Origin of the sequence: Ensifer sp. B1-9, from assembly GCF_050474445.1 — a bacterium.
Taxonomy (GTDB): domain Bacteria; phylum Pseudomonadota; class Alphaproteobacteria; order Rhizobiales; family Rhizobiaceae; genus Ensifer.
In genome coordinates this window covers 1-228214 of the sequence record NZ_JBCHVG010000008.1, presented here as the reverse complement: position 1 = coordinate 228214, position 228214 = coordinate 1, and the positions used below count along the sequence as shown (strand labels likewise).

198 protein-coding genes and 2 tRNA genes (1 of these 200 cut by a window edge) are annotated in these 228214 nt (G+C 63.3%); 104 read left to right on the top strand and 96 right to left on the bottom strand.

Annotated features, from left to right (window positions below; genetic code table 11):
- Positions 1-1436, top strand: the 3' portion of a protein-coding gene (locus tag ACQ5BM_RS16840) for an ABC transporter ATP-binding protein/permease (RefSeq protein ID WP_429813348.1). Its footprint begins 409 nt before the window's first position; the window shows 1436 of its 1845 coding nt (coding positions 410-1845); its start codon lies beyond the left edge, outside the window; it ends in the stop codon at positions 1434-1436.
- Between the two features lie 134 nt (positions 1437-1570).
- Positions 1571-2563, top strand: a complete 993-nt coding sequence (locus ACQ5BM_RS16835) for a Bug family tripartite tricarboxylate transporter substrate binding protein (RefSeq protein WP_429813346.1) — start codon at positions 1571-1573, stop codon at positions 2561-2563.
- A gap of 103 nt (positions 2564-2666) precedes the next feature.
- Here the strand turns inward: ACQ5BM_RS16835 and ACQ5BM_RS16830 are convergent, their stop codons facing one another.
- The 6 genes from ACQ5BM_RS16830 to ACQ5BM_RS16805 all read right to left on the bottom strand — a co-directional run bounded on the left by ACQ5BM_RS16830 (position 2667) and on the right by ACQ5BM_RS16805 (position 9789).
- Positions 2667-4394, bottom strand: a complete 1728-nt coding sequence (locus ACQ5BM_RS16830) for an FAD-binding dehydrogenase (protein ID WP_429813674.1) — start codon at positions 4392-4394, stop codon at positions 2667-2669.
- 84 nt (positions 4395-4478) lie between these two features.
- Positions 4479-5510: a peptidoglycan -binding protein gene (locus ACQ5BM_RS16825; RefSeq protein ID WP_429813344.1), complete on the bottom strand. Its 1032-nt coding sequence runs from the start codon at positions 5508-5510 to the stop codon at positions 4479-4481.
- Positions 5511-5513: 3 nt separating this feature from the next.
- Positions 5514-6617, bottom strand: coding sequence for a flagellar motor protein MotA (locus tag ACQ5BM_RS16820; protein ID WP_429813342.1), 1104 nt, complete (start codon positions 6615-6617; stop codon positions 5514-5516).
- A gap of 253 nt (positions 6618-6870) precedes the next feature.
- Positions 6871-7671, bottom strand: a complete 801-nt coding sequence (locus tag ACQ5BM_RS16815) for an inositol monophosphatase family protein (protein ID WP_429813340.1) — start codon at positions 7669-7671, stop codon at positions 6871-6873.
- 315 nt (positions 7672-7986) lie between these two features.
- Positions 7987-9081 carry a tetratricopeptide repeat protein gene (locus tag ACQ5BM_RS16810; RefSeq protein WP_429813338.1) on the bottom strand — a complete coding sequence of 365 codons (1095 nt, stop codon included), beginning with the start codon at positions 9079-9081 and terminating at the stop codon, positions 7987-7989.
- A 60-nt stretch (positions 9082-9141) separates the two neighbouring features.
- Positions 9142-9789, bottom strand: a complete 648-nt coding sequence (locus tag ACQ5BM_RS16805) for a thiamine phosphate synthase (RefSeq protein ID WP_429813336.1) — start codon at positions 9787-9789, stop codon at positions 9142-9144.
- Between the two features lie 107 nt (positions 9790-9896).
- On the opposite strand from ACQ5BM_RS16805, the gene ACQ5BM_RS16800 reads away from it, so the two are divergent.
- Together ACQ5BM_RS16800 and ACQ5BM_RS16795 are read left to right on the top strand one after the other, a co-directional pair.
- Positions 9897-10676: a sulfite exporter TauE/SafE family protein gene (locus ACQ5BM_RS16800; RefSeq protein WP_429813333.1), complete on the top strand. Its 780-nt coding sequence runs from the start codon at positions 9897-9899 to the stop codon at positions 10674-10676.
- Positions 10677-10776: 100 nt separating this feature from the next.
- Positions 10777-11037, top strand: a complete 261-nt coding sequence (locus ACQ5BM_RS16795; RefSeq protein ID WP_429813331.1) for an ArsR/SmtB family transcription factor — start codon at positions 10777-10779, stop codon at positions 11035-11037.
- A 266-nt stretch (positions 11038-11303) separates the two neighbouring features.
- Here the strand turns inward: ACQ5BM_RS16795 and ACQ5BM_RS16790 are convergent, their stop codons facing one another.
- Positions 11304-11477: a YdcH family protein gene (locus tag ACQ5BM_RS16790; protein ID WP_173520662.1), complete on the bottom strand. Its 174-nt coding sequence runs from the start codon at positions 11475-11477 to the stop codon at positions 11304-11306.
- Between the two features lie 213 nt (positions 11478-11690).
- On the opposite strand from ACQ5BM_RS16790, the gene ACQ5BM_RS16785 reads away from it, so the two are divergent.
- The 7 genes from ACQ5BM_RS16785 to ACQ5BM_RS16755 all read left to right on the top strand — a co-directional run bounded on the left by ACQ5BM_RS16785 (position 11691) and on the right by ACQ5BM_RS16755 (position 15865).
- Positions 11691-11894 carry a YdcH family protein gene (locus ACQ5BM_RS16785; protein ID WP_057254651.1) on the top strand — a complete coding sequence of 68 codons (204 nt, stop codon included), beginning with the start codon at positions 11691-11693 and terminating at the stop codon, positions 11892-11894.
- Positions 11895-11948: 54 nt separating this feature from the next.
- Positions 11949-12413, top strand: a complete 465-nt coding sequence (purE, locus tag ACQ5BM_RS16780; RefSeq protein WP_065375341.1) for a 5-(carboxyamino)imidazole ribonucleotide mutase — start codon at positions 11949-11951, stop codon at positions 12411-12413.
- Positions 12410-13465, top strand: a complete 1056-nt coding sequence (locus ACQ5BM_RS16775; protein WP_429813328.1) for a 5-(carboxyamino)imidazole ribonucleotide synthase — start codon at positions 12410-12412, stop codon at positions 13463-13465. The genes purE and ACQ5BM_RS16775 overlap by 4 nt, the downstream gene beginning before the upstream one ends.
- 171 nt (positions 13466-13636) lie before the next feature.
- The gene (ykgO, locus tag ACQ5BM_RS16770) at positions 13637-13762 is read left to right on the top strand and encodes a type B 50S ribosomal protein L36 (RefSeq protein ID WP_034806120.1); all 126 of its coding nucleotides are present in this window, start codon (positions 13637-13639) and stop codon (positions 13760-13762) included.
- Positions 13763-13836: 74 nt separating this feature from the next.
- Complete coding sequence (locus ACQ5BM_RS16765) at positions 13837-14451, top strand: hypothetical protein (RefSeq protein ID WP_429813326.1); 615 nt, start codon at positions 13837-13839, stop codon at positions 14449-14451.
- Positions 14452-14545: 94 nt separating this feature from the next.
- Positions 14546-14743, top strand: coding sequence for a hypothetical protein (locus ACQ5BM_RS16760; RefSeq protein ID WP_429813324.1), 198 nt, complete (start codon positions 14546-14548; stop codon positions 14741-14743).
- Between the two features lie 105 nt (positions 14744-14848).
- Positions 14849-15865, top strand: coding sequence for an alpha/beta fold hydrolase (locus ACQ5BM_RS16755; RefSeq protein WP_429813321.1), 1017 nt, complete (start codon positions 14849-14851; stop codon positions 15863-15865).
- 43 nt (positions 15866-15908) lie between these two features.
- Here the strand turns inward: ACQ5BM_RS16755 and pyk are convergent, their stop codons facing one another.
- Positions 15909-17348, bottom strand: a complete 1440-nt coding sequence (gene pyk, locus ACQ5BM_RS16750) for a pyruvate kinase (protein WP_429813317.1) — start codon at positions 17346-17348, stop codon at positions 15909-15911.
- Positions 17348-17824: a DUF1036 domain-containing protein gene (locus ACQ5BM_RS16745; protein ID WP_173520400.1), complete on the bottom strand. Its 477-nt coding sequence runs from the start codon at positions 17822-17824 to the stop codon at positions 17348-17350. The genes pyk and ACQ5BM_RS16745 overlap by 1 nt, the downstream gene beginning before the upstream one ends.
- A gap of 193 nt (positions 17825-18017) precedes the next feature.
- On the opposite strand from ACQ5BM_RS16745, the gene ACQ5BM_RS16740 reads away from it, so the two are divergent.
- From ACQ5BM_RS16740 to ACQ5BM_RS16730, 3 genes are all read left to right on the top strand, one after another.
- Positions 18018-18818 (top strand): N-formylglutamate amidohydrolase, encoded by an 801-nt coding sequence (locus ACQ5BM_RS16740; protein WP_429813313.1) that lies wholly within the window; start codon positions 18018-18020, stop codon positions 18816-18818.
- A gap of 160 nt (positions 18819-18978) precedes the next feature.
- Positions 18979-19284 carry a DUF1244 domain-containing protein gene (locus tag ACQ5BM_RS16735; protein WP_247959784.1) on the top strand — a complete coding sequence of 102 codons (306 nt, stop codon included), beginning with the start codon at positions 18979-18981 and terminating at the stop codon, positions 19282-19284.
- A gap of 126 nt (positions 19285-19410) precedes the next feature.
- Positions 19411-19674: a DUF2312 domain-containing protein gene (locus ACQ5BM_RS16730; RefSeq protein ID WP_065778663.1), complete on the top strand. Its 264-nt coding sequence runs from the start codon at positions 19411-19413 to the stop codon at positions 19672-19674.
- 179 nt (positions 19675-19853) lie between these two features.
- On the opposite strand, the gene ACQ5BM_RS16725 is transcribed toward ACQ5BM_RS16730, so the two are convergent.
- Complete coding sequence (locus ACQ5BM_RS16725; RefSeq protein ID WP_429813309.1) at positions 19854-21710, bottom strand: DUF882 domain-containing protein; 1857 nt, start codon at positions 21708-21710, stop codon at positions 19854-19856.
- Between the two features lie 180 nt (positions 21711-21890).
- Positions 21891-23435, bottom strand: a complete 1545-nt coding sequence (locus ACQ5BM_RS16720) for a sigma-54-dependent transcriptional regulator (protein WP_173520396.1) — start codon at positions 23433-23435, stop codon at positions 21891-21893.
- Positions 23436-23623: 188 nt separating this feature from the next.
- Between ACQ5BM_RS16720 and ACQ5BM_RS16715 the strand changes: the two genes are divergently transcribed.
- From ACQ5BM_RS16715 to ACQ5BM_RS16705, 3 genes are read left to right on the top strand one after another with little or no spacing between them, the layout of a single operon-like run.
- Positions 23624-25483 (top strand): M3 family oligoendopeptidase, encoded by a 1860-nt coding sequence (locus tag ACQ5BM_RS16715; RefSeq protein ID WP_429813305.1) that lies wholly within the window; start codon positions 23624-23626, stop codon positions 25481-25483.
- Positions 25484-25527: 44 nt separating this feature from the next.
- Positions 25528-26727 (top strand): aminodeoxychorismate synthase component I, encoded by a 1200-nt coding sequence (locus ACQ5BM_RS16710; protein WP_429813302.1) that lies wholly within the window; start codon positions 25528-25530, stop codon positions 26725-26727.
- Positions 26724-27356 carry an aminotransferase class IV family protein gene (locus tag ACQ5BM_RS16705; protein ID WP_429813300.1) on the top strand — a complete coding sequence of 211 codons (633 nt, stop codon included), beginning with the start codon at positions 26724-26726 and terminating at the stop codon, positions 27354-27356. Before ACQ5BM_RS16710 ends, ACQ5BM_RS16705 begins: the two co-directional genes overlap by 4 nt.
- On the opposite strand, the gene ACQ5BM_RS16700 is transcribed toward ACQ5BM_RS16705, so the two are convergent.
- A complete protein-coding gene (locus ACQ5BM_RS16700) occupies positions 27321-28271 on the bottom strand; it encodes a GGDEF domain-containing protein (RefSeq protein WP_429813298.1) in 951 nt (316 codons plus the stop codon). The two genes, ACQ5BM_RS16705 and ACQ5BM_RS16700, sit on opposite strands and share 36 nt — an antisense overlap.
- A 517-nt stretch (positions 28272-28788) precedes the next feature.
- Here ACQ5BM_RS16700 and ACQ5BM_RS16695 point away from each other — a divergent pair.
- Both ACQ5BM_RS16695 and omp10 read left to right on the top strand, forming a co-directional pair.
- A complete protein-coding gene (locus tag ACQ5BM_RS16695) occupies positions 28789-30240 on the top strand; it encodes a homospermidine synthase (RefSeq protein ID WP_429813296.1) in 1452 nt (483 codons plus the stop codon).
- Positions 30241-30413: 173 nt separating this feature from the next.
- Positions 30414-30782 (top strand): outer membrane lipoprotein Omp10, encoded by a 369-nt coding sequence (omp10, locus tag ACQ5BM_RS16690; protein WP_429813294.1) that lies wholly within the window; start codon positions 30414-30416, stop codon positions 30780-30782.
- Between the two features lie 203 nt (positions 30783-30985).
- Here the strand turns inward: omp10 and ACQ5BM_RS16685 are convergent, their stop codons facing one another.
- Positions 30986-31156, bottom strand: coding sequence for a hypothetical protein (locus ACQ5BM_RS16685; RefSeq protein WP_429813686.1), 171 nt, complete (start codon positions 31154-31156; stop codon positions 30986-30988).
- Between ACQ5BM_RS16685 and ACQ5BM_RS16680 the strand changes: the two genes are divergently transcribed.
- The 5 genes from ACQ5BM_RS16680 (at position 31116) to ACQ5BM_RS16660 (ending at position 37378) form a co-directional block, all read left to right on the top strand.
- A complete protein-coding gene (locus ACQ5BM_RS16680; protein ID WP_429813291.1) occupies positions 31116-32999 on the top strand; it encodes a 5'-nucleotidase C-terminal domain-containing protein in 1884 nt (627 codons plus the stop codon). The two genes, ACQ5BM_RS16685 and ACQ5BM_RS16680, sit on opposite strands and share 41 nt — an antisense overlap.
- A gap of 145 nt (positions 33000-33144) precedes the next feature.
- Positions 33145-34164, top strand: a complete 1020-nt coding sequence (hemH, locus tag ACQ5BM_RS16675) for a ferrochelatase (protein ID WP_429813670.1) — start codon at positions 33145-33147, stop codon at positions 34162-34164.
- A gap of 198 nt (positions 34165-34362) precedes the next feature.
- Complete coding sequence (locus ACQ5BM_RS16670; RefSeq protein WP_429813288.1) at positions 34363-35361, top strand: SPFH domain-containing protein; 999 nt, start codon at positions 34363-34365, stop codon at positions 35359-35361.
- Positions 35362-35364: 3 nt separating this feature from the next.
- Positions 35365-35823 carry an NfeD family protein gene (locus ACQ5BM_RS16665; protein ID WP_429813286.1) on the top strand — a complete coding sequence of 153 codons (459 nt, stop codon included), beginning with the start codon at positions 35365-35367 and terminating at the stop codon, positions 35821-35823.
- 226 nt (positions 35824-36049) lie between these two features.
- Entirely contained in the window at positions 36050-37378 is a 1329-nt protein-coding gene (locus ACQ5BM_RS16660) for an outer membrane beta-barrel protein (RefSeq protein WP_429813668.1), read from the top strand.
- A 128-nt stretch (positions 37379-37506) separates the two neighbouring features.
- Here the strand turns inward: ACQ5BM_RS16660 and galU are convergent, their stop codons facing one another.
- Entirely contained in the window at positions 37507-38394 is an 888-nt protein-coding gene (galU, locus tag ACQ5BM_RS16655; protein WP_429813284.1) for a UTP--glucose-1-phosphate uridylyltransferase GalU, read from the bottom strand.
- 397 nt (positions 38395-38791) lie between these two features.
- Between galU and ACQ5BM_RS16650 the strand changes: the two genes are divergently transcribed.
- Together ACQ5BM_RS16650 and ACQ5BM_RS16645 are read left to right on the top strand one after the other, a co-directional pair.
- Positions 38792-40012 carry a lytic murein transglycosylase gene (locus ACQ5BM_RS16650; RefSeq protein WP_429813282.1) on the top strand — a complete coding sequence of 407 codons (1221 nt, stop codon included), beginning with the start codon at positions 38792-38794 and terminating at the stop codon, positions 40010-40012.
- A 134-nt stretch (positions 40013-40146) separates the two neighbouring features.
- Positions 40147-41400, top strand: coding sequence for an SGNH/GDSL hydrolase family protein (locus tag ACQ5BM_RS16645; protein WP_429813280.1), 1254 nt, complete (start codon positions 40147-40149; stop codon positions 41398-41400).
- A 129-nt stretch (positions 41401-41529) separates the two neighbouring features.
- On the opposite strand, the gene ACQ5BM_RS16640 is transcribed toward ACQ5BM_RS16645, so the two are convergent.
- On the bottom strand, positions 41530-42987 hold the full coding sequence (locus tag ACQ5BM_RS16640) for a glutamate synthase subunit beta (RefSeq protein ID WP_429813277.1): 1458 nt from the start codon (positions 42985-42987) through the stop codon (positions 41530-41532).
- 108 nt (positions 42988-43095) lie between these two features.
- Positions 43096-47820: a glutamate synthase large subunit gene (gene gltB, locus ACQ5BM_RS16635; RefSeq protein WP_429813274.1), complete on the bottom strand. Its 4725-nt coding sequence runs from the start codon at positions 47818-47820 to the stop codon at positions 43096-43098.
- A gap of 554 nt (positions 47821-48374) precedes the next feature.
- Here gltB and ACQ5BM_RS16630 point away from each other — a divergent pair.
- Positions 48375-49421, top strand: a complete 1047-nt coding sequence (locus ACQ5BM_RS16630) for a threonine aldolase family protein (protein WP_429813272.1) — start codon at positions 48375-48377, stop codon at positions 49419-49421.
- 95 nt (positions 49422-49516) lie between these two features.
- On the opposite strand, the gene ACQ5BM_RS16625 is transcribed toward ACQ5BM_RS16630, so the two are convergent.
- Positions 49517-50374 carry a LysR substrate-binding domain-containing protein gene (locus ACQ5BM_RS16625; RefSeq protein WP_429813269.1) on the bottom strand — a complete coding sequence of 286 codons (858 nt, stop codon included), beginning with the start codon at positions 50372-50374 and terminating at the stop codon, positions 49517-49519.
- 95 nt (positions 50375-50469) lie between these two features.
- Here ACQ5BM_RS16625 and ACQ5BM_RS16620 point away from each other — a divergent pair, with 95 nt between their 5' ends.
- The gene (locus ACQ5BM_RS16620) at positions 50470-51459 is read left to right on the top strand and encodes a bile acid:sodium symporter family protein (protein ID WP_429813266.1); all 990 of its coding nucleotides are present in this window, start codon (positions 50470-50472) and stop codon (positions 51457-51459) included.
- A gap of 134 nt (positions 51460-51593) precedes the next feature.
- Here the strand turns inward: ACQ5BM_RS16620 and ACQ5BM_RS16615 are convergent, their stop codons facing one another.
- Positions 51594-52055: an Hsp20 family protein gene (locus ACQ5BM_RS16615; protein ID WP_429813264.1), complete on the bottom strand. Its 462-nt coding sequence runs from the start codon at positions 52053-52055 to the stop codon at positions 51594-51596.
- 389 nt (positions 52056-52444) lie between these two features.
- Between ACQ5BM_RS16615 and ACQ5BM_RS16610 the strand changes: the two genes are divergently transcribed.
- Positions 52445-53410 (top strand): alpha/beta fold hydrolase, encoded by a 966-nt coding sequence (locus ACQ5BM_RS16610; protein ID WP_429813261.1) that lies wholly within the window; start codon positions 52445-52447, stop codon positions 53408-53410.
- 74 nt (positions 53411-53484) lie between these two features.
- Here ACQ5BM_RS16610 and hisN read toward each other — a convergent pair whose 3' ends face one another.
- Positions 53485-54258 carry a histidinol-phosphatase gene (hisN, locus tag ACQ5BM_RS16605; protein ID WP_429813259.1) on the bottom strand — a complete coding sequence of 258 codons (774 nt, stop codon included), beginning with the start codon at positions 54256-54258 and terminating at the stop codon, positions 53485-53487.
- Between the two features lie 386 nt (positions 54259-54644).
- Complete coding sequence (locus ACQ5BM_RS16600) at positions 54645-55526, bottom strand: N-formylglutamate amidohydrolase (RefSeq protein WP_429813257.1); 882 nt, start codon at positions 55524-55526, stop codon at positions 54645-54647.
- Between the two features lie 199 nt (positions 55527-55725).
- Between ACQ5BM_RS16600 and cpdR1 the strand changes: the two genes are divergently transcribed.
- The 3 genes from cpdR1 to ACQ5BM_RS16585 all read left to right on the top strand — a co-directional run bounded on the left by cpdR1 (position 55726) and on the right by ACQ5BM_RS16585 (position 57536).
- Complete coding sequence (gene cpdR1, locus ACQ5BM_RS16595) at positions 55726-56091, top strand: response regulator CpdR1 (protein WP_034786813.1); 366 nt, start codon at positions 55726-55728, stop codon at positions 56089-56091.
- A 375-nt stretch (positions 56092-56466) separates the two neighbouring features.
- Positions 56467-56541: transfer RNA gene (locus tag ACQ5BM_RS16590), tRNA-Val, on the top strand.
- Between the two features lie 302 nt (positions 56542-56843).
- A complete protein-coding gene (locus tag ACQ5BM_RS16585) occupies positions 56844-57536 on the top strand; it encodes an alpha/beta fold hydrolase (protein ID WP_429813254.1) in 693 nt (230 codons plus the stop codon).
- Between the two features lie 211 nt (positions 57537-57747).
- Here ACQ5BM_RS16585 and ACQ5BM_RS16580 read toward each other — a convergent pair whose 3' ends face one another.
- The 6 genes from ACQ5BM_RS16580 to ACQ5BM_RS16555 all read right to left on the bottom strand — a co-directional run bounded on the left by ACQ5BM_RS16580 (position 57748) and on the right by ACQ5BM_RS16555 (position 64107).
- Positions 57748-58428 carry a peroxiredoxin-like family protein gene (locus ACQ5BM_RS16580; protein WP_429813251.1) on the bottom strand — a complete coding sequence of 227 codons (681 nt, stop codon included), beginning with the start codon at positions 58426-58428 and terminating at the stop codon, positions 57748-57750.
- A gap of 127 nt (positions 58429-58555) precedes the next feature.
- Positions 58556-61837, bottom strand: a complete 3282-nt coding sequence (locus tag ACQ5BM_RS16575) for an adenylate/guanylate cyclase domain-containing protein (RefSeq protein WP_429813248.1) — start codon at positions 61835-61837, stop codon at positions 58556-58558.
- Between the two features lie 251 nt (positions 61838-62088).
- Positions 62089-62349 carry a hypothetical protein gene (locus ACQ5BM_RS16570; RefSeq protein WP_429813245.1) on the bottom strand — a complete coding sequence of 87 codons (261 nt, stop codon included), beginning with the start codon at positions 62347-62349 and terminating at the stop codon, positions 62089-62091.
- Between the two features lie 33 nt (positions 62350-62382).
- On the bottom strand, positions 62383-62574 hold the full coding sequence (locus tag ACQ5BM_RS16565; RefSeq protein WP_429813242.1) for a hypothetical protein: 192 nt from the start codon (positions 62572-62574) through the stop codon (positions 62383-62385).
- Positions 62575-62662: 88 nt separating this feature from the next.
- The gene (dapA, locus tag ACQ5BM_RS16560; protein WP_429813239.1) at positions 62663-63601 is read right to left on the bottom strand and encodes a 4-hydroxy-tetrahydrodipicolinate synthase; all 939 of its coding nucleotides are present in this window, start codon (positions 63599-63601) and stop codon (positions 62663-62665) included.
- Positions 63602-63612: 11 nt separating this feature from the next.
- Entirely contained in the window at positions 63613-64107 is a 495-nt protein-coding gene (locus tag ACQ5BM_RS16555; protein ID WP_429813236.1) for a hypothetical protein, read from the bottom strand.
- 303 nt (positions 64108-64410) lie between these two features.
- Between ACQ5BM_RS16555 and ilvD the strand changes: the two genes are divergently transcribed.
- Together ilvD and ACQ5BM_RS16545 are read left to right on the top strand one after the other, a co-directional pair.
- Positions 64411-66249: a dihydroxy-acid dehydratase gene (gene ilvD / locus ACQ5BM_RS16550; RefSeq protein WP_429813233.1), complete on the top strand. Its 1839-nt coding sequence runs from the start codon at positions 64411-64413 to the stop codon at positions 66247-66249.
- Positions 66250-66418: 169 nt separating this feature from the next.
- A complete protein-coding gene (locus tag ACQ5BM_RS16545; RefSeq protein ID WP_429813231.1) occupies positions 66419-66847 on the top strand; it encodes a lipocalin-like domain-containing protein in 429 nt (142 codons plus the stop codon).
- A gap of 21 nt (positions 66848-66868) precedes the next feature.
- On the opposite strand, the gene ACQ5BM_RS16540 is transcribed toward ACQ5BM_RS16545, so the two are convergent.
- Positions 66869-67273, bottom strand: a complete 405-nt coding sequence (locus tag ACQ5BM_RS16540; protein ID WP_429813229.1) for a GFA family protein — start codon at positions 67271-67273, stop codon at positions 66869-66871.
- Positions 67274-67595: 322 nt separating this feature from the next.
- Here ACQ5BM_RS16540 and ACQ5BM_RS16535 point away from each other — a divergent pair, with 322 nt between their 5' ends.
- Positions 67596-68060 carry a MarR family winged helix-turn-helix transcriptional regulator gene (locus ACQ5BM_RS16535; RefSeq protein ID WP_429813226.1) on the top strand — a complete coding sequence of 155 codons (465 nt, stop codon included), beginning with the start codon at positions 67596-67598 and terminating at the stop codon, positions 68058-68060.
- A 17-nt stretch (positions 68061-68077) separates the two neighbouring features.
- Here ACQ5BM_RS16535 and ACQ5BM_RS16530 read toward each other — a convergent pair whose 3' ends face one another.
- Positions 68078-68524, bottom strand: coding sequence for a MarR family transcriptional regulator (locus ACQ5BM_RS16530; protein ID WP_429813224.1), 447 nt, complete (start codon positions 68522-68524; stop codon positions 68078-68080).
- Between the two features lie 61 nt (positions 68525-68585).
- Between ACQ5BM_RS16530 and ACQ5BM_RS16525 the strand changes: the two genes are divergently transcribed.
- The 4 genes from ACQ5BM_RS16525 (at position 68586) to ACQ5BM_RS16510 (ending at position 72921) form a co-directional block, all read left to right on the top strand.
- The gene (locus ACQ5BM_RS16525; protein ID WP_429813221.1) at positions 68586-69308 is read left to right on the top strand and encodes a DUF899 domain-containing protein; all 723 of its coding nucleotides are present in this window, start codon (positions 68586-68588) and stop codon (positions 69306-69308) included.
- 125 nt (positions 69309-69433) lie between these two features.
- Positions 69434-69910 (top strand): DUF1579 domain-containing protein, encoded by a 477-nt coding sequence (locus ACQ5BM_RS16520; RefSeq protein WP_429813219.1) that lies wholly within the window; start codon positions 69434-69436, stop codon positions 69908-69910.
- A 128-nt stretch (positions 69911-70038) separates the two neighbouring features.
- Positions 70039-70806: a VOC family protein gene (locus ACQ5BM_RS16515; protein ID WP_429813217.1), complete on the top strand. Its 768-nt coding sequence runs from the start codon at positions 70039-70041 to the stop codon at positions 70804-70806.
- 303 nt (positions 70807-71109) lie between these two features.
- Positions 71110-72921, top strand: coding sequence for a diguanylate cyclase (locus ACQ5BM_RS16510; protein ID WP_429813215.1), 1812 nt, complete (start codon positions 71110-71112; stop codon positions 72919-72921).
- Here ACQ5BM_RS16510 and ACQ5BM_RS16505 read toward each other — a convergent pair.
- On the bottom strand, positions 72893-73804 hold the full coding sequence (locus tag ACQ5BM_RS16505) for a LysR family transcriptional regulator (RefSeq protein WP_429813213.1): 912 nt from the start codon (positions 73802-73804) through the stop codon (positions 72893-72895). The two genes, ACQ5BM_RS16510 and ACQ5BM_RS16505, sit on opposite strands and share 29 nt — an antisense overlap.
- A 132-nt stretch (positions 73805-73936) precedes the next feature.
- Here ACQ5BM_RS16505 and ACQ5BM_RS16500 point away from each other — a divergent pair, with 132 nt between their 5' ends.
- The 12 genes from ACQ5BM_RS16500 to ACQ5BM_RS16445 all read left to right on the top strand — a co-directional run bounded on the left by ACQ5BM_RS16500 (position 73937) and on the right by ACQ5BM_RS16445 (position 95189).
- The gene (locus ACQ5BM_RS16500; protein ID WP_429813211.1) at positions 73937-74971 is read left to right on the top strand and encodes an aldo/keto reductase; all 1035 of its coding nucleotides are present in this window, start codon (positions 73937-73939) and stop codon (positions 74969-74971) included.
- A gap of 163 nt (positions 74972-75134) precedes the next feature.
- Positions 75135-78461 carry a DUF2126 domain-containing protein gene (locus ACQ5BM_RS16495; RefSeq protein WP_429813208.1) on the top strand — a complete coding sequence of 1109 codons (3327 nt, stop codon included), beginning with the start codon at positions 75135-75137 and terminating at the stop codon, positions 78459-78461.
- Positions 78462-80870, top strand: a complete 2409-nt coding sequence (locus tag ACQ5BM_RS16490; RefSeq protein WP_429813206.1) for a circularly permuted type 2 ATP-grasp protein — start codon at positions 78462-78464, stop codon at positions 80868-80870.
- Between the two features lie 12 nt (positions 80871-80882).
- Positions 80883-81761 (top strand): transglutaminase family protein, encoded by an 879-nt coding sequence (locus tag ACQ5BM_RS16485; protein WP_429813204.1) that lies wholly within the window; start codon positions 80883-80885, stop codon positions 81759-81761.
- Positions 81762-81939: 178 nt separating this feature from the next.
- Positions 81940-83181 (top strand): vWA domain-containing protein, encoded by a 1242-nt coding sequence (locus tag ACQ5BM_RS16480; protein ID WP_429813201.1) that lies wholly within the window; start codon positions 81940-81942, stop codon positions 83179-83181.
- Between the two features lie 219 nt (positions 83182-83400).
- Positions 83401-85863 carry a glycogen/starch/alpha-glucan phosphorylase gene (locus ACQ5BM_RS16475; RefSeq protein ID WP_429813665.1) on the top strand — a complete coding sequence of 821 codons (2463 nt, stop codon included), beginning with the start codon at positions 83401-83403 and terminating at the stop codon, positions 85861-85863.
- Positions 85860-88070, top strand: coding sequence for a 1,4-alpha-glucan branching protein GlgB (gene glgB, locus ACQ5BM_RS16470; protein ID WP_429813198.1), 2211 nt, complete (start codon positions 85860-85862; stop codon positions 88068-88070). Before ACQ5BM_RS16475 ends, glgB begins: the two co-directional genes overlap by 4 nt.
- 120 nt (positions 88071-88190) lie before the next feature.
- Positions 88191-89453: a glucose-1-phosphate adenylyltransferase gene (gene glgC / locus ACQ5BM_RS16465; protein WP_429813195.1), complete on the top strand. Its 1263-nt coding sequence runs from the start codon at positions 88191-88193 to the stop codon at positions 89451-89453.
- A gap of 11 nt (positions 89454-89464) precedes the next feature.
- Positions 89465-90907, top strand: a complete 1443-nt coding sequence (gene glgA, locus ACQ5BM_RS16460; protein ID WP_429813192.1) for a glycogen synthase GlgA — start codon at positions 89465-89467, stop codon at positions 90905-90907.
- Between the two features lie 6 nt (positions 90908-90913).
- Entirely contained in the window at positions 90914-92542 is a 1629-nt protein-coding gene (locus tag ACQ5BM_RS16455; RefSeq protein ID WP_429813190.1) for an alpha-D-glucose phosphate-specific phosphoglucomutase, read from the top strand.
- A gap of 120 nt (positions 92543-92662) precedes the next feature.
- Positions 92663-94627, top strand: a complete 1965-nt coding sequence (gene glgX, locus ACQ5BM_RS16450; protein ID WP_429813188.1) for a glycogen debranching protein GlgX — start codon at positions 92663-92665, stop codon at positions 94625-94627.
- Between the two features lie 73 nt (positions 94628-94700).
- Positions 94701-95189 (top strand): MaoC family dehydratase, encoded by a 489-nt coding sequence (locus ACQ5BM_RS16445; RefSeq protein ID WP_429813186.1) that lies wholly within the window; start codon positions 94701-94703, stop codon positions 95187-95189.
- A gap of 106 nt (positions 95190-95295) precedes the next feature.
- Here the strand turns inward: ACQ5BM_RS16445 and soxG are convergent, their stop codons facing one another.
- The 4 genes from soxG to ACQ5BM_RS16425 are packed head-to-tail and all read right to left on the bottom strand — an operon-like array spanning position 95296 to position 100429.
- Positions 95296-95847, bottom strand: coding sequence for a sarcosine oxidase subunit gamma family protein (gene soxG, locus ACQ5BM_RS16440; protein WP_429813184.1), 552 nt, complete (start codon positions 95845-95847; stop codon positions 95296-95298).
- Positions 95840-98833, bottom strand: a complete 2994-nt coding sequence (locus ACQ5BM_RS16435; protein WP_429813182.1) for a sarcosine oxidase subunit alpha — start codon at positions 98831-98833, stop codon at positions 95840-95842. Before ACQ5BM_RS16435 ends, soxG begins: the two co-directional genes overlap by 8 nt.
- On the bottom strand, positions 98830-99165 hold the full coding sequence (locus ACQ5BM_RS16430; RefSeq protein WP_429813179.1) for a sarcosine oxidase subunit delta: 336 nt from the start codon (positions 99163-99165) through the stop codon (positions 98830-98832). Before ACQ5BM_RS16430 ends, ACQ5BM_RS16435 begins: the two co-directional genes overlap by 4 nt.
- A gap of 10 nt (positions 99166-99175) precedes the next feature.
- Positions 99176-100429: a sarcosine oxidase subunit beta family protein gene (locus ACQ5BM_RS16425; RefSeq protein WP_429813177.1), complete on the bottom strand. Its 1254-nt coding sequence runs from the start codon at positions 100427-100429 to the stop codon at positions 99176-99178.
- Positions 100430-100755: 326 nt separating this feature from the next.
- Here ACQ5BM_RS16425 and rpsU point away from each other — a divergent pair, with 326 nt between their 5' ends.
- From rpsU to ACQ5BM_RS16410, 3 genes are all read left to right on the top strand, one after another.
- Positions 100756-100968 carry a 30S ribosomal protein S21 gene (rpsU, locus tag ACQ5BM_RS16420; protein WP_034786884.1) on the top strand — a complete coding sequence of 71 codons (213 nt, stop codon included), beginning with the start codon at positions 100756-100758 and terminating at the stop codon, positions 100966-100968.
- A 367-nt stretch (positions 100969-101335) separates the two neighbouring features.
- Positions 101336-102223: a tetratricopeptide repeat protein gene (locus ACQ5BM_RS16415; protein WP_173520340.1), complete on the top strand. Its 888-nt coding sequence runs from the start codon at positions 101336-101338 to the stop codon at positions 102221-102223.
- 246 nt (positions 102224-102469) lie between these two features.
- Positions 102470-102946 carry a DUF992 domain-containing protein gene (locus tag ACQ5BM_RS16410; protein ID WP_429813174.1) on the top strand — a complete coding sequence of 159 codons (477 nt, stop codon included), beginning with the start codon at positions 102470-102472 and terminating at the stop codon, positions 102944-102946.
- Positions 102947-103059: 113 nt separating this feature from the next.
- Here ACQ5BM_RS16410 and ACQ5BM_RS16405 read toward each other — a convergent pair whose 3' ends face one another.
- The 6 genes from ACQ5BM_RS16405 to ACQ5BM_RS16380 all read right to left on the bottom strand — a co-directional run bounded on the left by ACQ5BM_RS16405 (position 103060) and on the right by ACQ5BM_RS16380 (position 110254).
- A complete protein-coding gene (locus tag ACQ5BM_RS16405; protein WP_429813171.1) occupies positions 103060-104460 on the bottom strand; it encodes an NAD(P)(+) transhydrogenase (Re/Si-specific) subunit beta in 1401 nt (466 codons plus the stop codon).
- Between the two features lie 10 nt (positions 104461-104470).
- Positions 104471-104881 (bottom strand): NAD(P) transhydrogenase subunit alpha, encoded by a 411-nt coding sequence (locus tag ACQ5BM_RS16400; protein ID WP_429813169.1) that lies wholly within the window; start codon positions 104879-104881, stop codon positions 104471-104473.
- Positions 104881-106026 carry a Re/Si-specific NAD(P)(+) transhydrogenase subunit alpha gene (locus tag ACQ5BM_RS16395; RefSeq protein ID WP_429813166.1) on the bottom strand — a complete coding sequence of 382 codons (1146 nt, stop codon included), beginning with the start codon at positions 106024-106026 and terminating at the stop codon, positions 104881-104883. Before ACQ5BM_RS16395 ends, ACQ5BM_RS16400 begins: the two co-directional genes overlap by 1 nt.
- 453 nt (positions 106027-106479) lie before the next feature.
- Positions 106480-106704: an aa3-type cytochrome c oxidase subunit IV gene (locus ACQ5BM_RS16390; RefSeq protein ID WP_429813163.1), complete on the bottom strand. Its 225-nt coding sequence runs from the start codon at positions 106702-106704 to the stop codon at positions 106480-106482.
- A gap of 236 nt (positions 106705-106940) precedes the next feature.
- On the bottom strand, positions 106941-107714 hold the full coding sequence (locus ACQ5BM_RS16385; protein WP_429813160.1) for an N-acyl amino acid synthase FeeM domain-containing protein: 774 nt from the start codon (positions 107712-107714) through the stop codon (positions 106941-106943).
- 230 nt (positions 107715-107944) lie between these two features.
- Positions 107945-110254 carry a putative bifunctional diguanylate cyclase/phosphodiesterase gene (locus ACQ5BM_RS16380; protein ID WP_429813157.1) on the bottom strand — a complete coding sequence of 770 codons (2310 nt, stop codon included), beginning with the start codon at positions 110252-110254 and terminating at the stop codon, positions 107945-107947.
- Positions 110255-110684: 430 nt separating this feature from the next.
- Here ACQ5BM_RS16380 and ACQ5BM_RS16375 point away from each other — a divergent pair, with 430 nt between their 5' ends.
- A complete protein-coding gene (locus ACQ5BM_RS16375; RefSeq protein WP_429813154.1) occupies positions 110685-111443 on the top strand; it encodes a gamma-glutamyl-gamma-aminobutyrate hydrolase family protein in 759 nt (252 codons plus the stop codon).
- Positions 111444-111486: 43 nt separating this feature from the next.
- Here the strand turns inward: ACQ5BM_RS16375 and ACQ5BM_RS16370 are convergent, their stop codons facing one another.
- From ACQ5BM_RS16370 to ACQ5BM_RS16360, 3 genes are all read right to left on the bottom strand, one after another.
- Entirely contained in the window at positions 111487-112455 is a 969-nt protein-coding gene (locus ACQ5BM_RS16370; protein WP_429813151.1) for a 2-hydroxyacid dehydrogenase, read from the bottom strand.
- A gap of 24 nt (positions 112456-112479) precedes the next feature.
- Entirely contained in the window at positions 112480-113502 is a 1023-nt protein-coding gene (locus ACQ5BM_RS16365; RefSeq protein ID WP_065375395.1) for a LacI family DNA-binding transcriptional regulator, read from the bottom strand.
- Between the two features lie 186 nt (positions 113503-113688).
- Positions 113689-114186 (bottom strand): MarR family winged helix-turn-helix transcriptional regulator, encoded by a 498-nt coding sequence (locus ACQ5BM_RS16360; RefSeq protein ID WP_173520329.1) that lies wholly within the window; start codon positions 114184-114186, stop codon positions 113689-113691.
- Between the two features lie 114 nt (positions 114187-114300).
- On the opposite strand from ACQ5BM_RS16360, the gene ACQ5BM_RS16355 reads away from it, so the two are divergent.
- The 3 genes from ACQ5BM_RS16355 to ACQ5BM_RS16345 all read left to right on the top strand — a co-directional run bounded on the left by ACQ5BM_RS16355 (position 114301) and on the right by ACQ5BM_RS16345 (position 117531).
- The gene (locus tag ACQ5BM_RS16355; RefSeq protein ID WP_429813147.1) at positions 114301-115092 is read left to right on the top strand and encodes a creatininase family protein; all 792 of its coding nucleotides are present in this window, start codon (positions 114301-114303) and stop codon (positions 115090-115092) included.
- A 79-nt stretch (positions 115093-115171) separates the two neighbouring features.
- Complete coding sequence (locus ACQ5BM_RS16350; RefSeq protein WP_429813145.1) at positions 115172-116575, top strand: hypothetical protein; 1404 nt, start codon at positions 115172-115174, stop codon at positions 116573-116575.
- A gap of 77 nt (positions 116576-116652) precedes the next feature.
- Positions 116653-117531, top strand: coding sequence for a glycosyltransferase family 2 protein (locus ACQ5BM_RS16345; protein WP_429813143.1), 879 nt, complete (start codon positions 116653-116655; stop codon positions 117529-117531).
- 23 nt (positions 117532-117554) lie between these two features.
- Here the strand turns inward: ACQ5BM_RS16345 and ACQ5BM_RS16340 are convergent, their stop codons facing one another.
- Positions 117555-118640, bottom strand: a complete 1086-nt coding sequence (locus tag ACQ5BM_RS16340) for a glycosyltransferase family 4 protein (RefSeq protein WP_429813141.1) — start codon at positions 118638-118640, stop codon at positions 117555-117557.
- A gap of 189 nt (positions 118641-118829) precedes the next feature.
- On the opposite strand from ACQ5BM_RS16340, the gene ACQ5BM_RS16335 reads away from it, so the two are divergent.
- From ACQ5BM_RS16335 to ACQ5BM_RS16320, 4 genes are all read left to right on the top strand, one after another.
- A complete protein-coding gene (locus ACQ5BM_RS16335; protein WP_429813139.1) occupies positions 118830-119936 on the top strand; it encodes a CobW family GTP-binding protein in 1107 nt (368 codons plus the stop codon).
- Entirely contained in the window at positions 119936-120925 is a 990-nt protein-coding gene (locus ACQ5BM_RS16330; RefSeq protein ID WP_429813137.1) for a WD40 repeat domain-containing protein, read from the top strand. The genes ACQ5BM_RS16335 and ACQ5BM_RS16330 overlap by 1 nt, the downstream gene beginning before the upstream one ends.
- Positions 120926-120935: 10 nt before the next feature.
- On the top strand, positions 120936-121763 hold the full coding sequence (cysE, locus tag ACQ5BM_RS16325; protein ID WP_429813135.1) for a serine O-acetyltransferase: 828 nt from the start codon (positions 120936-120938) through the stop codon (positions 121761-121763).
- A gap of 110 nt (positions 121764-121873) precedes the next feature.
- Positions 121874-122365: a hypothetical protein gene (locus ACQ5BM_RS16320; protein WP_429813132.1), complete on the top strand. Its 492-nt coding sequence runs from the start codon at positions 121874-121876 to the stop codon at positions 122363-122365.
- Positions 122366-122491: 126 nt separating this feature from the next.
- Here the strand turns inward: ACQ5BM_RS16320 and ACQ5BM_RS16315 are convergent, their stop codons facing one another.
- Positions 122492-122938 carry a glyoxalase superfamily protein gene (locus ACQ5BM_RS16315; RefSeq protein WP_429813131.1) on the bottom strand — a complete coding sequence of 149 codons (447 nt, stop codon included), beginning with the start codon at positions 122936-122938 and terminating at the stop codon, positions 122492-122494.
- Between the two features lie 278 nt (positions 122939-123216).
- Between ACQ5BM_RS16315 and ACQ5BM_RS16310 the strand changes: the two genes are divergently transcribed.
- Positions 123217-123852, top strand: coding sequence for a LysE family translocator (locus ACQ5BM_RS16310; protein ID WP_429813129.1), 636 nt, complete (start codon positions 123217-123219; stop codon positions 123850-123852).
- 78 nt (positions 123853-123930) lie between these two features.
- On the opposite strand, the gene ACQ5BM_RS16305 is transcribed toward ACQ5BM_RS16310, so the two are convergent.
- The 3 genes from ACQ5BM_RS16305 to odc2 form a co-directional block, all read right to left on the bottom strand.
- Positions 123931-124557, bottom strand: coding sequence for a LysE family translocator (locus tag ACQ5BM_RS16305; RefSeq protein ID WP_429813127.1), 627 nt, complete (start codon positions 124555-124557; stop codon positions 123931-123933).
- Between the two features lie 199 nt (positions 124558-124756).
- Positions 124757-125347, bottom strand: coding sequence for a GNAT family N-acetyltransferase (locus tag ACQ5BM_RS16300; protein WP_429813124.1), 591 nt, complete (start codon positions 125345-125347; stop codon positions 124757-124759).
- 88 nt (positions 125348-125435) lie between these two features.
- Complete coding sequence (gene odc2, locus ACQ5BM_RS16295; RefSeq protein WP_429813121.1) at positions 125436-126575, bottom strand: ornithine/lysine decarboxylase; 1140 nt, start codon at positions 126573-126575, stop codon at positions 125436-125438.
- 693 nt (positions 126576-127268) lie between these two features.
- On the opposite strand from odc2, the gene ACQ5BM_RS16290 reads away from it, so the two are divergent.
- The 3 genes from ACQ5BM_RS16290 to ACQ5BM_RS16280 all read left to right on the top strand — a co-directional run bounded on the left by ACQ5BM_RS16290 (position 127269) and on the right by ACQ5BM_RS16280 (position 129972).
- On the top strand, positions 127269-128162 hold the full coding sequence (locus ACQ5BM_RS16290; RefSeq protein WP_429813118.1) for a LysR family transcriptional regulator: 894 nt from the start codon (positions 127269-127271) through the stop codon (positions 128160-128162).
- Positions 128163-128275: 113 nt separating this feature from the next.
- Entirely contained in the window at positions 128276-128920 is a 645-nt protein-coding gene (locus tag ACQ5BM_RS16285; protein ID WP_429813115.1) for a DUF1007 family protein, read from the top strand.
- The gene (locus tag ACQ5BM_RS16280; protein ID WP_429813113.1) at positions 128914-129972 is read left to right on the top strand and encodes a nickel/cobalt transporter; all 1059 of its coding nucleotides are present in this window, start codon (positions 128914-128916) and stop codon (positions 129970-129972) included. Before ACQ5BM_RS16285 ends, ACQ5BM_RS16280 begins: the two co-directional genes overlap by 7 nt.
- 181 nt (positions 129973-130153) lie before the next feature.
- Here the strand turns inward: ACQ5BM_RS16280 and ACQ5BM_RS16275 are convergent, their stop codons facing one another.
- The 4 genes from ACQ5BM_RS16275 to ACQ5BM_RS16260 all read right to left on the bottom strand — a co-directional run bounded on the left by ACQ5BM_RS16275 (position 130154) and on the right by ACQ5BM_RS16260 (position 132785).
- Positions 130154-130360, bottom strand: a complete 207-nt coding sequence (locus ACQ5BM_RS16275) for a hypothetical protein (RefSeq protein WP_429813110.1) — start codon at positions 130358-130360, stop codon at positions 130154-130156.
- A gap of 41 nt (positions 130361-130401) precedes the next feature.
- Positions 130402-131097 (bottom strand): GNAT family N-acetyltransferase, encoded by a 696-nt coding sequence (locus tag ACQ5BM_RS16270; protein ID WP_429813108.1) that lies wholly within the window; start codon positions 131095-131097, stop codon positions 130402-130404.
- A 128-nt stretch (positions 131098-131225) separates the two neighbouring features.
- A complete protein-coding gene (locus ACQ5BM_RS16265) occupies positions 131226-131939 on the bottom strand; it encodes a tellurite resistance TerB family protein (RefSeq protein ID WP_429813106.1) in 714 nt (237 codons plus the stop codon).
- 207 nt (positions 131940-132146) lie between these two features.
- The gene (locus tag ACQ5BM_RS16260) at positions 132147-132785 is read right to left on the bottom strand and encodes a 2-dehydro-3-deoxy-phosphogluconate aldolase (protein WP_247959830.1); all 639 of its coding nucleotides are present in this window, start codon (positions 132783-132785) and stop codon (positions 132147-132149) included.
- Positions 132786-132987: 202 nt separating this feature from the next.
- Here ACQ5BM_RS16260 and ACQ5BM_RS16255 point away from each other — a divergent pair, with 202 nt between their 5' ends.
- The 3 genes from ACQ5BM_RS16255 to ACQ5BM_RS16245 all read left to right on the top strand — a co-directional run bounded on the left by ACQ5BM_RS16255 (position 132988) and on the right by ACQ5BM_RS16245 (position 135408).
- On the top strand, positions 132988-133461 hold the full coding sequence (locus ACQ5BM_RS16255) for a CYTH domain-containing protein (protein ID WP_429813104.1): 474 nt from the start codon (positions 132988-132990) through the stop codon (positions 133459-133461).
- The gene (locus ACQ5BM_RS16250) at positions 133458-134366 is read left to right on the top strand and encodes a CHAD domain-containing protein (RefSeq protein WP_429813101.1); all 909 of its coding nucleotides are present in this window, start codon (positions 133458-133460) and stop codon (positions 134364-134366) included. The genes ACQ5BM_RS16255 and ACQ5BM_RS16250 overlap by 4 nt, the downstream gene beginning before the upstream one ends.
- Positions 134367-134463: 97 nt before the next feature.
- On the top strand, positions 134464-135408 hold the full coding sequence (locus ACQ5BM_RS16245; RefSeq protein WP_429813098.1) for a rhodanese-related sulfurtransferase: 945 nt from the start codon (positions 134464-134466) through the stop codon (positions 135406-135408).
- 249 nt (positions 135409-135657) lie between these two features.
- Here the strand turns inward: ACQ5BM_RS16245 and ACQ5BM_RS16240 are convergent, their stop codons facing one another.
- From ACQ5BM_RS16240 to ACQ5BM_RS16225, 4 genes are all read right to left on the bottom strand, one after another.
- Positions 135658-136065 carry a GFA family protein gene (locus ACQ5BM_RS16240; protein ID WP_429813095.1) on the bottom strand — a complete coding sequence of 136 codons (408 nt, stop codon included), beginning with the start codon at positions 136063-136065 and terminating at the stop codon, positions 135658-135660.
- Positions 136066-136177: 112 nt separating this feature from the next.
- A complete protein-coding gene (locus tag ACQ5BM_RS16235; RefSeq protein ID WP_429813092.1) occupies positions 136178-136954 on the bottom strand; it encodes a MetQ/NlpA family ABC transporter substrate-binding protein in 777 nt (258 codons plus the stop codon).
- Between the two features lie 37 nt (positions 136955-136991).
- Positions 136992-137657 (bottom strand): methionine ABC transporter permease, encoded by a 666-nt coding sequence (locus ACQ5BM_RS16230; protein WP_429813089.1) that lies wholly within the window; start codon positions 137655-137657, stop codon positions 136992-136994.
- Positions 137647-138729, bottom strand: a complete 1083-nt coding sequence (locus ACQ5BM_RS16225) for a methionine ABC transporter ATP-binding protein (RefSeq protein ID WP_429813087.1) — start codon at positions 138727-138729, stop codon at positions 137647-137649. Before ACQ5BM_RS16225 ends, ACQ5BM_RS16230 begins: the two co-directional genes overlap by 11 nt.
- A gap of 414 nt (positions 138730-139143) precedes the next feature.
- On the opposite strand from ACQ5BM_RS16225, the gene ACQ5BM_RS16220 reads away from it, so the two are divergent.
- Positions 139144-140013: an NAD-dependent epimerase/dehydratase family protein gene (locus ACQ5BM_RS16220; protein ID WP_429813084.1), complete on the top strand. Its 870-nt coding sequence runs from the start codon at positions 139144-139146 to the stop codon at positions 140011-140013.
- A 56-nt stretch (positions 140014-140069) separates the two neighbouring features.
- Here the strand turns inward: ACQ5BM_RS16220 and ACQ5BM_RS16215 are convergent, their stop codons facing one another.
- From ACQ5BM_RS16215 to xylA, 5 genes are all read right to left on the bottom strand, one after another.
- A complete protein-coding gene (locus ACQ5BM_RS16215; protein WP_429813081.1) occupies positions 140070-141437 on the bottom strand; it encodes a GH1 family beta-glucosidase in 1368 nt (455 codons plus the stop codon).
- Positions 141438-141692: 255 nt separating this feature from the next.
- A complete protein-coding gene (locus ACQ5BM_RS16210; RefSeq protein ID WP_429813078.1) occupies positions 141693-142874 on the bottom strand; it encodes a Gfo/Idh/MocA family protein in 1182 nt (393 codons plus the stop codon).
- Between the two features lie 234 nt (positions 142875-143108).
- Positions 143109-144161, bottom strand: coding sequence for a sugar phosphate isomerase/epimerase family protein (locus tag ACQ5BM_RS16205; protein ID WP_429813075.1), 1053 nt, complete (start codon positions 144159-144161; stop codon positions 143109-143111).
- A 313-nt stretch (positions 144162-144474) separates the two neighbouring features.
- Positions 144475-145986 carry a methyl-accepting chemotaxis protein gene (locus tag ACQ5BM_RS16200; RefSeq protein WP_429813072.1) on the bottom strand — a complete coding sequence of 504 codons (1512 nt, stop codon included), beginning with the start codon at positions 145984-145986 and terminating at the stop codon, positions 144475-144477.
- A 379-nt stretch (positions 145987-146365) separates the two neighbouring features.
- Positions 146366-147676, bottom strand: a complete 1311-nt coding sequence (gene xylA, locus ACQ5BM_RS16195) for a xylose isomerase (RefSeq protein WP_429813069.1) — start codon at positions 147674-147676, stop codon at positions 146366-146368.
- Positions 147677-147818: 142 nt separating this feature from the next.
- Between xylA and ACQ5BM_RS16190 the strand changes: the two genes are divergently transcribed.
- Positions 147819-148181 (top strand): nuclear transport factor 2 family protein, encoded by a 363-nt coding sequence (locus tag ACQ5BM_RS16190; protein ID WP_429813067.1) that lies wholly within the window; start codon positions 147819-147821, stop codon positions 148179-148181.
- Between the two features lie 38 nt (positions 148182-148219).
- Here the strand turns inward: ACQ5BM_RS16190 and xylB are convergent, their stop codons facing one another.
- The 5 genes from xylB to ACQ5BM_RS16165 form a co-directional block, all read right to left on the bottom strand.
- A complete protein-coding gene (xylB, locus tag ACQ5BM_RS16185) occupies positions 148220-149674 on the bottom strand; it encodes a xylulokinase (protein WP_429813065.1) in 1455 nt (484 codons plus the stop codon).
- 62 nt (positions 149675-149736) lie between these two features.
- Positions 149737-150774 carry a LacI family DNA-binding transcriptional regulator gene (locus ACQ5BM_RS16180; protein ID WP_429813062.1) on the bottom strand — a complete coding sequence of 346 codons (1038 nt, stop codon included), beginning with the start codon at positions 150772-150774 and terminating at the stop codon, positions 149737-149739.
- A 145-nt stretch (positions 150775-150919) separates the two neighbouring features.
- A complete protein-coding gene (locus ACQ5BM_RS16175) occupies positions 150920-151993 on the bottom strand; it encodes a metallophosphoesterase (RefSeq protein ID WP_429813060.1) in 1074 nt (357 codons plus the stop codon).
- A gap of 199 nt (positions 151994-152192) precedes the next feature.
- Positions 152193-153782, bottom strand: coding sequence for a DHA2 family efflux MFS transporter permease subunit (locus ACQ5BM_RS16170; RefSeq protein ID WP_429813058.1), 1590 nt, complete (start codon positions 153780-153782; stop codon positions 152193-152195).
- 145 nt (positions 153783-153927) lie between these two features.
- Entirely contained in the window at positions 153928-155136 is a 1209-nt protein-coding gene (locus ACQ5BM_RS16165; RefSeq protein WP_429813055.1) for an HlyD family secretion protein, read from the bottom strand.
- A 210-nt stretch (positions 155137-155346) separates the two neighbouring features.
- On the opposite strand from ACQ5BM_RS16165, the gene ACQ5BM_RS16160 reads away from it, so the two are divergent.
- The 3 genes from ACQ5BM_RS16160 (at position 155347) to ACQ5BM_RS16150 (ending at position 157906) form a co-directional block, all read left to right on the top strand.
- Positions 155347-155994 carry a TetR/AcrR family transcriptional regulator gene (locus ACQ5BM_RS16160; RefSeq protein ID WP_429813663.1) on the top strand — a complete coding sequence of 216 codons (648 nt, stop codon included), beginning with the start codon at positions 155347-155349 and terminating at the stop codon, positions 155992-155994.
- A 209-nt stretch (positions 155995-156203) separates the two neighbouring features.
- Entirely contained in the window at positions 156204-157043 is an 840-nt protein-coding gene (locus ACQ5BM_RS16155) for an AraC family transcriptional regulator (RefSeq protein ID WP_429813053.1), read from the top strand.
- A 113-nt stretch (positions 157044-157156) separates the two neighbouring features.
- Positions 157157-157906 carry a TerC family protein gene (locus tag ACQ5BM_RS16150; protein ID WP_429813051.1) on the top strand — a complete coding sequence of 250 codons (750 nt, stop codon included), beginning with the start codon at positions 157157-157159 and terminating at the stop codon, positions 157904-157906.
- Between the two features lie 265 nt (positions 157907-158171).
- On the opposite strand, the gene ACQ5BM_RS16145 is transcribed toward ACQ5BM_RS16150, so the two are convergent.
- Both ACQ5BM_RS16145 and ACQ5BM_RS16140 read right to left on the bottom strand, forming a co-directional pair.
- On the bottom strand, positions 158172-158552 hold the full coding sequence (locus tag ACQ5BM_RS16145) for a VOC family protein (protein ID WP_429813048.1): 381 nt from the start codon (positions 158550-158552) through the stop codon (positions 158172-158174).
- A gap of 224 nt (positions 158553-158776) precedes the next feature.
- Entirely contained in the window at positions 158777-159124 is a 348-nt protein-coding gene (locus ACQ5BM_RS16140; protein ID WP_173520287.1) for an ArsR/SmtB family transcription factor, read from the bottom strand.
- 256 nt (positions 159125-159380) lie between these two features.
- Here ACQ5BM_RS16140 and gltX point away from each other — a divergent pair, with 256 nt between their 5' ends.
- Entirely contained in the window at positions 159381-160838 is a 1458-nt protein-coding gene (gltX, locus tag ACQ5BM_RS16135; protein ID WP_429813044.1) for a glutamate--tRNA ligase, read from the top strand.
- A gap of 10 nt (positions 160839-160848) precedes the next feature.
- Positions 160849-162345 carry a lysine--tRNA ligase gene (gene lysS / locus ACQ5BM_RS16130; RefSeq protein ID WP_429813041.1) on the top strand — a complete coding sequence of 499 codons (1497 nt, stop codon included), beginning with the start codon at positions 160849-160851 and terminating at the stop codon, positions 162343-162345.
- Between the two features lie 89 nt (positions 162346-162434).
- Here lysS and ACQ5BM_RS16125 read toward each other — a convergent pair whose 3' ends face one another.
- Together ACQ5BM_RS16125 and ACQ5BM_RS16120 are read right to left on the bottom strand one after the other, a co-directional pair.
- On the bottom strand, positions 162435-163094 hold the full coding sequence (locus tag ACQ5BM_RS16125) for a hypothetical protein (protein ID WP_429813039.1): 660 nt from the start codon (positions 163092-163094) through the stop codon (positions 162435-162437).
- Between the two features lie 197 nt (positions 163095-163291).
- Positions 163292-163612 carry a hypothetical protein gene (locus ACQ5BM_RS16120; RefSeq protein ID WP_429813036.1) on the bottom strand — a complete coding sequence of 107 codons (321 nt, stop codon included), beginning with the start codon at positions 163610-163612 and terminating at the stop codon, positions 163292-163294.
- Between the two features lie 208 nt (positions 163613-163820).
- Here ACQ5BM_RS16120 and ACQ5BM_RS16115 point away from each other — a divergent pair, with 208 nt between their 5' ends.
- The 11 genes from ACQ5BM_RS16115 to mnhG all read left to right on the top strand — a co-directional run bounded on the left by ACQ5BM_RS16115 (position 163821) and on the right by mnhG (position 176869).
- Entirely contained in the window at positions 163821-164774 is a 954-nt protein-coding gene (locus ACQ5BM_RS16115) for a nucleoside hydrolase (RefSeq protein ID WP_429813033.1), read from the top strand.
- A gap of 88 nt (positions 164775-164862) precedes the next feature.
- The gene (locus ACQ5BM_RS16110) at positions 164863-165873 is read left to right on the top strand and encodes a ligase-associated DNA damage response exonuclease (protein ID WP_429813660.1); all 1011 of its coding nucleotides are present in this window, start codon (positions 164863-164865) and stop codon (positions 165871-165873) included.
- A gap of 3 nt (positions 165874-165876) precedes the next feature.
- Positions 165877-167496: a cisplatin damage response ATP-dependent DNA ligase gene (locus ACQ5BM_RS16105; protein ID WP_429813031.1), complete on the top strand. Its 1620-nt coding sequence runs from the start codon at positions 165877-165879 to the stop codon at positions 167494-167496.
- An 82-nt stretch (positions 167497-167578) separates the two neighbouring features.
- Entirely contained in the window at positions 167579-167764 is a 186-nt protein-coding gene (locus tag ACQ5BM_RS16100; protein ID WP_429813029.1) for a DUF3008 family protein, read from the top strand.
- 135 nt (positions 167765-167899) lie between these two features.
- Positions 167900-170539, top strand: a complete 2640-nt coding sequence (locus ACQ5BM_RS16095) for a bifunctional diguanylate cyclase/phosphodiesterase (RefSeq protein WP_429813026.1) — start codon at positions 167900-167902, stop codon at positions 170537-170539.
- 329 nt (positions 170540-170868) lie between these two features.
- Positions 170869-173775, top strand: coding sequence for a monovalent cation/H+ antiporter subunit A (locus ACQ5BM_RS16090; RefSeq protein ID WP_429813024.1), 2907 nt, complete (start codon positions 170869-170871; stop codon positions 173773-173775).
- Entirely contained in the window at positions 173775-174122 is a 348-nt protein-coding gene (locus ACQ5BM_RS16085) for a Na+/H+ antiporter subunit C (protein WP_429813022.1), read from the top strand. The genes ACQ5BM_RS16090 and ACQ5BM_RS16085 overlap by 1 nt, the downstream gene beginning before the upstream one ends.
- Positions 174091-175731 carry a monovalent cation/H+ antiporter subunit D gene (locus ACQ5BM_RS16080; RefSeq protein WP_429813020.1) on the top strand — a complete coding sequence of 547 codons (1641 nt, stop codon included), beginning with the start codon at positions 174091-174093 and terminating at the stop codon, positions 175729-175731. Before ACQ5BM_RS16085 ends, ACQ5BM_RS16080 begins: the two co-directional genes overlap by 32 nt.
- A 3-nt stretch (positions 175732-175734) precedes the next feature.
- Entirely contained in the window at positions 175735-176220 is a 486-nt protein-coding gene (locus ACQ5BM_RS16075) for a Na+/H+ antiporter subunit E (RefSeq protein ID WP_429813017.1), read from the top strand.
- Positions 176217-176498, top strand: coding sequence for a K+/H+ antiporter subunit F (locus ACQ5BM_RS16070; RefSeq protein WP_429813015.1), 282 nt, complete (start codon positions 176217-176219; stop codon positions 176496-176498). The genes ACQ5BM_RS16075 and ACQ5BM_RS16070 overlap by 4 nt, the downstream gene beginning before the upstream one ends.
- Positions 176495-176869 carry a monovalent cation/H(+) antiporter subunit G gene (mnhG, locus tag ACQ5BM_RS16065; protein ID WP_429813012.1) on the top strand — a complete coding sequence of 125 codons (375 nt, stop codon included), beginning with the start codon at positions 176495-176497 and terminating at the stop codon, positions 176867-176869. The genes ACQ5BM_RS16070 and mnhG overlap by 4 nt, the downstream gene beginning before the upstream one ends.
- Positions 176870-176923: 54 nt before the next feature.
- Here the strand turns inward: mnhG and cobM are convergent, their stop codons facing one another.
- Both cobM and cbiE read right to left on the bottom strand, forming a co-directional pair.
- Complete coding sequence (cobM, locus tag ACQ5BM_RS16060; RefSeq protein ID WP_429813010.1) at positions 176924-177685, bottom strand: precorrin-4 C(11)-methyltransferase; 762 nt, start codon at positions 177683-177685, stop codon at positions 176924-176926.
- 125 nt (positions 177686-177810) lie between these two features.
- On the bottom strand, positions 177811-179052 hold the full coding sequence (cbiE, locus tag ACQ5BM_RS16055) for a precorrin-6y C5,15-methyltransferase (decarboxylating) subunit CbiE (RefSeq protein ID WP_429813008.1): 1242 nt from the start codon (positions 179050-179052) through the stop codon (positions 177811-177813).
- Here cbiE and ACQ5BM_RS16050 point away from each other — a divergent pair.
- Entirely contained in the window at positions 179051-179806 is a 756-nt protein-coding gene (locus ACQ5BM_RS16050; protein ID WP_429813657.1) for a cobalt-precorrin-6A reductase, read from the top strand. The two genes, cbiE and ACQ5BM_RS16050, sit on opposite strands and share 2 nt — an antisense overlap.
- On the opposite strand, the gene ACQ5BM_RS16045 is transcribed toward ACQ5BM_RS16050, so the two are convergent.
- The 6 genes from ACQ5BM_RS16045 to ung form a co-directional block, all read right to left on the bottom strand.
- Positions 179785-180549 carry a precorrin-3B C(17)-methyltransferase gene (locus ACQ5BM_RS16045; protein WP_429813006.1) on the bottom strand — a complete coding sequence of 255 codons (765 nt, stop codon included), beginning with the start codon at positions 180547-180549 and terminating at the stop codon, positions 179785-179787. The genes ACQ5BM_RS16050 and ACQ5BM_RS16045 overlap by 22 nt on opposite strands.
- Positions 180546-181283, bottom strand: coding sequence for a precorrin-2 C(20)-methyltransferase (locus tag ACQ5BM_RS16040; protein ID WP_429813004.1), 738 nt, complete (start codon positions 181281-181283; stop codon positions 180546-180548). The genes ACQ5BM_RS16045 and ACQ5BM_RS16040 overlap by 4 nt, the downstream gene beginning before the upstream one ends.
- Positions 181280-181912, bottom strand: a complete 633-nt coding sequence (locus ACQ5BM_RS16035; RefSeq protein ID WP_173520268.1) for a precorrin-8X methylmutase — start codon at positions 181910-181912, stop codon at positions 181280-181282. The genes ACQ5BM_RS16040 and ACQ5BM_RS16035 overlap by 4 nt, the downstream gene beginning before the upstream one ends.
- Positions 181913-181914: 2 nt before the next feature.
- Positions 181915-183282: a precorrin-3B synthase gene (gene cobG / locus ACQ5BM_RS16030; protein ID WP_429813654.1), complete on the bottom strand. Its 1368-nt coding sequence runs from the start codon at positions 183280-183282 to the stop codon at positions 181915-181917.
- Positions 183283-183453: 171 nt separating this feature from the next.
- Positions 183454-184224 carry a precorrin-6A synthase (deacetylating) gene (cobF, locus tag ACQ5BM_RS16025; RefSeq protein ID WP_429813001.1) on the bottom strand — a complete coding sequence of 257 codons (771 nt, stop codon included), beginning with the start codon at positions 184222-184224 and terminating at the stop codon, positions 183454-183456.
- A gap of 107 nt (positions 184225-184331) precedes the next feature.
- Positions 184332-185039 (bottom strand): uracil-DNA glycosylase, encoded by a 708-nt coding sequence (gene ung, locus ACQ5BM_RS16020; protein ID WP_429812999.1) that lies wholly within the window; start codon positions 185037-185039, stop codon positions 184332-184334.
- 239 nt (positions 185040-185278) lie between these two features.
- On the opposite strand from ung, the gene modA reads away from it, so the two are divergent.
- The 3 genes from modA to modC all read left to right on the top strand — a co-directional run bounded on the left by modA (position 185279) and on the right by modC (position 188005).
- Positions 185279-186070 carry a molybdate ABC transporter substrate-binding protein gene (modA, locus tag ACQ5BM_RS16015; RefSeq protein ID WP_429812997.1) on the top strand — a complete coding sequence of 264 codons (792 nt, stop codon included), beginning with the start codon at positions 185279-185281 and terminating at the stop codon, positions 186068-186070.
- Positions 186071-186236: 166 nt separating this feature from the next.
- A complete protein-coding gene (gene modB, locus ACQ5BM_RS16010; RefSeq protein ID WP_429812995.1) occupies positions 186237-186938 on the top strand; it encodes a molybdate ABC transporter permease subunit in 702 nt (233 codons plus the stop codon).
- A complete protein-coding gene (gene modC / locus ACQ5BM_RS16005; protein ID WP_429812993.1) occupies positions 186935-188005 on the top strand; it encodes a molybdenum ABC transporter ATP-binding protein in 1071 nt (356 codons plus the stop codon). Before modB ends, modC begins: the two co-directional genes overlap by 4 nt.
- Here the strand turns inward: modC and ACQ5BM_RS16000 are convergent.
- On the bottom strand, positions 188002-188400 hold the full coding sequence (locus ACQ5BM_RS16000; protein WP_429812991.1) for a winged helix-turn-helix domain-containing protein: 399 nt from the start codon (positions 188398-188400) through the stop codon (positions 188002-188004). The two genes, modC and ACQ5BM_RS16000, sit on opposite strands and share 4 nt — an antisense overlap.
- Positions 188401-188586: 186 nt before the next feature.
- Between ACQ5BM_RS16000 and ACQ5BM_RS15995 the strand changes: the two genes are divergently transcribed.
- The 6 genes from ACQ5BM_RS15995 (at position 188587) to ACQ5BM_RS15970 (ending at position 196581) form a co-directional block, all read left to right on the top strand.
- A complete protein-coding gene (locus tag ACQ5BM_RS15995) occupies positions 188587-189918 on the top strand; it encodes an NAD(P)/FAD-dependent oxidoreductase (RefSeq protein ID WP_429812989.1) in 1332 nt (443 codons plus the stop codon).
- A gap of 422 nt (positions 189919-190340) precedes the next feature.
- Complete coding sequence (locus ACQ5BM_RS15990) at positions 190341-191573, top strand: 3-methyl-2-oxobutanoate dehydrogenase (2-methylpropanoyl-transferring) subunit alpha (protein ID WP_429812988.1); 1233 nt, start codon at positions 190341-190343, stop codon at positions 191571-191573.
- 1 nt (position 191574) lies between these two features.
- Entirely contained in the window at positions 191575-192588 is a 1014-nt protein-coding gene (locus ACQ5BM_RS15985) for an alpha-ketoacid dehydrogenase subunit beta (RefSeq protein WP_429812986.1), read from the top strand.
- On the top strand, positions 192589-193872 hold the full coding sequence (locus ACQ5BM_RS15980) for a dihydrolipoamide acetyltransferase family protein (RefSeq protein ID WP_429812984.1): 1284 nt from the start codon (positions 192589-192591) through the stop codon (positions 193870-193872).
- A gap of 7 nt (positions 193873-193879) precedes the next feature.
- Complete coding sequence (lpdA, locus tag ACQ5BM_RS15975; protein WP_429812982.1) at positions 193880-195274, top strand: dihydrolipoyl dehydrogenase; 1395 nt, start codon at positions 193880-193882, stop codon at positions 195272-195274.
- 125 nt (positions 195275-195399) lie between these two features.
- Positions 195400-196581, top strand: coding sequence for an acetyl-CoA C-acyltransferase (locus ACQ5BM_RS15970; RefSeq protein WP_429812979.1), 1182 nt, complete (start codon positions 195400-195402; stop codon positions 196579-196581).
- A gap of 258 nt (positions 196582-196839) precedes the next feature.
- Here the strand turns inward: ACQ5BM_RS15970 and purU are convergent, their stop codons facing one another.
- From purU to hmgA, 5 genes are all read right to left on the bottom strand, one after another.
- Positions 196840-197724, bottom strand: coding sequence for a formyltetrahydrofolate deformylase (gene purU / locus ACQ5BM_RS15965; protein ID WP_429812977.1), 885 nt, complete (start codon positions 197722-197724; stop codon positions 196840-196842).
- Between the two features lie 197 nt (positions 197725-197921).
- The gene (gene maiA / locus ACQ5BM_RS15960; RefSeq protein ID WP_429812975.1) at positions 197922-198560 is read right to left on the bottom strand and encodes a maleylacetoacetate isomerase; all 639 of its coding nucleotides are present in this window, start codon (positions 198558-198560) and stop codon (positions 197922-197924) included.
- A gap of 30 nt (positions 198561-198590) precedes the next feature.
- Positions 198591-199607: a fumarylacetoacetate hydrolase family protein gene (locus tag ACQ5BM_RS15955; RefSeq protein ID WP_429812972.1), complete on the bottom strand. Its 1017-nt coding sequence runs from the start codon at positions 199605-199607 to the stop codon at positions 198591-198593.
- Positions 199608-199719: 112 nt separating this feature from the next.
- A complete protein-coding gene (locus ACQ5BM_RS15950; RefSeq protein WP_429812970.1) occupies positions 199720-200607 on the bottom strand; it encodes an MBL fold metallo-hydrolase in 888 nt (295 codons plus the stop codon).
- The gene (gene hmgA, locus ACQ5BM_RS15945; RefSeq protein ID WP_429812967.1) at positions 200604-201971 is read right to left on the bottom strand and encodes a homogentisate 1,2-dioxygenase; all 1368 of its coding nucleotides are present in this window, start codon (positions 201969-201971) and stop codon (positions 200604-200606) included. Before hmgA ends, ACQ5BM_RS15950 begins: the two co-directional genes overlap by 4 nt.
- A 175-nt stretch (positions 201972-202146) precedes the next feature.
- Between hmgA and ACQ5BM_RS15940 the strand changes: the two genes are divergently transcribed.
- Positions 202147-202617: a MarR family winged helix-turn-helix transcriptional regulator gene (locus ACQ5BM_RS15940; RefSeq protein WP_429812964.1), complete on the top strand. Its 471-nt coding sequence runs from the start codon at positions 202147-202149 to the stop codon at positions 202615-202617.
- 2 nt (positions 202618-202619) lie between these two features.
- Here ACQ5BM_RS15940 and ACQ5BM_RS15935 read toward each other — a convergent pair whose 3' ends face one another.
- Positions 202620-203099: an Lrp/AsnC family transcriptional regulator gene (locus tag ACQ5BM_RS15935; RefSeq protein WP_065375464.1), complete on the bottom strand. Its 480-nt coding sequence runs from the start codon at positions 203097-203099 to the stop codon at positions 202620-202622.
- Between the two features lie 131 nt (positions 203100-203230).
- Between ACQ5BM_RS15935 and hppD the strand changes: the two genes are divergently transcribed.
- Positions 203231-204343 carry a 4-hydroxyphenylpyruvate dioxygenase gene (gene hppD / locus ACQ5BM_RS15930; protein ID WP_429812960.1) on the top strand — a complete coding sequence of 371 codons (1113 nt, stop codon included), beginning with the start codon at positions 203231-203233 and terminating at the stop codon, positions 204341-204343.
- A gap of 157 nt (positions 204344-204500) precedes the next feature.
- Here the strand turns inward: hppD and ACQ5BM_RS15925 are convergent, their stop codons facing one another.
- The 8 genes from ACQ5BM_RS15925 to ACQ5BM_RS15890 form a co-directional block, all read right to left on the bottom strand.
- Positions 204501-205460 (bottom strand): glycoside hydrolase family 26 protein, encoded by a 960-nt coding sequence (locus ACQ5BM_RS15925; protein WP_429812957.1) that lies wholly within the window; start codon positions 205458-205460, stop codon positions 204501-204503.
- Between the two features lie 18 nt (positions 205461-205478).
- Positions 205479-205994 carry a DUF995 domain-containing protein gene (locus ACQ5BM_RS15920; protein WP_429812955.1) on the bottom strand — a complete coding sequence of 172 codons (516 nt, stop codon included), beginning with the start codon at positions 205992-205994 and terminating at the stop codon, positions 205479-205481.
- A gap of 49 nt (positions 205995-206043) precedes the next feature.
- Positions 206044-208044: a glycosyltransferase gene (locus ACQ5BM_RS15915; protein ID WP_429812953.1), complete on the bottom strand. Its 2001-nt coding sequence runs from the start codon at positions 208042-208044 to the stop codon at positions 206044-206046.
- Positions 208044-209024 (bottom strand): UDP-glucose 4-epimerase GalE, encoded by a 981-nt coding sequence (gene galE / locus ACQ5BM_RS15910; RefSeq protein ID WP_429812950.1) that lies wholly within the window; start codon positions 209022-209024, stop codon positions 208044-208046. The genes ACQ5BM_RS15915 and galE overlap by 1 nt, the downstream gene beginning before the upstream one ends.
- A gap of 1 nt (position 209025) precedes the next feature.
- Positions 209026-210066 carry a UDP-glucuronic acid decarboxylase family protein gene (locus ACQ5BM_RS15905; protein ID WP_429812947.1) on the bottom strand — a complete coding sequence of 347 codons (1041 nt, stop codon included), beginning with the start codon at positions 210064-210066 and terminating at the stop codon, positions 209026-209028.
- A gap of 548 nt (positions 210067-210614) precedes the next feature.
- On the bottom strand, positions 210615-211409 hold the full coding sequence (locus ACQ5BM_RS15900; RefSeq protein ID WP_429812944.1) for a helix-turn-helix transcriptional regulator: 795 nt from the start codon (positions 211407-211409) through the stop codon (positions 210615-210617).
- Between the two features lie 1249 nt (positions 211410-212658).
- Complete coding sequence (locus tag ACQ5BM_RS15895; RefSeq protein ID WP_429812941.1) at positions 212659-215757, bottom strand: efflux RND transporter permease subunit; 3099 nt, start codon at positions 215755-215757, stop codon at positions 212659-212661.
- Positions 215754-216917 carry an efflux RND transporter periplasmic adaptor subunit gene (locus tag ACQ5BM_RS15890; protein ID WP_429812938.1) on the bottom strand — a complete coding sequence of 388 codons (1164 nt, stop codon included), beginning with the start codon at positions 216915-216917 and terminating at the stop codon, positions 215754-215756. The genes ACQ5BM_RS15895 and ACQ5BM_RS15890 overlap by 4 nt, the downstream gene beginning before the upstream one ends.
- Positions 216918-217194: 277 nt before the next feature.
- Between ACQ5BM_RS15890 and ACQ5BM_RS15885 the strand changes: the two genes are divergently transcribed.
- Positions 217195-217794: a TetR/AcrR family transcriptional regulator gene (locus ACQ5BM_RS15885; RefSeq protein WP_429812935.1), complete on the top strand. Its 600-nt coding sequence runs from the start codon at positions 217195-217197 to the stop codon at positions 217792-217794.
- A gap of 101 nt (positions 217795-217895) precedes the next feature.
- Here ACQ5BM_RS15885 and ACQ5BM_RS15880 read toward each other — a convergent pair whose 3' ends face one another.
- Positions 217896-218939, bottom strand: coding sequence for a class I SAM-dependent methyltransferase (locus tag ACQ5BM_RS15880; RefSeq protein WP_429812932.1), 1044 nt, complete (start codon positions 218937-218939; stop codon positions 217896-217898).
- 312 nt (positions 218940-219251) lie between these two features.
- Here ACQ5BM_RS15880 and ACQ5BM_RS15875 point away from each other — a divergent pair, with 312 nt between their 5' ends.
- Complete coding sequence (locus tag ACQ5BM_RS15875) at positions 219252-221249, top strand: putative bifunctional diguanylate cyclase/phosphodiesterase (RefSeq protein WP_429812929.1); 1998 nt, start codon at positions 219252-219254, stop codon at positions 221247-221249.
- A 158-nt stretch (positions 221250-221407) separates the two neighbouring features.
- On the top strand, positions 221408-223171 hold the full coding sequence (locus tag ACQ5BM_RS15870) for a hypothetical protein (RefSeq protein ID WP_429812926.1): 1764 nt from the start codon (positions 221408-221410) through the stop codon (positions 223169-223171).
- An 11-nt stretch (positions 223172-223182) separates the two neighbouring features.
- On the opposite strand, the gene ACQ5BM_RS15865 is transcribed toward ACQ5BM_RS15870, so the two are convergent.
- The gene (locus ACQ5BM_RS15865; RefSeq protein WP_429812923.1) at positions 223183-224319 is read right to left on the bottom strand and encodes an AI-2E family transporter; all 1137 of its coding nucleotides are present in this window, start codon (positions 224317-224319) and stop codon (positions 223183-223185) included.
- Positions 224320-224691: 372 nt separating this feature from the next.
- Here ACQ5BM_RS15865 and ACQ5BM_RS15860 point away from each other — a divergent pair, with 372 nt between their 5' ends.
- Positions 224692-226062: a DUF3300 domain-containing protein gene (locus ACQ5BM_RS15860; RefSeq protein ID WP_429812920.1), complete on the top strand. Its 1371-nt coding sequence runs from the start codon at positions 224692-224694 to the stop codon at positions 226060-226062.
- Between the two features lie 21 nt (positions 226063-226083).
- Positions 226084-227061: a DUF2950 domain-containing protein gene (locus ACQ5BM_RS15855; protein WP_429812918.1), complete on the top strand. Its 978-nt coding sequence runs from the start codon at positions 226084-226086 to the stop codon at positions 227059-227061.
- Positions 227062-227496: 435 nt separating this feature from the next.
- Here ACQ5BM_RS15855 and ACQ5BM_RS15850 read toward each other — a convergent pair whose 3' ends face one another.
- Positions 227497-227772 carry a hypothetical protein gene (locus ACQ5BM_RS15850; RefSeq protein WP_429812915.1) on the bottom strand — a complete coding sequence of 92 codons (276 nt, stop codon included), beginning with the start codon at positions 227770-227772 and terminating at the stop codon, positions 227497-227499.
- A 25-nt stretch (positions 227773-227797) separates the two neighbouring features.
- Positions 227798-227874 (bottom strand) — tRNA-Met (locus ACQ5BM_RS15845).
- Positions 227875-228214: the final 340 nt, after the last annotated feature.

The window sequence follows — 228214 nt, the reverse complement described above, 5'->3', positions numbered from 1 at the left end:
ACCAGTCCGGCGAGATCGTCTCGCGGCTGACGGCCGACACGACCCAGGTCAAGTCCGCGGTCGGCGCCACCGCTTCGGTCGCGCTGCGCAACCTGATCCTGTGTCTCGGCGCCATCGGCATGATGGTCTATACCAGCCCGAAGCTTTCGAGCCTGGTGCTGATCGCGATCCCGATCATCGTCTTCCCGCTCGTCGGCTTCGGCCGCTCCGTCCGCCGCCGCTCGCGCGAGGCGCAGGACACGCTTGCCACCGCGTCGGCCTATGCCGGCGAGGCGATTGCCGCATCACGCACCGTGCAGGCCTTCAACGGCGAGACGCTCGCCAACGACCGCTTTGCCAGCGCCGTCGAGGATGCCTATGGCGCCGCGCGCGCCGCGATCAAGGCACGCTCCGTGCTCACCGCCTTCGCCATCACCATGGTCTTCGGCAGCGTCGTCGCCGTGCTCTGGTTCGGCGCGCATGACGTGCTTGAGGGCAACCTTTCCGCCGGCACGCTCAGCCAGTTCCTGCTCTACTCGGTCTTTGCCGCCGGCAGCCTCGGTTCGCTCTCGGAAGTCTGGGGCGAACTCTCACAGGCCGCCGGGGCTGCCGAGCGGCTCAACGAACTCTTGTCGGAGGTCCCCGAGATCCAGGCGCCGGCAAACCCGGTCGCCATGCCCGTGCCGGCCTCCGGCGCGATCGCCTTCGACGACGTCTATTTTGCCTATCCGGCGCGGCCCGACTACAAGAGCCTGAACGGTCTCAGCTTCGCGATCAAGCCCGGCGAGACCGTCGCCATCGTCGGCCCTTCCGGCGCCGGCAAGAGCACGGTCTTCTCCATGCTCCTGCGCTTCTACGATCCCGCCAAGGGTGCGGTGATGGTCGACAGCCTCGATGTCCGTACGGTCGACCCGAAGGAACTGCGCGACCGGCTGGCGATCGTGCCGCAGGATGTCACGATCTTCGCCTCCTCGGTTCACGACAATATCGCCTTCGGTGTCCCCGGTGCGACCCGCGAGGCGGTGCGCGCTGCGGCCGTCGCCGCGCAGGCGGACGAATTCATCGGCCGGCTCGACAACGGCTACGACACGCTTGTCGGAGAACGCGGCATCACGCTTTCCGGCGGCCAGCGCCAGCGTATCGCGATTGCCCGTGCCATCCTCAAGAACGCACCGATCCTGCTCCTCGACGAGGCCACCTCGGCTCTCGACGCCGAAAGCGAGACGCTGGTGCAGAAGGCCCTCGATGGCCTGCTGCGCGAGCGCACGACGATCATGATCGCCCACCGGCTTGCGACCGTGCTGAAGGCAGACCGCATCCTGGTCATGGATCATGGCCGGATCGTCGAGGAAGGGACGCACGTCTCGCTCATCCGCCAGGGTGGCCTCTATGCCAAACTCGCGCGGCTGCAGTTCGACCACGGCGCCGAGGCCCTGTTCGTCGCCACGAAAAACTGAGCCGCTGCGGCGGCTCGCTCCTCCCGATTTCACAGCTGGCGGTTGCCGACTGAGAAGCGAGCCCTATTGTTATGGAGCCGGCCTGCCAGAGGCCGTTCCCTGCGGTTCGCAGACATGATCGGGAGGAAATTCGCATGGCATTTTCGCAACTGACCCGGCGCGCAACACTGACGCTGGGCCTGATGGCGCTATCGGCGCTGCCCTTCGGCACCTCGGCCCTCGCCCAGGGCTTCCCGGACCGGCCGATAACCATGGTCGTTCCCTTCGCCGCCGGCGGCTCGACCGACGTGGTCGCCCGCATCGTCGCGCAGAAAATGTCCGAAGACCTCGGCGAACAGGTGATCGTCCAAAACGTCGCCGGCGCCGGCGGCAATCTCGGCGCCGCCAATGTCGCTCGGGCCGATCCGGACGGCTACACGATTCTGATGGGAACCGTCGCCACCCACGCGCTCAATCCGCTGATCCTGAAGACCAAGCCCTACGATTCGGAAAAGGACTTCGCGCCGATCTCGCTGCTGGTCATCGTACCCAACGTGCTGGTCGTCAATCCCGAGCTTCCCGCCAAGAACGTCGAGGAACTGCTGGCGCTGCTCAAGGCGAAGCCCGACGAATACAGCTATGCCTCCTCCGGCAACGGCACGCCGCTGCATCTCTCCGGCGAGCTCTTCAAGAAGATGGCCGGCGTCAGCATGCAGCACATCCCCTACAAGGGCGCCGGCCCGGCGCTGAACGACGTCATCGGCAACCAGGTGCCGATCATGTTCGACAATCTCCCCTCCTCCTCCGGCCACATCAAGGCCGGAACGCTGCGGGCGCTTGCCGTCACCACGGCGGAGCGCGCGCCCTCCTTCCCCGATGTCCCGACAGTCGCTGAATCCGGTATCCCGGGCTACGAGACCTATACTTGGAACGCGCTCTTCGCCCCGGCGAACACGCCGCAACCGGTGGTCGCTCGCCTCAATGAGGCAGCAAACAAGGCCATGAAGGATCCCGCCGTCATCGAACGCATGAAGGAGTTCAGCGCCAAGATCGTCGGCTCGACCCCTGAGGAACTCGCCGCCCATGTGAGCGCGGAACTGGCAAAGTGGACACCGGTCGTCCGCGACGCCAATGTTCAGATGGATTGATTAAGAAGACCCGCGAAACGCGCCCCTCATCCGGCTGCCGCCATCTTCCCCCGCTGGTGGGAAGAGACTTAGGGTGAGGGGCTAATCGAACCAGCCAACCGATTCACACGCCGGCAGCGCCCCGGCCCGCCATCCGGCCGGAAAAGATGCAGCCGCCGAGGAAGGTGCCTTCCAGTGCATTGTAGCCATGCATGCCGCCACCGCCGAAACCGGCGACCTCGCCGGCGGCATAAAGGCCTGGCACCGGCTCGCCCGACTGTTCCAGCACTTGACCCGAGAGGTCGGTCTGCAAACCGCCAAGCGTCTTGCGCGTCAGGATATGCAGGCGAACGGCGATCAGCGGCCCGGCTTTCGGGTCGAGCAGGCGGTGCGGCTTGGCAGTGCGCAGCAGCCGATCGCCGCGATAGGCGCGGGCGCCGCGGATCGCGGTGACCTGGGCATCCTTGGAGAAGGGATTGCTGATTTCGCGATCGCGCGCCTCGATCTGCTGGCGAAGATGGTCGAGCGACAGCCGGTTCTCGCCCGTCAACGCGTTCATCGCCGGCACCAGGTCTTCGAGCCGATCCCGGACGATGAAATCCTCGCCCCTGTCCATGAAAGCCTGGACCGGCGCGGGTGGGTTCTTACCGAGCCGCTTCAGGAGCAGCGAGATGTTCTTGCCGGTCAGGTCCGGGTTCTGCTCCGAACCGGAAAGCGCAAACTCCTTCTTGATGATCGCCCGCGTCAGGATGAACCAGCTGTAGTCGTGACCGCTGTCGCGGATCGCCTGCAGGGTTCCGAGCGTATCGAAACCCGGCATCGCCGGAGCGGAAAAGCGGTTGCCGTCGGCGTCGCACCAGAAGGAGGATGGGCCGGGCAGGATGCGGATGCCATGATCCGGCCAGATCGGATCGAAGTTCCTGAGCCCCTCGGTATAGTGCCACATGCGATCCGAGTTGATGACCGAGCCGCGCGCCCGGCTGGCAATCTCAAGCATGCGGCCGTCGACATGGTGCGGCACGCCCGAAACCATCGTTGCCGGCGGCTGGCCAAGCCGCTTGCGCGGCCAGTTGCGCCGGACGAGATCGTGGTTGCCGCCAATGCCGCCCGAGGTGACGACGACCGCGCCCGCCGATATCTCGAAATCGCCGGCGACGTCGCGTGAGCTGCGCTCACCCCGTCGGACCGGATCCTCCTTCAAAAGCGCCCCGCGGGCACCCGTCACCCGGCCATTCGAAGTCATGAGTTCGTCGACCCTGTGGCGGAACCGGAAGCGCACGAGACCGCGGCTTTCCGCCTCCCGCGTCAGGCGGATGAAGGGTTCGAGCACCGCCGGGCCGGTGCCCCAGGTGACGTGGAAACGAGGCACCGAGTTGCCGTGGCCATGGGCAAGCCCGCCACCGCGCTCGGCCCAGCCGACGACCGGAAACCAACGCATGCCGAGGGAATGCAGCCAGCGGCGCTTTTCGCCAGCGGCAAAATCGAGATAGGCCTCGGCCCAGAGTCGCGGCCAATGGTCCTCCGGACGGTCGAACTGCGAAGACCCCATCCAATCCTGCCAGGCAAGCTCGCGCGTGTCACGAATGCCCATGCGCCGCTGTTCGGGGCTATCGACGAAGAACAGGCCGCCCAGCGACCAGAAAGCCTGGCCGCCAAGGTTTTGTTCGCCTTCCTGATCGAGAACGATGACCTTGCGCCCAAGGGCGGCCGCCTCCGAAGCGGCGACCAGGCCGGCAAGCCCCGCGCCGATGACCAATACATCGCAATCCATGAAATGCCCTCCCCTGCATCCCATACGGCGACCTTCGCGCATCTTAAAAAACGCGCGGTGCTGTGCGGCCGCCGCCGCCATATCCATGGCTGCAGCAACTGTTACGCGTACGTCAAGGTCAATTCAAGAGTCGGACGTCGAGCACGGTGTGTTCGGGACTGCGGCCTACTTTTCGGTCAGCTTGAGCTCGATCCGGCGGTTCTGGGCCCGGGCTTCCGGGGTTTCGCCCGGCGCAATCGGCTGATACTCGCCGAAACCGGCGGCAACCAGGCGATCGGCAGGCACGCCCTTCGAGATCAGGAACTTGACCACCGAGGTCGCACGCGCCGAGGAAAGTTCCCAGTTGTCGGCATAGCGGCCGGCTCCGGAAAGCTGGACATTGTCCGTATGGCCGTCGACGCGCAGCACCCAGTTGATCTCCGCCGGAATCTCCTTGGCGAGATCGAGCAGTGCCGAGGCGAGTTTCGCCATCTCCGCCTGCCCCTCGGGATTGAGCTCACTGCCGCCGGATGGGAACAGTACCTCCGACTGGAACACGAAGCGGTCGCCGACGATGCGGATGTTTTCACGATCGGAGAGGATTTCCCTCAAGCGTCCGAAGAAGTCGGAGCGATAGCGGTTGAGCTCCTGCACCCGCTGGGCAAGCGCCACGTTCAGGCGTCGGCCAAGGTCGGCGATCTTCGTCTGCGACGCCTGGTCCTTCGCCTCCGATGCCTGGAGCGCATCCTCGATGGCGGCGATCTGGTTGCGCAGCGCCGCGATCTGCTGGTTCAGGAGCTCGATCTGGCTCATCGCCCGGGCGCTAACCTCACGCTCGTTCTCAAGCTCCGAGCCGAGGCGCCCGATCTTCTGGTTGGCGGCCTCGGTGCTGCCGGCGCCCTGGTCGAGCAAGGCCTGGAGCCGCGAACGCTCGCCTTCCGACTGGGACAGTGACGCCTGAAGGTTGGCGAGCGAATCCTCGAGATCCTGCTTGCCGCTCTTCTCGAGCGCCAGGAGCTGCGTGAGCTCGTTGATCTGGCTGTTCAGCCGGGTCAGCACTTCGTCCTTGCCGCTGATTTCGCGGCTCAGCAGAAACTGCCCAAGAACGAAGACGGTGAGCAGGAACATGATCGAAAGCAGGAGCGTCGACAGCGCATCGACGAAACCCGGCCAGTAGTCGATCGTGCGCTGCGAGCGGCCTTTGCGGGCGAGCGCCATGGATTACTCTCCTCCGGTCTCGTCCAATTGTCCGAGCTTGGCCGACAACGACGACCTTTCGCCGGCGACGGTGATCCGCTCGCCGCCGCCGATGCGCGACGACAATTTGTCGAGCGTCCTGCGCATCGCCTTGGCCTCTTCCTGCTGCGCTTCGATCCAGTCGCGCAGCATCTGCTGCTCGCCGCGCATGTTTTTCACCAGGCCCTGGATACCCTCGGCAAGGCTTGCCATGGCGGCGGTCGTACGCTGGCTCGAACCGCCCTCCTGATTGAGGCGCACCAACTGATCCGTGAGCTTTTTCAACTCCTCGACCGGCGCACCCGAAGGCGCATCGAGCGATGCCGTCAGCTCGGAGCCGACGTCGGTGACGGAAGAAAGCCAATTTTCAAGCTCGGTATAGAAGCGGTTCTGGGCGCGGCCGGCCTGCAGGTCGAGGAAGCCGAGGATCAGCGAACCGGAAAGACCAAAGAGCGATGTCGAGAACGCCGTGCCCATGCCGGTCAGCGGCGCCGACAGGCCGCTCTTCAGGGCCGCCAGAATGTCTTCGGTGGTGCCCGAACCGGCATCCAGCGACTGGATGACCGTGTTGATCGAACCGATGGTGCCCAAAAGACCCCAGAAGGTGCCGAGCAGACCGAGAAACACGAGAAGGCCGGTCAGGTAGCGTGAAATATCGCGCGATTCATCGAGGCGGGTCGCGATCGAATCCAGAATCGAACGCAGCGCCGTCGTCGAGATCGCCGTCTGGCGAGCACCGATCAGCGCCCGCATCGGCGCCAGCAACACCGGGTCGCGGCCCACCTTGTCGGCACTGCCGGCGGCGCGGAAGGAATTGAACCAGCGCACCTCGGGCCGCAGGCCGAGCACATGGTTGAAGACGAGCAGGATACCGATCAGCAGCACCCCGAGGATCAAGCCGTTGAGCCCGGGATTGGCGAGAAAGGCGTTGTGTGCCTGCCGAAAGAGGATTGCGCCCACGAAACCGACGATGATCAGGAAGACCACCATGATCCAGAAATAGTGCATGGGGCTCGAAAGCTTGTGCGGATTATAGCCTTCTTCCATGCCTTCCCGACCGTTCCACCCGGACAGATGCAATTGCGTCATGGGTATAAGTGTCTCCCGGTTTTTACTTGTCGGAACGGCTCCGCGCCGGGCGGAGCCTACTGCATAATTCCCGAAACCGAAATCGATTCAAGGATGAAATTCAGCCGTTCCCAAAGTGAGGCGACGGCCGCAACGGCCTTAGATAGGCACAGCCATGTGGCACTGTCGTGTTGCCTCATTCCGGATCAGCCAGAAAAACAAAGCCTCCGACGCGGGCGAGCGCCGGAGGCCGAGCATCCGAATGGGGCGCTGCTTACTTCGTCGGCACCGGACGGTGCACGACATCCCTGAGCGCCTTGGTGATGTATTCGTTGCCGCAAACGATCGAGCCGTCGTCGATCGGCTTGGCGCCGCCGTTGATATCGTGCGCCCAGCCACCGGCCTCACGGATCAGCAGCACGCCGGCGGCAATGTCCCAGGCGGCGAGATCGCGTTCCCAATAACCGTCGTAACGGCCGGCTGCCACATAGGCGAGATCGAGCGAGGCGGCACCCATGCGGCGAATACCAGCCACTTCGCCCATCACGTGGCGCAGTTCGATCAGATACTTGCCGTGGTTGCCGCGGCCGAGATGCGGAGTACCGGTCGCGATGACCGCGTCGGACAAATGCTTGCGCGCGGCAACGCGCAGGCGACGGTCGTTGAGAAACGCGCCGCCACCGCGCTCGGCGGTGTAGAGTTCGTCGGTCGCCGGGTTGAAGATGACGGCGCCGACGATTTCGCCCTGACGCTCCAATGCGATCGAAACGGCGAAATGCGGGATACCATGCAGGAAGTTGGTGGTGCCGTCGAGCGGGTCGACGATCCAGCGATGCGCGCCGTCCGTGCCGACGATCTCTTCGCCTTCCTCGCCGAGGAAGCCATAGGTCGGGCGGGCCTTCAGGAGTTCCTCGCGGATGAGTTTTTCGGCCTTGCGGTCGGCCTGCGAAACATAATCGCCGGGTCCCTTGAGCGAGACCTGCAGGTTCTGGACTTCGCCGAAATCGCGGGCCAACGACTTGCCGGCCTTGAAGGCGGCCTGAACCATGACATTGAGAAGAGCTGAACGGGCCATCTGGCGATCCCTTGAAAACGAAGGCCGATCGAACGCTTCGATCGGACGTTGAACCTGCTTGACGCAACATAGGCCGCATTGCCGGCCCTTCCGCAATTCCCTCGATCGGAAGCGATCCAGGGACACAGGGCAAGCCGCAGATTGAGCTCCGTCGTCAAAAAACCGAGTGAATGCTCACTCCGCACGTGAACCGCCGCGATGATCAGGGCGTAACGTGCAAAACCGCGGCCTCAGAACCACAAATGGCCCGCAAGTTCAAGCGAAATAGCATTTCCGCCGAACGGCCACCAAAGATTCGACCGCGACCGGAGCCGTTCAGCTCCGGCGATACTTGTTGGCGGCACTCAGTGCCTGCTTCTGCTGTTCTTCGTTGAGACCGAGATAGAAGTCTTCGAGCGCATCATCCTTGAGACCGGCGCGACGCGAAAGCACATACCATTTCGCCGCCTCGACCGGATTGGGTCTTGTGCCGATGGCGTTGATGTAGAGGTGCGAAAGGCGGTTCTGCGCAACCACGTTGCCGCCCTCGGCCGCCCGCCGCATCCAGCCGAAACCCTCTTCGAGATTGCGGTCGCCGGCAATGCCCTCGATCATCCAGATCGCGATGTCGAGCTGGGCCGTATCGTATCCCGCCCGTGCCGCGCGGATCAGCCATTCGCGCGCCCGAGCCCGCTTGCCTTCTTCGATGCCGTCGACATTGACCAGGATCTGCGACAGCGCATATTGCGCATCCGCGATGCCCTGCTCGGCCGACTTCTCATAATAGGGCATCGCCAGCTTCAGTCCCTTGGGTCCGGGATTGTCGGCGACGAGCGTCTGGCCGTAGTTGAACTGGGCCGAGCCATTGCCGAGATCGGCAGCCTTCTTCATCAGCTCTTCGGACTTCTTCCGGTCGCGCTTGACGTAACGGCCCTCCATCAGGATCAGCGCATATTTGAACATCGCGGCCGGATCGCCTTTTTCGGCCGCCTGGCCATACCAGAAGGCAGCCTGCTTCGGGTCGCGCACGACGCCCAGTCCCTGCTGCAGGATTTCGGCAATCAGCGTCTGCGCCGCCGGATCGCCAAGCTGCGCCCGCGGCAGCGCCAGATCCATCGCAGTCAGGTAGTAGCCTCGCTGGAATGCGCCATAGGCGTCGTCGACCTTGCCGGTGAAGGGCTTTTCCGCCGGCAATGCCGGCAATTCGGCGCCCATGCGATCGAAAACGTTGACGCCGGAAGATGGCACGGCGCCATCCGCCGGCTTCTTGTTGCCGCCAGCCGACTTGTCGTCGCCCTTGTCGGCCGCCGCGCCCTCCGGCATCGCCGCCCCGTTGAAGGGCGTGATGCGGCCGCGCTTCTCGACGCCCGCGTTCCCCGCACCGGCGTTCTGCTGCTGCGCATGCGCCGGCAGTGCCAGGGCGGTGGCCATGGCAACAAGGCAAAAACCTCGACTCAATCTGGAAGGTAGTCGGCTCAACATCGACACGTCTTAATCTTCAAACCGTGGCGCTTTTTCGTCAAGAAGTGCATTGACCGCAGCCACGACGGAAGGCGCCTGCGCGGGCTCGCCGAAGACGGCAAGGCGAAGCGCCACGAACTCTGCACCGGTCTGCGCCACCGCCAGCGCCGATTGCGGGTCCGTGCCGCCCATGACGATGCAGGGGATCTCGATCATCGACGCCCACCATTCGGCGAGCGCCAGGTTCTTCGGATGCGCTTCCGGCTTGATGTCGCCATCGGTCTTGCCGAAGAACACGTAGTCCGGGCGCACCTCGCCGATCTCGAGCGCGTGGTGGCGATCGGCCGCATTGCCTCCGCCGACGATCAGTTTCGGCGTGTGTTTCTCGACCGCCTCGCCAAGCACTTCCGCATTGCCGGCAATGTGCAGGCCGTCAGCCTTGGCGCGGCCGGCCACACGGGAGTCGCCCTCGATGAGTGCTGCGGCACCCGCCTCCTGGATGACCGGCACCAGACGCTCGGCGTGTTTCTGGAACTCGGAGTCGTCCAGCCCGTATTGCGGCACGATCACGGAAGCGACGTCGCCGCCCTTCAGGGCATCGGCGAGCACTTTCACGCGTTCCGCCGCGTCGGGCATGTCGGGCGCAATCAGCACCAGGCGGCAACGTTCTGCTGTCATATTCGGACATCCATTCCCGGCTGCATCCGCCAGGGTGGCGAAACCAGCGCTCGATTTCATTTGGGAAAACCGATAGACGGAGACTGCAAAAGGATCAACCGCCACCCATGCTTCCCGATCTCGACTTCTACCTTATCGCCATCCCGGCAGTTCTGCTCGTTGGCCTTAGCAAGGGCGGCATGGGGGAAGCGCTCTCGCTGATGGGCGTTCCGATCCTGTCGATGGCGGTGTCACCCGTCCAGGCGGCCGCCCTCCTTCTGCCGATCCTGATCGCGATGGATCTCGTCTCCTTGTGGATGTGGCGCAAGCACGGCGATCGCACCACGCTCCTCATGCTGTTGCCGGGCGCCATCGCCGGCATCCTCATCGGCTGGGCGACCTCAGCCTACGTTTCGCGTGACCTCCTTCGCCTGATCATCGGTTTACTCACCGTGCTCTTCGTGCTCCGATACGTCTACAATGTCTGGCGCAGGCGCCTCGGCACCACCATCGCGCCGAAGAAGCAGCGGGCCGGGCCGGCGGCGCTCTGGGGTTGCTTTGCCGGTTACGGCAGCTTCGTGGCGCACGCTGGCGGCCCACCCTTCCAGATCTACGCGCTGCCGCTGCAGCTCGCCCCCCGCGAATACACCGGCACCATCGTTCGCTTCTTCGCGATCCTGAATGCGGTGAAGCTCATCCCCTATTTCGCCTTGGGACAACTGGACCTGAGCAACCTGAAAATCTCGGCGACGCTCTTTCCGCTCGCCATCGTCGCGACGATGTGCGGGGCCTGGATCGTTCGCCGCATGAAGCCGCAGATCTTCTATCCCTTCATGTATACCATGGCCTTCATCGCGGGCTCGAAGCTGCTCTGGGACGGTATCAGCAGCTTGGCAGCGGGCGGCTGAGCCGCGACCCAAGTATTACGGAAATATTGCAAAGCAAAATTAGCATATCGCATCGCACAAATTTCTTGCTGCTTCGCAAGATTTCGCCTAACGTCCACCCATGACGATCGCGGACCCTTTCGATGCCATTGCGGACCCGAACCGGCGCCACCTGCTGGAGGAACTGCGACGCGCACCGAAAACCGTAAACGAACTGGCGCAGGGCCTGCCGATCAGCCGCCCGGCCGTATCGCAGCACCTGAAGGCCTTGCTGGACTGCAATCTGGTCTCGGTTTCGGCGAGCGGCACCCGGCGGATCTATACGATCAACCGGCCGGGTTTCGACCGTCTCAACCTGTGGCTCGACCAGTTCTGGTCCTGAGCCCGGCAGCCGGCCTACAGCGCCGCGCGCCTTATCAGACGCGCAAAGGTCGCTTTAGCTCTTTGAATTGCTGCATGTTTTTGTCCTCTAATCGGCTACGCTTAAAGGAACCGTGCAGCAGGCGGCGCCTCAAAAGAAACAGACCGGGCGTCGAGCCCGGTCCAGCATTCCGTATCTTCCGTCGTGGGGGATGGTTCTAAACCTTGTTGCGCCTACTCAGAGGGGAGATGGCGCCTCCCGATAGTCCTGGGAAATACCGTTGATAATCAGTGAGTCGAAGAACGAAGCCTTTCGATTTCGTCCTTGATGCGCAGCTTCCTCCGCTTGATGTCATTGATCAGCTCGTCTTCCACCGACGGCTGATTCAATGCTGCATGAAGCTCCTGCTCCAGGGCGCCATGTTTTTTCTCAAGCGTTGCAAGATGAGCCTCAACAGTCATTTGGCAGTCCCTTCCTTTTGCTTGCATCCGGCATGCAAATGCCGGATGTTCCATGGTTGTAACCTTACTACTGTGCCACGCCATTTTTCATTTGTCGAAGGCGAAATGATGACGACGGATAACTTCCCGTTACCGCCCAAGATGTGATAGAGCGGCGCATGAAATTCCGGTTCGAGGAGGACTTCGCAACCGGGCTGATGGGGATCGCTTTGCATGCCGGACCAGGACCAGGCCGAACTCAGACTGACCGCCGCGCGGCTGAGGCAGGAACATGAAGATTACGACGCTGCCATCAATGCCATGATCGAAACCGGCTGCGACGCGCTGAGGATCCAGCGCATGAAGAAGAAGAAGCTGGCGATCAAGGACAAGATCAGCAAGATCGAAGACCAGATCATCCCCGATATCATCGCCTGAACGCGGAACAGGATAGACGTGATCGACACCACGACCCCACCCGTCGCCATTATCATGGGAAGCCAGTCGGACTGGGAGACGATGAAGAACGCCGCCGACACGCTCGACGCGCTCGACATTGCCTATGAGGCGCGCATCGTCTCCGCCCATCGTACGCCCGACCGGCTCGTCAACTTCGCCAAGGGCGCCCGCGACGAGGGCTTTAAGGTGATCATCGCCGGTGCCGGCGGTGCCGCGCATCTGCCCGGCATGTGCGCCTCGATGACGCCGCTGCCGGTCTTCGGCGTACCGGTGCAGTCGAAGGCGCTTTCCGGCCAGGACAGCCTGCTCTCGATCGTCCAGATGCCCGCCGGCATCCCCGTCGGGACGCTGGCGATCGGCCGGGCCGGCGCCGTCAATGCCGCGCTGCTTGCCGCAGCGGTGCTCGCACTCAGCGATGATGATCTTGCCGACAGGCTCGACGACTGGCGTGAACAGCAGACGATTTCGGTCGCCGAATACCCGGTGGACGAGGCATGACCACCATTGGCATTATCGGCGGCGGCCAGCTCGGCCGCATGCTGGCGATGGCGGCAGCCCGACTGAACTTCCGCACCGTCATTCTCGAGCCGCAGGTCGACTGTCCGGCCGCACAGGTCGCCAACGAGCAGATCGTTGCGGCCTATGACGACGAGGCCGCACTCGGCCAGCTCGCGGCCGCCAGCGACATCATCACCTACGAATTCGAGAACGTGCCGGTCGCTGCCGCCGAACGGCTGGCCGCGAAACGTCCTGTCTTCCCGCCGCCGAAAGCGCTGGAAGTCGCGCAGGACCGCCTCGTCGAAAAACGCTACATCAATGATTGCGGCATTGCGACGGCGCGCTTTCACGCCGTCGACAGCCAGGCCGACCTGGAAGCGGCCCTTGCCGATTTCGGGGGGACCGGCGTGCTCAAGACCCGCCGCCTTGGTTACGATGGCAAGGGACAGCGCGTTTTCCGCTCCGCCGCGGACAGCCCGGCCGGCGCTTTCGCGGCGCTCGGCGGCGTGCCCCTGATCCTTGAAAGCTTCGTGCCGTTCGAGCGCGAGATCTCGATCATCGCTGCCCGCTCGACCGACGGCAGTGTCGCCTGCTTCGATCCGGCCGAAAACGTGCATCGCAACGGCATCCTCCACACATCGACGGTGCCGGCTGCCATCGGCGCGGACACGGCGGATGCGGCCCGCAAGGCCGCCAAGGCGATCCTCGATGCTCTCGGCTATGTCGGCGTCATCGGCGTCGAATTCTTCGTGCTGGCCGACGGCAGCCTGATCGCCAACGAGATGGCGCCGCGCGTGCATAATTCCGGCCATTGGACGGAGGCGGCCTGCGTCGTCTCGCAATTCGAGCAGCATATCCGCGCCGTTTCGGGATTGCCGCTCGGCAATCCGCGCCGGCATTCCGACTGCGTCATGCAGAACCTGATCGGCGATGACCTCAACGATGTCCCGGTATGGCTTGCCGAAGACGATGTCCTGGTGCACCTCTACGGCAAGACCGAGGCGCGCGCCGGACGCAAAATGGGCCATGTCACACGGCTCGTTCGCGGCTGAAAGCCACAGAAATGCGGAGCAAGACGCCAAAATGGGGCGTCTTGTGGTTGACACATCCGGGGTGACACGGTATTTGCCATCCCACCTTAAAGGAGCGCGCTGAACGGCGCGCTTTTGATTGTTAGAGATACCGGGCGAATTTTCGTTCCCCGAAACCTGCGGATCAGGAAAATGAAGATCAAGAATTCGCTCAAGTCGCTGAAGACCCGTCACCGCGAAAACCGTCTGGTTCGTCGCAAGGGCCGCATCTACATCATCAACAAGTCGAACCCGCGCTTCAAGGCTCGCCAGGGCTGATCCCAGCAGGGTGGTGGGCGTCGCTTTGCCGATGTCCCAAAATTGATTATGAAGTTGTTCCATGGCGAGCTAACATGCTCGCCATGCGAGTTTTTGTACCCTTGATTCTGGCTTTCTCCGCCCTGCTCGCCACCTCCACAGGAGCTGGCAGTTTCTCCTTCGCGGCGGAAGCGGCGGCCCAGACGGAATCCGCCAGCCTCACCACTCCGAAGCAACGACTGGATGCGCTGTTCGCGGACCTCAAGAAGGAACGCGACGCCGACAAGGCGCGTGAGCTTGCCAACCAGATCCGCTTGGAATGGCAGGACTCCGGCAGCGCCACCGTCAATCTCCTGATGCAGTGGGCCGACAAGGCGATCACCGACAACAAGCAGGCGGCCGCGCTCGACATCCTCGACCAGGTCATCACGCTTGCGCCCAACTATGTCGAAGGCTGGAACCGCCGCGCGACCTTGCATTACACGATGGGCAACTACCGAAAATCCATGTCGGACATCAACCGCGTGCTGGCGATCGAACCTCGCCATTTCGGCGCGCTTGCCGGCATGGCGGCGATCCTCGGCGCTTCCGGCAAGGACGAGCTCGCCATGCGGGCCTGGGAGCAGTTCCTGAACATCTATCCCGCCGATCGCAAGGCGCAGGAGCAACTGGGCGAACTCGCCGAGAAGCTCGCCGGCAGCAAGACCTGAGCGGCCGCATTACGGCCGATTGCATCGCCTGCAATCTCCATCCCCGCCGACGAAAGCGCTCCCCTCGAAGTGGCGACAGCCCCTCGACGTTTCCTTGAGCCAAGCTGGATGGCAGGGCATCGGGCCCGGGCTGGCAAAGCCCCGACCGGATCGAGTCGGTGATTTCATCGGCGTCATCACCGCCGATCCGTTCGGCGCTGCTCCGCTGCTCGTTGTCCCCCGCACGGACACCCGTTACAAGAAGGCGATCGCGATGCTGCCCTGCCCGTACTCGCCTGGCAAGGCGCGGTAGCCGCCATCTGGCCACGATGGCAGGTGATACCCCTCACCGAACCCGGAGGCATCGCTGACGCAAGTGCCGTGAATGGCAATCGACGCCGGAAGACAGATAGAGACAATGTTTCCAGCCATTCTCCTGCTCCTAGGACTAACGCTCGTCGGCATCGCCTACAGCCGCTGGCACGCGCGGGCCTTCGCGCGGCGGTTTCCCAACGTCGGCGAACTGATCGACATCGGCGGCTATCGCATGAACAGCGTGCATCTGCCGGCAGGACGGAAAGCCGATCTCTTGCCCGTCGTCTTCATCCATGGTGCCAGCGGCAATCTGCTCGATCAGTTACACGCCTTCGCCCCGGCGCTCGAAGGCCGCGCCGAGATGCTCTTCGTCGACCGCCCCGGCCACGGCTATTCCGAGCGGGGTGGAGCGGACAACGACCTTCCGGACGGCCAGGCGGCGGCGATCGCCAAGCTGATGGACAAGCGAGGCATCCGTCGCGCCGTCATCGTCGGCCATTCCTTCGGCGGCGCCATCGCCGCAAGCTTCGCCCTCCATCATCCGGAACGGACTGCCGGTCTCGTCCTGCTTGCGCCTGCGACGCATCCCTGGCCCGGTGGCATCGACTGGTACTACCGTCTCACGGCGTTGCCCTTCATCGGCTGGCTCTTCGCCCATACGCTGGTGACGCCCCTGGGGCAGCGGCGCATCGAATGCGGCACGCGGTCGATCTTTTCACCCAATCCACGCCCCGATGACTACGTCGACAAGACCGGCCCGCATCTGGTGCTGCGTCCCGCGACCTTCCGCAACAATGCACGCGACGTGGCCAATCTGCATGCCTATCTGACCGCGACCGCGCCCCGCTACCGTGAGATCGGCGCATCCACCGTCATCGTCACCGGCGACAGCGACGGCGTCGTACTGGCGGACATTCACTCTCGCGGCCTGGCGCGCGACATCCCCGGCGCGGAACTGCTGTGGATCGGCAATCTCGGTCACAAGCCCGACTACGTCGTCACCGACGTCGTCGTCGCCGCACTCGAAAAGATGGCGGGCAAGCCGACCGACCTCGAGGAAATAAAAAGGCGGGCCGAAGCCCGCCTGAAGAGGTCGTCCGAAGCCATCGGCCAGAACTGACCCGCTTCGCCCTTTCGCCAAAGCTACAGCGCCGCGCGTCTTATCAGACGCCGCTCAGGCCGTCCGAGCCGATATAGGCGATGCGCAGCATGTTGGTGGCGCCAGGGGTACCCAAGGGCACGCCGGCAGAGATGATGACGCGCTCGCCGGGCTTGCCGAAGCCTTCGGTCACAACGATACGGCAGGCGCGGTTGACCATATCGTCGAGGTCGATCGCATCCTCGGTCACGACGCAGTGCAGCCCCCAGACGACCGAGAGGCGACGTGCGGTCTGGACGATCGGCGAGAGTGCAATGATCGGAACCTGTGGCCGTTCACGGGCGGCGCGAAGGCCCGTGGTGCCGGATGAGGTGTAGCAGACGATCGCTGAGAGACGGAGCGTCTCAGCGATCTGGTGGGCGGCGAGCGAAATCGCGTCGGCACCGGTTGCCTCCGGCGGCGTACGCTGCGCGTAGATGATGCTGGAATAATGCGGGTCGCGCTCGACGTTGCTGGCGATCGACGCCATGGTCGAAACGGCTTCCACCGGATACTCGCCCGAGGCCGATTCCGCCGACAGCATGACGGCATCCGCACCTTCGAAGACGGCAGTCGCGACGTCGGAGACTTCCGCGCGCGTCGGAACCGGTGCGGAGATCATCGATTCCAGCATCTGCGTGGCAACGACCACCGGCTTGCCGGCGCGACGACATGCACGCGTCAACTGCTTCTGCAGGCCCGGTACCGATTCCAGCGGCATTTCGACGCCGAGGTCGCCGCGCGCCACCATCAGCGCGTCCGAAAGCTCGATGATCTCGTCGATCCGGTCGAGCGCCTGCGGCTTCTCGATCTTCGACATCAGGCCGACGCGGCCGCGGGCAATCTTGCGGACCTCGGCCAGGTCTTCCGGCCGCTGCACGAAGGACAGCGCTACCCAGTCGATCTCGCCGGTCGCGAGAACCGCGTCGAGGTCGGCGCGGTCCTTGTCGGTCAGGACGCCGACGGCGAGCAGCGTATCCGGCAGGCTGACGCCCTTGCGATCGGAGATCTTCGTGCCGGCGACGACGGTCGCAACGATGCTCTTGCCATCGGTCTGCTCGGCCCTGAGATGCAGCTTGCCGTCGTCAATCAGCAGGCGATGGCCGGGCTTGACCGCCTCGAGGATTTCCGGGTGAGGCAGGTAGACACGCGTGTTGTCGCCGGGAACATCCTTGTTGTCGAGCGTGAAGGTCTGGCCGACCTTCAGATCCACCTTGCCTTCCGCGAACTTGCCGACACGCAGCTTCGGGCCCTGAAGGTCGGCGAGGATGCCGATCGGCCGGCCGCAGCGGCTTTCCACCGTGCGGATGCGCTGCACCAGCGTGCGCATCACGTCATGGCTCGCATGGCTCATGTTGATACGGAACAGATCAGCCCCAGCCTCGTGCAGCTTCTGGATCATCTGCTCGTCGGAAGACGCCGGTCCGAGCGTGGCGAGGATTTTGACTTTTCTGTTCCGCTTCATCAATTCTGGCTTTCCTGCGTGCCGGGCGTTTCGGAGAGCTGAACCATCCAGCTCCCTTGCCGCCCCGTGTCGTATTCCTTGAACCCCATGCGCTGGAAGCCGCGGGCAAAGCAGTCCTGGACGCCCGTGATCTTGAACTCGTTCTCCGCGACGCACATGTTGACGTCACCGGTCCAGCGGCCGCCGCGGGCCGCATCTTCCGCGTAGAGATAATAGTATCGTGACTGAAGCTCGCCCTCGATCAGGGTCGCGCAGGTGGTGGCCGGAACCTGCCACCAGCCCTCCGTTACCCAGCCCTCCTTGGCCCGGTAACCGATTGCCACGCCGACGAGATTTTGCGTACCGTTGCAGACGCGAAAATCGGCACGCGCTTCGTCGGCGAAGAGAAATGAGCTTGAGGTTGCCAGGAAAAACAGGAGGATGCCTCCCAGTGTCGTCAGCCCCGGCTTCGCTTTGGAAAAAGGATATCTGGACACGGTTTCCGATGGAACTCCGTTTTGATTTGCGTGGCACTTTCTTGCGACGGCCAGCCCCGAAAGTCAACGTAACTCTAATCGATTACAATCGGCAAATTGCTTTCAAATTGCGCTAAACAGTTGCGGGTTTCTTGCGATTGACGCGCGCGCGTGCAATCAGCGAGGACGTGGCGAGACAACAGACTGGACCGGCATGCAACACTATTCTCCCTATGAGATTATCGAAGCCAAGCCCACAACCGGGCTCGTTCTACTGGCCGATCACGCGATGAACCGGCTGCCGGCGGAGTACGGTACCCTCGGCCTGCCGGCCTCGGCGTTCGGGCGGCACATCGCCTATGACATCGGCGTCGAGGCGCTGGTGCGACGGCTCTCGCGAATGCTCGATGCGCCGGCCGTGCTCGGTTGCTTCTCCCGCCTGCTGATCGACCCCAATCGCGGCGAGGACGACCCGACGCTGATCATGAAGATCTCCGACGGCGCGATCGTGCCGGGAAACCACCCGATCAGCGAAGAGGAATGGGAGAACCGGTTGAACCGGTTCCACCGCCCCTATCACCGCGCCGTTTCCGAGACGATCGGCCGAAGCGGCGAGGCGCATGGCGCAGCACCGCTCGTCATTTCCATCCATTCCTTCACGCCGGCCTGGAAGGGCGTGGCCCGTCCGTGGCACGCTGCCGTCCTCTGGGATAACGATCCGCGCGCCGTTCTGCCGCTCATCGAGAAGCTCGAGGCATCGGGCGATATCGTCGTTGGCAACAACGAGCCCTATGACGGGGCGCTGCGCGGCGATACCATGTATCGCCATTGCATGACGCCCGGCATTCCCCACGCCCTGATCGAAGTGCGCCAGGACCTGATCGCCGACGAAGCGGGCGTTGCTGCCTGGGCCGAACGGCTGGCGCCGATCCTGGCGGGTCTCAACGCCATGCCCGAGTTGCATCGCTACGAGCGCCACACCTCGCGCACCGGCGACTACGGCGTGAATCCTTAATCGGGATCGATTTGAGGACAAATTATACAGCGTTTCAAAGTGCTGCCGCGACCTCAGCGCGCCTTAAAAGGCGCGCGGCGCTGTAGTAGAGCATTTCCGATAGAAGTGCGTCGCGGTTTTGCGTCCGGAGATGCGCAGTAACTGAAGAGGATCGACGTCCATGACCGAACTGACCCCGGATCAGCAGATCGCCTTTGAGGCCGCCGCCTTTCGCCGCCTCGTCGCCCATCTGCGCGAGCGCTCCGATGTCCAGAACATCGATCTGATGAATCTCGCCGGCTTCTGCCGCAATTGTCTTTCCAACTGGTACCGCGAAGCCGCCGAGCAGGCGGGCGTTCCTCTCGCCAAGGAAGAGTCGCGCGAGATCATTTATGGCATGCCCTATGAGGAATGGCGCGAGCGCCACCAAAGGGAAGCAACCGCCGAGCAGAAGGCAGCCTTCGAGATCAACCGCCCGAAGGAATAAAGTCGTTTCGCCGGCGCTTGCCGCGGAAATGACCGCGTTGTTGCGCATTGACCCTTGACCTTGGCGGCTGTTCGCGGCACGTCACGGCACCCAAGAAATTCAATTCCCCATATCAAGGAGAAGACCATGTCGGATGCTCACGGCGTCGCACGCGATCAGCTTCGTGCTTTCATCGAGCGGATCGAACGCCTGGAAGAAGAAAAGAAGACCATCGCCGACGACATCAAGGACGTCTATGGCGAAGCCAAGTCCATGGGCTTCGACACCAAGATCCTGCGCAAGGTCATCTCGATCCGCAAGCAGGATCACGACGAGCGCATGGAACAGGAAGCGATCCTCGACACCTACCTCCAGGCGCTCGGCATGGTGCCGGCAGCCGACGAAGAGTAAGCACGCCCTGCAAGGCCGCCGACCGGCGGCCTTCGCCTGGGACGCGAGTTCCGGAACAAGCTGCAGCCGACCCGGCCCGAAAGCGGCAGCGCTCGAAAGCACGGTACAGAATCAAAAAGCCCGCCGGACTGTCAGTTCATACCGGCGGGCTTTTTCGTGTCTTCTGTTTGGCTCGAAGCTCAGTTGGTGCTGAACTTCTTCACTTCCATGAAGTTGACGGCAGTGCCGCTGAAGCGGGCCGTATCGACCGTCGTGCCGGCGCTGCTCGAGAAGCCGGCGGCATAGACCGTGGTCGGCGCGGTGCGAAGCGACTTGCTGACGAAGCGCGGTGCCTTGACCGGCTTGGAGAGCGTCGCCACGCGACCGGTCGTCAGTGCCCATTCGGAGATGATCTTCTGCGTCAGCTTCGGCTCGGTGCGGACCGACGAGCGGGTCGCGGCATCGGCATCGTTCTTCTTCGGCCGACCACCCTTTGCCGGCGCTTCTGCCTGCGTGTCGAAGGCATTGTCGAAGACGGCCGCGCGGGCATTCGTGGTCGACGGCGGCGCATAGGCCGCCATTTCGATCGGCTGTTGCGATACTGGTTCGCGCTGGGCCGGCGTCGGAGCAGCAAGCGCCACGCGGGTCGCAGCTTCGGCCGCAACGTCACGCGGCGGCTCTGCCGACGCAACGACCGGGCGCTCCGCGAAGGAGGGAACCACGACCTTGGCATCGGCAACGGCGGCAAGGGCTGCGTCACCGGCGGGCCGCATCGCCGGAACCGGCACGAAGCCAAGCGCCTGCACGTCCGCGGAAGAGTCGGCCGAGGCGACGAGCGTGTTCATGTCGCGACGGTCAAGCATCTGCGGCACCGGCACCTTCATCGCGCCGAGGTCGGCAAATTCGCTTGGCATTTCCGGCGTTTGCGGCAGGGCAGCAGCAAGCGCGTCCTGGGCTGCATTCTTTTGCGGCGCTACGAGTGCAACGGCTACGCCACCATCGGCGGGAGCATCCTTGAAGGCAGGACGGACAGCCGGGACCGGAGCATTGATGTTCTGTTCGGCCGCGGCAGCAACCACCGGTTCGGCGGCAACGGAGCCGGCGACACCTGGCAGAGCTTCCTGGGCAGCAGGAGCGGAAGCCGTCTGAACCTGGGCAGGCGCAGCGCCGCCTTCGTCATCGGCACCCGGACCAGCCGCGATCGCCGAGGGTTCTTCATCCTCGTCACCGCCGCCGCCGAAGAGCATGGCGAACAGGTTGCCACGACGCTTGCCGCTTGCGCTATCGCCAGGGCCTGTCGCGCCGCCGCCGGCGACTTCGATCGCCGAAGCACCGACGCGGCGCTTGTAGTCGGCAACCGCCTGCTCATAGCCGGGCAAGGGCTTGCCGTCGGAGGGCAGGTGCATCGTCTTGCCGTCGGGGAAGAGACGCGCCAGTTCGGCCCGCGACATGCGCGGCCAGGCGCGGACGCCGCCGACGTCCATGTGAACGAAAGGCGAGCCGGACGTCGGGTAGTAGCCGACGCCGCCCACCTGGAATTTCATGCCGATTTCACGAAGGGTCTTCAGCTTCACGTCGGGAAGGTAGAAGTCCATCGCCTTGCCGAGCATGTGCTGGCTCTTCTTGGCGACGCCCTTCGAGCGCGAACGCAGCATGCCGTTGGTTGCCGGCGAACGATAGGCCGAGACGACGTGGATATAATCGCGCGAACCGCTCTTCTGGTAGACTTCCCAGACGAGGTCGAGCAGGCGCGGATCCATCTTGGTCGGTTCGTTGCGACGCCAGTCGCGAAGGAAACGGTTGATCTCCTGCAGGCCCTTGGGGTCGTAGCGGCCATTGCGCTTGAAGGTGATCTGCGCCTTTTCCTGGGTATGAATGAAGTAGAGTTTCAGTGTCCGGGTCTGGCCCGCGGCCTCCACTGGAGGCGCGAAGCCTGGCGTCACGAGGGAAGCCGCGATAGCAACGGATGTAAGAACCTGCGGCACCTTACGGGTAAAGGCCGCGCAGACTCTCGCTAAGGAGCCGAGCGGCTTCTTAAAACCGAACAAATTTGGCATTCAATCCCCGTCCGACGGACAACCGTGCTTCGCTGTCTCAGATGACTGTCAAATAAGGTGACAGCATGGCAAATATGCCACAGTCGTCACCGCCCCTTATAATATAGTGAACACTTCACTAACAAGGTCTAAACGGCGGGGACTGAATAACACGGCTAATGAATCGTGAATGCGCCGATTTTAAGCCGCCTCCCTCAACGGATTCTCGGGATCGATGCCATAATCCTTCAGCTTGCGGTAGAGCGTCGACCGGCCGATGCCGAGCTTGCGCGCCACCTGGCTCATCTGCCCGCGGTAGAATTTCAGCGCAAAACGAATCAATTCCTCTTCCACCTCGGCAAGCTTGCGGACGTCCCCGCCCTCGTCGACGCTGGCGATCGCGTTCTCCATGCGTGGGTCGTGTCCGGCATCGCCCTCCATCGATTTCGCCGCGCTCGCGAAATCGGGATAGACGTTCGGCACCTGCTCCGACGGCGCGGCTGTCCGTTCCGGACCGGCTTCGCCCCAGGAGAAACCGGAGCGGTCGGAGACGACGTAGCCCGGGATCTGGGTGGCGATCTGCGGGAAGTCCTTCACCGTCAGCTCGTTGCCTTCGGCAAGCACCACGGCCCGGAAGATCGCGTTCTCGAGCTGCCGGATGTTGCCCGGCCAATCATAGGCGGTCAGCAGCGCCAGGGCGCCGCTGGATATGGTGAGCGGTGCGTGCAGCCGCTGCTCCGCGGCGAAACGCTCGACGAAGGAGCGCACCAGGACCGGGATGTCTTCCTTGCGCCGGCGAAGCGCCGGAATGGTGATCGGGAAGACGTTGAGGCGGTAATAGAGGTCCTCGCGGAAACGCCCCTCGCGCACCTCGTTGATCAGGTCCTTGTTGGTCGCGGAGATTAGCCGGACATTGACCTTCTGCGGATGGCGTGCGCCGATCGTCTCGATCTCGCCCTGTTGCACGGCACGCAGAAGCTTGACCTGGACTTCGAGCGGCAGGTCGCCGATCTCGTCGAGAAACAGCGTGCCGCCGTCCGCATCGACGAACTTGCCGCTGTGTTTTTCCGTCGCGCCGGTAAAGGCGCCCTTCTCATGGCCGAAGAGAATGCTCTCGACCAGATTGTGCGGGATTGCACCACAGTTGACGGTGACGAAGGGCTTGCCGACCCGGTCGCTCGCAGACTGGATGGCACGGGCCACCATTTCCTTGCCGACGCCGGACTCGCCTTCGAGCACGATCGGTATGTTGGACTGGGCGGCGCGGCGCGCGAGGTCGATCACCCGGATCATTGCCGGGCTTGCCGAAACGATGTCCTCGAAGCCGACGGCACCGCCGCGCGGACGGCGCGAGGTTTTGACCTTGCCGTCGCGGCTTGCCATCTTCAGTGCATTGCCGATCGCGACCGACAGGCGCTCGGGGGAGACGGGCTTCACCAGGAAGTCGAAGGCCCCAGCCTGCATCGCGTGAACGACGGTTTCGATGCCGCCCTGGCCGGTCTGCACGATGACCGGCGTATCGACGCCGCGTTCGGCGAGTGCTTCGAGGAAGCCGTGCCCGTTCATTTCCGGCATCAGCAGGTCGAGCAGGATGACATTGATCATGCCGCCCTTGCGCTCCAGGAGCTCCAGACCACTGCGGCCGTTGTCGGCGAGATGCGCCACATGGCCGAGACGCTCGATCATGTTCGTCAGCAACCGGCGCTGCACCGGATCGTCATCAATGACCAGAATATGTGATGTCACGGAAGCCTCCTGCTCTGGACACGCGGTACTTTTGGCCAACCTCATGTGCCAAATCACGTCAGGCATCTGTGCCATAAAGGGCTGAACATCATGTTTTGAGAAATGCTTGCATTTTATCCATTGCCGGCGATAGCAATGGGACCCATATCGCTTGCCTTCTTCCTGTCACGAACGAGAGAAATCCGACGATGACCTTCCGCCCCTTCGCCCCCGAGCAATCCGTTGTCCGTGCCGCCGCCGGCCAGTCCCATGGCGCTGCCGCGGATCTCGGCGACCTGCCCTCCTGGCGGCTCGAAGATCTCTATCCCTCCGCCGCATCGGATGCCTTTCGCAACGACCTGAAGAAGGCAGAGGCCGACGCGATCGCTTTCGAGACAAAGTGGAAGGGCAAGCTGGCCGAAGCCGCAGCGAAGAACGGTGACGACGGCATCGGCGCCGCAGTTCGGGAGTTCGAAGCGCTTGAGGACGTCATGGGCCGCATCGCCTCCTTTGCCGGCCTCACCTATTTCTCGGACACGTCCAAGCCTGAGAACGGCAAGCTTTACGGCGACGTACAGTCGAAGCTTACCGACATGTCGGCGCATCTGCTGTTCTTCTCGCTCGAGCTCAATCGCATCGATGACGCGATCCTGGACAAGGCGCTCGAGAACGATGCGCTGGCCGCGCACTACAAGCCCTGGCTGACCGACCTGCGCATGGACAAGCCCTATCAGCTCGACGACAAGCTGGAGCAGCTCTTCCTCGAAAAATCGATGACGGGTGCTGCCGCCTTCAACCGTCTGTTCGACGAGACGATGGCAAGCCTCACCTTCAACGTCGATGGCGAGGCGCTGCCGCTCGAAGTCACTCTAAACCTGTTGCAGGATCCGGCGACCGAGGTTCGCAAGAAGGCGGCGATGGCGCTTGCCGAAACCTTCAAGAGCAATATCCGTACCTTCACGCTGATCACCAACACGCTTGCCAAGGACAAGGAAATCTCCGACCGCTGGCGTGGCTTTCAGGACATCGCCGACAGCCGCCATCTCGCCAACCGTGTCGAGCGCGAGGTTGTCGATGCGCTGGCCGAAGCCGTCAAATCCGCCTATCCGCGCCTGTCGCATCGCTACTACGCCATGAAGGCAAAGTGGCTCGGCATGCCGGAGATGGATTTCTGGGATCGCAATGCACCGTTGCCGGAAACGCCGAATGCGCTGATTTCCTGGAACGAGGCCAAGGACACGGTGCTTTCGGCATACAATGCCTTCGCTCCGGAAATGGCCGCGATCGCCCGACGCTTCTTCGACGAGAGCTGGATCGACGCGCCGGTGCGCCCCGGTAAGGCACCGGGCGCCTTCGCCCATCCGACGGTACCGTCTGCGCACCCCTACGTGCTCGTCAATTACATGGGCAAGCCGCGCGACGTGATGACGCTTGCGCACGAACTCGGCCACGGCGTGCACCAGGTTCTGGCCGGCGGACAGGGCGCGCTGATGGCCTCGACGCCGCTGACCCTTGCCGAAACCGCTTCCGTCTTCGGCGAGATGCTGACCTTCCGTGCCCTTCTCGACCGGACGAAGGACAAGCGCGAGCGCAAGGCCATGCTGTCGCAGAAGGTCGAGGACATGATCAACACGGTCGTGCGCCAGATCGCCTTCTACGAGTTCGAGCGCAAGGTCCACACCGCCCGCAAGGAAGGTGAACTGACGGCGGATGACATCGGCAAGCTGTGGCTGTCGGTGCAGAGCGAGAGCCTTGGCCCGGCAATCCGGATTTCCGAGGGCTACGAGACCTATTGGGCCTATATTCCGCACTTCATCCACTCGCCTTTCTACGTCTACGCCTACGCCTTCGGCGACTGCCTGGTGAACTCGCTCTACGCCGTCTACCAGAGCGCCGAAAAAGGCTTCCAGGAGAAGTACTTCGAACTGTTGAAGGCCGGCGGCACCAAGCACCATTCCGAGTTGCTCGCACCCTTCGGGCTCGATGCCACCGATCCGTCGTTCTGGGCACAGGGACTGTCGATGATCGAAGGGCTCATCGACGAACTCGAGGCGCTTGATAAGGCCTGATCCGGGCATGGGTCCAGATCACGGCGCGATCGACAAGACGACTTATGAACGACACCGCACCCTATGTGCTGTTCCGGGACGACAGCGAAAACCGTACGACGGTTTTCGCTGAGCCCCTGCGCATCGTCACCGCGCATACGAAAACCGAATTCACCCGTGGCCTTGCCGAGCTCGACCGCGCCCACAAGGCAGGCAAGTGGATCGCCGGCTTCATGTCCTATGAGGCCGGTCACCTCTTCGAGGAGAAGCTCTCGGGTTTCGCCGAGGAGGGCCGTGAAACACCGCTGATGTCCTTCGGCATCTTCGATGCGCCCGCCGAAGACCACCCGCTTGCCGAGCCTCGAAGGCGGACCGAGAACGAACCCTTCCTCAGCGAGCCCCGCGCCGGCTGGAACTTCGACACCTATCGCAAACGCTTCGTTCGCCTGCACCAGCACTTGCGCCAGGGCGATTGCTACCAGGCCAACCTGACGATGCCGATCCGCGCCCGCTGGTCCGGCGATCCGCGCACCGCTTTCTGGTCGCTGATCGATCGCCAGCCGGTGAAATACGGCGCACTCGTCGCGCTTGACGGGCCGATCCTGCTGTCGCGATCGCCGGAGCTCTTCTTCCGCGTCGATGCGGACGGCTGGATCGAGACGCACCCGATGAAGGGTACGGCCAGGCGCGGCGCTTCTGCGGCCGAAGACGCCGAGATCATCGCGGCCATGCGCGCCGACGAGAAGACCCAGGCGGAAAACCGGATGATCGTCGATCTTCTGCGCAACGACATCTCGCGGATCACCGAGGTCGGCACGCTCAGCGTCCCCAAGCTGTTCGAGATCGAGACCTACCCGACCGTGCACCAGATGGTGAGCCACGTCCGGGCGAAGCTCTTGCCCGAGATCGGCCTCGAGGCCATCTTCGCCGCCCTGTTCCCCTGCGGTTCCATCACCGGCGCGCCGAAGATGCGGGCCATGGAGATCCTGCACGATCTGGAAGGCGGACCGCGCGACGCCTATTGCGGCGCCATCGGCTTCATCGCCCCTAGCGGGGTCATGCGCTTCAGCGTCGCAATCCGCACCATTTCGCTTTTCCCCAATGGCGAGGCCATCTTCAATGTCGGCGGCGGCATCGTCTTCGACAGCAACGCACAATCCGAATATGACGAATGCCTGCTGAAGGCCCGTTTCGCCATTGGCGACGATGGGATCGCGCTTGGCGACGACGAGGTCGCGCTTGGCGACGACGAGACCGCGCGATGACGGACTTTTCGCTGATCGAAACGCTGCGCCACGAGCCCGAAAACGGCTTCATCCGCTTGCGCCTGCATCTGGCGCGGCTGAAACGGTCGGCGCGACGTCTCGGTATTCCGGGAGCGGAAGGCGCGGAAGCGGCCTTGCTGGCAGCGGTGGAGAGCGGCGACGACAAGGCCGCACGCCGCGTACGGCTCGAACTTTTCCCGGACGGACGCATCGAGGTGAAGACCGCGCCCATCGTGCCGCTGCCGGAGGGAACGATCTGGCAGGTGCGGATTGCCGCCACGCAGCTCAATTCCCGCGATCCGCTGCTGCGCTACAAGACCAGCCGCCGGGTGGCCTATGACGCTGCCCGCGGCGAGTTTGCGGCGAGCGAGGCTGACGAGGTTCTTCTTCTCAACGAGAAAGGCGAGGTCTGCGAGGGCACGATCACCTCGGTCTTCCTCGACGACGGCAGCGGCGTCCTGAAGACGCCGCCGATCGCCTGCGGCCTGCTTGCGGGCGTCCTGCGCACCGAACTGGTCTGTGCGCGCCGGGCGCGAGCCGCACGGCTTTCGCCCACCGATCTCACCCGTGGGACACTCTATGTCGGCAATTCGCTACGCGGTCTGATCCGGGTGCGACTCCTGGTCTGAACCGGGAAGCGTGTAGCGTCTGACGCGATCGCGTCCGTCGCGCTTGGCGAGGTAAAGCGCCTGGTCGGCGCGCGCGTAAAGGTCGCTCACCGAATCGCCATCGCGATACTCCGCCAGACCGACAGAACAGGTGTAGAAGAACTCCGGAATGTTCTCGAGCGGCCGGGAGCTTCTAACCTTTTCGAGCAGACGGTCGAGAATGCGATTGCCTTCGCTGATGGTGGTATCGGGCAGGATGAGCATGAATTCCTCGCCGCCGATGCGACCGAAGCAATCCGAGCGGCGCACGAATTCCTGCATCTGGCGAGCGAAGTCGAGCAGCACCTCGTCGCCGCGCTGGTGCCCGTGGCGATCGTTGATCGCCTTGAAATAATCGATGTCGATGATCGCGACGCAGCCCCACATATGCGGGTTTTCGGCGCAGTTGGCGATGAACTCGGTCAACCGCCCCATCGTGTAGCGACGGTTGGGCACGCTGGTCAGCTCGTCGACTTGAGCCGCCCGAAGCGCGAAGTCGCGGTCCTGCCGCAGTTCGCGCTCCTCGGCATGGATGGTGGTGACATCGACGGCGATGCAAAGCATCCAGCCGTCGGAATCCACCGTCTCCGTCATCCACAGCCAGCGGCCGTCATGCAGGTCGGTTTCCATGGCACGAAAAGGTACCTTGCCGCGCCGATGAGCCGTCGAGGAGATCCAAGCGTTGACATCGTCGGTCTTCAGGACGGTTCCGCGACCGGCGGCGTGGTTGCGGCGCATGATCTCCGCCCAGGTCGGGCTCTCGTCCGGACCGACATGATAGGCCGCACGAAATGCCGGATTGGCAAACCGCAATCGATCATGCTGATCGTAGAGCGCGATCAGTACGGGTGTTTTGCTCTGTAAGGCCGCAAGAGCCTTGAGATGACTACCGGTCACGGTCTGTCACGCCTCCGGGTCGGACAATATCAATCATGGCGCGAAGCGGATGCTTCGGACGAAGCTATAGCACGAAGTGCCTGTGACAAGCGTTTACGCGTGCGAAACGATGGGGATATGGTTAAATCACCGCCTTGGTCCGGGCGAACTGCATGAAGCATACGCCCATGACGGTTCCTCCAAGCCCTTCACCACCGGCCTTGCGCAGTTGATCCCGATCGCTTTATCGAGCTGCGCAGCCTGACTTGACGGCAGGCCGCCGACAACGGTTCGTCAGCAAGCGGAACGGGCCCATCACAGCCCCGCTCTCTATCACCGGTTAAGCACCATCTCAAATAGCGGTTGACCCGCCGGCTCTTTATTGTGACAGCAATCTATGCTCTACAGCGCCGCGTGCCCCCGCCGGGCACCCACGGCCGCTTCGGCACATCCATCGAGCCAGAACAGCGGCGCCAGCCGCTCCTCATGCTTAGTCACCCACCGTCACAGGGAAAGTTTTCTCAGGAGAAAGACAAAAATGGCAGATACCACCTATCCGGTTTACGGCGAGATCACCGGTCCGGTCGTCATGATCGGCTTCGGTTCGATCGGTCGCGGCACCCTGCCGCTGATCGAGCGCCACTTCAAATACGACAAGAACCGGTTGATCGTGGTCGAGCCCCGTGAGGACGCCGCCGACAACGAGATTTTCGAACGGCATGGCGTACGTCACGTTCGCGCTCATGTGACGAAGGACAACTACAAGGAACTGTTGAAGCCGCTGCTCACCGAAGGCGAAGGCCAGGGCTTCTGCGTCAACCTGTCGGTCGACACCGGCTCGCTCGACCTGATCAAGCTGTGCCGCAAGCTCGACGTTCTCTACATCGACACGGTCGTTGAGCCGTGGCTCGGCTTCTATTTCGACGCCGAGATGGACAATGCCGACCGCACCAACTATGCGCTGCGCGAAACCGTCCGCAAGGAAAAGGAAAAGAACCCGGGCGGCACCACGGCCGTTTCGACCTGCGGCGCCAACCCGGGCATGGTCTCCTGGTTCGTCAAGCAGGGCCTGCTGAACCTCGCCAACGACCTCGGCGTGAAATACGAAGAGCCGCATCAGGACGACCGCGAAGGCTGGGCGAAGCTGATGAAGAAGGTCGGCGTCAAGGGCGTGCACATTGCCGAGCGCGACACCCAGCTGACCAAGAAGCCGAAGCCGCTCGATGTGTTCTGGAACACCTGGTCGGTCGAGGGCTTCATCTCCGAAGGTCTGCAGCCGGCCGAACTCGGCTGGGGCACCCATGAAAACTGGATGCCGAAGAACGCCAAGAAGCACAAGAAGGGCTGCAAGGCGGCGATCTACCTGGAGCAGCCGGGCGCCAACACCCGCGTGCGCACCTGGTGCCCGACGCCTGGTCCGCAATACGGCTTCCTGGTCACTCACAACGAGGCGATCTCGATCTCGGACTTCTTCACCGTCCGCGACAAGGACGGCGAAGTCATCTATCGCCCGACCTGCCACTACGCCTATCATCCGGCCAACGACGCCGTCCTGTCGCTGCACGAAATGTTCGGCAATGGCGGCAATGCGCAGCCGGTCCATCACGTTCTCGACGAGAAGGAACTCGTTGAAGGCCTCGACGAACTGGGCGTCCTGCTCTACGGCCACGACAAGAATGCCTATTGGTATGGTTCGCGCCTGTCTCTGGAAGAGACCCGCCGCATCGCTCCCTACCAGAACGCCACCGGCCTGCAGGTAACCTCTGCGGTTCTGGCCGGCATGGTCTGGGCACTCGAAAACCCGAAGGCCGGCATCGTCGAAGCCGACGAGATGGATTACAAGCGCTGCCTGGAAGTCCAGCTCCCCTATCTCGGTCCGGTTGAAGGCCACTACACCGACTGGACCCCGCTCGACGGCCGTCCGGGCCTGTTCCCGGAAGACATCGACACGAAGGATCCCTGGCAGTTCAAGAACATCCTCGTTCGCTAAGCTTTTGACGTAAAACGTCATCCGGCCCGGGGCACGACCGTGTCCCGGGCCTTTTCATCCGTGCGGGAAAAGGCGCCTGCAGCCCCTGGCCGCTCTTGCTTTCAACTCATGATCGCGGCATGGTCATGCCGGACTGAAACAGTCCGCTCGGCCCAATGCGGGGGAAATCGCCTATGAAGCCATTCGCAGTTCTGACCCTAATCGCAACCGCCGCGGCCTTGGCATCCTGCCAGTCGTCGCCCCGGATCATCGATGAGGGCGGGCCGTCGCGCCAGGCGACCGGCGTCGAAGGCTCCTGGGTGGACCCGAACGGCATCGTCTCGACTTTTGCGGGCGGCACCTTCTCGACCCGCACGACCGACACCAACCAGCTGCTCGCGTCGGGCAACTACACCAAGGTGAGTCCGACGCTCGTCGAGATCAACATGACCTCTCTCGTGCGCAACACCCAGTCGAAGGTCAATTGCGCCCTGGTCACCCAGAACCAGCTCAATTGCACCACCGATGCCGGCGCGCAGTTCTCGCTGGCCAGGCGCGGCTAAGACAGCGCATATGCAAGCATCGAAGCCCCCGATCGGGGGCTTTTTTTTGTTGCAGGGCCGCAGCTTAACCTACTGCATGTTTCCTTCAATCGTAGCCGATTGAAGGACAAAAACATGCAGCCATTCAAAGTGCTACAGCGACCTTTGCGCGTCTAATAAGACGCGCGGCGCTGTAGTTGCAAATTGACAACGCGAGCTTGGTTTTAGCGCTTGAAGTAACCTTCAAGTGGTGAAAACATCCCGCCCGGCAAAGCCATTCCGACCGTGGGGAACGGTTCCGTCTTGACGGCGCCGGAAACGGTCGGCTGACAACCGGCAAAACAGGAGAACATCATGATCAGACACATGCGGACCGGCCTGATGACCGCGTCCATTCTTGCCCTCTCCTCGGGCGCTGCCTTCGCCGATTATGAGCTGAACATCCTGCATATCAACGACCTCCATTCCCGCATCGAGTCGATCAACAAGTTCGATTCCACCTGCTCGGCGGAAGAGGAAGGCAAGAACGAATGTTTCGGCGGCGTCGCCCGCCTGAAGTCCCTGATCGACCAGAAGCGCCAGGAACTCTCCGGCAAGAACGTGCTGCTGCTCAACGCCGGCGACAACTTCCAGGGCTCGCTGTTCTTCACCACCTATAAGGGTCTGGCCGAAGCCGAATTCCTGAACCTGATGAAGTTCGACGCAATGACCGTCGGCAACCATGAATTCGACGAGAGCGAGGATGGTCTTGCCGGCTTCCTCGACAAGATTACCTTCCCGGTCGTCACCGCCAACGTGCTGCCGAGCCACAAGTCGAAGATCGGCGACCGCATCAAGCCGTCGATCGTGCTCGATGTCGGCGGCCAGAAGATCGGCATCGTCGGCGCCGTCGCCAACGACACGCCGGAACTTTCGTCCCCCGGCCCGGACATCCTGATCGGCGACGACGTTGCCACCACCACCGCCGCCGTCGAAGAACTGAAGAAGCAGGGCGTCGACAAGATCATTGCGCTCACCCATGTCGGCTATCCGCGCGATCTTGCCGCAATCGCCAAGATCCCGGACGTCGACATCGTCGTCGGCGGCCACTCGCACAGCCTGCTCTCCAATACCGATCCGAAGGCCGAAGGCCCCTATCCGACGATGGTCGACAATCCCGGCGGCTACAAGGTTCCGGTCGTCCAGGCGGCATCCTACACCAAGTATCTCGGCGATCTCGTCGTCACCTTCGACGACAAGGGCGTCGTCAAGGCCGCCAAGGGCGATCCGATCCTGGTCGACAGCTCGGTGAAGCCCGATCAGTCCGTGTTGGCGCGCGTCGCCGAGCTCGGCAAGCCGATCGAGGAACTGCGCTCGAAGATCATCGCCAAGACCGAAGCGCCGATCGACGGCTCGCGTGAGAATTGCCGCGCCAAGGAATGCGAAATGGGCAGCCTGCTCACCGACGCCATGCTCGACCGCGTCAAGGGCCAGGGTGTCACCATCGCCATCACCAATGGCGGGGGCCTGCGTGCCTCCATCGACGCTGGCGACGTTTCCATGGGTGAAGCCGTCACCGTGCTGCCGTTCCAGAACACGGTCGCTACCTTTCAGATCAAGGGCGACGGTATCCGCGAGGCGCTGGAAAACGGTCTCAGCAAGCTCGAGGAAGGCGGCGGCCGCTTCCCGCAGGTGGCCGGCATGAAGTTCTCCTTCGACAAGTCGAAGCCGGTCGGCAGCCGCGTCGTCTCGGTCGAGGTGAAGGAAGGCGAGACCTATGTCCCGCTGGATCCGGCGAAGACCTATTCGCTCGTCACCAACAACTATATGCGCAATGGCGGCGACGGCTACGACGTCTTCAAGGAGAAGGGCGAGAACGCCTACGACTACGGTCCGGGCCTCGAAACCGTGCTCGCCGACTATCTCGCGGCCCACCAGCCGTTCAAGCCCTATACCGATGGCCGCATCACCGAGGTGGCTTCCGCCGCAGGTGCCGCACCGGCGGAACCGGCGACGGAAGCAAAGCCGGCGGCGGGCACCGACACGGCAACCAAGCCGGCTGCAACCTCCGGCGATGCCGCAGCGTCTGCGGCGAGCGGCCCGCAGAAGCACGTGATCGCCAAGGGCGACACGCTCTGGGATCTCGCCAAGTCGTTCTATGGCGAAGGCGCACTGTGGAAGAAGATCTCCGAGGCCAACGGCAAGCCGGCACCGCGCGCGCTGCATGTTGGCAGGGAACTGGAGATCCCGGCAAAATAAGACAATTTGCCTCTGTCTTCAAAGCCGGCGCGGGCTTCCCCGCGCCGGCTTTTCTACTTAGAAGGACTTGAAACTGAAGGCTCCAAACGGAAGCGGTGCCCGATTTCGGGGCCCGACGAGGATCAAGATGACCGAACAGCTTGCCATGACCGCCCCTGCTAACCACCCTTCCGTCAAATCCGGAAAGGTTGGTGTTCTGCTGGTCAATCTCGGCACGCCCGACGGCACCGACTACGCCTCCATGCGCCGCTACCTGAAGGAGTTCCTGACGGACCGCCGGGTGATCGAATGGTCGCGGCTGTTCTGGTATCCGATCCTGTTCGGCATCGTGCTCAACACCCGTCCGGGCAAGGTCGGCAAGGCCTATGAGACGATCTGGAACAAGGAGCGGAACGAAAGCTACCTCAGGACCTACACCCGCAATCAGGCGGAACTGATGGCCAAGACCTTCGCCGATCGTCCCGATGTGATCGTCGACTGGGGCATGCGCTACGGCCAACCCTCGGTCGCCTCGCGCATGGAGGCGCTGCAAAAGGCTGGTTGCGAACGCATCCTCGTCTTCCCGCTCTATCCGCAATATGCCGCCGCCACCACCGCAACGGTCAACGACAAGGCCTTCGAGGCGCTGTTGAAAATGCGCTGGCAGCCGGCGCTGCGCACCGTTCCGCCCTATCACGACGACCCGGTCTACATCGACGCGCTGGCGACCTCGATCGAACGCCACCTGGCGACACTCGACTGGGAGCCGGAAGTGGTACTGACCTCCTTCCACGGCATTCCGAAGAGCTACTTCGACAAGGGCGACCCCTACTACTGCCAGTGCCAGAAGACCGCGCGGCTGCTGCGCGAAAAGCTCGGCTGGTCCAAGGAGAAGCTCCAGGTCACCTTCCAGTCGCGTTTCGGCCCCGAGGAATGGCTGCAGCCCTACACCGACAAGACGGTCGAGAAGCTCGCCCAGGAAGGCGTCAAGCGCATTGCCGTCCTCAATCCCGGCTTCGTCTCCGACTGTCTGGAAACCCTGGAGGAGATCGCCGAGCAGGCGGCCGAGAGCTTCCACCACAACGGCGGCGACAAGTTCACCCACATTCCCTGTCTCAACGACAGTGCGGAAGGCATGGCGGTTCTCGAACACGTCGTGCGCCGCGAACTCGCCGGCTGGCTCTAAACCCATTCTTTGCCGCGCCGCCTGAAAAAGCGGCGCCCCGACCACCACTTCCGGATGAACGGACCGCGCGCGCTCAGCGGCAAGTGCGCCTGTCTAACGTTTTGAATCCATGCGCCACCCGCGGAAACCGATTCCGGAGCGACAACTATTGCGCTAAGGTGCTGTCTCGGATCGGGACAACAAATTGGGGGGCGTCTCTTGGGCGGGCTGGATATCGTCGTCGTCGCATTCGTGGTTCTTATCGTGTTTGTCCTCTTCATGGGGATCAAGACAGTGCCACAGGGATATCGCTACACGGTCGAACGCTTCGGTCGTTATACCAAGACGCTGGAGCCGGGTCTGAACCTGATCGTGCCCTTCATTGACCGGATCGGCGCGAAGATGAACGTGATGGAGCAAGTGCTCGACGTTCCGACGCAGGAAGTCATCACCAAGGACAATGCCAGCGTCTCGGCCGATGCCGTCGCCTTCTACCAGGTCTTGAATGCGGCGCAGGCGGCCTACCAGGTCGCCCATCTCGAAATCGCCATCCTGAACCTGACGATGACCAACATCCGCTCGGTCATGGGGTCGATGGATCTCGACGAGCTGCTCTCCAACCGCGATACGATCAACGAGAGACTGCTGCGCGTCGTTGACGAAGCCGCCAACCCCTGGGGCATCAAGATCACCCGCGTCGAGATCAAGGACATCGCACCGCCGAAGGATCTGGTCGACGCCATGGCACGGCAGATGAAGGCCGAGCGCGAGAAGCGCGCCCAGGTCCTGGAAGCCGAAGGCGCCAGGAACGCACAGATCCTGCGTGCCGAAGGCGCAAAGCAGTCGGCGATCCTGGAGGCGGAAGGCCAGCGCGAGGCGGCGTTCCGCGACGCCGAAGCCCGTGAACGTCTGGCCGAGGCCGAAGCCAAGGCAACGAAGATGGTTTCCGACGCCATCGCATCCGGCGACGTTCAGGCGATTAACTACTTCGTTGCGCAGAAATACACCGAGGCGCTCGCCTCGATCGGCACCGCCAACAACCAGAAGATCGTGCTGATGCCGATGGAAGCCACGTCGCTGATCGGCTCGCTCGGAGGAATTGGCGCCATTGCCAAGGAAGTCTTCGGTGATGGCCCGTCGGGGCAGACTGCGCGTCCGCGTCAATCGACGCCGCGTACCACGCCCGCCTTCCCGGCCGATCCTTCGCAAGGAAAGTAGCCGATGCTCGAACGCGCCATTCAAGAACTCGGGCCCTGGAACTGGTGGGTCCTCGGCTTCGTGCTGCTCGCCGCCGAACTCGTCGCCCCCGGCGTGTTCCTGATCTGGATCGGGATCGCCGCGCTCATAGTCGGAATTCTCTCTCTCATGCTTTGGGAGATCGGCTTCTGGACATGGCAGGTTCAGTTCGTCCTCTTCGCGCTGCTCTCGGTGGTCGCGGTCCTGCTCGGCCGTCGCTTTGTTCTCTCCTCGTCGGAAGCCACCGATGAGCCCCTGCTGAACCGGAGAGCGGAAAGCCTCGTCGGCCGCACCGCCGTGCTGGAGAAGCCGATCGCCGAGGGGCGCGGCCGCATCCGGCTCGATGATACGATCTGGATCATCGAAGGGCCCGACCTGCCGGCCGGCACCCGGGTCCGTGTCGTTTCCACCCACGGGCGGAGCCTGACCGTGGAAAGCGCCTGACCGGCAAGCGGCTGATGCCACGACGTTTTTCACGGCTGGAAACGATTGCTTAACCACGTCGCTTTACGATTGCGAAAGGATTGCAATCAGGCTCGTGGACAATCGGCATATGGTGCCAGGCTCATCTCGCTCGACCAAAGGAGACGCGCGGCGTTCGACCTCGCTGGCGTTGCTATTGGCCGGCGCCGCCCTGTTCGTACCATCGCCATTGCTCGCGCAAACGGCCATGGCGCCGACGACGTCCTATGGCGTCAACACCTCCCCGGCAGCCCTTCCGGCTACAACGCCCGCAATCGCCGATCCGCAGACCACCGGCGCCGTCAGCGGCGACGACCTGCCGCCGGCGCAGAACGAGGATTACCTCCGCCTCAACCAGCGCGAGCCGACGATCGACGGCCTGCGGCTGCGCACCTATAACCCCGAATACGATCGCGCACCGGGCGTACGCATCGGCACCTTCACGCTGCGCCCCAGCGTCAGCGAGACCATCAACCACGAATGGCGCAAGGACGGAGACACCAAGACGAACCGCGGCTACCTCGAAACCGGGATCCGCGGCACGCTGACCTCGGACTGGTCGCGGCATCAGTTGACCGTCACCGGCGAAGGCATCCTGCAAAACAACATCTCTGGCGAGGGCGAGGAAGAGCCGCGCGCCAATGTCGACGCCGAACTGCGGCTCGATCTGTGGGACGAAACGATCGCGCGGCTCCGCGCCGGCTATAGTTTCGAGCGTGAAGACGCCGACGATCCGAACGCGATCTCGAACGCCAAGACCCAGTCCGCGGTCAACACCTACCGCCTTGGTGCCGCCATCGAGCGCGACTTCGGCCTGATCCGCGGCTCGGTCGGTATCGACTTCGACCGGCGTACCTACGGCGATGTCGAACTCGAAAACGGCACGAACCTGTCGGTCAAATACCGCAATCGCAATACAGGCATCCTCACGGCTAGGGTCGGCTACGAGCTGTCGCCGGCGCTGATCCCGTTCCTGGAAGCCTCTGTCGGCAAATCGCTTTACGACCTGCGCGAGGATCCACTCGGCTTCGAACGTTCCTACCAGACCTATGCCGGACGCGGCGGCATCGAGCTCGACCTCGGCGAGAAACTCTATGGCGAGCTCGGCCTCGGCTACGAGACCTACAACTTCGAGGACGATCGGCTCGGCGAGCTCAGCGGTCTTTCGGTCGACGGACGCCTCAACTGGTCGCCGCAGCGCGGCACCGACGTGCTCTTCGCCGTTTCGACCGACCTCAACCCGTCGACGACGCCGGGCGATGCGGGGTCGATCGACTACAATCTCACCAACATCATCACCCACCAGATGCGCTCGGATCTGGTCGCGCGGCTGACAAACAGCCTGACGCTGCGCAACTATCCCTCCGACGCCCGCTCGTCCGACGAGACCACCTGGCGCACCGGCGCCGGCCTGACCTACGACATCAACCGCTACCTGGCACTGACGGGCGACGTCAGCTACGAGCGCACGACCCGCGATCAGGGCGATACGACGGACATCACCCGCGTCGGCGTCGGCCTGACGCTACGGCGCTAGAGCAATCCCAGGAAAACTGTAAAGCGGCTTTCGGACCGGAATTGCGTCGTTTCAAAGAAGCCCGCCATCTTCAACGGAAAAGGCCGCGCCCAGGGGACGCGGCCTTCTCGAGTTCATGACGAAGGCAATTACCTCAGAGCGCTGAGCAGGCTCTTCAGCGGACCCTCGACGCTCGGGCGGATGTCGCCGCGTTCCAGCGCAAAGGCGACGTTTGCCAGGATGAAGCCATCCTTGGCGCCACAGTCATAGGTGTCGCCACGGAAGTGATACGCGGCGAACTGCTGGCTGTCGGAAAGCTTGAGCATGCCGTCGGTCAACTGGATTTCGTTGCCTGCGCCGCGCTCCTGCTTTTCGAGGATCGGGAAAATCTCCGGCTGCAGGATGTAGCGGCCGTTGATGAAGAAGTTGGACGGGGCCGTGCCCGGTGCCGGCTTTTCGACCATCTTGGTGATCTTGAAGCCATCGCCCACCTTGTCGCCGACGCCGACGATACCGTATTTGTGCGCCTGGTCCGGAGCGCATTCCTCGACGGCGATGACATTGCCGCCGCTCTGCTCATAGAGCTCGACCATGCCCTTGAGGCAGCCCTTTTCGCCCTTCATGATCATGTCCGGCAGCAGCAGCGCAAAGGGCTCGTTGCCAACGAGGTCACGGGCGCACCAGACCGCATGGCCGAGGCCGAGCGGCGCCTGCTGGCGGGTAAAGCTGGTGGTGCCTGCCTTCGGCAGAATGCCGTCGAGCAGCGCGATCTCGGCCTTCTTGTTACGCTCGCGCAGCGTCTGGTCGAGCTCGACCTGAATGTCGAAATAATCCTCGATGACCGCCTTGCTGCGGCCGGTGACGAAGATCAGATGTTCGATGCCGGCTTCCAGCGCCTCATCGACCACATATTGAATGACCGGCTTGTCCACCACCGTCAGCATTTCCTTCGGCACGGCCTTGGTGGCCGGCAGGAAACGTGTGCCCAGCCCTGCGACCGGGAACACGGCTTTGCGGACTTTACGCTTGTCGGTCATCGATACCTCCTTGATAGGACTTCACTCATAAGTCTTGCCGGATGGTCCCGAACGGCAATCCGTCTGAACCATACAGCGCTCCGTAATGGAGCCGCAATCTCTATGCTGTCGGCTGAACACAGCATGAACCGACGGAACAAATGCATATGCGAACTCCACGACCATGGCTTGACATTTTCTGCAGCGGAAGACGCCACCACAATTTCATGGTAAAGGGTTTGTTGACCACGTTTCTGTAGATTCGTTGCAATCCGGCAATGCAACAATCGCGGCCGGATCCGAAACAGGAGCCGCCGACGACTGCCCCCACCGTCGAGGCTGGCCCCAGACTGCCACCTTGCGGAGCGAATCGGGCCATGACGGCCGAGGCCCCGCAGAGAAACGGAACCGACAGCTGATGATCAGAAACCGCAGGACGTTTTTCCGTCATATCGCAGCCGCCCTCGTCCTCTCCGCCGCCGCGCTCGGTACCTCGCCCGCGCGCGCCGATGCCGGATTCCAGAACTGGATCAACGAATTCTACGCCACGGCTGCCAAGGCAGGCATCACCAAGGCGACCTATCGGCAGGCCTTCGCCGGTGTGAAGACGCCCGACCAGACGGTGATCGAGAAGGCGAACTATCAGCCGGAGTTCAAGCACAAGATCTGGGAATATATCGATTCCCGCGTGAACCCCTACACCAAGCGCGTCGGCCAGGAGATGGCGGCCAAGCACGCCCGCACGCTGAACGCGCTGGAAAAGCGCTTCGGCGTCGACAAGACCATCCTTTTGGCGATCTGGTCGATGGAATCCAACTACGGCGCCGTGCTCGAGAAGGATGATCGTCTGCATTACGTGCCGCGCGCACTCGCAACCCTTGCCTATGTCGATCCGAAGCGCTCGAACTACGCCAAGAAGCAGCTCATCGCCGCGCTGAAGATCCTCCAGAGCGGCGACATCACGCCGCGCGAGCTGACCGGCTCCTGGGCGGGCGCCATGGGTCACACCCAATTCATCCCGACGAGCTACCTGCTCTATGCGGTCGACGCCGATGGCAATGGCCACCGCGACATCTGGAACTCAGTGCCCGACGCGCTCGCGACTGCCGCCAACCTGCTCAAGAAGAACGGCTGGCAGCCGGGCGAAACCTGGGGCTACGAAGTCGCGCCGCCGGCAAATGCCGCGAAATATTCCGGCCAGACGAAGACGCTCGCCGAATGGGCGTCGCTCGGTTTCATCAGGCCGAACGGCAAGGGCTTCCGCAATGGCAGCATGCGCGCCGAGCTCAAGCTGCCGAGCGGCGGCGAAGGCCCCGGCTTCCTGATGACCAGGAACTTCTTCGTCATCAAGCGCTACAACGCCTCCGACAGCTACGCCCTCGGCGTCGGCCTTCTCGCCGACCAGATCGCCGGCTATCAGGGCATGCAGCAGCGCTGGCCGCGTCCGGACGGCTCGCTCGATATCAGCGAGAAGTTCGAGCTGCAGAACCGCCTGAAGGAACTCGGCTACTATAACGGCGAGGTCGACGGCAATTTTGGTTCCGGTTCCAAGGCCGCGATCCAGGCGTTCCAGTCGAAGAACGGCCTGCCGCCGGATGGAGAGCCGACCCAGATGCTGCTGCGGGTGCTGCGCAACTAGCGCCCTCGAAACGGTTTCACGATCGCCGTATCCGTGAGATAAAGTCGGATGAGCGCGCTGCACCCGTGCGGCGCGCTTGAACGTGACAGCGGCTCATCCCCGCCGGAACACGCTATGAACGGGTAAAGAACCAGATGACGAGCAAGCGCCGCGGGCACCAGAGCCGAACGCCGTTCGGGATTGCGACCATCTGCATCGCCGCGATGGCGATGGTTGTCGTCAGCCTTTTCGCGAGCTTTGCCGAAGCGCAGGAACGGGTCCAGCGGCGCAACCTGTTCCAGATGCTCTTTGGCGGGCTGACCCGCGAACGACCGGTCTATGAGGACCGTGACTATTTCCCCGAGCAGCCGCGCCCGAAACGCCAGCGGCAGCAACAGCAGCAGCGCCAAAAGGGCCAGGGGCAGCAGAAGCAGAAGCCGAAGATTGCCGATACGCCTGCCCCCGCACCGGTGGTCGTGGAGAAGGCGCCGGACGCCAAGAAGGTTCTGGTCGTCGGCGACTTCATGGCCGGCAGCCTCGGCGACGGCCTGAAGACCGCCTTCGAGATGACCCCTGGCATCGCCATCGAGACGCGGGCGAACGGCTCGTCCGGCCTCGTGCGCGAGGACTATTTCAACTGGCCGGGCACCCTTCCCGGCTATGTCTCTGAAGTGAAGCCTTCCGTCATCATCGTCAGCCTCGGTGCCAACGACCGGCAGCAAATGCAGATGGGAGACGTCAAGGAAAGGTTCCGCAGCGATCTCTGGACGGAAGAGTATCGCAAGCGCGTCAATGCGCTGGCGGCGCTTGCCCGCAAGGAGAAGCTGCCGGTTCTCTGGGTCGGAATGCCGCCGTTCCAGTCGGCGGCCATGACCGCCGACATGGTGACCTTCAACGGCATCTACCGCGAGGAGATCGAGAAGGTCGGCGGCCAGTTCGTCGACATCTGGGATGGCTTCGTCGACGAGGGCGGCAAGTTCGTGCTGACCGGCTCCGACATCAACGGCCAGCAGGTTCGTCTGCGCGGCGCCGATGGCGTCAACCTCACCAAGGCCGGCAAACGCAAGCTCGCCTTCTACGTCGAGAAGGATATTCGCCGGCTGCTCGGCGATGCCGCGGCGACGGACAAGAACGTGCCGGGAGCCAACGAACTCAAGGACCTGGTCGTGACGGCGCCGCTTGGCAACGAGGATATCGTCAAGACCCAGCCGATCGGCTTGACCGATCCGGCGCTCGACGGCGCCGGGTCGCTGCTCGGCAACGCCGCCCCGGACAAGGGCAATGGCAAGAGCCCCCGCGACCTGCTGGTCGACAAGGGCGATGTCGTCGCCGCGCCGGCGGGCCGCGTCGACGACTTCCGCCTGTCGAAGCCAAGCACGGTGATCAGCAATCCGGTGATCCGCAACTAGAGCATTCCCGCAACGGGCTTAGAGCGACCCTGGCGGCTCATCTGAATGCCCGGCGTAGTTGAAAGCTGACAATAGCCAGCAAAAAGCCCCGTCAGCTGGACGGGGCCTTTCAGGCTTGGGAGTGAGTGCTTATCGCGGCAGGGTGGTCGAACCCATCAGCGCCTCGTCGATCGCCCGCGCCGCCTGGCGGCCTTCGCGAATCGCCCAGACGACGAGCGACTGGCCGCGGCGCACGTCGCCCGCGGTCCAGAGCTTCTCGACCGAGGTCTTGTAGTCGCGCTCGTTGGCGACGACATTGGTCGAGCCGCGGCGGTCGGTGTTGAGCGTCAGCTTGTCGCCGAGATCCTTCAGCACGCTGTTGGTGAAGGGACCGCGGAAGCCGATGGCGATGAAGGCGAGATCGGCCTTGATGACGAACTCCGTGCCGGCGATCGGCTTGCGGCGATCGTCCACCTGGCAGCACTTCACGCCGGTGAGATTGCCGTCCTCGTCGCCGATGAATTCGAGCGTCGCCACCTGGAACTCGCGGATGGCGCCCTCGGCCTGGCTGGAGGAGGTGCGCATCTTCGTCGCCCAGAACGGCCAGACGGCGAGCTTGTCTTCCTTTTCCGGCGGCTGCGGACGGATGTCGAGCTGGGTCACCTTGACCGCGCCCTGACGGAAGGCCGTGCCGACGCAGTCCGACGCCGTATCGCCGCCGCCGACGACGACGACGTGCTTGCCGCCGGCAAGGATCGGCTGGGACGGCCAGCCGACGCTGTCGATGTTTTCGCGGCCGACGCGACGGTTCTGCTGCACGAGATAGGGCATCGCGTCATGCACGCCGGCGAATTCGACACCGGGGATGCCCGCATCACGCGGTGTCTCCGAACCGCCGCAGTAGAGCACGGCATCGTAGTCGTCGAGCAGACGCTGCATCGGCAGGTCGACGCCGACATTGATGCCGCAGTGGAAGGTGACGCCTTCGCCCTTCATCTGTTCGACGCGGCGATCGATGAAGTTCTTCTCCATCTTGAAGTCCGGGATGCCGTAGCGCAGCAGGCCGCCTGGCTTCGTTTCACGCTCGTAGACGTGAACCTCATGGCCGGCGCGGGCAAGCTGCTGGGCTGCCGCCATGCCGGCCGGGCCGGAGCCAATGACCGCAACCTTCTTGCCGGTCTTGATGACGGCCGGCTGCGGTACGATGTAGCCCATCTCGTAGGCCTTGTCGGCGATCGCCTGTTCGATGGTCTTGATCGCCACCGGCGTGTCTTCGAGGTTCAGCGTGCAGGCTTCCTCGCACGGCGCCGGGCAGACGCGGCCGGTGAATTCCGGGAAGTTGTTGGTCGAATGCAGGTTGCGGATCGCCTCGTCCCAGTTGCCGTTGTAGACGAGGTCGTTCCAGTCCGGAATCTGGTTGTGCACCGGGCATCCGGTCGGCCCGTGGCAATAGGGGATGCCACAGTCCATGCAGCGCGCGGCCTGCTTCTGCACTTCCGGTTCTGACATCGGAATGGTGAATTCGCGGAAATGGCGGATGCGGTCAGATGCCGGCTGGTACTTTGCCACTTGCCGGTCGATCTCGAGAAATCCAGTTACCTTACCCATCGTACTATCCTGAAAGCTTTGCGTCTGAACAGGCGCTTTTCCCAAGCGCGCGTGAGGGGCCCCCGAACCAGTCTGTGATGAACCGGGAGCCTTGGTCACCGGGGCCTCCTATTCGGCCGCCTCTGCCATTTTCATGCGTTCCATATCCTCGAGCGCACGACGGTATTCGACCGGCATGACCTTGCGGAATTTCGGCCGGTAATCCGTCCAGTGATCGAGGATCTCCTTCGCCCGGGGCGAACCCGTGTGGTGAAGGTGATTGGAGATGAGCTGATAGAGCCGCTCCTCGTCGTGGCGCGTCATGTCGCCGGAGACGTCGACCATGCCCTTGTGCATGATGTCGCCGCCGTGGTGATGCAGCTTCTCGAGCATGTCGTCCTCTTCCGGAACCGGCTGCAGCTCGACCATCGCCATGTTGCAGCGACGGGCGAAATCGCCTTCCTCGTCGAGCACATAGGCAACACCGCCCGACATGCCGGCCGCGAAGTTGCGGCCCGTGCCGCCGAGCACGACGACGACGCCGCCGGTCATGTACTCGCAGCCGTGGTCACCCACGCCTTCGACGACCGCGACCGCGCCGGAGTTGCGCACGGCGAAGCGCTCGCCGGCCACGCCGTTGAAGTAGCACTCGCCCGAGATCGCGCCGTAGAGCACGGTGTTGCCGACGATGATCGATTCCTGCGCGACGATTTTCGCGTTTTCCGGCGGCCGGACAATGATGCGCCCGCCCGAAAGGCCCTTGCCGACATAGTCGTTGCCGTCACCCACCAGATCGAAGGTGATGCCGCGTGCGAGGAACGCACCGAAGGACTGGCCGGCCGTGCCCTTGAGGGTCACATGGATGGTATCGTCCTTCAGGCCCTTGTGGCCCCAACGCTTGGCAAGCGCGCCCGAGAGCATGGCACCGGCCGAACGGTCGACGTTCTTGATCTCGGCCTCGATCCTGACCGGCGCCTTGGTTTCGAGCGCGACCTTCGCCTGCTCGATCAGCTTGCGATCGAGAATGTCGTCGATCGGATGCTTTTGACGCGTGGTCCAGTAGGTCTCTTCCTTCTTGGCTTCCACCTTGTGGAAGATCTTCGAGAAGTCGAGGCCGTTGGCCTTCCAATGGGCAATCGCGCCATCCTTTTCCAGCAGCTCGGATGCGCCGATGATCTCGTCGAGCTTCCTGACGCCGAGCGAGGCGAGGATCTCGCGCACTTCTTCCGCGACGAAGAAGAAGTAGTTGATCACATGCTCGGCCGTGCCCTTGAAGCGCTTGCGCAGCACCGGATCCTGCGTCGCAACGCCGACGGGACAGGTGTTGAGATGGCACTTGCGCATCATGATGCAGCCGGCGGCGATCAGCGGCGCGGTGGCGAAGCCGAACTCGTCGGCACCGAGCAGCGCACCGATGATGACGTCGCGGCCGGTCTTGAGACCGCCGTCGACCTGCAGGGCCACGCGCGAACGCAGGCCGTTCAGCACCAGCGTCTGCTGGGTTTCGGCAAGGCCGATTTCCCACGGGCTGCCCGCATGTTTCAGCGAGGTGAGCGGCGAAGCGCCGGTGCCGCCGTCGAAGCCGGCAACGGTGATATGGTCGGCCCGCGCCTTGGCAACGCCGGCGGCAACCGTGCCGACGCCGACTTCCGAAACGAGCTTGACCGAGACATCCGCTTCCGGATTGACGTTCTTCAGGTCGTAAATCAGCTGCGCCAGATCTTCGATCGAATAGATGTCATGGTGCGGCGGCGGCGAGATCAGGCCGACGCCAGGCGTCGAGTGACGGGTCTTGGCAACCGTCGCGTCGACCTTGTGGCCGGGCAACTGGCCGCCTTCGCCGGGCTTGGCACCCTGTGCCACCTTGATCTGCAGCATGTCGGCATTGACCAGGTATTCCGTGGTCACGCCGAAGCGGCCGGACGCGATCTGCTTGATCGCCGAACGCTCGGGGTTCACCGAACCATCCGGCAGCGGCAGGTAGCGATCGCTTTCCTCGCCGCCCTCGCCGGTGTTCGACTTGCCGCCGATCCGGTTCATGGCGATCGCCAGCGTCGTATGCGCCTCGCGGCTGATCGAGCCGAAGGACATGGCGCCGGTGGAGAAGCGCTTGACGATGTCGGCGGCGGGCTCCACCTCGTCGACCGAGATCGGCTTGCGGCCGACAGCCTCGGCGCTCTTCACCGTGAAGAGGCCGCGGATGGTGTTCATGCGCAGCGCCGAGTTGTTCACCATCTCGGCGAATTCGCGGTAGCGGTCCTCAGCATTGCCGCGAACCGCATGCTGCAGCGAGGCGATCGCGTCCGGCGTCCAGGCGTGGCTCTCGCCGCGCATGCGAAAGGCGTATTCGCCGCCGATGTCGAGCGTGTTGGCCAGAACCGGATCGGCACCGAAGGCCGCCTTGTGACGGGCGACGGTCTCGGCGGCGATCTCTTCGAGGCCGATGCCCTCGATCGTCGTCGCCGTGCCGAAGAAGAACTGGTTCACGAACTTCGACGACAGACCAACCGCGTCGAAGATCTGCGCGCCGCAATAGGACTGGTAGGTCGAGATGCCCATCTTGGACATGACCTTGAGGATGCCCTTGCCGACGGCCTTGATGTAGCGATAGACGACCTCGCTCGCATCGACTTCCTTCGGGAAGTCACCGCGCTTGTGCATGTCGATCAGCGTGTCGAAGGCGAGATAGGGGTTGATCGCCTCGGCGCCGTAGCCGGCGAGCAGGCAGAAGTGGTGCACTTCGCGCGGTTCGCCGGACTCGAGCACGATACCGACCGAGGTGCGCAGGCCCTTGCGGATCAGGTGGTGGTGCACGGCGGCGGTCGCGAGCAGCGCCGGGATCGCCACGCGGTCCGGACCGACCTGGCGGTCGGAGAGCACGATAATGTTGTAGCCCCCCTTCACCGCCGCTTCCGCACGCTCGCAGAGACGGTCGAGCATTTCCGGCATGCCTTCGGCACCGCGCGAAATGTCGTAGGTGAAATCGAGCGTCTTGGTGTCGAAGCGATCCTCGGTGTGACCGATCGAGCGGATCTTTTCGAGATCGCCATTGGTCAGGATCGGCTGACGCACTTCGAGGCGCTTCGCATGTGCCATGCCCTCGTGGTCGAGGATGTTCGGCCGCGGGCCGATGAAGGAGACGAGGCTCATCACCAGCTCTTCGCGGATCGGGTCGATCGGCGGGTTGGTGACCTGCGCAAAGTTCTGCTTGAAATAGGTATAGAGCAGCTTGCGCTTGTCCGACATCGCCGAGATCGGCGTATCGGTGCCCATCGAGCCGATCGCTTCCTGACCGGTCGTCGCCATAGGCGACATCAGGATCTTGGTGTCTTCGAGCGTGTAGCCGAACGCCTGCTGGCGGTCGACCAGGGACACGTCGCGGCGCAGTGCGCGCGGCTCCACCGGCTTCAACTCTTCGAGGATGAGCTGGGTATCTTCGAGCCACTTGCTGTAGGGGTGCTTCTGGGCGAGCGAAGACTTCACCTCCTCGTCGGAGATGATGCGGCCCTGCTCCATGTCGATCAGCAGCATCTTGCCGGGCTGCAGACGCCACTTCTTGACGATCTTGTCTTCGTCGACCGGCAGCACGCCGGCTTCCGACGCGAGGATGACGCGGTCGTCAGAGGTGACGATATAGCGGGCCGGACGCAGACCGTTGCGGTCGAGTGTCGCGCCGATCTGGCGGCCGTCGGTGAAGGCGACCGCGGCCGGTCCGTCCCACGGCTCCATCAGGGCTGCATGATATTCGTAGAAGGCTTTCCGTTCCGGCGACATCAACTGGTTGCCGGCCCAGGCTTCCGGGATCAGCATCATGACTGCATGCGACAGCGAATAGCCGCCCTGCACCAGGAACTCGAGCGCGTTGTCGAAACAGGCCGTGTCCGACTGGCCCTCATAGGAGATCGGCCAGAGCTTGGAAATGTCCTCGCCGAAGAGCGGCGAAGAGACCGACGCCTGGCGCGCCGCCATCCAGTTGACGTTGCCGCGCAGCGTGTTGATTTCGCCGTTATGGGCGACCATGCGGTAGGGGTGCGCGAGCTTCCACGACGGGAAGGTGTTGGTGGAAAAGCGCTGGTGCACGAGCGCGACCGCTGTCTCGAAGCGCGGGTCGGACAGGTCCTTGTAATAGGCGCCAACCTGGTAGGCGAGGAACATGCCCTTGTAGACGATCGTCGAGGACGACAGCGAGACGGGGTAGAAGTTGCTCTCCTCACCCTTGTATTCGTCATAGATACGGTTGGAGATCACCTTGCGCAGCGTGAAGAGGCGGCGCTCGAACTCCGCATTCGTGGCGGCATCGCGGCCCGCACCAATGAAGACCTGGACATGGCGCGGCTCGGTCGCGGCGATTTCCGGCGCCTTCGAGAGCGACGAATTGTCGACTGGCACGTCGCGGTAGCCGAGCAGCACCTGGCCTTCCTCGGCAACGACGTCCTTGATCACCCGCTTGAAATGTTCGACCAGCGCATCGCCCTGCGGCATGAAGATATGGCCGACGGCATATTCGCCGGCCTTCGGCAGGGTGATGCCTTGCTTGGCCATTTCCTCGCGGAAGAAGCGGTCGGGAATCTGCACGAGAATGCCCGCGCCATCGCCCATCAGCGGGTCGGCGCCGACGGCACCACGGTGCGTCAGGTTTTCGAGCATGAAGAGGCCGTCTTGCACGATCTGGTGCGACTTCTGGCCCTTCATATGCGCGACGAAGCCGACGCCGCAGGCGTCATGCTCGTTGCGCGGATCGTAGAGACCCTGTTTTCGCGGCAGGCCAGTCGGGAATGCGGGCGTTTTTTCAGCCGTCGCAACGCCGTGTGCGAGGTTGAGCCCAGATTGCTGTGATGGCGAATGATCCGTCATCGGTTTCCCTCCTGTTAAACCCGGCACCGCCGGGCATGGCACCGCCCGCGCATGGCTCTTCGTTGCGCGCAAAGGCACGCCAAAAAGCCGGGGCACTCATCGTCTCATGATCCTGATCAGGTCGCAAATAAGCACGGCATCATCAGGCACTGATGTCTGCGACCATCCTGACGGCAGGCGATAACAACCGGATGAAATCCGGAAAATCCCCCCGCTTCGCACGCCGGCTGCCATTTTTTTAGGCACTCGCGGCGATTGTTCCGGTCCCCAGACCGAAATAGGACAGCAAACCTGTCCTATTTCATGTGCTCTATGCCAGAAACTACCCCCCTCCGCAAGGGGCATATGAGCAAATAATAGAGAAGATTTTGCCGAACATTGCCGGAAATTTCCGGCTTTTATAATTAAATTACGGCTCCCTCGCATTTTCTTCCTTTTGGTTTCAAACTGGTCTCCTGTTGGCCTATCCGACGCTGACCGTGATTGATCCGGCCGAGAACTCGGCTAAGGTCGGCAAAATCCGTCGAAAAGACTGTAATACAGGGTGGAAAGTGATGATTTTTTCGTCTGACAACTGGGCTGGCGCCCATCCAGCGATTGCCGAAAGCCTGATCGCGCATGCCGGCGGATACGCGTCTGCCTACGGCACCAGCGATCTCGACCGGAAAGTGGAAAAGAAGTTCGCCGAGATTTTCGAAAAGGATGTCGCAGTCTTCTTCGTCGGAACCGGAACCGCCGCCAATTCGCTGGCGCTTGCGACCGCCAACCGTGCCGGCGGCATTACCTTCTGCCATCGCGAGGCGCACGTCATCGCTGACGAATGCGGCGCGCCGGAATTCTTCTCGCATGGCGCCAGGCTGAAGCCCGTCGACGGACCATGGGGCAAGATGGAGGCGGCGCGGCTCGAATCCGAGATTCGGCGCTATCCGCTGGACAATGTCCATGGCGGCCAGCCGGCAGCGGTAACGCTGACCCAGGCGACGGAAAGCGGCACGGTCTATTCGCTCGCCGAAATCGAGACGATCGCCGCCGTTGCCAAGGCGCATAAGTTGCCGGTGCATATGGATGGCGCCCGCTTCGCCAATGCGCTGGTCAGCCTCGGCACGACGCCCGCGGAAATGACCTGGAAGCGCGGCGTCGACCTCGTCTCCTTCGGCGGCACCAAGAACGGCTGCTGGTGCGCCGAAGCGCTGGTGCTGTTCGATCTCTCCAAGGCGCACGAAATGCATTTCCTGCGCAAGCGCTCGGCTCAACTCTTCTCCAAGTCGCGCTTCGTCTCGGCACAGTTCGAAGCCTACTTTACCGGCGATCTCTGGCTGAACCTCGCACGCCATGCCAATGCGATGGCCGCCCGCCTTGCCGAGGGTATTGCCGCCTCGAAGACGAGCCGGCTCGCCTGGCAGGCGGACGCCAATGAGGTCTTCCCCATCCTGAGGAAGGACGTGGCGGCGAACCTTAGACAGCAGGGTGCGGTCTTCTATGACTGGCCCGTGCCGCACGACCTCGACGGCAGTCTCGCAGAGAATGAAGGCCTCTATCGTCTCGTCACCAGCTTCGCGACACAGGCCGAGGACGTCCAACGCTTCGTTGCCGCCTGCTGAGGCAGTTCCGGAAAAACGGCGACGCCTTCCGGTCGGGCGTTACACGCTGCAAGAAACTGGATCATCCCGCCGCCTGGGCGGGATGGTCTCCCGCATCAAACCTGTCCCTGCAACGTCCTCACATTGGAGAGGATCTCGGCCGAAAGTGCCGCACTCAGCTTGCGGTCGACGCCTTTGCTCGGCACCAGCACGAATTCAACGTCCTCGAGCGGCGGCAGCGCGCCGGCCGGTATCTCCTTCAGTCCCGCCGGCACCATGCTGCGCGGCTGCACGAGCACGCCCATGCCGGCGCGCGCGGCCGCCGTCAGCCCGCTGAGACTGCCGCAGGTGCAGACGATGCGCCACGGCAGGCGGTGCCGATCGAGCACCTCGAGAGCGACGCTGCGGGTGATGCTCGGCGGCGGAAAGGCAATTAGCGGCAGGACCTTGTCACGCCTGATCCTTTCGGGATCGCGCGCCAGCCAGACAAGCGGTTCGCGGTAGACGAGCTCTCCCCTGAGATCGCCAAGCCTTCGTTTGGCAAGCACGAGATCGATCTCGCCATTGTCCTGCATCTGATAGAGCACGCCGCTCAAGGCGACGGTCAGTTCGAGATCCACCGACGGATGCGCCCGCACGAAGTCTTCCAGCACCGCCGGCAACCGGCTCATGACGAAGTCCTCGGAAACGCCGAGACGCAGGCGCCCGCGCAAGCTGCTTTCGGCAAAGAGCGCCCGCACCTCGCCGTCGATCGCCAGCATCGACCGGGCATGGGCAAGCAGCGCAAGCCCATCCGCCGTCAGGGCCACCCGGTGCGTATCGCGAGCAACCAGGGTCCGCCCAAGCGAGGCCTCAAGCCTCTGAATGTGCTGGCTGACAGTTGATTGTCCGAGCGACAGTTTTTCCGCCGCCAGCGTGAAGCTGCCCATCTGCTCGAGGGCGACGAAGCTGCGCAACTGCACGAGATCCAGCATAGTTCATCCCAAATCGCGATAACTGTTATTCCTTGCATCCTGCTTCATAATGAGCGATCCCGGCAAGAGGTTTGATGACGAGCAAGTGACCTAATATGCGCCGCTACCTTCCCGATACCTTCACCATCCTGCTTCTGGCGACGGTGCTGCTGGCATCCGTCCTGCCGATCCATGGTGATGCCACCGTCTGGTTCGGCGTGGCGACGAAGGTGGCCGTTGGCATGGTCTTCTTTCTGCATGGTGCGCGGCTGTCGCGTGAGGTGGTGATCGCCGGCATCCTGCACTGGCGGCTGCACCTGACGATCCTTGCCTCGACCTTCGCCCTCTTCCCACTGATCGGTCTTGCGATCGGCTTCGTCCCGAACTCGATCCTGCCGTCGACCCTCTATACCGGCATCCTCTTCCTCTGCGTGCTGCCCTCGACGGTGCAATCGTCGATCGCCTTCACCTCGATGGCCGGCGGCAACGTGCCGGCGGCGATCTGCTCGGCTTCCGCTTCCAATATCTTCGGCATGTTCCTGACGCCGCTGCTCGTCGGCCTGCTTTTTTCCGCCGGCGGCCATGGCGGCGTGACACTCGATGCGCTGGAGCAGATCCTGCTGCAATTGCTTGCACCCTTCATTGCCGGGCAATTGCTGCAGCCGTGGATCGGCGCCTGGATCCGGGCGCGCAAGGGGCTGCTGGCCCCCGTCGATCGCGGTTCGATCCTGATGGTCGTCTATCTCGCCTTCAGCCAGGCGGTGACATCGGGCCTCTGGCAGACCTACTCGCTGACCGATCTCGGCATCCTGGTCGCCATCGAGATCCTTATGCTGGCGCTCGTCCTCGCCATCACCATGTTCGGCAGCCGCCTGCTCGGCTTCGACAAGGCGGACGAGATCGCCATCACCTTCTGCGGCTCGAAGAAAAGCCTCGCAAGCGGCGTTCCCATGGCGAGCGCCATCTTCGCCGGCCAGAACATCGGCGCGATCGTGTTGCCTGTCATGCTGTTCCACCAGATCCAGCTGATGGCCTGCGCCGTCATCGCACAGCGCTACGCCGCCAAGAAGCAGGCGCCCGCGATACCCGCGCCGGCCAGATCCTAGAGCATCCCGCCTTCAGGTGGCATCACTGGCAAAGGCCTGGCGCGATTCCGTCGGGAACCCGCGCGATTACCAAGAGCCAATAAAAAAGCGGCGCCCCTGGGGACGCCGCCTGTCTTGGGAGATTGTCTTCGCGGTTAAAGGCTCTGAGCCTCGATCTGCTTCGGCTGCGAGGCAACGGACGAAATCTCGATCCGGCGAGGCTTGGCTGCTTCCGGGATCTCGCGAGTAAGGTCGATATGCAGCAAGCCGTTCTTCAGCGAAGCGGACTTGATCTCCACGTGATCGGCAAGCTGGAAGCGGCGTTCAAAGGCGCGCTTGGCAATGCCGCGATGGAGAAACTGGCTTTCTTCGCCGTTTTCCTCGGCCTTTTCGCCCTTGACCGTCAGCGTGTGCTCACGGGCCTCGATCGAAAGCTCGCTCTCGTCAAAGCCGGCAACGGCCATGGTGATGCGGTAGGCGTTTTCGCCGGTGCGTTCGATGTTGTAGGGCGGGTAGGTCTGAGCCTGATCCGGCTGGCCGAGGCTATCGAGCATCGTGAACAGGCGATCGAAGCCGACGGTGGAACGGTAGAGGGGAGAGAAATCGAAGTGACGCATTGTGTCCTCCTTGGAGCAACGGTTTGCGATGTCTGGTCGGCCACCCCATTTTGGCAGCGGCAGGACCGGTGAACGGACCCGTCTTCGGCGCCCGTGACCCTGATTTGGGGAGGCGAATTCGCGACTTCAAGACGTGAGCGCTCACGATTTTCCCGTGAACCCGACATGAATGGCCGCTTCGGCTTCCGTTCAGCCGCGGGAGGCTAGAAGGAAAGCCTGGGCGGCAACTCCCAGGCTGAAGTGATACGTCCCTTCCCCTTCAGCGGCCGGAAACGGTGATCGTCCGGATTTCACCCACCGTTTCCGGCCTTTTTTCTTTGACGGCGAAGACCCTGCCGCCTATCCCTTGATGCTATCGATCAACCGCTCTTCCTGGCCGCTACGACGTCATGACATCGATCCTGCACTCGACACCGGACAATCCGATCCCGGAAAATTACGTGGCGGGCTTCTTCGATGGCGTCGGCGGCCGCAAGATCCGCTACGCGATCTTCAAGACGAAACAGCCGGTCGCGCGCGGCACCGTCGTCCTGCTGCAGGGGCGCAACGAATCGATCGAGAAATATTTCGAGACGATCGCCGAACTCATGGCCGCCGGCCTCTGGGTCGCGACCTTCGACTGGCGCGGCCAGGCTGGCTCCGAGCGGCTCTTGCCGCACCCCGGACGCGGCTACGTCGATCACTTCACCGACTATGAGCGCGACCTCAGCACCTTCCTGGAACAGATCGTGCTGCCGGATACGCGCCTGCCCTTCTCGATCGTCGCCCACTCGATGGGTGCGCTCGTTGCCCTGTCGCTGGCACCGATGCTGGCAAGCCGGATCGATCGGCTGGTAGTGCTAGCGCCTTTCGTCGGCCTCGGCGGCCAGGCGCTCGGCGAGCGCAGCATCGCCACGGTTGCGACCCTTATGCGCTGCATCGGTCTCGGCACGCTGCCGGCGCATCCGGACAAGGGCAACCGTCCGTTCGAGAACAACGTCCTGACGGCGGATCGGCGCCGCTACCTGCGCAACATTGCGCTGACCGACACGCATCCGGAACTGCGGCTTGGCCCGCCGACGGCGCGCTGGCTGAGCGAGGCCTTCCGTGCCATGCGCCGAGTCATCCGCCGCGAGCATCTGACGCGCATCACCCTGCCGACGATCATCCTTGCGCCGACTGCGGACCGTCTGGTGCCGCATCTCGCCGTCGAGTGGCTGGCGCGCAATTTCCGCGCCGCCCAGATGATCCCGATCGATGGCGCCCGCCACGAACTGCTGCATGAAGCGGATCGTTATCGCGCCCAGGCGATGGCAGCGATCCTCGCCTTCATCATCCCCGAAGAGGGCGACGATCGAGAAAATACCGCCGCCTGATAGAGGCTGCACTTTCGCTAATTGTTTTGATTTACGGGACTCTTCCGCACCGGCGCGAAAGTGCGTGGCGCGTCTCAGCCTTTCAGGATTTCCAGCGCCTGCGCATGCAGTTCGGCGTTGCCGGCGGCGATGACTTCGCCGCCCATTTCCGCCGGTCCGCCCTGCCAATTGGTGATGATGCCGCCGGCCTGCTCGATCAGCGGGATGAGGCCGCCGACGTCATAGGGCTTCAGCCCGCATTCGATCACCAGATCGACGTGACCGGCAGCGAGAAGCGCGAAGGCGTAGCAGTCACAGCCATAACGGAAGAGCCGGACCTTGCTCTGCAGTGCCTCGTAGCGGGCCTTGAAATCGCCGGTATAGAGATGCGGCGATGTCGTGAAGAGCACCGCGTCCGAAAGCGATTTGCAGGCGCGCGTCGAAAGCACCTGTTCGCCACCGGGCCCGCGGTAGACCGTCTTTTGGCCATCGGCGAAATAGCGCTCGCCGGTAAACGGCTGGTCCATCAGGCCCATGACCGCCTCGCCATTGCGATAGAGGCCGACCAGCGTGCCCCAGACCGGCAGGCCCGAAATGAAGGCACGGGTACCGTCGATCGGATCGATGACCCAGACATGTTCCCGGTCAAGCCCGACATTGCCGTGCTCTTCGCCGAGGATGCCATGTTCGGGGAAATGCCTTTCGATCAGCGCGCGGATCGCCGCTTCTGCCGACCGGTCCGCCTCCGTCACCGGATCGAAGCCGCCTTCGAGCTTGTTGACCACGCTGGTGCCGATCCGGAATCGCGGCAAGGTCTCTGCCTTGGCAGCTTCGGCAAGGCGATCGAAGAAGGCGCGGTCAGGCAGCATGGCTCTCTCTCAGGGAAGCATGGAGGAAGGTACGTCCTGCATAGCGGAAATTCACCGAAAGGCAAACGAGTTGAACAGGGCAAGCTGCTTGCTGTCGCTGGTATCACGGCTGCGACGAGGGCCGCGAGCTTGGGCGCCGCAAGGCCCGACCCTCGCCCCGATCGTCGTTTTGGCGATTTCAATCGGTTGAGATGGCGCTTCGACGGAAAAATTCTTGATGCACCGCAAAAGTTTCCAGCGAAAAAACTTGACATTTGTGCAGTGCAAAATTAAGGTTTGGGTACAGTCACCTGTGACTGTAAATACCCTCCTTGGGTGTTTCCTCCCTAGACTTGACCGCGCCGTTGGCGCGGTTTTTTTTGAAGCTCCCGACAGAAAATCCGATGTCATTCCGCTGCGAGCGGGAGGTAGGCGCCGTAGTCTTCGACATGACGGGAAAGCGACGCGACGAAGGTCGTGAGATCCGCAACCAGCGCGCCGAAGCCGGGCTTGCGCACCAGCGTCGTCTCATCGACATAGAGCGCCCGGTTGATCTCGATCTGCAGCGCATGCAGCCCGCGCGTCGGGCGGCCATAATGCTCGGTGATGAAGCCGCCGGCATAGGGCTTGTTGCGCACGACGCTGTAGCCGAGCTCCTGCAAGAGATCGACCGCAGCGCGCGAGAGTTCGCCCGCGGCACTGGTCCCGTAGCGGTCGCCGATGATGAAATCGGGACGCTGGGCGCTGCCGGGCAAATGCATGTTCCCGGGCATCGAATGACAATCGATCAGCACCGACAGACCGAACTGCACGTGGGTGCGCGCGATAAGCTTGCGCAAGGTGGCATGATAGGGCTTGTAGATCGTCTCGATCCGCGTCAGCGCATCCTCGACCGGGAACCGTCCGCGATAGATCTCCATGTTCTCGGCGACGAGCCGCGGTATCGTGCCGAGGCCGCCGGCGACGCGCATCGAACTGATGTTGGCATGGGGCGGCAAAGGACCGTCGAACATGCGCGGGTCGAGCTCGTAGGGCTCGCGGTTGACGTCGAGGAAGGCGCGCGGGAAATGCGCCAGCAGCATCGGCGCTCCGAGAAAAGTCGCGTTCTGGAACAGCTCGTCGACATAGTGGTCTTCCGACCGGCGAATTGAAACGGCGTCGAGCCGCGATTGATCGAGAAAGCTCTGGGGGTAGGAACGGCCGCTATGCGGCGAATTGAACACAAAGGGAATGCGCTGGATTGGAGGTTCCAGGACCTCGAACAGTTCCCTCTCCGCAATTTCCCCCATCTGAACCCTTTTTTACCATATGCGGTTCGTACAATTGTCGTCATGTTGCCAGTTGGTCCGCTCTGTGTCCATAGTGACCAATCACAGCTCCCGGGGAATTGACGTCCCGCGTTCACGAGATATTTACCGCGTTGCGGTTTGGATAAAACGCCGCAATCTACGCGCAATGAACTGAAAAAAGAGAAGCACGGCCGAATTCATGACTGCGAAAATCCTTCTTGCCGAAGACGACAACGATATGCGCCGGTTCCTGGTGAAGGCGCTCGAAAAGGCCGGCTACAAGGTCATGTCCTACGACAACGGCGCCAGCGCCTATGACCGGCTTCGTGAGGAGCCTTTCTCGCTTCTCCTCACCGACATCGTCATGCCCGAGATGGACGGCATCGAGCTGGCGCGCCGCGCGACAGAACTCGATCCGGACCTCAAGGTCATGTTTATCACCGGTTTTGCCGCTGTCGCGCTCAACCCGGACTCCAAGGCGCCAAAGGATGCCAAGGTGCTTTCGAAGCCCTTCCACCTCCGCGACCTCGTCGACGAGGTCAACAAGATGCTGGCCGCCGCCTGAGGCACGATGGTTTTCCACAGCCTCTGCCGCTCACGGCACGCCGTGGCGACCCGCTACCGCGCCACGCGTCTCATCAGACGCGAAGGTCGCTGTAGTACTTTGAATTGCTGCATGTCTCTGTCCTTTAACCGGCTACGATCAAAGGAGACGTGCAGTAGGACGATTTCCGATCGACCGCCGCGATCCACAAGGGATCTGCGGCGGTCTTTTCGTTTCAAGGCCTTAGCAGGAATCCCGGAAATCCGGGCACTCGCCGGCTCGCCGCGACCGACCCTCGGACGGGAAAAAACAGGCCTCCGAAATTTCTGTCAAAAAACCTTCGAAAACCCTATTGACGCGGCAACGGGTTTTGTGGTCTATGCGCCGACATCGGATGGGCGTGTAGCTCAGCGGGAGAGCACTACGTTGACATCGTAGGGGTCACAAGTTCGATCCTTGTCACGCCCACCATTCGAATTCCAAGGGCCTTTCGAGAAATCGAGAGGCCCTTTTTCGTTTGCCCCCGTGACGCACCGGCTGGCAACATCTCCACTCATTCCGATTCTTTACGAAGTTTAATGTCTTCCGTCATGGAAGGGTGGGTTCCGCGCCCTATTTGCCTTCGCAATCTGATCCTATCCGCAGTCCATCGCATCCGTAGACCAACGGGCGGCAGCGCGACCCGCGCCTTGACGGGCGACGGCGACGTCGCCGGCCATATCTTCTCAAGACGTCGCCGGCCACATCTTCTCAAAATGAGAAAGGAACGGACAATGCCTGCCGTCAGGAACATCTTGCTCGTACACGGCGCCTGGGGCGATGCATCCCATTGGCGTCATGTGATCCCGCCGCTCCACGCCAAGGGCTACGGGATCGCCGCAGTGCAGAACCCGCTGACCTCGCTTGCCGACGATGTCGAGCGTACGCGCAGGCTGGCGGAGGCGCTCGAGGGCCCGACCCTGCTCGTCGGCCACTCCTACGGTGGCGCGGTGATCAGCGGTGCTGGTCACGCGTCCAATGTCGTCGGCCTCGTCTACATCGCGGCCTTCGCACCCGATGAGGGCGACAGCCTCGGCAGCATCTTTGCACGGCGCGACCCGCCCTCCGGTGTCGCCAGCATCCGGCCCGACAAGGACGGTTTTCTCTGGTTGGCGCAAGACACCTTCCGCCAGAGTTTCGGCCAGGATTTGAACGAGACCGATGCTCTGGTCATGGCGGTGGCGCAGAAGCCGATCGCCGGGCGTTGCTTCGAGGACAAGGCCGGACCGCCGGCCTGGAAGACGAAGCCGAGCTGGTACCAGGTATCGCGCCACGACAACATGATCCCGCCGGAAACCGAACAGTGGATGGCCGAACGCATCAAGGCAAAGAAGATCATCACGCTCGACGCCAGCCACGCTTCGCTTGCATCGCATCCAAGGGAGATCATCGCGCTGATCGACGAAGCGATCGCGTCGTTCGGCTAAAGCCTGTCGCGACGAAAAACCCCGTCGATCACCGGATCGACGGGGTTTGTTCCAGGACCGCCGCCGACATCAACCGCCGTCGACGGCCAACCATCCAAGGTCGTCGCCTAAGGCATGCCGCGCAAAAGTGCGCAGCGATTTTGCGATTACGACATGCGAAATATCAAGGGCTTAAAGCGCAACGAGCGAATCTGAAAGATCGCGACGCGCTTCAGTGCACCATGGCGGAAGCGACGGACATCAGTTCGTCGCGACGGGGAACGCCGAACAGGTTCTTGCCGCCATCCGGTACTTCCGTGAAGCTCCAGCGCACGACGCCGTCGCGATCAAGCAGGAATTCGCCGACGAGCTGCCCGGCCCCCGTCGCAATCATGCGTTCGTCCGCTTCCGTGACCTCATAGCCGTCCGCCTTGTCGAGAAAGACCATCGCCGCCATCGGGTCCATCGGCTCCGGCATTTCGCCCGGCAGCTTCACCTTCATCGCCATCAGCGTCGATTGCGCGATCTTGCGTGGCCACTCGTCCTCATCCGCCGTGAATTCGAGGTTGGGCAGCCCGAAGGCCCGATGCGAGACCCGCTCGGGATCGGAAGCGGCCAGCAAGTTCGGCACGGGATGATAACGGAAATAGAGGCGGGCCCGCTCGATCGGCGTGTTGACCACCGTCAGGCTCTCGATGCCCCTCTCCCGCAAGGCGCCGTCGAGTTGCGCCATGGCAGCGATCTGCCGTCTGCAGAACGGACAATGCAGGCCGCGGAACAAGCCGACCAGGACCGGTTTGCGGCCACGAAAATCATCAAGGGCGATCTGACCTTCCTGCGTGATTGCGTCGAGCACCACATTCGGCGCCCGGTCACCCGGCTGCAACGGCCGTCCACTCATCGGCTCAACCATGTCTCGTCTCCTCATCCCGGCCGAAACGCTCCCCGAACGCCTGTGACAGGGCCGGCGCTTTTTCTCCGACAAGTTATGCGCGGCAACGCAAACGCGGATGCTGCGCCCTACGCGACGCTCGGAAATGTCAGTCGAGAAACGGCAGAATCATCAACGCCTCAGGATCGAGACCATGTTGCGCACATATGTCTCGCGCCAAGGCGAAGTACCTTTCCGCTGCATCGAGATCGCCGGCGTCCAGGCAGAGCGTCGCCAAGCCATCATAACACGGAAACAGGAGCTGCGCCTCTTGCGTTTCTCCGCAAAGGTCGAGCGCCTCCTGATAAAGGCCGCGGGCGACATCCGGCCGGCCATGACACTGATGGATCTGGCCGAGCACCAGCAGCGACACCGGCAGATGGTCGCGCTGGTCGAGTTCCCGGTCGATCGCAATCGCGCGTTCGGCTGCCGGCATTCCATCCGGCGCACAGCGATCGGTGAAGGTGCAATAGGCGACCGCAAGGTTGGCGAGCAGACGCGCCTGAAAACCAAGGTCGCCGATGCGCCTGGCCATGTCGAAACCGCAGCGGCAAACCTCGATCGCACGTTTCGGATCGGTGATCGCGTAAAGCACAGCCAAATTGGTGTAGCCGCGACAGGCGGCATTCAACAGGTTCGCGCCTTCCGCCACCGCGACACTTCGCTCGACGATACCGATCGCTTCGGCGCTACGGCCAAGGCGGGCAAGCGTCACGCCCTTGGTGTTCAACGCCTCGGCCTTGACCCGCATCGCCTCCCGCTCGCTCTCCGGGTTGTCCGGGGTATATGCCGCAATGCGATCCAGGGCGTCGTCCGCCGCCTTGAGGGCGCCGGCATAGTCCCCCATGCGGAAGGCGAGATGGCCGCATTCCTGCGAAAGATGCGCACCTTCAATCGGCGCGCTCACGCCCTCGAGCAGCTCGGCGGCTGCGGCAAAGGAAGCCAACGCCTCGTCACGCCGCCCGGCTTCCCACAGATGATGGCCGAATTTGCGCCGGATCCGCGCCGATGCAACGCGGTCGTCCGTGGCGCAGTATATCTCCAGAAGCGCGCCATAGTGCTGAACCGCCGCCTCGCGCTGACCGGTCGGCCCCAGGAGATCGGCGATGCGTTCGCGTGCGGCCAGCCATTCAGGCCCCTCCTCGCCGGTGGCCGCCAGCGCCGCCATGGCCTGTTCATAGAGCCGGATGGCATCGTCATTGGCGTAGAGCGCCCGCGCCCGGTCTCCGGCTGCGATCAGGTAACGGGCGCCCTTGGCCTTGTGTTCGGAGAGGCCGAAATGGTGGCCGAGCAGCGCCATTTCCTCAAGCCGTTCGGTATCCTCGCCGAACCGGCGCTCCAGCACCTTGCCGATCAACGCATGCTCGTCCGTGCGCCGGCTGAGCAGCAGGTTGTTGTAGACCACCTCCTGCAACAGCGTCTGGGTAAACCGATAGGTCTGCGTGCCCAGCAACCCGCCGCCGTCGCTGGTCTCTTCGATGATCTCCGTGTCGCAGAGGAGATCGAGAACCGTGTCCACAGACGTCCGCCCCGAAACCGCTCGCAGCAGATCCGCATCGAAGCGCGGTCCGATCATCGCTGCGTGATGCAGCAATCGGCGGGCGTCCGGCGGCAGCCGGTCGACGCGGCCGAGCAGCATCGCCTCGATGGTCACCGGAATCTCGGCGGCCGCCTCGCGCTCCACCACCCGCCAGGACGAGCCGACCTGCTGCATGGCGGAAACATCGATCAGGCCGCGCACGATTTCCTCGATGAACAGGGGATTGCCGCCGGCTCGCGCCAATATGCGGCCGGCAAGCGCCTGATGTAGCCCATCCTCGCCGAAGAAGGCCGCAAGCAGCCGTCGCCCGTCGGCTTCTGAAAGCGGCGCGAGGCGCAGCGCGGTCAAGCTTGTACGGCCCGGCTTCAGCCGATCGGCATCGGCGTCGGGCCGCTGGGTGGTCAACAGCATCAACGGGCCGGCTTCCGTCCGGTCGAGGACGAAGGACACGGCCTCGAGCGAGGCAGCGTCGGCCCAGTGCAAGTCCTCGATGACGAGCAGCAAGGGCGTTCGTGACAGGCGCCGTTCAAATATCGCCCTCACCGCCGCGAAAAGCTGCCGGCGCATCTGTTCCGGCTCCACATGGCGCAACAGCTCATCCTGGGAATCCACGCCCAGGATCCGCAGGAACAGCGGCACCAACTGTTCGAGCCTGTCCTGGGCAAAGCCGATTTCGGCCAGTCCGGCGGCAAGCAACTCCGTCGTCCGCTGCAGGCTGTCGCCCATCGAAATCCCATAGGCACCGCGCAACACCGCCGCGAGAACGCCATAGGACGGTTCTCCGAGCGAGGAACTGCCGGCGCGGCGAACGACGACATTCGAAAAGCGCGGATCGGCGGCCACCCGTTCGAGAAATTCGTTGACCAACCGCGACTTTCCGAGCCCGGCCTCCCCTGTCAGGCGCACAAGCTGCGCCGCCCCGCCGCAGGCGAGCTCCAGGCAATCACCGAGGCGCTTCATCTCCGCCTCACGCCCGATCAGCGGCGCGCCGAGCCCCAGCGCCTCGAGGCCACGTGCCCGGCGCGGCGCCTCCAGCGACTGCGTCAGCCTGTAGACCTCGACGCTGCCCGCCTTGCCGCGCAGCGTCATCGCGCCAAGCGCCTCGTAGACAAAGGCGTGGCAGGTCAACCGATAGGTCACCGGTCCGACGAGGATCTCCCCAGGGCCCGCCAGCGACTGCAGCCGCTGCGCCGTGTTGACTGCGTCGCCGGTCACCGAATAGCCCTTGCCGTCGCCGGCGCCCAAATGCCCCGCCACGACCGTTCCGGTGTTCAGCCCGATATGGAGGTCCAGTGGTTCGCCGATCCGCCGCTGCCAGCGCTCGCCGACCCGCCTTGCCCGGCCGGCCATGTCGAGCGCGGCACGAAGCGCCCTCTCGGGGTCGTCCTCGTGCGCCACCGGCGCGCCGAAGAGGGCAAGCAGCGCGTCGCCGATAAATTTATCGACGAAACCGCCGTAAGCCTCGACCGCCTCGGTCAGTTCTGCAAAGAGTTCGTTCTGGAATGCCCTGAGGACCTCCGGGTCCACCTGTTCGCTGAGACCGGTAAAGCCGCAGAGGTCGGCGAAGAGAATGGTGGCCGTGCGGCGGTCGGCGCCCGCCTCCTCCGGCAAAAGCGGTGCGAGCGCCTCTCTGCCGGATCGCCCCGGAAGCGTCTGCACGGCCGCAGGTCGCGAAACCGTCGGCTTTATCGGGGCCGGGGCTGCAAGCCTGGTGCCGCAGGTGGGGCAAAACGAGAAGTGTGGCGGACAGAGTGCGCCGCAACCGGGGCACGGGCTATGCTGCTTGGCACCGCAATTCGGGCAAAACGCAAACCCGTCTTGAATCTCACAACCGCACTCGTGGCAGTTCATCGAGGGCGAACCTTCGGACGAGCCCCGGATCGCACGGCGAATGCCGGGCCAGCCGGGGCATGGTGGCTTCAAAAGAATGAACCCGCGCCAACCGCTTTGCAAGCACAGCAAGAATCTAGATAGGGGACCGCCGATGCCGCCTCGCCCAAGGCTCTGCCGAGCCTCGTCTCCGACAGCAATTTCCCGATCGGTCAGTTGAGGCTTACGGACGAGCGACGATGCATCACCCGCAATGTCCGTCTCGAGCGCGGTCAGGAATGGACGCGGCCCGCCTTTGGTGGGCGTGAAAACGTATCGAGATCGATGGCTGCACCTTCCGGCGCGCGGCATACCTCTTCCGGGTGCCTGTCGCTGGCCTCGACCGCGAAGCGGATGGCCGCCGTCTCACTGGTGAAGAGGCCGCCGACGACGCCCTTGCGGTCGGAAACGACCCACCAGCCGTGCCGGTCACGGCCGACGACGAAACGTGCGCGTGCGCGAAAACCGCGCCGGATCTGCTGCGTACTGCCCATGATGGAATGATCCTTGTTGACGCGAAGGAAGACTTAACCGGCAATCCACGAAATGGCGGCCTGAATGCCATAGGCGAGGCCAAGAACGATACCGAGGCGGATGCCGATGCCGAGAAAGGCATCGCGAACCGCGCTGTCGTTATCGCGGCGGTTCTCGAAGTTTTCGTTGGCTTGGGCGCGTCGACGCGGTTCGGCTTGAGCGGCAAGATGCGGCAAGCGTGACATCATCTGTCTCCTTTTGGACCTAAGGTCAGGCCGCGCGCTGACCCCACGGACGAAGGGACGCGGCCGGGACGGAAATTGTTCAGGGAACTCAGCTCGCGAGCGTGATACGGACGCCACGACCGACATGAGTGGAGGACGGAAGTTCGGTGAGCGGCTCGAGAGCCGCACGAATCTCGGCGGCCGTTTCGGGCGCAACTGGGGTCAGCGGCAAGCGCACGTCCGGGCAGAGCGCACGCACCAGATGCAGCGCATATTTGATCGGTCCCGGATTGGTCTCGCGCTCCAGCGCCACTAGCAACGGCCTTAGCCGTTCATGGATGGCAAGCGCAGCGCCTGCGTTGCCGGTGGTGATCGCCTGATGCATCGCCACCACCAGCCGCGGAACGACATTGGACGCGACCGAAATGGTGCCGTGACCGCCACAGAGATTGAAAGGCAGCGCCGTCTGGTCATGGCCGGAGAACGGACGAAGGCGGCTCTTCAGAGCAGCAGGCAGGGACAGTATCCGCCCGATGTCGCCGGTTGCATCCTTGATGCCGACAATGCCCGGAAGCTCCGCCAGCCGTTCGAGCGTGCGCGGCGTGAGATCGACGCCGGTGCGTGAAGGCACGTTGTAGACGATGACGGGTAGGTCGATAGCCTTCGCGATCGCCTCGAAGTGGCGATAGAGCCCCTCCTGCGATGGCTTGCTGTAATAGGGCGCAACAATGAGCGCCGCGTCGGCGCCAAGCGCCTTGGCTTCCGCCGTCAGCGCGATCGTCGCCTCGGTGCTGTTGGTGCCGGTTCCGGCAATGACCGGCACCTTCCGCTCGGCGACCTCGACGCAGCGTTCGATCACGATTGTCCGTTCGGTGCGCGACAGCGTCGGTGCCTCCCCGGTGGTGCTGCAGGCGACGAGGCCGGAGATGCCGTGGCGAATCTGCCATTCGACCAGCGACATCAGGCCGACAATATCGATCTTGCCGTCGCGAAACGGCGTGACGAGCGCCGTGAGCGCCCCTTCGAGGCGCAGCGAATGCATGCTCATGGATATATCCTTCAGGTGGGAAATTGGCCGCGCCCGGCGGCACCGGCGGCAAGCTGGCAGCCGCGGCAGGAACGCAGGAAGGCGCCAAGGATCGCAGCCGCCAGATCGGCATGCCGTGCCTTGAACGTGATCCGGCCGGCACCCGATGGCTGATAGCGCAGCGTGCAGGTCCAGAGCCCGAGCTCGTGGCTGAGTGTGCGCAGGCAAAGTTTTGCCTCGGTCGTGGACGTCAGGTGGATGACCGCGTCGACCAGGGCATCGGCCGCCATCAAATCGCGGAACCGGCGCGACGGCCACTCGTCCACGCCGAGACCGGGCAGGTCCCGGATCAGGCGCACAGCCTCCCAGACGGGATGTTCGCGCAGCCGGCGAACGGCCATCAGCCGCCGCAGCAGCACTTCCAGGGCATCTGCATTCGCCTCGACAGTATCGGACCGCTGCCGCGGACCGATCTCTGGCAGGAGACCCCGGGCATGACGGCGCAAGCTGAAATCGTGAAGAGACATGGAACTCACCCGCATTCGATGAGGAGAGCCTAGCTCCATCGGCCGTCCGGATTCGATTCCGACTTCGGGCACCCGGCATAAGATTTCCGTAAAGCCTCCCGATTGCCGCTGTCCAAGGCCTCCATGCGCGGCTAGATTGACCTTCGAAGGGACAGATAACCCCCGTGAAACGCAGGTGCGCGGCGTCGAAATAATCTGACGCAAAAGATGACGTGCACGCAATTTTGCGCTAGGTAGCCCCTTCTGTGGCGATAAGGATCGCCATGTTTCGAGCAATGCCCCCTGTCCGTGAAGGAACATGCCATGCCTGCCTATCGCTCACGTACCACCACCCACGGCCGTAACATGGCCGGTGCCCGCGGCCTCTGGCGCGCGACGGGCATGAAGGACAGCGATTTTGGCAAGCCGATTATTGCGGTGGTGAACTCGTTCACCCAGTTCGTGCCGGGCCACGTGCACCTCAAGGATCTCGGCCAGCTCGTCGCCCGCGAGATCGAGGCGGCCGGCGGCGTCGCCAAGGAATTCAACACGATCGCCGTCGATGACGGCATCGCCATGGGTCACGACGGCATGCTGTATTCGCTGCCGTCGCGCGAGATCATCGCCGACTCGGTCGAGTACATGGTGAATGCCCACTGCGCCGACGCCATGGTCTGCATCTCGAACTGCGACAAGATCACGCCCGGCATGCTGATGGCGGCGCTCCGCCTCAACATCCCCGCGGTCTTCGTCTCCGGCGGCCCGATGGAAGCCGGCAAGGTCGTGCTGCATGGCAAGACGCATGCGCTCGATCTGGTCGATGCCATGGTCGCCGCCGCCGACGACAACGTCACCGACGAGGACGTCAAGGTCATCGAGCGTTCCGCCTGCCCGACGTGCGGCTCCTGCTCCGGCATGTTCACCGCCAATTCGATGAACTGTCTCACCGAAGCACTGGGCCTGTCGCTGCCCGGCAACGGCTCGACGCTGGCAACCCATGCCGACCGCAAGCGCCTCTTCGTCGAAGCCGGCCATCTGATCGTCGATATCGCCCGCCGCTATTACGAGCAGGAGGATGAAAACGTCCTGCCGCGCAGTATCGCCTCCAAGCAGGCGTTCGAAAACGCCATGGCGCTCGACATCGCCATGGGCGGCTCGACCAACACCGTGCTGCATATCCTCGCCGCCGCCTACGAAGGCGAGGTCGATTTCACCATGGAGGATATCGACCGGCTGTCGCGCAAGGTTCCGTGCCTGTCGAAGGTCGCGCCGGCCAAGAGCGATGTGCATATGGAAGACGTGCACCGCGCCGGCGGCATCATGTCGATCCTCGGTGAACTGGACAAAGGCGGGCTCATCAACCGCGATTGCCCGACGGTTCACAGCGCCACGATCGGCGACGCCATCGACCGCTGGGACATCACCCGCACGACGAGCGAAACGGTGCGCAACTTCTTCCGCGCGGCCCCCGGCGGCATTCCGACTCAGGTCGCCTTCAGCCAGGAGGCGCGCTGGGATGAGCTCGACACCGACCGCGAGAAGGGCGTCATCCGCTCGGTCGAACATCCCTTCTCCAAGGACGGCGGCCTCGCCGTCCTCAAGGGCAACATCGCAATCGACGGCTGCATCGTGAAGACCGCCGGCGTCGACGAAAGCATCCTCAAATTCTCCGGCCCGGCCCGCGTGTTCGAAAGCCAGGACGCTTCGGTCAAGGCGATCCTCGGCAACGAGATCAAGGCCGGCGACGTCGTGGTCATCCGCTACGAAGGACCCAAGGGCGGCCCGGGCATGCAGGAAATGCTCTATCCGACGAGCTACCTGAAATCGAAGGGCCTCGGTAAGGCTTGCGCCCTGATCACCGACGGCCGCTTCTCCGGCGGCACCTCCGGTCTTTCGATTGGCCACGTTTCGCCGGAAGCGGCCAATGGCGGCACGATCGGGCTGGTGCGCGAAGGCGACACGATCGACATCGACATCCCGAACCGCACGATCAGCCTGCGCGTCGACGAGGCGGAGCTTGCCAGCCGCCGCGCCGAACAGGATGCCAAGGGCTGGAAGCCGGCCGAGCAGCGCAAGCGCAAGGTGACAACGGCGCTGAAGGCTTATGCCGCCTTCGCCACCTCTGCCGACCGCGGCGCTGTGCGCGACCTCGGCGAGCACTGAGCCGTAAGCAAGCTACGACGATAAAAGGCTCCCGCGCTCCGGGAGCCTTTTTTTCTTGGGCGGTTTCTTGGGCCGGTTTGCGCCCACCCGGCCGCGTTCCACACCGTGGCCTTCTTTGCCGGATGAGAGGCATCTGTTATTTTAGCCCACCCTAAGATTAAAGCGGGTCATGGCAAACACATCCGAACTGCTCGGTACGTGGAAGATGCTCTCCTGGAAGCGCGAGGTTGTCGCCACCGGCGAAACCAGCGATGCCATGGGCGCCGATCCGATCGGCTATCTGTCCTACAACCGGGATGGCCGCGTCAGCGCCGTCGTGGTGAAGCGCGACCGCCCGAAACTGAAGGGCCCCGTGCCGACGGACGACGAAAAGGCGGCGCTCTTCGATACGATGCTCGCCTATGCGGGAACCTACACGCTGGAAGGCGGCCGGATCATCCACCACCTGGATGCGAGCTGGAATCCGGCATGGGGCATGTCCGATCTCATCCGCCCCTTTTTCGTGGAGGGCGACAAGCTGGTGATCTACGGCGCACCGGCCATCGACCCCAGGACCGGCGAGGAGGTCACATACCATCTCGAATTTCGCCGGCTTTGACCGACAGTCCGACTCAAGCCGTCAGAGATGGCGTGTCTCAGCGGGCGCGTGGAACCAGTTGTTGTTGCGTCCGTCCATATATCGCACCGGCGCCTCGGCGAGCACCGCCGGATCGAGATCGTCGAGGCAGGCGACGTTGACCGAGTAGTAGGCACCACCGATTTCCTCGATATAGCCGTGACCGAAGGCGGCAACGCCGCAGGTCTTGCAGAAGCGGTGATGGACGCTGTCGCTACCGAACTGGTAGTCGGCGATATTGGCCTCGTCGCATTGCAGGCGAAAATCGTCGGGCTTGACGACCGCGCCCCAATAGCGCCGCTTCCAGCAGATCGAGCAGTTGCACTTGCCGGTGCCGGCGTCGAGGTCGATATCGGCCTCATAGCGGATATTTCCACAGTGGCAGCTTCCCCTGTAGGTCAGTTTCATCGCCATTCCTCCTGCTTGCCGAACCCGATGGTTTGTTTAACGCCTGCCCACAATGACAGCATACTGCCACGACAGGCCCGCTCAATGCACTTGCCATATTGACAATATGTTGTCAATAACGAATGAGATCATCCGGGTCCGCCGATCAGCAATCGCGAGCCTCTACTGACCGCAGATCTCCATCCGTTACATACTGGAGAATGGCATATTCCCTTCCAGGTCCGCTTGCGCACTCACCGCTCCCTTGCTGGCTTGTTGAAATTGATGAAAACTGACAATATGATGTCATGTAGAAGCATCCAGAAAGAGGTAACGCGTCAACATGAAGGATCCTGAACGGACGCCCGCCGGTGACGCCTTTGCCGAGTTTTCGATAACGGCGCTGCGGCTTGCCGGCCCGCTGACGCAAGCGGGCGACGCGCTTGCCAAACCTTCCGGACAGACAAGCGCGCGCTGGCAGGTGCTGGCCGCGGCAAACCACGCGCCCATGTCGGTCGCCGATGCCGCACGCGCACTCGGCCTCGCGCGCCAGGGCGTGCAGCGCATTGCCGACCTGTTGGAGGCGGACGGCCTGATCGCCTACAGGGACAATCCGACCCACCAGAGGGCGAAGCTCATGGTCCTGACGGCGGCCGGCGAAACGGCACTGCACGAGATCAAGGAGCGGCAGGCGGCCTGGGCCGACAGGCTCGGTGCCGAGTTGGGCGAAAGACGCCTGCGACAAGCCTCGGCCCTGATGGCGGAGATCATCGAAGTCCTCAGGGAACGATCCTCAGCGGCAAATTAGCCCCTCAGCAACGCCGTTCAAGCCAACGTCATCAGATCCGCGCGCAGCCGGTCCGGCCCACCTTCGCCAAGGACCGGATCGAGCGCCTCATGCAATGCCTTCCAGATGGGAAGGGCCCGCGCCAGCAGCGCTTCGCCTTCCTGTGTCAGCTGCAATCGCCGTGACCGCCGATCCTCCGGGTCAGGAAAGCTCTCGACCAGACCGCGCCGTTCCAGGGGCTTCAGCGCCGCGGTCAGCGTCGTCCGATCCATGGCAAGCAGCGACGCAACCGATCCCATATTCGGCGGCGCCGGACGGTTGAGCGACATCAGCAGGGAGAACTGCCCGTTGGTGATATCGAGAGGCCGAAGCGCCTCATCGAACCGGCGGGCTATGGCGCGAGCGGCACGCTGCACATGCAGACAGAGGCAGGTATCCTTCACATGCAGGGTGGTCTCGAACGGAATTGACGGCATCTTTGACATGACTGATTAATGTTGATATCAACGTAATTAGTCAAGTGCAACGTTGGAAGGAGGAACGGGCATGAGACAGGACCACGCAGTCGTATCGCCTCAGGAGTGGTTGAAAGCACGCAAAGAACTGCTCGCGCTGGAAAAGGAACACACCCACGCCCGCGACAAGGTCAATGCTGCCCGGCTGGCGCTGCCTTGGGTGAAGATGGAAAAGACCTACGTTTTCGACACGCTGGCCGGGCGCAAGTCACTGTCCGAGCTCTTCGACGGCCGCAGCCAGCTTATCGTCTACCATTTCATGTTCGGGCCTACCTGGGAGGCCGGCTGCCCCGGCTGCTCCTTCCTGGCCGATCACTTCGCCGGCATGCTGCCGCATCTCAACCACCACGACGTGACGCTGATCGCCGCGTCGAATGCACCGCTTTCGAAGATCGAAGCCTACAGGAAGCGCATGGACTGGCACTTCCCATGGGTCTCGGCGGCGGGCAACGGATTCAACCATGATTTCCACGTCGCCTTTTCTCCGGACGAACTCGCAAGCGGCAAGGTCGCCTACAATTTCACCGAGATCGACAGCGCCCAGGCGCATGAAGAACTGCCGGGGCTGAGCGCCTTCCAGAAAGGCGAAGACGGCGCGATCTATCACACCTATTCGTCCTATGCTCGCGGTCTCGAGGAACTGATCGGCACGCTGATGCTGCTCGATCGCGCGCCGAAGGGCCGCAACGAAGACCGGACGATGAGCTTCGTCCGGCGCCACGACGAGTACGAACAGGAACGCAAGGCAGGCTAGACGTACAACATCCGCGCAGGCGGAACCTTTCGCTAGCGCAAGCGTTTCACGAGCGTTCGCGCGTCAAGCGATGATCTGCGCCCGCCAAAAATGATCTGCGCCCGCCACAAAGGACAAGCAAAACTGTGAGAGCAGAACCGGAAGAAGCGCATCGCTGGCTCGAACAAATGCTGGGCGACTGGCAGGTTTGCACCTCCGGGCCGGACAACCAACCCGATGGAAGCGGCCCCTGGAGCGAACATGTTCGCTCGCTTCAGGGCCTCTGGATCGTCTGCGAAGGTCAGGGAACGATGCCGGGCGGCAGCTTTGGCGAGACGCTCATGACGCTCGGCTACAATCCGGAGACAAAACGCTATGTCGGCACCTGGGTCGGCTCCATGCTGACCCAGATGTGGGTCTACGACGGCGAACTGGATGCGGACGGCAGGTCCCTGTCCCTCTATTGCGAGGGACCGGATTTCGAGGATCCCGGCAAGACCGCGCGGTATCGGGACATCATCACGCTCATCGATCAATCCCGGCGCCTGCTGACTGCGCAGGTGCAGGCACCGGACGGAAGCTGGAAAGAGATGATGACGGCGGAATACGTTCGCCGGGATTGAACGCGGGCTGGGCGATCTGTCCATGGTCTTCCTGCCACGCCGCTAGAACCTCATCCGACGACGGTCCATTCGAGCATGCAACCAAGCGGCGCAAGATGTGCCGCGCCAAGGCAAACTGGAGCAAGGCAATGGCAGATCACGGCAAATTCGTTTGGTATGAATTGATGACGACGGACATGGCCGCGGCGGAAACGTTCTACAAGGACGTCGTCGGCTGGAGTGCCCGCGATTCCGGCATGGCCGGTATCAGCTACACGCTGTTCAGCGTCGGCGAACTGCCGGTTGCCGGACTGATGACCATGCCGGAAGGCGCGCTCGAAATGAAGGTGCCCCCAGCCTGGCTCGGTTATGTCGGCGTCGACGATGTCGATGCGACCGCCGCCAAGATTGCGGCCAAGGGCGGAAAAGTTCACCGCGCGCCGGACGATATCCCGGGCATCGGGCGTTTCGCGGTCGTTACCGACCCGCACGGCGCCGTGTTCGCCATTTTCAAGGGAACAGGCGATCCGCCGCCGGCCACCGATCCGATGACGCCGGGCTTTGTCGGCTGGCATGAGCTCGCGTCCGGCGACCTCGATACCGCCTTCCCCTTCTACGCCGAGCTCTTCGGCTGGACGAAGGACCAGGGCATGGACATGGGCGAGATGGGCACCTACCAGATCTTTGCCCATGGCGGCGCCCCAATCGGCGGGATGATGACCAAACCAAAGGAGGTACCCGCACCCTATTGGCTCTACTACATCAACGTGCCGACACTTGACGCATCGATCGAGCGGGTCAAGGCCGGTGGAGGAAAGGTCGTGCTCGAGCCGATGGAGGTGCCCGGCGGCGCCTGGATCGTTCAGGCGCTCGACCCGCAAGGCGCGCTTTTCGCGCTGGTCGCGCCGAAGCGTTGAACCGGCCGTACGTATCGCCAACCGACTAGCGTTCGCGGGAAACAAGGCCCGCCTCCCATGGAGGCGGGCTTCTTTCGATTCGATGGATGGAGCGCACTGGCCAACTGCCGCCCTGCGCCGTACGCATCCCTCGGTTGCGGCGAGACCCCTAGTATCTCAGGGTATTTCAAGCTTATTTAACACCTTATACGATAGCAGGAGCAACGAGCACACTGATTTCGGATGGGTTTCTTGCCGCACGACAAGAATTGTCGCGACAGCCCAAGCGATGAGCGGCGACATGGGTGGAGCAACTTCGCGTAAATGAAGAGCAAAGGCGGCAGCTATACGCCCCCAGAGACGGGTGTTGCGAAAGCGCGTACCGCAAAGGCGCTGCGCCACAAGCTCCAATGGCTGCTCGCCATCGTCGTCGCCTGTACCGGTGTGCTCGCGACCGAGATCATTGCCGCCTCCTATAGCGATTTCGTCATCGCCCGCCGCAACCTGATCGAAGTCATGGCCTTCTGCCGCGTGCTCGACGCGGCAAACTATCTTTCGGCCGAACGCGGACCTTCCAATGGCATGCTCGGCATCGGCGTGGCACCCGGTTCGCCGGTCCAGGCCCGCCTTGCCGAGTTTCGCGCCCGCAGCGACGAGGCGCTCGCCAAGCTTACCGAAGACATCGACAATGCCAGCCGCACGGAGCCGGCCGGTGCCCTCTCCCCCATTCTCGTCGAAGTCCGCCGCCGCCTGACGCTTGCACGCGCCGAGGTCGATCGCATTGCCGCACTCCCGCCCGAACGACGGGACCTGACAGAAATCCAGGCAACGATCGAGGCGATGTTCAGCGTCATCGATGCCATTCGCCCGGCGATCGACTGGAACGTTCAACGCCTGACCAACACCGACCCGAACCTTGCCGGCATCGCGCTTGCGGCGCAGATGCTCGCCAATCTGCGCGAAGACGGCGGCCGCCTCGGATCCCAGGTCATGGCCCCGGTCGCCGTCGGCCAGCCGCTCGAAGCGAAGAACATCGCCGATAGCGAGCGTACGCGCGGCAGGCTGCAGGAGATCTGGTCCATTGTCGGCAAGCCCGGCGCCCTTCCCGGACTGAAACCGGCCAATATCGCAGATCTCGCCAGGATCGACCGCGAGTTCTTTGGCGAAGGATTTGCGATCATCGACGGCATCGTCGCGATCGGCAGACAATCGGGCGCCTACCCGATGACCGCCGAGCAACTGACCGACCGCTTCGTCCCGAAGATGAAGCCGCTCGAGGATCTTCGCCGCGCCTTCATGGATACAACCGTCGAGCGGCTCGCGGTGAACAAGACGCGGGCTTCGGTCAAGCTGGCGGTCGCCAGCCTCGCGACCTTCGCCCTGTTCCTCGTCCTGCTGGTTCTGATGCGCCGCGCCCGATCGCTGGTCTTCGAGCCGCTGCTCATTGCACGCCATAGCATCATCGAACTCGCCAACGACCGCCCGATCGCGCGCCTTCAAGGCAAGGGCGGCGAAGGCGAGATGGGGCGCTTGTTCGACGCGATCGACGTGCTGCGCAAACGCCTCGACGAACGCGCGCTGCTGATGCGGCATCTCGAACGCCAGGCCGAAACCGATGAACTGACCGGCTTGCTCAACCGCCGGGCCCTGGAGCTCATCGGTGGCGCTGAAGACGCGGCCGGCAGCAACCAGGATGCCTGTCTGATCCTGATGGACATCGACCATTTCAAGCAGATCAACGATACCCACGGTCACTTGGTCGGCGACATCGTGCTCAAGGAAACCGCCCGCATCATCCGCAACTCCGTGCGCAATTCCGATCTCGTCGCCCGCTTCGGCGGCGAAGAGTTCGCGATCATCACCCCGGGCGACAGCATCGAGTCGGCCCTTGCGCTCGCGGAACGGATCAGGGCCAATCTCGCCCATGAACCGATCGTCGTTGCGGGCGGACAGAAGCTGAACGTCACCGCCAGCTTCGGCGTGGCGGAGGGACGAACCGCAAACGGCGGCTGGAAGCATCTGATCGAGGGCGCCGATACGGAACTCTATCGCGCCAAATCGGAGGGTCGCAATCGCGTCTGCGGCCGTCCTGCGGAGCTTGCCTCCTTCACAAAGACGAAATCCGCGCGCGCGTAGCCAGAAAGTCGAGCACGACCCGCACGCGGGCAGGCAGAGCCCCGCCCTGACCGTGGAACACGGCGTGGAAGACTTCGGTGTCGCCGGGGTTCAGGTGCTCGACAAGCGGCAGCAGCCGGCCGGCCTGGATATCTTCTCTGACGGTGAAGGTCGGAAGGCGGGCGAGGCCCACGCCCGCAAGCGCGAGCCTGCGCAAGCCCTCGCCATCGCTCACCCGCACCCGTTCCGTCGGCGGCAGAACGATCTGTTCTGCATTCGAAAGGAGCGGCCAGCCATCGAACGCCCGGGCGTAGCTATGGCTCAGCCGGTTATGCGCCTCGATATCCCCGATGGTCTGAGGCACGCCAAAACGATCGAGATAGGACGGGGCGCCGACGATCGTCATCGACGTGCTGCCGAGCTTGCGGGCGATCAGGCTCGATGTCTTCAGCGGGCCGGCGCGCACGGCGATATCAACCCGCTCCGCCATCAGATCGACGACGGCGTCCGTCTGCAGGATATCGAGGGAGACCGACGGAAACTCCGCCAGGAATTCGGGCAGCACCGGCATCAGCGCATGCGTCGCAAAGGAAGCGCTGGCATTGAGGCGGACCCGGCCCTCCGGCGTCTCGCCGGCACCGGCCGAGCGCTCCGCTTCGTCGATGTCGGCGAGGATCCGCACGACCCGCTCATAAAAGGCGCAGCCTTCCGCCGTCAATTGCAGCCGCCGCGTGGACCGGTTGACGAGCCGGACACCAAGCCTTTCCTCCAGTCGCTGGACGAGTTTGCTGACCGCCGATGGTGTCATGCAGCAGACCTTGGCCGCGGCCGAGAAGCCGCCAAGCTCCACCAGCTTGGCAAAGACTGCCATCTCCCCCGAACGATTGACCGTCAAGCGCGACATGTGACTTCAACTCACAAATGATGTTCCTTCATGAGGTCTACATCGCAAATGAGCCCAACACCACCTTCTCCCTGAAGCGAGCGCCGGTGCCCGGTGTCTCGCACGAACGAAGCCAACGAGGAGCTTGGAGATATGGAATACAGACGGCTTGGATCATCGGGACTGAAAGTGCCGGCCTTGAGCTTCGGCGCAGGAACTTTCGGCGGCAAGGGTCCGCTCTTCAGCGCCTGGGGCAACAGCGACGCAGCCGAAGCGCGACGCCTGATCGACATTTCGCTGGAGGCCGGCGTCAATCTCTTCGACACGGCCGACGTCTACTCCGACGGGGCCTCCGAGACCGTGCTCGGTGCCGCCATCAAGGGAAGGCGGGATGCCGTCCTGCTCTCCACCAAGATCGCGCTGCCGATGGGCGATGGCCCGAACGATGCCGGCACATCGCGTTCGCGCCTGACGAAGGGCGTCGACGAGGCGCTCAAACGGCTCGGCACCGACTATATCGACCTCCTGCAACTTCACGCCTTCGACGCGGGGACACCGGTCGAAGAGGTGCTCTCAACGCTCGATGGCCTCGTTGCCGCCGGCAAGCTGCGCTATGTCGGCGCCTCCAACTTCGCCGGCTGGCAGTTGATGAAATCGCTGGCCGTCTCGGAGAAGCACGGCCTCGTCCGCCATGTCGCCCACCAGGTCTACTATTCGCTGGTCGGACGCGACTACGAGTGGGAACTGATGCCGCTTGCGGCCGATCAGGGCGTCGGCGCGCTTGTCTGGAGCCCGCTCGGCTGGGGCCGACTCACCGGCAAGATCAGGCGCGGCCAGCCCTGGCCGGAAGGCAGCCGCCTGCACGATACCGCGGCCTTCGGCCCGCCGGTCGATGACGAGAAGCTCTACGACGTCGTCGACGTGCTCGACCAACTGACCGAGGAGACCGGCAAGACGATCCCGCAGATCGCCATCAACTGGCTGCTGCAGCGCCCGACCGTCTCGAGCGTGATCATCGGCGCCCGCAACGAGGAGCAGCTCCGCCAGAATCTCGGCGCCGTCGGCTGGTCGCTGTCGCCGGAACAGATCGCCCGCCTCGATGAGGCAAGCAAGACGACGCCCGCCTATCCTTATTTCCCCTATTATCGCCAGGAAGGCTTTGCGCGGCTCAACCCGCCGATCGTCTGACCGGCATAACGCCCGCCTTTCGCACGCCCCGGCCGGGCGTGCGAAAGCATTGCGGCGCCTCGATTTTCCTTACGCGCTTTCGCGCTTGCATTCTCGATTTGCATTGCACAAACTTCGTGACGATGGGGGCGCAAGACCTCCCACGAAGGGGACCAAATCCGGCATGTCGATCAAGGCCAGCATCTATCACCTGACCCACTACACCTATGACCGTCCCGTAAGGCTGTCGCCGCAGATCATCCGGCTGAAGCCTGCGGCCCATTCAAAGACCAAGGTCATCAGTCACTCGCTGAAGGTTTCGCCCGCCAACCATTTCGTCAACCTGCAGCAGGATCCCTACGGCAACTATCTTGCCCGGTTCGTGTTTCCCGATCCGGTCAGCGAATTGAAGATCGAGGTCGATCTCGTCGCCGACATGACCGTCTACAATCCCTTCGACTTCTTTGTCGAAGAGGAGGCGGAGCACTGGCCCTTCCCCTATCCGGAACACCTCAGCGACGACCTCAGGATCTACATGACGCCGGAGCCGGTCGGTCCGGCGCTTGGCGCCTTCCTCGCGACGGTCGACCGCTCGCGGCAACGCACCGTCGACATGGTCGTCGGGCTCAACACGCGCCTGCAGCAGGAGATCGGCTACGTCATCCGCATGGAGCCCGGCGTGCAGACGCCGGAGGACACGCTGACTGCGGCCCGCGGGTCCTGTCGCGATTCGAGCTGGCTGTTGGTCCAGATCCTGCGCAATCTCGGTTTCGCCGCGCGCTTCGTCTCCGGCTATCTCATCCAGCTCACGCCCGATCTCAAGGCACTCGACGGCCCCTCCGGCACCGACCACGACTTTACCGACCTGCATGCCTGGGCTGAGGTTTACCTGCCGGGCGCCGGCTGGGTCGGGCTCGACCCGACCTCCGGCCTCCTGACCGGCGAAAGCCACATCCCGCTTGCCGCGACCCCGCATTTCCGCAATGCCGCGCCGATCTCCGGCGGCTTCTTCGGCGACCCCGAAACCCGTACCGATTTCGCCTTCGATATGAAGGTGGCGCGGGTCGCCGAACATCCGCGCATCACCAAGCCCTTCTCCGACGAAAGCTGGGACGCGCTGAATGCGCTCGGCGAGAAGGTCGATCGGGTGCTCCAGGAAAACGACGTCCGGCTGACGATGGGCGGCGAGCCGACCTTCGTCTCGATCGACGATTTCGAGTCCGAGGAATGGAACACCGCCGCCGTCGGGCCGACCAAGCGCGAAAAGGCAGACGCCTTGATCCGGCGCCTGCGCGAGCGCTTCGCCCCCGGTGGCTTCCTGCATTACGGCCAGGGCAAATGGTATCCGGGCGAAAGCCTGCCGCGCTGGACCTTCTCGCTCTACTGGCGCAAGGACGGCGTACCGATCTGGCGCCGGCCCGATCTCATCGCCGAGGAAGCGGGCAGCCACGATGTCACCGAGAAGGACGCCGAACGCCTGCTCCAGGCAATCGCCGGCGAGTTGGACCTTGCCGCCGACATGGTCGTGCCCGCCTTCGAGGACCCGGCCGAATGGTTGCTGAAGGAGGCGAACCTCCCCGATAATGTCGACCCGGCCAACTCCAAGCTCAAGGACCCGGAAGAACGCAGCCGCATGGCGCGTGTCTTCGAGCGCGGGCTGACGACGCCCACGGGTTACGTTCTGCCGGTGCAGGCCTGGAACGCCCGCGCATCGGGACGGAAGTGGATGAGTGAAAAGTGGAGCACCCGCCGCGGCCGGCTCTTCCTCGTGCCCGGCGACAGTCCCGTCGGCTATCGCCTGCCGCTCGGCGCCCTGCCCTATATCGCGCCCTCCTGGTTCCCCTATATCAACCCGGTCGATCCGACCGTGCCGCGCGACGGCCTGCCGGATTTCGCCGAAGAGATCAGCCGGCCGCAGCAGGCGCGTTTCCAGCCCTCGGAGGTTCCGGAGACCCCGCTACCGGTGGCGCGCGACGAGATCGCCGGCCTGGTGCGCACTGCCATCAGCGTCGAGCCGCGCGACGGCCGGCTCTGCGTCTTCATGCCGCCGACGACAAGCATCGAGGAATATCTCGAACTGATCGCGTCTGCGGAACGGGCTGCCGCCAACATCGGCCTGCCCGTCCATATCGAGGGCTATGCCCCGCCGCAGGATGAACGCATCAACGTCATCCGCGTTGCGCCGGACCCCGGCGTGATCGAGGTCAACATTCATCCCGCATCGCATTGGCGCGATTGCGTCGACATCACCACCGCGATCTACGAAGAGGCGCGCCAGAGCCGGCTCGGCGCCGACAAGTTCATGATCGACGGGCGCCACACCGGCACCGGCGGCGGCAACCACGTGGTCGTTGGCGGCGCCAATCCCAACGACAGCCCGTTCCTGCGCCGTCCGGATCTGCTGAAGAGCGTCGTGCTGCACTGGCAACGACACCCGTCGCTCTCCTACTTGTTTTCGGGCCTCTTCATCGGCCCGACCTCGCAGGCGCCGCGCATCGACGAGGCCCGGCACGATCAGCTCTACGAGCTCGAAATCGCGCTCGCCCAGGTGCCGATGCCGGGCTCGGCGGCTGCGCCGCCCCTGCCCTGGCTCGTCGACCGGCTGTTCCGCAACCTGCTCGTCGACGTGACCGGGAACACGCACCGGGCGGAGATCTGCATCGACAAGCTGTTTTCGCCGGACGGGCCGACCGGGCGTCTCGGCCTCGTCGAGTTCCGCGGCTTCGAGATGCCGCCGAACGCCCGCATGTCGCTTGCCCAGCAGTTGCTGGTGCGCGCCCTCATCGCCCGCTTCTGGAAGCATCCGATCGACGGCCGGTTCGTGCGCTGGGGCACGGCGCTGCACGACCGCTTCATGCTGCCGCACCATGTTTGGCAGGATTTTCTCGAAGTGCTCGCCGATCTTCGCGCTCACGGCTTCGACCTGAAGCCAGAATGGTTCGAGGCCCAGCTCGAGTTCCGCTTCCCCTTCTGCGGCGAGGTCGAATATCAAGACGCCAGGCTCGAACTGCGCCAAGCGCTCGAACCCTGGCACGTGATGGGCGAACAGGGCGCGATCGGCGGCACCGTGCGCTATGTCGACAGCTCGGTCGAGCGCCTGCAGGTCAAGCTCGATACCGCCAATCCCGAGCGCTATGCGGTTGCCTGCAATGGTCGACCGGTGCCGTTGACGCGCACCGGCTCCAACGGCTCGGCCATTGCCGGCGTGCGCTACAAGGCCTGGCAGCCGGCCTCGGGCCTGCATCCGGTCCTGCCAGTCAATACTCCCCTCACATTCGACATTTATGATACATGGTCGAATCGGGCGATTGGCGGATGCGTCTACCATGTCGCCCATCCGGGTGGGCGCAACTACGACACGTTTCCGGTCAACGGCAACGAGGCCGAAGCGCGGCGCCTGTCGCGGTTCGAGCCCTGGGGTCATACGTCAGGAGGTTACCCGCTTCGCCCGGAAAGCCCGTCTATGGAATTCCCGATGACGCTTGATCTCAGGCGTCCGCCAGGAGCGTAAATGGCGAAAAAGCAGACAGCCGCCGCGAACCATCGGGGCACCGACGACGATCCGGTCTTCGGCTACCGCGCCCTTCCTGGTATCGCCGACGAGATGCTCGACCGGGAGGGCAATGTCCGCCCGGTCTGGCAGCGGCTGCTCGCGACGCTCGGACGGCTCGACGAAACGGAACTCGCCAACCGCTTCGCCCGCGCCGACCGCTACCTGCGCGACGCCGGCGTCTTCTACCGGGTCTACGGCGCCAAGGAGAGCACCGACCGAAGCTGGCCATTGTCCCATATCCCGGTCCTGATCGACGAGAAGGAATGGGCGACGGTTTCGCAAGGGCTGGTCCAGCGCGCAGAGCTCCTGGAGAAGGTGGTTGCCGACATCTATGGCGAGAACCGGCTGGTGCGCGAAGGCCTGCTGCCGCCGGCGCTGATCGCCTCCAATCCGCAATTCCTGCGGCCGCTCGTCGGCGTGAAGCCGGCCGATGGTCACTTTCTGCACTTCGTCTCCTTCGAGATCGGCCGCGGCCCCGATGGCAACTGGTGGGTCCTTTCGGACCGCACCGAAGCGCCCTCCGGCGCCGGCTTCGCGCTGGAGAACCGGGTCGCGACCACGCGCGCCTTCTCCAATCTCTATGCCGAAACCCACGTGCACCGATTGGCCGGCTTCTTCGGCGAATTCCGCGATGCGCTTCAGAATGGCAAGCTACACCCGGACGACCGCATCGCCGTGCTTTCGCCCGGCATCGCGAACGAGACCTATTTCGAGCACGCTTATATCGCCCGCTATCTGGGCTTCATGCTGCTCGAAGGCGAAGACCTGACGGTGGTCGGCGGCCGAGTGATGGTACGCACCGTCGCCGGTCTCAAACCCGTGGGCGTGCTCTGGCGCCGCCTTGACGCCGCCTTCGCCGACCCGCTTGAGCTGAATCAGTCCTCGCATATCGGTACGCCCGGCATCGTCGAGGCGCTTCGCGCCGGCTCCGTCTCAATCGTCAACGCGCTCGGAACCGGCATCGTCGAGACACGCGCCTTCCTCGCCTTCATGCCAGCGATCTGCCGCCACCTGCTCGGCGAGGAGCAGAAGCTGCCCTCGATCGCCACTTGGTGGTGCGGGCAGCCGGCCGAGCGAGAGCAGGTCGCTGCCAATCTCGATCGCATGGTCATCGGTCCGGCCTATGCGACGCGCCCCTTCTTCGATGACAACGGCCGGTCCGTGCTCGGCGCAACGCTCGGCGAGGAGGCCCGCGCCTCGATTGCCGATTGGCTTGGCGCGGAAGGCGGCAAGCTCGTCGGCCAGGAGGTCGTCACGCTTTCGACCACCCCGGCCTGGGTTCGCGGCCGGTTGACGCCGCGCCCGATGAGCCTGCGCGTCTTCGCGGCACGGACCCGCGACGGCTGGCAGATCATGCCCGGCGGTTTCGCCCGCATCGGCTCCGGCGACGATGTGGCCGCCATTGCGATGCAGGCGGGTGGCACTGCGGCCGACGTCTGGATCGTCAGCGACCGTCCGGTGGAACGCACGACATTGCTTCCGGCCGAGGAGAGCTTCACCCGCAACATGCCCGGGAGCCTGCCGAGCCGGGCGGCCGACAACCTTTTCTGGCTCGGCCGTTACATCGAGCGCGCCGAAGGGGCGCTGCGCATCCTGCGCGCCTGGCACGGCCGCTTCGCCGAAACCGCCGATCCGGACCTGCCGCTCCTGAGGGATGTCAGCGATTATCTCGCCGCGCTCGAGATCGACACGCGCCAGCCGGTGCCCGACAGCCTGCTTGCCAATATTGCCAGCGCTCTCTTCAGCGCCGGCAACATCCGCGACCGGTTCTCGCCGGACGGCTGGCTGGCGCTGAACGACCTGTCGCAGACGGCGCGCAAGTTCCACGCGACGGTGCAGGCCGGCGACGATGCGACCCGCGCCATGACCGTGCTTCTGCGCAAGCTCGCCGGCTTTGCCGGTCTCGTGCACGAAAACATGTACCGCTTCACCGGCTGGCGCTTTCTTTCGATCGGCCGCTATCTCGAGCGTGGCCTGCACATGACGCGGCTGCTCGGCCATATGTCGGGACCGGATGCGCCCGACGGCGCCTACGACATGCTGCTCGAGATCGGCGACAGCGTCATGACCCACCGCCGGCGCTACAATGTCAGCACCGCCGCATTGACCGTAACGGACCTGTTGGCGCTCGACCCGCTCAACCCGCGCTCGGTGCTCTACCAGTTGAACGAGATCAAGACCGAAGTGGAACTGCTGCCGAACGCCTTCGTCAATGGACAGATGTCGCCCTTCTATCGCGAGGCGATGCGCCTGCATTCTGGCCTCGCCGTGATGACGCCGGAAGCCATGACTCTCGGCGTCTACAACCGGTTGGAGCGCGATCTCGAAAGCCTGTCCGACCTGCTCGCCCGAACCTATCTCGGCTAAGGGGCGCGACCATTGCTTTACGATATCAGCCTGAAGATCACCTATGACTACGAAGTACCGGTCTCCGGCGGTCGCCACCTCGTGCGCGTCATGCCCGCAACCCTTCAGGGCCGCCAGCGTCTCATCGTCGGTTCGTTGAGCTGCCAGCCGATGCCGGCCGAGCGCGCCGAAGGCATCGATTTCTTTGCCAACCCGTTCACGTCGATCCTCTTCCGCTCCTCCCATGCCGATCTGACGATCCGCATGCAGGCGCGCGTGCAGGTGGAGCCGCAGCCGCTGACAGCGGATTTTTCGCCTCATCTCACCGGCCTGCCGGCCGAACTCGCCGCCTGCTGGTCGGTCGACGCCGAAGCGCCACACCACTTCACAGGGCCAAGCCCGCTCCTGCCGGAAGTCCCCGAAATTGCCGCCTACGCGCAGGATATTGTCACCGACGCCATGACGGTCCGACAGATCGCCATCGCCGTGTGCGAGCGCATCCATCGCGATTTCACCTATGACGGCGAGGCAACCACGGTGAACACGACACCGGGCGAGGCGTTCAAGCTGAAGCGCGGCGTCTGCCAGGACTTCGCCCATGTGATGATCGTGGCGCTGAGAAGCCTCGGCATCCCCGCCGGTTATGTCAGCGGCTTCCTGCGGACAATCCCTCCGCCCGGCAAGGAACGCCTCGAGGGTGCCGATGCCATGCATGCCTGGGTGCGGATCTGGTGCGGTACTACAGGCGGCTGGCTCGAACTCGACCCGACCAACAATATTCCGGCGGGAACCGACCATATTGTTGTCGGCCACGGTCGTGATTACGGCGACGTCGCCCCCGTTATCGGGGTCCTGAAGAGCTATGGCAGCCAGACGACGAAGCAGGCCGTGGACGTCATTCCGGTGCCCTGATCCGATTTGGTACAGGCCGTTTCCCGTTTCCGGACAACGCCGCAATTGCGGAACCCTCTGTAAGCACTGGTTTTCCTGAATTCCGTTAAAATTGCAGCGATTGTCGGAACGATATCGTAAGCCATCGACGCTATCTGTGCCCCCAAGCTTGCAACGTGTTCCTCTGGGGTGTGCAAAGATGGGAAGACGATACACTGTAGGCCGGTCCCTTGTGGCGATGCTCAAGGACCGGGGTGGTAATTTCGGTATTATGGCGGCGCTTGCGACGCCATTGCTGTTGGCGGCCGGCGGCGTCGCCATCGACTTGGCCAGCATGATGACGACCAAGAACCAGATGCAGGATGCAGCCGATGCGGCGGCGCTCGCGGCGGCCTCTTCTCTGGTCTCAAAGGATCCGCCAACGATTGCCAAGGCAAAGGAAATTGCCGCAGCCTTCCTCAAGACGCAGTCGGGCGGCAGCGCCGTCGATGTTCCCGGCGGGAACGATCAAAGTGGCACGAGCTCGTTGGCCAAGACCGCTTCGGCGGAAGCGTCGACGGGCAGCCAGCCGACCATTGACATCATTGAAAGCAGCAATGGTCCTACCGGCAAGGCCTACAACGTCACCGTCCTGAACAAGCAGACGTTCCAGTTCAACGCGATGACACGCCTGCTCGGGAAGACATCAATCGACATTGAAACCCTCGCCAAGGCCGAAAGCGCCACCGAGAGTAAGAACGCCTTGTCGATGTATCTGGTGCTCGATCGTTCCGGGTCGATGGCCTGGAAAACCAACACGCTGAACGCCACGAAGACATCCTGCCCGAACTACACAGATTCGAATTGGGGCAAGTATCCGAACCTAAGGGCAAGTAGCCCTTGCTACGTAACCAAGGTCGACGCGCTCAAAACCGCCGTCAGCGATTTGCTCACGCAATTGAAGACCGCCGATCCCAATAATTTGTATGTCCGCACAGCGGCCATCTCCTACAATTCGGCACAGGACACGCCCGGCAACCTCGACTGGGGCACCGCCGGCACGTCAACCTATGTGAACGCCCTTGTTGCAACAGGCGGCACCGCGTCAGGTAACGCGTTCAAGACTGCCTACAGCCGCGTGACCGCGGCGACCGAGGATACGGCTCACAAGGCCAAGAACGGACAGGTTCCCACCAAGTACATCGTCTTCATGACGGATGGCGACAACAACAACACGAGCGACGACACGACAACCCTGGCGTGGTGCGACACCGCTCGAAAGAACAACGTGCAGGTCTACACCGTGGCCTTCATGGCGCCCGACCGCGGCAAGGCCTTGCTGAAGGCCTGCGCCACAACTGAGGCAAATTACTTTCAGGCGGAAGAAGCCGCCGATCTGATCGCAGCCTTCAAGGCGATCGGCGAAAAAGCCTCAGCCATGGCTACCCGCCTGACGAAGTAACGCCAGGACCTGCATCCTTCAAGCCGCCCGGTCACGCCGGGCGGCTTTTGCGTTCAGGTATTGCGGTCCGTTCCGTCAGCGAGTTCCGTAGCTTGAGACAATTCTAATCCATTTAAAAACATCTGTTGCAAGCGCTTCGGATCGATGCATAAATTGCCCTATCCCCGGTCGGATCCGGCCTGCGACCTCCCAACGCAAAAGGGTATAGACAGTTTCATGATGAACAGGCTCTCCACCAACGAAGTGCCGCAGCCCGCCCCAAGGTCGTCTGAACCTGGCCAGCTCGCCGTCGAAATCCTCGAACGTCTGAAGTATCGCATCGGCAAGGATCCGAAGGTCGCGAAGCCCCATGACTGGCTGACGGCGGCGATCCTGGTCGCCCGCGACCGCATCACCGACAAGTGGATGGATTCCACCCGCAAGACCTACGCGACCGGTGCCAAGCGCGTCTATTACCTGTCGCTCGAATTCCTCATCGGCCGGCTGATGCGCGACGCCATGACCAATATCGGCCTGATGGACGAGATGCGCGACGCACTCGCTTCTCTCGGCGTCGATATCGACGTCATCGCCGAGCTCGAGCCGGACGCAGCGCTCGGCAACGGCGGTCTCGGCCGTCTCGCCGCCTGTTTCATGGAATCGATGGCCACTGTCGACGTGCCCGCCTATGGCTACGGCATCCGCTATATGCACGGCCTGTTCCGCCAGCAGATGGCCGACGGCTGGCAGGTGGAACTGCCGGAGACCTGGCTCGCCCACGGCAATCCCTGGGAATTCGAGCGGCGTGAAAGCTCCTACGAGATCGGCTTCGGTGGCGTGGTCGAAACGGCCAACATCGACGAGGAGATCCAGCGCTTCGTGTGGAAGCCGGCCGAGCGCGTCATCGCCACCGCCTTCGACACGCCCGCCGTCGGCTGGCGGGCAAAGCGCGTCAACACGCTTCGCCTCTGGACGGCGCAGCCGATCGACCCGATCCTGCTTGCGGCCTTCAACGCCGGCGACCACATCGGCGCACTGCGCGAGAGCAACAAGGCGGAAAGCCTGACCCGCGTGCTCTATCCTGCCGACGCGACGCCGGCTGGTCAGGAACTGCGGCTGCGCCAGGAATATTTCTTCTCATCCGCCTCGCTGCAGGACATCCTGCGCCGGCACCTGCAGCAATATCCGGACTTCGACTCGCTGCCGGACGCCGTTGCCATTCAGCTGAACGACACCCACCCGGCCATTTCCGTGGCCGAACTGGTGCGGTTGCTCACCGACGTGCACGGCCTTGATTTCGAGCAGGCCTGGGACATCACCCGCCGCACGATCTCCTACACCAACCATACGCTTCTGCCGGAAGCGCTCGAAAGCTGGCCGGTGCCGCTCATCGAACGGCTGCTGCCGCGCCACATGCAGATCGTCTATGCGATCAACGCCAAGATCCTGATCGAGGCGCGCAAGCAGAAGGGCGCCACCGATGACGAGATCCGCAACATCTCGCTGATCGACGAGAGCGGCGAGCGCCGGGTGCGCATGGGCAACCTCGCCTTCGTCGGCTCGCACTCGATCAATGGCGTTTCGGCGCTGCATACGGAGCTGATGAAGGAAACGGTCTTTGCCGACCTTCACAAGCTCTATCCTGAACGCATCAACAACAAGACCAACGGCATCACCCCGCGCCGCTGGCTGATGCAGTGCAATCCGGGGCTCTTCGGGCTGATCCGTGACGCGATCGGCGATGAGTTCATGGACAATACCGAGGCACTGCAGGCGCTCGACGCCTTCGCCGACAAGGCGGATTTCCAGGAGCATTTCGCTGCCGTCAAGCGTGCGAACAAGGTCCGCCTTTCCCAGCTCGTCCAGAGCCGGCTCGGCATCAGGCTCGATCCGTCGGCGATGTTCGACATCCAGATCAAGCGCATCCACGAATACAAGCGCCAGCTCCTCAACATCGTCGAAGCCGTCGCGCTCTACGACCAGATCCGCTCGCATCCGGAGCTGGACTGGGTGCCGCGCGTCAAGCTCTTTGCCGGCAAGGCGGCGCCGAGCTATCACAACGCCAAGCTGATCATCAAACTCGCCAATGATGTCGCCCGCGTCGTTAACAACGATCCTTCTGTGCGCGGCCTGCTCAAGATCGTCTTCGTGCCGAACTACAACGTCTCGCTCGCCGAGATCATGGTTCCGGCCGCCGATCTGTCCGAGCAGATCTCGACCGCGGGCATGGAAGCCTCGGGCACCGGCAACATGAAATTCGCGCTGAACGGCGCGCTGACGATCGGCACGCTCGACGGCGCCAATGTCGAGATGCGCGATTGGATCGGCGAGGAAAACATCAAGATCTTCGGCATGACCGCTGAGGAAGTGGCGAAGGCGCGTGCCGAGGGCCATAATCCGCGCTCCATCATCGAAGGCTCGCCCGAACTGTCGCAGGCGCTCCAGGCGATCGCCTCGGGCGTCTTCTCGCCCGACGACCGCAACCGCTTCTCCGGCCTGATCGACGGCATCTACAATCACGACTGGTTCATGGTTGCCGCCGATTTCGAAGCCTATGCCAAAGCGCAGCGGGAGATCGACCAGCTCTGGACGAACCCTTCCGACTGGTATGCGCAGGCGATCCGCAACACCGCACGGATGGGCTGGTTCTCGTCCGATCGCACTATCCGGCAATATGCCGGGGAAATCTGGAGAGCTGGATGACGCCTTCGGCCGGCAAGGACCCGGAACCCGCAGCTTCAGGTCTGCTGTCAGCGCCGGAAATCGCGGCCATTCTTTCCGGTACGCACGATGATCCTTTCGCGGTCCTCGGCGTACACCCCGCCGGCAAGGCCATTCTTGCCCGCTGCTTCATCCCCGATGCCGAGACCGTGGCGGTGGAAACGCTCTCGGGCAAGGAGCTCGGCGCGCTCGAACGGCGTGACGATGCCGGTTTCTTCGAAGGTCCCATCTCTCTGAAGAAACCCCAGCCCGTGCGCTATCGCGCCCGCAACCAGGGCGGCGAATGGATCGTCATCGACCCCTACAGCTTCGGCCCGGTCCTCGGGCCGATGGACGACTATTACATCCGCGAAGGTTCACACCTCCGGCTCTTCGACAAGATGGGCGCACATCCGATCCATCACGATGGCGCCGATGGCTATCACTTTGCCGTCTGGGCGCCCAATGCCAAGCGCGTTTCCGTCGTCGGCCAATTCAACAATTGGGATGGCCGGCGCCACGTCATGCGGCTGCGTGCCGACACCGGCATCTGGGAGATCTTCATTCCCGGCGTCGAGGCCGGTCTTGCTTACAAGTACGAGATCCTCGACCGCAATGGCACGCTGCTGCCGCTCAAGGCCGATCCTTTTGCCCGGAGGTCCGAGCTTCGTCCCAACACCGCTTCGGTGACGACGCCGGAGATCGCGCAATCCTGGGAGGACGAGGCGCATCGCAAGCACTGGGCGACGGTCGATGCGCGGCGCCAACCGATCTCGATCTACGAGGTCCATGCCGGCTCCTGGCAGCGCCGCGACAATGGCGAAATGCTCTCCTGGGACGAACTCGCCGACCGGCTGATCCCCTATTGCGTCGATATGGGCTTCACCCACATCGAGTTCCTGCCGATCTCGGAGTTTCCCTTCGATCCGTCCTGGGGCTACCAGACGACCGGCCTGTATGCACCGACCGCCCGCTTCGGCGAGCCCGAGGGCTTTGCCCGTTTCGTGAACGGCTGCCACAAGGTCGGCATCGGCGTCATCCTCGACTGGGTGCCGGCGCATTTCCCGACGGACGAGCACGGGCTTCGCTGGTTCGACGGCACCGCGCTCTACGAGCACGAAGACCCGCGCCAGGGCTTCCATCCCGACTGGAACACGGCGATCTACAATTTCGGCCGCCAGGAGGTGCTGTCCTACCTCGTCAACAACGCGCTCTACTGGGCCGAGAAGTTCCATGTCGACGGACTGCGCGTCGACGCGGTCGCCTCGATGCTCTACCTCGACTATTCGCGCAAGCATGGCGAATGGGTGCCGAACGAGTATGGCGGCAACGAAAACCTCGAGGCGGTTCGCTTCCTGCAGACGATGAACACCCAGATCTACGGCATCCACCAGGGCATCCTGACGATCGCCGAGGAATCGACCTCCTGGCCGAAGGTATCCCACCCGGTTCATGCTGGCGGCCTGGGTTTCGGCTTCAAGTGGAACATGGGCTTCATGCACGACACGCTGCAATATCTGTCGCGCGAGCCGGTGCACCGCAAGTTCCACCACAACGACCTGACCTTCGGCCTGCTCTACGCCTTCAGCGAAAACTTCGTGCTGCCGCTGTCCCATGACGAAGTGGTGCATGGCAAAGGCTCGCTGATCGCAAAGATGGCCGGCGACGACTGGCAGAAGTTCGCCAATCTCCGGGCCTATTACGCCTTCATGTGGGGCTATCCCGGCAAGAAGCTTTTGTTCATGGGCCAGGAATTCGCGCAATGGCGCGAGTGGTCCGAGGACCGCGCGCTCGACTGGAACCTGCTCGAATACCACCTGCACGAAGGCATGCGCCGGCTGGTGCGTGACCTCAACGGCACCTATCGCGCCAAGCCGGCCCTGCATGCGCGCGATTGCGAAGGCGATGGCTTCGAGTGGCTGCTTGCCGACGACCGCGACAATTCGGTCTTCGCCTGGCTGCGCAAGGCGCCCGGTGAAAAGCTCGTCGCCGTCATCACCAATTTTACGCCCGTCTACCGGGAGAGCTACGCCATCCCGCTGCCGGTCCAGGGTCGCTGGAAGGAGATCCTCAATACCGACGCGGAAATCTACGGAGGAAGCGGCAAGGGCAACGGCGGCGCCGTCTACGCCGAGAAGAGCACCACGGGAGCGATAATGGCCAACATCACGCTGCCGCCCCTGGCGACACTGATGCTGGAGCAGGAGTAGATTTCATTCGGTCCGCCAGCCGAAATCGGCAGGCGGCATGAGACTGTAAGATTCGAGGGTCGCAAGGCATCACCAAAAGCCGCCGTGACGACCCCGGAAGTCAATGATTGGGGAGGACAAATGGTGGAAAAGCGTACGCAACCTCTGGCACGTGATGCCATGGCCTATGTTCTCGCTGGCGGTCGCGGCAGTCGCCTGAAGGAGCTGACCGACCGACGGGCGAAGCCGGCGGTCTATTTCGGCGGCAAGGCCCGTATCATCGACTTCGCGCTTTCGAACGCGCTGAATTCCGGTATCCGCCGTATCGGCGTCGCCACCCAGTACAAGGCGCACTCGCTGATTCGCCACCTGCAGCGCGGCTGGAACTTCTTCCGTCCGGAACGAAACGAAAGCTTCGACATCCTGCCCGCCAGCCAGCGCGTTTCCGAGACGCAATGGTACGAAGGCACCGCCGACGCCGTCTATCAGAACATCGACATCATCGAAGACCACGGCGTCGAATACATGGTCATCCTCGCCGGCGACCACATCTACAAGATGGACTATGAATTGATGCTGCAGCAGCACGTCGATTCCGGCGCCGACGTCACCATCGGTTGCCTCGAAGTGCCGCGCATGGAGGCGACCGGCTTCGGCGTCATGCATGTCGACGACAAGGATCGCATCATCGCCTTCGTCGAGAAACCGGCCGATCCGCCCGCCATTCCCGGCAATCCCGACATGGCGCTCGCCTCGATGGGCATCTATGTCTTCCACACGAAGTTCCTGATGGATCTTCTGCGCCGCGACGCCGCCGATCCGAAATCGAGCCGCGACTTCGGCAAGGACATCATTCCCTACATCGTCGACAACGGCAAAGCGGTCGCGCACCGGTTTACCCAGTCCTGCGTGCGTTCGGATTTCGAGCGCGAGGCCTATTGGCGCGACGTCGGCACCATCGACGCCTATTGGCAGGCCAATATCGACCTGACCCATGTGACGCCGGAACTCGACATCTACGACAGCACCTGGCCGATCTGGACCTTCGCGGAGATCAAGCCGCCGGCAAAGTTCGTGCATGACGATGAAAACCGCCGCGGCTCGGCGACCTCGTCGCTCATCTCCGGCGACTGCATCATCTCAGGCGCGGCACTCAACCGCAGCCTGTTATTCACAGGCGTCAGAGTAAATTCATATTCCCGTCTGGAGAATGCCGTAGTTCTTCCCGATGTGAAGATCGGTCGCCATGCGACGCTGCGCAACGTGGTCATCGACAGCCGTGTCGTGATCCCGGAGGGCCTCGTGGTCGGCGATGATCCGGAGCTCGATGCCAAGCGTTTCCGGCGCTCGGAAAACGGTGTCTGCCTGATCACGCAAACGATGATCGACAAGCTGGGGATGTAGGTCTGCCTTCCATGAACGTCCTGTCCGTTGCGTCCGAAGTCTATCCGCTGGTCAAGACCGGGGGGCTCGCCGATGTCGCCGGCGCGCTCCCGACAGCGCTTGCGCCGCACGGCATCAAGACCCGCACCCTCCTGCCCGGCTATCCCGCCGTGCTGCAGAAGCTGAAGAAGAAAAAGAAGGTCGGCGCTCTCGAGAACCTGTTCGGTGATCCGGCCACGATCCTCGCGGCTGAGATCGATGGCCTGGACCTCCTGGTTCTCGACCAGCCGGCGCTCTACCAGCGAGACGGCGGTCCCTATGTCGACGCCACCGGCCGCGACTATGCCGACAATTTCCGTCGCTTCGCCGCGCTCTCGCTCGCGGCGGCCGAGGTCGCCGCCGGCGATGTCGTCCCCGGCTGGAAACCCGACATCGTCCACGCCCATGACTGGCAGACGGCGCTGACGCCGGTTTACATGCATTTTGGCCGCGCCCCCGCGACGCCGACGGTCATGACCATCCATAATATCGCCTTTCAGGGCCAGTTCGGCGCCTCGGTCTTCCCCGAGCTGGCTCTTCCTCCGGAAGCCTTCTCGATGCAGTTCATCGAGTATTACGGCGATGTCGGCTTCCTGAAGGGCGGGATGCAGACGGCAAGCGCGATCACCACCGTCAGCCCCTCCTATGCCCAGGAGATCCTGACACCCGAATTCGGCATGGGTCTCGAGGGTCTGTTGAAAAGCCGCGTTTCCGACTTGAGCGGCATCGTCAACGGCATCGACGCCGACATATGGAACCCGCAGACCGACCCGCATATTGCGCAGCATTTCAGCGCGACGACCTTGAAGCAGCGCGCCGGCAACCGGCGTGCGCTGGAAGAACGCTTCGGCCTCGAGAAGGGCAACGGTCCGATCTTCTGCGTCGTCAGCCGGCTCACCTGGCAGAAGGGCATGGACCTCGTCGCCGAGGTCGCGGATGACATCGTCGCGATGGGCGGCAAACTCGTCGTGCTCGGGTCTGGCGATGCGGCGCTCGAGGGTGCGCTTCTGGCGGCGGCCTCCCGTCATCGCGGCCATATCGGCATGGTCACCGGCTACAACGAGCCGCTGTCGCATTTGATGCAGGCAGGCTCGGACGCGATCCTCATTCCGTCGCGCTTCGAACCCTGCGGCCTGACCCAGCTCTACGGCCTGCGCTACGGCTGCGTGCCAGTCGTCGCCCGCACGGGCGGACTGGCCGATACGATCATCGACGCCAACGAGGCCGGGCTTTCGGCCAAGGTCGCCACCGGCTTCCAGTTCACCCCGGTCACCGCCGACGGGTTGCGACTTGCGGTGAGGCGCGTATTGCGCGCATACAACGAGCCCAAGGTCTGGGCGCGAATTCAGACCCAGGGCATGAAATCGGACGTTTCGTGGGCCACAAGTGCCGAGCGCTACGTCTCTCTATATTCCGGTCTTCTCGGGAAAGGTTAAGTCAGCATGATAAGAACGGTTACCACAACCCCCTATGGCGACCAGAAGCCTGGCACGTCAGGGCTGCGCAAGAAGGTCCCGGTCTTCCAGCAGAAGAACTATGCCGAGAACTTCATCCAGTCGATCTTCGATTCGCTCGAAGGCTTTCAGGGCGAAACACTGGTGATCGGCGGCGACGGCCGCTACTACAACCGCGAAGTCATCCAGATCGCCATCAAGATGGCGGCGGCCAACGGCTTCGGCCGCGTACTCGTCGGCCGCGGCGGCATCCTGTCGACGCCGGCTGCCTCCAACGTCATCCGCAAGTACAAGGCCTTCGGCGGCATCGTCCTTTCCGCCAGCCACAATCCCGGCGGCCCGACCGAAGATTTCGGCATCAAGTACAATATCGGCAATGGCGGCCCGGCACCGGAAAAGGTCACTGACGCGATCTTTGCCCGCAGCAAGGTGATCGACAGCTACAAGATCGCCGACGTCAGGGACATCAACCTCGACCTCGAAGGCACGCAGGAGATCGAAGGCATGACAGTGACGGTCATCGATCCCGTCGCCGACTATGCCGAACTGATGGAGAGCCTGTTCGATTTCGCGGCCATCCGCAAGCTGATCGGCGGCGGCTTCCGCGTCGTCTTCGACGCGATGAGCGCGGTCACCGGCCCCTATGCCAAGGAGATCATCGAGAAACGCCTCGGCGCGCCTAAGGGCTCGGTGATGAACTTCATGCCGCTGCCGGACTTCGGCGGCCACCATCCGGACCCGAACCTGGTTCATGCCCGCGCGCTCTACGAAACGATGATGGCGCCCGACGCGCCGGACTTCGGTGCCGCATCGGATGGCGACGGCGACCGCAATCTGATCATCGGCCGCGGCATCTTCATCACCCCTTCGGACAGCCTGGCGATGCTCGCCGCCAATGCGCATCTGGCGCCTGGTTACGCCAAGGGCCTCGCCGGCATCGCCCGCTCCATGCCGACCAGCGGTGCGGCCGACCGCGTCGCCGAGAAGCTCGGCATCGGCCTCTACGAGACGCCGACCGGCTGGAAATTCTTCGGCAACCTGCTCGACGAGGGCATGGCGACGATCTGCGGCGAGGAAAGCGCCGGCACCGGCTCCAACCACGTGCGCGAGAAGGACGGCCTCTGGGCAGTCTTGCTCTGGCTCAACATCCTGGCCGTGCGCAAGGAAAGCGCCCTCGACATCGTCAAGAAGCATTGGGCGACCTACGGCCGCAACTATTACTCGCGCCATGACTACGAAGAGGTCGATACCGACGCGGCCAACGGCCTGATCGCCAACCTGCGCGACCAGCTTGCCGGCCTGCCCGGAAAGTCCTTCGGGGCGCTCAAGGTCGCAACCGCCGACGACTTCGCCTACAACGATCCGGTCGACCATTCGGTCAGCAAGAACCAGGGCATCCGCATCCTCTTCGAGGGCGGCTCCCGCGTCGTCTTCCGCCTCTCCGGCACCGGCACTTCGGGCGCGACGCTGCGCGTCTACATCGAGCGCTTCGAGCCGGATCCGGCACGTCACGGCATCGAGACGCAGGAAGCACTCTCCGATCTCATCGCCGTCGCCGACGAGATCGCGGGGATCAAGACGCGCACCGGCCGCACCGAGCCGAGCGTCATTACCTGAGATACTGAACGATCGGGCCGCTTCATGCGGCCCTTTTTCTTTCCGTTGACCGAATACCCCCTCTGCCCGGCAGGGCGGAGGGGGTATCCCGCCACACCTTCGACACAGAGGGCCGCCTTCATGCCGACCACCGGATTGCCACCCCTCGGTGCCACGATCACCGCAGAAGGCACGCAGTTTGCCGTCTGGTCGCACAATGCCGCCCGCATCGACCTCTGCCTTTTCGACAAAACCGGCGCCCGGCAATTGCGGCAGTTACCGATGCTGCGGAGCGGCGACGTCCACACGCTGACGGTTGCCGACGCGCCGAAAGGCACGCGCTACGGCTTTCGCGCCGACGGCGTCTATTCGCCCGACCATGGACTCTGGTTCGATCCCGCCAAGCTGCTGGTCGACCCCTATGCCGTCGAACTCGACCGGCCTTTCCGGCATGATCCGCGCCTGACGATTTTCGGTGAGGATACCGCCGATCTGGTGCCGAAGGCCGTTGTCACAGAGGTGAAGACGGTCAAGCCCAAAGCGCCGCTCTTTCGCGCCGGCGGACTCATCTACGAGATCGCCGTCAAGCCCTTCACAATTCTCCATCCGGATGTCCCGAAGGCGAAGCGCGGCACCGTGGCGGCGCTCGCCGAGCCCGCCATCATCGAACATCTGAAGCGCCTCGGCGTCTCTGCGGTCGAATTGATGCCGATCGTCGCCTGGATCGACGAGCGCCACCTGCCGCCGCTCGGGCTGAAGAACGGCTGGGGCTACAATCCGATCGCGCCGATGGCGCTCGACCCGCGCCTGGTGCCGGGCGGCATCAAGGAATTGCGCAAGACGGTCGAAACGCTGCGCAAGGAAGGCATCGGCGTCATCCTCGATCTGGTCTTCAACCACTCCGGCGAAAGCGATCGCTTCGGCACCACGCTGTCGATGCGTGGCCTCGACAACCTCACCTATTACCGTCACGTCACCGACCAACCCGGTGAACTCATCAACGACACCGGCTGCGGCAATACGATTGCCTGCGACCACCCGACCGTCGAGACGCTGATCCTCGACAGCCTGCGCCATTTCGTTCGTGCCGCCGGCGTCGATGGCTTCCGCTTCGATCTCGCCTCGATCCTCGGGCGCGACATGGGCGGTTTCCACCGCGATGCCAGGCTCTTCCAGGCGATATCAGCCGATCCGCTGCTTGCCGACCGTCTGCTGATCGCCGAGCCGTGGGACGTCGGCCCCGGCGGTTACCAGCTCGGCAATTTCCCCTCTCCCTTCCTCGAATGGAACGACCGTGCGCGCGACGACATCCGCATCTACTGGCGCGGCGATCGCCATGCGATCGGTGCTCTGGCAACGGCGCTTGCCGGCTCGTCGGTGAGCTTCGCCCGCTGGGGCGAGAGCGGCACGCGCACGGTCAATTTCATCGCCGCCCATGATGGCTTCACGCTCGCCGATATCGTTTCCTATGCCGGCAAGCACAACGAGGCCAACGGCGAGGAGAACCGCGACGGCCACAACGAGAACCACTCCTGGAACAATGGCGCCGAAGGTCCGACAGGCGATCCGGAAATTCTGGCAGCCCGACGCCATGACGTGATGGCGCTCATCGGCACGCTGTTTTCCTCACGCGGAACGATCATGCTGACGGCCGGCGACGAAGGCGGCCGAAGCCAGAGCGGCAACAACAACGCCTATTGCCAGGACAACGCCATCACCTGGCTGGACTGGACGGCGATGGATGGCGAGATCGTCGCCCACACGGCGGCGCTGTCGGCGATGCGCCGACGCTTCGACGTGTTCGATCAGACCACGTTCCTGACCGGGAACGGCGATGTCGAATGGCGGCGCCTCGACGGACAACCGATGACGACCGGCGACTGGGAACACCCGGCAACGGACAATCTGATGATGGTGCTGACCACCCGCGACCGTCTCCAGAAGCGGACGACGCGCCTTGCCGTGATCGTCAATCGCAGCCATGCGCCGCATCCCTTCCGCCTGCCCGACAGTATCGACGGAAAGTGGCAGGATGCGCTGACGTCCTCATTCCCGGCCGATCATGCCGCGCCGCGCTCGGTCTCCTTCCTCGTCGAGGTTTTCTAAAGCTTTTCCACCACTTGCAGGTTGCAGCGGGCGAGCCTATAGAACGCTCGGGGGCTTGTTTCGAGGCGTTCACATGCTGCAGGACATTTCACTTTCTGAGATCAAGGAACTCGTCGGCAAGGAGGTCGGCGTTTCCGACTGGATCACGGTCACGCAGGAAACGATCGACAAATTCGCCGAGGCAACCGGCGACTATCAGTACATCCATGTCGACCCGGTTCGCGCCGCTGCCGAGACGCCATTCGGCGGCACGATCGCGCACGGCTTCCTGTCGCTCTCGCTGCTTTCGGCGATGAACTACAATTGCCTGCCGAAGATCCGCGAACAGACGATGGGCATCAACTACGGATTCGAGAAGGTGCGCTTCGTCGCGCCGGTGAAGAGTGGCGCCAAGGTGCGCGGCCACTTCACCATGGCCGATGCCCGTTTCCGCGGCGCCAGCATGCTGATGATCACCTACGACGTCAGCGTTGAGATCGAAGGCGAACGCAAGCCGGCGCTCACCGCCACTTGGCAGACGATCATCCAGTTCGATCCCAAGGACCGGCCCGCCGATGCCTGAGCAGCGTGACCGGATCGCCCGATCCGGAACGCCCTACCGGTACTTACGTTTCGCCTGAAAAGTCGAAGGCCGGGAAGCGCTTGCGAGCACCTCCCGGCCTTTTCATTCAATGGCTCGCGTCGGCAGCGCCTTCGGAAAGCAGCCCGAAGACGAAGGGCGAGAACGATCGCCAGCACTCGACACGGAACTGATCCTCGGCCGTACGGAAGAGGATGATCTCCGCCTTGCCGAAGATCGTGCGCGAGCAGGCGCCGACCGGAAAGATCGCCGGCGACAGATCCTGCGGGCAGCCGCTGTTGATCGCCACGTCCGCGCCCGGACCGCTGACGATGACGGCAACGTTGCGGTGCGAGATGTCGACCGCCGAGTGCAGCGTACCGCTTGAGGCAGCGGCCGCCATCAGGTCGGCCTCGCTCTCGTCGATCAGCAGCCACTCGTCCGGACCGATCCACAGCGCATGGCGCTGGCCGCTCGAGGCCGAGGTCTTCGGCCGCGTCGGGAGCGTCACGCCGAGCGCTGCCGAGAGTGCCGGCAGCGCATCGGCGCCGGCCCTGAGCGAGATGCGTGTTGCCGCCGGTGCCGGCGTCAGGATCGCCTCGGCTGAACCGCCGCGCGAGGTAAGCGCCGCCCTGCGGCTTGCAATTGCCTGGTCAGCCATGGAGGCGGCCCCCTTCCTTGTCAAAGAACACCATGTCGCTCACTTCGACGGCGATGGTGCGATCGGTCATCGGCACGTAGAGCGTCTGCCCGAGCCGCTCGCGGCCGCCGGCAACCGTGGCCAGCGCGATCGAGCGGCCGCAATTTTCCGACCAGTAGGACGACGTCACGTGACCGAGCATGGTCATCGGCTTCGGCTGGTTAGGGTCGGCAACGATCTGCGCGCCTTCCTCCAGCACCACCTTCGGATCCTTGGTGAGGAGGCCGACCAGTTGCTTGCGCCCGGACTTGACGAGGTCCGGCCGCTTCAGGCCGCGAATGCCGACGAAGTCGGGTTTCTTCTTCGAGACCGCCCAGGAGAGGCCGGCATCGTCGGGCGTCAGCGTGCCATCGGTGTCCTGGCCGACGATGATGTAGCCCTTCTCGGCGCGCAGCACGTGCATGGTTTCCGTGCCATAGGCGCAGGCGCCCATCGGTTCGGCCCGCGCCCAGATCGCTTCCCAGACCGCCTGGCCGTAATCGGCCGGCACGTTGACTTCGAAGCCGAGCTCGCCGGTGAATGACATGCGGAAGAGCCGGGTCGGCACGCCGCAGATCTTGCCCTCGGCAACGCTCATATGCGGGAAGGCCTCGTTGGAAAGGTCGATGCCCTCGACGAGCGGCGCGATGATCTCGCGCGCCTTCGGACCCTGCACGGCGATGACGGCCCATTGCTCGGTCGTCGAGGTCAGCCAGACCTTCAGATGCGGGAACTCGGTCTGCAGATAGTCTTCCATGTGGTTCATGACGCGCGGCGCACCGCCGGTGGTCGTCGTCACGTGGAAGCGGTCCTCCGCCATGCGGCCGACCACGCCGTCGTCATAAACGAAGCCGTCGTCGCGCAGCATGATGCCGTAACGGCAGCGGCCGGGCTTCAGATTGTCCCAGGCGTTGGTGTACATCAGATTGAGGAACTGGGCGGCGTCCGGGCCGACGACCTCGATCTTGCCAAGCGTCGAGGCATCGAAGATACCCGCGACATCGCGCACCGTCTTGCATTCGCGCGCGACCGCCTCGTGCATGCCTTCGCCGGAGCGCGGATAGAACCAGGCGCGCTTCCAGTTGCCGACATCCTCGAACTCGGCGCCATGCGCCTCCTCCCAGGCATGCATCGGCGTCTTGCGCGCCGGATCGAAGAGGGGCCCACGCGAATGGTTGACGATCGCACCGAAGGTCACTGGCGTGTAGGGCTGGCGGAAGGTGGTGAGACCCACCTGCGGGATGTCCTTGCCGAGCGCTTCCGCGGCAATCGCCAGGCCATGCATGTTGGAAAGCTTGCCCTGGTCGGACGCCATGCCGTTGGTGGTGAAGCGCTTGATGTGCTCGATCGAGTGCATGCCTTCACGCACCGCCAGGCGAATGTCCTTGGCGCAGACGTCGTGCTGGAAGTCGATGAAGGCCTTGACCGTCGTGTCCGGCCCTGCGCCTTCCGCAGCGCCGATCATGCCGCCGGTCCAGCCGAAGCGGTTTTCACCGGAAAGCGTCACCTGCGTTCCGCCTTCCGCACCGGCGGCGCGGGCCGTCAGTTCACCCGCGGCAAGCGCCTCGTCGATCGTTGCCTGCAGGTCGTCGGTCCCGTTGCAGGCGCCGATCGAAAGGCAATCCTGCAGGTAGGTGCCCGGTAGGAAGCGCTGCGTCGCCGCATCGAACTTCACCTTGCCGCGCGATTGCGAGAAGAGGTGCACCGACGGCGTCCAGCCGGCCGAGACCAGCAGCGCGTCGACGGCGATCTTGCGCGCCGAGCCGCCGCCATTGCGGGCGACGCTGATCGAGTTCACCCGCAGCTTGCCGCCGGCCTTGATCACGGAGTGCCCGGTCAGCACTTCGATGCCGAGTTTGCGCGCTTCGGCAAGCACTGCCTCACCCGGATTTTCGCGGCAGTCGACGATGGCCGCCACCGAAACGCCGGCGCGCCTCAGGTCGAAGGCGGCTTCGTAAGCCGAGTCATGGGCGGTGTAAACGCCAACCTTCGAGCCGACGGCGACGCCGAAATGGTTGAGATAGGTGCGGCCGGCCGAAGCGAGCATGATGCCCGGACGGTCGTTGTTGGCGAACACCATGTGCCGCTCGATCTGGCCGTTGGCGAGGATCACCTTCTTGGCGCGCACCTGCCACAGCCGCTCGCGCGGCAGCGACTTGTCGAGGGCCGCCAGATGATCGGTCACGCGTTCGACGAGGCCGACGAAATTATGGTTGTAGTAGCCGAAGCCCGTCGTGCGGGTGAGCACGGTGACGTTGTCCATCTCGGCCAGCGTCCTCGCGGTGTCCTGCGCCCAGTCCCAACCGTCCTTGCCGTCGATCGTCGTGCCGCTTTCATAGCGAAGCGCCCCACCCATTTCCGGCTGCTCGTCGCAGATGATCACCTTGGCACCGGCCTTGGCGGCCGCGAGTGCAGCCGAGAGGCCGGCGACGCCGCCACCGATGACGAGCACGTCGCAATGGGCGTAGCGGCTGGCATAATGATCCGGATCGGCTTCCGTCGGTGCGACGCCGAGGCCGGCGGCACGACGGATGAAGGGTTCGTAGATCGCGTGCCAGGCAGCCTTCGGCCACATGAAGGTCTTGTAGTAGAAGCCGGCGGCGAAGAATGGCGACAGCAGATCGTTGAAGCCACCGACATCGAAGGCGAGCGACGGCCAGCGGTTCTGCGATTCCACCTTCATGCCATCGAAGACTTCCTGCACCGTGGCGCGCACGTTGGGCTGGCGACGGGCGGCATCACGCGCGACGTCGATCAGCGCATTCGGCTCCTCGGCACCGGCCGAAAGAATGCCGCGCGGACGGTGATACTTGAAAGAACGGCCGACCAGATGAATGCCGTTGGCGAGAAGCGCGGAGGCGACGGTATCGCCCTCGAGCGCCGTCAGCGTGCGGCCGTCGAAGGTGAAGCGCGCGGTGCGTGCCGGTGTCAGGCGGCCGACGCCTGGAATGCGATTGGCCCCCATCATTTCGCGGCTCCCTTGTCTTGACCGTTCTTGTCCTGCTCACTCTGAAGAATGGCTGATATGTCGGGCTTCGGCTCGCCAGCCTTGTAGGTGGTGTAGAAGCGGTCGCTGACCGTGTCGCGGGCGGCGTTGAAGAAACGGCCGCAGCCATGGATATGGCGCCAGCGCTCGAAGATCAGACCCTTCGGGTTCTGACGCAGGAAGAAGTATTCCTCGAATTCCTCGTCGGTGATGTCGGCGATATTGGCCGGGCGGGCAATATGGGCGTCGCCGGCGCCGCGGAATTCGAGCTCGGAGCGCTCTTCCTCGCAGTAGGGGCAATAGATCAGAAGCATCTCGAAATCCTCAGTGCGCAACAGCGGCGGCAGCCGCTTCGTCGATGAGCCGGCCGGTGCGGAACCGCTCGAGCGTCAGCCCGGCAGCCAGACGATGCGGCTCGCCCCTTGCGATCAGATGGGCGAAGAGGTTGGCCGAACCCGGCGTCGCCTTGAAGCCGCCCGTACCCCAGCCGGCGTTCAGGAACAGGCCTGGTACCGGCGTGACGCCCTGGATCGGCGAGCGGTCCTGGGTGACGTCGACGATGCCGCCCCACTGACGCATCATCTTGACGCGGCGGAACATCGGAAAGAGCTCACAGATCGCATCCAGCGTATGGGTGATGATCTGCAGGCCGCCGGTCTGCGAATAGGAATTGTACTGGTCGGTACCGGCGCCGATGACGAACTCGCCCTTGTCGGACTGCGAGATATAGGCGTGCACCGAGTTCGACATGACGACGCAGGGGAAGATCGGCTTCAGCGGCTCGGAGACGAGCGCCTGCAGCGGCTGGCTCTGCAGCGGCACGCGGACATCCGCCATCTGCATCAGCACCGACGTATGGCCGGCGGCGGAAATGCCGACCTTCTTGGCGCCGATATAACCGCGGCTGGTGTCGACGCCGACGACCCGGCCGGTTTCATCGCGACGGATGCCGGTCACTTCGCAGTTCTGGATGATATGCACGCCACGGTCGGAGGCCGCACGCGCATAGCCCCAGGCAACCGCATCGTGGCGTGCGGTGCCGCCGCGGCGCTGGAGGGCTGCACCATTGATCGGATAGCGCGCCGTCTTGGCGATATCGAGCGGCGGGCAATAGGCCTTGGCCTGCTCCGGCGTCAGCCACTCGTTGTCGATGCCGTAGAGACGGTTGGCATTGATATGGCGCTTGAACGACTGCTGGTCGTGGATGTTGTGCGACAGCATCATCACGCCGCGCGGCGAATACATGACGTTGTAGTTCAGATCCTGCGACAGGTTCTCCCAGAGCTTCAGCGAATGCTCGTAGATGTCCATGCTCTCTTCATAGAGATAGTTGGACCGGATGATCGTCGTGTTGCGGCCGGTATTGCCGCCGCCGATCCAGCCCTTTTCGAGCACAGCGACATTGGTGATGCCATGTTCCTTGGCGAGGTAATAGGCAGCGCCGAGGCCATGGCCGCCGCCGCCGATGATGATCACATCATATTCCTTGCGCGGCTCCGGCGACGCCCAGTGCGGGCCCCACCCCTTGTGGCCGCGCAACGCCTCGCGCGCCACGGCGAAAACTGAATATTTGCGCATCGGCCTCTACTCCATGAACCCCGATCTCATTGGCGTTAGAAATCGCAAATCCGAGACCTGCGCAACGTTTCTTTTGCGACGCAATTGAGTGGACTTGCGCGCAGTTGCGACATGGCCCCGGATCGGTTGCTTTCAGCGCGGAAACGGACGCAGCACCCGCATCCGAGGATTTTTCAGTGCTTCCTCATGTCGTCGCTGGACTTTCGCCCGATGATCTGGTATCCGCTCCTCTAATCGTAAAGCTTCCAGCTTAGCGAATGTCATTCTTTTGCCTCCGGCACCTGACGGAGTCACAAACAACTCGAACCAAAGGAACGGGATTTCACGTGCAGGTACTTGTCCGCGATAACAATGTCGATCAGGCGCTCCGCGCTCTCAAGAAGAAGATGCAGCGCGAAGGCATTTTCCGCGAAATGAAGATGCGCGATTACTATGAAAAGCCGTCCCAGAAGCGCGCCCGCGAAAAGGCTGAAGCCGTTCGCCGCGTCCGCAAGCTGGCACGCAAGCGTGCACAGCGCGAAGGCCTCCTGGCCCGCTGATTTGTCGTTTTTTCGACGCTTTCCGATGTAAGTCGTGGCGGGGGCGAAATATCGCCACCGCCTTTTTTGGTATGGACATCTTTTCCGACGACAGGTTAGCGTGATCGACGCTGCCGGTGACGGATGGCCGACCGGAGCGTTTGACCGGACGGCTTGCCGAGGCACGATGAAGCCCGGCTGCGGAGCCCGCGGGGAGTTTCAGCGGCTCTGCTGCATAATTCCTTGGATCGGAATCGATTTAGGGACAAAATTATGCAGAAACTCAACGTATTACAGCGACTTCGGCGCGTCCTGGAAAGACACGCGGCGCTGTAAGGAACGGAAAGCCGATGGCTTTCGAGACCTTGTCGATTTGAGGGATCAACCTTTGACACTTGCTGCCATGACTGCGGACGTCTCCGGTTTTACTGTCCATGAGGCGTCTCGCCGCCACCAGCGCAAGCCGAGGCTTGCCGCCATGCTGCTCCTCGGTTCGGCTCTTCTTCTCGCAGGCTGCACGACCGACGGCCCGGACTCGATGACCAACAAGGTCGAGCGCGAACAGGGCTCGCAGGAAAATATCGCCTCGCTTTCGAGCGTGATTGCCTCGAACCCGAGCGATCCGGAAGGCTACAATGTCCGCGGCTCGGCCTACGGCCGCGCCGGCGAATACCGCCGGGCGATCGCCGATTTCGACCAGGCGATCCAGCTCAACCCGCGCTTCTACCAGGCCTATGCCAATCGGGCGCTCGTCCATCGCAACATGGGCAACACCCAGGCAGCACTTGCCGACTACAACATGGCGCTGCAGCTCAACGCCAACTACGACGTCGCCTATATCGGCCGCGGCAACCTCTATCGCCAGGCCGGCCAGCTCGATTCCGCCTTCAACGATTTCAACAAGGCGATCCAGCTCGACACGACCGATCCCCGTGCCTATCACAATCGCGGCCTGATCTATCAGGCACGCAACCAGCACGGCCAGGCGATCGAAGACTTCTCGACCGCGATCTCGCTGTCGCCGAGCTCGCCGGAACCCTACAACGGCCGCGGCATTTCCTATGTCGCCCAGGGCGACGACGACAACGCCTTCTCCGACTTCAACACCGCGATCAACCTCAACGGCAAGGTTGCCGAGTCCTGGGCCAACCAGGCGCTGATCTACGAGCGCAAGGGCGACAAGGTCAAGGCGTCGAAGTCCTACGCGCACGCATTGCAGCTTGACCCGAAATATGAACCGGCGCGCGCCGGCCTTGCGCGCGTCAAGGCCTCCTGAGCCCCCCACTCGTCATGTTTCTCGAAACGCCCGCGACATCTCGCGGGCGTTTTCGTTTGGGTCGCTGCCACCTCGCCTCTCCGCCAAGCGGAACCTTCCCGGCCATCATCCGTTTGCCAGAGGTGTCTGCTGCGTGTTTCCTTGGATCGTTTCCGATCCAAGGACAAAACATCCAGCCATTCGTAGTGCTACCGCGACCCCAGCGCGCCGAGGCACGCGCGGCGCAGTAAGAACGGAGACCACGCCATGATCAAACGAACCCTCGTCACTGCGCTGGCACTGGCCGCGCTTGCCACAGGCCCTGCCGCCGCGCAGAACTATGTCGCGCTCGGCCGTCTCGTCTGCGGTTCGGAAGGCGGCACCGGCCTGATCGTGACCTCGACCAAGAACCTGATGTGCACCTTCACGCCAACCAATGGCGGACCGAAGGCCGTCTATGCCGGCACGATCCGCAAGATCGGCGTCGACATCGGCAAGACGGGCAAGAGCACGATGGTCTGGGACGTCTTTGCCAAGACCGGAACGCCAATCAGCGAATTCGCGCTTGCCGGCGAATATTACGGGGTCGGCGCCGATGCGAGCCTCGCTGTCGGCGGCGGCGCCAAGGTCATCGGCGGCGGCACCAACAAGGCCTTCATGCTGCAGCCGGTCAATGTCCAGGTCCAGGAGGGACTGAACGTCGCCATCGGCGTCGACGCCCTGACGCTGGCACCGGCCGGCTAAATCAATTCCAGATAAGCAAGGGCAATTCTTCTGGAACGCGCAGCAAAATACCTTCCAACGCAAAACGCCCGCCGAAAGGCGGGCGTTTCGTTGTCGGCTTCCGCAAGCCGCGTTTAGGCGTGCAATGCCTTGACGATATCTTCCGTCACCTTCTTGGCGTCGCCGAGCAGCATCATCGTGCCATCCTTGTAGAACAGCGTGTTGTCGATGCCGGCATAGCCGGAGCCGAGCGAGCGCTTGACGAAGAGGCAGGTCTTGGCCTTGTCGACGTCGAGGATCGGCATGCCGTAGATCGGCGAGGACTTGTCGTCGCGGGCTGCCGGGTTGGTGACGTCGTTGGCGCCGATGACATAGGCGACATCGGCCTGGGCGAACTCGGAGTTGATGTCCTCGAGCTCGAACACTTCGTCATAGGGGACGTTCGCTTCCGCGAGCAGCACGTTCATATGGCCGGGCATGCGCCCCGCGACCGGATGGATCGCGTATTTGACCTCGACGCCGGCCGCCTTCAACTGGTCGCCCATTTCACGCAGCGCATGCTGCGCCTGGGCAACCGCCATGCCGTAGCCCGGCACGATGATCACCTTGGAGGCGTTCGCCATCAGGAAGGCCGCGTCGTCGGCCGAGCCCTGCTTGACCGTGCGCTGGATGCCGTCGTCAGCGGCTGCGGCCCCGTTCTCGCCGCCGAAGCCGCCGAGGATGACGGAGATGAACGAGCGGTTCATGCCCTTGCACATGATGTAGGACAGGATCGCACCGGAGGAGCCGACGAGCGCGCCGGTGATGATCAGCGCCAAGTTGCCGAGCGTGAAGCCGATGCCGGCCGCGGCCCAACCCGAATAGGAGTTGAGCATCGACACGACCACCGGCATGTCGGCGCCGCCGATCGGGATGATGATCAGCACGCCAAGCGCCAGTGAAAGCGCAACGATCAGCCAAAAGACCGTCGTGCTCTGCGTCAGCACCAGCAAGACCACCAGCACGATCAGCCCGGTAGCGAGACCGGCGTTGATGACGTGGCGTCCCGCAAGCATGATCGGCTTGCCGGACATGCGCCCGTCGAGCTTCAGGAAGGCGATGACCGAACCGGTGAAGGTGATCGCACCGATCGCGACGCCGAGCGACATCTCGACCAGCGCCTGCGCATGGATGTCGCCGACGGTGCCGATACCGAAGCTCTCCGGCGCGTACATGGCGGCAGCCGCCACCATGACGGCGGCGAGACCGACCAGCGAGTGGAAGGCCGCGACGAGCTGCGGCATCGAAGTCATGGCGATGCGACGCGCAATCACCGCACCGACGCCGCCGCCGATGGCAAGGCCGAGCACGATCAGCATCAGGCCGCCGAAGCTCGGCTTGGCGAGCAGCAGCGTCGTGACGATCGCAATGCCCATGCCGATCATGCCGTAGGTATTGCCCTTGCGGCTGGTGGTCGGGTGCGAGAGGCCGCGCAGCGCCATGATGAACAGGACGCCGGAGACGAGGTAGAGGAAGGCTGCGAAGTTAGCGTTCATCGGGCCGGCCTCACTTGTCTTTTTTCTTGTACATGGCCAGCATGCGCTGGGTGACGAGGAAGCCGCCGAAGATGTTGACGGCGGCAAGCACCAGCGCCACGAAGCCGAACCCCGTCGCAAGCCCCGAGGCCGAGATGCCGACGGCAAGCAGAGCACCAACGACGATGACCGAGGAAATCGCGTTGGTGACCGCCATCAGCGGCGTGTGCAGCGCCGGCGTCACCGACCACACCACGTAGTAGCCGACGAAGATCGCCAGGACGAAGATCGCCAGGCGGAAGACGAAGGGATCGATCGCGCCGCCGGTGGCACCATGGGCGATGGCGCCGGCCGTTTCGGGCACATATTCCGCAGCGGTGCGGACCGCTTCCACTGCCCGGTCGAGATCGGCGAGCGCCTTGTCGAGAAGTTCATTCGCCATCACTTGTCCCCCTTGCTGGCGCCGAAGTTCGGATGCACGACCTCACCGCCATGGGTGAGCGCCGTCGCCTTGACGAGCTCGTCCTCCATGTTGAGCGCGAGCGCCTTGGTTTCCTTGGAGACCATGGTCTCCAGGAAGGTGACGAGGTTCTTGGCGTAGAGACCGGACGCGGAAGCTGCGATGCGGCCCGGCACGTTGAGATGGCCGATGACCTTGACGTCCTCGACCTGCGCGACCTTGCCGGGCTCGGCACCCTCGACGTTGCCGCCGCGCTCGACCGCAAGGTCGACCGCGATCGAGCCGGGCTTCATGCTCTTCAGCATCTCACGGGTGACGAGCCGCGGCGCCGGGCGCCCCGGGATCAGTGCCGTGGTGATGACGATGTCCTGCTTGGCGATATGCTCGGCAACGAGTGCGGCCTGCTTGGCCTGATACTCCTTGGACATCTCCTTGGCGTAGCCGCCGGCCGTTTCGGCCGCCTTGAACTCCTCGTCCTCGACGGCGATGAACTTGGCGCCGAGCGAGGCGACCTGTTCCTTGGCGGCCGGACGCACGTCCGTCGCCGAAACCACGGCGCCGAGACGGCGGGCCGTCGCGATCGCCTGCAGGCCGGCAACGCCCGCCCCCATGACGAAGACCTTGGCGGCAGGAACGGTGCCGGCCGCGGTCATCATCATCGGCAGCGCCCGGTCATATTCGCAAGCGGCGTCGATTACCGCCTGGTAACCGGCGAGGTTCGCCTGGCTCGAGAGCACGTCCATCGACTGCGCCCGAGTGATGCGCGGCATCAGCTCCATCGCGAAAGCAGTCAAGCCTGCCTTGGCCATCTCGGCGATCGCCGCCTCGTTGCCATAGGGATCCATGATGGCCAGCACGATGGCGCCCGACTTGTAGCCGCCGATTTCGGCAGTCGTCGGCCGGCGCACCTTCAACACCACGTCGGCCGTCTTGGCGTCGGCAATCGCCCCGATCCGGGCCCCGACCTTTTCGAACTCAGTGTCCGGAATGCGCGACAGCAATCCGGCGCCCGCCTCGACGACGACGTCGAACCCCAGGCTTTTCAGTTTCTTCACTGTGTCCGGCGATGCGGCAACGCGACCCTCGTTCGGGTCCGTTTCCTTGGCGACAAAGACAATCTCGCTCACAAATCCCCCTCCTTGGCCGCAATCGAGCCAAGGCCGGAATGCGGGCATTCTCTCCGACTGCAAAGCGTGCGGCCAATCGAGCCTGCACGCCCCCATATGCGAGGCACTGGGGTGCCAAGCACATATTTTCTGGAAACAGACACCCGAGGTGTTCGAACCGCAGGCGGTCAGGCCGTAGATCGACGCCCGAGTCTCGCCCGGCATCGCGGGTCTGCTTTCCACTCCCCCTCACGCAGTGAGGATACACGTCCCGTTGCAGCGAATGCCCGGGACATGGAGATCTCCAAGCTTTGCAGCGCCGCGCATCCTATTGAATGCGCAAAGGTCGCTGCAGCATTTTGAAGTGCCGTGCAGCGTCGACGCCTCCAGTCGACGGCATGCAACTTCGTCCGGGCTCGCGCCCGGTCGCCGAGGAAGCGTCAAGCCCCTCGGCAATCAGTCCGATGACGCGGATTAACGCAGGAAGAAGAAACCTGCGACGTTGAGCAGAATGAAGAGCACGAGCGAGGAGAAGAAGCCCATCGTCGTGAAGAATGCGGCAGCCATCGCAATCAGCAGCGCCACGCAAAACAGCGTGCCGTACTTCGATGCGCTCAGGAACATGCGATAGGTTTTCTCGTGCTCCGAATAGTCCATCGGGGCTCCCACATCGACCGGTCCAGAATGATGCTCAGCCATCGTCCAAATTCTCCCTGAATGCCACGGCGCGACCCTTGGTCATCGCCGCTTCTAATCGAAGCATGGCTCCCGCGAAAAGTCGCGAAAACCCTTATAGCTGCCCTTACACAATGCTTGGGCCGGGCGCAACGAAAACCCGTCCTTTAGCAGTATCTGATGGGGCGATATGTCGCGGCCAGCAGCAAGGGCGACGCACACGGGCGCGCCGCACCTTCCGATGTCGATATCGAAGACTATCAGCGGAAGACGGAAGTTCGGTAGGAGCGACCATAGCCGGTTTGCGCCATGCGCGCGGTCGGCAGGATCGTCAGCGGCGCGAACGGCACCTCGCTGCGATCGGCAAACATCATGCGGCGTTCGAAAGGCTCCGAATCGAAGATCGGGTACCGGTCGAGGATCGAAGGCCGCTGCCCCCTCACCTGTGCCACGAGCAGGGCGCCGTCGGCATTGTAGACCCCCAGATTCTCGCGCTTGGCGACCACGGTCTCCGAGGCGAAAATGCGCTTGTAGAAGGCGGTGTGACGCGGCCGGCAGGCCGTCAGGCAACGGTCGGCGGAAAAGTACTCGCAGGCCATGGCGACCGGGCGGAGCGTCAGGTAGGGAAGCGCCCGCATCTCGTCACCGATGACGTCGGGATCGACGGCCAATCGGCCCGGATCGACAAGGACCATGCCGGCATCGAGGAAGGCGTCGATCTCCGAGCCGAAGATCAGGCCCGATGTGCTGGCGCGATGCGCCGGCGTTACGTGATGTACGCGCACTGTGCTGACGAGGCTCTCGTCGAGATAGATGCCGAAGACATAGGCGTGGCTGTCGAAGTCGAGATCGTCGATCAGCGTCGAGCCCGTCAACTCCATCAGATTGACGGACTTGTAGGCCTTGTAGCGCAACCGCGCGATGTCCTCCATGTCCTCGCCGGTTTCGACCCGCCGGTATTCGACACGATCGAGCAACTGCATCAGCTTTTCCGAAAAACGCCCAGGCTCCGCCTGGTGAACCGTCTCACCCATATTCCAAACCTCATGGTTAACAAATCGTTAACCTATTGACGGAAGATGGGGCGGCAACCGCAAAACGGAACAGTTCACCGTTAACTTTTTGTTAACCCTAAAAATTCGTAAATTAAATCGATCGACTTGGAGCGATGCGCGCCAAAATGGGAATGTATTTATCTTTCCTAATCAACGACTTGCTGCAGAATTAGCAGCGTCAAAACGGGACGGAATCTGGGGTCGCAGCGTCAGGCGATGCGCTTGCTGCTGGGTTTCGTGCCTCGTTTTGGCACACCGTTCTTGCAAAGCGTCGCAATGGCAGAGGCCGGCATGGGGGCAGCGAAGACAAAGCCCTGTATCAAATCGGCACAATTGTGCTCGGTGATGAGCTGTAGCTGATCGGCCGTCTCGACGCCTTCGACAACGATGCGCAGGCCGAGGGCACGGGCAAGATCAGCCGTCCCGCGCAGGAGTTTGAAGCGGCGCGAATCCTCACGGATGTTGCGCACGAAGGAGCGATCGATCTTGATGATGTCGACCGGGAGGACATCGAGATAGCTGAGACTCGAATAACCGGTGCCGAAATCGTCGATGGCAATGGTGATGCCGAGGCCACGCAGCTCGCGCAGGATCGCCTGCACCTTGAGGGGCTCGTCCATCAGGCAGCTTTCAGTCACTTCCAGATGCAGCCGCGAAGCATCGAGGCCGGTTGCCTGAAGGGCATCCGTGACCATCGTGACGATCTCGCTGCTGCGAAGGTCGAGAACCGAGAGGTTGACGGAGACGGACACATCGTTCGGCCAGTCCATGCAATCCCGGCAGGCCTGATCGAGCACGAAGCGCGTGATCTCCGTGACCAGCCCCAATTCCTCGGCGAGCTGGATGAAGACGTTCGGCGGCACCGGCCCGCGCTCCGGATGCGTCCAGCGGGCCAGCGCTTCGCAGCACTCGACCCGGCCGCCGCCCGGCGCGAACATCGGCTGGTAGGAGAGTGTCAGGCTGCGCGCATTGATCGCCTCGCGCAGGTCGGCCTTGAGCTTCTGGCGGTCGACATAGCGGGCGTCCATCTCGGCTTCGAACGCGGTGCAGCCGCCCCGGTTGCGCAGCTTGGTTTCCGAAAGCGCGAGATCCGCCTTGATCTGCAGGTCTTCGAGCTTCAAATCCACGTTCGATGCGATGACGAAGCCCGCGCTCACGGTCATGTTGAAGGTGAAGCCGCCGGCAACGTAAGTGCCGCGCAGATCCGTGTGAAGCCCACGTATCCGTTCTTCCAGATCGGCCACGCCGGCCTTGTTCGGAAAGAACACGACGAACTCGTCGCCCATCAGCCGCGCCGCAATCGCATCGTCGCCGGCGAGCGCCCTGAGCCGGCCGGCGATCGCCTGCAGCAGCTTGTCGCCGATGATGTGGCCGCGCATGTCGTTGACATGCTTGAATTCGGTGACGTCGAGGACCATCAGGCCGACGAGCCGGTCCTCCTTCTCGTCGCCGCTGGTTGCGGCCACGACCAGTTCCGCGAAATAGTCGCGGCTCGGCAGCTCCGTCAGCTTGTCGAAACGCACCATGTGCAGAATCTGCTTGTCCGCCTGCACGCGCGCCGTCACGTCCTCGAAGATCAGCACGATATCGCCATTGTCGCGGCGGCTGGCCGAAAACTCGAGATGCAGTTCCTCGCTGACCGGGACCAATACCTGCGGGCGCTTGCCCTTGAGCAGAAGGTCGAGCTGGCGCGAGATCGCCTTGGTCTTTTCGGCATCGAGCCGCATGCGCCGCGCACCGCGGCGGATCACGTCATCGAGCAGCCAATCCTTGAGTTCGGTCCTGTCGCCAAGCGCCAGCAATTCGCTCGCACGCTCGTTGGCCACCACCACGCGGCCGTCGCCGTCCAGCATGAACAGACCATGCGTCATATTGTTGAGCGCGGCGTCGAACTGGCCGGCAATGGTCGCAATCTCGCGCGCCGCCAATACGTTTTCATAGAGGAAGGCGCGCACATTGTTGGCCATCATCCAGGTGGAAAGGATGAACGGCAGGATCAGCAAGGCGAGCGCCAGCATGAACACGTCCTGCAACGTGATCAGGCCGATCACGATCGGCAGGCACGCGGACGACGACAGGAGAAGCACGGCCCGCTCCGAGCCGTAATTGCGCCCAACGAGCGAGATCATCGAGGCCAGCGTCACCGAAATGGTGGCAAGCTCGGAAAAGGAATCCCGGCTGACGGCAATGGCGTAACCGCAGGCGATGCCGCAGGTGAGCGTGACGCTGACCCCGCCGACGATGTAGCGGTTCTCCCATTTGCGCACCATCGCCCGGTCGGCATTGGAGAAATCCTGCCGGTCGAACCGCGCCATATCGAGATTGCGCAGCGCCCAGAGCACGAAGATCACGCCGGAACAGGCAAGATAAAAGGGATCACTGGTCTTGAGATAGACGAGCAGAAACGTCACGACATGCGACAACATGCCGATCAGCAACGTCTTGCGATGTTCGTAGAGCGAGCTCACGGATGACAGATACACGTCAGTCGGAAGAGCGCTCTGTCCAGGTCGCATCATGAACCAAGCTCCGGTTTACCGGATTGTTAAGGGTGATGACTTAACGAATGATTTCGCCTAACGCCCCGAAAAAAGTATCGAATCCCAGAAAAATCGCCGGTCCGCGCCGGTAAGACCCAAGAGTTCAACTCAACAGTGCGAAGCGCGCTGAACAATAGTCGGTTTCTGCAACCAAACATAGTATCCGCGCAATAAAAGGGCTCGGCTGCAACTTTGGCAATTCTACGATAGTGACGGACGATCCCAAACTTGCGTGCGGAATGGTTACTCGAACTTAAAGAATTACCTGCGATTTCCTGCCCTTTTCAGATGGCGCTTCCCTGGCATTTCACCCTGGATCGGCGCAGCGATCCAGCTCGTCACCTTCCCAGTTGACTTTCATCCACATCTGACGGCAAGGCTTTTCTCGAGCCTGTTACGGAGCCTGACGATGTCGAAACCTGTCGTTGCCATCCCCTGCGATTTCCGCGAATTCGACGGCAATGTCTGGCATGTCGTTGCCCATCAATATGTGCGCGCCGCCGTCGAAGGCGCCGGCGTCATGCCCTTCCTCGTTCCGGCGCTCGAAACCGGGAACGACATCGACGAAATCCTCGACCGCGTCGACGGCGTGCTTGCAAGCGGAGCCCGTTCGAACGTTCATCCATCGCTCTATGGCCGGGAGGCCAAGGACACCGATGGTCCCTTCGATCCCGGCCGCGATGCGACCAGCCTGCCGCTGATCCGCCGGGCGCTGGAGCGCGGCGTGCCGCTGCTCGCTATCTGTCGCGGCATTCAGGAACTGAACGTCGCGCTCGGCGGCACGCTGGCAACCGAAATCCAGGACCAGCCGGGGATCTGGGATCACCGCAAGCCCGACGTGAAGGAACTCGACGTTGCCTATGGCATCCGCCAAGACGTCATCGTCAAGGAAGGAAGCTGCCTCGCTCCGGTGCTGGGCGCCGGCCGCATCCGCGTCAACTCGTTGCACCGGCAGGCGATCGGTGCCGCGGCTCCGCGCCTGGCTGTCGAGGCGGTCGCTGACGACGGCACGATTGAAGCGGTTTCGGTGATCGGCGCCAAGGCGTTTGCCGTCGGCGTGCAATGGCATCCGGAATATTGGGTGCGCACCGACACCCCCTCGGCCAGCCTGTTCAAGGCCTTCGGCGACGCCGTACGGGCTTACGCCGCTGGTCGCCTGGCCGCCTGACGCTTCTGTTTCCCTATCGCCGCCTGAGGCAACGATGCGGGTGTCACACCGCGCGTCGCGTGAACGGCGTTTCCGGCACCGGCGTCAACGCCTTTCCGGTCGCAAACCAGGCTTCGATATTGTCGACGACGAGATCGGCCATGGCGTTGCGTGTGAACACCGAGGCCGAGGCCACATGCGGCAGGAGCGAAACGTTCGGCAGCGCCATCAGCGCGTCCGGCACGTGTGGCTCGTTCTCGAAGACGTCGAGTCCGGCACCAGCAATCACCTCGCCCTGAAGCGCCGCGATCAGCGCCGGTTCGTCGACCGTCGAGCCGCGGCCGACATTGACCAGCACGCCATTGCTGCCCAGCGCGGCAAGCACCTCGGCATTCACCGTCCGCCGCGTCGCCTCGGTGCCGGGCACGATGACAATGAGCGTATCGACGGCCGCCGCGAGGCCGACGAGCGTCGAATGGTAGGCATAGGGCAGGCCTTCGCGCGGGCTGCGCGTGTGGTAGGCAATCGACACACCGAAGGCTTCGAGCCGCCTGGCGATCGAAAGACCGATGCGCCCGAGGCCATAAAGACCGACGCTTCGGCCGCGCAGGGACAGCGGCGACAGAGGAAACGCGCCCTCGCGGCTCCAACGCCCCTGGCGCAACCATTGTTCTGCCTGAGGCAGTTGCCGGAGTGTGTTCAGCAGCAGGCCAATAGCAGTATCGGCCACCTCCTCGGTCAGAACATCCGGTGTATTGCTGACGGCAATGCCCTTGGCGGCGGCATGTGCGACCTCGACGCCGTCATAGCCGACGCCGAAATTGGCGATGATCTCGAGCTGCGGCAGAGCGTCCATCAGGGCTCCCGGCAACCGGCCGGTAACGGCAACCGCCTTCACGTCCTGCATATCCGGCGTCGCCAATGCCGGATCGGCGCTCTCGATCCTGACGACTTCGAACTGCCCGGCCAATCGATCGATCACCCGTTGATGGATCTTTCCGGGCACGAGAACGCGCGTGCGGCTCTTGAACATGGGCAACTCCTGTCGGGAGGGGTGTCAGGCGATAACGCGCAACGGGCCCGTCGATTGGCGGATGCGCATTTCCGGCTTGATCAGATGGATGCCGTCGGGTTCGTGGCTGCCGGAAAGCTTGTCGAGGAGCGCGCGGGCAGCACTGCGGCCGACATCGGCCTGGCCGTTCCAGACGGTGGTGAGCGCCGGCGTGGCGATCGACGCTTCTTCGAGATCGTCGTAGCCGGTAACCGAAATATCGACGCCGGGCACGAGGCCGGCGCGGGCGATGCCGTTCATCATGCCGATCGCCACCAGATCGTTCCAGCACACGACCGCCGTCGGTTTTTGCGGCAGGGAGAGCAGATGCACCGCCGCCTCGAAACCGCCCTGCTTCGTGCGGGGGCCGGGAATGCGCAGTTCCGGATCGACCTCGATATTGGCCTTGCGCAGCGCGTTGACATAGCCCTGATAGCGGTCGCGCCCGGTCGAGGTCTGGTCGGTGCCACCGACCATGGCGATGCAGCGATGGCCGAGGCCGATCAGGTGGTTGGTGGCAAGCGAGATGCCGTAGGCGTCGTCGCCGCGGAAAATCGGCACGTCCACGCCCTCGATCGACCGGGCGATCAGGATTGCCGGCATGCCGTTGTCCTCGGCAAGCTGGATGTCCTCCAATGGCGTGCCGATCGCCGGCGACATGATCACGCCGTCGCCGCCGAGCTGCAGCAGCGTCTCGATAAAGTCGCGTTGCTTTTCGACCGAGTCATAGTGGTTGGAGAGAATGAAGGTCTGCTTGTCACGGTCGAGCTCGGCCTCGATCGCTTTCAGGATTTCCCCGTAGAACGGGTTCATGATGTCGTGCACGACGACGCCGATAATGCCTGAGCGGGATGTTCTGAGACTGGCGGCGCGGCGGTTGTAGATATAGCCGAGCGCGCGCGCCTGTTCCTTGATCTTGTCGCGAGTGACGGTGGCGACCAAAGGACTGTCGCGCAGGGCCAGGGATACCGTTGCCGTCGATAGACCAAGTGTTTCAGCGATCGTCGAAAGCTTGACCTTTTGCGCCACGATGCCCCCTGTAAGCCCTGTTTCGCCCCCGGCCACATCAACCCCACGATCCAATCCGAATGAGGTTGTTGCGGCATGCCTTGCGGCACTCTTTCGTACGTCTCAGTGGACGCACGCGTGCCATAAATTTAAATCCCTATTTAAACTGTTTAAATCGCCACGGCAATATGCGGCGAACAAGGGGGGTCAGTCGGCGGCCCGGGCGGCCTGGAGATTGCTGTCGACTGCGCGCAGCAGTTTCATCAGGGTACGCACCTGCTTCTCCGTCAGGCCGCGTGTCGCGAGCTTCTCCGAATGCTGGCCGGCTTCGGCGATGATCTGCAGACGGTTGCGTCCGGGTTCGGTGAGATAGACCTTGGTGAGCCGCGCATCGTCCTCGTCCGGCCGGCGCTCGAGGAAGCCCTGCGCCTCCATGCGGCCGATCGTGCGGGTCATGGTCGGCGCCTTGACCCCGAGCCTGGCGGCAAGGCCACCCGCGGTCATGCCGTCGGTTTCGGCCAGCGCCAGCATCACGCCGTCCTGTCCGGCGTAGAGACCACTTTCGAGCAAATTACGGGAAAGTACGGTGCGCATGGACCGCGCAGCCTGGACAAGGATAGCGGCAAGATCATGCGGCTCTGTCAGAAGCTCGTCCTTCTTCTTGCCGTTCTTGCCTTTCTTTTCGGCCTTGTTCTTCTTGCCCATTGGACCTCCTGCCGAATCTCTGCGTCGAACACTTATAACAATACAGCTTGCGATTACGAACTGTATGACTCAAATAACAATTTTACGACAATTGACGTGGAGGATCGAAGAGAAATGTCGATGCCTGAACCGCGATGGCAGGACAATCCGGCCGACCTTCCGGAGGGCGCCCGCCGCGACTGGATTGCCGTGCTGCCGCTCGGCGCCCATGAACAGCATGGCCCTCACCTGCCCTTCGAAACCGACACGCTGATTGCCGAGGGCATCGTCTCCCGCACGATCGCGGCGCTCCCCGCCGACCTGCCCGTGACTTTCCTCCCGACCGAACCGGTCGGCTACTCGATCGAACACATGGATGTCGCCGGCAGCCGAACCCTTGCCTATGGCGAAGCGGTCGAGCGCTGGCTCGGCATTGCCGGCGATCTTCATAGGCAGGGCATCCGCAAATTCGTGATGCTGAACGCCCATGGCGGCAACTCGCCGTTGATGACGATCGTCGCCACCGAAGCGCGCATGCGCTTCAACATGCTGGCCGTCGCAACGAGCTGGACCCGCTTCGGCCAACCGGACGGCTGGATCAGGCCGGAGGACAAGGCGCTGGACATCCACGGCGGCGATATCGAGACGTCGGTCATGCTGGCGCTTCATCCGGACAAGGTCGACATGGCGAAGGCGTCCGATTTCCGCTCTCGCCAGGAGGAATTTGCAGAGCGCTTCAAGCATCTGCGCGCCTACGGCCCGCATGCTTTCGGCTGGAAGATGCGCGACCTCAACACCGATGGCGTTGCCGGAAATGCCGCCGCCGCCACGGCAGCACGGGGTGATCGCTTGATCGCCCATGCAGTCAAAGGCTTTATCGAACTGCTGGAAGACATGAGGGATTTCGACCCGGCCGACTTCGACTGAGGACGAAGGCGGCGGTCCGGCAAACACTTTGTTTGCGGTTTTGCGCTATCACGAGCGCGAAACGGAAGGGCAGAACCCCATGGCGAAGATCGTTGCGCTCGGCGCCTATTTCTACCAGGCCGTCATCGCCTTCGGGCTGCTGATCGTCGTCGCCCATTGGCTGGCGCCGGCCGACTATGCCAGCTACTCGCTGTTTATCTCCATCTGCCAGTTCGCGGCGATCGCCGCCTTCGAATGGGTGCGCTTTGCCTGCACACGCTTCTACCCGGGACCAGACGCGGAGAGCGAAGCGGCGGAACGACACACAATCCTGATCGAGGCCGTGGCCTGCGCCGCCCTGTGCCTGATCGCGGCGGGCACGTCCCTGCTCTTCGGTGTGCCGCCCGTCGTGGCGCTTGTCGGCGGTCTGGTCTCGATTGCGCAAGGCGGCAGCGACCTGCACCTGACCATGCTGCGTTTCCGTCAGGACTTTCGCGCCTTCTCGGTGTTGCAGGGATCCCGCGCCACCATTCTTGCCGGGGGCACCGTGGCCGGAGCGCTGGTTTCGCCGAGCTTCCTTTCGACCGTTACCGGTCTTTTCGCCGGCTACGCTGCCTATGGGTTGCTTGCATTCCTGCTCTCGCGCCGCGCGGTCGTGCGCCCGGCCGCCGCGCTCGACGGTGGGCGTTTCCGCAAGCATCTTGTCTATGGCAGCGTCTCGGCCGGGGCCGCCACCGCCGCCATGTTCGCGCCCCTGGCGCTGAAAGCGATCCTCACCTCGGCGCTCGGCGCGACAGGCGCCGCCGGCGCCCTGCTCGCGCTCGACCTGCTGCAACGCCCATTCGTGCTCATCGTTTCAGCCCTCCAGGCGATCCAGTATCCGGAGATCGTCGCCGCGCATGACCGCGCCGGCGACGGCTCGGGCCTGGCCCGACAACTCGGGCGATATTACGCGCTGCTGACGAGTTTCGCGCTGATGATGGCAGCCGGCATCTTCGCCGTCCTTCTGCCCGCTGCCTGGCTTGTCGTCAGCCCGGATCTGCAGCGAGGCTTCCTCGCCACCGCACCGGCCATCATCGTGCTTTCGCTTGTTCGCACACTGACGCAGATCATGCTGCCGACACCATTGCATCTGAGCCAACGCCTGGCGCTGATCCTGCTGCTCGCCGTTGCCGACTGCGTGCTTCTGAGCCTTGGTGCACTGGCAGCCCTGATGCTCGCGGGGGCAGACGATGCGACACTCGCCTGGGGCAGCGCCCTCGGCGCGGTCCTCGCCGCTCTGCTCGGCCTCCGCCTGATGTCCTCGCTCGCCTTCGACTTCTCCTGGCCACCGGTGCTCTTCGCCGCCGCAGGACTTGGTGCGGCCGTTCTGGCCTTCTCCCTCTCCGGTGAAACCGGCTACGTCACGATCGGTGCCGGCATTGTCTCCGGCGGCCTGCTCTGCCTGCTCGCGCTCAACCAGTTGCGGCTGATGATGCGGACGCCGGGACCCAGCGCAGCCTAGCCGCCTAGAAGGTAGGCGCTAAGAAAAACTGCACGAATTTCCGGTTAGATCGCGCCGAAAAGAGCGGAGAGCGTCCCATGAACATCGTCGTCGGCATAGCGACCGCGGGCCGCCGCGAGGTCCTCTCCGAAACCCTGCTGCACCTTACGCGGCAGACGCGGCTGCCGGACGCCGTCCTCATCTGCCCAAGCACGGCGGAGGACGTCGACGAAGCCAGCATCAGCGCGCTGCCCTTGCAGATTCGTATTGTCGCCGGCAACAAGGGCTCCAGCGCACAGCGTAATGCCATCCTCGACCATGCGAAAACCGCCGACCTGATCGTCTTTTTCGACGACGATTTCCTGCCGCGCAGCGATTTTCTCGCCGAGGCGGAAGGACTGTTCGAGCGCGAAGCGGATGTCGTCGTGGCGACCGGCCTGGTTCTGGCCGACGGCATTCACGGCCCGGGCATATCGATTGCCGATGCCAGAGCGATCCTCGACGCGGATCCCGGCGCTCGGCCGGACGATCTCGCGCAGCCGGCCTTTAACGCCTATGGCTGCAACATGGTCTTCCGCGTTTCGGCGATTGCCGCCGAACGCACCCGCTTCGACGAGCGGTTGCCGCTCTATGGCTGGCAGGAGGACGTCGACTTCTGCCGGCGTCTGGCTTCGCACGGCCGGATCGTGAAATCGCCTGCGCTCCGCGGCGTCCATCTCGGCAACAAGCGCGGCCGTACCTCAGGCCTGCGCTTCGGCTACTCGCAGGTCGCCAACCCGCTCTATCTGCGCAACAAGGGCACTGTCGGGCTGAAATGGGCGCTGCGCCTGATGGGCGGCAACATCGCCGCCAACATCCTGGGCAGCCTCAAACCACAGGGCCTGGTCGATCGCCGCGGCCGCCTCAAGGGCAACCTGATCGCCCTTGGTGATTTTGTCCGCGGTCGGCTGGACCCCCTGCGCGTTCTCGATCTCTGACGTCCGCGCAGAACGGATCATCCCTACCGCGCGGCCAGCATGTTGAGCAGCACCACGGCGCTTCCCTCCCAGGAAAAGCGCTTGGCATTGTCGAAGCCGGAACGCCGCAACGCCCGGCGAAGAGCTTCGTCGGCGGAGATCGTCCGCATCGCTTCGACCAAGGTCTCCGTCTTCACGGGATCGAAGTAGCACACCGCATCGCCGCAGGCCTCGCGGACCGGCGGGATATCGGCTGCAAGAACCGGACATCCTTGCGTCATCGCTTCGAGCGGTGGGATGCCGAAGCCTTCGTAGAGGCTCGGAAAGACGAAGGCGGCGGCGCGCCGCTGCAGCCCGGCGATCTCCTCGTCCGTCAGGCGGCCCGGAAAAATCAGGTTGCCTTTCGACGTCGGCGCGACGTCGCGAAACACCGTCGGATCGGTCCCGCCCACGACGACGAGCTTGTGATTGCCGGCGCCGAGGGCCTCGAAAGCGCGGACTGCGAACTCGACGTTCTTGTTGGGCTTCAGCGTGCCGACGAGCAGGAAGAACGGCGTGTCGCCAAGCCCCAGCCGCTCGATGATCCCCTCGTCCGGCCGAAGCGCTGCGAAATGGTCCGTGGCATTGTAGATCACGTCGATGCCGGCGGCCGGCACGCGGAAGACGTCGGCGAGTTCCTGGCGCGAAAAGTTCGAGACCGTTCCGATCTTCGCCCGCCGCGTAAGAAGGTAGCCGAGCGTCCCGTGGAACAGCCGGTAGCCGCGGCCGAACGAGGCTGGGTGGCGAAACAAGGTGACGTCATGGATCACCACCACCTGGTCGCCGTGCAATACCGGACCGCTGCCGCCGAAGCCGATGAGCGTGTCGCGCCGCGCCCGCCAGTAGAGCGCTCCCTGCTCCCAGACATGGCCCGGGCCCGAGCCGAAAGACTCGACCGAGATCGCCTTCAAACCGAGGTCGTCAACCGTATTGCCCGGTATCAGCAGCCGCCAGCGCACTCCCTTCAGGCCATGCGGTACCTGGCCGGAAGCAATGCGTGCGTCAAGCGCCCGGGTCATCTCGCGGGCAAAGCGCTGCACGCCGGTAAGCGGCTGGGTCAGAAACCGGCCGTTGATGGAAATCGTCTTCACCTGCGCACCCCTACGATGTGGCGCGCACTCTCGCCGATTTTGATGAAAGGAGGGTTATCGGGTGCTCCGGCGACCACAGCCTTGCGGCCGGCAAAATCGTCAACGCCATTTGCGCATCGCCGCTGCATCTCCTATATGAAACGCGACATGGATGCCTGCCTGCCGCATCCGGAAATCCCAGAGGTTCCCATGACCGAAACATCCCCGCAGAAGCCGATCCCCGTCACCGTGCTCACCGGCTATCTCGGCGCCGGCAAGACGACGCTGCTGAACCGCATTCTCAGCGAGAACCATGGCCGCAAATACGCGGTCATCGTCAACGAGTTCGGCGAGATCGGCATCGATAACGACCTGATCGTGGAGTCCGATGAGGAAATCTACGAAATGAACAACGGTTGCGTCTGCTGCACCGTGCGCGGCGATCTGATCCGCGTGGTGGAGGGCCTGATGCGCCGCCCCGGCCGTTTCGACGCGATCATCGTCGAGACCACCGGCCTTGCCGATCCGGTACCGGTTGCCCAGACCTTCTTCATGGACGACGACGTGCGCGCCAAGACCGAGCTCGACGCCGTCGTTGCACTCGTCGACGCCAAGCACCTGCCGCTCCGCCTGAAGGACAGCCGCGAGGCCGAAGACCAGATCGCCTTTGCCGACGTCGTGCTGCTCAACAAGACCGACCTCGTTACGCCTGAGGAACTGGAGCGCATCGAAGCGACCGTGCGCGTCATCAATCCGTCGGCGCGCATCTACCGCACGCAACGCTCCGACATCGATCTGGCGAAGGTCCTCGACCAGGGCGCCTTCAATCTCGAAAAGGCGCTGGAAAACGATCCGCACTTCCTCGACCAGGACGAGCATGACCATGATCACGTCTGTGGTCCGGACTGCGATCACGACCATCACCACCATCATGATCACGATCACCACCACCATGATCATGACCACGATCACGACCATCATCACCACGATCACGCGCCCTCGCCGATCCACGACGTGACGGTGCAGTCGATCTCGTTGCGCGGCGGCGAGATGAACCCCGACCGCTTCTTCCCCTGGATCCAGAAGATCACCCAGACGGACGGCCCGAACATCCTGCGCCTGAAGGGCATCATCGCCTTTGCCGGCGACGCCGAGCGTTACGTCGTCCAGGGCGTGCACATGATCATCGAGGGCGACCACCAGCGCGCCTGGAAGGATGGCGAGAAGCGCGAGAGCCGCCTCGTCTTCATCGGCCGCGATCTCGACCGTGAAAAGCTCGAGCGCACCTTCAAGGCATGCGAGGCGCAGCCGAACTGATGCCGACCGTCGCTCCTCTCGATCTCGAAGGTCACGTCGTCGGCGTGGCCTTTCTCAAAGGCGTCCCCTTCTTCGCCGAAGCCATTGGTGCCGTTCACCGCCTCGACCTCGGCCGCAAGACGACGGAGGTCCACGAGGGCCTGCTGTCGCTCGTCGTCGACGAGGCGAACGATACGCTACTGACCGGCGGCGAAGACGGCAAGGTGATGCGTACGGCCGCCGACGGCACCACCTCGCTGGTCGCCGAAGCGCCACGCAAGTGGATCGCGCAAGTTGCCGCGGGCCCGCAGGGCGCCGTCGCCTATGCCTATGGCAAGTCCACCCATGTGCGTCTTGCCGATGGCACGACGAAGGAATTCGCCGAGGAGCGCACCGTCGAGGGTCTCGCCTTCGCGCCGAAGGGTCTGCGCATTGCCGTCGCCCGCTATAATGGCGTCTCGATGCACTGGGTCGGAACCTCGGGACAGCCGATCGATCTGGAATGGAAGGGTGCCCACACCGGCGTGACCTTCTCGCCCGATGGCCGTTTCCTCGTGACGACGATGCAGGAAAACGCGCTGCATGGCTGGAAGCTCGATGCCAAGGCCGGCACTGAGGCGCGCCACATGCGCATGACCGGCTATCCGGCCAAGGTCAAGTCGCTCTCCTGGTCGGCCAAGGGCAAGTGGCTTGCCTCCTCGGGTGCGCCGGCGGCGATCGTCTGGCCCTTCCAGGGCAAGGATGGACCGATGGGCAAGGCACCGCTGGAACTCGGCACCCGCGCCGACATCATGGTGACCTCGGTCTGCTGCCATCCGGCCGAAGACATTGTCGCGATCGGTTATCAGGACGGCATGATCCTCGGCGCCCGCTTTGCCGACAGCAAGGAAGTGCTGCTGCGCCGCCCGGGCAAGGGCGCCATCACCGCCATGGCCTGGAACAAGGACGGCCGCCAGCTCGCCTTCGGTTCGGCCGAGGGTGACTGCGGCGTCGTCGATATCGCGGGATAACAGGCGAACAATGACCGCAGGCGCCGAAGCTCCACTCTATGCTGGCTCGACCGTTGTGCCGCTGGCGGACGGTGAGGTCTGGAACCTCATCCGCGCGGAAGCCCGGGCGCTCGCGGTGCGCGAGCCGGTCATGGCGCAAACGTTGCGGCTGATCACCGAGGCCCGGTCGGATGCAGCGGTGCTCGCAGCCGTTCTCGCCAATCGGCTTTCCGTCGCCCGCGTCGACGAACGGTCGCTGGCACAGTTGCTTTCGGATGTTTTCCAAGCGGACGCCGACGCTCTCACCGCCACCGAGGCGGACCTTCAGGCGGTGATGGAGCGCGATCCCGCCTGCCCGGGCCTGTTGCATGTCCTCCTCAACCTCAAGGGCTTTCAGGCGCTGCAGGCCTATCGTGCCGCCCATCGGCTCTGGATCGGCGGCCGCAGGGACGTCGCCAACTGGCTCTCGAACCTCGCCTCGCTCGTCTTCGGTCCCGATATCCACCCGGCCGCCCGGATCGGCCGTGCAGTCATGCTCGACCACGGTTCCGGCATCGTCATCGGCGAGACCTCGGTCATCGAGGACCAGGTCTCGATCCTTCAGAACGTCACGCTCGGCGGCACCGGCAAGGAAACCGGCGACCGGCATCCGAAGATCCGCCGCGGCGTCATGATCGGCGCCGGCGCCAAGATCCTTGGCAACATCGAGGTCGGCGCATTCAGCAAGATCGCGGCAGGCAGTGTCGTGTTGAAGCCCGTCCCGCCGCGCACAACGGTCGCAGGCGTGCCGGCAACCGTCGTGCGCATTCACCGCGTCGACGAGGTACCAGCAGCGGAGATGGACCAGACGATCGTCTGATCCATGACGCCGGAGGTGCCGCTGCGGATCGGCGCTTTCGTTTCTGTGCGCCCTGAGATAACTGGAGTAACCGACACCAGAAATCTCGACCGCTTCGATCCGGACCTCCGATGAGCATCGCCTCCCCGCCCTCCGCGCCAGGCTCCATCATACCAGCCACCGTGTGGCTGCTGGGTTTCGTCAGCATGCTCATGGATATCTCTTCGGAGATGGTCCAAACGCCGCTGCCGCTCTACCTCGCCAGCGGCCTTGGAGCGTCCGCTGCCATGGTCGGGCTGATCGAGGGCCTGTCCGTCGCCGTTGCGACCGTGACGAAATTCGCGGCGCGAGTTTCAGGCTGCGCAAGTCCCTCGACACGGTCGGGGCTTCGTCGGCCCATTGGTCGCGATCGCGACGCTTTGGCCGACATCGCGCCCGCCGATCTGCGCGGCAGCGCCTTCGGCCTGTTCAACCTGATGACCGGGGCAGCCGTCGTCGTTGCCAATCTCGCGGCCGGCCTGCTGTGGGACCGATACGGTGCGGCCGCGACCTTCGTGATGGGTGCGGTTTTCAGTTCCATCGCGCTGATCGCCCTTCCGCTGCTGCCAAGAAGCGATCGGTAACAATAGCCAAGCTCAAGCGGGATCCGGGATGATCCGGCTCTCACCAGCGCGGCGGGCACGTACTTGAAGGCGGCTGCGACGAGCCCCCTGCAGGATCGCGCCTGCCCTGACCGCGCCAGTGCGGCCTCACCATTCGAGTTCGAGTTGAGGAAGCCCGTTCGAGGTTTTTTCGATCGTCCTTCCCGTCTCGTCCACCGTCGCGGTCACCCGCTGGCGAAAAGCGGAAAAGCTCTCGAAGGTGACGACGTCGACCGGTTCGTCGAATTTCATCGTCAGGCGATACCGCCCGGGCTGCGCCGTCAGCGCCTGCACCGACAGGACCTCGCCTTCGAAAGCCTGGCCGAGATAGCGCCCCTTCACGCGCGCGCCCAGCATCCAGGGATTGAAGGGCGGCCGGTTGCCGACGGCGGCATGCAGCGTGTTCCAGTCGCGATAGCCATATTGAGCAGCGATCAGCTCGAGCGATCGGGAGTGGCCGATGGTTTCGCCTTCGGATGCAAGGCGGGTGCGCAGGCGTTTCGCCTGGTCTTTCAGGGCGACGAGTGAGGGAAGCGTGGTTGATCCGCGCGTCATGAGAGGGTCTCCTGCAGCGGCATGCATTCCTTGGAGATGGGGTCCGCATTGCCACCGGTTCGCATGCCGTTTCGGCTGACCGTGTCTCGAAGAAGGACTTCACCAAAGCATGACGCTCGCGGACGGCAGGGACCTTCACCCTGCCGTCTCCATAGGGGATAGCGGCTATGCTGTCAAACTCGGCCTGGAAGACCGGCGATCACGCGAGCGCAGAAGAGGATTGCACACGCGCAAAAGCTGTGGGACGACTACGGCGCGGAAGACGCAGGGAGGATATCATGACCGAGATGACGATACTCGCATTCGCGCTGGTTGCCTTCATCGGCATCGCGACGCCAGGCCCCACGGTCCTGCTCGCACTCACCAACGGCTCGCGCTACGGCGTAAAGCGCGCAACCGCCGGCATGATCGGCGCGGTCCTCTCCGATTTCGTGCTGATCGGTGCGGTCGCACTCGGTCTTGGCGCTCTGCTCGCCGCCTCCGAATTCTGGTTCACCGTCGTCAAATGGCTGGGTGCGGCCTATCTCGCCTTTCTCGGCATCATGCTGTTGCGGTCGAAAGGCTCGATCCAGGTCGCAACCGAGGCAAGCGGCTCCGGGCATCCCGTTTCCTCTGTCGCCATCTTCCTCAAGAGCTTCCTCGTCGCGGTGACCAACCCCAAGGGCTACCTGTTCTTCACCGCCTTCTTGCCCCAGTTCATCGACGCCGCCTTGCCGCAAGCGCCGCAATATGCCGTCCTGGCACTCGTCTTTGCCTCGGTCGATCTTGTCGTGATGTTCGGTTATGCGCTGCTCGGTGCACAGGCCACGGCCTTCCTCAAGCAATCCGGCGCCGTGTGGCTCGACCGGCTCTGCGGCGGCGCGCTGCTGGCCCTCGCCGGTTCGCTCGCCCTCTATCGCCGCGCGACCGCCTGAGACGCGGCTCCGCCAAGCCGCACTTGTCGACAGCAAGCTTGCCTCCGTCTGCTCTAGTCGGTCTTTTCGCCGGACACCCTAGCGTCGCGTCGACCAGCCGAACCAGATCGCCACCGCCGCCAGCAGCAGTGCGAGACCGCGGCGCACCAGGCGTTCGCGTGACGGGGAATTCAGGACCGGCTCCAACGCGCCCGCCAGAAGCACGATCGCGGCATGCACCGCGGTCGCGACGCCGACATAGATTGCCGCAAGCGTCAGGTTCTGTGGCAATAGCGGCCGGGCATCGTCAACGAAGGTCGGCAGGACGGTGACGAAAAACAGGGCCGCCTTCGGATTGAGCAGATTGGTGATCAGGCCGCGCCGGAAATAGAAGGATGCGGGCTTGCCGCTCGGACCGGCCTCTTCCCCATCGCCGTACCAGGCATCGAAGGCGAGATAGAGCAGGAAGCCGACCCCGGCCCAGCGAATTGCTACATAGAGCATGTCCGACTGGCCAACGAACTCGGCAACCCCGAAGGACGCGGCGAAGCCGACGAGTGCCAGACCGAGCGCCACGCCGGCGACCGTCGCGATGCCGGGCCGACGCCCTTCCGAGGCCGCAACCATGGCGAGATAGGCCATGTTCGGTCCCGGTGTCAGTTCGATGATGAAGGATGTCAGCAGAAAGGGCAGCAGGGTCGCTGCCCCGAGAATGAACGGATCCATGCGCGAGGTTTCCATCCGCGTACAACGAGGCCTTGTGCGCAAGCACAGGCCAGCGAAGCCGCGTTGTCAAGGCAGATCACGAATTCATCGGAAGAGAGCGCCCGCCCCATGGAGCGACTGCCCCCTCACCGATCGCATCGGACCAGCGAGGGAGCAGCGAAAGATCCGCCTCCGCAGGGTTGGAGGCGGAAAGAGGGGCTCAGGCAGCGCGGCGGACCGGCGGCATAGCGAGCTTGCGGCCGCTGGCGACGATCATGCCGGCAGCGCCTTCAAGCCAGTTGTCCTTGAGCTCGAGCGCCAGGAACCGATTGCGCTCGAACGGTCCGGGCATGACGAGATGCTGGGTGCGGCTCGCGAAGAAGCCGAAGCGCTCGTAATAGGCCGCATCGCCGACGAGCAGGATCGCACCGTGGCCGCGGTTCTTGGCCTCTTCGATCGCCGCCCGCATCAGCATGCCGCCGATGCCCTTGCCCTCGTGCGCCGGATCGACGGCGAGCGGACCGAGCAGCAGCGCCGGCACGGCGTGGCCTTCGCGGCTGACGCCGGCTTCGACGTTCCAGAGACGCACCGTGCCGATCACGTGACCGTCGATGTCACGCGCGACAAAGGCGAGGCCTTCAGCCGGCAGCCGACCGCTGCGCAGCTTTTCCGACGACTTGCGGCGGCGCTCCGGCCCCATGGCACGGTCGAGCAGGTTCTCGCGAGCGACGACGTCGCCCGGATTCTCGGCATCGATTACAAATGTGGTGGGCGCGAAGAATGCGCGCAGGGCGTCAACAACAGCGGCCATCGGGGCCTCCCGTCATCAAAACCGCTTCAGGCGGACCGAACGAAAATTGTGAGATGGCGCTCCCGTCCCAGGACGGGAGCAAGCCGGATCAGATCACATAGGCCTTCAGCGGCTCGAAGCCGTTGAAGGCGACGGCCGAATAGGTCGTCGTATAGGCGCCGGTGCCTTCGATCAGAACCTCGTCGCCGATCGAAAGCGTGATCGGCAGCGGATACATGTTCTTCTCATAGAGCACGTCGGCCGAATCGCAGGTCGGGCCGGCGAGCACGCAAGGCTCCATATCATCGGCATCGCGCGCCGTGCGGATCGGGTAGCGGATCGCCTCGTCCATGGTTTCGGCGAGGCCGCCGAACTTGCCGATGTCGAGGAACACCCAACGATGGGCGTCGTTGTCCGACTTCTTCGACACGAGAACGACTTCCGCCTTGATCACGCCGGCATTGCCGACCATGCCGCGACCGGGCTCGATGATGGTCTCCGGGATGTTGTTGCCGAAGTGCTTCTTCAGCGCGCCGAAGATCGCCTGGCCGTAGGCTTCCGCCGTCGGGACGTCCTTCAGGTACTTCGTCGGGAAGCCGCCACCCATGTTGACCATCTTCAGCTCGATGCCGCGCTTGGCAAGCTGAACGAAGACGCGCTTGGCATCCGAGAGAGCCGCATCCCAGGCATCGAGCTTCGTCATCTGCGAACCGACATGGAACGAGACGCCGTAGGAAACGAGGCCGTGCTGATGGGCGTAGACGAGGACGTCGACGGCCATCTGCGGGACGCAGCCGAACTTGCGCGACAGCGGCCATTCGGCGCCTTCGCCATTGGTCAACACGCGGCAGAACACGCGGGCGCCGGGGGCTGCACGCGCAATCTTCTCGACTTCCTCGTGGCTGTCGACCGCGAACAGGTTGACCCCAAGCGCATGGGCGCGGGCAATGTCGCGCTCCTTCTTGATGGTGTTGCCATAAGAAATGCGGCTCGGGGTCGCACCGGCATCGAGCGCCATTTCGATTTCAGCGACGGACGCGCAATCGAAAGAGGAGCCGAGACCGGCGAGAAGGCGCAGGATTTCCGGTGCCGGGTTGGCCTTGACGGCATAGTAGATCGAGCTGTCGGGCAGCGCGTGGCGGAAGGCCTTGAAGTTGTCGCGCACGACGTCGAGGTCGACAACGAGGCACGGACCTTCGGGTCGTCGGGTGTTGATGAAGTCGATAATGCGTGCGGTGGTCATGGCCATATTCCCCTGATCCAAAATGCTCCGCTTTCACGGAGGACAAAGGGCATACGCGCACATGCGCTGGAACCAGCCGGTGGAGACCCCGGAACCATGCATGCGCTCGATGCGCGAACGGTGAACCAAAGCCCGCCTAGGCTTCAATTCGGCTTTGTCTGCCATGGATTGGAGGGGATAACCCAACCGCACTTCCGGCAATGAAGGTGTGCCTCTTCAGTAACCCCGGCTGTTGGAGAGCCGGCAGACACCAGAAAGGCCCGCACCGTCGTTGCTTCAAGATGTCCTCGCATTTCCCGGTTGGCCGGAATAGCGACTGGAGGGGTTAGTTCCAGGTACCTTACCGATACCCTCACCTAATCGAGGGTCGGCGGACACCCACAGGCACGTGCGACTTTGGGCAAGGGCGTAGGTAAGAAAAAACCTTGTCGTAATCAAGAGTTTTTTCGCACTGGCAGTTGAATTTTTTCCCATACGGGCAAAATTGCTGATGTTCACTATCATTGAACGAACTTCGCCAGATCGATCACCGGCGTAAACTATTGAAAAGGCTAAAGTTAATAGGAGGCTCGTCAGCGTTCGCTGAAGCCGGTGCAACAGACACAAGCGACGGACAACCTGGCGCCTGCATCGTCGCGAATGAGAAGCCTTCGACGACGAATCGGCGACGTGCCCCGAGAGCAAGAAAGAAAGACCGCCATGGACACACTCACCCGCATCCGCGCCTTTATCGATGTCGTGGACGCCGAGGGGTTTTCGGCCGCCGCGAGGCGCGTCGGCAAGTCGAAGGCGCTGCTTTCGAAATATGTGCGTGAACTCGAGGACGAGCTCGGCGCGCTGCTGCTCAACCGCACCACGCGGCAGTTCTCGCTGACGGAGGCCGGCCACACCTATTATCGCACGGCATCGGAGATCCTGAAGGAGATCGACAACCTCGCCGATCTCGTGCGCGCCAACAATTCCGACCTGAAAGGGCGGTTGCGCATCACCGCACCGCGCACCTTCGTCGATGCGGAGATCGGCCAGTCGCTCGTGGACTTCGGCAAGCAGCACCCGGAACTTTCGCTTGAGATCGTCTCCGACGACCGTTTCGTCGATCTGGTCGAGGAAGGTTTCGACGTCGCCATCCGCATCACGCGGCTGGAGGATTCGACGTTGATCGCGCGCAAGCTCGATGATTTCCAGGTGCTGATCTGCACCGCCCCGGAATTCCTGGATAAATCCGGTCCGATCGAGCACCCGACCGACCTTTCCAAGATCCCCTGCATTCTCGACACCAATGGCCGTTCCTATTCCAATTGGCGCTTCGTCGAGGCCGATGGTTCGGCCTTCACCGTTCCAGTCAGCGGGCCGATCGAGGTCAACAGTCCGCTTGCCGCTTTACGGGCCGCCGTCTCCGGCATGGGCATCGCCGTCATTCCGGACTTCATCGCGCGGCCGAAGATCGCGACAGGCGAACTTGTGACGTTGTTCGACGATTTCCTGCCGCGCGACCGCGGCATCTATGCGATCTATCCGCATCGCCGCTACCTGCCGGCCAAGGTCCGGACCCTAGTCGATTTCCTGCACGCTTGGTTCCGCAGGCCGCACTGACAGAAAGGCCAGTAGCGGATGTGATCGGCCAAGTCCCAATTCCGTCCCATTTCCGGTACATTCCCGGAAACGAATCGCGGGGCGGTTGCCCCGGCCGAAAGGATTGCCGCCTCATGAGAATCAAGCGCCTCGCCACGGTCGGCCTTGCCACGCTGCTTGCGCCATCGCTGGCCTTTGCCCATCCGCATATCTTCGCGGAAGCGCGGCTCGAGGTGGTCTCCGACGACAAGGCCGAAATCAGCGAGCTTCGGAACGTCTGGCGGTTCGACGAGCTGTTCTCGTCGAGCGTGGTCCTCGATTTCGACAAGAACTCGAATGCGATGCTCGATCCGGACGAGCTAAAGGAAGTCGGCCAGACCGTGCTGGAGTCGCTCTCCGAGTACAATTACTACACGACGATCCTCGACAACGGCAAAACCATCAAGGTCAACAAGCCGGAAAGCATCAACGTCGACTACAAGGACGGCCAGCTCCTGATGATGTTCGCGGTCAAGCCGGCCGAGCCGATGCCGCTCAAGGGCAAGCTTTCCTTCGGCGTCTATGATCCGACCATGTATACGGCGATGGATTTTCCGACCGACAACGACCTGACCGTCGTCGGCGACAAGATCAGCGCCTGCGAACACAAGGTCGTCCGCCCCGACCCCGACGAGGTTCTCGCCGAGAACAAGAACACCCTGACCGACGCCTTCTGGAACGATCCGACAGGCACGGACATGTCGAAGCTCTTCGCAACCAGGATAGAGATCTCATGCTGAACATCCGCGGCATTGGACGTCTGGTCACCGCGGCGCTCGTCGTCACGGCGCTTTCCGCAACCTTCGCTGCGGCCCAGTCGCCGCTCGGCATCGGCACCGCCGAACCTGCGTTCAAGACGACCGGTTTGCTTGGCGGCTTCTTCGCCTGGGTGAACATGGAGCAGCAGGGCTTCTACCGCATGATGACCGGCGCGCTGAAGGGCATGCGCGAGAACCCCTGGCAGCTCTGGTCGCTGGTCGGGCTTTCCTTCACCTATGGCGTTTTGCACGCCGCAGGCCCCGGCCACGGCAAGGCAGTCATCTCCTCCTATATGATCGCCAATGAGACGGAACTGAAGCGCGGCGTGATGCTCTCCTTCCTGTCTTCGATCCTGCAGGGGATCGTCGCGATCCTTTTGATCGGCGCCGTCTACCTGCTGCTGCGCGGTTCTTCGATCAACATGACCACCGCGACGCGTTGGCTGGAGATCGCCAGCTACGCCTTGATCGCCGCATTCGGCGGCTGGCTGCTCCTGCGCAAGCTGCGGTCGATGCTGCGTCCGGCCGCCGTGGCCTCAGTCGCCGGCGGCGGACATATCCATCTCGCGCACGATCACGACCATCATCATCACGATCACCATCATCATCATCACACCCACGATGGGCACCACGGGCACAGCCATGGCCCGGGCGAAGTCTGCGCCAGCTGCGGGCATGCACACGCGCCCGACCCATCGCTGCTGAAGGGTGACCGCTTCGCGCTTCGAGAAGCTTGGTCGGCTGTCATCGCCGTCGGCCTGCGGCCCTGCTCCGGCGCGCTCATCGTGCTTTCTTTCGCGCTGCTGAACGGGCTCTATCTCGGCGGCGTGCTCTCCGTCTTCGCCATGTCGATCGGCACGGCAATCACCGTCTCGATCCTCGCGACCATGGCGGTGACCGCCAAGGGCTTTGCGCTCCGCTACGCTTCGAGCGGCACCGCCGCCGCCCGAATCTCGCATGGCATCGAGATCGCCGGTGCAGCCTTGGTTCTGTTGCTTGGATTGGTGCTTCTCGGCGCGGCCCTACAGAGCTGACGCTCCGGCATTTCGTTTCTACAGCGCCGCGCGTCTTATCAGACGCGCAAAGGTCGCTGTAGCATTTTGAATTACTGCATGTTTCCTTTAATCGGGTACGATTAAAGGAAACATGCAGTAGGACGTCTTTCCGCTTCCAGTGTGCCATTTGAAAGCGGGATGCTCTGGCAGGAAACGATCCTCAAAGCCCGCGCTTGCGCTGGTAGCGGGCCCGGAGCCAGAAAAGCAGGAAGAAACCCAGGACGAAGATCACGCCGAAGGCGACGGCCAGCCAGGGCGAGATGTCGCCGAGCTTCAGCATGATCGACGGCAGCACGAAGAAGCCGAGGCCGGCGACGACGAGAATGATCGCAGCGGCGATCGCCGGTGACTTTTCCTTGTTCTGCATGATTTCCCTGCTGTTGTCTGGTGCGACGAAACGTCAGGCGCTTACTTGGACGCCAGCCGCTCCAAGTCCGCACGTATATCTTCAAGCCGCCTTATCTGGCGACCATCCTCATCGAAATTATCAACTGCGAGCCAGGTTTCGAATGCGGCATTGAGCAGCGGCCACTCGCTGTCGATCATCGAGAACCAGGCCGTGTCGCGGTTTTCGCCCTTGGAGATCATGTGCTGGCGGAAGATGCCCTCGAAGGTGAAGCCGAGGCGCGCCGCCGTGTTGCGGCTCGCCATGTTCTCGCTGTGGCATTTCCATTCGTAGCGGCGATAGCCGAGATCCTCGAAGACGTGTTTCGCCATCAGGTAATGGACTTCGGTCGAGAGCGGCGAGCGCGCCATGGCGGCGCCATGGGCCACGGCTCCCACTTCAACGACGCCATTGGCAGGATCGGCACGCATGTAGTTGGCCATACCGACGACGATGCCGGTCGCCTTGTCGCGAAAGACCTCGGTGACCCAACCGGATTTCTCCTGCGCCGCCGTCAGCCACGCGTCGAAATCCTCGATATCCCTAAAATCCGGCTGCGTGAAATATCTGAGCAGCGGATTGATCGCCATGCCGCCGAGACCGTCCCAGAGGTCCTGCAGATGCCGGTCGCGCTCATAAGGCTCGAGCTTGACGAAGCGCCCTTCGAGCGCGACGCCCTTCGGCGCCGGGCATCCTTTCCAGTTCCTGAGATCACGCATCGCCGCTCCTCCTTCATCCCTCGCGCTTCGGCATAGGCCAAGGTGACGGCCGACACAAATTCAAACTGGTTATGAACGCTGAACCTTGTTCAAACCGGTGATGCAACCATCAGCACTCAGCCGATGTGCTAGGCCGTAGCCGGCACCTTGGCGGCCGATACCGTCGCCTCGATGTGATCGACCAGCGCGTCCGGAAGTCCGAGGCGGCCGGCGAGCAGGTCGAGATAACCACGCTCCGCACGGGTCTCCGGCTCGATCGTCAGGCGCGATGCGGTATAGATCTCGACGCGCTCTTCCTCGGTCTTTGCGGCGCCGACGATCGCGTCGATATCGACGGGGTTGGCAAGCTCGCTCTCCAGGAAGGCGGCGGCATCGGCCGAAAGGCCGGAAACCGACAGCTTGTCCATGATGTGCTGGCGCTCGGCCTCATCGATATGGCCATCGGCGCGCGAGGCCGCGATCATGGCGCGCACCAGCGTCAGCGCGAAATCGTGGCTGACGGCCTCCGGCGCAGACGCGAAGCCGGAATCGGCTGGCGGCGGCAGGAGTTCCGGTTCGCCCTTGGCAACCGTCGAGCCTCCCGGCGTATTGCCGGCCTGATAATTCTTGTAGGCCTGGTAACCGAGACCCGCGATCGCCGCGAGGCCGCCGAGCACGGCGGCATTGCCGGCAAGCTGACGACCCGATTTGGTTCCCAGCAGGACAGCGGCGATGGCGCCGGTCGCCAGCGGGTTGTCCTTGGCAAGCTGCGTCACCTGGGTCGCGCGATCGCGCACCGTCCCACCGGCACCGGGTACCTGCGATCCCAGAAACTGATCCAGCAATTTCTTCGCGTCGAACATCGGGTTTCGCTCCTTCTCGGTTCCGGACGGTCAGGGACGAGCGAAAGGGAACGCCGCCCGCGCGCCCATCGCTGAATGGATTGAGACATAGGAACGTTGCAGGGAAAATACAAATTCGCGCCAGAGGCGAGAAGGGTCGATGCGCGGCCAACGAAAAAGGCCGGGCGTCGGCCCGGCCTTCGGAACTGGACATCGGTGGCGTCGCGCTCAGCCTTTGAGCGCGAAGGCTTCGGCCGCAAGCTTGGTGATGCCGGCCCAATCGCCCTTGGCAACCAGATCCTTCGGCGCGACCCAGGAGCCGCCGACGCAGACGACGTTCGGCAGCGTCAGATAGTCGCGCGCGTTCGAAAGCGAAATGCCGCCGGTCGGGCAGAACAGCGTGCCGGCAAGCGGCGAGGACAGCGACTTGAGATAGGCTGCACCGCCGGCCTGCTCGGCCGGGAAGAACTTCATGACGTCGTAGCCTTCTTCACGCAAGCCCATGACTTCGCTTGCCGTGGCGGCACCCGGCAGCAGCGGCACTTCGTGGTCGTTGGCGACGTCGATCAGTTCCTGGGTCGTGCCGGGGCTGACGATGAACTTCGAGCCGGCTTCGACCGCCGCCTGGAACTGCGCGGCATTGAGGATCGTGCCGGCACCCGCAACGGCGCCTTCGACTTCCTGGGCAACGGCACTGATCGCTTCGAGCGCAGCCGGCGTGCGCAGCGTGATCTCGATCGCCTTCAACCCGCCGGCAACCAGGGCGCGCGCCAGCGGTACGGCGGTCGCGACGTCGTCGATCACCAGAACCGGAACGACCGGCTGCAATTTGAGGATGGAAAGAAGCCTGTCGGTTTTCGCGCTCATGCCGATCGTCCTTTTTAAAACGATTGAATATGCCTTCCGCATACTCCGCCGGCCATCGGTTGTCGAGACCCAAGGGCGCAAGTGTGCGGCATTCCCATGTAAGTCGAAGATAAAATATTACCTACAACAAAGAGATGACTTGAGCCTTTGCGCGAAAGCGATAGTTTGATGGCGGCGAGCCTATCGAAATGGCGGATTATCCATGGCGAAGGAAATAGAACGCAAGTTTCTGGTCGCTTCCGACGGGTGGCGAGAGCATGCGGACAAAGGCATCGACCTCAGGCAAGCCTATGTCGTGACCATGGACGACCGCTCGCTGCGCGTGCGTATCCACGGCAACAAATGGGCCCGCCTCACCATAAAGATCGGCAAGTCGGCGCTCGTCAGAAACGAGTATGAATACGACTTGCCTTTGGACGACGCGCGCGAGATGCTGACTCAGGCGGTCGGCATCATCATTGAAAAACGGCGCTACCGCGTGCCGCACAAGGGCTTCATCTGGGAAGTGGATGTCTACGAAGGCGCGCTCAAGGGCCTGATCGTTGCCGAAGTGGAGATGAAGCGCGAGACCGACATACCGGCATTGCCCAGTTGGATCGGTCGCGAAGTCACCGGCGACCGTCGCTACTCCAACCAGGCGCTTGCCACAGAGGGGCTGATGGAACCCCAGTCATGACCTACGCCTTCCGGCCCGGACGGCCGTTCACTGACGATTTCCGTGCCATTGCCGCCGAACAGCTCACCGAGGCGGTCATGATCCTCGAAGACCGCCCTCAGGGCCTGCACGAGGCCATCCATGACGCCCGCAAGAACTTCAAGCGCCTGCGCTCGCTCTACCGGCTCGTCGCCGCCGACGCGCCGCAATTCCAGAAGTACGAAAACGCGCGCATTCGCGACATGGCCCGCAACCTCTCGATCGTTCGCGATGCTGCCGCCCTCGTCGAAAACGCCCATTATCTCAGGGCTGGGGCTTGCAGCGAGGAGGAAGAAAGAGCCCTCACCCATGTCTGCGAACGGCTGACGACCCGTCGCGACCATATTGCCGCCCGCGAGACCGACATCGAGGATCGCGTCGCCGGCACCCTAGTCAATTGCGAGCAGGCGCTGGGGGCACTGGCCCAAGTATCTTTCGACGACCGCCGCAGCAAGACGGCGGCCCGGTTGACGAAAGGCTGGCAGCGGACACTCAAGCGCGCCGCCCGGGCCAAGGAAGCATGCGGATCGAGCACGGAGGCAGACCCGTTTCACGAATTGCGCAAGCGCGCACAGGACTACCGCATGCATCTCGGGCTTATGCGCGAGACCTGGCGGTCGGCCATGCAGGCCAAACGCAACGAGGCCAAGATGCTGGTCGACATACTCGGCCACCTCAACGATCTCGCCGTCTTGGTCCAGTTGATCAACGAGGAGCCGGGCCTCGCCGGCAACAGCCAGGACCAGGCCCATCTCATCGCCGCCGTCATCGCAAGGCAGGAAATCTTGCGCGGCGACGCTTTGAAGCTGGCTGCAACGGTCTTCCAGGAGCAGCCCGACGAAGAGAGCCGGACGATCCGGCTGCTTTGGCTGGACGCCGCGCGTTAACAGGGCCGCCCCGGCCGATCGTCCGCAGCGCGACAGAGTGCCCCCTCTCGGCCGCCGCGATTGCGCTTGCGGCGCGAAAGCTGTATTTGCACGGGCCATGACCGACATTTCCACGACCCCGCGCCCGCAGACGCATGGCCAGTTCCTCGTCGCCGCGCTCTATCATTTCGCAAGCTTCCCGCGCTTCGCCGAATTCCGCGAACCGCTGCAGGCCGTCTGCGACGAAAACGGCGTCAAGGGTACCCTGCTGCTCGCCCATGAGGGCATCAACGGCACGATCGCCGGCACGGATGCCGGCATCGCCGCCGTCCTCGCGTTCTTGCGTGCCCAGCCGGAGCTTGCGGCGTTGGAGCACAAGGAAAGCCGGGCGACTTCGATGCCGTTTCTGCGCATGAAGGTGCGGCTGAAAAAGGAAATCGTCACCATGGGCGTCGAGAACATCGACCCCAACAAGATCGTCGGCACCTATGTCGATCCCAAGGACTGGAACGCGCTGATCTCCGATCCCGATACGATCGTCATCGATACACGCAACGATTACGAGACGGCGATCGGCATCTTCAAGGGCGCGGTCGATCCGCAGACCAAGACCTTCCGCGAGTTTCCGGATTGGGTGCGCAACCACACCGGCCTGCACAACAAGCCGAAGATCGCCATGTACTGCACCGGCGGCATCCGCTGCGAGAAGGCGACCGCCTTCATGAAGGAGCAGGGCTTCGACGAGGTCTACCATCTCAAGGGCGGCATTCTGAAATATCTCGAAGAGGTGCCGCAGGAAGAAAGCCTGTGGGAGGGCGCCTGCTTCGTTTTCGATGAACGCGTCTCCGTGACCCACGGCCTGAAAGAAGGCGAGCACACGCTCTGCCACGCCTGCCGCCAGCCGCTGACCCCGGCCGACCTCGCCTCGCCCCATCACGAGGAAGGTGTCTCCTGCATCCATTGCTACGAGATCCGCACTGACGAAGATCGGGAACGCTACCGCCAGCGCCAGAAGCAGATCGAGCTTGCGAAGAAGCGCGGCGAGCGTCACCTCGGAAGCTGAACGACGGGTGCGCCCCTCATCCGCGCGGTGAGGAAGGCCCCGCATCCGCCTGCCGGCATCTTCTCCCCGCAAGCGGGGCGAAGGGTCTTGCGGCACCGCCCCGTACCACAGATCAAACTCCGACTTGGGCCGCCACTTTCAGGCAGGCCGGCACCGGCAGCCAAGGCTTCAGCACAACGGCTGCTGTTGGGCACGTCCCCTCGCCCCCGCTTGCGGGGAGAGGGTGAGGGGCAAATCTTGCTGTCGCGCCTAGCCCGGCAACGCCTCGCACTCGGCGAGCGGCAGCGCGCTGCGGTCCCATTCGTGGCGGCTGCGGGTAAAGATCGCGTCGGTCGGCTGAAACACCGAGGGATCATCGAGCGTGCCGGCATAGATCGACAGGCGTGGATCGCCTGGAGGACCGGAGCCGAAGATCTGGCTGCCGCAGGTTTCGCAGAAATAGCGGATCGAGGGATTGCCGTTTTCGGCGCGCGTCTCGTAGCCGCGGCATGTACCTGACATCGAAACGTTGGCCCGGTCGAAGATCATGTAGCAGCAATGACCGGTTCCGGTCGTGCGCTGGCAATCGCGGCAATGGCAGAAGCCGGAATAGAGGGGTTGCCCCTTCGCCTCGTACCGAATTGCGCCGCAGAGGCAGCCGCCGTTCATCACACTCATGTTCCATCCTCCTCGAAGCGTCAGGAGGATAGCCAAGCGAGCCTTGCGGTCAAAGAAAAACCGCGCGCCGCGATTGCAGCGCGCGGTCCCGTATTCTTTTTGAGAGTGTAGCTTACCAGCTCGGGATCAGCGCGCCCTTGAAGGTGTCGTTGATGAAGGCCTTCACCTTTTCGTCGTGGTAGGATTCGACCAGCGTCTTCACCCACGGCGCATCCTTGTCGGCCTTGCGCACGGCAATGACGTTGGCGTAGGGCGACTTCTCGCTTTCGATGGCGATCGCGTCCTTCTTCGGGTGCAGGCCGGCTTCCATGGCGTAGTTGGTGTTGATCACGGCCGCATCGACGTCCTGCAGCGAGCGCGGAAGCTGTGCTGCATCGAGCTCGGCAAAGGTGATGTTCTTCGGGTTTTCGGTGATGTCGGCCGGAGTGACCTTCAGGCCGGCTTCTTCCTTGACCTTGATCAGCCCCTTGGAGGCGAGAACGAGCAGAGCGCGGCCGCCATTGGTCGGGTCGTTCGGGATGGCGATCGTCGCGCCGTCCTGAAGCTCGTCGAGGCTCTTCACCTTGTTCGAATAGACGCCCATCGGCGTGGTGATGGTGGTGCCGACGCTGACGATGTCAAAGCCGCGATCGGCGATCTGGTTGTCGAGATAGGGTTGGTGCTGGAACGAGTTGGCATTGAGATCGCCATCGGCCAGCGCCTGGTTCGGAACGACGTAGTCGGAGAATTCGAGGATCTCGATATCGAGGCCCTTCGGTGCCGCGATCTCCTTCACCTTCTCCATGATCTGGGCATGTTCGCCCGGCGTTACGCCGACCTTGATGGTTTCGGCAAGCGCCGTGCCGGCCGTGAGAGCGGCGATCGCCGCTGCGATGATGAGCTTCTTCATGGATGTCTCCTGTTCATGTTCAAGTCTTGGGAGGAAGTCAGGTCTTGCGGTTCTTCTTGTCGAAGCGCCGCGCCAGGCCGTCGCCGGCGCTCTGGACGAGTTGCACCAGCACGATCAGCACGATGACGACGACGAGCATCACGTCGGGCATGAAGCGTTGGTAACCGTAGCGGATGCCGAGGTCGCCGAGCCCGCCGCCGCCGACGGCGCCGACCATCGCCGAATAGCCAATCAGGCTAACGGCGGTCATGGTGAGCGCCAGCGTCAGCGCCGGCCGCGCTTCGGCAAGCAGCACCTTGAAGACGATCTGCATCGGCGTTGCGCCCATGGCGCGCGCCGCTTCGATCAGCCCCTTGTCGATCTCGCGGATCGCGGCTTCGACCAGACGCGCGACAAAGGGGATGGTCGCGATCGTCAGCGGCACGATCGCCGCCTTGGTGCCGATCGAGGTGCCGGTGAGCAGCCGGGTGAAGGGAATGATGGCAACGACGAGGATAATGAACGGCGTCGAGCGCGTGGCGTTGACGATCAGCCCGACGATGCGGTTCAGCGTCGGCGCCGGGAAGAGCTCACCCTTGCCGCTGGTGGCGAGGAAGATGCCGATCGGCATGCCGATCAGCGAGCCGATCAGGCCGGCGACCGCGACCATGTAGATCGTGTCGATGGTGGCGCTGCCGATGCGCAGCAGAAGATCAGGCGACATAGCCGAGCACCTCCGTGACCAGACCGTTTTCGGTGAAAAAGCGTTCGGCGCGACCGGATGTCTCCACATCCGCGCCATAGGCGACGACCAACGAGCCATAGGGTGCGCCGCCGATCTCGTCGATCGTGCCGGCGATGATGTTGACCTCGGCACCGACAGACTTGATCAGTTGCGAGATCAGCGGCTTCTCGGCGGCAGCGCCGAAGAAGGTGAGCCGCACCACGGCACGGTCGCCAGCGGCCGGCTGCGACTTCAGGGCGCGGACCACCGCATCGGGAAGCTTTGAACCCGCCAGGCCCGAAAGCAGCGCGCGCGTCGTCTCGTGCTTCGGATGGGTGAAGACGTCGAAGGTATGACCGCGCTCGACGATGCGGCCGTGATCGATGACCGCGACATCGGAGGTCACTGCCTTCACCACTTCCATCTCGTGGGTGATGAGCAGCACCGTCAGCCCGAGTTCGGCATTGATGCGCTTCAGAAGTTCGAGGATCGACTGTGTCGTCTCGGGGTCCAGCGCCGATGTCGCCTCGTCGGAGAGAAGCAGCTTCGGCTCGGTCGCGAGCGCCCGGGCAATGCCGATGCGCTGCTTCTGGCCGCCGGAGAGTTCGGCCGGATAACGTCCATGCTTGTCGGCAAGGCCGACGAGGTCGAGCAGCGGCCGCACGCGCTGTTCGATCGCGCGCTTGTCCATGCCGGCAATTTCCAGCGGCAGCGCGACGTTGCCGAACACGGTGCGCGACGAAAGCAGGTTGAAGTGCTGGAAGATCATGCCGACCGAACGGCGAAGCGCCCGCAGCGCCGCCTCGTCGAGCGCGCCGACATCGACGCCATTGACCAGCACCTTGCCGCCCGTCGGCTTTTCCAGGCCGTTGACCAGCCGGATCAGCGTCGACTTGCCGGCGCCGGAGCGGCCGATGATGCCGGTGATCGAGCCGCGATCGACCGTCAGCGAGACATTGTCAAGCGCGGTGAAAGCGCCGCTGCTGCCGGAGGCGGGGAAATGCTTGGAAACGCCGTCGAAGACGACGGCTGCGTCAGCCGATGGCGCGGTGCTTTGGGCGGAAACGCTCATCGTTCGGAAATCCCCGAAAGAGGCGCAGTCGAAATGTGCGGATACATAGGTGCTCTCGGAATGTTCAAAACTCATGATCCCGACGGAAGGCGGGATGGAAGGCGCGTCCGGTCAGGCCGACATTCGACAACGCATTCGGAACAGGGAGCACTTCTCTATCATCAAGCAACCAGTCAGTTCAACTTTGGCGCCGCATGGCCCGCATGCGACATAATCTACGGCTCTTATGGAGAATTGCCGCTGGATTTCACAGGCATGTTTTTCCGCGATCGGCGCGAGAATGGCAAAACCATGCTCTTTTGCTGCACGCGTGCCCGCAGCGGGCAATTCCCCGCCTTGGATATCCTTGTTCGAACGGACTGCACCCGATCTCGTTTCATGCTAACGGGCAGGAACAGGGTTACGAGGTAGAACATGCGCATCGTCTTGACCGGAAGCTCGGGCCGCATTGGCCGAGCCATCTACAACGCACTTGCCGCCGACCATGACGTTGTCGGCATCGACCGCATGCCCTTCGGCACGACGGCCGTCGTCGGCGATCTCGTCGATGGCGAATTGCTGGAGCGCGCGATGGAAGGCGCAGATGCCGTCATCCATACGGCCGCACTGCATGCGCCCCACGTCGATACGGTCGCCGATCAGGAGTTCGAGCGCGTCAACGTGATGGGCACGCATCTGGTGATTGCCGCGGCGCAGGCCGCGGGCGTCGGCCGCATCGTCTTTACCAGCACGACGGCGCTCTATGGCCACGCGGTCGCGGAGGGAAGCTGCGCCTGGATCACCGAGGAAACGCCGCCGAAGCCGCACACGATCTATCACCACACCAAGCTTGCGTCCGAAGCCCTGCTCGAAAACGCCGCGGATCGTGCCCTGCATGTGCGGGTGCTGCGCATGTCGCGCTCTTTCCCGGAGGCTGCGGACCGGGTCGCAAGCTATCGCCTGCACCGCGGCATCGATGCGCGCGACGTGGCTGCGGCGCATGTGGCGGCGCTCGACAATGGCGGCCCCGCCTTCCAGCGCTACATCATCTCGGGCGAAACACCGCTGCTTCCCACCGATTGCCGCCGTCTGGCAGAAGATGCGGCAGGGCTCCTGCGCGAGCGGGCGCCAAAACTGTCCCAGGCTTTCGCCGATCGCGGCTGGGCGCTGCCGGAGACGATCGATCGGGTCTACGACCCGAGTGCCGCAATCGAAAAGCTCGACTGGAAGCCGCGCTACGGTTTCAAGGAGGTACTGGCCCAACTCGACCGACAGAGCCTCGAAGTCCTGCCGGTTCGCCGGTAAGACTGCGAACGGAGAATCGCTCGGTGGTGGCGGGTTGACCCCACCTGTCCCAATCGTCAGATGTGGTTGCCCTTCGGAAACTCTTCGGCGAGCGCCTTGTACCAGTGCCCGCTTTTCTTGATGGTGCGGACCTGGGTATCGTAGTCGACATGGACGATGCCGAAACGCATCTTGTAGCCTTCGGCCCATTCGAAATTGTCCATCAGGCTCCAGGCGAAATAGCCGCGCATCGGATAGCCCTCGGCAATCAGGTCCGCCGTCACCGACAGGTGGTCGGCGATATAGTCGAGCCGCGGCTGGTCGTCGACGACACCGTTCTCGACGCCAATGTTGTAGCAGGCGCCGTTCTCGGTGATGTAGCATTCCGGAAGTTGGTAGGTCGCGTTCAGCGTCTTGACCAAGGCTCCAAGCGCCGGGGCATAGACTTCCCAGCCGATATCCGTCCTGGTTTCGCTCACCGGCTTCGCATTGATCGTCGCCGGGTATTCCGCACCCTTCGCCGGATCGTTGCTGACCCGCATCGGCGTGTAATAGTTGAGGCCCCACCAGTCGAGCGGCCGCGAGATCGTCTCCATGTCGCCGTCCTCGATCAGAGGCATGCGGTGGCCGAGCGCGCTCATGAAGCTCTCGGGATATTCGCCCCTGAAGATCGGGCCGAAGAACACGCCATTGTGGAAGTCGAAGGCGCGCTCGGCGGCCGCCTTGTCTGCCTTGCTGGCGCTGCCGGGGTAGACCGAGTGGGCATTGATGACGATCCCGACAGGCAGGCTCGGCCGCTCGGAGCGGATGGCATCGACGCCGAGACCGTGCGCCAGATTGGTGAAGTGCAGCGCATGGAGCGCCGCGTCCATGTTGCGTTCGCCTGGCGCATGGATGCCGTAGAGGTGGCTGAGCCAGACCGAGCACCAGGGCTCGTTGAAGGTCGCGACTGCATCGAGCCGGTCGCCGAGGCGGGCGATCACCGTCTTGGCATAACGCTGGAAGGCGTAGGCCGTCGTGCGCGCCGTCCAGCCGCCGTCGCCCATCAACGCCAGCGGCAGGTCCCAATGGTAGAGCGTCGCGAAGGCCTTGATGCCACGCGCCTTCAGGCCGTCGACGAGGCGATCGTAGAAATCGAGCCCCTTTTCGTTGATCGGACCCGTACCCTCCGGGATGATGCGCGGCCAGGCGATCGAGAAGCGATAGGCATCGACGCCGAGGCTTTTGATCAGGTCCAAATCCTCGTCCAGCCTGTTGTAGTGGTCGCAGGCGACATCACCATTGTGACGCCCGAAGACACGCCCCGGCATGTTGGAAAAGGCATCCCAGATCGACGGCTTGCGGCCGTCCGCCTTGGTGGCGCCTTCGATCTGGAAGGAGGCGGTCGCCACCCCGAATACGAAATCGCCAGGGAAGCGCTGGGCCAGGATCTTGGGATCGGTCATCTCTCTGTCTCGTCTCGCTCCGGCCCCGCGTCGAGCGGGACCCCGTTGTTTTCTCGCCTTTGGCGGGCCGGCCTACGGCATAGTTCCCTAAATCGAAATCGGTTTAAGGGCAAAATTATGCAGCAGATCTAAAGCGTTACAGCGACCTTTGTGCGTTTAGATAGACGCGCGGCGCTGTAATGCCGTGCCTGCAAATGTCAATTCGCGAAAAAGGGCGGGAAAGCCCCCGCCCTTCCGCCGCGTTTTGGCAGTTCGTTACACCTTTACCCAGGCACCATTTCGTTTGGATGACTGGACGCAGGCATCGACGAAGACCATGCCCTTCATGCCGTCGTCGATGGTCGGATAGGTGACCGCCGGATCGACCTTTTCACCCTTGCGCTTGGCGAAGATGGCGCGGGCCGCTTCGCTATAGATGTTGGCGAAGCCTTCGAGGTAACCCTCCGGATGACCGGACGGGATCCGGCTGACGCGGTTTGCCGCCGCGCTCGCGCCGGCGCCGGCTCGGGTGAGCAGCCGCTTCGGCTCACCAAACGGCGTGAACCAGAGATAGTTGGGATCCTTCTGCGTCCATTCGAGCCCGCCCTTGGTGCCGTAGACGCGAACCATCAGGCCGTTCTCGTGGCCGGGCGCCACCTGGCTGCACCAGAGCAATCCCTTGGCGCGTTCACCGTCCTTCGCCTTGAAGCGCATCATCACATGGGCATTGTCGTCGAGCTGGCGGCCAGGAACGAAGCTGTCGAGATCGGCCGAAAGCTCCTCCAGTTCGAGACCGGAGACGAAGGCGCCGAGATTATAGGCATGGGTGCCGATGTCGCCGGTCGAGCCGCCAGCGCCGGAGCGTGCGGGATCGGTGCGCCACGCGGCCTGCTTCTGGCCGGACTGCTCGATATTCTCCGTCAGCCAGTCCTGCGGATATTCCATCTGCACCAGCCGCACCGCGCCGATCTCGCCATTGGCAACCATCTCGCGCGCCTGGCGCACCATCGGATAGCCGGTATAGTTGTGCGTGAGCACGAACAGCGCGTCGCTGTCGTCGGCCGCCTTCTTCAGTTTCTTCGCGTCTGATAGCATCGAGGTCAGCGGCTTGTCGCAGATCACGTGGATGCCACGCTTCAGGAACTCCTTTGCCGCGGCATAGTGCACGTGATTGGGCGTGACGATCGCCACCGCCTCGATGCCGTCCTTCAGCTTCGCCTCGCGGATCGCCATCTGCTTGAAGTCGGAATAGACGCGCGACGGATCGAGCCCGAGCTCGCGGCCCGAGCTTTCCGCCTTTTCCGGCGTCGACGACAGCGCACCCGCCACCAGCTCATAGTGATCGTCGAGCCGTGCGGCGATGCGATGCACCGCGCCGATGAAGGCGCCGGAGCCGCCGCCCACCATGCCGAGCCGGATGCGGCGCTCGCGCTTCTCGCTCGTTCCTTCGATTGCCATAATCTTCTCCCCTGTTTCCGTTCGTATCTTCGGTTTTTGTCGTGCGATCTGCCCCTCATCCGCCTGCCGGCATCTTCTCCCCGCACACGGGGAGAAGGGATATGCCGCACCCGCTCGGACGCCTGTGACCGCAACACCTCAACAACCCAAGGCCGGCCGCAGTCCGCGTCCCCTCTCCCCGCCTGCGGGGAGAGGGTTAGTCCTCGGGTTAAACCCGAGGAGAGGGGCAAATCCTCAGATCCCCAGCATGCGCCGGTTCGCCGCCTCGTCGGTGCCGGCGCCGGCGAAATCGTCGAAGGCCTTCTCGGTGACGCGGATGATGTGGTGCCTGACGAAGTCGGCGCCTTCCCGCGCGCCATCCTCCGGATGCTTCAGCGCGCATTCCCACTCGACCACCGCCCAGCCGGCAAAGTCGTTGGCCGCCATCTTCGAGAACACCGCGCCGAAATCCACCTGGCCGTCGCCGAGCGAGCGGAAGCGGCCGGCCCGGTTGACCCAGCCCTGATAGCCGCCATAGACGCCCTGCCGTCCACTCGGGTTGAACTCCGCATCCTTGACGTGGAACATGCGGATGCGATCCTTGTAAATGTCGATGTTGTCGAGATAGTCGAGGCACTGCAGCACGTAGTGCGACGGGTCGTAGAGCATGCAGGCGCGCGCATGGTTGCCGGTGCGCTCCAGGAACATCTCGTAGGTGATGCCGTCGTGCAGGTCCTCGCCCGGATGGATCTCGTAGCAGATGTCGACGCCACAGTCCTCGGCGTGATCGAGGATCGGCGTCCAGCGCTTCGCCAGCTCGTCGAAGGCGGTCTCGACGAGGCCGGCCGGCCGCTGCGGCCAGGGATAGACGAAGGGCCAAGCGAGCGCGCCGGAAAAGCTTGCCATCGCACTCAAGCCGAGGTGCTTCGAGGCCGTCAGCGCCAGCCTCACCTGCTCGACCGCCCATTGCTGCCGGGCCTTGGGATTGCCGCGCACCTCCGCGGCGGCAAAGCCGTCGAAGGCCTCGTCATAGGCCGGGTGCACGGCCACGAGTTGGCCCTGCAGATGCGTCGACAGCTCGGTCACCTCGACGCCGTTTTCGCGCGCCGTGCCGGCGAACTCGTCGCAATAGGCCTTCGAGCTCGCCGCCTTCTTCAGGTCGATCAGCCGCCCATCCCAGCTCGGCACCTGTACGCCCCTGTAGCCGCAATCCGCTGCCCATTTGGTGATCGCGTCCCAGGAATTGAACGGCGCCGCATCGCCGGCAAATTGCGCAAGAAAGAGCCCTGGCCCCTTGATGGTCTTCATCCCGATTTTCCTCCCGATGGAACGGCATCGGCCCGCCCGGACCGTCAGCGATCGGAAGTACAAAACACCCGATTTCCGCTTAAACGGACAGACCTGAAACGTTGCAGGCGCCGAAGCTAGCAGATTTTCGGCAGGGGGCAACAGGCAAGGACGCAGATTCGCGGAAGATTTGTAATCGATTTCATCTCGCGATGCCACAGGCCTCGTCAAACGCACGGAAGCGATGCGTTGAGCATCTGGACCGATGGCAGCGGCAAAGAAAAGGGGGCCGTCATGGCGCCCCCTCCCCTCGTCCGTAGCTCTCTTCAAACGGTCATCCGTAACGCCGGTTCGTTGCCACCAGGCTGGGTTTCCCTTGCCGCCCGGCCGATACGGTGAATTGATCGACAAGCCCCTTGAGCGTGGTACTGACCTGCATGAGCGTATGCGTCGCGGCGCTGGTTTCCTCGACCATCGCCGCATTCTGCTGCGTCATCTGGTCCATGTTGGTGACGGCGGTGTTGATCTCAGCGATACCGGCCGACTGCTCGCGCGCCGAGCCGGCGATCGCGTCGATGTGACCGTTGATGTTGATCACCTGGTCGCCAATGTGATGCAGCGCCTCGCCGGTCTTGTTGACCAGCGACACGCCCATCAGCACGTCCTCGAACGACTTGTCGATCAGTTCCTTGATCTCGCGCGCCGCTTCCGCCGACTTCTGCGCCAGTTCGCGCACCTCCTGCGCAACGACCGCAAAGCCCTTGCCTGCCTCGCCCGCCCGTGCCGCCTCGACCCCGGCATTCAGCGCCAAGAGATTGGTCTGGAAGGAGATCTGGTCGATGACGCTGATGATCTGGGTGATCTTGCGCGAGGAGTCCTCGATCGCGCTCATCGCCGCCACCGCCTGCTCGACGATGGCGCCGGATTTGCGCGCCTCGTCGGTGGCGTTTCCGACGACCCGCCGCGCCTCTTCCGCGCGTGACGCCGCTTCCTTGGAAATGGTGGTGATCTCTTCGAGTGCGGCCGCCGTTTCCTCAAGCGAGGCCGCCTGCTGCTCGGTGCGCCGCGCCATGTCGTCGGTGGCCGATACCAGTTCACCGGCATTGTTTGCCGTTTCCTCGGAAGCCCCGACGATCGCACCGAAGGTCTGGTCGAGCTTGCCGAGCGCGGCATTGAAGTTGGATCGAAGGCTTGCGAATTGCGGTGCGAGTTCGCTGGCAATGACGGCGGTCAGGTCGCCGTCGGCCAGGCGCTTCAGACAATCTTCGAGCGCCGAAAGCGCTTCCTCCTGTTGGCCGTTCAAAACCTGCCGCTCCGCTTCGGAGCGTTCACGTTCCTCCTGCAGCGCGTCGAGATAAACGGAGATCGCATAGTCCATATCGACCATCGCGGCCTTGACGACGGCTGCCACATCGGTGCCGATCTCCTTCGCCTTGTTGCGATGCAGGAAACCTTTCAGGTGGCTCTCGATGACGCCCTTCAGGATGGATTCGATGATCAGCGCATAGCCGCCGATATACCAGCGCGGCTCCAGGCCGAGGCGCGCATGAGTCTTGCCGATGGTGGTGACGGCATCGACATATTGCGCATCGAATCTGGCGGAGGCGATCAGTTCCCAGTGTCTGGCTTGCCTGGCCTTGGCGCCCTGCACATGCGCTTCGCTGGCAAAGAAGCGCGCCGTTTCCGGATTGGCGCGCGCCTTGGTGTAGAACTTGTTCAGCGCCGTATCGAGCGAGGCGGAAATGACGGGCAGCGAGCGCGCAAGCGCCGTCCGTTGAGCGTCGTCGAGATCGACGAACTGCAGACGCTCATTGAGAAGTTTGGTCTTCGAATCGAAGCTGGTCATACGGATTGTTCCCCTGGCGCCGCGACAGCACGCGTGACGAGGTGGCCGCTGCAGCTCAAGGTACGGCGCACCCTGCACCGAAGGTTTACCATATTATAATATAGAAATAACTATAAATTGTGTATGGTAAATTATGCTATCTAGGATTGAAACTCGATGGCGCAAACATTCACATGCCGAAGACACCCGGTGTCTACGGCCACAACATCATTTCAGAATCATAGGATGTAGAATTTCATCAAGCGCATGCGCCGGCAACAACCAAAAAGCGTCATGGATTTTTTACGCGCAGAAGATGCAAATTGCAGTGGCAGAGCCTCCCAACGAACGGCGGCCCGAAGAACTCCGAGCCGCCGCACGAACCAATCCAGGAAAACGCTTAGACGTAGCGGTTGACGACGTTTTCGAGCAGTTCCTGCTTGCCGGACTTCGGCTGCGGGTTGAGGTCCGATTTCAGTACCCAGGCTTCGATCTCCTCGAGCGAGAAGCCGCCGTCGAGCATCTTCTTGGCTTCCGGCACCTGCCAGCCGGCATAGCGGCTTTCGAGCGGAGCGGAGAGCGCCTTGTCCTCGATCATCTTCGCCGCCGCCTTGAGGCCACGGGCGCAGCAGTCCATGCCACCGATATGGCCGATCAGCAGGTCCTCCGGATCGAGCGACTGACGGCGCAGCTTCGCATCGAAGTTGGTGCCGCCGGTCACGAAACCGCCGCCTGAGAGAACCTGGTAGTAGGCAAGCGCCATCTCCGGCACGTTGTTCGGGAACTGGTCGGTATCCCAGCCGGACTGGTAGTCGTTGCGGTTCATGTCGATCGAGCCGAAGATGCCGAGCGCATTGGCGAGCGCCAGCTCGTGCTCGAAGGAATGGCCGGCAAGGATCGCGTGGCCCTGCTCGATATTGACCTTCACCTCGTTTTCGAGGCCGTAGTTCTTCAGGAAGCCGTAGACCGTCGCGACGTCGTAGTCATACTGGTGCTTGGTCGGTTCCTGCGGCTTCGGCTCGATCAGGATCGCGCCCTTGAAGCCGATCTTGTGCTTGTACTCGACGACGAGATTGACGAAGCGGCCGAGCTGGTCGAGCTCGCGCTTCATGTCGGTGTTCAGCAGCGTCTCATAACCTTCGCGCCCGCCCCAGAGCACGTAGTTCTGGCCGCCGAGACGCTTGGTGGCGTCGAGGCAGGTCTTCACCGTCGCGGCCGCGAAAGCAAAGACATCCGGATCCGGATTGGTCGCGGCACCCGACATGTAGCGACGGTTGGAGAAGAGGTTCGCCGTGCCCCAGAGCAGGTTGACGCCGGTTTCGGCCTGCTTCTTCTCGAAGTGATCGACGATCTCGTTGAGGTTCTTCGTGTTCTCCGCAAAAGTCTTGCCTTCCGGGCGCACGTCCGCATCGTGGAAGCAATAGAAGGGAACGCCGAGTAGATCGAAGAATTCGAAGGCGACGTCGGCCTTCAGCTTCGCCGCGTCCATGCTGTCCTTGAACCAGGGGCGCTCGAAGGTCTGGCCGCCGAAGGGATCGCCGCCCGGCCAGACGAAGGTGTGCCAGTAGGCAACCGCGAAGCGCAGGTGGTCTTCCATGCGCTTGCCGAGAACGATCTCGTCCTTGTTGTAGTGGCGGAAGGCGAGCGGATTGGTGCTCTCGGGTCCCTCATACTTGATCTTGGCGATATCGCCGAAAAATCCTGTGCTCACGGGTTTTGCTCCTCTTTCAAGAGTGGTTTCGGCCGACATCGTCCATCCGATGGGTCCGGCCATTACGTGGAAGGTAATTGGTTTCATTCCCTCGTCCGGCGATACGGAAAACATCGAAACGCCAAACGAAAGGAACACTTCGATGCACGACTTCAACGCCATCGCCGAAGCCTACATCGCCGCCTGGAACACGACGGATGCCGCAAGCCGCGCGCCCCTGATCGAGAAGGCCTTCACCGCCGACGTCGCCTACCGCGACCCGATCATGCAGGGCGACGGCCACGCCGGCATCGATGCCCTGATTGCGGGCGTGCACGGCCAGTTTCCCGGCTTCCGCTTCACGCTGAAGGGTGCGGCGGACGGCTATGCCGACGCGATCCGCTTCTCCTGGGCGCTGGGCCCGGACAGCGTTCCCTCGGTCATCGAGGGCACCGATGTCTGCCAGATCGAGAACGGCCGCCTGAAGGCGATCACCGGCTTTCTCGACAAGGTTCCGGCCCGCTGAGCGACCGGCAATCGAGCCAGACTTGGGGCACAGCGCCGTCACGACGCGGTGCCCTTGATCGCCGGATAGAGCCGGCGATAGCGCTGATATGTCTCCTCGTAGGCCGAAACCAGCGACGCTTCCGGCGCGATGGTTTCGGCGGTGCGCGGGGCAAAGCAGGTCGCCACCGGATCCGCGCCCGTCGCGGCGATGAGGCCAAGGCGGGCCGCCCCGAAGGCGGCGCCGAAATCGCCATCATCAGGCAGATCGACCGGCAGATTGAGCGCGGTTGCGATCGATTTCAGCCAGTAGCGCGAGCGTGAGCCGCCGCCGATCGCCGTCACGCGCGATAGCGTCGTACCGGCGGCTCGAAGAGCTTCCAGGCTGTCGCGGATGGCAAAGGACACGCCTTCCATGACCGCCTGCGTCAGCGCTACACGGCTGCTTTCATGGCCGAGCCCGACGAAGGCGCCGCGGATCGCCGCGTCGTTGTGCGGCGTGCGCTCGCCCGAGAGATAGGGAAGGAAGGTCACGCCTGAGGGCGCCTTGATGGTGTCGCCGAGTTCCGAGCTGAGCTCTGCGGCGCTGCGCCCGGCAATGCCGGAATACCAGTTAAGCGCATCGGTCGCCGAGAGGATGACGCCCATCTGGTGCCAGGTGTTCGGCAGGGCGTGGCAGAAGGCATGCACGGCGCTTTCCGGGTTGGGCAGGTAGCTCGCATTCGCCGCGAAGAGAACGCCCGAGGTTCCGAGCGACACGAAGGCGTTCCCTTCGCCGACGGTACCCATGCCGCAGGCAGATGCCGCATTGTCACCGGCACCGCCGGCAACCACGACATCACTGGAGATGCCCCAGCGGGCCGCAAGCTCCGAACGCAGCTTCCCGGCCGGGTCGGTTCCCTCGACGAGGCTCGGCATCTGCTTTTCGTCCATGCCCGTGGCGGCAAGCAGGTTTTCCGACCAGCGCCGCTTACCGGTATCGAGCCAGGAGGTGCCGGCGGAGTCGGACATTTCCGACATGTGCTCGCCCGTCAGCCACAGGCGCAAATAGTCCTTCGGCAGCAGCACCCAACGCACCTTGGCGAAGATTTCGGGCTCGTTGGCCCGCACCCAGGCAAGCTTCGGCGCGGTGAAGCCGGGGAAGACGATATTGCCGGTGATCGCGCGGAACTGTGGATCGCCATCGAGTGCCGCCGCCTCGCGGAAGCTGCGGGTGTCGTTCCAGAGAATGCAGGGCCTCAGCACCCGGTCGTCGGCGTCGAGCAGCGTCGCGCCGTGCATCTGGCCGGAGAGGCCGATGCCGCTGACAGCCGCAAGCTCCGCCGGGTGCGCCGCCTTCAGCCCGGCGATCGCCTCTTCGGCCGCGCGCACCCAGTCTGCCGGATCCTGTTCCGACCAGCCGGGATGCGGGCGCGAGACGTCGAGCGCGCCCGAGGCCGAACCGACGATGCGCTGGTCGCCATCGATGAGCATTGCCTTGACGCCCGAGGTGCCGAGATCAAGTCCGAGATACATGCTTGCCTCCATTGAGCAATTCCAGACCGGCTTCCCGTCTGGAACTGCGTCGTTCCAAATCGTTACGCCGGCTCGACCGGCAGGTTGTCCTTCAGGAAGATCTCGATGCGGATGCGCTCCTGTGCCCCGATCACGGCGAGACCATCGGCGCGGGCCTTGAGCACGCGGATCGCGCTGCGCACTTCATGACCGGCATCCTGGTTCAACAGCGCGTCCAAGGTGCCGCACGAGAGTGCCCGGCGGCTATGGGGCGTGAGTTCATGCGCGATGGCGCAAACATCCGTCTGACGCCCGGCCTTTTCGAGTGCCGTGATCAAGCCACGATTGCCGGCGCCGAGACTGTAGATGCCGGCGAGATCGGCATGATCGGCGACGAGCTTCGAGACGAGTTTCTCGACTTCGGTCGGATCGTCATGGCCCTCGACGACCGGCAGAAGCCGGCGGCCGGGGGCGCTTTCGGCCATTGCCGCGCTGAAGCCTTCGAGGCGATCGCGATGGTCGCGCACCAGCATCGAGCCGGCAACGATCGCAACCGGCCCCTCGCGACCGCCGAGGAAACGACCCATCAGGCTGCCGGCGGTCCGGCCGGCGGCGATGTTGTCGACGCCGGCAAAGTGATCCCGCGACGATCCCGGCAGATCGGAAACCAGCGTCACCACGGCAATGCCGTCTTCACGAAGCCGATCGACAGCCGCAACCACCTCGGGCGCATCGATCGCAACCACGGCGACACCGGCCGGGCCAAGTGCCCGCGCCTTTTCCAGCGCCGCGGCAAGGGCCGCCGCATCAAAGGCCGGTACGGAGAGCACGGTGATTGCTGTGCGCTCGACTGCCGAGCGCGCCTTTGCTGCTTCAACCTCAGTCGCGAGGCCGCGCATGAAGGTGTTGTCGCCCTCGGGCAGAATGAAGACCAGCGGGTAGCTACGGCTCTTGGCGAGATTGGCGGCGGCGACGTCGCGTACATAACCAAGCGTCGCAATGGCGCGCTCGACCTTGTCGCGGGTGACACCACGCACGCCGGGACGGTTGTTCAAAACCCGGTCGACGGTCGCAAGGCTGACCCCCGCTTCGGCAGCGATATCGTGAACTGTCGGGCGCATGCTTTCCTCCGGGCTCTGCCTTTAGAGGATTTTTTGATGTACGTAAATCAAGAATCTGCAGAAGACGAAAAACAGAGCTCCGTGCTCCGTCCAGATCCAGCGGATTACACGCATTAACTGTTTGATTTAGCTTGAATTTCCCGGATTATCCGAGGCGCTTGCTGAAGGCTGCGGTAAAGACGACTTCGCCATGGACCTCGCCAGCCTCGGCAAGCACCACATCCATGAAGCCGTCCGTGACACGCACGATCGCAAAGCCGCCCATATAGGCCGCCTTCGGCTTGATAATGTCGAGCCCGTTCTGTCGGTAAATCATTGCCGATTCGTGCTGGTGCCCGTGGAACAGGCCGATGACGTTGCTGCCCTTGATGGTGTCGAGCAGTGCCTGGCGCTGAGAGACGCTCCACCAATGCGGGCTGCCGTCACCGTTGTCGTCAAAGGTCTTCAACTTCGTATCCCAGACCTCCGTCGAGAAGGCGTCCCAGCCATAGTGCTGGAACAGGATCACTGGTCGGCCATCGCCGGCATAGGCCGCGAGATCCTGCTTCAGCCAGGGCAAGGCGTTCACCGCTCCCTTGTTTTCGTCGCCGCCGAAGCGCTGCAATTGCACGAGATGCAGTCCGCCCCAGTCCCAGGAGTAGCAATCCGAGAGCGGGTCGTAGTTGGTCACCGGCACCGGCGGCTTGTAGAAGACCGTCTGGCGATGGTTGAGCTCGACATAGTCACGCAGCTCGCGGCGATACCAGTCGACATGCGGTGGCGTGCCGTCCTGGTCGAGGTCATGATTGCCGAGCCCGACAAAGACGGGCATGTGGACGCGATCATTTCCCGCCCCTTCCTGGTAGCGGCTGGAGAACTGCTGCAGTTGCCGCCCTTCGCGCGGCTGGCGCACCTGGCCGCCGCCATCGTCGGTGATGTCGCCGCCAAGCACCAGGCCGAGTGGCTTGCCGATCTGCCGTCCGCCGCTTGCGAGTCCGCTCGGCTTGTCCGCGACCGTTGCCGGCCAGCGCAGGGCATACACGGCGTTCAGCGCCGCCACATGGCGCAACAGGTTGGCGTCGGTCTTGCCTTCCGCCGCGCAATTCGGCGCAAGCCCCTCGATCGACACGAGGCAGGCATGGATGTCGCTGGAGAACAGGAATGTCGCATCGATGGCCGGAGCGGCTGCGCGGCTGCGGGAGGCCGCAAGCCCTAACCCGAAGCCGGCGAAACCCGTCATGAAAGACCGCCGCGAAATTGCCGCCGAAACCAGCTCCGTCATACCGCCGCCCCTCGATATCCGTCGACGGAAGTGTGCCGCAAGGCGTGCCTTGCGTAAACCGCGCAGACGCTCGGCATGGGGACGAGGAAGACGCGATCGCCCGCTTCCTTGTCCCTCATGGGCAATGATAGTGGCCGCCTTGGCCCATTATCCTGCTTTAATGGCCGCCGCCGCTGGGGCCGACGCCCTGTGGCTTATTGATCATCATCACGCCGAGGATCAGCGACAGAAACAGCACCGTCAGAAGCACGAAAATATCGCTGAAGGACAGGATGACCGCCTGCTTCTGCGCCATGGCGGCAAGCTGCTTGATTGCGATCGTCGTGCCGTCGAGGCCGTGCGCATTGAAGCTGGCAGCGAGGTTGCCGAACCGCTCCATCGCCTCCGGATTGCCCCACTGCACGTGCTCGGCAAGGCGCGCATAGTGGAAGTCCTGGCGCTGGGTCAGGATCGTGTTGATGATCGCAAGCCCCACCGCGCCGCCGAGGTTGCGCGTCAGGTTGAAAAGACCGGATGCGCCACGCATGCGCGCCGGCGGCATGGTGCCGAGCGCGATGTTGTTGATCGGCACCATGCAGAGCATCAGCCCGACGCCGCGCAGGATCTGCGGAATGAACAGCTCGTAGAAATCCCAGTCGGCCGTCAGGTGGCCCATGATCCAGGTGCCGCCGGCAAAGCTGGTGAAACCGATCGTCATCAGCACGCGCGGATCGAGCTTGCCCGAGAGTATGCCGGCGACCGGCGCGGTGAAGAACATAGCAAGGCCGGAGACGAACATCGTCTCGCCGATCATCAAAGAATCGTATCCGCGGATGCGGCCGAGATAGAGCGGGTAGAGATAGGTGAGGCCGTAGAGGCCGATGCCCATCACGAAGGAGAACATCGAGCCGAAGGCGAAGTTGCGGTTGGCAAAAGCCCTGAGGTCGACGACCGGGAATTCCACCTTGAAGGCGCGGTAGAAGAACACGATCGCCGCCAGCGCCGAAGCGACCGCACCCATGACGATATGCTCGTCGTTGAACCAGTCGTTGGTATTGCCCTCTTCGAGCACATATTCGAGCGCGCCGAGGAAGACGGCCATCGACGCCAGGCCCCACCAGTCGAACTTCTTGAAAAGGCCGAGTTCCGGCTTGTCGAAGTCGATGAAGCTCCAGGTTAGCGTCGCGACGATGATCCCGGGAATGACGTTGACCAGGAACAGCCAGTGCCAGGAGAAGGCGTGGCTGAGGTAGCCGCCGACCGTCGGGCCGATCGTCGGCGCCAGCGTCGCGATCAGGCCGATGATCGGCGAGACGACGTTGCGCTTCGACGGCGGAAAGATGGTGAAGGCGGCGGCGAAGACGGAGGGGATCATGCCGCCGCCGATAAAGCCCTGGATCGCGCGGTAGACGATCATCTGGTCGATGTTGGTCGCGGTCGCCGCAAGCGCGCTCGCCGCGGTGAAGCCTGCCGCCGAAACCGAGAACAGGACGCGCGTCGAGACGATGCGCGCCAGCGTTCCCGACAGCGGGATCATGATGACTTCAGCGATGAGATAGGAGGTTTGCACCCAGCCGATCTCGTCCGAGCCGGCCGAGAGGCCTGCCTGGATTTCGGCAAGCGAAGCCGAGACGATCTGAATGTCGAGGATCGCCATGAACATGCCGACGACCATGGCGAAGAAGGCGATCAGCCTCTTCGGGTCCATGTGTTCCTCGACCTTCGGTGCGGCGGCCGCCACCGAACCTGCTGTTGCCGTTGCGGCCATCTCAGCCACTCCTTGCATGGGCGCCGCTGGCGCGAGCGTTCTGGACATGCGCATTTCGCCGCGCCGGCGTTCCGGACTTGAACGCGCTCCGTGGCGCGCTCTCGACAGTAAGGCGCGCCCAGGGGCGCGCCGGCATTTCGTCCGCCTACTTGGTAGCGGCGACCTTCGTCGCATCCGGTGCCGTGCGGGTGTCGACATCGACGATGACGCTCAAGCCCGCACGCAGGTGACCTTCGGCCAGCACGTCGGCCGGCAGCGTGATGCGCACCGGTACGCGCTGGATCACCTTGGTGAAGTTGCCGGTGGCGTTTTCCGCCGGCAGCAACGAGAAGACGGAGCCGGAGGCCGGCGAGATCGAGGCAACCGTGCCTTCGATCGCGTGGTCCTCATAGGCGTCGACATGGACCTTGACCTTGGAGCCCGGCACCAGATGGGCGATCTGGGTCTCCTTGAAGTTGGCGTCGATATAGAGCTGGTCGACCGGAACGAGGGCGGCGAGCCGCTGGCCGGCAGAAACGAGGTCGCCGACCTGAACCGCGACGTTGCCGACGACGCCGTCATAGGGCGCCTTCAGGACCGTGAAGCCGAGGTCGCGATTGGCCTTGTCGCGCGCAAGCTCGAGCGAACGGATCTCGCTTTCCGCTTCCGTGCGCTGCGCTTCGAGAACGGTGATGCTCGCCTTGGAGGCAGCGATGTTGGCATCGGCGCCGGCAAGGTTTGCCCGTGCCTGATCGAGCGCGACGTCTGCGTTGTCAAGCGAGGCGACGGTGCCAACGGCCTTGGACTGGAGGTCGCTGGCGCGCTTCTGCGCGAGCTCGGCGCCGCGCACCGTCGCTTCCAGAGCCTTCTTCTGCGCTTCGGTCTGGGCAAGGCTCGCCTTCGCGCCGGCAATCTGCGCATCGAAACGGCTGAGTGCCAGCTTCTGGGTGGCAATTTTTGCCTCGGCCTGCTCGGCGGCGATGCGGTAGTCGCCATCGTCAAGGGTAACGAGCGGGTCGCCGGCCTTCACTTTCTGGTTCGCGACGGCGTCGACCTTGGCGACGTAACCCGAGACCTTGGGCGAGATCGTCGCGATGTCGCCCTCGATATAGGCGTCATCGGTCGAGACCATGAAGCGGCCATTGGTCCACCAGTCGTAGCCGAACCACGCACCGGCGGCCAGAAGCGCCAGACCGAGCACGGGGAGGATAGGCTTGCGCGCCTTCTTCGGCGGCTGCACCGCTTCTGCAGGGGCCTGGACAGCGGTCTGTTCCGCGGCAGGCGCCTTTGCCTCAAGCGCGGTTTCCTGCTGCACTTCGAAATCCTCGTCGACCGGACGGACGCGAGCAGCGCTGGATGTGTGGGATGCGGACATTGGGCACCGGCCTGGTTAAAGATTGGTGAACGAACTGAACCGTTCGGTTCGATCGGAACTTGACATAAGGCCTTTCTGGTCGCATATCAAGAGGAAATCGAACCACGCGGTTCGATGGCCTGAAATTTAATGCGAACAGGACGGAAACAAGCGACCATCATGAGTACGGCGAAGACCGGGAAACGGGACATCGTGCAGCCGGTAGCCGGCATGGAGGAAGATCTCTGTCCGGGTGGCGGTCGCCACGCCGCCGGTGAGGACCCGATCAAGCGCGAGCAGATCCTCGAAGGTGCGAGGCGTGCCTTTCTGAGCCATGGCTTCGACGCCGCCAGCATGAACGACATCACCCGCGAGGCTGGCGTCTCGAAGGGCACGCTTTACGTCTATTTCGAGAACAAGGAAGACCTTTTCAAGGCCCTGATCATCAAGGGCAAGACCCGAGTGGTCCAGACGGCCAAGCATGCGCTCAACGATCATGACGACGTCGAGGAATCGCTCTACGATTTCGGCGTGACGCTGACGACCAGCATGACGGCCGAGGAAACGATCCGCTCCATGCGCATGGTGATCGGCGTGATCGACCGGATGCCGCATCTGGCCGAACGCTTCTTCAGCGAGGCGCCGGAAAACGGCTACACCGTGCTCAAGGCCTATCTCGACCGACAGGTTCCCGCCGGCACGCTCCATATCGACAACACCGAGATGGCCGCCCGCCAGTTCATCGAAATGGCACAGGCCGGGCTCTTCAAGCACCGGCTGTTCGGCGGCATGTGTTCTGCACCGCCCAAGGAACAGATCGAGGCGACGGTCACCGCCGCCGTCCGCGTCTTCATGGCCGCCTATGGACCGAAGAAATAGGCCGATCGGCGTCGAACTCTTCGAACACGGCATGTTTCCCTAAATCCTAGCCGAATTAAGGATAAAAACATGCAGCACTTCAAAGTTCTACAGTGACCTTTGTCTGACAAGACGCGCGGCGCTGTCGGCGGCGTTTCAAATTCAGCAACTGCGATCAAGCGCGCCTTCCGGCAAGACCCTATCACCAGGGCGCAGCCTTAGGAGTGATGATGAGTGCCATCGGACGGGCGGTCTGGTTCATCGAGAGCCATTTCGCAAAGGACATATCGCTGGATGAAATCGCCGGGGCCGCGGGCCTCTCGCGCTACCATCTCTCGCGCGTTTTCGGGCTGGTCACCGGCCGCTCGATCAGCGTCTATATTCGCGGCCGACGGCTGACCGATGCCGCCTACGCCCTGGCCGATGGCTCTCTCAGCATTCTTTCGGTGGCCCTCGAAGCGGGCTACAACTCGCACGAGGCTTTCACCCGCGCCTTTCGTGACCAGTTCGGCGTAACGCCCGAGACGGTCCGCAAGCAAGGGCACGTTCGCAACATCGAACTGATGGAGCCTATCAGAATGGACGACACCCGCCTTCTCAAGATCGACCCGCCACGCTTCGAAGACAGTTCGCCCCTGCTGTTGGCCGGACTGGCGGAAACCTATGCCTATGGCCGCACCGAAGGCATCCCGTCGCTCTGGCAGCGGTTCAACCGCCATTTCGGCGACATACCCGGCCAGAAGGGCGACATCGCCTATGGCGTGTGCAGCCAAAGCAATGGCGAGGCCGGAACCTTCCTCTACATGGCAGCCGCAGAAGTTCGCGAAGCCGACGAACTGCCCGATGGCTTTTCGACGCTGAAACTGCCGAAGCAGCGCTATGCCGTCTTCCTGCATCGCGGCCACATCTCCGCGATCGCCAAGACCGCGGACCACATCTTCGGCACCTGGCTGCCGGAGTCCGGCCTGCAGCATGGGGAGACGCCGGATCTCATCGAACGCTACGACGAGCGCTTCGACCCGCATTCGGGCATGGGCGCCGTCGAACTGTGGATTCCGATCAAATCGTAAACGGTAAAGCGCTGCCGCAAAGGGGCGGCGGCGCTTGTCACTTCCGCGATGTTACTTAAATACTGCGGCGATTCTTGCGCGACGACGCGCCACCCAGAAAGGAAAGATCGCCGATGCAGGATATCCTGTTGTTTGCCCAAGACCCCGCCGCCTGGGTCGCCCTCGTTACCCTCGTCGTCATGGAGGTGGTTCTCGGCATCGACAACTTGATCTTCATCTCGATCCTTACCAACAAGCTGCCGGTTGAACATCGTGAGAAAGCCCGCCGCGTCGGCATCGGTCTCGCGCTCGTCATGCGCCTCGCTCTGCTCGGCACCGTCGCCTGGATCGTCAAGCTGACGACGCCGGTCTTCGAGGCCTTCGGCCACGGTTTCTCCTGGAAGGACATGATCCTGATTGCCGGCGGCCTGTTCCTCGTCTGGAAAGCAACCAAGGAAATCCACCACAATGTCGATCCGAGCGATCACGGCGAGGATTTCATCGCCTCCTCGGCGATCAACAGCTTCGGCGCCGCGATCGGCCAGATCCTGCTGCTCGACCTCGTCTTCTCCGTCGACAGCATCATCACCGCCGTCGGCATGACGCCGCATCTGCCGATCATGGTCATCGCCGTGATTGCCGCCGTGACCGTGATGCTCGTCGCCGCCAATCCGCTGGCGAACTTCATCGAGAAGAACCCGACGATCATCATGCTGGCGCTTGCCTTCCTGTTGATGATCGGCACGACGCTGATCGCCGAAGGCATGGGCCTGCATGTGCCGAAGGGCTACATCTACGCCGCCATGGCTTTCTCGGCGCTCGTCGAAATCCTCAACATGGTCGCACGCAACGCACGGCTCAGGAAGGCAGGCAAGCTCGACTGAAGCCTGTCGCGCAAAAGTGCGCGGCGGTTTTGCGATAACAGGCAAAAGATGAGGAAAGTCACGCCCTCCATCACAGGTGAAGGGCGTGATTTTGCGGGAGATCACGAAAACGCGGAGCCGAGCCGACCGGCCGTCGACCGCGAGCCCTCAGCGAAAACAGGATCATTCCTCCTCTTTCGCTGAGTCATGCCGGTGGCCCGGCCCCACGCCTTCTGGTTGGAGAACGCCTCACCGCAGGAAACGTTCCGCCCGCCTTCCGGCCCGTTCAGACGTCCGCGCGGTGCCCGACCTCGACCAGAATGTTGCCGGGAATGACCGCGTAGAAGACATAGGCGCCGTGCCGGTCCTGCGGCGCGGTCACCTGGGCGCCGGCTCCGTGCACCCGCCGATAGACGTCGTCGACCTCGGTTCGCGCCGGCAGCAGGAAGCCGATGTGGTAGGTCTGGGCGCCGAGCCTTACCTGGTCGCCGCCGCCGAGCGCCTCGATCGGCGGGCTGACGACGAGCACCAGGCCGGCCCCGTCAGTCAAACGGTAGAAGGCGTTCTTGCCGCGCTTTTCGACCAGCGTCAGGCCGAAATGGTCGATGAGGAATGAAGCCGTTTCGGCGACGACGGGGCTATAGAGGTCGATGTGATTCAGTCGCATGTTCACAGTCTCCGTGTTCGAGAAACGCGGCGGACTGCGTCGATGTGCACGCCCCGCCGCGGACCGATGCGATTGCATCGGAACCACGTCGAGGGTTCGAACGGGACGTTCGAGCAGAGCTTCGTTGGAAAACCGAAGGGACCGGGCTTACCAATTCCGGTCCTGCCTTTTTCGACGCGTTCGGCTTACCGCAGAACGGCCGGGGACGGAAGAGGCGACGGCGATCAGTTCTTCCCGGCGTCCGGGTCGATGCGCTGCAACTCCTGCAGATAGGCGTCGAGACGGTCGAATTTCTGCTCCCAGAAGCGGCGATAGCCGTCGAGCCAATTGTTGACGTCCTTGAGCGGTGCCGCCTCGAGCCGGCACGGGCGCCACTGCGCTTCGCGGCCGCGGCTGATCAGCCCGGCGCGCTCGAGGACCTTGAGATGCTTGGAGACCGCGGGCAGGCTCATTTCGAAGGGTTCCGCCAGTTCGCCGACCGAGGCCTCTCCGAGGGCGAGGCGGGCGAGGATCGCTCTTCGCGTCGGGTCGGCTAGGGCTGAGAGCGTCGTCGACAGGCGGTCTTCCGGCATCTTCTAAAAAACCTTTCAGTTAAATAACCTTTTGGTTCATTATCGCTCACGGCAGGCAGTGTCAACAAAAACCGGCGTGATCCGGTTTCCGTTGACATGATCGGCGTTCTATGGTCTCACGCGAGCCGACTGGAATAGCCTGCCGATACCGTTGTTGCGGCACCCTTGCGGGCCTTTCCTTCCCATAAAATGCGCGCCCGGCGGCCGGATATCTTCTTCGGCAAGGGGCGAAAAGCACGTCAGACGGGCAAAGACCATGGCAAATTCAGCAGTCCGGGTACGCATCGCACCCTCCCCCACCGGCGAGCCGCATGTCGGCACGGCCTATATCGCCCTGTTCAACTATCTCTTCGCGAAGAAGCATGGCGGCGAATTCATCCTGCGCATCGAAGACACGGATGCGACCCGCTCGACGCCGGAGTTCGAACAGAAGGTGCTGGACGCGCTGAAATGGTGCGGGCTTGAATGGTCGGAAGGTCCCGACATCGGTGGTCCCTATGGCCCCTACCGCCAGAGCGACCGCAAGGACATGTATCGTCCCTATGTCGAGAAGATCGTCGAGAACGGTCACGGCTTCCGCTGCTTCTGCACGCCGGAGCGGCTCGAGCAGATGCGCGAGAGCCAGCGCGCCGCCGGCAAGCCGTCGAAGTATGACGGCCTTTGCCTCAACCTCTCCGCCGAGGAAGTGACGTCGCGCGTCGCCGCCGGCGAACCGCATGTCGTGCGCATGAAGATCCCGACCGAGGGCTCGTGCAAGTTCCACGACGGCGTCTATGGCGACGTCGAGATCCCGTGGGATGCCGTCGACATGCAGGTCCTCTTGAAGGCCGACGGCATGCCGACCTACCACATGGCGAACGTCGTCGACGACCACCTGATGAAGATCACCCACGTCGCCCGCGGCGAGGAGTGGCTGGCTTCGGTTCCGAAGCACATCCTGATCTACCGGTATCTCGGCCTCGAGCCGCCGAAGTTCATGCACCTGTCGCTGATGCGCAATGCCGACAAGTCGAAGCTGTCGAAGCGCAAGAACCCGACGTCGATTTCCTATTACACCGCGCTCGGCTACCTGCCGGAAGCGCTGATGAACTTCCTCGGCCTGTTCTTCATCCAGATCGCCGAAGGCGAGGAACTGCTGACGATCGACGAACTGGCGGCCAAGTTCGATCCGGAAAACCTCTCCAAGGCCGGCGCGATCTTCGACATCCAGAAGCTCGACTGGCTGAATGCCCGCTGGATCCGTGAGAAGCTGTCGGAGGACGAGTTCGCCGCCCGCGTCCTTGCATGGGCAATGGAAAACGACCGTCTGAAGCAGGGCCTCAAGCTCAGCCAGTCGCGTATTTCGAAGTTCGGCGAACTGCCCGACCTCGCAAGCTTCCTGTTCAAGTCCGACCTCGGACTGCAGCCGGCAGCCTTTGCCGGCGTCAAGTCGACGCCCGAAGAACTGCTCGAAGTCCTGAACACCGTTCAGCCGGATCTCGAAAAGATCCTGGAGTGGAACAAGGAATCGATCGAAGCGGAACTGCGTGCGGTCGCCGAACGCATGGGCAAGAAGCTGAAGGTCATCGTGGCGCCGCTCTTCGTGGCGGTTTCGGGCTCGCAGCGTTCGTTGCCGCTGTTCGACAGCATGGAAATCCTGGGCCGCGCCGTGGTACGCCAGCGCCTGAAGGTGGCGGCCCAGGTGGTCGCCTCCATGGTCGGCAGCGGAAAGTAAGGAGAGCACGATGAGCGACAAGACCGAGACCACTGGCCTCTCCTCCGACGCAACGGAAGTGCGCGCCCAGAAGCTGAAGCTCCTGCGCGAACAGATCGGCGAGGTCTATCCGGCGCATTTCCACCGGACGATGACCAATGCCGAACTCACCGCGAAGTACGAAGGCCTGGAGCCGGACACCGAGACGCAGGATGTCGTGACCGTTGCCGGCCGCGTCTATTCCTCGCGCAACTCCGGCATGTTCATGGACATCCATGACGCCTCCGGCAAGATCCAGATCTTCAGCCACAAGGACGTGACGAGCGAGGAAGCCCGCGGCCTGCTGCCGATGATCGACATCGGCGACATCATCGGCGTCACCGGCGTCGTGCGCCGCACCAAGCGCGGCGAGCTGACGATCAACGCGCAGGCGATCACCATGCTGACGAAGTCGCTGCTGCCGATGCCCGAGAAGTGGCACGGCCTCTCCGACATCGAGCTGCGTTACCGCAAGCGCCACCTCGACATCATGACCAACGAGGAATCGAAACTGCGCTTCCAGCAGCGCAGCCGCATCGTTTCCGGCATCCGCCGCTTCATGGAAAACGACGGCTTCATGGAAGTCGAGACGCCGATGCTGCATTCGGTCTATGGCGGCGCCACCGCCGAGCCGTTCAAGACGCATCACAACACGCTGAAGCTCGACATGTACCTGCGCATCGCGCCGGAACTGTATCTGAAGCGGACGCTGGTCTCGGGCCTCACCGACAAGGTCTTCGAGATCAACCGTAACTTCCGCAACGAAGGCGTCTCCACCCGGCACAATCCGGAATTCACCATGATGGAGTGCTACTGGGCCTATGCCGACTACGAGGACGTCATGGACCTCGTCGAACGCATGTTCGCCGAGCTCGCCCTGGCGATCCACGGCTCGACCGAGTTCGCCTATGGCGACAAGCAGCTCTCCTTCAAGGGCCCGTTCCGCCGCGTGCCGATGCCTGATGCCGTCAAGGAAGCGACCGGCATCGACTTCCTGGCGATGAAGACCGACGAAGAAGCCCGCGCTGCCGCCAAGGCTGCCGGCTTCGAGGTCGAGAAGGACTGGACCTGGGGCGAGTGCCTCGCCTTCGTCTTCGAGGAGAAGGTCGAGGGAACGCTGATCCAGCCGGCCCACGTCACCCATTTCCCGAAGGACATCTCGCCCTTCGCCAAGGAAGTGCCGGGCGAGCCGCGCCTCGTCGAGCGTTTCGAGACCTATTGCAACGCCTGGGAACTCGGCAACGCCTTCTCCGAACTCAACGATCCGGAAGAACAGCGCGCCCGCATGGTCGAGCAGCTCGAGCAGGCGCACGCCCGCGGCGAAAAGGCCAAGCAGCTCGACGACGAGTTCCTTGATGCCATCGACCAGGGCATGCCACCGGCTGGTGGCCTCGGCATCGGCGTCGACCGCCTGATCATGCTGCTCACCAATGCGCCGTCGATCCGCGACGTCATCCTCTTCCCGGCACGCCGCCACAAGGCCGACTGATCAAGGTCGCATTGCCACGAACACGAAGGCCCGCCGCGCACGCGTCGGGCCTTTTTGATTTTCAGAAGAAACTATTCGATTACGCGGGCTCAATGCCCGGCGGGCGCCTCGGCCGTTTCAGCCGGTTCGGCCCGATGTTCGGCACCGCCTGCGTCGCCGGTCTTGGCCTCGGCAGGGTCCGCCAACGGATCGATGCAAGGCGAGTGGTCGTCCATCGCCGCCATCATCGTGCGGATATCGTCCATGGAGAGATCGACCGTCTTGCCGTGGAAGACGCCGGCAGAGTTGGCCGTGCCGGCGTTATAGGAAGCGCGGAACGTTTCGCTCATGCCAGGCACGCTCTGCGGACCGGGAGCAAAGAGCACCTCCGCGCCGATTGCGGCTCCGCGGACCTGCGCGCGGTCCTCCGGGCCGGCGGCGTCGAGCACGACGACCTGATAGAGATCGGCCCGCTCGGCCTTCGCCAGCGCCCCGACCACACGCAAGGCCGTGCGCATGCGCGCCTCGCCGTCGGCGCGATCGGTCTTGACGTGCATGCGGATCCAGCGTTGGCCATTGTGGCTGAGCTTGAGCGTCCGCAGCAGCGTGCATTCGAGACCCGAGGTATTCGGCTTGGAAAGCCCCGCCATCAGAGCGTCCCGGCTGACATAGACGGCGGCCCCGCCGGATGCGGCCGAGACGCCGAAGGCGGCCGCGAGGATGACCAGCAGTCTCTTCGATGGCCGAAACTTGCCGAGGATAGCCTTCACGAGGGTGACTCCGCCGTCATATCCAGGAATTGCAGAAAAGCCCGAAGGGCGCCTCAACATAAGGCCCGCCACCTTTCGGAAAGTTTAAGCTGCTGCGGAGAAGGATCGCGGAGCCGCAACCAGCGCGGTCACCGAAACAGCGCAGCGATGCGCAGACGATGGCCCGCCTGCGCGTCGCTGTCGCCTGTTGGCGCTGCTCAATCGATCGCGATGTCCACGCGCTTGCGGCACTCGCGATAGGGCGAGACGTGTATGGTCCCTGACGCATCCACCCATCGCCGGTTTTCAACGCAATAGGCCCCGGATTTCGTCAGGATCACCTTGGGGCGGCGGCGGTTGTAGTTGTCGTTGCCATGCGTGAAGGAGCCGATGCCGGGATACCAATCGCTGCTGTCGGAAGAGCTGTGCCCGCCACCGCCGCCGCGGCCCTTGCCGCCGGCGCTTTGGGCAAAGGAGGGAGCGGCAAACGAAGTGGCCGCGGTGATGACGATCATCGAAACGAGTACCAGCTTATGCATGACATGACCTCCCGGTTGACACTGGATGAGCGGTTGCCATCCATGTGAAGGAGCTTGCCATGTCCGCCCGGGCAGCGATGTTCCCACGGAAACGCGCCGGGAAGGCGCTCGATCTCCGCCCAGGCGCCCGGGAGGGAGATTGACTTTCACGGCCATCTTGCCTCCATTGCGGGCCGTCAAACACAAGAACAAGAAAAGAAGAACGAAAATGCACAAAGTCATATTCGATACGGACCCGGGCATCGACGATGCGATGGCGCTGCTTTTCTTGCATCGGCATCCGGCTATCGACCTGATCGGCATCACCACCGTCTTCGGCAACGCCTCGGTCGAAACCACCACGCGCAACGCCCTGTTCCTGAAGCAGCGCTGGGGCATCGACGCACCGGTCGCCAAGGGTCTCGACAAGACCTTCAACCCCGACCGCCCGCATGTCGGCTGGCCGACTTTCATCCACGGCGACGACGGCCTCGGCAACATCGACGTCCCCGAGACGGTCGATCTGCCGATCGACCCGCGCCCGGCGCACCGCTTCATCATCGATACGGTCCGCGCCCATCCGGGCGAAGTGACGCTGATTGCGGTTGGCCGCATGACCAACCTGGCGCTGGCGCTGCGCGAGGATCCGGATTTTGCCGCACTCGTGCGCGAAGTCGTCATCATGGGCGGCGCCTTCGACGTCAACGGCAACATCACCCCGGCGGCCGAAGCCAACATCCACGGCGACCCGGAGGCCGCTGACGTGGTGATGACGGCCCCGTGGCCGGTCACCGTCGTCGGTCTCGACGTCACCACCAAGACGGTGATGACCAAGGCGATGATCGCCGAGATCGCCGAGCACGGCGGCGAAGCCGGCAAACTGCTCGCCGACATCTCGAAGTTCTACGTCACCTTCTACGAGCAGCACGTGCCCGACGGCATGGTCGTGCATGATAGCTGCGCCTGCGCCTATGTCGTGGCGCCTGAGCTCTTCACCGTCCGAAGCGGCTCGATCCGCGTCGTCTGCGGCGGCATTGCCGACGGCCAGACGATCCAGCGCCCGGACAACAAGCTCTTCCCGCCGAGCCCTTGGGACGATCTGCCGAGCCAGAAGGCCTGCATCGACATCGATGCCGCGCGTACGCTGAAGCTGATCAGCGACACGCTGGTCCTGAACGGCTGAACCTGACCGGGGCGCGACCGATGTTGTGCCTTGAAAAACTTGAACAAGATGGCTGGCGGACACGCGTTCGCCGGCTATCTTTATGTCCATGAAACCGGACGCCCTGCTCTATCCCGCCCCCAAGGGCCTCTATTGCCAGATCGGCGATTTCTACATCGACCCGGTGCAGCCGGTCGAAAGGGCGCTGATCACCCATGGCCATTCCGACCATGCCCGCGCCGGCCACGGCCAGGTGCTCGCCACCCACGAAACCCTCGACATCATGCGTATTCGCTACGGCGATGGCTTCTGCGGTACGAGCCAGGCGGTCGAACTCGGGGAAAGGCTGACACTCAACGGGGTCGAGCTGGGCTTCCATCCGGCGGGCCACGTGCTCGGCTCGGCACAGATCTCCGTCCGCGCCAACGGCACCCGCATCGTCGTCTCCGGTGATTACAAGCGGCGGCGGGATCCGACCTGCGCCGGTTTCGAACCGGTCGCCTGCGACGTCTTCATCACCGAAGCGACCTTCGGCCTGCCGGTTTTCCACCACCCGGACGACCGGGCCGAAACGCGCAAACTGCTGACGTCGCTTGCGCAATTCCCCGAGCGGACCCACGTCGTCGGCGCCTATGCGCTCGGCAAGGCGCAGCGCGTTATCGCGCTCCTGCGCGAAGCGGGCTACCACGAGCCGATCTTCATCCACGGCGCCCTGCAGCGGCTCTGCGACTACTACCAGAGCCAAGGCATCGACCTCGGCGAGCTGCGTCCGGCAACGCTCGCCGCAGACGAAAAGCAGGATTTCAGGGGCACGATCGTGATCGGCCCGCCCGCCGCCTTCGCCGATCGCTGGTCGCGGCGCTTCGCCGATCCGATCGCCATCTTCGCGTCCGGCTGGATGCTGATCCGTCAAAGAGCGAAGCAGCGCGGCGTGGAACTGCCGCTCGTCATCTCCGACCATTGCGACTGGGCCGAGCTCACGGCGACGATCACCGAGATCGCACCGGGCGAAGTCTGGGTCACGCATGGGCGTGAGGAAGCGCTGGTGCGCTGGTGCGAGCTTCAGGGCATCGCCGCCCGCCCGCTGCACCTCGTCGGCTACGACGACGAGGGAGAGTGACGGATGCATGCCTTTGCCGAACTGCTCGACCGTCTCGTTCTAAGCCCGCAGCGCAACGCCAAGATCCGCCTGCTGGCCGATTACTTCCGGACCACCCCGGATCCGAGCCGCGGCTACGCGCTTGCGGCCATCGCCGGTACGTTGTCGCTGAACACCGTCAAGCCGGCAATGATCCGCGACCTGCTGCTCGAACGCATGGACGCCGTGCTGTTCCAGTATTCCTACGACTATGTCGGCGACCTGGCCGAAACGGTCTCGCTCGTCTGGGAGCCGCCGGCCGGCACCGTCGCATCGGATATTCCGCTCGGTGAAGCCATCGAGCGTCTGCAGATGACCGGCCGCGCCGACGCGCGCAGCGTGGTGCGCGACATGCTCGACCACCTGGACACCTCCGCGCGCTTCGCCTTTCTCAAACTGGTGACCGGGGGCCTGAGGATCGGCGTGTCGGCCAAGCTCGCCAAGCAGGCGCTCGCCGAGATGGGCGGCAAGGATGTCGCCGAGATCGAGACGCTCTGGCACGGCTTGTCGCCGCCCTATCTGCCGCTCTTCCGCTGGCTTTCGGGTAAGGCCGAGAAACCTGCGCTTTCGACGCCGGCCGTCTTCCATTCGGTCATGCTTGCCAACCCCGTCGGCGACGGCGATCTCGACGCGCTCGACCCCGGGGACTTCGCCGCCGAATGGAAGTGGGACGGGATCCGGGTGCAGCTTGCGAATATCGGCGGCGTGCGCCGGCTCTATTCCCGCAGCGGCGACGAGATTTCCGGCACCTTTCCCGATGTGCTGGAAGCGGCGGACTTCACCGGCGTCATCGACGGCGAACTGCTCGTCGGCGGTACGGCGCGCACCAATCGCGCAACCCGGAGCTTCGCCGATCTGCAACAGCGCCTGAACCGCAAGAGCGTCAGCCACAAGCTTCTCGAGGCCTACCCCGCCTTCATCCGCGCCTACGACATTCTCTTTTCAGGCGAGGAGGACGTTCGCCCGCAAGGCTTCGTCGCAAGAAGGGCAATGCTTGCCGATCTGGTCGAACACGCCTCGCCGCAGCATTTCGACCTGTCGCCGCTGGTGCCGTTCTCGTCCTGGGACGAGCTTGATCGGCTGCGCGCCGACCCGCCCGATCCGGTCATCGAAGGCATCATGCTGAAACGGCTCGATTCACCCTATACGGCGGGCCGCGTCAAAGGTCCCTGGTTCAAGTGGAAGCGTGCGCCCTTCAACATCGACGCGGTGCTGATGTATGCGCAGCGCGGCCACGGCAAACGCTCGAGCTACTACTCCGACTACACCTTCGGCGTCTGGACCACGGTCGACGGGAAGGAGACGCTCGTACCGGTCGGCAAGGCCTATTTCGGCTTCACCGACGCCGAGCTGGAGGTTCTCGACCGTTTCGTCAGGGACAACACGACCGAGCGCTTCGGGCCGGTTCGGGCCGTGCGCGCCGAGCCCGATTTCGGTTTCGTCGTCGAAGTCGCCTTCGAGGGCATCAATCGATCGACGCGGCACAAATCCGGCGTGGCGATGCGTTTTCCGCGCATAGCCCGCCTTCGGCAGGACAAGCTGCCGCGCGACGCCGATCGCCTGGAGACGCTGCAGGCGATGATCGAAGCGCGCGAAGGCACGTAGGATCGCGGTCCATCCGGAAATCTGGGAACACCGGCCATCGCCGCGCGTTGGGAGAAGGCTATCAACGGAAAGGTGGTGTTCCATGCCAGCCAAGTCGAAGGCTCAGCAACAGGCAGCCGGTGCGGCCCTTGCCGCAAAGCGCGGAGAGATCAAGAAATCCAGCCTCAAGGGCGCGTCCCGCGGGATGGAAAAATCCATGAGCGAAAGCGAACTCAAGGAACTTGCCGAAACCAAGCGCAAGAAGCTGCCCAAGCGCAAGGACGACTGAGCGCGGGACCTCGAACAAAAGAACCGCCTAAAACAAGAATTGTTAAGACCCTTTTGGGATTATCCCGGTCGATACACAGCCATTCGCGTGCCGCCGGGGTGATTTGTGCCTGCCAGACATGCTTTGAACCTCGGAATGAAGAGGCTCTCCAGGGTTTTGACGCCAAGTTACCTGCCGGCGCTCATAGCGGCTTTCGTGGTCCTGGTGGCCGGCATTCTCGCAGACAATCAGAACCAGGTGGTGGCTGAGGCGCGCCTGCGCGCACGGGTCGCCGAAGAGCTCAACCCCATCCGCGCCAAGCTCGAGGCCAACGTCAACGGCAACATCCAGTTGGTGCGCGGATTGATCGGCACGCTCGTCACCGAGCCCGGCATGGATCAGAAACGCTTCGCTGCGCTCTCGCGCAGCATCTTCACCGAACGCTCGCAACTGCGCAGTATCGCCGCCGCGCCGAACCTCATCGTCTCGCTCGTCTACCCGCTCGAAGGAAATGAGAAGGCGCTGGGGCTCGATTATCGCAGGAATGAGGCGCAGCGCGCTGCCGTCATGCGCGTCAAGGACACCGGCCAGATGGTCCTTGCCGGTCCCGTGGACCTCGTCCAGGGCGGGCGGGGACTGATCGGCCGGTTCCCGGTATCGATCGACGCCGGCGGCAGCAGCAATCGCTTCTGGGGCATCGTCTCCGCCATCATCGACATCGAACGCCTCTATCGTGACAGCGGGCTCTATTCGAAGCAGCCCGGCATCGATATCGCCATAGCCGGCCGCGACGGGACGGGCGCAAAGGGACCGGTCTTCTTCGGCGACCCGGCAGTCTTCAAGCATTCGCCTGTCGAGATGACCGTGCTCTTGCCTGGCGGCTGCTGGCGCATTGCAGCCGTTCCCAAGGGCGGATGGCCGGCGACGGCCGGTAATGCCTGGTTGATCCGCGGCTTGATCGTTCTCGGCGGCCTGATGATCATCCTGCCGATGGTGCTGACCGGCCGCCTGATGAGCGAGCGGCAGAGCAACATTCGCGCGCTCAGGCACAGCAAGGTGCAATTGCAGGAACTTTCCCATCGCCTGAGAATCGCGCTGGACTCCTCGCAGATCGGCATTTGGGAACTCGACATCGCGAGCGGCAAGCTGATTTGGGACGACCGGATGCGGGAACTCTACGGCCGCGTCGGTTCCACAAGCGAGACCTACGAGGACTGGAGGAGCGCGCTACATTCCGACGATCTCCGGCGTGCCGAGGCCGAGTTCAAGAAAGCGCTCGAGACCGGCGACGCCTACAATTCGGACTTCCGCATCTGCCTCCGCGACGGCAGTTTGCGACACATTCGCGCGATCGGCTCCGCCTATACCGGCACCGATGGCTTGAGGAAGGTCGTCGGCGTCAACTGGGACGTCACCGCCGATATCGAGACCCGCGAAACCCTGTTCGAAGCCAAGCGCATGGCCGAGGCGCACAGCGTCGAACTCGAGGCGGCGCGTCATCGCATGGAATTCAATGCCCTGCACGATCCGCTGACCGGCCTGCCGAACCGCCGCTTCCTCGACCAGGTCCTGGCCGAGCGCGACAGGCACTTCGCGCCCGAGGCAAGGCTCAGCATCTTTCATATGGACCTCGACCGGTTCAAGCAGATCAACGATACGCTCGGCCACGCCGCCGGCGACGAGATCCTGCGCCACGCCGCCGAACTGCTGCGCGGCAATGCGGATGCAAAGGACTTCGTCGCCCGCATCGGCGGCGACGAATTCGTCATCGTTCGCCAGGATGGCGGGGCAGAACCGGATGCCACACTCGCTTCCCGCATCATCGAGGCGATGAGCGTGCCCGTTCGCTACAAGGATCAGGAGTGCCGCATCGGCGTCAGCATCGGCATTGCTGCCCAGACCAAGGCAACGGATGACCTGTCGCACGTGCTGGTCAATGCCGACATTGCGCTCTACGAAGCCAAGCGCCGCGGCCGCAACCGGCACGAGACCTTCACGGGCGAGCTGAAGACGGCCGTTTTCAAGACGAAGCAGACAGCCGACGAGATCCTTCGCGGGCTGGAGCACAACGAGTTCATCGCGCATTTCCAGCCGCAGTTCTGCCCACGATCGCTCGACATCATCGGTGTCGAGGCACTGGCGCGCTGGGATCATCCGTCCAAGGGATTGCTCGGTCCCCACACGTTCCTGAAGACGGCGGAAGACATCAACGTCGTCGCATCGATCGACCAGGCAATCCTGGAACAGGCGCTGTTCCAGATCTATCGCTGGGAGGCCAATGGCATCCATATTCCCAAGGTCTCGGTCAATCTGTCGTATGCGCGCCTTCACGATGAAAACCTGATCGATCGTCTCGAACAATTGCAGATCCCGCCCGGCCGCCTGTCTTTCGAACTGCTGGAATCGATCTCCTTCGACGAGAGCGACATGACGGTGCTGTCCAACATCCGGCGCATCAAGGAGCTCGGCATCGACATCGAGATCGACGATTTCGGCACAGGCTATGCCTCGATCCTGAGCCTTTTGAAATTGACCCCGCGGCGGTTGAAGATCGACCGCCAGCTTGTCCTGCCGATCCGCGAGTCGCCCACCGAAAAGCGGCTTGTCGAGTCGATCATCGATATCGGCACGTCGCTCGGCATCGAAGTGATCGCCGAGGGTGTCGAGACGCTGGAACACGCCCATATCCTGAAGGAACTCGGCTGCCACGGGCTGCAGGGCTACGCCTTCGCGCGGCCGATGAACGCCAACGACCTTGCCACCTTCGCCTTCGAGCGTCGCTGGCTCGCCGCCTGAGAAGCACGCCCGCTCGCTGCAAAAAACACGGTGCGTGCATTTTTCGCACGGGCAAGACTTGGCAGCCCTGCCGCGAATCGCCATAAAAACAATTGCCTGCCTCCATATCTTGGGACCGGCGGCATCATCTGCGGCAGTCGCTGATGCGACCGCCCTTTCGGGCCTCTAGAGCGTCCCGCTGCAAGTGCAACCCACTGAAGCGGAAAAGATGCTCTAGATTCAACATCCTGGTGCGTCCCTTGTGCATTCGTTTGAAAGCACGGCGCTCTGGTGCCCGCCCTCCATGAAACCCGAACGAAGGGAACGGTACGATCGAATACGCGGGAAAATTGCTTTCTGTCTTCATTTTCGCCCCATTTGCGGGAAGCCTCCTTGCAATCTTCTTTCCGCCCGATCAGCGTGGTGCGACAGCCTGGTTTGCGGGGGCGATCGCGCTCCTGTGTTTCCTTGTCGCCGCCGGCCTCTATCCCTTCGTCACCTCAGGCGGCGTGCTGCGCTACGACATCGCCTGGCTCCCTGAGCTCGGCCTCAATTTCACGCTCCGGATGGACGGCTTCGCCTGGCTCTTCACGGTCCTCGTCACCGCAATCGGCGTGCTCGTCGTGCTCTATGCGCGTTACTACATGGCCGCAGAAGACCCGGTGCCGCGCTTCCTGGCGCTGTTTCTGGCCTTCATGGGTTCGATGCTCGGCGTGGTGCTTTCTGGCAATCTCATTCTGCTTGCCGTCTTCTGGGAACTGACGAGCATCGTTTCCTTTCTGCTGATCGGCTACTGGCATCACAATGCCCATGCCCGTGACGGTGCGCGCATGGCACTGACCATTACCGGCACTGGCGGTCTCTGCATGCTCGTTGGCCTCCTGCTGATGGGCCGTATCGTCGGCAGCTACGATCTCGACGTCGTGCTCGCCTCGGGCGACCTGATCCGCAACTCGCCGCTCTACATGCCGGTACTGATCCTGGTTCTGCTCGGGGCGCTGACGAAAAGTGCGCAGTTCCCGTTCCATTTCTGGCTGCCGCATGCGATGTCCGCGCCGACGCCGGTCTCGGCCTATCTGCACTCGGCGACGATGGTGAAAGCCGGCGTCTTCCTGCTGGCGCGGCTTTGGCCGGTCATGGCCGGCACCGACGCCTGGTTCTGGATCGTTGGCCTGGCCGGGCTTTCGACGCTGTTGCTCGGCGCCTATTTCGCCATTTTCCAGCAGGACCTGAAGGGCCTGCTCGCCTATTCCACCATCAGCCATCTCGGTCTGATCACGGTCCTCCTGAGCCTTGGCAGCCCGCTTGCCGCCGTCGCCGCGGTCTTCCACATCGTCAACCATGCCACTTTCAAGGCATCGCTGTTCATGGCGGCCGGCATCATCGACCACGAGACCGGAACGCGCGACATGCGCAAGCTCGGAGGGCTGATACGTTACATGCCTGGAACGGCCGTGCTCGCCATGGTCGCGAGCGCGGCCATGGCCGGCGTACCGCTCTTGAACGGCTTCATCTCCAAGGAAATGTTTTTCGCCGAAGCGATCGAAACGCACCAGGCCAACATCCTCGACACGATGACGCCTTATGTCGCGACGCTCGCCGGCATGTTCGCGGTTACCTATTCGCTGCGTTTCATCCACAGCGTCTTCTACGGCAAGACCCCGGAGGATCTGCCGAAGGTGCCGCACGAGCCGCCGCGCTGGATGCGGGCGCCGATCGAGTTCCTGGTGCTCGCCTGCCTCGTCGTCGGCATCATCCCGGCGATCACCATCGGGCCGTTCCTGCATACGGCGGTCGTCGCCGTCCTCGGCGCCAGCACGCCGCAATACAGCCTCGCCGTATGGCACGGCTGGAACCTGCCCCTGATCATGAGTTTCGTCGCGCTGGCGGGCGGCGTCGGTCTTTATTTCCTGATGCGCAACTACCTTGCGACCAGCATCGAAGGACCGCCGATCTTCCGCCTGCTGCACGGCCAGCGCATCTTCGAGCGCGTGCTGGTGACGCTCTCGTGGAAATGGGCGCGTTCACTCGAACAACGTCTCGGCACGCGACGGCTGCAGCCGCAGATGCGTTTCCTCGTCTTCATCGCCATCGCCGCCGCCGCCCTGCCGCTGCTTCTCAGTCACTACGAATTGCCGCCGCTTCGCGTGCGCAGCATCGATCCTGCCTTCGCCCTGCTCTGGGCCGTCGGCATTGCCTGCGCGATCGGCGCGGCGCTTCTCGCGAAATTCCACCGCCTGGCTGCGCTCGTGCTGCTCGGCGGCGCCGGTCTCACCACCTGCCTGACCTTCGTCTGGCTTTCGGCGCCCGACCTTGCCGTGACCCAGCTCCTTGTCGAGATCGTCACGACCGTCCTCATCCTGCTCGGTCTTCGCTGGCTGCCGAAGCGCATCGAGGATACACAGGAAACGGAGCTGCTTTCGCTGCAGGTCCGCTTCCGGCGCCTGCGCGACTTCCTGCTGGCGATCACCGCCGGCGGCGGCGTGGCGCTCATCGCCTATACGATGATGACCCGTCCGCTGCCCGAGACGATCGCCAGCTACTTCCTCGAGCGCGCCTACAAGGAGGGCGGTGGCACCAATGTCGTCAACGTCATCCTCGTCGACTTCCGCGGCTTCGACACGCTTGGCGAAATCGGCGTTCTGGCGATCGTCGCGCTGACGGTTTTCGCCCTGCTCTTGCGCTTCCGGCCGCAGGCCGACAGCCTGGAGGCGCCGGAACAGCAACGTGTCCAGAATGCCTTCGACGACGATCACCCGGACCGCAACAAGGGCGACAGCGTCGCCGAATATCTGTTCGTGCCCTCGGTGATCATGCGCTGGATGTTCCCGGTTATCGGCATGCTGGCCGCCTATCTGTTCCTGCGCGGCCATGATCTGCCGGGTGGCGGTTTTGCCGCCGGCATCGCCATGTCGATCGGCTTCATCCTGCAATACATGTCCGGCGGCACGCGCTGGGTCGAGGAACGGCTGCGCATCCATCCCTTGCGCTGGATGAGCATCGGGCTTTTGGTCGCCGCGGCCACCGGCATCGGTTCCTGGCTCTTCGGCTATCCGTTCCTGACCTCCCACGCGCAGTACGTCACGTTGCCGATCGTCGGGAAGTTCCCGTTGGCGAGCGCCCTGTTCTTTGATCTCGGCGTCTTCTCGCTGGTGCTCGGCGCAACGGTGCTGATCCTCATCGCGCTTGCCCACCAGTCGATCCGCGCGCCGCGGGCCCATGCCCGCGCCATGCGGAGCGGAAAGGAGGCCCGCTGATGGAGATCATTCTCTCGGCCGCCATCGGCGTGCTTACGGCGTCCGGTGTCTATCTGCTGCTGCGTCCACGTACCTATCAGGTGATCATCGGGCTTTCGCTGCTCTCCTATGCGGTCAACCTCTTCATCTTCGGCATGGGCCGTCTTCGGGTGAACGCACCACCGGTGCTGGAACCCGGTGGCGTCGGCGATCTCAGCCGCTTCACCGATCCGGTGCCGCAGGCGCTCGTCTTGACCGCGATCGTCATCGGCTTCGCCATGACTGCGCTCTTCCTCGTCGTGCTGCTCGCCTCGCGCGGCTTCACCGGCACGGACCATGTCGACGGCCGGGAGCAGCGCCTTGACTAACTGGATGCATCACCTCTTGATCCTGCCGATTCTGCTGCCGCTGATGGTCGGCGCCGCGATGATCCCGATCGACGAGCGCAACCGCATGGCGAAGGGTGTCATGGGTTTCGTCTCGACGCTGGCGCTCTTCATCCTCTCGATGGTGCTGATGCGCATCGCTTCGGTGGACGGGGCGCCCGCCGGCAGCGGCGTCTATCAGCTGGGCAACTGGCCGGCCCCCTTCGGCATCGTGCTGGTGCTCGACCGCCTTTCGGCGCTGATGCTCTGCCTGACGAGCGGACTGGCGCTTGCCGCCCAGGCCTATTCGATCGCGCGCTGGCACACGGCCGGCCACCATTTCCATTCGCTGTTCCAGCTTTTGATCGCCGGTCTCAACGGTTCGTTCCTCACCGGTGACCTCTTCAATCTCTTCGTCTTCTTCGAGATGATGCTGGCGGCGTCCTACGGCCTGCTGTTGCACGGCTCCGGGCCGCTGCGCGTCAAGGCGGGCCTGCAATACGTCGCGATCAACCTCGCCGCCTCGTCGCTCTTCCTGATCGGCGTCAGCCTGATCTATGGCGCGACCGGTACGCTCAACATGGCCGATCTCTCGATGAAGCTGGCGACACTTTCGCCGGACGATCGCCAGATGGTCGAGGTCGGCGCCGGCGTGCTCGGCGTCGCCTTCCTGGTGAAGGCCGGCATGTGGCCCTTGAGCTTCTGGCTGCCGACGGCCTATTCCGCCGCAACGCCGCCGGTCGCCGCCGTCTTTGCGATCCTGACCAAGGTCGGCATCTACGTCATCCTCAGGCTTTCGCTGCTGGTTTTCGGCGCGAGCGCCGGCGCATCCGCAGGCTTCGGCCAGCCGATCCTGCTTGCAGGCGGGCTGCTGACGATCGCCTTCGGCGCCATCGGCGTGCTCGCTTCGCAGGCCATGGGCCGGCTTGCCGCCTATTCGGTGCTCGTTTCCTCCGGCACCTTGCTCGCTGCGATCGGCCTCGGCCATCCCGGCATGATCGCAGGCGCACTCTTCTATCTCGTCAGTTCGACACTCACCATCGCCGCCTTCTTCCTCTTGATCGAGTTGGTCGAACGCGGCCGCGACGCCGGCGCTGACGTTCTCGCGGTGACGATGGAAGCCTATGGCGACGCCGACGAGGACGAGGAGGAAGAAGAGGTCGGCGCGGCAATACCCGGAACCATGGCGATCCTCGGCCTCTGCTTCTGCCTCTGCGCCCTGCTGCTTGCCGGGCTACCGCCACTCTCGGGCTTCGTTGCCAAATTCGCGATCCTCGGCGGTCTCTTCGGCCTGTCGGGAACCGAAGCCGCCCCGGCGATTTCCACGGCCGACTGGACCTATGTCACGCTGCTGATCGTCTCCGGCCTGGCAGCGATGATCGCCATGAATCGCGTCGGCATCCGCACCTTCTGGGCGTCGATCGAAAACACCGTGCCACGGGTGGTCGTCATCGAGATCACACCCGTCGTCGTGTTGCTCGCCACCTGCATATTCCTCAGCGTACAGGCCGGTCCGGCGATGCGCTACATGCAGGCGACGGCGGATTCGCTGTTCGATCCGGCGGGCTACACCGAGCGGGTGCTCACGGCACCCCGGGCGGGAGGGCAATAACCCATGCGCACCTGGCTCCCCTATCCGCTGCTGTCGATTGCCCTGCTCCTCATCTGGTTGCTGCTCAATCAATCGGTCGCCCCCGGCACTTTCGTCATGGGCACGATCCTGGCGACCGGCCTCGGCTGGGTGACGCTGAAACTCAGCCCCGCCCACTCCCATCCGCGCCGAATCCTCCTGATGCTACGCTTCGGCTTTGCCGTTGCACTCGACGTTATCCGCTCCAACCTTGCCGTCATTGCCGTCATTTTGCGCGGCCGACGCCGACCGCCGAGCTCAGGGTTTCTCACTGTCGACCTCGATCTCGATGACGAGAACGCATTGGCCCTGCTTGCCTGCGTGATGACCGCGACGCCCGGAACAGCCTGGCTCGAATACGACCGCCGCCGCAAGTCCCTGCTCTTCCATGTGCTCGACATGCAGAACGAGCGCGTTTGGATCGATACGGTCAAGCGCTACGAGGCTGCCTTGAAGGAGATATTTGGATGATGGAACTTTCAATCATCTGGTCGATCCTGATTGCCCAGATCATGCTCGGCCTGGCGATGGCTTTCGCCTTCTACCGCATGGTGAGGGGCCCACGCGCCCAGGACCGCATCCTTGGCCTCGACACGCTCTATATCAACGCCATGCTGATGCTGCTCACCTTCGGCATCCGCACCGCCAACTCGATCTATTTCGAATCGGCGTTGATCGTCGCGCTTATCGGCTTCGTTTCGTCGATTGCCTTCGGCAAGTTCCTGATGCGCGGGGAGATCATCGAATGAGCCACCTCACCGATCTTCCTCTATGGGCGGCCATCCTCGTCTGCGGACTGACAGTTCTGGGCGCCGCAATCGCCCTGGTCGGCTCGGTCGGCCTTCTGCGGTTTACCAGCTTCTACGAGCGCCTCCATGCGCCGACATTGGCGACGAGTGGCGGCGTACTCCTGATCTGCACCGCCTCGATCATCTGCTTCGCGGTGCTGCAGAGCCGCTGGGTGTTCCACGAGATCCTGATCGTCGTCTTCGTCCTCGTCACCACGCCGATGACGCTGATGCTGCTCGGCCAGGCAGCCCTCTATCGCGATCGCGTCGCAGAAAAAAGCGGCGTCCCGCGCAAGCAGCGACCGCCGAGAGAAGAAGAATCGGCAGAGTAGTTTCAAGCCGCGGAGCGACCCGGAAGGCCAATGACAGCTTTGAAGTTATCTGGCCTACTCGCCGCGCCCTCTGAACCGCCGCTGATAGGCCGGGTCGTAGAGCGAACTCTCGCGGAAATCGGAAGCTGCGAGCCCGGGGCCAACGAAGATCAGCGCCGTACGCTCGATCGGCTCTTCTGCCACCTTGTCGGCAATGTCGCGGAGCGTGCCGCGCACCACCCGCTCGTCCGGCCAGGAAGCCTTGACCACGATCGCGACGGGGCAATCGGCGCCATAGAGCGGCGTCAGTTCCTCGACCACCTGTTGAAGGGCATGGATGGCGAGATGGATCGCCAGCGTCGCGCCGGTGGCACCGAAGGCGGAAAGCGTTTCGCTGTTCGGCATGGGTGAGGCACGGCCGGAGACGCGGGTCAGCACCAAGCTCTGGGCAACCGCTGGAATGGTCAATTCGCGCCTGAGCGCTGCTGCCGCAGCGGCGAAGGACGGCACGCCCGGCGTCATCGTATAGGCGATGCCATGCTTCTCCAGCCGGCGGATCTGTTCAGCCACCGCACTCCACACCGAAAGATCGCCGGAATGCAGCCGTGCCACGTCCAGGCCGTCGGCTGCCGCCTTCACATACTCGGCCTCGATCTCGTCGAGCGACATCGGCGCCGTATCGACAATGCGGGCGCCGGGCGGGCAATATTGCAGGAGTTCCGGCGAAACGATCGAGCCGGCATAGAGGCAGACCGGGCAACGCCCGATCAGGTCGCGCCCGCGCACCGTGATCAGATCCGCAGCCCCCGGGCCGGCGCCGATGAAATGTACCGTCATGTGTCGCTCTTTCCTTAATTCCCGCAATCCCGGACGCAAAACCGCTACGCACTTTTGCTGGTATTGCTCTCTTGCTCTTGCGCAATCCCGGACGCAAAACCGCTGCGCACTTTTGCTGGTATTGCTCAGCCCTTAATCCACGACCATTGGGTCACCGGCATGGCCGGCCGCCAGCCGGTCATTGCGCCGACAGGCCCGGCTCTGGCGATATCGATGCGGATCAGCGTTCCGCCGAGCCTGGCGTGATGATCGAGCAAAACCGCCTCCATGTCCGTCGTCACCGCATTGGCAACCAGCCGCCCGCCGGGGCCAAGCGCTGCGATCGCCGCCGCCATCACGCCGTCTTCGCTGCCGCCACCGCCGATGAAGATCGCATCCGGCTGCGGCAGGCCCGCAAGCGCTGCCGGCGCCTCGCCTTCGACTACCGTCAGCCCGGGCACGCCGAACATCGTCGCGTTGCGGCCGATACGTGCGGCCCGCTCCGGCGACACTTCGATGGAGATCGCCTGCATAGTCGGGTCGGCCAGCATCCATTCGATGCCGATCGAGCCTGAGCCACCGCCGATATCCCAGAGCAATTCGCCCTTGCGCGGCGCGAGAGCCGAGAGCGTCAGTGCTCGCACCTCCCGCTTGGTGATCTGCCCGTCATGTTCGAACAGTGCGTCGTCGCGACCGGCCGCGAGCGGCAGGATGCGCGCGCCCTCGTCGGCGGTCACCTCGATGGCACAGACATTGAGAGGATGGACGAGGCCGAGCATGAAACGCGATGCGATCTGCGTCGTCACCCGTTCGCCGGCGCCGCCGAGCGCCTCGAGCACGGTCAGCCGCGACTGACCGAAGCCGCTGGCGACCAGAAGCTCGGCAAGATCCCTGGGGCCGGCTCCGTCCGACGTCAGCGTCAGCACGCGTGCACCCGGATGCAGGTGCGGCCGCACGAGATCGAGCGGGCGCCCGTGCACCGAGACGAGTGTCGCCTCCTGCAGTGCCCAGCCCAGGCGCGAGGCTGCAAGGCTGATCGACGAGGGTGCCGGCAGCGTACGGATTTCGGCCGAGGCGATCCGGCGCGCCAGCGTCACGCCGACGCCGAAGAAGAACGGGTCGCCCGAGGCGAGCACCACGACGGGCGTACCGCGGCGCGCGACGATCTCCACGACCGAGCGTTCGAGCGGGCTCTGCCAATTGTGGGCCTCGCCCTTGATCAGCGGCGCGGCAAGCTCCAGATGGCGATGGCCGCCATAGACGACGGGCGCCCCGGCGATCAGCCGCTTGGCCTCGTCGCCGAGACCCGCTACACCATCTTCACCGATACCGATGACGGTCAGCCAGGGGGAGACGATGACGGGATCGCCGTTCGACACGTCAGCCATGGAAAAACCTCGCATCCTGATCTTGGGCGGCACCACCGAAGCGCGCGAGCTCGCGCGCCGGTTGGCCGAAGACGTCCGTTACGACACCGCAATCTCGCTGGCCGGTCGCACCGCCGACCCGAAGCCGCAGCCGGTGAAGACGCGCATCGGCGGCTTCGGTGGCGCCGATGGGCTGGCCCATTTCCTGCGCGAAGAGAACATCGCGCTGCTGGTCGATGCGACGCACCCCTTTGCCGCGCGCATTTCGCACAATGCCGCTGAGGCGGCGCAAAGAACCGGAGTTCCGCTCCTGGCCCTCCGGCGACCGGAATGGCAGTCCTTGCCCGGCGACCGCTGGAATTCGGTCGGCAGCGTCGTCGAAGCAGTGAGCGCGCTGGGCGCTCGCCCGCGCCGTGTCTTCCTCGCCATCGGCCGGCAGGAGGCCTTCCACTTTGAAGCCGCGCCACAGCACAGCTATGTCATCCGCAGCGTCGACCCGGTGATCCCACCGCTGAACCTGCCGGACCAGGAGGCGATCCTGGCGACCGGCCCCTTCGCGGAGGGCGATGAAGCCACGCTGCTCAAAAGCCGGCACATCGACGTGATCGTTGCCAAGAACAGTGGTGGCAGCGCCACCTATGGCAAGATCGCCGCGGCGCGCCGGCTTGGCATCGAGGTGATCATGGTCGAGCGGCGCAGGCCCGCGGACGTGCCGACCGCGGGCAGTTGCGACGAGGCGCTCGACCGCATCGCTCACTGGCTTGCTCCCGCATAGAAACGCGGCGTGTAGACGAGATCCGGCTGCCGTTCACGCTCGACGATGCGCGTTTCCGGCGAACCGATGATGACGCAGGTCGCCATGTCGGCGCGGTTGGCATCGGCTTCGCCGAGCGGCATCACCGCGATCCGCTCGTCCGGCCGTCCGGCGGCGCGCCCGAAGATCACCGGAACGGTTGCTGGCAGAACGCCGCGCAGGATCTCGAAGGCTTCGCCGAGCTGCCACGGGCGCGCCTTGCTGATCGGATTGTAGAGGGCGATCACGAGCCCTGCCTCCGCCGCCAGCTTGAGCCGCCGGGTGATGACCTCCCAGGGCTTCAGGTTGTCGGAAAGCGAGATCGCGCAGAAATCGTGGCCGAGCGGCGCGCCAATGCGGGCGGCAACCGCGAGCATCGCGGTCACGCCGGGCGTGATCACCAGATCGACCGACTTCCATTCCGCAGGCCCCTTGTCGATCGCCTCGCAGACGGCGGCCGCCATGGCAAAGACGCCCGGATCGCCGCCGGAAACCATGCAGACTTTCACCCCGGCAGCAGCCCGCGTCAGTGCCACCTGCGCCCGGTCGAGCTCCTCGCGATTGTCGGAGGCGACTCGCACCTGGTCGGGGCGCAGGTTCAGCCGGTCGAGATAGGGAAAGTAGCCGTAGAATTCCTCAGCCGCCGCAACCGCCTCAGCCGTTTCCGGCGTCATCTGCTTCGGGCTGCCCGGGCCGGTGCCGACCACATAGAGCGTACCGGTCATGGCCGGTCCTTCCAGCCGGGAACGAGCACCAGCGAGAAATAGGGTGCCTCGTCGTCGGCTTTTTCCGCAAGCGCCGTCATCGCCGCGTTCTTCATGGTTCCGCGCTCGACATAGACGGCCTGATCGAGACGGCCGGAGGCGGAAAGCGCCCGGCGGATTTTCGGCAGGTTGCGCCCGACCTTCATGATCACGGCGGCTTCGGTATCCTTGAGCCGCCGGCCAAGCTCGGCCTCGGCCATCGTGCCCGGAAGCACGGAAAGCACGTCGTCGCCCTGAACCAGCGGCAGGCCGGCAAGCGACCAGCAGCCGGACATGGCGGTAATGCCGGGGATCACCTCGACCGGAAAGCGATTGGCCAACCGCACGTGCAGATGCATGTAGGATCCGTAGAACAGCGGATCGCCTTCGCTGAGCACCGCGACCGTGCGTCCGGCGGCAAGATGCGCCGCCACGGCTTCGGCGGATGCGTTGTAGAAATCGGTGATCTGGCTCTTGTAGGCGCCGTCGTCCTTGTCGATTTCGGTCGTCACCGGATAGTAGAGCGGCAGCTCGACGAGATCCGGCTTCAGCAGGCCCTCGACGACCGCGCGGCCGTTGCCGCTGCGCCCGGCCTTGGCAAAATAGGCGAGCACATCGGCTTCGCCGAGCGCCTTCACCGCCTTGACGGTCAATAGCTCCGGATCGCCCGGGCCGGTTCCAACGCCGATCAGGCGCCCCCCGCCGGCGCCGCTCACAGGCCCGGCCTCGCGAGCGAGTTCAGCGCCGCCGCCGTCATGGCGCTGCCGCCGAGGCGGCCGCGGACGATCGCGAAGGGAACGCCATAGGAATTTTCGGCCAGCGCATCCTTCGATTCCGCCGCACCGACGAAACCGACGGGCATGCCGAGGATCGCCGCCGGCTTCGGCGCGCCGTCGCGCAGCATTTCAAGCAGGAAGAACAAGGCCGTCGGCGCGTTGCCGATCGCCACGACCGAACCGGCCAGACGCTCGCTCCAAAGCTTCAGCGCGGCTGCAGACCGTGTGTTGCCGATCTCTGCAGCAATCTCAGGCGTACGGGGATCGCGCAGCGTGCAGATCACCTCGTTGCCGGCCGGCAGCCGCGCCCGGGTGACTCCGTGAGCGACCATTTCGGCGTCGCAGAGGATCGGCGCGCCGGCCTTCAGTGCTGCGCGAGCCGAGGTCACGAAATCGGGAGAGAAGACGAACTGCTTGGTCGCTTCGACGGAGCCGCAGGCATGCACCATGCGCACCGCAAGATCCGCTTCCTCGTCGGAGAAGCCCGAGAGATCGGCCTCGGCGCGGATGATGGCGAAGGAACGCTCGTAGATGGCGTTGCCATCGCGAATGTAATCATACTCAGGCATGTCTATCCCTGTTCGAACGCTGCCGAGACGCGCGCAGCTCCGAGCCGTGTAAGACAGGACTGCGCCGATTCGCCAGCGTCTTTGTTTTGCCTCACCAGCCCGCAAAGCCGAGCAAGCGCGGATTTCACTCCATTCTCATCGGTGTAGGCGCTTGGCAAGCCGTTGGCAGCCCCATTTACGACAAGCCCGTATCCTGATGGCGCACCGACCAGCGTCAATTCCGACGGTTTCGGCCGGGCACACCCCTTGGCGCAGCCGGAAAGATGGACGACGAGCGAGCCGTCGAGCAAGTCGGGCGCCGCCTCGACGAGGCGCTGCGCCATCGCCTTGGTTTCCATCCGCGCGGAGGCACAGCCCTTGCTGCCGGCGCAGGTTGCGATCGCGTTGCGCGGGTCCTCGGCAGCGATGCGAAAGCCGAGTGCCGCTGCCAGGCCCTGGGCCGCGGCTGCGGCCTCGCGCGCCAGACCGAGCACGAAGAAGGCATGCCCCGGCGCGAGCCGGATCGCAGTGGCGCCGAGCGCCTCGGCCCGGTGAAGAAAGGAGACGATCGCTGATGCCTCGACCTGTGCAAATGCGAGGCCGAGTCCAAGAACCGCTTCGGAGTCCCCCAGCTCGTGAATGCCGGGTATCGCGGCCGAGCCTTGGACGGCTGGGCGCTCGGAATGCCCCTCGCAACGACAAAGGGCGCGAACTTCCCCGGGATCGAGATCGCGCCCGCGCGCGGCCGTGCCAAGGCCGGAAAGCATCTCCAGAATGGCGATCAGCGCCGGCACCACCGCGTCGCCGTTCAGCACGCCGACGATGCTTCCCCTCGCAGCAGTTCCGCCAAGCGACAGCAGCCAGACGACACCATCCGGCGTCGAAAGTGCCTGAAGGCGAATATCGGCCACGACGGCATCGAGCCCGAAGCGGCCGCCACCGTCGATGACGACGGACAATTTGGGTGCGAGTTTCAAGGACGGCCGGTGCACCTGCAAAGCCCCGCGAAGAGCCGCCGCGATCGGACGGGGATCGGCAATCTCTGCGGGGTCGATACCGGCAAGTGGCGGCACCTCGATCGCCAGTCCTTCGGCGATCGTGATCTCCGCATCGCCGATCGCCTGTGCCAGCGCCGGCACCGTCGCATCGCTCAGGCCGCGCAGCTGCAGGTTTCCGCGCGCGGTGATCTCGATGATGCCGTTGCCGAAGGTTTCAGCCGCTGCGGCCAGCGCCAGGACCTTGGGAATGGTAAGACTGTCGTCATCGGGCCTGAGCCGCACGAGCAGGCCATCGCCGGTCTGCATCGGCGCGGCGAGCGACGGACAAGCGCCGCGCCGCATCGAGGCACCCGCACCGGCTTCTCCTGTCGACGAGAGGGCGCAACTGGTCATCAAATCCGTCATCGTTCGAGGCCCTCCTCCCTGAAGAAACCTCTGTTCAAAAAAGCTAGAGCGGGGTGCGGGCGGAAAACCGCAAACACTTTTCCTCATCCCACCCTAAGACCCTATAACACGGCGGCAAACCTTGAGTGAGATCAAACACGACGCGATCCGCTCGCCTCGTCACTCCTCGAAATCGGCGCCCTTGCGAAGCAGATAAATATCCATGATCCATCCCATCTTCTCACGCGCCGCCGCCCGGGTTTCGAGGATCCGTTCTTTCACCGCGGCAAGGCGGCCGGAAATGACGATCTCATCCGGCGTGCCGAGATAGGCACCCCAATAGATCTCCGCATCCGGATCGTCGATCCGCTGGAACGCCTGCTCGCCGTCGAGCATGACGGCGGAGGTCTGGCTCCTCTCGGGAAAACTCTCGTGCAACCGGCGCCCGGTGGTGATTTCCACCGGCTTGCCGACGAGGTTCAGCGGAATCCTGTGGCTGGCGCAGAGCGCCTGCAGGCTGGTGATCCCCGGGATGACGTCATAATCGAAGGCAACCTGCCCGCGCGCCTTGACCCGCTCGACGATGCGGATGGTGCTGTCGTAGAGCATCGGATCGCCCCAGACGAGGAACGCACCGGTTCCCTCCTCGCCCAACTCGTCGGCAAGCAGCCTTTCGTAGATCGCAGCGATTTGTTGATGCCAGTCGTCGACGCTGCCGTCATAGCTGACGCCCTCGGTGCGGCGCACCGGCACCGCGAATTCGACGATGCGGCTGTCGCTGCGCGTCAGGTATCGGGCGCAGATGTCGCGGCGCACTTCGGCAAGCTCGGTCTTCTTCGCCCCTTTGGTCGGGATGAAGAGCACGTCGGCCTGGTTCAGCGCATTGATCGCCTGCACCGTCATGTGCTCCGGATTGCCGGAACCGATGCCGATGATCAGAATTTTGCGCATGTCCGCCTCCACCATTCCTGTCCTGGCGTCTTAGGCGCATCGCTGCTGCCGACGCAAGCTCTTCGCGCGACAGCGAGACCGCCATCCGCGTCAGGCCGAGACCGACCTCAATTGACCTCGGCCGCAACTGGATTGTCGGGCAGGCGCCAGTCGATCGCGTCGAAGCCCTTCGATTCGAGGAAAGCATTGGCCTGGGAGAAATGTCGGCAACCGAGAAAGCCGGAATGGGCGGACAGAGGCGAGGGATGCGGGGCTCGCAACACCAGATGGCGCGAGCGGTCGACGAAAGCCGCCTTCTTCTGCGCATAGGAACCCCAGAGCATGAAGACCACCGGATGATCGGCTTCGTTGACCGCACGAATGATCGCGTCGGTGAAGCGTTCCCAGCCGCGTCCCTGGTGCGAGGCGGCCAGCCCGCGCTCGACCGTCAGCACGCTGTTCAACAGGAGCACGCCCTGCTTCGCCCAGCTTTCGAGAAAGCCGTGCCGCGCCGGCGGAATGCCGAGATCGGTGTTCAGTTCCTTGTAGATGTTGACGAGCGAGGGCGGCGTCCGCACGCCGGGGCGAACACTGAAGCAGAGCCCGTGCGCCTGGCCGTCGCCGTGATAGGGATCCTGGCCGAGGATGACGACGCGTACCTTGTCGAGCGGAGTCAGGTCGAGGGCGCGAAAATACTCGGCGCCGCGCGGAAAAATCTGCCGGCCTGCGCTCTTCTGTGCGACGAGGAACTGCTTGAGGTCGGCCATATAGGCGCTGGAAAACTCCGGCGCCAGCGCTGCCTTCCAGCTCTCTTCGAGCTTCACCGCCGTTTCCATCACACCTCCGGTCCATCTTTTGGCTTCGAAGCCAGCAATTTAGGCCGCCCGACCGTCATCGCAAGGACTATCGCCCGCGTCCGTCGGATGTTGCACGGGTTTTGTCCGATCTATCGGCGCGCCTTCCGTGCGGATCACTAACCTCGCTCAAGAGCATTGTATTTCAAAGAATACATCGGTAATCAGAAAGCGACACCGTTGTATCCTGAGAGATATCACGCTTCGTGGGAGGGAATTTGATGATCAAGAGAAGAGACTGGCTGAGGGGCCTGGTGCTGACACTCGGCCTCGCCTGGGCCGGCGGCACCGTGATGCCGGCAGCCGCGCGGGCTGAAGAGAAGGTGACGGTCTTTGCCGCCGCGAGCCTGAAGAACGCGCTCGATGCGATCAATGCAGATTGGCAGAAGGAAAGCGGCAAGCAAACAACCGTCTCCTACGCTGCAAGCTCCGCGCTCGCCAAGCAAGTGGAACAGGGCGCCCCGGCCGATGTCTTCATTTCTGCCGATCTTGCCTGGATGGACTATCTCGCCGACAAGAAGCTGATCAAGGATGACACCCGGTCGAACCTGCTCGGCAACCGCATCGTGCTCGTCTCCGGCAAGCAGGACGCGGCACCGGTCGAGATCAAGCAGGGCTTCGATCTCGCAGGCATGCTCGGCGACGGTCGCCTCGCCATGGGTGCAGTTGATTCCGTTCCCGCCGGCAAATACGGCAAGGCCGCACTCGAAAAGCTCGACGCCTGGAAGGCCGTCGAACCCAGGGTCGCCGGCGCCGAAAGCGTTCGCGCCGCCCTCCTCCTCGTCTCCCGCGGCGAAGCGCCTTACGGCATCGTCTACCAGACCGACGCCGCGGCCGATCCGGGCGTGAAGGTCGTCGGCATCTTCCCCGAAGACAGCCATCCGCCGATCGTCTATCCGATCGCGATCACCGCCGAAAGCAAGAGCCCGGATGCCGCCGCCTACGTCGACTTCGTCAAGTCGGACAAGGCAGCCGCCCTCTTCGAAAAGCAGGGCTTCACGGTTCTCAAGTAATCGGCCTGAAACGACGTTGGATCTCGGCTGTCCAGAGGCAGGCGAAGCATCTATCGTCACGCGTCGCCCGCGCCCAAACGCGGGCGACGCAATCATGGGTCAGAGGCAGGGGCGGACGCAGGCGGATAGCCACATCCCACCGGCCACATATCGGGAGCGATATCCATTGGACTGGCTTGCAGTGAGCGATGCGGAATGGACAGCGATCATGCTGAGCCTGCGCGTCGCAACCGTCGCAATGCTCTGCAGCCTGCCCTTCGCGCTCGCTGTCGCCATGCTGCTCGCCCGCGGCCGCTTCTGGGGCAAGACGCTGCTGAACGGTCTCGTTCACCTGCCGCTGATCCTGCCGCCCGTCGTCACCGGCTTCCTCCTTCTCTTGCTCTTCGGCCGCCGCGGACCGCTCGGCGCCTTCTTCGCCGATTATTTCGGCCTGGTCTTTTCCTTCCGCTGGACGGGCGCGGCGCTTGCCTGCGCCGTCATGGCCTTTCCGCTGATGGTGCGCAGCATCCGCCTGTCGATCGAGGCGGTCGACCGCAAGCTGGAAGACGCGGCGACCACGCTTGGCGCCAGCCCGCCCTGGGTCTTCGTCACCGTCACCCTGCCGCTTATCATCCCCGGCATCATCGCCGGCATGATCATCGCCTTCGCCAAGGCAATGGGCGAGTTCGGTGCGACGATCACCTTCGTCTCCAACATTCCCGGCGAGACGCAGACGCTTTCCTCCGCCATCTACACCTTCACCCAGGTGCCGGGCGGCGATGCCGGCGCCATGCGGCTGACGATCATTTCGATCATCATCTCCATGGCCGCCCTGATCTTTTCCGAACTGCTGGCGGCACTTGCCGCCAGACGGGTGGCGGCCCCATGAGCCTCATCGTCGAAGCCCGCCACCAGCTCGGCCATTTCGCGCTCGATGCCGCCTTTACGTCCGACGGCGGCGTGACCGCACTGTTCGGCCGCTCCGGCTCCGGCAAGACCTCGCTCATCAACATTATCGCCGGGCTGCTGAAGCCGCAAAGCGGCCGCGTTGTGCTCGACGGCGACGTCATCGCCGACAGCGAGCGCCGGATCTTTACCCCCGTGCATCGCCGCCGCTTCGGCTACGTCTTCCAGGAAGCGCGGCTCTTTCCGCATCTGAGCGTAGGCCACAACCTCGCCTATGGCCGCTGGTTCGCCGGCAAGAGTGGCAGTAGCGATTTCACACGCATCGTCGACATGCTCGGCATCGCCCATCTGCTCGATCGTAACCCTTCAGCCCTTTCCGGCGGCGAACGGCAGCGCGTCGCGATCGGCCGCGCCCTGCTGGCGGCACCGCGCCTGCTGCTGATGGACGAACCCCTTGCCGCCCTCGACGAGGCGCGCAAGGCGGAGATCCTGCCCTATCTCGAACGGCTGCGTGACGATGCCGGCATTCCGATCGTCTATGTCAGCCATTCCGTCAGCGAAGTCGCCCGGCTGGCGCGGCGCGTCGTGGTGCTCGAAAATGGTCGGGTCACGGCATCGGGCGCGGCCGCTGAGGTGTTGAGCGCCCCCGCCGCCACGCTCGCCACCGGCCGGCGCGAGGCCGGCGTGCTGCTGGAGGGCGAGGTCGCGGGAACCGATCCGTCGCACGAGTTGACGACCGTCCGGGTCGGACGGGAACGGCTGCGCATTGCGGGTGTCAGTGCCACACCCGGCAGCAGGCTTCGCCTGCACATCGCCGCGCGCGACGTCATGCTGGCGACATCAAGACCGGTGGAGATCAGTGCGCTCAACGTGCTCGAAGGGCGAATCCTTGCGATCGCGACCGAGGAAGACGGCAGCATCGACGTCAGGGTGAATTGTGGCGATGCGACAATTGCCGCCCGCATTACCCGCTTTTCACGCGACGCGCTGCAACTCGTTCCCGGCAAGACGGTCTATGCCATCATCAAGTCCGTGGCGATCGATCACTAGGCCTTCTTGGAAACGACGTCGCCAGTATCGGACGGTGCATCGCTGCCGCGAACGGACTCGAGCCAGGCGAGATCCTCGGCAATCGCGGCTTGCGCCCTTTCTTCCATTTGCCTGTAGCGTCGGATCAGCTCTTCGCCGAACGGTGTCACCAATGCTCCCCCGCCCTGTTTGCCGCCGCGCTGCGTATCGACCGATGGCTCGCTGAACATCCGGTTCAAGGCATCGACCAGCAGCCAGGCGCGGCGATAGGACATGTCCATCGCCCGCCCGGCAGCGGAGATGGAACCGGTCTCGCGGATCAGTTCGAGCAGCATGATCTTGCCGCGACCGAGCCGGCCGGCAGGCGGAAAATCGATGCGCAGGACGGTGCGAAGATCGGGGCGATTGTCACTCATGCGGGCGAGCATAGAAGCTCGCCGAGCAAACCGGAAGTCCGCCGGGTGACGAGCCGGACCAGCTTTCTCAAACAAAGTGAGCCGGCAACCCAAGCTTTCGAGCAATGGCCAGATAGCGGGTCTTGATCTCGCGCCTTCGACATGCACCGATGATCCCGACAAGTCCTGCCCGAAAGTACCTTCTCCATGCCCGGTCCGACGCTCGATCCCATCGCAACCGATACCGCATTGCCCGCCAAGGCCGACGTCGTCATCGTCGGTGGCGGCATCATCGGCGTCAGCACCGCTCTGTTCCTCGCCGAACGCGGCGTCGACGTCGTTCTCTGCGAGAAGGGCACGCCCGGAGCGGAGCAGTCGAGCCGCAACTGGGGCTGGGTGCGGGTCATGGGCCGCGACGAGCGTGAGATCCCGCTGGCGATCGAGGCGCTGAAGATCTGGGATACGCTCGACGCCCGCATTGGCGGCGAGACCGGCTTTCGCCGCAGCGGTATTCTCTACATCTCCGAGAACGAGCGCGACGTCGCCAATCGCGACGCCTGGCTCGCCATGGCAAAGCCCTACGGCGTCGATAGTGAACAACTCGGCCCCGACGCCACCGAGGCCATGATGCCCGGTGCCGCAATCCGTTATGAAGGCGCGCTCTTCACGCCGAGCGATGGTCGGGCCGAACCGCAGAAGGCAGTGCCGGCGCTCGTTACCGGCGCCCGTCGCGCCGGTGCCCGCATCTTGACCGGCTGTGCCGTGCGCGGCGTCGAGAAGGCCGCCGGGCAGATCTCCGCGGTCGTGACCGAGAAGGGTCGCATCGAAACGTCCACCGTAGTTGTCGCCGGCGGCGCCTGGTCCCGGCTGTTCCTCAAAGGCCTTGGCATCCGCCTCCCGCAACTGAAGGTCCGCAATACGGTGCTGAGAACCGGGGCCGTTTCCGGCGGCCCCGACGGTGCCGGCGCAACGGCGACCTATGCCTATCGCAAGCGGCTCGACGGCGGCTATACGATTGCCGACGGTGCCGCCAACCTACATGCGATCGTGCCCGACAGCTTCGCCTTCTTCCGCGATTTCCAGCCGGCGCGAAAGGCCGAGGGCGAGGCTGTCCAGGTGGGTATCAGCGCCCAGAGCTGGAACGAACTGTTCGAAATCGGTTCCGTGCCGCTCGACCGACCCGGCGCGTTCGAGCGGCACCGCGTGCTCGATCCCAACCCGGATTCGCGCCGGGCGCTGAAGGCCCTGGACGCCGCCGGCAAGGCCTTCCCGTTCCTGCGCGAAACCAAGGTGCAGCAGATCTGGGCGGGCCTGATCGACGTGACGCCCGATGCCGTGCCCGTCATCTCGCCAGCCGACGCCGTTCCGGGCCTCGTCATCGCGACGGGATTTTCGGGCCACGGTTTCGGCATCGGCCCCGGTGCCGGCCATCTCGTCGCCGATCTCGTGACCGGCAAGAAACCGATCGTCGATCCGACGCCATTCCGGCTCTCGCGCTTCTTCGATGGAACGCCCATCACGCTTGCTCCTCCGGTTTGACCGTCGTCGCCGGCGGCTGGCCACGAAAGAAAATTACAAGCAGCGACCGGCAGCGATATGCGCAACACAACGCGTGGGCGCACTCCCGGCAGGATTCTATCTTTCTTTGCCTGCCCCCGCCCTACAAGACGGAAAGACCTTCATAAGCCCCGGAACTCATGGCAGTCTGTGAGCATTCCCGTCGGGAGAACGGGGGCTTTTAGGAGGAGTCTGTGCAGACCTCGGGCGGAGGAGCCTTGCGGGTCACATTGCACGTCCTCGTACACCTCAGGCCTGCGGTTCTTCCGAAGCAAAAGCATTTCCAGCAAGAGTGCGTAGCGGTTTTGCGCCCGGAAATGCGTGAGAACAGAGATGAAGAGCGGCTCGACTGGAACCGCTCTTGAATTGGTGCGCTGCGCACTCCGGAGGAGGCCGGAAACCGCATGAGCGATCTCGATCGACTTAGTCTGCATGTCCCCGAACCGGCGGTTCGGCCCGGTGGTGAGCCGGATTTCTCCAACGTCAAGATCCCGAAAGCCGGCTCGGTGCCGCGCCCGGAGGTGGACGTCGCGTCCGAGGAGATCCGCGACCTCGCCTATTCGATCATCCGCGTGCTTAACCGCGATGGTGAGGCGGTCGGCCCCTGGGCCGGGCTGCTCTCGGATGACGAACTTCTCGCCGGTCTCCGCCACATGATGACGCTGCGCGCCTTCGATGCGCGCATGCTGATGGCCCAGCGCCAGGGCAAGACCTCCTTCTACATGCAGCATCTGGGTGAAGAAGCCGTCAGCTGCGCCTTCCGTAAGGCGCTGAACAAAGGCGACATGAACTTCCCGACCTATCGCCAGGCGGGTCTATTGATCGCCGACGGCTACCCGATGGTCGAGATGATGAACCAGATCTTCTCGAATGAAAGCGATCCGCTGCGCGGCCGGCAATTGCCGATCATGTATTCCTCCAAGGAGCATGGGTTCTTCACCATCTCCGGCAACCTCGCCACCCAGTATGTGCAGGCGGTCGGCTGGGCGATGGCGTCCGCAATCAAGCGAGACACCAGGATCGCCGCCGCCTGGATCGGCGACGGTTCGACGGCGGAATCGGATTTCCACTCGGCGCTCGTCTTCGCCTCCACCTACAAGGCGCCTGTCATCCTCAATATCGTCAACAATCAGTGGGCGATCTCGACCTTCCAGGGCATTGCCCGCGGCGGTTCCGGCACCTTCGCCGCCCGCGGCCTTGGCTTCGGCATCCCGGCGCTGCGCGTCGACGGCAACGACTATCTTGCCGTCTACGCCGTCGCCAAATGGGCGGCCGAGCGGGCAAGGCGCAACCTCGGCCCGACGCTGATCGAATATGTCACCTACCGGGTCGGCGCCCATTCGACCTCCGACGATCCGAGCGCCTATCGCCCCAAGACGGAATCGGAAGCCTGGCCGCTCGGCGACCCGGTCCTCAGACTGAAGAAGCACCTCATCCTGCGCGGCGCCTGGTCGGAGGAACGCCACGCCCAGGCCGAGGCCGAGATCCTGGACGAGGTGATCCAGGCGCAGAAACAGGCCGAAGGCCACGGCACGCTGCATGCCGGCGGCAAACCCTCGGTGCGCGATATCTTCGAGGGCGTCTATGCCGAGATGCCGCCGCACATTCGCCGCCAGCGGCAGAAGGCAGGATACTGATATGGCCAGAATGACAATGATCGAAGCCGTGCGCAGCGCCATGGATGTCTCGATGGAGCGCGACGACAATGTCGTCGTCTTCGGCGAGGACGTCGGTTATTTCGGCGGCGTTTTCCGCTGCACGCAGGGGCTTCAGGCGAAATACGGCAAGACCCGCTGTTTCGACGCGCCGATCAGCGAGAGCGGCATCGTCGGAACGGCAATCGGCATGGCGGCCTACGGCCTGAAGCCCTGCGTCGAGATCCAGTTTGCCGACTACATGTATCCGGCCTACGACCAGATCACCCAGGAAGCGGCCCGCATCCGCTACCGCTCCAACGGCGATTTCACCTGCCCGATCGTGCTGCGCATGCCGACCGGCGGCGGCATCTTCGGCGGCCAGACGCACAGCCAGAGCCCGGAAGCGCTTTTCACCCATGTCTGCGGCCTCAAGGTCGTGGTGCCTTCGAATCCCTATGACGCCAAGGGCCTGCTGATCGCTTCGATCGAAGATCCCGATCCCGTGATGTTCCTCGAGCCGAAGCGGCTCTACAACGGTCCGTTCGACGGCCATCACGACCGACCGGTCATCCCCTGGTCGAAGCATGATCTCGGCGAGGTGCCGGAGGGACACTACACGATCCCGATCGGCAAGGCGGAAGTCCGCCGCCTGGGCTCCGCCGTCACTGTCGTCGCCTACGGCACCATGGTGCATGTGGCGCTTGCCGCGGCCGAGGAGACCGGCATCGACGCCGAAGTGATCGACCTGCGCAGCCTGCTGCCGCTCGACCTCGACACGATCGTGAAATCCGTCGAGAAGACCGGCCGCTGTGTCGTCGTGCACGAGGCAACACTCACATCGGGCTTCGGCGGCGAAGTCGCCGCCCTCGTGCAGGAACATTGCTTCTACCATCTCGAAGCGCCCGTCGTGCGCGTTGCCGGCTGGGACACGCCCTACCCGCACGCCCAGGAATGGGACTATTTCCCCGGCCCCGCGCGCGTCGGACGCGCGCTCGTCGAAGTGATGGAGGCCTGAATGGGCGAATTCGTAATCAAGATGCCCGATGTCGGCGAAGGCGTGGCCGAGGCGGAACTCGTCGAATGGCATGTGAAGCCCGGCGATCCCGTGCGCGAGGACATGGTGCTCGCCGCCGTCATGACCGACAAGGCAACCGTCGAAATCCCATCGCCCGTGACCGGCACCGTGCTCTGGCTCGGCGCCGAAGTGGGCGACACGGTCGCGGTGAAATCGCCGCTCGTGCGCATCGAGATCGCCGGCGAAGGCGCGACCACCGCACCTCTCGACGAAAAGCCGGCCGCGAAGGCTGAAGAAAAGCCAGAAGTGAAGGTCGAGGCACCGGCGCCCGTCGCCAAGCCCGTCCAGCCCGCCAAGGTCGAAACCAAGGCACCGGCCGCCAATGGCGTCCACGCGGCGGGCGAACGGCTGGAAAAGGCGCTGGCGTCACCGGCCGTGCGCCTGCGCGCCAAGGAAAGCGGCGTCGATCTCCGCCAGGTGACCGGCACCGGTCCGGCCGGGCGGATCACCCATGACGACCTCGACCAGTTCATCGCCCGCGGCGCTCAGCCGGCGCTGGCGCCCGCCGGCCTTCAGCGCAAGACCGCGGTCGATGAAATCAAGGTGACGGGGCTGCGCCGCCGCATCGCCGAGAAGATGTCGCTCTCGACCTCGCGCATTCCCCACATCACCTATGTGGAAGAGGTCGACATGACGGCGCTCGAGGACCTGCGCGCCACCATGAACCGCGACCGCAAGGCGGATCAGCCAAAGCTGACGATCCTGCCCTATCTGATGCGGGCGCTCGTTCGCACCGTTGCCGAGCAGCCCGCGGTCAACGCGATCTTCGACGACGGCCCCGGCATCATCCATCGCCATCACGCCGTGCATATCGGCATTGCCACCCAGACGCCGGCGGGCCTCACCGTGCCGGTGGTGCGCCATGCCGAAGCGCGTGGCATCTGGGACTGCGCCAACGAGCTCAACCGTCTTGCCGAGGCAGCCCGCACCGGGACCGCCACCCGTGATGAGCTCACCGGATCGACGATCACCATCTCGTCGCTCGGCGCGCTCGGCGGCATCGTCTCCACCCCGGTCATCAACCACCCGGAAGTGGCGATCGTCGGCGTCAACAAGCTGGCGATCCGCCCGGTCTGGGACGGCACGCAGTTCGTGCCGCGCAAGATCATGAACCTGTCCTCGAGCTTCGATCACCGCGTCATCGACGGCTGGGATGCGGCCGTCTTCGTGCAGCGGCTGAAGACCCTGCTCGAAACGCCGGCGCTTATTTTCGTGGAGGCCTGAGGCGATCATGAAGGAAATTTCCTGCAAGCTGCTGGTCATCGGCGCCGGCCCCGGCGGCTACATTACAGCCATCCGCGCCGGCCAGCTCGGCATCGACACCGTGATCGTCGAAAAGGCCAAGGCCGGCGGCACCTGCCTCAACGTCGGCTGCATTCCCTCCAAGGCTTTGATCCACGCGGCCGAAGAGTTCCACAAGCTGCGTGCGGCGGCGTCCGGCCGCAGTCCGCTCGGCCTTTCACTTGCCAGCCCCTCGATCGATCTTGCCCACACCGTCGCCTGGAAGGACGGCATCGTCGGCCGGCTGAACAGCGGGGTGATCGGGCTCTTGAAGAAGGCCGGCGTCAAGGCAGTGATCGGGGCGGCTCGCTTCGTCGATGGCAAGACCGTCGACGTCGAAACCGAAACCGGGCTGCAGCGCATCCGCGCCGACGCGATCGTGATCGCCACCGGCTCGGCGCCGGTCGAGCTTCCGGACCTGCCCTTCGGCGGGCCGATCATTTCATCGACCGAAGCCCTGTCGCTGAAGAGCGTGCCGAAGAGCCTCGCCGTCATCGGCGGCGGCTATATCGGCCTCGAACTCGGCACGGCCTTCGCCAAGCTCGGCAGCCATGTCACCGTCGTCGAGGCCCTGACGCGCATCCTGCCGCAATATGATGCCGACCTGACGAAGCCGATCGGCAAGCGCCTCGGCGAACTCGGCATCGAGGTCTTCACACAGACGGTCGCCAAGAGCTACTCCGCCGAGACCAATAGCCTGCATGCCGAGCACAACGGCCGCGCCGTCGACGTCGCTGCCGAAAAAGTGCTGGTCACCGTCGGCCGCCGGCCGGTGACCGAAGGCTTCGGCCTGGACGAGATCGACCTTGATCGCACCGGCCGCTTCATCCGCGTCGACGACCAGTGCCGCACATCGATGCGCGGCATCTACGCGATTGGCGACGTCACCGGCGAGCCGATGCTGGCGCACCGCGCCATGGCGCAGGGCGAAATGGTGGCCGAGATCGTCGCCGGCCATAAGCGAAGCTGGGACAAGCGCTGCATCCCGGCCGTCTGCTTCACGGACCCGGAAATCGTCACCGCCGGGCTCTCGCCCGACGAGGCGCGCGCCAGCGGCATCGAGATCAAGATCGGCCAGTTTCCCTTCCAGGCGAATGGCCGCGCCATGACGACGCTCTCGGAAGACGGCTTCGTCCGCGTCGTCGCCCGCGCCGATAACCACCTGGTGCTCGGCATCCAGGCGGTCGGTCACGGGGTCTCGGAACTCTCGGCAAGCTTCAGCCTTGCGATCGAAATGGGCGCGCGCCTCGAAGACATCGCCGGCACGATCCATGCCCACCCGACACAGTCCGAGGCCTTCCAGGAGTCGGCGCTGAAGGCGCTGGGGCACGCGCTGCATATCTGATCGAGGCGTTGTAAAATGGCCCCTCATCCGCCCTGCCGGCCACTTTCTCCCCGCCACGCGGGGAGAAGGACACACGCGGCGCCCACCCGCTCCAACCATTGCCTTTTGTCGCACGGGAGAAAGACATGAGCAGAATTGATCCGATCGTCATCGTTTCGGCGACACGCACTCCGATGGGCGCCTTTCAGGGCAGCCTCAAGGATTTGACCGCACCGGAAATCGGCGCCATCGCGCTGAAGGCAGCACTCGATCGCGCCGGCCTTGATGCTGTCGACGAGGTGCTGATGGGCAATGTGCTGCCGGCCGGCATCGGCCAGAACCCGGCGCGCCAGGCAGCTCTTGGCGCCGGCCTCGGCAAGGAAACGCCGTCAACGACCGTCTCCAAGGTTTGCGGCTCCGGCATGAAGGCGCTGATGCTCGGCCACGACGCGTTGCTGTCCGGCAGCGCCACCGTGCTTGCCGTCGGTGGCATGGAGTCGATGACCAACGCCCCCTATTTGTTGCCGAAGGCGCGCGGCGGCTTCCGCCTCGGGCATGGTGAGGTCAAGGACCATATGTTCCTCGACGGCCTCGAGGACGCCTACTCCGGCCGGCTGATGGGCACCTATGCCGAGGACACGGCCGAACACTACCAGTTCTCGCGCGCCGATCAGGACGCCTTCGCGCTTCGCTCGCTGGAGCGCGCAACCCGCGCGGCTGAAGATGGTTCCTTTGCCGAGGAGACGGTGGCGGTCAGCGGCGCTGGAAAGCGGCAGACCGCCAATCTCGACCGCGACGAGCAGCCGACCAAATCGGATCCGGCAAAGATCCCGAAGCTCAAACCCGCCTTCCGCGACGGCGGCAGCGTGACCGCGGCCAATTCGTCGTCGATCTCCGACGGTGCAGCGGCACTGATTTTGATGCGGGCAAGTGAGGCGGAAAAGCGGGGGCTGACGCCGCTTGCGATCGTCGCTGGCCACGCCGGCCACGCACAGGAACCGGCCTGGTTCACGACCGCGCCGATCGGCGCGATCGACAAGCTGATGGCCAAGCTTGCCTGGGAGAAGGGCAGCGTCGGCCTCTACGAGATCAACGAGGCCTTTGCCGTGGTGGCGATGGCGGCGATCCGTGATCTCGGGCTCTCAGACGATATCGTCAACATCAACGGCGGCGCCTGCGCGCTCGGCCATCCGATCGGCGCGTCCGGTGCCCGCATCATCGTGACGCTGCTTCACGCCATGCGCGCCAAGGGCGTCAAACGCGGAATTGCCTCGCTCTGCATCGGTGGCGGCGAGGCGACGGCAGTGGGGCTGGAGCTGTTGCAGTAGGATACGACTGCATGTCTCCTTTGATCGCAGCCGGTTAAAGGACGCAGCAAATCAAAGTGCTACAGCGACCTTTGCGCGTCTGATAAGACGCGCGGCGCTGTAGCGGAATGAGGAAAAGTGCGCGCGGTTTTCCGCCCGCATCCCGCTCCAACTTGTGAGAAGCGCCGCCGATCGAACGGGCGGCGCTTGTCGTTTTCAGCGGCGATTTGCCTCTCGATCCTCTCCCCTTGACGGCGAGAGGGTCAGATCGGCCGCTCTTTAGCCCATGCGCTCGGAAGCATAGGAACCCGGGCTCGGCGGGAAGACGACGACGCGGTTGCCGTTGATGAAGCAACGGTGATGGATGTGCGCGTGCACTGCACGGGCCAGCACCTGGCTTTCGACATCGCGGCCGATAGAGACATAGTCTTCCGCGCTCTGGGCGTGGGTGATGCGGGCGATGTCCTGCTCGATGATCGGGCCTTCGTCGAGGTCGGCGGTGACATAATGCGCCGTCGCGCCGATCAGCTTCACGCCGCGCTCATAGGCCTGCTTGTAGGGGTTGGCCCCCTTGAATGACGGCAGGAAGGAGTGGTGGATGTTGATGATCCGGCCCGACATCTTCTTGCAGAGCGCATCCGACAGGACCTGCATGTAGCGGGCAAGCACGATCAGCTCGGCGCCGGTCTGCTCGACGATCTCCAGGAGCTGCGCTTCCGCCTTCGGCTTGTTCTCCTTCGTCACCTTGATGTGATGGAAGGGAATGTCGTGGTTGACGATCACCTTCTGGTAATCGAAGTGGTTGGAGACGACGCCGACGATGTCGATCGGCAGCGCGCCGATCTTCCAGCGATAGAGCAGGTCGTTGAGGCAATGGCCGAAACGCGACACCATCAGCAGCACCTTCATGCGCTCTTCGCTGTCACGGATTTCGGCCGCCATATTGAAGCGCTTGACGACCGGCTCGAAGCCCTCCTTGAGTTCATCGAGCTTGACGCCTTCCTGGCTGATGAAGGTCAGCCGCATGAAGAAGAGGCCGGTCTCGAGGTCGTCGAACTGCGAACTGTCTGAAATGTAACAGCCCTTTTCGGCGAGATAGCCGGTGATGGCGGCGACGATGCCGCGGGTGGTCTTGCAGCTGACGTTCAGCACATAGCTTTTCATCGGTAGGTCTCTCGCTCCAGAGGTTTTTCCGGCCCCCCCATATACGGCCAGTCACGCAAAAACTAGCGCGGCCTTTTCGCCGCTGTCGATCCATTCGCGACATTCGCTTGACGGAACCGGCCAGACGAGCCGGTCAGCACAATACAGCTTCAGCCTGACGGTGCCTGGAGAGAGGTCGGGCAGAAAGTCGCACCGTCTCAGCGCGGCGTGCGATCCGGATGCGCGCGGGCGAAAGCCTCGATCTCCGCACAATTCTGATCGATCGCGACAAGCCGCGGGCAAGCGCCGAGATCCACCTCCCAGCGGCGGGCATTGTAGACCTGCGGCACCAGGCAGAAATCCGCCATCGTCGGGCGGTCGCCATGGCAGAACCGGCCCGTTGCGGGATGGTCGAGCAACCGTTCAAAGGCGGCAAGCCCCTCACCGATGAACTTGCGCATCCAGTCGCGCCGAACCGCTTCGCCATCCGCGGCATTGGCCATGACATGGGAGATCACGCCGAGATTGCACACCGGGTGGATGTCCATGGCGATCGCATAGGACAGCGTGCGCACCCGTTGGCGCGCGACCGCATCATCCGGCAGGAAGCCGCTATCGGCACGTGTCTCGGCGAGATACTCGATGATGGCGAGCGATTGCGTGAAGCGCTCGCCATCGATGTCGAGAACGGGCACGAGGCCTTGCGGATTGCGCGCCAGATGCTCCGGCTGCTTGTGCGCCTTGGCGAGCAGGTCGACCGGCACCGAACGATAGCTTTCGCCGAGGCTATTGAGTGCGATACGCACCCGGTAGCTCGCCGACGAACGCCAGTAGTCGTAAAGGACGGTCTCGCTCATGCCTTTGCCCGTTCTTGTCGCTCGGCCGTATCAGGCCTTGTTGTAGGCTTCGACGCTCTGCTCGATCGCGCCGAAGATCGAATGGCCCGCCTTGTCCTTCATCTCGATGCGCACGACGTCGCCGACCCTCAGGAACTGCGTCTTCGCCGCGCCGCCGATGATCGTCTCGATCATCCGCAGTTCTGCAATGCAGGAATAACCGGCACCGCCCTCGGCGACCGGCTTGCCCGGTCCGCCGTCGAGCTTATTGGAGACCGTTCCCGAACCGATGATCGTGCCTGCAGCGAGCGGCCGGGTCTTGGCGGCATGGGCAACCAACTGGGCAAAGTCGAAAGTCATATCGATGCCGGCGTTGGCGCGACCGAAGGGCTTGCCGTTGAGGTCGACGCAGAGCGGCAGATGCAGCTTGCCACCGTCCCAGGCGTCGCCCAATTCATCCGGAGAAACGGCGACCGGCGAGAAGGCGGAAGACGGCTTCGACTGGAAGAAGCCGAAGCCCTTCGCGAGCTCTGCCGGGATGAGTCCGCGCAGCGACACGTCGTTGACCAGCATGATGAGGCGGATGGCCGCCCGCGCCTCTTCGATCGTCGCCGCCATCGGCACGTCGTCGACGACGACGGCAACTTCGCCCTCCATGTCGACGCCCCAGCTTTCGTCGACAAGCGGGATCGGATCACGCGGCGCGATGAAACTGTCAGAGCCGCCTTGATACATCAGCGGATCGGTCCAGAAGCTCGACGGCATCTCGGCATTGCGGGCCTTGCGGACCAGTTCGACGTGATTGACGTAGGCCGAACCGTCGGCCCATTGGTAAGCGCGCGGCAACGGCGAGAGGGCATCGTGTTCATGGAACCGGATCGTCGGCTGCGAGCCGGTCTCGATCCCCTCGGCCACGCGTGCCAACCGAGGACCGGCATGCGCCCAATCGTCAAGCGCTGCCTGCAGCGTGCGGGCGATATGCCCGACCTCGGAGCAACGGGTAAGATCACGGGAGACGACCACGAGCTTTCCATCGCGCGAACCGTCCTTGAGTGTCGCCAGTTTCATGCAGTCCTCCCTCTCAACCTTTTCGTTGTTTCACGCGGTTTCGGAGGAAACCGCGCCTGCCGCATAGGAATTATGCGGCAGCTTAAAGTGTTACAGCGGCCTTAGCGCGTCTTCAAAGACGCGCGGCGCTGTAAACGGACGAATCGTCCGTAAGCTTCACAACAAGGCCGTCGGCAGCGATCGTCAAGGCGCCCGCCCAGTTTTTGCGGGTCGCCGCAATCCAGTGGTTTTCGGTTATGTCCGGATCATCGGCGGGGATCAGATGGTGCAGCACCAGCCGGCCGACGCCGGCGGCCGTCGCGATCGCGGCCGCCTGTTCGGCGAAGCTGTGGCTCGCAAGCAGATGCTCCTTCAGCCGCGCGCCATTGCCGGTGCGCGCCACCAGCCGGTCGACGCCTTCGGCAAGCATCGCCTCATGCACGAGAATGTCGGCGCCTCTGGCGAAATCGGCAAGCGGCGGGAAATAGGCCGTGTCGGACGAGAATACGACCGAGCCTTCCGCATGGTCGAAGCGGAGCGCAAAACAGTCGGTGACCGGCGGATGGTCGACGCGCAGCGCCGACAACGTCAGGCCGTGCTCCGAGAAGATTTTGCCGTCGGAATATTCGATGACCTCGACCAGCGCACGCAGGTCCGGCCGCCCTTCATCGACGATGCGGATGTCGATGTCGAACGCCAGTGACTGCAGGAAGCCCTGCCAACAGGCAAGGGTCCCGACAGGACCGAAGACGCGCACGGGATGCGCGAGCCCGGCGGTCCAGGCGGTGTGGATCAGCGGTCCAAGTTCGAGCACATGGTCCGAATGCAGATGGGTGATGACGACGAGATCGAGCGCTTTCAGCGCTACGCCGGCATCCGTCACCCCGCGGGTGACGCCGAGGCCGCAATCGACGACGACCCTGCGACCGCCGATTTCGAGGAGCGACGAGGTCGGCCACGGGCCGCCCGGCCGGATCGCCGGACCGCCCTTGCTGCCGAGCAAAACGAGGCGTGAACTCAAGACCAATCGCCTTCCGGCGTCCCGTTGAACCGCTTCTTGAGATCGCTCCAGCAATCGATGTAGTTGTCCTGCAACGTCTCCAGTTCGGCGGCGTAGCGGGTCAGTTGCTGCGGGAAGCGGGTCTCGAACATGAAGGCCATCGTATGGTCGAGCTTCACCGGTTTCAACTCGCTGTTTGTCGCCTTGTCGTAGCCGGACGCGTCAGGCCCGTGCGCCAGCATCATGTTGTGCAAGCTCATGCCGCCGGGCACGAAACCCTCTTCCTTCGCGTCATAACGGCCATAGATCAGCCCCATGAACTCGCTCATGATGTTGCGGTGATACCAGGGCGGCCGGAAGGTGTGTTCGGCGACCATCCAGCGCGGCGGGAAGATGACGAAATCAACGTTCGCCGTCCCCTCTTCGCCGGAAGGTGCCGTCAGCACGGTGAAAATCGACGGATCCGGATGGTCGAAGAGGATTGCGCCAACGGGCGAGAAGGTCTTGAGATCGTATTTGTAGGGCGCGTAGTTCCCGTGCCAGGCGACGACATCGAGCGGCGAATGGCCGATCTCGGTCACGTGGAAGCCACCACACCACTTCACATGCACGCGGCAGGGCGTCTCCTTCTCCTCGAAGGCGGCGACCGGCGTCTTGAAATCGCGCGGGTTGGCGAGGCAGTTTGCGCCGATCGGGCCGCGATCCGGCAACGTGAACTTGGCGCCGTAGTTTTCGCAGATGTAGCCGCGCCAGACCTTCTCGTCGCCAAGCCGCGTGACCTTGAACATGGTACCGCGCGGCACGAGGCAGATCTCCGAGGGTTGCACATCCATCTTGCCGAGTTCGGTGAAGACCTGGATGGCGCCGGTCTCCGGAACGATCAGGAGCTCGCCGTCGGCGTTGAAGAAATAGTCGTCCACCATGTCGGCGTTGAAGGCATAGGCATGCGCCGCCATCCCGGTCTGCGTCGGTGCGTCGCCCGCCGTCGTCATCGTGCGGATACCCTCAAGGAAATTGAGCTTCTCCGATGGCGGCGGCAGCGGGTTCCAACGCAACTGGCCGAGTGCCAGCGAGTGTTCGGCCACATGCGGCGCCGTCTTCCAGTGCGGATAGTCGATCCTGCTGAAGCGCCCGGTGTGGCGGACACTCGGGCGGATACGGTAGAGCCAGGAACGCTCGTTGGTGCCGCGCGGAGCGGTGAAGGGCGAGCCGGAAAGCTGCTCGGCATAAAGCCCGTAGGCGCATTTCTGCGGGCTGTTCTGCCCCTGCGGCAGAGCGCCGGGCAAACTTTCGGTCTCGAAATCGTTGCCGAAGCCCGGCATGTAGCCGAGCGCCTCGGCTGCCTTGGCCTGTGCATCGGCCTGTTTTCCTGCCTTCTCGAGCATGGTTCGATCCTCCTCCTCCAAACGCCTGGCTCCAGCAGAGGAGCGCCCCCCTTAAGAAGGGGCCGGCACACTTCCGGTGCCACGGCGACGGCTGATCCTCGTGGACGTGAGCGGCGCTTTCGGCATATTAGTTGCAATCGTAACTATCGATTTTGTAACTATCAAGGACACCGCGATGGCCGCCGATGGCTTCGAGCTCAATGCCTTTCTGCCCTACCGCTTGAACCGAGCAGCCGAATTCGTCGCCCTGCGCTTCGCGGCCCAATACAAGGCACGCTACCAGCTCACCCGCCCGGAATGGCGCACGCTCGCAGCCCTCGGCAGCACCGGCCGTCCGATGACGGCGACCGAGGTCGGCGCCCACTCGGCCATGCACAAGACCAAGGTCAGCCGCGCCGTCGCGGCCCTCGAAAAACGCCGCTGGCTGACGCGGCGCCAACATGAGGACGACCGCCGCGTCGAGCATCTGGAACTGACGAAGACAGGCATTCGGGCCTACGGCGAATTGACCGAGCTTGCTGCCCGCTATCAGGCGGAATTGAACGCGCTGATCGGTCCGGCCGAAATGCAGGCGCTGGCTGTCGGCCTGGAAGCATTAGAACGCGCCATCGTCAGGATCGAAAAACCCGACAACGCCCGCGGCTGAGCTCAGCCTTTCATCCGTTCCGGGATCGGCACGCCTTCGAAGCTTTTCAGCGTTTCGAGCACGATCGAGGTCTTCACATGCTGCACACTGTCGTGAGGCAGCAGCACGTCGTTGACGAAGCGCGAAAGCCCCGCGAGATCCGGCGTCACTACTCTCAGATGATAATCCATCTCGCCCGTCAGGGCATAGGCCTCCAGAACTTCGGGCAGGCTGGAGACGAGCTTGCCGAACCGCTTGGCATTGTCGCGATTGTGGGTGGCGAGCGTCACCGAGATCACCACCATCAGATCAAGGCCGAGCTTCTGCCGGTCGATCTGGGCCTGATAGCCGGTGATATAGCCTTCCGCTTCGAGCCGGGTGCGCCGCCGAGAGCATTGCGACGGCGAAAGCGCGATGCGTTCGGACAGTTCGTTGTTGGTCAGATGCCCGTCGCGCTGCAATTCACTGAGGATCTTGAGATCGAAGCCGTCAAGCTGCTCCATTCGTGCGCCCTAATACAATATTTTGCATGTTTCGTGCGCCATTTTGTCCAAACAGCGCAAGAATACAAGCATCATGCATGGGAATTGCGTCATACTCCAGCAAAGTTTGGAAGAACAAGAGGAGACTTCCGATGGGCCCCTTCCCGCATGACGCCCCGCCGGCAACCATTACCGCTGACAACCCGGCCGGCACCGACGGCTTCGAATTTGTCGAATTCGCCCATCCGGAACCGGAGAAGCTGGCCGAGCTCTTTACCCGCATGGGCTACAGCCCGGTCGCCAAGCACAAATCCAAGAACATCACCGTCTGGCGGCAGGGCGATATCAACTACATCCTGAATGCCGAGCCGGGTTCCCATGCCATGCGCTTCGTCGATCAGCATGGCCCCTGCGCGCCGTCCATGGCCTGGCGCGTCGTCGACGCCAAGCACGCCTTCGACCATGCAGTCTCGAAGGGCGCGATCCCCTACGAAGGCAACGACAAGTGTCTCGACGTTCCTGCCATCGTCGGCATCGGCGGTTCACTGCTCTATTTCGTCGAAACCTACGGCGCCAAGGGCTCGGCCTATGAAGCCGAATTCGAATGGACCGGCGCGCGCAACCCGAAGCCCGAAGGCGTCGGCTTCTATTATCTCGACCACCTCACCCACAACGTCTATCGCGGCAACATGGACAAGTGGTGGGCCTTCTACCGTGAACTCTTCAACTTCACGCAGATCCACTTCTTCGACATCGACGGCCGCATCACCGGCCTCGTCAGCCGCGCGATCACCTCGCCCTGCGGCAAGATCCGCATTCCCTTGAACGAGTCCAAGGACGATACGAGCCAGATCGAGGAATATCTGCGCAAGTACAAGGGTGAAGGCATCCAGCACATCGCCGTCGGCACCGAGGCGATCTACGACGCCACCGACAAGCTCGCCGACAATGGCCTGAAGTTCATGCCCGGCCCGCCGGAAACCTATTACGAGATGTCACACGAGCGGGTGCACGGCCATGACGAGCCGATCGAGCGCATGAAGAAGCACGGCATCCTCATCGACGGCGAAGGCGTGGTGAATGGCGGCATGACGAAGATCCTGCTGCAGATCTTCTCGAAGACCGTGATCGGCCCGATCTTCTTCGAGTTCATTCAGCGCAAGGGCGACGAAGGCTTTGGCGAGGGCAACTTCCGCGCCCTGTTCGAATCGATCGAAGCCGACCAGATCCGTCGCGGCGAACTGGGACCGCAGGCGGCCGAGTAAACAGGCCTGGCCCGGAAAATCTTGGCCGGACGGCAGGGCCGGCCTCTCGAAGCTCAGGAGCCTCTCGCCTCAAGCGAGGGGCTTTTCTATGGAGCCGACATCTCACAACACGATCGCGTCCGCGTGCCCGATCGAACAGATATCGCAGTCGTCGATCTCAGTTCGTGGCATCGTTGACGACGCGCCAATTCGGGCGGCCGAGGTCATGCGGCCATTCGATCACGTCACGGTCGTTGAAGTAGACGACTTCGGCCAGTTTCGGGAACCGCGGATCCGGCTGCGTCGCGGCGTTCATCCACGGCTGCATATAGGCCTGGCTGCCTTCCCATCCGAGTTCGGCCACCCAGATCGGCTTGTTGTACTTGGCCACCAGGTCGTAGCCGGGCTTCAGCGCCTCGGCGAAGGTCTTGGGTCGGCCGTACTCGATCTTGTCGAAGGGCTCGAGCCCGAAGACGGACAGCCCGACGAGATCGACATAGTCGTCACCCGGATAGTAGGCTTCGAGGTTCGGTAGTCCTTTCGGCGACCACATGATCTGCGCTTTCGGCGCCTTCTTGCGCACGATGTCCATGGCATGCCTGTAGGCCTTGATCCAATCCTGGGGTTGCCAGCCGGCCCAGGAGAAGCGGCCGGAGGTGTCTTCCATTTCCTGCCCCCAGCGCACGACGACCGGGCTTTTCAGTTCGGCAATCGCGTTGGCGATCGCTTCCATGTTGGGATCATATTCGCCCCTGAGCATCCGGTCGCGGAGTTGCGTCGGCGTCAGTTTCCAGTCGAGCGACCAGGACCAGGGCTCGATGGTGATCAGCAGATTGCGCTTGCGCTGAAGCGCATACTCGTCAGCGGTGCGCAGGGATGCGAGATCGACATCTTCCCACGGCAGGAACAGAGCCTCGGTCGTCACGTCGCCTTGGGCGCCGAAATCGCCATGCGGATCGTAAGCGCCGAATTTCGTTCCGCCAGGGTGCATGACGGGACGTTTGTCGAACATCGTCTCAGTCTGTCCGGCATTACCCGCAGGATTGGCTTGCTCCTGCGCCAACGCGGACACCATGCTGCCGAAGTCCAACTGCAGGGCCAGGGCAGTGCATAGGGCGAATGCCAATTTGCGTTTCATTTCATCCTCCTGCTGCGTCTATTTCTTGGCCAGGAACTGTTCCTTGAGACGCAATGCCTTTGCCGTGATGTCGTCCTGGGCGACGAGGCTGTAGTAAGCGTCATTGGGCTTGGGCTTTGCGTGCTTGAAGACATACCACTCGCCGTTTGGCACTTTCCGCTGATAGATCGTGTCGCCGATCTTGGCGTGGCCGAAACAGGTCCGAGCATCGCCCGCATCGACCGCGGTCGTCCATACGGCCTGCATGCACATCATGCCGAGATCGCTGACGTACCAGTTGCCTTCGGCGAAGGAGCGGTCACCGTTGCCCTTGTCGACAAAGGCAACCAGCTTTCGGTCATGCGCGGTGAAGCGTGCGCCGCCGGTCGACCATTGCCAGGTCTTGTTGCGGTAGAGCGAATAGACTTCATAAGCGCTGAGCGGCGTCGGCTTGATCTCCATCTTCGCCTTGACCGGCTCGGCGCCCAAGTAGACCGCGGCGGCTGCAAACGGCAGCGACAGCGGCAGAATCATGACTTTTATCGACCCTTTCATCGCCTTTCTCCTCGTCTTGGAGATTTACACACTCGATTTCTCGCCGCCGTCATGACGGCATGTCGTATCGGCCGACCTTCTTTGTCGTCGTCGTTTCCCGGTATTTCGTTTCGCTGACAGGTCCTTCGACGCTCTTAGCGGTGGCCCGTGACAAGGCAGCCTCGATCCGCGCCCCGCTCTCAGGCGGCGGCGAAAAGCCTTTCCATTGCAAATGGAAGCGAACGATCCTGAGCTTCGTGCCGAGTCCGGCGCCGGCAACTGCGAATTTCGCCTCGGTGAAGGTCACGAAGCCCAGGCCGTGCGACAGCGCCTCCGTTGCCTCGGCACCGTGGCGCACGGCCGATTGGGCAGACAGCACCGAGACCAGCACCAGAGAGCCGGCCGTCATCGCGGTCACCGTCGAACGCGGCACGAGAGGCAACCCGTTCTCACGCGCGTGCCGAACATGGATCACCACCGCGAGCCCGGCATAGATGAGAGCGTTGATCCCGGCGAAGACGTAGAAGCCGCGCGCCGCTCCCGCATCGGCAATCAGCCAGACGGCGAGCGCCGACATCAGGGAAAGCAGGAGATAGGGCGTCAGCACACGAAGCGGCAGGGGAGCTGCTGCGCCGCCGCCTTTTGGCGTGATGTGAAAATCGACGAACGAGCCGCTCAGATGATCGCGCACCGCCGCCAGGCAGCCAAGCAGCGACCAGGGCCACCGCGCGAACAGGAACAGGATCGTCTCCCAACTCAGCACCCGCGCGTCATGCGGGCGGAAGGTGCCGGTCGAACGCCAGAAATAGGCGAGCACGACCAGAACCAGCGACAAAGGCACGAAATGCAGCAGGAAATCGGGATATTCGACCGCGACGAAGACCCGTCCCATGAGCAGCGCCGCGATCGGCATCACGAACATCAGCGCCATGAAGCACGAAAACAGCGGGTACCAGAACTGCGAAAAGAGGAACTGGAACTGCAGCCGCGGCGGCAGCTTCGGCACGTATACGGGCGAGTACTTCAACAGGATCGCCACCAGGCTGCGCGACCATTGGAATTCCTGAACCACGAGATCGGCAAAGTTCGCCGGCCCGTCGCCATGGGCAATGGCGTTCAGGGCATGCACGCCGCGCCAGCCATGGGCATTCATCATCAGTGTCGTCGAATGATCTTCGGCGAGTTCCGGACCCAGCCCGCCGATCTGCTTCAGCGCCTTTGTCCGCACGGCATAATGCGAACCGATGCATAGCGGCGCCCAGCCGTTGTTGTAGCCGACCTGCAGGGAGCCATGCAGGCTTGCCTCCGCATAGAGCCGCCCGCGTGCCGCCCAGCTTGTGGCCGCATTCGCGTCGCATATGCTCGGCGCCGAGACATAGCCGACCGACGGGTCGTTGAAGGGACGCAGCACCTCGACGAGATAGGTGGCTTCGGGCACGTGATCGGCGTCGAACTGCGCCACGAAATCGTAGCGCTCATAGCCGTAGTGATCGTAGAAATAGGCGAGGTTTCCTTCCTTGCAGCGCGTGCGGCGTGGCCAGGTGGCGCGATGATATTCGGCGACACCCTTTCGCGTTGAGATGAAAACCCCGTGGGCCGCACACCAGGAAACCGTTTCCGGCGACGGGTCCTCGTCCGCCAGCCAGACATCGAAGTCGCAGCCGGTCTGGTCCAGCATCGCCTGCAGCGTCTTGCGCACAACGGCAAACGGCTCGGACGGCGCCTTGGTGACGACCATCGCGATCCGCCCTCGGGGCACCGGACCCGTGTCCACGGTGGCCACCTTCGCGCCGGAAAAGATCATGATGAAATAGACCGGCAGCAGGATGATCCATCCTACGACGACGGTGATGAGGATGTAGCATGGCCAGTCCATGACGTGGACCGGATCGAACCACCACCGCCAGAAATACACGAAGGCCGCGAACCATGCGGTAACGCCCAACATGTTTAGCATCTGCAGGCGTCCGGAAAACAGCACCGTCAGACGAGGCCTGACATGCCGCACTTGCCGCGCACGCGCGAGATCGGCATAGTGCCGAAATTCGTCGAGTGCGGCGGCCCAGCTCATCACCGCACCTCCAGCCCGAAACCCGGCGCCGCCGTGCGGATGATGGTGTCGATGTCCGAGAGCGCCGGGCGGAAGCCCAGCCGCTGCCGCGCCCGGTTCGTGTCGGCATAGAGCACGGGCGGATCGCCGGGGCGACGCGGCAACATCTGCACGCGAACCTGTCGCCCGGTGACGCGATCGATGGCCTCGAGAACCTGCCGGATCGACGTCCCGTGTCCGGAGCCGAGATTGGCGCGCAGCACTTCGCCGCCGTCACGCAGATAGTTGACGGCCGCGACATGCGCGTCGGCGAGGTCGGTCACGTGAATGTAGTCGCGAATGCAGGTTCCGTCCGGCGTCGGATAATCGTCGCCGAAGACGTCGAGTCTTTCGATCCCGCCGGCCGCCGCCATCAGGGCGCGCGGTATGAGATGCGTTTCCGGATCGTGCCGTTCCGTGAGCTGTCCTTCCGGATCGGCGCCCGCGGCGTTGAAGTAGCGCAAGGCGACGGAACGAAGATCATAGGCGCGCGCGTAGTCGCCGAGCATCAGCTCGATCATCAGTTTCGTACGCCCATAGGGGTTTATCGGAAATTGCTCCGTGTCCTCGGTGATCGGAAGCCGCGGCGGCACGCCGTAGGTGGCGCAGGAGCTGGAAAATACGATGTGTTTAAGCCCGGTGACACGGCAGGCCTCGAGCAGCGCGATGCTGCCTGCAACATTGTTGCGATAGTATTTTCCCGGGTCTTCGACGGATTCCCCGACATAGGCGGATGCCGCAAAGTGGATCACGCATTCGGGCAGAAACGTCCGGATCGCCGTCGCCAGCCGTTCCGTGTCCTCAAGCTCGCCTTCAACGAGGGGACCCCAGCCTACGTTGGTCCTATGCCCCGTCGAAAGATTGTCATAGACGACGGGAACGAAATCCTGCTCAGCAAGGCGCTTGCAGGTGTGGCTTCCTATGAAACCGGCACCGCCGGTGACGAGTATGACGCGGGACATCTCATACCGCCTCTCCCGCCGTTGCGCGATCGGCTGCGTTGAGGCGCTCCTCGAAGTAAGCGATGGTGCGCTCGAGCCCGTCGCGCAGCATGACCTTCGGCTCCCAGGCGAGCTCCGTCAGCGCGTGCGATATGTCGGGACGGCGCTGACGCGGATCGTCGACGGCCGCCGCCTGGTGAACGATGCGCGAGCGTGAGCCGGTCAGCGACCGCACCATTTCCGCAAGTTCGAGAACGGTGAATTCGCCGGGATTGCCGAGGTTGATCGGCCCAATGCAATCACCGGCTGAGACGGAAAGCCGGAGAAAACCGTCGATCAGGTCGTCGACATAGCAGAAGGACCGGGTCTGCTGCCCGTCGCCATAGATCGTCAGGTCCTTGCCGAGCAGAGCCTGGACGACGAAATTGGAGATCACCCGGCCGTCGTCCGCCCGCATGCGCGGGCCGTAGGTATTGAAGATGCGCGCGACCTTGATCTTGACCCGATGGGATCGGTGGTAGTCGAAGAACAGGGTTTCGGCCGACCGTTTTCCTTCATCGTAGCAGGCACGCGGGCCGATCGGGTTGACGTTGCCGAAATAGACCTCGCGTTGCGGGCTGAGAAGCGGATCACCATAGACTTCCGAGGTCGAGGACTGGATGACCGTGGCGCCGGTGGCGCGCGCATTTTCGAGTGCATGCAGCGCGCCAAGGACGTTGGTCATGAGAGTGCCGACCGGATCGGCCTGATAGTCGGGCGGTGATGCCGGAGAAGCAAAATTGAAGATGACGTCAGCATCGATCAGATAGGGTTTGCGAACGTCATGATCGATGACGTGGAAATGCGGGTTCTGCACCAAATGAGAGAGATTTTCGCGCCGTCCCGTTGAAAAATTGTCGAGACAAATGACCGTATGACCTAGAGAAAGAAGTCTTTCGCAAATATGCGAACCAAGAAAACCGCCTCCGCCTGTTACTAGTATTCTTCTCGGTATTCCTGCAATCTTCTTTAGAAACTCGCGTTGCCCGACGACAGACAACGGGCCCGGAACGACCTTTCGCATGCGCACCTCCAATTATTCTACACACCATTCCTCATGGTGATTGGAGACGGGCTGCCCATAGGAAATATAATAAGGAATTGTTTCTTTATTACAATTTCACGCACAACCCGACAGAACAAGAATTCTACGATCCATCCCAATATCTTCTTATCTTAAATTTCAATATTAGCTAATTATCAAATAACTACCGACGCGTCAACTAAAACGATAAGGACTTATATAATATAATATGAAATAAGAATAGAGTTACCCGAGAAATAGCCGCAGATAGCTACACTATAATCCAGACAAAATAATCATTTAATACTTTATTAATCATATTATAGCTATTACGGGCTACCGATCACTCTTGAAATCCTGCTTTTTTCGGGGGGAGTAGTCCGGCGGGCGATGTCGGTCGGGTGTTCCGCCGTGGGCACCATCCTTCGCCATAAGCGAGGTCACGGGAAGCTGGCATGCAGGCCCTGATCAGCAGCCAAAACGCAATTAACTGCGCACTCGACGGTGTCGAGGCACAGCAATGAAATGCTTGGCCGATGCTTCCGAGTTTAGTTCTTCCAGCGCGACGAAAGCGTCTCGCCACCGCGTTCGGCGGCCGCATCGTTGGTGAAGTAGCGCGACGCCGCTTCCGTGCGGTTGCGGACGTTCATCTTCTTGTAGATGTTGCGGACATGAACCTTGACGGTATTCTCCGACAATCCAAGACGATCGGCGATGATCTTGTTTTGCGTTCCCTTGCAGATCAGATCGAGGATCTGAACTTCGCGGGTCGTCAATCCGTCGGGCCCGGCATCGCGCTTGCGCCGACCCGCGCCTGCGCTCGCTCCGGACAGCTCTGACCGCCGGCCATAGAGACTGCTCGCAGCGAAGGGCTCGGGCGAAAGCCGTCGCAGCAAGGCGGCGGGGAAGTGCTCGCCCCCCTTCATCAGCAAATCGATGGCTGCAAGGCAGACGTCCAGGTTCAGGTTCAACGGCAGAACGCCGTGGATCAGCCGTTCTTCAACGAAGCCGGCGATCGACGGATCGAGTTCATCGGCATTCTCCACCACCAGACCGATCGAGGTCTTGGGATGAAACTCGTGTATGGTCCGCAAGATTGCTGGAAAGGACTTGGCCGGCATGCGGTAGAGCATGATCAGCGTCACGTCGACGAGACTGCCGTCCAACAGATTGTCCGGATCGGAAAAGCAGACGATGTCGTGCCCCTGAAACCGCGAACCGACCGCCTGCATCAGGCACTCGGCAAACAGATCAATCTTGGCGAGCATGACGATCTTTTTCTTCTGCGACAAAGCCTTGTTGTTTTCTTCAAAATCATCAACGCTGGAGCTTCCCGGATACATTACGCCCTCCTAGGATTTTTCCATTTATTTTTATGGGTGCACGTTTTTCCCGCAGTGCACCACACTTTCAGAAAATTTATTCGGAACCACTATGCGTCATGGCGACTTCCCACCCCGGGGAAAATTCGCGATAGCTAATGTAACGTAAAGATCTTCATTACGAAACAACCCAAAAGGATTATTGGCGCCCCGAAAGTGTCCTTAAATCGTTATAAATCGAACCATCTTTGGGTTACACGGCGACTGCCTCACGCATTGACGCTCGAAAAATGCCATCCCGATGGCAGCGACCGCTCTTCCATCGGACACGGCGCCCCACCCATTTCCGCGAAAGGCAGCCCATTCCGAGACGAAAAGAAGGATTAGCTGCCGAGGTATTCGCCGCGCCGCCTACCCATCCCCTCGGGCCGATATACCTAAAAATACTTCCTTGGGGCTAGTGTGCTGGCGACCTGGGCGAAGCGGATCGACCGATCGCGCGAAGAAGCGGGAGCACAACCGCATGGTTGGCGCCGACAGCCACGCTGGCGTGAGCAAATTCAAACGCTATAACAACGGCTTGCAGGCTGCGGATTACGCCGAAAAGAGCCAATAATTACAACCCACTAACTAGAATAGGTATCTTCCGCGCGCCCGCATTTGGAGTCACATTGGCATTTCGTTTTTGAGTATGCAGCTTGGGTTTCGGCGGAACGCTATTCCGCTCATTTCCATCAACCCGGCGTGTGGCGTAAGCGTAAATCCCGAGTAAGTGTAAAGTATACATTGATCGATTGCGGATCTCGATCCGCTATGTCATTTAAAAAAAAGTATAAAAATAGAATTGTATTTTAATAAAGCAATACAAGTCGGATTGGAATATTGTTTCTTCCTCAAAACGGAGCCAACCCCAGCAAAAATACCGTAAGATTTAAGGGTATTTGGTGTTGGCTCCTTTTTAACCCAAACGCCGCCTCGTCGCTCTCGACCAGGGAGTAGCCCCTCGGTCTTTGCGCTCGCTCCGGTCGAGCGCCTTCACGAAAGACGAGGCGGACAATGGGTCTCCGTGAACCTACTTCTTCTCGAACGCCCGCGTCAGCTGGTCGACGATATCCTGCTGCGACTTCAAGCCGGAGGCGGTCAGATAGAGCTTGGCGGAGTCGAGATAGACGACATGGCCATCCTTCGAACAGGCGGATGCTCTAAGCGCGCCGCACGCAAATCCGTGTAGCGCGCCTTGATCGATGGAGCCAGCACTTGCGCACTCTCGCTACCCAGCGGCGCCGCGTGCGCCCCGCTTGCCGATCCGGGCCGCATCCGTTGCCCTGTCCTCGTCCGTCACCGAAGAGAACCGCTTCAGCCGGCGACCGAGCTTCGCATTGATGTCGTCCATCACGGTGAACATGACGGGGACGAAGACGAGGCTGAGCATCGTCGAGGTAATCAGCCCCCCGATCACGGCGATCGCCATCGGTGCCCGGAAAGCGGCATCGGCGCCGATGCCGATCGCGGCGGGAACCATGCCCGCCACCATGGCGATGGTCGTCATGATGATCGGCCGCGCGCGGGTGACGCCCGCCATCAGCAAGGCCGTCCGCCGATCGGCACCCCCGTTGCGGCACTCGATCGCATGGTCGACGAGCAGGATCGAGTTCTTGCAGACGATGCCCATCAGCATGAGGATGCCGATCGTCGACGAGAGATCGAGCGAAGCGCCGAAGAGCAGCAAGGCGAGCGCCGCCCCGCCGATCGACAGCGGCAAGGCCACCAGGATGGTGATCGGCTGCAGGAAATCCTTGAACAAGAGCACCAGAACCGCCGCGACCATCAGGATCCCCGCAAGCAACGCCAGCGCGAAGTTGCGGAACATCTCCGACATGTACTCTGCTTCGCCGTAGTTGGCCTGCGACACGCCCAAGGGCAGTTCGGTCATGGCCGGCAGCGCCGAGATCGCCTCGAACGCGGTCCCAAGCGTGATGCCGTTGAGGTTGGCCTCGACGGCGATCAGGCGTTTGCGATCCAGGCGTTCGACGCTGCTTTCCTCCGCGCCGAAGGAGATATCGGCGACCGATGTCAACGGCACCACTGTTCCGGCATTCGTGCCGACCCTTAGATTGCGGAGCGTATCGACGTCCCCCCTGGCCGACTGGTCGAGCATGACGCGGATGGGCACCTGGCGGTTGCCGAGGTTGAAACGAGCCGAATTGCTTTCGCTGTCCCCCATCGTGGCGATGCGCGCGACGGTACCGATCGAAGTCACCGAGACGCCTAGCCTTGCCGCCTCGTCGAAGCGCGGCTTGACCAGCAGCTCCGGCGAAAGCAGCGGCTCAGTGGACTGGACGTTGACCAGTCCGGGAAGCGCACGCATCTCCTTTTCGAGACGGCGCACCGAAGCCATCAGCGCCGCCGGATCGTCGCTCGTCAGATAGATCGAGAGATCCTTGGCCCCCTCGACGGACGAGAACGTGGCCTCGATATCAGGCGTCGCCGCCAACAGCGGGCGCAGCGACAACTCGAAGGACTTGCGATCGAGCCCGCGTTCCTCGCGTGGCTTGAGCTTGATGCGGAGAGACACCTCGTTGAGATTTTCCGCCGTCGCCAGAACGCTTTCGACCTCAGGCTTTGCCTTGATCTGACCGACCAGATCGTCGGAGATGCGGGCCGTTTCTTCAAGACGCGTGCCCGGCGGCAGGGTGATCTTGAGCTGCGACACGTTGCTGTCGCTTGTCGGCAGGAAACCGGTCGGCAGCATCGTCAGCAGCCCGATCGAGCCGATGAAGATCAGGGCGACCAGCGACAAGGCCGTCTTGCGATGAGCGAGCGTCCACCCGAGCAAGCGGCGATAGCCGTCGGCAATGCGCGATGGCTTGCCGGAATGGCCATGGCCGCCCCTTGGCCGCAGCAGGTAGGCCGCCATCAGCGGTGTCAGCAGGCGTGCCACCGCCAGCGAAAACAGCACGGCGATCGCAACCGTCAGGCCGAACTGCTTGAAATACTGCCCCACTGCGCCACCGATGAAGCTGACCGGCGCAAAGACCGCGACGATCGTCAAGGTCGTGGCGACGATGGCAAGACCGATCGCGTCGGCCGCGTCGATCGCTGCGATGAATGGGCGCTTGCCCATGTCGACATGGCGTTCGATGTTCTCGATCTCGACGATCGCATCGTCGACGAGAATGCCGATGACGAGCGTCAGCGCCAGCAGGCTGATGCCGTTGAGCGTGAAGCCGAGCAGGTCCATCACCGCGAAGGTCGGCAGGATGGAGAGCGGCATGGCAAGCGCGGAGATCAGCGTCGCCCGCCAGTTGCGCAGGAAGGCGAAGACGACGACGACGGTCAGGATCGCGCCTTCGATCAGGGCCGTGACGGCCGCGTCGTAGCTTTCCTGCGTGTATTCGACAAGCGAGATCAGCTCCGTGAATTCGACGCCCGGCATACGCTGGCGGATTTCCTTCAGTCGCGCGGCAACGGCGTCGGCAACGACGGTATCGCTTGACCCCTTGCTGCGCGAAACCGAGAAGCTGACGACCGGCTCGCCGTCGACACGTGCGAAGTTGCGCGGTTCGGAGGAGGTGTCCTCGATCGTCGCGATATCGGAAAGCTGCACCCAGCGGCCGCCCGATAGCGGGATTGACAGCCGCGACAATTCCTCGACCGAGCCGGCGCTGCCGACCGTGCGGATCGACTGCTCGCGGCCACCGATCTCACCGCGTCCGCTGGGGATGTTGGTGTTGATCTCGCGCAGCGCCGTATTCACCTGGTCGGCGGTCACCCCAACCGCCAGCAGACGCTCGGGGTTGAGCGACACGCGGACCTCGCGATTGACGCCGCCGAGACGCTGCACTTTCTGCACGCCGGGCAGCGTCAGCAGTTCGCTGTTGATCGTATCGTCCACGAACCAGGAGAGTTCCACCGGCGACATGTCTGGGGCGCGCACCGCGTAATAGACGATGGCGCTGCCATCGACATCGACGCGCGAGACGATGGGTTCCTGGATCGACTGCGGCAGGTCGGAGCGGATCTGCGCCACGGCCTCGCGCACGTCGTTGGCGGCGCGGTCCGGATCGGTGCCGATCTTGAACTCGACCGTGGTCGTCGACACGCCATTGGTGATGGTCGAGCGCATATGGCTGACCCCGACAAGGCCGGCGGCCACGCCTTCGACGCGGCGCGTCACCTGCGTTTCCATTTCGGCCGGTTGCGCGCTCGGCTGCGTGATCACAACCGTCACGACCGGGAACGACACGCTCGGATTGGCGTTGACAGGCAACCGCAGAAACGAGGCGATGCCCATCAATGTGAGGACGACGAAGAGAACGATCGTCGGTACGGGCTTTCGGATCGCCCAGGCAGAGATGTTGCCGGTCATTGCGGCTCGCCCGCCTGTGCCGGCTGGACATCTCTCGCCAGGACCGCCTCACCCTCGCGCAGCGAAACCCCGGCCTTGAGAACAACCCGGTCGCCGGTCGCGAGCCCGGAGACGATTTCGACCTTGCCACCCTGGCGCATGCCCGGCTGAACCGTCTTGCGGGTCACCTCGCCGGCATCGACGACAAAGACCGAAACCGTGCCGTCGGGTGCCCCGTAAAGCAGCGCGGAATCGTCGACCATGATCGCCTTGCGCTCGGCCACGACGATCTCCGCCCGGCCGAAGGTGCCGGCAAAGGGCGGCCTGCTCGTATTCAGCGTGACCTGAGCGGTGCCGAGCCGGGTTTCGCGATCGATCTTCGGATTGATCACCCGCACCGTTCCTTCGATCCAGTCACTGCGACCGGAGAGCCTGACCCTGACGATCTGGCCGACGGCGAGCAGCGGCAGTTCGGTTTCGGGGACTTCTGCGGCGAACTCGATCTCGCCGTCGCGGATCAGCTTGACCAGCGGATCCGAGCCCGCAAGCGCACCGGCGCGGGCGAGCCGCTCGGAGACAACGCCCGCGGCTGGCGCCAGGATCACGGCGCGTTCGAGCTTGCGGCGTGCCTCGGCCGCGAGCGCTTCCGCCTGCTCGTAGTCGGCCCGCGCCACCTTTACCGCCTGCTCGGCGATCGCGAGCGCCGAGACTCGTTCCTCGAGAATGGTCTCGGCCTGAAGGTGGCGCAATTGCCGGGCACGGGCGAGCTTCCTCTGCTCCTGCGTGACCGTTTCCGCCTCCCGCGCCATCGTTGCGCCGGCACGTGCCACCCGGCCCTCCGCCTCGCGCAGAAGGTTTTCCAGCATGTCGGTCTCCAATCGGGCAATCACCTGCCCGGCCGCAACCCGGTCGCCGATCTCGACTTCGACTTTGGCGATACGCTGATCGATCAAGGTCGTGCCGACGGCAATCTCCTCGCGTGCGACGAAGATGCCGGCGAAGGATCGTGTCCATTCCTGGGGACGGCTGTCGGCGACGAATGTCGATACCGTGCGGGCAATTGCGGCACTGTCGACGGGAATGGAGGCGGCGGCCTCCCCGGAGGAGTGCGCCGCACCATGCGTCATGGCGAGCGCGAGGAGCGCAGCAAGGACGACGTTCAACTCAACTGTGCGTCTCATTTCATTGGCTTTCTATTGGCAAGGCCGGTTGGATCGGAAACACGGGCGGTCCGAGTTCTCGGCCTCGAGATCGGGCAAAGTGCGTCGTATAATAATTAGATCAATCGATCTAATTATCTGATCCATCAAACGCGACAATTGTAAGGCAGATCACACACTAGCATTGCGGGAAGATGGCGGAATTGCTGTCAGCGAGCGACCTTGACAGCGGCACGCCACCCCACGAAATTAGAGTGTTCGGTCTAATAAAGAGACCGGCAAGCAAGGAGAATTGGCGATGCGCAAGGTCGACCCCGAGAAACACGCCGCCAAACGTCGACTGATCATCGATGCAGCAATCGCCTGTTTTGCGCGAAAGGGTTTTCACGGCACGTCGACCGCCGAAATCTGTGCCGAGGCAGGCATGAGCCCGGGCAATCTTTTCCATTATTTTCCGACCAAGCACACCATTATCGCGGCGATCGTGGAGGAGGAACGTCAAGAAACGGCGGAGATCTTCCGTAAATTGGGCGAAGCCGAAGACCTGTTCGCCGCGCTGCTCGGTTTCATGAACACCGTTCTCGAGCTTGCGGGCGACCCGACCTATTCGAGCCTGGCGCTCGAAATCGCTGCTGAAGCGATGCGCGACGAGCGGATCGGTGTGCTCGCGGCCGCCAATGACGCCGAGTTTCAGGGAGCCCTTGCAGCGCTGCTTCGCGGCGCGGCCAGCAGAAATCAAATCGATCGGACCGTGGACGCCGCCGGCGCCGCCCGATGGATCGCCGCGATCATCGACGGCATCTTCAGCCGGGTCGCTGTCGACCCCGGCTTCAAGCCGAAGGACGAAGGCGCGATGCTGCGGCTTCTCCTGACCCGGTTTCTCCGCCCGCAGGGCTGATGGCTTGCGAACGGAATGGGCGAAGCAAGCATTCGCTTGCCCTAGTCATATGATTCAGGCCCGCCGGCTTTCGCCGGAGGGCCCGTCAAGACGGAAGCAAATCAGGAATGCTTCTGGATGAGGCCGTAGACGATATTCCGGTTGGCGCCGAACTGGACGCGCGCGTCGACGGCGGCCTTGCCCGCACTCTTACGGATGATGTTCCACATGTCCGCCTCCGAACGCAGCAACAGCGCCCAGTTCATGAAGGTCTCCATGTAGCCGTCGACGCCAATATCCTGGGCGAAATTGGCAAACAGGAAGACTCCGTTCGGCTTCAGCATCTGCAGGCAGCGATGGGTAAGCTTGATGGCCACCTTGTCGGCAAGGTAGTCGTAGAGTCCGGCAGCATAGATGAAGTCGAACTTGCCGAGCTTCTGATCGCGGCCGAGCAGGCTGCGGACGGAGCCATCCACGGCTTCGATGCAGGTGCCGCCGAAGTCGCGGCTGATCGAACCGACGCTGAGCGGATCCTGGTCGAGCGCCACCCAGCGCTTGATCCGGCGCTCCTCAAGCGCCACCGAGCGATTGGCTTCGCGCAGATGTCCGGCGGCAATCGTCAGAATTTCCGCCTGGGTACCGCGGCTGGCCGCGATCTCGTCGACGTGACGGGTCAGCAGGTCGCGACGCTCGCGCACCGCGACCGAAGAAGACGCGTCCTTGGTGTAATCATAGAGCGCTCGTCCGATGGGTGATGCCCGCTCGATCTCGTTAGCGACACTCGCATGACCATAGATGAAGTCGAGCAATTGCGCGTCGCCCGAGTAGCCCCGGGGCTTTTCGAAGGACCACCGGGTGAACGGGTCCTGGAGGAAATACTCCGACACCGGGTGCGCCTGGGCGATTGGGATCAGTTCCTGCCAAACGTTCGGGTGGAACTTGGCCCGGGTTTCATGAAGAGCGGCGGCAAGCCGGTCGATAATCTTCGCCGGCTCCGTTCCCTGCAGGAACTGCTCCTGCGCAATCCTGAGAATCACTGCGAGCTCGGCCTTGCCGAGCGAGAGCTGTTCGTCGTGCCGCTCGCTCCTGGGCGAAACGAACTCATCGGCCATCGCCTTGGGAGTAATCAGGCTTTGACCGTCGAAAACCGTTTGAAATTGGCGCACGCAAGACCATCCGTTAATGCTTTGTTAACAATGGTCGCGAAGATGCGCGCATTACGGCTCGGTTTGCAAGTTTTTGTATATAATAAGGTAAATTCTCGTGTTTCCTCCCTTTGGGTCGCGCCTAATCCTGGGTGTTCCGGCCCCTTAATTTAACAAAACTTAATGGACACCTCCTATCATCCCACCCCGCACCACCCGCTTCTGTTGCAGGCCTGAAGCAGGTGGCAAGCATGGAGTGTCCGAAACAACGTCCATTGATGGAAAAGCGACGACCGTTTCCGTTGACCGTGACGCAACTCGATGGATCAGTGCATGAAGCACACGTTGGCCGACGTAGTTGACATCGACCTGCACAAGCAGCCGCACAGGCCGCAATTGGCTGAGCTTCAGACACTCTATCGAATGGAGGGCGAGGCTGGCCGGCGCGCGGCAACCAGGCAGGGCCTGTGGGTCGCGGTTGCCGTCTACCTGTTGTTTTTCGCGATCGACATCCTGCTGGTCCCCGATGTCGCGTTCTATACGATCCTCGCACGCCTCGTCGTCGGCATCAGCGCGCTCCTGTGTTTCGAGATCCTCTATCGCATCAAGGCGCGAACCAAGTGGCTCGACGGCACCTGCGCCGCGGCCCTTGTTTTCGGTTATATCGGCTGGCTCGTCCCCGCGATGTCGACAGCGGACACGGCCAGCATGTCCTACTACATGATCTTCGGCGCGATCTTCATGATGGGCGCCAATCTCTTCTTCAGCTTCCGATTCCGCCTCTCGGTCGTCGCCTCCGGAATCGTGCTCACGACGTTCTTCGTCGCCCTGTCGTTCTTCTCCGAACACGATCCTGCCTATCTGATCGCCTTTGGGACCTTCTATGTCTCCTGTTTCGTCTTCACCTCCTACGTAAACTGGAAGCTCAACCGCGAGCGCTATAAGGTCTTCCTGAACGCCTTCGAGGCGAAGATCCAGCAGAACGAGGCGTCGGAACGCGGCATGGCGCTCCTGCGGCTATCCAACACCGACCCCCTGACCGGCCTGGACAACCGCCGCGCCATCGACCAGCAGCTGCGCGATTATTGGAACGATTGGCAGAAGCTCGGAAAGAGCTTCGCCGCCATGCTGATCGACGTGGATTTCTTCAAGAAATACAATGACTGCTACGGTCATCAGGAGGGCGATCGCTGCCTGGTTCTGGTGGCCAATGCGCTCGGCGAGGCGATCAAGGACTATAACGGTTCGATCGGCCGCTACGGCGGCGAAGAATTCATCGTCCTTGCCCGCCTGGACACCCTGGAACAGGCAGCTGAGCTGGCCGAGGTTATCTGCCGTACCGTCGAGAACATGCGGCTGGTGCATGAGCAGCGGCGCGACGGGGTCTCCATCGTGACCGTCAGCGTCGGTGCTGCCTTCACTCGCAACCAGACCGGCGCCAAGCTTGAGAAGATCATCCACGAGGCCGACCGTGCGCTTTATGCCGCCAAGGCGAGTGGCCGAAACTGCGCCAAGCTGTTCGACCCGAACGATCCGCAAAGCAGCGACGAAAGCGAGAACATTGCCGCGCTTCTGAAGATCGCGGTCGATCAGAATCTGGTATCACTCGTCTACCAGCCGATCAGGAACGTGATGACCGGTGAAGTCGAGGCCGTCGAGGCGCTGATGCGCCTGACGATGCTGGACGGCACGTCGGTTCCGCCGAGCCTTTTCATTCCGGTTGCCGAGCGGACCGGCGCCATTCTCGACCTCGGCCGCTGGGCGATCAAGACCGTCTGCCGCGAGCTCCTCGTCGACAACCACATTCCACTGGTCAGCGTCAACGTATCGCCGATCCAGCTGAAGACCCCGGGCTTTGCAACTTCGGTCGCCGCGATCCTCGGCGAGACCGGCGTGGCCGGCAGCCGCCTTGCCTTCGAAATCACCGAAGGGCTGGAGATGGAGATGCACTCGGGCATCCTGCGCTGCATCAGCGACCTCGAGACCCTCGGCATCCGGATATGGCTGGATGACTTCGGCACGGGCTTTGCCGGCCTTTCCTGGCTGCGCCTGATCGATTTCGATACCGTGAAGATCGACCGGTCGTTCCTGCATGATTGCAACACGCCCAAGGGTCGCGCCATGTTGCAGGACATCATCGGCCTGGTAAGAAACCGCGGCCACAAGATCCTGATCGAAGGCGTCGAGACCGACGAGCAACTGGCGCTGATGCGGCGCTTCCGGATCGACCAGGTCCAAGGTTTTCACGTCGGTCGCCCCGCACCGGCAGAGACCTTCCGCACGCCGCCGGACAAGTCGCGCATACCGCTCCGAAACGGCGCGCGGTCCTAGAGTAGGCGGCTGCACCACGGTGCGCGCGCTGGATACAATCGAGGCACAACTTTAATACAGCCCGCCAATACATGTTGCGCTTTGGCCGGGTGGAGACGTAGGATACAGAAACTTACCTTACCGCCGGATACAATCTCACATTGACCATGGGGGCGCACATGGCCATGGAAAATCGGCAGGACGGCCGGGTCGAGCCGGCAACTGCCCCAGCCACCGATGCGGAAATTCTGGCGCAACTTGATCGAATTCGCCGCAGCGCCGAGTTCGACGCCCCGGAACGTGACCGCAAATTCCTGACCTATGTCATCGAGGAAACGCTCGCGGGCCGGGGAGATCGCATCAAGGCCTATTCGATTGCAACCGAGGTCTTCGGCCGAGATTCCTCTTTCGACCCGCAGACGGATCCGGCGGTGCGGATCGAAGCAGGCCGCATTCGCCGGGCGCTGGAACGCTACTACCTCGTCGCCGGGCGAACCGACCCGATCATCATCAGCATTCCCAAGGGCGCCTACGTCCCGACCTTCGAACGACGCCTCGATGCGTGGCTCCCGTCCCGTAGGAGCGCCGACGAAAGCGTTGGACAGGATCCTTCCGCACTATCCTCCAGGCGAGGAACCTGGCTCGCAGCGGCCATTGTCTGCATCGGCGGCGGCCTGACAGCCGGCGCATTCCTCCTTCAGAAGGAAGACGATGCCGTTATCGGCATGCGGCCGGCGATCCCGAGGCTCGTCGTCATGCCCTTCGATGATCTCTCAGGCACCTCTCAGTCGGCGATGATGACGCGCGGGCTCACGGACGAGGTCGTCGGCAACTTGGCCAAGTTCAAGGAAATCACCGTCGCGACCCGTGATGAGGCCGGCGCCTCGCCGCAGGCGGGGCCGGCCTTTGCCCTGGTGGGCGGGATCCGGTTCGACGGCGAAAGACTTCGGCTTGTGGCGAGACTCGTCCATCGATCCGATGGATCGGTGGTATGGGCGAATACCTACGACGAACGGATGGAAGCCGGCAAAGCCATCGATCTGCAGGCAAGGACCGCAGCGGCTGTAGCCGGTGCGGTGGCACAACCCTATGGCGCCATTTTCCAGGCGAGCGCCACCGCATTCAAGCAGTCGGTTCCCGATGGTTGGCAAGCCTATGCCTGCACCTTGAGCTACTACGACCACCGCGGCGACGTCAGTGCGCAAAGCCTGGCCACCGTTCAGGGGTGCCTGCAACAGGCGACCCGGCAGGTCCCGACCTACGCGACGGCCTGGGCGCTGCTGTCGATGACCTATATCGACGCCTTCCAGGTGCGCTTCGATGGTTCCTCATCGGCGACGCTGGAGCGGGCAACCGAAGCGGCAGTCCGCGCCGTGGACTTGGATCCCCAGGACGTGCGGGCCCTTGAGGCGCGGATGCTTACCCTTTTCTTCCGTGGTGACGTCGATGCTGCCTTGGCCGTTGGCGGGCGCGCACTTGCGATCAATCCCAACGACGCTGAACTCGCCGGCGAATACGGATTCCGGCTGGCGCTGTCGGGTCAATGGGATTCCGGCTGCAAGCTTCTGTCTGAAACCGTCGCCCGCAACTCTGGCCCCGCCGGCTATTTCGAAGCGGCGCTCTCGGCCTGCTCCTACTTCGGGGGCGACTATGTCGCTGCCGAGCGATGGGCGCGCATGGCGGATCTTCGCACCCATCCATTCTCCCGCATCACGCTTCTGGCCACCCTGGGCAAGCTTGGCAAAGGCGCTGAGGCCCAGGAAGAACGGAAATGGATCGAAACCAACCTGCCGGGCCTGCTTGAGGTTGTCCCCCAGGAGGCCGCTCTGAGGCTGCGCCGTCCGCAGGACCGGCAACAGCTTCTTGACGGTTTGCGCAAGGCGGGCGTACCGATTCCCGAATCCGAATTCGAGCAGGCGCGCACCGACAGTTCGATCCACTGACTGACCTGCGATCAGACCGGCCGCGGCGATTGCGATGCGTCGGGTTGCGGTTTTTCCCGCACCGTCTCCCCCTGCATCCAGACCATCAGCAGATCGTGGACGACACTGAGAACGATCGGCCCCAGGAAGAGGCCGATCAACCCGTAGGAAAGCGTCCCGCCAAGTACCCCCAGCAGAATGACCAGCGTCGGCGTCGAAAGCCCGCGGGCCACCAGGATCGGCTTCATCACATTGTCGATGACGAAGAGCGGGACCAGCAGAATTGTCATAAGCAGCGCCGGACCGAAATCCATCGTCACCCAGGCCCAGATGATCACTGGCAGCAGCACCAGCGCAGGGCCGATCTGGATGATGCAGAGAACAAGCACGACGAAGGCGATCGCACCGGGCGCCGGAACCTGAAACAGCCCGAGCACCAAGGCACAGAGAAACGCCTGCAGCAACGCGACGCCGATGACGCCCCGAGCGACGTTTCGGATCGTCGCAGCCGCCAGACGCAGGAAGCCGATACCCCTGTCGCCACCGATCCTGCCGGAGAAGCGTTGTGCCATCTCCGCCAGCCGTTCCCCGGAGCCGAAGAGAAAGCCAGCCACGAGTACGGACACCACGAAGCTCAGCACCTCGGCGCCGATGCTCGCAATCTTGCCAAGCGCCTTGCTGCCTGCCTGCATCAGCGAAGGTTCGAGCTTGCGCAAGAGGGCTTCGAGATTGTCCGATGCCATGCTCCAGACCGCATGAACCCGTTCGCCGACGATCGGCCAGTCGCGAACATATTCCGGCGGTATCGGTACGGTCAGAGAACCGTCGGCAAGTTTTGCGAGCAGCGCCTGGAGCCCTTCGGCGAAGCTGACCGCAATCGCGGCCAGTGGCGCGACGATGACGGCCAGACAGGCCAGTGTAATGAGAAATGATGCCAGCCGCCGCGAACCGAGAAGGCGGCCAAGCCGGGCATAAGCAGGATAGAGCGCGACGGCGAGGATTGCCGCCCATATGAGAATGATCGCGAATGGCGCGATCAGCGTCAGGGACCAATAGGCAAAAAGGCCGACAATGCCGATCCTGGCGATATCCGTAATTTTCGCCTCGAAGGACGGGGGACCGGTTGGCCCATCGCGAACCACGCCCGTTCGGGAGGAATCATCAGCCATTCTTACCCCTCACCGCTTCATGCGGCTATTCACCGCTTCGCTGCAGCTTCTCGACGGCCCCGCGTCCTGCGGAAACCAATAGAACTGGGCGCTGCCCCTGCAACCCAGATCGCCAGCATAGCTCCCCTCGTGCAACAGTCATGCGGATCCTAGGCCGGCGAGCACCAATCGGCAGTAACATACAGTAGCATACGTCATTCGGGCTTCCTCATCTGCAAGCCTCCTCTAGAGATACCAGTGACAGACGACAGCAAGAACGGAAGCTGCGACACGATCAAGTTCTGGTTGCAGCAGAAACAGCGTCGACAGGGGCTGTCACGCGCGCATGTCCAAGCGCTCGCGCGCCTCAGCCAACAAAGGGAGGCTGGATAGATGATCCGGAAAACGATCATCGCGCTCGGTAGCGCAGTGACGATACTGGTTTCAATGCCCATTACGGCTGTCATGGCGCAGCAGACGGCGAGCGCGCCGGCCGCTGAACAGCAGACAGCGCCGGAACCACTCAGCGACGACGAGCTCGAGATTTTGGTCGCCCGCATCGCGCTTTATCCGGACGAGCTGGTGGCGCTCATTTCTGCTGCGGCGCTCTATCCGCTTCAGATCGTCGAGGCGGAGCGGTTCCTGGAGGCACGCCAGAAGAAGCCCGACATGAAGCCAAAGGACGATTGGGACGGCAGCGTCATTTCGCTGCTCAACTACCCCCAGATCGTCAAGATGATGAGCGAAGACCTCGAGTGGACGCAGTCTTTCGGCGAGGCGATTGCCAATCAGCAGAAAGACGTGCTGATCGCCATACAGCAATTGCGCGACGAGGCCGTCGCCAAGAATATCATCAAGAGCGACGACAAGGTGAAGGTGGTCCAGGAAGGCGACAACGTCGTCATCCAGGCAGCCAACCCCGAAACGATCTACGTGCCGCAGTATCCGCCGGAGATGCTGTATGAACCCAACTACGCGCCGGCGCCGATCAGCTACTACGAAGAACCCTATCCCGCCTATTGGTACCCGGGAGCAGCCTTCTTCGCCGGTGCAGTGACGGGTGCCGCCTTCGCGGCGATCGTCGACTGGGACGATTGGGGTGTCTGGGGCGGGCGCTGGAACGGCGGCGACGTCGACATCGACTGCAACAATTGCTTCAACAACATCAACGGCAAGGTGAAGTGGAACGACGTCGACTGGAAAAATGTCGATCGCAGCAAGATCAAGTTCGACCGCGACCAGCTCCAGCATTTCGACCGAAACAGTATCAAGAACAACATCAAGGCCGACGGCAACAACAACCTGCGCAATCGCGCCGCCGAGACCAACCGCGATCGGCCGAACGCGCGTCCGGGCGGCGGTGGCGGCGGCCAGATCAGGGACGTGCGCAAGAGCACGCTCGAAGGGCTGAAGGCGCAGCAGAGGCCGGCGGCGCGGCCCGGAGGCGGACAGGCGGCGGCGAAAGCGCGGCCCGGCGGCGGTCAGCCGAGCCTCAATCGTCCCGGCAACAAACCCTCTCAGGTAAACCGTCAGGGCGGCAAGAAGAAGATGGCCGCCAAGGCGCAGAACCGGCCGAACAGGCCGTCCGGCCTCGGCAACGTCAATCCCGGACGGAGGGAAATCAACTCGTCACGCCGCGGCGGCCAGAGCATGGGCGGCGGCCAGCGCGGCGGCGGGCGGCCGCAGATGAGCCGCGGCGGCGGCGGCAGGCCGCCGATGCACCGTGGCGGTGGCGGCGGGCGCGGCGGCGGCCGCAGGCGTTGACCGGATCACAGGAGAACGACCATGACCAAGCTTTTCAATCCGCTTCTCCTTGGAACGGCGATTGCTCTCACGTTGGCCACCCCGCCGCTCAACGCCTTCTCGCAGACAAAGGCGCCAGCGGAGCAGGCGCCAACCGATCAGATGGCGGCCGGCCTCGATGCCTATGCGGCCGACGAGGATCCACCGGTCTTCGATGATTCCGCCAAGGCGGTCGACGAATTCAAGGCGAAGCTCGCCGCCAATGACTTCGCCGGTCTGGCAAAACTACTGGGGCTCAATGCCGAGAAGCTGAAGGCCGGTGAAGGGGCGATGGATACCTTCGCGCTCATTCGCGAAGGTGCCGCCCGCAACGTCGTCGTACGCGACCTCGAGGGACGCAAGATCATCCAGATCGGCGACCGGCTGTGGCCCCTGCCCTTCCCGCTCACCAAGGGCGAGGACGGCAAATGGGCCTTCGACACCTATGTCGGGCTCGAGGAGATCCTCAATCGCCGCGTCGGCGAGAACGAGCTCGAGGCGATCGATACGGTACAGGCCTATGTCGACGCCCAGCAGGAATACGCCTCGCGGGATCGCGACGCCGACGGCGTCCTCGAATATGCGCAGAAACTGATCAGCACGCCGGGCCAGACCGACGGGCTCTACTGGCCGGCCGGTCAGGGCGACGGCGAAAGCCCGGTCGGCGACGCGATCAGCGAAGCGGCGCTGGAAAAGGCGAAGGCCGGCCAGGGCTATTTCGGCTACCGTTTCCGCATTCTGACATCGCAGGGCGACAACATTGCCGGTGGCCGCTATGACTATGTCATCAACGGCAACATGATCGGCGGTTTCGCGTTGATCGCCTGGCCGGTCAGCTATGCCGAAACCGGCGTCAAGACCTTCGTCGTCAACCAGCAGGGCATCGTCTACGAACGCGATCTCGGGCCCAGCACCGAAGAGATCGTGCCCTTCATCGATCGTTTCAATCCCGACGACAAATGGGACGTCGTACCCGACTGAGCGGCGGTCCCGCGGACGCTGAGTTCTGAGGCCGGATTTACCGCCGCGCCGCGGGGGCGAGCGCAGCGGCGATCGCCTGGGTGTGCGGTGCGGGCTGTTGCACAGGACGTGTCGGCTACTTGCGCCGCGGCTTGTCCGGTTCTCAGAGGCATCTGCAGGGACACGCGATAGCGCGTCGCTGGACATGGCCGGCCGTCAAGGATGCTCCCTCAGGAAAATGCGTCCTCACCCGATGGGCGACATTGGCAAGGCCGATGCCGAGGCCCTGGCCTGTCCTGTCCTGTCCTGCCGGAGGCGGTCGATGCCGCAACGTCGTTTTCAACCGACAGATTGAGCGTCTCTCCGACCCGGGCCGCATGGATGTGAATTTCAACCTCACCGGCTGAACGGCCGACGCCCTGCTTCACCGCGTTCTCGACCAAGGGCTGCACAGGATCAGACTTGGGACCATGGCCCCTCGAGTTCGGGAGGAATATCGATACGAACGATCATTCGATCCGAAAACCGTTCTTTCTCGATGTCGAGGTACTCTTTCTGCAAAGCCATTTCGTCGAGCCGCAATTCGCGCATCGGATCGAGCTGAACCTCGAAGACATTTCGCGTGGATGATATCCGCTGGCGTTTGGTCCTTAAAACGCGGAAAAGCCCGCAGGTTTTCACCTTGCGGGCCTTGTTTCTGTTTTGCTTTGTTGGCCACAAAAAACCCGCCATGAAGGCGGGTGTTTTTTGGAAGATTTGGTTGCGGGGGCAGGATTTGAACCTGCGGCCTTCAGGTTATGAGCCTGACGAGCTACCGGGCTGCTCCACCCCGCGTCCAGCGCAAATCCCTATGGGATTTGTCGCGGTAACGCAAATCCCGAAGGGATTTGCGGTCTGTGCCGAGCAAATTGCGGAGCAATTTGTCTCGCGTAAGGGACGCACTGACTGTTCTGATCGTATCGAATCAAAAAGGCCGCTTGTTGGCGGCCCTTGGTTTCGGCGGGGCCGAAGTTTGTGTCGAGAAGGAGATCTTTGTTTTGCCGCTGCCTTGTCCTTGTCGGCGTTGCCTCGAAGGGGAGCGGCGTTTCGGTTGTTTATCTTGCGTTTTGCAGACCTGGCAGCGACCTACTCTCCCGCGTCTTAAGACGAAGTACCATCGGCGCTGGGGCGTTTC

Coding starts and splice junctions, on each gene's coding strand:
- dapA (WP_429813239.1), bottom strand. CDS start 63,601: ATGAGCATGCATTCGCTGCGCCTCGAAGGGGCGCTCACGGCGCTCGTC.
- ACQ5BM_RS16405 (WP_429813171.1), bottom strand. CDS start 104,460: ATGAACGCTAACTTCGCAGCCTTCCTCTACCTCGTCTCCGGCGTCCTG.
- ACQ5BM_RS16660 (WP_429813668.1), top strand. CDS start 36,050: ATGGCGCCGACGACGTCCTATGGCGTCAACACCTCCCCGGCAGCCCTT.
- ACQ5BM_RS16180 (WP_429813062.1), bottom strand. CDS start 150,774: ATGCGCCCGACAGTTCACGATATCGCTGCCGAAGCGGGGGTCAGCCTT.
- ACQ5BM_RS16830 (WP_429813674.1), bottom strand. CDS start 4,394: ATGGCGGCGGCGGCCGCACAGCACCGCGCGTTTTTTAAGATGCGCGAA.
- pyk (WP_429813317.1), bottom strand. CDS start 17,348: ATGAAGCGGAACAGAAAAGTCAAAATCCTCGCCACGCTCGGACCGGCG.
- ACQ5BM_RS16715 (WP_429813305.1), top strand. CDS start 23,624: ATGACCTTCCGCCCCTTCGCCCCCGAGCAATCCGTTGTCCGTGCCGCC.
- gltB (WP_429813274.1), bottom strand. CDS start 47,820: ATGACGGATCATTCGCCATCACAGCAATCTGGGCTCAACCTCGCACAC.
- ACQ5BM_RS16290 (WP_429813118.1), top strand. CDS start 127,269: ATGGACACACTCACCCGCATCCGCGCCTTTATCGATGTCGTGGACGCC.
- ACQ5BM_RS16680 (WP_429813291.1), top strand. CDS start 31,116: ATGATCAGACACATGCGGACCGGCCTGATGACCGCGTCCATTCTTGCC.
- ACQ5BM_RS16710 (WP_429813302.1), top strand. CDS start 25,528: ATGAACGACACCGCACCCTATGTGCTGTTCCGGGACGACAGCGAAAAC.
- ACQ5BM_RS15870 (WP_429812926.1), top strand. CDS start 221,408: ATGGCCATGGAAAATCGGCAGGACGGCCGGGTCGAGCCGGCAACTGCC.
- ACQ5BM_RS16080 (WP_429813020.1), top strand. CDS start 174,091: ATGTCGACGGCCGGGAGCAGCGCCTTGACTAACTGGATGCATCACCTC.
- cpdR1 (WP_034786813.1), top strand. CDS start 55,726: ATGACTGCGAAAATCCTTCTTGCCGAAGACGACAACGATATGCGCCGG.
- ykgO (WP_034806120.1), top strand. CDS start 13,637: ATGAAGATCAAGAATTCGCTCAAGTCGCTGAAGACCCGTCACCGCGAA.
- ACQ5BM_RS15955 (WP_429812972.1), bottom strand. CDS start 199,607: ATGAAACTGGCGACACTCAAGGACGGTTCGCGCGATGGAAAGCTCGTG.
- purU (WP_429812977.1), bottom strand. CDS start 197,724: ATGAAAAGCTATGTGCTGAACGTCAGCTGCAAGACCACCCGCGGCATC.
- ACQ5BM_RS16455 (WP_429813190.1), top strand. CDS start 90,914: ATGATAAGAACGGTTACCACAACCCCCTATGGCGACCAGAAGCCTGGC.
- ACQ5BM_RS15920 (WP_429812955.1), bottom strand. CDS start 205,994: ATGAAAGGGTCGATAAAAGTCATGATTCTGCCGCTGTCGCTGCCGTTT.
- maiA (WP_429812975.1), bottom strand. CDS start 198,560: ATGAGCGAGACCGTCCTTTACGACTACTGGCGTTCGTCGGCGAGCTAC.
- ACQ5BM_RS16390 (WP_429813163.1), bottom strand. CDS start 106,704: ATGGCTGAGCATCATTCTGGACCGGTCGATGTGGGAGCCCCGATGGAC.
- ACQ5BM_RS16610 (WP_429813261.1), top strand. CDS start 52,445: ATGACATCGATCCTGCACTCGACACCGGACAATCCGATCCCGGAAAAT.
- ACQ5BM_RS16835 (WP_429813346.1), top strand. CDS start 1,571: ATGGCATTTTCGCAACTGACCCGGCGCGCAACACTGACGCTGGGCCTG.
- lpdA (WP_429812982.1), top strand. CDS start 193,880: ATGAAGGAAATTTCCTGCAAGCTGCTGGTCATCGGCGCCGGCCCCGGC.
- ACQ5BM_RS15905 (WP_429812947.1), bottom strand. CDS start 210,066: ATGCGAAAGGTCGTTCCGGGCCCGTTGTCTGTCGTCGGGCAACGCGAG.
- ACQ5BM_RS16645 (WP_429813280.1), top strand. CDS start 40,147: ATGACGAGCAAGCGCCGCGGGCACCAGAGCCGAACGCCGTTCGGGATT.
- ACQ5BM_RS16480 (WP_429813201.1), top strand. CDS start 81,940: ATGGGAAGACGATACACTGTAGGCCGGTCCCTTGTGGCGATGCTCAAG.
- ACQ5BM_RS16310 (WP_429813129.1), top strand. CDS start 123,217: ATGACCGAGATGACGATACTCGCATTCGCGCTGGTTGCCTTCATCGGC.
- ACQ5BM_RS16445 (WP_429813186.1), top strand. CDS start 94,701: ATGCTGCAGGACATTTCACTTTCTGAGATCAAGGAACTCGTCGGCAAG.
- purE (WP_065375341.1), top strand. CDS start 11,949: ATGGGAAGCCAGTCGGACTGGGAGACGATGAAGAACGCCGCCGACACG.
- cobF (WP_429813001.1), bottom strand. CDS start 184,224: ATGCGCAAAATTCTGATCATCGGCATCGGTTCCGGCAATCCGGAGCAC.
- ung (WP_429812999.1), bottom strand. CDS start 185,039: ATGGAAACGGCGGTGAAGCTCGAAGAGAGCTGGAAGGCAGCGCTGGCG.
- ACQ5BM_RS16085 (WP_429813022.1), top strand. CDS start 173,775: ATGGAGATCATTCTCTCGGCCGCCATCGGCGTGCTTACGGCGTCCGGT.
- ACQ5BM_RS16330 (WP_429813137.1), top strand. CDS start 119,936: ATGCCGACCGTCGCTCCTCTCGATCTCGAAGGTCACGTCGTCGGCGTG.
- ACQ5BM_RS15990 (WP_429812988.1), top strand. CDS start 190,341: ATGAGCGATCTCGATCGACTTAGTCTGCATGTCCCCGAACCGGCGGTT.
- ACQ5BM_RS15860 (WP_429812920.1), top strand. CDS start 224,692: ATGATCCGGAAAACGATCATCGCGCTCGGTAGCGCAGTGACGATACTG.
- ACQ5BM_RS16095 (WP_429813026.1), top strand. CDS start 167,900: ATGAAGAGGCTCTCCAGGGTTTTGACGCCAAGTTACCTGCCGGCGCTC.
- ACQ5BM_RS16425 (WP_429813177.1), bottom strand. CDS start 100,429: ATGCGCAAATATTCAGTTTTCGCCGTGGCGCGCGAGGCGTTGCGCGGC.
- ACQ5BM_RS16200 (WP_429813072.1), bottom strand. CDS start 145,986: ATGACCAGCTTCGATTCGAAGACCAAACTTCTCAATGAGCGTCTGCAG.
- hisN (WP_429813259.1), bottom strand. CDS start 54,258: ATGCTGCCTGACCGCGCCTTCTTCGATCGCCTTGCCGAAGCTGCCAAG.
- ACQ5BM_RS16775 (WP_429813328.1), top strand. CDS start 12,410: ATGACCACCATTGGCATTATCGGCGGCGGCCAGCTCGGCCGCATGCTG.
- ACQ5BM_RS16265 (WP_429813106.1), bottom strand. CDS start 131,939: ATGTTCGACGCGAAGAAATTGCTGGATCAGTTTCTGGGATCGCAGGTA.
- cysE (WP_429813135.1), top strand. CDS start 120,936: ATGACCGCAGGCGCCGAAGCTCCACTCTATGCTGGCTCGACCGTTGTG.
- ACQ5BM_RS16285 (WP_429813115.1), top strand. CDS start 128,276: ATGAGAATCAAGCGCCTCGCCACGGTCGGCCTTGCCACGCTGCTTGCG.
- glgC (WP_429813195.1), top strand. CDS start 88,191: ATGGTGGAAAAGCGTACGCAACCTCTGGCACGTGATGCCATGGCCTAT.
- ACQ5BM_RS16740 (WP_429813313.1), top strand. CDS start 18,018: ATGCAACACTATTCTCCCTATGAGATTATCGAAGCCAAGCCCACAACC.
- ACQ5BM_RS16050 (WP_429813657.1), top strand. CDS start 179,051: ATGGAAAAACCTCGCATCCTGATCTTGGGCGGCACCACCGAAGCGCGC.
- glgX (WP_429813188.1), top strand. CDS start 92,663: ATGCCGACCACCGGATTGCCACCCCTCGGTGCCACGATCACCGCAGAA.
- ACQ5BM_RS16805 (WP_429813336.1), bottom strand. CDS start 9,789: ATGACAGCAGAACGTTGCCGCCTGGTGCTGATTGCGCCCGACATGCCC.
- ACQ5BM_RS16490 (WP_429813206.1), top strand. CDS start 78,462: ATGGCGAAAAAGCAGACAGCCGCCGCGAACCATCGGGGCACCGACGAC.
- ACQ5BM_RS16515 (WP_429813217.1), top strand. CDS start 70,039: ATGGCAGATCACGGCAAATTCGTTTGGTATGAATTGATGACGACGGAC.
- ACQ5BM_RS16270 (WP_429813108.1), bottom strand. CDS start 131,097: ATGCGTGATCTCAGGAACTGGAAAGGATGCCCGGCGCCGAAGGGCGTC.
- ACQ5BM_RS15850 (WP_429812915.1), bottom strand. CDS start 227,772: ATGGCGGGTTTTTTGTGGCCAACAAAGCAAAACAGAAACAAGGCCCGC.
- ACQ5BM_RS16795 (WP_429813331.1), top strand. CDS start 10,777: ATGACGATCGCGGACCCTTTCGATGCCATTGCGGACCCGAACCGGCGC.
- ACQ5BM_RS16350 (WP_429813145.1), top strand. CDS start 115,172: ATGGCGAAGATCGTTGCGCTCGGCGCCTATTTCTACCAGGCCGTCATC.
- ACQ5BM_RS16540 (WP_429813229.1), bottom strand. CDS start 67,273: ATGAAACTGACCTACAGGGGAAGCTGCCACTGTGGAAATATCCGCTAT.
- ACQ5BM_RS16725 (WP_429813309.1), bottom strand. CDS start 21,710: ATGCCAAATTTGTTCGGTTTTAAGAAGCCGCTCGGCTCCTTAGCGAGA.
- ilvD (WP_429813233.1), top strand. CDS start 64,411: ATGCCTGCCTATCGCTCACGTACCACCACCCACGGCCGTAACATGGCC.
- ACQ5BM_RS16615 (WP_429813264.1), bottom strand. CDS start 52,055: ATGCGTCACTTCGATTTCTCTCCCCTCTACCGTTCCACCGTCGGCTTC.
- ACQ5BM_RS15855 (WP_429812918.1), top strand. CDS start 226,084: ATGACCAAGCTTTTCAATCCGCTTCTCCTTGGAACGGCGATTGCTCTC.
- ACQ5BM_RS16735 (WP_247959784.1), top strand. CDS start 18,979: ATGACCGAACTGACCCCGGATCAGCAGATCGCCTTTGAGGCCGCCGCC.
- ACQ5BM_RS16730 (WP_065778663.1), top strand. CDS start 19,411: ATGTCGGATGCTCACGGCGTCGCACGCGATCAGCTTCGTGCTTTCATC.
- ACQ5BM_RS16345 (WP_429813143.1), top strand. CDS start 116,653: ATGAACATCGTCGTCGGCATAGCGACCGCGGGCCGCCGCGAGGTCCTC.
- ACQ5BM_RS16230 (WP_429813089.1), bottom strand. CDS start 137,657: ATGTCGCCTGATCTTCTGCTGCGCATCGGCAGCGCCACCATCGACACG.
- ACQ5BM_RS15940 (WP_429812964.1), top strand. CDS start 202,147: ATGGCCGCCGATGGCTTCGAGCTCAATGCCTTTCTGCCCTACCGCTTG.
- ACQ5BM_RS16685 (WP_429813686.1), bottom strand. CDS start 31,156: ATGGACGCGGTCATCAGGCCGGTCCGCATGTGTCTGATCATGATGTTC.
- soxG (WP_429813184.1), bottom strand. CDS start 95,847: ATGGCTGACCAGGCAATTGCAAGCCGCAGGGCGGCGCTTACCTCGCGC.
- ACQ5BM_RS16385 (WP_429813160.1), bottom strand. CDS start 107,714: ATGGGTGAGACGGTTCACCAGGCGGAGCCTGGGCGTTTTTCGGAAAAG.
- ACQ5BM_RS16495 (WP_429813208.1), top strand. CDS start 75,135: ATGTCGATCAAGGCCAGCATCTATCACCTGACCCACTACACCTATGAC.
- ACQ5BM_RS16255 (WP_429813104.1), top strand. CDS start 132,988: ATGGCGAAGGAAATAGAACGCAAGTTTCTGGTCGCTTCCGACGGGTGG.
- ACQ5BM_RS16765 (WP_429813326.1), top strand. CDS start 13,837: ATGCTCGCCATGCGAGTTTTTGTACCCTTGATTCTGGCTTTCTCCGCC.
- ACQ5BM_RS16825 (WP_429813344.1), bottom strand. CDS start 5,510: ATGGCGCTCGCCCGCAAAGGCCGCTCGCAGCGCACGATCGACTACTGG.
- xylB (WP_429813065.1), bottom strand. CDS start 149,674: ATGTATCTCGGACTTGATCTCGGCACCTCGGGCGTCAAGGCAATGCTC.
- ACQ5BM_RS16315 (WP_429813131.1), bottom strand. CDS start 122,938: ATGACGCGCGGATCAACCACGCTTCCCTCACTCGTCGCCCTGAAAGAC.
- cbiE (WP_429813008.1), bottom strand. CDS start 179,052: ATGGCTGACGTGTCGAACGGCGATCCCGTCATCGTCTCCCCCTGGCTG.
- ACQ5BM_RS16175 (WP_429813060.1), bottom strand. CDS start 151,993: ATGACGGGTTTCGCCGGCTTCGGGTTAGGGCTTGCGGCCTCCCGCAGC.
- ACQ5BM_RS16225 (WP_429813087.1), bottom strand. CDS start 138,729: ATGAGCGTTTCCGCCCAAAGCACCGCGCCATCGGCTGACGCAGCCGTC.
- ACQ5BM_RS16140 (WP_173520287.1), bottom strand. CDS start 159,124: ATGCCGGAAGACCGCCTGTCGACGACGCTCTCAGCCCTAGCCGACCCG.
- ACQ5BM_RS15915 (WP_429812953.1), bottom strand. CDS start 208,044: ATGAGCTGGGCCGCCGCACTCGACGAATTTCGGCACTATGCCGATCTC.
- ACQ5BM_RS16190 (WP_429813067.1), top strand. CDS start 147,819: ATGCACGACTTCAACGCCATCGCCGAAGCCTACATCGCCGCCTGGAAC.
- ACQ5BM_RS15865 (WP_429812923.1), bottom strand. CDS start 224,319: ATGGCTGATGATTCCTCCCGAACGGGCGTGGTTCGCGATGGGCCAACC.
- ACQ5BM_RS16790 (WP_173520662.1), bottom strand. CDS start 11,477: ATGACTGTTGAGGCTCATCTTGCAACGCTTGAGAAAAAACATGGCGCC.
- ACQ5BM_RS16630 (WP_429813272.1), top strand. CDS start 48,375: ATGATTTTTTCGTCTGACAACTGGGCTGGCGCCCATCCAGCGATTGCC.
- ACQ5BM_RS16570 (WP_429813245.1), bottom strand. CDS start 62,349: ATGGGCAGTACGCAGCAGATCCGGCGCGGTTTTCGCGCACGCGCACGT.
- lysS (WP_429813041.1), top strand. CDS start 160,849: ATGAGCGACAAGACCGAGACCACTGGCCTCTCCTCCGACGCAACGGAA.
- glgB (WP_429813198.1), top strand. CDS start 85,860: ATGACGCCTTCGGCCGGCAAGGACCCGGAACCCGCAGCTTCAGGTCTG.
- ACQ5BM_RS16565 (WP_429813242.1), bottom strand. CDS start 62,574: ATGTCACGCTTGCCGCATCTTGCCGCTCAAGCCGAACCGCGTCGACGC.
- ACQ5BM_RS16530 (WP_429813224.1), bottom strand. CDS start 68,524: ATGTCAAAGATGCCGTCAATTCCGTTCGAGACCACCCTGCATGTGAAG.
- ACQ5BM_RS16250 (WP_429813101.1), top strand. CDS start 133,458: ATGACCTACGCCTTCCGGCCCGGACGGCCGTTCACTGACGATTTCCGT.
- ACQ5BM_RS16355 (WP_429813147.1), top strand. CDS start 114,301: ATGTCGATGCCTGAACCGCGATGGCAGGACAATCCGGCCGACCTTCCG.
- galE (WP_429812950.1), bottom strand. CDS start 209,024: ATGTCCCGCGTCATACTCGTCACCGGCGGTGCCGGTTTCATAGGAAGC.
- glgA (WP_429813192.1), top strand. CDS start 89,465: ATGAACGTCCTGTCCGTTGCGTCCGAAGTCTATCCGCTGGTCAAGACC.
- ACQ5BM_RS16625 (WP_429813269.1), bottom strand. CDS start 50,374: ATGCTGGATCTCGTGCAGTTGCGCAGCTTCGTCGCCCTCGAGCAGATG.
- odc2 (WP_429813121.1), bottom strand. CDS start 126,575: ATGGCCATGACCACCGCACGCATTATCGACTTCATCAACACCCGACGA.
- ACQ5BM_RS15980 (WP_429812984.1), top strand. CDS start 192,589: ATGGGCGAATTCGTAATCAAGATGCCCGATGTCGGCGAAGGCGTGGCC.
- ACQ5BM_RS16640 (WP_429813277.1), bottom strand. CDS start 42,987: ATGGGTAAGGTAACTGGATTTCTCGAGATCGACCGGCAAGTGGCAAAG.
- ACQ5BM_RS16510 (WP_429813215.1), top strand. CDS start 71,110: ATGAAGAGCAAAGGCGGCAGCTATACGCCCCCAGAGACGGGTGTTGCG.
- ACQ5BM_RS16545 (WP_429813231.1), top strand. CDS start 66,419: ATGGCAAACACATCCGAACTGCTCGGTACGTGGAAGATGCTCTCCTGG.
- ACQ5BM_RS16525 (WP_429813221.1), top strand. CDS start 68,586: ATGAGACAGGACCACGCAGTCGTATCGCCTCAGGAGTGGTTGAAAGCA.
- ACQ5BM_RS16380 (WP_429813157.1), bottom strand. CDS start 110,254: ATGATGCGACCTGGACAGAGCGCTCTTCCGACTGACGTGTATCTGTCA.
- ACQ5BM_RS15875 (WP_429812929.1), top strand. CDS start 219,252: ATGAAGCACACGTTGGCCGACGTAGTTGACATCGACCTGCACAAGCAG.
- ACQ5BM_RS16170 (WP_429813058.1), bottom strand. CDS start 153,782: ATGGCCGCAACGGCAACAGCAGGTTCGGTGGCGGCCGCCGCACCGAAG.
- hmgA (WP_429812967.1), bottom strand. CDS start 201,971: ATGCTCGAGAAGGCAGGAAAACAGGCCGATGCACAGGCCAAGGCAGCC.
- hemH (WP_429813670.1), top strand. CDS start 33,145: ATGACCGCCCCTGCTAACCACCCTTCCGTCAAATCCGGAAAGGTTGGT.
- ACQ5BM_RS16800 (WP_429813333.1), top strand. CDS start 9,897: ATGCTTCCCGATCTCGACTTCTACCTTATCGCCATCCCGGCAGTTCTG.
- ACQ5BM_RS16505 (WP_429813213.1), bottom strand. CDS start 73,804: ATGTCGCGCTTGACGGTCAATCGTTCGGGGGAGATGGCAGTCTTTGCC.
- ACQ5BM_RS16575 (WP_429813248.1), bottom strand. CDS start 61,837: ATGAACTGCCACGAGTGCGGTTGTGAGATTCAAGACGGGTTTGCGTTT.
- ACQ5BM_RS16105 (WP_429813031.1), top strand. CDS start 165,877: ATGCATGCCTTTGCCGAACTGCTCGACCGTCTCGTTCTAAGCCCGCAG.
- ACQ5BM_RS16150 (WP_429813051.1), top strand. CDS start 157,157: ATGCAGGATATCCTGTTGTTTGCCCAAGACCCCGCCGCCTGGGTCGCC.
- ACQ5BM_RS16205 (WP_429813075.1), bottom strand. CDS start 144,161: ATGAAGACCATCAAGGGGCCAGGGCTCTTTCTTGCGCAATTTGCCGGC.
- mnhG (WP_429813012.1), top strand. CDS start 176,495: ATGAGCCACCTCACCGATCTTCCTCTATGGGCGGCCATCCTCGTCTGC.
- ACQ5BM_RS16815 (WP_429813340.1), bottom strand. CDS start 7,671: ATGGCCCGTTCAGCTCTTCTCAATGTCATGGTTCAGGCCGCCTTCAAG.
- ACQ5BM_RS16075 (WP_429813017.1), top strand. CDS start 175,735: ATGCGCACCTGGCTCCCCTATCCGCTGCTGTCGATTGCCCTGCTCCTC.
- ACQ5BM_RS15970 (WP_429812979.1), top strand. CDS start 195,400: ATGAGCAGAATTGATCCGATCGTCATCGTTTCGGCGACACGCACTCCG.
- ACQ5BM_RS16320 (WP_429813132.1), top strand. CDS start 121,874: ATGAGCATCGCCTCCCCGCCCTCCGCGCCAGGCTCCATCATACCAGCC.
- ACQ5BM_RS16100 (WP_429813029.1), top strand. CDS start 167,579: ATGCCAGCCAAGTCGAAGGCTCAGCAACAGGCAGCCGGTGCGGCCCTT.
- ACQ5BM_RS16475 (WP_429813665.1), top strand. CDS start 83,401: ATGAACAGGCTCTCCACCAACGAAGTGCCGCAGCCCGCCCCAAGGTCG.
- ACQ5BM_RS16695 (WP_429813296.1), top strand. CDS start 28,789: ATGGCAGATACCACCTATCCGGTTTACGGCGAGATCACCGGTCCGGTC.
- ACQ5BM_RS16220 (WP_429813084.1), top strand. CDS start 139,144: ATGCGCATCGTCTTGACCGGAAGCTCGGGCCGCATTGGCCGAGCCATC.
- ACQ5BM_RS16335 (WP_429813139.1), top strand. CDS start 118,830: ATGACCGAAACATCCCCGCAGAAGCCGATCCCCGTCACCGTGCTCACC.
- ACQ5BM_RS16160 (WP_429813663.1), top strand. CDS start 155,347: ATGGAGGAAGATCTCTGTCCGGGTGGCGGTCGCCACGCCGCCGGTGAG.
- ACQ5BM_RS16665 (WP_429813286.1), top strand. CDS start 35,365: ATGCTCGAACGCGCCATTCAAGAACTCGGGCCCTGGAACTGGTGGGTC.
- ACQ5BM_RS16375 (WP_429813154.1), top strand. CDS start 110,685: ATGTCGAAACCTGTCGTTGCCATCCCCTGCGATTTCCGCGAATTCGAC.
- ACQ5BM_RS16110 (WP_429813660.1), top strand. CDS start 164,863: ATGAAACCGGACGCCCTGCTCTATCCCGCCCCCAAGGGCCTCTATTGC.
- cobM (WP_429813010.1), bottom strand. CDS start 177,685: ATGACGGTACATTTCATCGGCGCCGGCCCGGGGGCTGCGGATCTGATC.
- ACQ5BM_RS16275 (WP_429813110.1), bottom strand. CDS start 130,360: ATGCAGAACAAGGAAAAGTCACCGGCGATCGCCGCTGCGATCATTCTC.
- ACQ5BM_RS16300 (WP_429813124.1), bottom strand. CDS start 125,347: ATGGCCGCTGTTGTTGACGCCCTGCGCGCATTCTTCGCGCCCACCACA.
- ACQ5BM_RS16600 (WP_429813257.1), bottom strand. CDS start 55,526: ATGGGGGAAATTGCGGAGAGGGAACTGTTCGAGGTCCTGGAACCTCCA.
- ACQ5BM_RS16145 (WP_429813048.1), bottom strand. CDS start 158,552: ATGCGACTGAATCACATCGACCTCTATAGCCCCGTCGTCGCCGAAACG.
- ACQ5BM_RS15900 (WP_429812944.1), bottom strand. CDS start 211,409: ATGTATCCGGGAAGCTCCAGCGTTGATGATTTTGAAGAAAACAACAAG.
- ACQ5BM_RS16260 (WP_247959830.1), bottom strand. CDS start 132,785: ATGAGCGCGAAAACCGACAGGCTTCTTTCCATCCTCAAATTGCAGCCG.
- ACQ5BM_RS16500 (WP_429813211.1), top strand. CDS start 73,937: ATGGAATACAGACGGCTTGGATCATCGGGACTGAAAGTGCCGGCCTTG.
- ACQ5BM_RS16535 (WP_429813226.1), top strand. CDS start 67,596: ATGAAGGATCCTGAACGGACGCCCGCCGGTGACGCCTTTGCCGAGTTT.
- ACQ5BM_RS16370 (WP_429813151.1), bottom strand. CDS start 112,455: ATGTTCAAGAGCCGCACGCGCGTTCTCGTGCCCGGAAAGATCCATCAA.
- ACQ5BM_RS16820 (WP_429813342.1), bottom strand. CDS start 6,617: ATGACGCAATTGCATCTGTCCGGGTGGAACGGTCGGGAAGGCATGGAA.
- hppD (WP_429812960.1), top strand. CDS start 203,231: ATGGGCCCCTTCCCGCATGACGCCCCGCCGGCAACCATTACCGCTGAC.
- modA (WP_429812997.1), top strand. CDS start 185,279: ATGATCAAGAGAAGAGACTGGCTGAGGGGCCTGGTGCTGACACTCGGC.
- ACQ5BM_RS16785 (WP_057254651.1), top strand. CDS start 11,691: ATGCCGGACCAGGACCAGGCCGAACTCAGACTGACCGCCGCGCGGCTG.
- ACQ5BM_RS16155 (WP_429813053.1), top strand. CDS start 156,204: ATGAGTGCCATCGGACGGGCGGTCTGGTTCATCGAGAGCCATTTCGCA.
- ACQ5BM_RS16305 (WP_429813127.1), bottom strand. CDS start 124,557: ATGGATCCGTTCATTCTCGGGGCAGCGACCCTGCTGCCCTTTCTGCTG.
- ACQ5BM_RS15995 (WP_429812989.1), top strand. CDS start 188,587: ATGCCCGGTCCGACGCTCGATCCCATCGCAACCGATACCGCATTGCCC.
- ACQ5BM_RS16240 (WP_429813095.1), bottom strand. CDS start 136,065: ATGAGTGTGATGAACGGCGGCTGCCTCTGCGGCGCAATTCGGTACGAG.
- ACQ5BM_RS16215 (WP_429813081.1), bottom strand. CDS start 141,437: ATGACCGATCCCAAGATCCTGGCCCAGCGCTTCCCTGGCGATTTCGTA.
- ACQ5BM_RS15885 (WP_429812935.1), top strand. CDS start 217,195: ATGCGCAAGGTCGACCCCGAGAAACACGCCGCCAAACGTCGACTGATC.
- ACQ5BM_RS16045 (WP_429813006.1), bottom strand. CDS start 180,549: ATGACCGGTACGCTCTATGTGGTCGGCACCGGCCCGGGCAGCCCGAAG.
- ACQ5BM_RS16120 (WP_429813036.1), bottom strand. CDS start 163,612: ATGCATAAGCTGGTACTCGTTTCGATGATCGTCATCACCGCGGCCACT.
- ACQ5BM_RS16280 (WP_429813113.1), top strand. CDS start 128,914: ATGCTGAACATCCGCGGCATTGGACGTCTGGTCACCGCGGCGCTCGTC.
- ACQ5BM_RS16245 (WP_429813098.1), top strand. CDS start 134,464: ATGACCGACATTTCCACGACCCCGCGCCCGCAGACGCATGGCCAGTTC.
- ACQ5BM_RS16035 (WP_173520268.1), bottom strand. CDS start 181,912: ATGCCTGAGTATGATTACATTCGCGATGGCAACGCCATCTACGAGCGT.
- ACQ5BM_RS16000 (WP_429812991.1), bottom strand. CDS start 188,400: ATGAGTGACAATCGCCCCGATCTTCGCACCGTCCTGCGCATCGATTTT.
- ACQ5BM_RS15925 (WP_429812957.1), bottom strand. CDS start 205,460: ATGAAACGCAAATTGGCATTCGCCCTATGCACTGCCCTGGCCCTGCAG.
- ACQ5BM_RS16705 (WP_429813300.1), top strand. CDS start 26,724: ATGACGGACTTTTCGCTGATCGAAACGCTGCGCCACGAGCCCGAAAAC.
- ACQ5BM_RS16235 (WP_429813092.1), bottom strand. CDS start 136,954: ATGAAGAAGCTCATCATCGCAGCGGCGATCGCCGCTCTCACGGCCGGC.
- ACQ5BM_RS16400 (WP_429813169.1), bottom strand. CDS start 104,881: ATGGCGAATGAACTTCTCGACAAGGCGCTCGCCGATCTCGACCGGGCA.
- ACQ5BM_RS16410 (WP_429813174.1), top strand. CDS start 102,470: ATGATCAAACGAACCCTCGTCACTGCGCTGGCACTGGCCGCGCTTGCC.
- galU (WP_429813284.1), bottom strand. CDS start 38,394: ATGACCGACAAGCGTAAAGTCCGCAAAGCCGTGTTCCCGGTCGCAGGG.
- ACQ5BM_RS16580 (WP_429813251.1), bottom strand. CDS start 58,428: ATGGTTGAGCCGATGAGTGGACGGCCGTTGCAGCCGGGTGACCGGGCG.
- ACQ5BM_RS16360 (WP_173520329.1), bottom strand. CDS start 114,186: ATGGGCAAGAAGAACAAGGCCGAAAAGAAAGGCAAGAACGGCAAGAAG.
- ACQ5BM_RS16620 (WP_429813266.1), top strand. CDS start 50,470: ATGCGCCGCTACCTTCCCGATACCTTCACCATCCTGCTTCTGGCGACG.
- ACQ5BM_RS15985 (WP_429812986.1), top strand. CDS start 191,575: ATGGCCAGAATGACAATGATCGAAGCCGTGCGCAGCGCCATGGATGTC.
- ACQ5BM_RS16430 (WP_429813179.1), bottom strand. CDS start 99,165: ATGCTTCTGATCTATTGCCCCTACTGCGAGGAAGAGCGCTCCGAGCTC.
- ACQ5BM_RS16810 (WP_429813338.1), bottom strand. CDS start 9,081: ATGGCCACCGCCCTGGCACTGCCGGCGCATGCGCAGCAGCAGAACGCC.
- gltX (WP_429813044.1), top strand. CDS start 159,381: ATGGCAAATTCAGCAGTCCGGGTACGCATCGCACCCTCCCCCACCGGC.
- ACQ5BM_RS16115 (WP_429813033.1), top strand. CDS start 163,821: ATGCACAAAGTCATATTCGATACGGACCCGGGCATCGACGATGCGATG.
- ACQ5BM_RS16435 (WP_429813182.1), bottom strand. CDS start 98,833: ATGATGGGGGCCAATCGCATTCCAGGCGTCGGCCGCCTGACACCGGCA.
- ACQ5BM_RS15895 (WP_429812941.1), bottom strand. CDS start 215,757: ATGACCGGCAACATCTCTGCCTGGGCGATCCGAAAGCCCGTACCGACG.
- omp10 (WP_429813294.1), top strand. CDS start 30,414: ATGAAGCCATTCGCAGTTCTGACCCTAATCGCAACCGCCGCGGCCTTG.
- ACQ5BM_RS16585 (WP_429813254.1), top strand. CDS start 56,844: ATGCCTGCCGTCAGGAACATCTTGCTCGTACACGGCGCCTGGGGCGAT.
- modC (WP_429812993.1), top strand. CDS start 186,935: ATGAGCCTCATCGTCGAAGCCCGCCACCAGCTCGGCCATTTCGCGCTC.
- cobG (WP_429813654.1), bottom strand. CDS start 183,282: ATGACCAGTTGCGCCCTCTCGTCGACAGGAGAAGCCGGTGCGGGTGCC.
- ACQ5BM_RS16650 (WP_429813282.1), top strand. CDS start 38,792: ATGATCAGAAACCGCAGGACGTTTTTCCGTCATATCGCAGCCGCCCTC.
- ACQ5BM_RS16165 (WP_429813055.1), bottom strand. CDS start 155,136: ATGTCCGCATCCCACACATCCAGCGCTGCTCGCGTCCGTCCGGTCGAC.
- ACQ5BM_RS15890 (WP_429812938.1), bottom strand. CDS start 216,917: ATGAGACGCACAGTTGAGTTGAACGTCGTCCTTGCTGCGCTCCTCGCG.
- ACQ5BM_RS15935 (WP_065375464.1), bottom strand. CDS start 203,099: ATGGAGCAGCTTGACGGCTTCGATCTCAAGATCCTCAGTGAATTGCAG.
- ACQ5BM_RS16210 (WP_429813078.1), bottom strand. CDS start 142,874: ATGGCAATCGAAGGAACGAGCGAGAAGCGCGAGCGCCGCATCCGGCTC.
- ACQ5BM_RS16555 (WP_429813236.1), bottom strand. CDS start 64,107: ATGTCTCTTCACGATTTCAGCTTGCGCCGTCATGCCCGGGGTCTCCTG.
- ACQ5BM_RS16755 (WP_429813321.1), top strand. CDS start 14,849: ATGTTTCCAGCCATTCTCCTGCTCCTAGGACTAACGCTCGTCGGCATC.
- ACQ5BM_RS16070 (WP_429813015.1), top strand. CDS start 176,217: ATGATGGAACTTTCAATCATCTGGTCGATCCTGATTGCCCAGATCATG.